Annotated in this window: 180 protein-coding genes and 1 pseudogene (1 of these 181 cut by a window edge); 112 read left to right on the top strand and 69 right to left on the bottom strand. The window is 36.4% G+C overall.

Annotated features, from left to right (window positions below; genetic code table 11):
* On the bottom strand, positions 1-478 hold the beginning of the coding sequence (locus tag ACFO3O_RS11640) for an N-acetylmuramoyl-L-alanine amidase family protein (RefSeq protein WP_379979078.1). The gene continues 656 nt to the left of window position 1, outside the view; the window shows 478 of its 1,134 coding nt (coding positions 1-478); the start codon lies at positions 476-478; its stop codon lies off the left edge, out of view.
* 118 nt (positions 479-596) lie between these two features.
* Between ACFO3O_RS11640 and ACFO3O_RS11635 the strand changes: the two genes are divergently transcribed.
* Both ACFO3O_RS11635 and ACFO3O_RS11630 read left to right on the top strand, forming a co-directional pair.
* Entirely contained in the window at positions 597-3,401 is a 2,805-nt protein-coding gene (locus ACFO3O_RS11635) for a putative LPS assembly protein LptD (RefSeq protein WP_379978940.1), read from the top strand.
* Between the two features lie 259 nt (positions 3,402-3,660).
* Positions 3,661-4,041: a RidA family protein gene (locus ACFO3O_RS11630; protein WP_379978938.1), complete on the top strand. Its 381-nt coding sequence runs from the start codon at positions 3,661-3,663 to the stop codon at positions 4,039-4,041.
* A 70-nt stretch (positions 4,042-4,111) separates the two neighbouring features.
* Here ACFO3O_RS11630 and ACFO3O_RS11625 read toward each other — a convergent pair whose 3' ends face one another.
* The 4 genes from ACFO3O_RS11625 to ACFO3O_RS11610 form a co-directional block, all read right to left on the bottom strand.
* Positions 4,112-4,981, bottom strand: coding sequence for an N-acetylglucosamine kinase (locus ACFO3O_RS11625; RefSeq protein ID WP_379978936.1), 870 nt, complete (start codon positions 4,979-4,981; stop codon positions 4,112-4,114).
* A gap of 72 nt (positions 4,982-5,053) precedes the next feature.
* Positions 5,054-6,055, bottom strand: a complete 1,002-nt coding sequence (gap, locus tag ACFO3O_RS11620) for a type I glyceraldehyde-3-phosphate dehydrogenase (protein WP_379978934.1) — start codon at positions 6,053-6,055, stop codon at positions 5,054-5,056.
* A 24-nt stretch (positions 6,056-6,079) separates the two neighbouring features.
* Entirely contained in the window at positions 6,080-7,066 is a 987-nt protein-coding gene (gene pfkA, locus ACFO3O_RS11615) for a 6-phosphofructokinase (protein WP_379978932.1), read from the bottom strand.
* 272 nt (positions 7,067-7,338) lie between these two features.
* Positions 7,339-11,748, bottom strand: a complete 4,410-nt coding sequence (locus ACFO3O_RS11610; protein WP_379978930.1) for a translocation/assembly module TamB domain-containing protein — start codon at positions 11,746-11,748, stop codon at positions 7,339-7,341.
* Between the two features lie 77 nt (positions 11,749-11,825).
* On the opposite strand from ACFO3O_RS11610, the gene tsaD reads away from it, so the two are divergent.
* From tsaD to ACFO3O_RS11560, 10 genes are all read left to right on the top strand, one after another.
* A complete protein-coding gene (gene tsaD, locus ACFO3O_RS11605; RefSeq protein ID WP_379978928.1) occupies positions 11,826-12,863 on the top strand; it encodes a tRNA (adenosine(37)-N6)-threonylcarbamoyltransferase complex transferase subunit TsaD in 1,038 nt (345 codons plus the stop codon).
* A gap of 2 nt (positions 12,864-12,865) precedes the next feature.
* Entirely contained in the window at positions 12,866-13,573 is a 708-nt protein-coding gene (locus tag ACFO3O_RS11600; protein ID WP_379978926.1) for a 16S rRNA (uracil(1498)-N(3))-methyltransferase, read from the top strand.
* Positions 13,574-13,747: 174 nt separating this feature from the next.
* On the top strand, positions 13,748-14,764 hold the full coding sequence (locus tag ACFO3O_RS11595; RefSeq protein WP_379978924.1) for a hypothetical protein: 1,017 nt from the start codon (positions 13,748-13,750) through the stop codon (positions 14,762-14,764).
* 102 nt (positions 14,765-14,866) lie between these two features.
* The gene (gene uvrA / locus ACFO3O_RS11590; RefSeq protein ID WP_379978923.1) at positions 14,867-17,713 is read left to right on the top strand and encodes an excinuclease ABC subunit UvrA; all 2,847 of its coding nucleotides are present in this window, start codon (positions 14,867-14,869) and stop codon (positions 17,711-17,713) included.
* A 199-nt stretch (positions 17,714-17,912) separates the two neighbouring features.
* Entirely contained in the window at positions 17,913-18,608 is a 696-nt protein-coding gene (locus ACFO3O_RS11585) for an LOG family protein (RefSeq protein ID WP_379978921.1), read from the top strand.
* A gap of 169 nt (positions 18,609-18,777) precedes the next feature.
* Complete coding sequence (locus ACFO3O_RS11580; protein ID WP_379978919.1) at positions 18,778-21,606, top strand: gluzincin family metallopeptidase; 2,829 nt, start codon at positions 18,778-18,780, stop codon at positions 21,604-21,606.
* A 272-nt stretch (positions 21,607-21,878) separates the two neighbouring features.
* Positions 21,879-24,290 (top strand): alpha-ketoacid dehydrogenase subunit alpha/beta, encoded by a 2,412-nt coding sequence (locus ACFO3O_RS11575; protein WP_379978917.1) that lies wholly within the window; start codon positions 21,879-21,881, stop codon positions 24,288-24,290.
* A 714-nt stretch (positions 24,291-25,004) separates the two neighbouring features.
* Entirely contained in the window at positions 25,005-25,199 is a 195-nt protein-coding gene (locus ACFO3O_RS11570; RefSeq protein ID WP_379978915.1) for a hypothetical protein, read from the top strand.
* Between the two features lie 78 nt (positions 25,200-25,277).
* Positions 25,278-26,432 carry a DUF4221 family protein gene (locus ACFO3O_RS11565; RefSeq protein WP_379978913.1) on the top strand — a complete coding sequence of 385 codons (1,155 nt, stop codon included), beginning with the start codon at positions 25,278-25,280 and terminating at the stop codon, positions 26,430-26,432.
* Complete coding sequence (locus ACFO3O_RS11560) at positions 26,392-26,829, top strand: hypothetical protein (protein ID WP_379978911.1); 438 nt, start codon at positions 26,392-26,394, stop codon at positions 26,827-26,829. Before ACFO3O_RS11565 ends, ACFO3O_RS11560 begins: the two co-directional genes overlap by 41 nt.
* 87 nt (positions 26,830-26,916) lie before the next feature.
* Here ACFO3O_RS11560 and ACFO3O_RS11555 read toward each other — a convergent pair whose 3' ends face one another.
* The 17 genes from ACFO3O_RS11555 to ACFO3O_RS11475 all read right to left on the bottom strand — a co-directional run bounded on the left by ACFO3O_RS11555 (position 26,917) and on the right by ACFO3O_RS11475 (position 48,001).
* Positions 26,917-29,928 (bottom strand): efflux RND transporter permease subunit, encoded by a 3,012-nt coding sequence (locus tag ACFO3O_RS11555; protein WP_379978909.1) that lies wholly within the window; start codon positions 29,926-29,928, stop codon positions 26,917-26,919.
* 4 nt (positions 29,929-29,932) lie between these two features.
* The gene (locus tag ACFO3O_RS11550) at positions 29,933-31,006 is read right to left on the bottom strand and encodes an efflux RND transporter periplasmic adaptor subunit (RefSeq protein WP_379978907.1); all 1,074 of its coding nucleotides are present in this window, start codon (positions 31,004-31,006) and stop codon (positions 29,933-29,935) included.
* A gap of 163 nt (positions 31,007-31,169) precedes the next feature.
* Positions 31,170-31,460, bottom strand: a complete 291-nt coding sequence (locus ACFO3O_RS11545; RefSeq protein WP_379978905.1) for a hypothetical protein — start codon at positions 31,458-31,460, stop codon at positions 31,170-31,172.
* 64 nt (positions 31,461-31,524) lie between these two features.
* Positions 31,525-32,523, bottom strand: coding sequence for a hypothetical protein (locus ACFO3O_RS11540; RefSeq protein ID WP_379978903.1), 999 nt, complete (start codon positions 32,521-32,523; stop codon positions 31,525-31,527).
* Positions 32,524-33,172: 649 nt separating this feature from the next.
* Positions 33,173-33,664, bottom strand: coding sequence for a hypothetical protein (locus tag ACFO3O_RS11535; protein ID WP_379978901.1), 492 nt, complete (start codon positions 33,662-33,664; stop codon positions 33,173-33,175).
* A 2-nt stretch (positions 33,665-33,666) separates the two neighbouring features.
* On the bottom strand, positions 33,667-34,815 hold the full coding sequence (locus ACFO3O_RS11530) for a DUF4221 family protein (RefSeq protein WP_379978899.1): 1,149 nt from the start codon (positions 34,813-34,815) through the stop codon (positions 33,667-33,669).
* Positions 34,816-34,932: 117 nt separating this feature from the next.
* A complete protein-coding gene (locus ACFO3O_RS11525; RefSeq protein ID WP_379978897.1) occupies positions 34,933-35,184 on the bottom strand; it encodes a hypothetical protein in 252 nt (83 codons plus the stop codon).
* A gap of 113 nt (positions 35,185-35,297) precedes the next feature.
* Positions 35,298-35,969: a response regulator transcription factor gene (locus ACFO3O_RS11520; protein WP_379978895.1), complete on the bottom strand. Its 672-nt coding sequence runs from the start codon at positions 35,967-35,969 to the stop codon at positions 35,298-35,300.
* 124 nt (positions 35,970-36,093) lie between these two features.
* Positions 36,094-37,251: a DUF4221 family protein gene (locus ACFO3O_RS11515; protein WP_379978893.1), complete on the bottom strand. Its 1,158-nt coding sequence runs from the start codon at positions 37,249-37,251 to the stop codon at positions 36,094-36,096.
* Positions 37,248-40,370: an efflux RND transporter permease subunit gene (locus tag ACFO3O_RS11510; protein WP_379978891.1), complete on the bottom strand. Its 3,123-nt coding sequence runs from the start codon at positions 40,368-40,370 to the stop codon at positions 37,248-37,250. Before ACFO3O_RS11510 ends, ACFO3O_RS11515 begins: the two co-directional genes overlap by 4 nt.
* A 70-nt stretch (positions 40,371-40,440) precedes the next feature.
* Positions 40,441-40,914 (bottom strand): hypothetical protein, encoded by a 474-nt coding sequence (locus ACFO3O_RS11505; RefSeq protein WP_379978889.1) that lies wholly within the window; start codon positions 40,912-40,914, stop codon positions 40,441-40,443.
* A complete protein-coding gene (locus ACFO3O_RS11500; protein WP_379978887.1) occupies positions 40,889-42,058 on the bottom strand; it encodes a DUF4221 family protein in 1,170 nt (389 codons plus the stop codon). Before ACFO3O_RS11500 ends, ACFO3O_RS11505 begins: the two co-directional genes overlap by 26 nt.
* A gap of 77 nt (positions 42,059-42,135) precedes the next feature.
* On the bottom strand, positions 42,136-42,360 hold the full coding sequence (locus tag ACFO3O_RS11495; RefSeq protein ID WP_379978885.1) for a hypothetical protein: 225 nt from the start codon (positions 42,358-42,360) through the stop codon (positions 42,136-42,138).
* A gap of 766 nt (positions 42,361-43,126) precedes the next feature.
* Positions 43,127-44,107 (bottom strand): NHL repeat-containing protein, encoded by a 981-nt coding sequence (locus tag ACFO3O_RS11490; protein WP_379978883.1) that lies wholly within the window; start codon positions 44,105-44,107, stop codon positions 43,127-43,129.
* Positions 44,108-44,285: 178 nt separating this feature from the next.
* Positions 44,286-44,555 carry a hypothetical protein gene (locus ACFO3O_RS11485; RefSeq protein WP_379978881.1) on the bottom strand — a complete coding sequence of 90 codons (270 nt, stop codon included), beginning with the start codon at positions 44,553-44,555 and terminating at the stop codon, positions 44,286-44,288.
* A 273-nt stretch (positions 44,556-44,828) separates the two neighbouring features.
* On the bottom strand, positions 44,829-45,506 hold the full coding sequence (locus tag ACFO3O_RS11480) for a response regulator (RefSeq protein WP_379978879.1): 678 nt from the start codon (positions 45,504-45,506) through the stop codon (positions 44,829-44,831).
* 446 nt (positions 45,507-45,952) lie between these two features.
* Positions 45,953-48,001, bottom strand: a complete 2,049-nt coding sequence (locus tag ACFO3O_RS11475; protein ID WP_379978877.1) for an HD family phosphohydrolase — start codon at positions 47,999-48,001, stop codon at positions 45,953-45,955.
* A gap of 449 nt (positions 48,002-48,450) precedes the next feature.
* Between ACFO3O_RS11475 and ACFO3O_RS11470 the strand changes: the two genes are divergently transcribed.
* Positions 48,451-49,629, top strand: a complete 1,179-nt coding sequence (locus ACFO3O_RS11470) for an acetyl-CoA C-acyltransferase (protein WP_379978875.1) — start codon at positions 48,451-48,453, stop codon at positions 49,627-49,629.
* Between the two features lie 18 nt (positions 49,630-49,647).
* Positions 49,648-50,397: a C40 family peptidase gene (locus ACFO3O_RS11465; RefSeq protein ID WP_379978873.1), complete on the top strand. Its 750-nt coding sequence runs from the start codon at positions 49,648-49,650 to the stop codon at positions 50,395-50,397.
* A 199-nt stretch (positions 50,398-50,596) separates the two neighbouring features.
* Here the strand turns inward: ACFO3O_RS11465 and ACFO3O_RS11460 are convergent, their stop codons facing one another.
* Entirely contained in the window at positions 50,597-51,664 is a 1,068-nt protein-coding gene (locus ACFO3O_RS11460) for a tyrosine-type recombinase/integrase (RefSeq protein ID WP_379978871.1), read from the bottom strand.
* A gap of 177 nt (positions 51,665-51,841) precedes the next feature.
* On the opposite strand from ACFO3O_RS11460, the gene ACFO3O_RS11455 reads away from it, so the two are divergent.
* The 36 genes from ACFO3O_RS11455 to ACFO3O_RS11280 all read left to right on the top strand — a co-directional run bounded on the left by ACFO3O_RS11455 (position 51,842) and on the right by ACFO3O_RS11280 (position 89,522).
* On the top strand, positions 51,842-52,576 hold the full coding sequence (locus ACFO3O_RS11455) for a CPBP family intramembrane glutamic endopeptidase (RefSeq protein WP_379978859.1): 735 nt from the start codon (positions 51,842-51,844) through the stop codon (positions 52,574-52,576).
* Positions 52,577-52,732: 156 nt separating this feature from the next.
* Positions 52,733-53,233, top strand: coding sequence for a hypothetical protein (locus ACFO3O_RS11450; protein ID WP_379978857.1), 501 nt, complete (start codon positions 52,733-52,735; stop codon positions 53,231-53,233).
* A gap of 147 nt (positions 53,234-53,380) precedes the next feature.
* Positions 53,381-54,115: a DUF2927 domain-containing protein gene (locus ACFO3O_RS11445; protein ID WP_379978869.1), complete on the top strand. Its 735-nt coding sequence runs from the start codon at positions 53,381-53,383 to the stop codon at positions 54,113-54,115.
* A 154-nt stretch (positions 54,116-54,269) separates the two neighbouring features.
* Positions 54,270-55,208: a hypothetical protein gene (locus ACFO3O_RS11440; protein ID WP_379978867.1), complete on the top strand. Its 939-nt coding sequence runs from the start codon at positions 54,270-54,272 to the stop codon at positions 55,206-55,208.
* 173 nt (positions 55,209-55,381) lie between these two features.
* Entirely contained in the window at positions 55,382-56,680 is a 1,299-nt protein-coding gene (locus ACFO3O_RS11435) for a M48 family metalloprotease (RefSeq protein WP_379978865.1), read from the top strand.
* 229 nt (positions 56,681-56,909) lie between these two features.
* Positions 56,910-57,542, top strand: a complete 633-nt coding sequence (locus ACFO3O_RS11430) for a LysE family translocator (RefSeq protein WP_379978863.1) — start codon at positions 56,910-56,912, stop codon at positions 57,540-57,542.
* A gap of 230 nt (positions 57,543-57,772) precedes the next feature.
* Positions 57,773-58,597: a class I SAM-dependent methyltransferase gene (locus ACFO3O_RS11425; RefSeq protein ID WP_379978861.1), complete on the top strand. Its 825-nt coding sequence runs from the start codon at positions 57,773-57,775 to the stop codon at positions 58,595-58,597.
* 162 nt (positions 58,598-58,759) lie between these two features.
* Positions 58,760-59,494 carry a CPBP family intramembrane glutamic endopeptidase gene (locus ACFO3O_RS11420; RefSeq protein WP_379978859.1) on the top strand — a complete coding sequence of 245 codons (735 nt, stop codon included), beginning with the start codon at positions 58,760-58,762 and terminating at the stop codon, positions 59,492-59,494.
* Between the two features lie 156 nt (positions 59,495-59,650).
* On the top strand, positions 59,651-60,151 hold the full coding sequence (locus ACFO3O_RS11415) for a hypothetical protein (protein WP_379978857.1): 501 nt from the start codon (positions 59,651-59,653) through the stop codon (positions 60,149-60,151).
* Between the two features lie 158 nt (positions 60,152-60,309).
* Positions 60,310-60,705: an META domain-containing protein gene (locus ACFO3O_RS11410; protein WP_379978855.1), complete on the top strand. Its 396-nt coding sequence runs from the start codon at positions 60,310-60,312 to the stop codon at positions 60,703-60,705.
* Positions 60,706-60,851: 146 nt separating this feature from the next.
* A complete protein-coding gene (locus ACFO3O_RS11405) occupies positions 60,852-61,250 on the top strand; it encodes a hypothetical protein (protein ID WP_379978853.1) in 399 nt (132 codons plus the stop codon).
* Positions 61,251-61,260: 10 nt separating this feature from the next.
* Positions 61,261-61,740: a hypothetical protein gene (locus ACFO3O_RS11400; RefSeq protein WP_379978851.1), complete on the top strand. Its 480-nt coding sequence runs from the start codon at positions 61,261-61,263 to the stop codon at positions 61,738-61,740.
* 78 nt (positions 61,741-61,818) lie between these two features.
* Positions 61,819-62,277 (top strand): hypothetical protein, encoded by a 459-nt coding sequence (locus tag ACFO3O_RS11395; protein WP_379978849.1) that lies wholly within the window; start codon positions 61,819-61,821, stop codon positions 62,275-62,277.
* Positions 62,278-62,417: 140 nt separating this feature from the next.
* Positions 62,418-63,170: a hypothetical protein gene (locus tag ACFO3O_RS11390; RefSeq protein WP_379978847.1), complete on the top strand. Its 753-nt coding sequence runs from the start codon at positions 62,418-62,420 to the stop codon at positions 63,168-63,170.
* Between the two features lie 150 nt (positions 63,171-63,320).
* Positions 63,321-63,668 carry a hypothetical protein gene (locus ACFO3O_RS11385; RefSeq protein WP_379978845.1) on the top strand — a complete coding sequence of 116 codons (348 nt, stop codon included), beginning with the start codon at positions 63,321-63,323 and terminating at the stop codon, positions 63,666-63,668.
* Positions 63,669-63,689: 21 nt separating this feature from the next.
* Entirely contained in the window at positions 63,690-64,103 is a 414-nt protein-coding gene (locus ACFO3O_RS11380; protein ID WP_379978843.1) for a hypothetical protein, read from the top strand.
* 151 nt (positions 64,104-64,254) lie between these two features.
* The gene (locus ACFO3O_RS11375) at positions 64,255-65,241 is read left to right on the top strand and encodes a hypothetical protein (protein ID WP_379978841.1); all 987 of its coding nucleotides are present in this window, start codon (positions 64,255-64,257) and stop codon (positions 65,239-65,241) included.
* Between the two features lie 161 nt (positions 65,242-65,402).
* The gene (locus ACFO3O_RS11370) at positions 65,403-65,939 is read left to right on the top strand and encodes a hypothetical protein (RefSeq protein WP_379978839.1); all 537 of its coding nucleotides are present in this window, start codon (positions 65,403-65,405) and stop codon (positions 65,937-65,939) included.
* Positions 65,929-66,450, top strand: coding sequence for a hypothetical protein (locus ACFO3O_RS11365; protein ID WP_379978837.1), 522 nt, complete (start codon positions 65,929-65,931; stop codon positions 66,448-66,450). The genes ACFO3O_RS11370 and ACFO3O_RS11365 overlap by 11 nt, the downstream gene beginning before the upstream one ends.
* Before the next feature lie 926 nt (positions 66,451-67,376).
* Positions 67,377-68,861, top strand: coding sequence for a proton-conducting transporter transmembrane domain-containing protein (locus ACFO3O_RS11360; RefSeq protein ID WP_379978835.1), 1,485 nt, complete (start codon positions 67,377-67,379; stop codon positions 68,859-68,861).
* Complete coding sequence (locus tag ACFO3O_RS11355; RefSeq protein WP_379978833.1) at positions 68,861-71,254, top strand: DUF2309 domain-containing protein; 2,394 nt, start codon at positions 68,861-68,863, stop codon at positions 71,252-71,254. Before ACFO3O_RS11360 ends, ACFO3O_RS11355 begins: the two co-directional genes overlap by 1 nt.
* A gap of 271 nt (positions 71,255-71,525) precedes the next feature.
* Positions 71,526-72,743, top strand: a complete 1,218-nt coding sequence (locus tag ACFO3O_RS11350; protein WP_379978831.1) for a DUF418 domain-containing protein — start codon at positions 71,526-71,528, stop codon at positions 72,741-72,743.
* A 159-nt stretch (positions 72,744-72,902) separates the two neighbouring features.
* Positions 72,903-73,619 carry a VIT1/CCC1 transporter family protein gene (locus ACFO3O_RS11345; protein ID WP_379978829.1) on the top strand — a complete coding sequence of 239 codons (717 nt, stop codon included), beginning with the start codon at positions 72,903-72,905 and terminating at the stop codon, positions 73,617-73,619.
* A 248-nt stretch (positions 73,620-73,867) separates the two neighbouring features.
* Positions 73,868-74,986: a toxin-antitoxin system YwqK family antitoxin gene (locus tag ACFO3O_RS11340; protein ID WP_379978827.1), complete on the top strand. Its 1,119-nt coding sequence runs from the start codon at positions 73,868-73,870 to the stop codon at positions 74,984-74,986.
* A gap of 175 nt (positions 74,987-75,161) precedes the next feature.
* Positions 75,162-75,674, top strand: a complete 513-nt coding sequence (locus ACFO3O_RS11335) for a GNAT family N-acetyltransferase (protein WP_379978825.1) — start codon at positions 75,162-75,164, stop codon at positions 75,672-75,674.
* The gene (locus ACFO3O_RS11330; protein WP_379978823.1) at positions 75,667-76,503 is read left to right on the top strand and encodes a sialate O-acetylesterase; all 837 of its coding nucleotides are present in this window, start codon (positions 75,667-75,669) and stop codon (positions 76,501-76,503) included. The genes ACFO3O_RS11335 and ACFO3O_RS11330 overlap by 8 nt, the downstream gene beginning before the upstream one ends.
* Positions 76,504-76,925: 422 nt before the next feature.
* The gene (locus ACFO3O_RS11325; protein ID WP_379978821.1) at positions 76,926-77,480 is read left to right on the top strand and encodes a hypothetical protein; all 555 of its coding nucleotides are present in this window, start codon (positions 76,926-76,928) and stop codon (positions 77,478-77,480) included.
* Between the two features lie 484 nt (positions 77,481-77,964).
* Positions 77,965-79,632, top strand: coding sequence for a flavin monoamine oxidase family protein (locus tag ACFO3O_RS11320; protein WP_379978819.1), 1,668 nt, complete (start codon positions 77,965-77,967; stop codon positions 79,630-79,632).
* A gap of 81 nt (positions 79,633-79,713) precedes the next feature.
* Positions 79,714-80,778 carry a heme-binding protein gene (locus ACFO3O_RS11315; RefSeq protein WP_379978817.1) on the top strand — a complete coding sequence of 355 codons (1,065 nt, stop codon included), beginning with the start codon at positions 79,714-79,716 and terminating at the stop codon, positions 80,776-80,778.
* A 422-nt stretch (positions 80,779-81,200) separates the two neighbouring features.
* Positions 81,201-82,415 carry a carboxypeptidase-like regulatory domain-containing protein gene (locus ACFO3O_RS11310; protein ID WP_379978815.1) on the top strand — a complete coding sequence of 405 codons (1,215 nt, stop codon included), beginning with the start codon at positions 81,201-81,203 and terminating at the stop codon, positions 82,413-82,415.
* A 242-nt stretch (positions 82,416-82,657) separates the two neighbouring features.
* Positions 82,658-83,314 carry a hypothetical protein gene (locus tag ACFO3O_RS11305; RefSeq protein WP_379978813.1) on the top strand — a complete coding sequence of 219 codons (657 nt, stop codon included), beginning with the start codon at positions 82,658-82,660 and terminating at the stop codon, positions 83,312-83,314.
* Positions 83,315-83,347: 33 nt separating this feature from the next.
* Positions 83,348-84,847: a M20/M25/M40 family metallo-hydrolase gene (locus tag ACFO3O_RS11300; protein ID WP_379978811.1), complete on the top strand. Its 1,500-nt coding sequence runs from the start codon at positions 83,348-83,350 to the stop codon at positions 84,845-84,847.
* 112 nt (positions 84,848-84,959) lie between these two features.
* Positions 84,960-85,904 (top strand): hypothetical protein, encoded by a 945-nt coding sequence (locus ACFO3O_RS11295; RefSeq protein WP_379978809.1) that lies wholly within the window; start codon positions 84,960-84,962, stop codon positions 85,902-85,904.
* Positions 85,905-86,163: 259 nt separating this feature from the next.
* Positions 86,164-88,551 carry a TonB-dependent receptor gene (locus tag ACFO3O_RS11290; RefSeq protein WP_379978807.1) on the top strand — a complete coding sequence of 796 codons (2,388 nt, stop codon included), beginning with the start codon at positions 86,164-86,166 and terminating at the stop codon, positions 88,549-88,551.
* A gap of 42 nt (positions 88,552-88,593) precedes the next feature.
* A complete protein-coding gene (locus tag ACFO3O_RS11285; protein ID WP_379978805.1) occupies positions 88,594-89,016 on the top strand; it encodes a hypothetical protein in 423 nt (140 codons plus the stop codon).
* 116 nt (positions 89,017-89,132) lie between these two features.
* Positions 89,133-89,522, top strand: coding sequence for a group III truncated hemoglobin (locus tag ACFO3O_RS11280; RefSeq protein WP_379978803.1), 390 nt, complete (start codon positions 89,133-89,135; stop codon positions 89,520-89,522).
* Positions 89,523-89,593: 71 nt separating this feature from the next.
* Here the strand turns inward: ACFO3O_RS11280 and ACFO3O_RS11275 are convergent, their stop codons facing one another.
* Positions 89,594-91,762: an ATP-binding protein gene (locus ACFO3O_RS11275; RefSeq protein ID WP_379978801.1), complete on the bottom strand. Its 2,169-nt coding sequence runs from the start codon at positions 91,760-91,762 to the stop codon at positions 89,594-89,596.
* Between the two features lie 181 nt (positions 91,763-91,943).
* Here ACFO3O_RS11275 and ACFO3O_RS11270 point away from each other — a divergent pair, with 181 nt between their 5' ends.
* Positions 91,944-93,104: an aspartyl protease family protein gene (locus ACFO3O_RS11270; protein WP_379978799.1), complete on the top strand. Its 1,161-nt coding sequence runs from the start codon at positions 91,944-91,946 to the stop codon at positions 93,102-93,104.
* Positions 93,105-93,116: 12 nt separating this feature from the next.
* Here the strand turns inward: ACFO3O_RS11270 and ACFO3O_RS11265 are convergent, their stop codons facing one another.
* On the bottom strand, positions 93,117-94,439 hold the full coding sequence (locus ACFO3O_RS11265) for an amidohydrolase family protein (RefSeq protein WP_379978797.1): 1,323 nt from the start codon (positions 94,437-94,439) through the stop codon (positions 93,117-93,119).
* A 134-nt stretch (positions 94,440-94,573) separates the two neighbouring features.
* On the bottom strand, positions 94,574-95,107 hold the full coding sequence (locus ACFO3O_RS11260) for a hypothetical protein (protein ID WP_379978795.1): 534 nt from the start codon (positions 95,105-95,107) through the stop codon (positions 94,574-94,576).
* A gap of 273 nt (positions 95,108-95,380) precedes the next feature.
* Here ACFO3O_RS11260 and ACFO3O_RS11255 point away from each other — a divergent pair, with 273 nt between their 5' ends.
* Positions 95,381-95,617: a hypothetical protein gene (locus ACFO3O_RS11255; RefSeq protein ID WP_379978793.1), complete on the top strand. Its 237-nt coding sequence runs from the start codon at positions 95,381-95,383 to the stop codon at positions 95,615-95,617.
* A gap of 332 nt (positions 95,618-95,949) precedes the next feature.
* Entirely contained in the window at positions 95,950-99,189 is a 3,240-nt protein-coding gene (locus ACFO3O_RS11250) for a VPS10 domain-containing protein (protein WP_379978791.1), read from the top strand.
* A gap of 453 nt (positions 99,190-99,642) precedes the next feature.
* Here the strand turns inward: ACFO3O_RS11250 and ACFO3O_RS11245 are convergent, their stop codons facing one another.
* Positions 99,643-99,996 carry a 4Fe-4S dicluster domain-containing protein gene (locus ACFO3O_RS11245; protein WP_379978789.1) on the bottom strand — a complete coding sequence of 118 codons (354 nt, stop codon included), beginning with the start codon at positions 99,994-99,996 and terminating at the stop codon, positions 99,643-99,645.
* Positions 99,997-100,058: 62 nt separating this feature from the next.
* On the opposite strand from ACFO3O_RS11245, the gene ACFO3O_RS11240 reads away from it, so the two are divergent.
* The 9 genes from ACFO3O_RS11240 to ACFO3O_RS11200 all read left to right on the top strand — a co-directional run bounded on the left by ACFO3O_RS11240 (position 100,059) and on the right by ACFO3O_RS11200 (position 108,912).
* Positions 100,059-101,150 carry an acyl-CoA reductase gene (locus ACFO3O_RS11240; RefSeq protein ID WP_379978787.1) on the top strand — a complete coding sequence of 364 codons (1,092 nt, stop codon included), beginning with the start codon at positions 100,059-100,061 and terminating at the stop codon, positions 101,148-101,150.
* A 165-nt stretch (positions 101,151-101,315) separates the two neighbouring features.
* The gene (gene serC, locus ACFO3O_RS11235; RefSeq protein WP_379978785.1) at positions 101,316-102,380 is read left to right on the top strand and encodes a 3-phosphoserine/phosphohydroxythreonine transaminase; all 1,065 of its coding nucleotides are present in this window, start codon (positions 101,316-101,318) and stop codon (positions 102,378-102,380) included.
* Positions 102,381-102,567: 187 nt separating this feature from the next.
* Positions 102,568-103,518: a D-2-hydroxyacid dehydrogenase gene (locus ACFO3O_RS11230; protein ID WP_379978783.1), complete on the top strand. Its 951-nt coding sequence runs from the start codon at positions 102,568-102,570 to the stop codon at positions 103,516-103,518.
* Between the two features lie 226 nt (positions 103,519-103,744).
* Positions 103,745-104,377: a DUF937 domain-containing protein gene (locus ACFO3O_RS11225; protein WP_379978781.1), complete on the top strand. Its 633-nt coding sequence runs from the start codon at positions 103,745-103,747 to the stop codon at positions 104,375-104,377.
* Between the two features lie 233 nt (positions 104,378-104,610).
* On the top strand, positions 104,611-105,018 hold the full coding sequence (locus tag ACFO3O_RS11220; protein WP_379978779.1) for a DUF6146 family protein: 408 nt from the start codon (positions 104,611-104,613) through the stop codon (positions 105,016-105,018).
* Between the two features lie 15 nt (positions 105,019-105,033).
* Positions 105,034-105,555, top strand: a complete 522-nt coding sequence (locus tag ACFO3O_RS11215; protein WP_379978777.1) for a DUF6787 family protein — start codon at positions 105,034-105,036, stop codon at positions 105,553-105,555.
* Between the two features lie 5 nt (positions 105,556-105,560).
* Positions 105,561-105,893 (top strand): hypothetical protein, encoded by a 333-nt coding sequence (locus ACFO3O_RS11210; RefSeq protein ID WP_379978775.1) that lies wholly within the window; start codon positions 105,561-105,563, stop codon positions 105,891-105,893.
* A gap of 40 nt (positions 105,894-105,933) precedes the next feature.
* Positions 105,934-108,333, top strand: a complete 2,400-nt coding sequence (locus ACFO3O_RS11205) for a TonB-dependent receptor (protein ID WP_379978773.1) — start codon at positions 105,934-105,936, stop codon at positions 108,331-108,333.
* Between the two features lie 24 nt (positions 108,334-108,357).
* Positions 108,358-108,912, top strand: coding sequence for a type 1 periplasmic binding fold superfamily protein (locus tag ACFO3O_RS11200; RefSeq protein ID WP_379978771.1), 555 nt, complete (start codon positions 108,358-108,360; stop codon positions 108,910-108,912).
* Between the two features lie 355 nt (positions 108,913-109,267).
* Here ACFO3O_RS11200 and ACFO3O_RS11195 read toward each other — a convergent pair whose 3' ends face one another.
* Positions 109,268-110,803, bottom strand: a complete 1,536-nt coding sequence (locus ACFO3O_RS11195; protein WP_379978769.1) for an NAD(P)H-hydrate dehydratase — start codon at positions 110,801-110,803, stop codon at positions 109,268-109,270.
* Positions 110,804-111,575: 772 nt separating this feature from the next.
* On the opposite strand from ACFO3O_RS11195, the gene ACFO3O_RS11190 reads away from it, so the two are divergent.
* The 14 genes from ACFO3O_RS11190 (at position 111,576) to ACFO3O_RS11125 (ending at position 128,817) form a co-directional block, all read left to right on the top strand.
* On the top strand, positions 111,576-112,073 hold the full coding sequence (locus ACFO3O_RS11190) for a hypothetical protein (protein WP_379978767.1): 498 nt from the start codon (positions 111,576-111,578) through the stop codon (positions 112,071-112,073).
* Positions 112,074-112,281: 208 nt separating this feature from the next.
* A complete protein-coding gene (locus ACFO3O_RS11185; RefSeq protein ID WP_379978765.1) occupies positions 112,282-113,907 on the top strand; it encodes a hypothetical protein in 1,626 nt (541 codons plus the stop codon).
* A 256-nt stretch (positions 113,908-114,163) separates the two neighbouring features.
* Positions 114,164-115,459 carry a hypothetical protein gene (locus ACFO3O_RS11180; RefSeq protein ID WP_379978763.1) on the top strand — a complete coding sequence of 432 codons (1,296 nt, stop codon included), beginning with the start codon at positions 114,164-114,166 and terminating at the stop codon, positions 115,457-115,459.
* A gap of 287 nt (positions 115,460-115,746) precedes the next feature.
* Positions 115,747-116,124: a hypothetical protein gene (locus ACFO3O_RS11175; RefSeq protein ID WP_379978761.1), complete on the top strand. Its 378-nt coding sequence runs from the start codon at positions 115,747-115,749 to the stop codon at positions 116,122-116,124.
* Between the two features lie 388 nt (positions 116,125-116,512).
* Complete coding sequence (locus ACFO3O_RS11170; protein ID WP_379978759.1) at positions 116,513-117,604, top strand: hypothetical protein; 1,092 nt, start codon at positions 116,513-116,515, stop codon at positions 117,602-117,604.
* Between the two features lie 739 nt (positions 117,605-118,343).
* Positions 118,344-119,714 carry a Shedu anti-phage system protein SduA domain-containing protein gene (locus ACFO3O_RS11165; protein WP_379978757.1) on the top strand — a complete coding sequence of 457 codons (1,371 nt, stop codon included), beginning with the start codon at positions 118,344-118,346 and terminating at the stop codon, positions 119,712-119,714.
* A gap of 788 nt (positions 119,715-120,502) precedes the next feature.
* Positions 120,503-121,267: a hypothetical protein gene (locus ACFO3O_RS11160; RefSeq protein WP_379978755.1), complete on the top strand. Its 765-nt coding sequence runs from the start codon at positions 120,503-120,505 to the stop codon at positions 121,265-121,267.
* 736 nt (positions 121,268-122,003) lie between these two features.
* A complete protein-coding gene (locus ACFO3O_RS11155) occupies positions 122,004-122,426 on the top strand; it encodes a DUF7670 domain-containing protein (RefSeq protein WP_379978753.1) in 423 nt (140 codons plus the stop codon).
* Positions 122,427-122,643: 217 nt separating this feature from the next.
* On the top strand, positions 122,644-123,753 hold the full coding sequence (locus ACFO3O_RS11150) for a serine hydrolase domain-containing protein (RefSeq protein ID WP_379978751.1): 1,110 nt from the start codon (positions 122,644-122,646) through the stop codon (positions 123,751-123,753).
* A 175-nt stretch (positions 123,754-123,928) separates the two neighbouring features.
* A complete protein-coding gene (locus ACFO3O_RS11145) occupies positions 123,929-124,495 on the top strand; it encodes a PhnA domain-containing protein (RefSeq protein ID WP_379978749.1) in 567 nt (188 codons plus the stop codon).
* 200 nt (positions 124,496-124,695) lie between these two features.
* Positions 124,696-125,163, top strand: coding sequence for a hypothetical protein (locus ACFO3O_RS11140; RefSeq protein WP_379978747.1), 468 nt, complete (start codon positions 124,696-124,698; stop codon positions 125,161-125,163).
* A 5-nt stretch (positions 125,164-125,168) separates the two neighbouring features.
* On the top strand, positions 125,169-127,067 hold the full coding sequence (locus ACFO3O_RS11135; RefSeq protein ID WP_379978746.1) for a GMC family oxidoreductase: 1,899 nt from the start codon (positions 125,169-125,171) through the stop codon (positions 127,065-127,067).
* 2 nt (positions 127,068-127,069) lie between these two features.
* Positions 127,070-128,293 (top strand): ferritin-like domain-containing protein, encoded by a 1,224-nt coding sequence (locus ACFO3O_RS11130; protein WP_379978744.1) that lies wholly within the window; start codon positions 127,070-127,072, stop codon positions 128,291-128,293.
* Between the two features lie 125 nt (positions 128,294-128,418).
* Positions 128,419-128,817 (top strand): putative quinol monooxygenase, encoded by a 399-nt coding sequence (locus tag ACFO3O_RS11125; RefSeq protein ID WP_379978742.1) that lies wholly within the window; start codon positions 128,419-128,421, stop codon positions 128,815-128,817.
* A gap of 177 nt (positions 128,818-128,994) precedes the next feature.
* Here the strand turns inward: ACFO3O_RS11125 and ACFO3O_RS11120 are convergent, their stop codons facing one another.
* The 6 genes from ACFO3O_RS11120 to ACFO3O_RS11095 all read right to left on the bottom strand — a co-directional run bounded on the left by ACFO3O_RS11120 (position 128,995) and on the right by ACFO3O_RS11095 (position 137,967).
* Complete coding sequence (locus tag ACFO3O_RS11120; protein ID WP_379978740.1) at positions 128,995-129,495, bottom strand: hypothetical protein; 501 nt, start codon at positions 129,493-129,495, stop codon at positions 128,995-128,997.
* Positions 129,496-129,523: 28 nt separating this feature from the next.
* Positions 129,524-133,189, bottom strand: a complete 3,666-nt coding sequence (locus ACFO3O_RS11115; RefSeq protein WP_379978738.1) for a hypothetical protein — start codon at positions 133,187-133,189, stop codon at positions 129,524-129,526.
* Between the two features lie 137 nt (positions 133,190-133,326).
* Positions 133,327-134,862 carry a hypothetical protein gene (locus tag ACFO3O_RS11110; protein ID WP_379978736.1) on the bottom strand — a complete coding sequence of 512 codons (1,536 nt, stop codon included), beginning with the start codon at positions 134,860-134,862 and terminating at the stop codon, positions 133,327-133,329.
* A gap of 382 nt (positions 134,863-135,244) precedes the next feature.
* Entirely contained in the window at positions 135,245-135,925 is a 681-nt protein-coding gene (locus ACFO3O_RS11105; RefSeq protein WP_379978734.1) for a response regulator, read from the bottom strand.
* The gene (locus ACFO3O_RS11100) at positions 135,922-136,683 is read right to left on the bottom strand and encodes a sensor histidine kinase (RefSeq protein WP_379978732.1); all 762 of its coding nucleotides are present in this window, start codon (positions 136,681-136,683) and stop codon (positions 135,922-135,924) included. The genes ACFO3O_RS11105 and ACFO3O_RS11100 overlap by 4 nt, the downstream gene beginning before the upstream one ends.
* Positions 136,684-137,295: 612 nt before the next feature.
* Positions 137,296-137,967, bottom strand: a complete 672-nt coding sequence (locus ACFO3O_RS11095; RefSeq protein ID WP_379978730.1) for a hypothetical protein — start codon at positions 137,965-137,967, stop codon at positions 137,296-137,298.
* A 624-nt stretch (positions 137,968-138,591) separates the two neighbouring features.
* Here ACFO3O_RS11095 and ACFO3O_RS11090 point away from each other — a divergent pair.
* A complete protein-coding gene (locus ACFO3O_RS11090; protein ID WP_379978728.1) occupies positions 138,592-139,566 on the top strand; it encodes a T9SS type A sorting domain-containing protein in 975 nt (324 codons plus the stop codon).
* 259 nt (positions 139,567-139,825) lie between these two features.
* Here the strand turns inward: ACFO3O_RS11090 and ACFO3O_RS11085 are convergent, their stop codons facing one another.
* The 3 genes from ACFO3O_RS11085 to ACFO3O_RS11075 all read right to left on the bottom strand — a co-directional run bounded on the left by ACFO3O_RS11085 (position 139,826) and on the right by ACFO3O_RS11075 (position 143,759).
* Positions 139,826-140,731: a M57 family metalloprotease gene (locus ACFO3O_RS11085; protein WP_379978726.1), complete on the bottom strand. Its 906-nt coding sequence runs from the start codon at positions 140,729-140,731 to the stop codon at positions 139,826-139,828.
* Between the two features lie 257 nt (positions 140,732-140,988).
* A complete protein-coding gene (locus ACFO3O_RS11080) occupies positions 140,989-143,268 on the bottom strand; it encodes an aminotransferase class III-fold pyridoxal phosphate-dependent enzyme (RefSeq protein ID WP_379978724.1) in 2,280 nt (759 codons plus the stop codon).
* 71 nt (positions 143,269-143,339) lie between these two features.
* Positions 143,340-143,759, bottom strand: coding sequence for a VOC family protein (locus tag ACFO3O_RS11075; protein ID WP_379978722.1), 420 nt, complete (start codon positions 143,757-143,759; stop codon positions 143,340-143,342).
* A gap of 166 nt (positions 143,760-143,925) precedes the next feature.
* Between ACFO3O_RS11075 and ACFO3O_RS11070 the strand changes: the two genes are divergently transcribed.
* The gene (locus tag ACFO3O_RS11070) at positions 143,926-144,339 is read left to right on the top strand and encodes an Lrp/AsnC family transcriptional regulator (RefSeq protein ID WP_379978720.1); all 414 of its coding nucleotides are present in this window, start codon (positions 143,926-143,928) and stop codon (positions 144,337-144,339) included.
* Positions 144,340-144,524: 185 nt separating this feature from the next.
* Here the strand turns inward: ACFO3O_RS11070 and ACFO3O_RS11065 are convergent, their stop codons facing one another.
* The 8 genes from ACFO3O_RS11065 to ACFO3O_RS11030 form a co-directional block, all read right to left on the bottom strand.
* Complete coding sequence (locus ACFO3O_RS11065) at positions 144,525-147,179, bottom strand: T9SS-dependent M36 family metallopeptidase (RefSeq protein WP_379978718.1); 2,655 nt, start codon at positions 147,177-147,179, stop codon at positions 144,525-144,527.
* Between the two features lie 645 nt (positions 147,180-147,824).
* Entirely contained in the window at positions 147,825-152,525 is a 4,701-nt protein-coding gene (locus tag ACFO3O_RS11060; protein WP_379978716.1) for a T9SS type A sorting domain-containing protein, read from the bottom strand.
* Between the two features lie 900 nt (positions 152,526-153,425).
* Positions 153,426-154,373: an NAD(P)H-dependent flavin oxidoreductase gene (locus ACFO3O_RS11055; RefSeq protein WP_379978714.1), complete on the bottom strand. Its 948-nt coding sequence runs from the start codon at positions 154,371-154,373 to the stop codon at positions 153,426-153,428.
* Positions 154,373-155,995 (bottom strand): S8 family serine peptidase, encoded by a 1,623-nt coding sequence (locus tag ACFO3O_RS11050; protein WP_379978712.1) that lies wholly within the window; start codon positions 155,993-155,995, stop codon positions 154,373-154,375. Before ACFO3O_RS11050 ends, ACFO3O_RS11055 begins: the two co-directional genes overlap by 1 nt.
* A 127-nt stretch (positions 155,996-156,122) precedes the next feature.
* On the bottom strand, positions 156,123-157,316 hold the full coding sequence (gene mnmA, locus ACFO3O_RS11045) for a tRNA 2-thiouridine(34) synthase MnmA (RefSeq protein ID WP_379978710.1): 1,194 nt from the start codon (positions 157,314-157,316) through the stop codon (positions 156,123-156,125).
* Positions 157,317-157,592: 276 nt separating this feature from the next.
* Positions 157,593-158,978, bottom strand: coding sequence for a DUF3179 domain-containing protein (locus ACFO3O_RS11040; RefSeq protein WP_379978708.1), 1,386 nt, complete (start codon positions 158,976-158,978; stop codon positions 157,593-157,595).
* 461 nt (positions 158,979-159,439) lie between these two features.
* Complete coding sequence (locus tag ACFO3O_RS11035) at positions 159,440-160,777, bottom strand: hypothetical protein (protein WP_379978706.1); 1,338 nt, start codon at positions 160,775-160,777, stop codon at positions 159,440-159,442.
* Between the two features lie 286 nt (positions 160,778-161,063).
* A complete protein-coding gene (locus tag ACFO3O_RS11030) occupies positions 161,064-161,756 on the bottom strand; it encodes a toxin-antitoxin system YwqK family antitoxin (RefSeq protein WP_379978704.1) in 693 nt (230 codons plus the stop codon).
* A 69-nt stretch (positions 161,757-161,825) separates the two neighbouring features.
* Here ACFO3O_RS11030 and ACFO3O_RS11025 point away from each other — a divergent pair, with 69 nt between their 5' ends.
* Both ACFO3O_RS11025 and ACFO3O_RS11020 read left to right on the top strand, forming a co-directional pair.
* Positions 161,826-163,226, top strand: a complete 1,401-nt coding sequence (locus ACFO3O_RS11025; protein ID WP_379978702.1) for a fasciclin domain-containing protein — start codon at positions 161,826-161,828, stop codon at positions 163,224-163,226.
* 542 nt (positions 163,227-163,768) lie between these two features.
* Positions 163,769-165,172 carry a fasciclin domain-containing protein gene (locus ACFO3O_RS11020; protein WP_379978700.1) on the top strand — a complete coding sequence of 468 codons (1,404 nt, stop codon included), beginning with the start codon at positions 163,769-163,771 and terminating at the stop codon, positions 165,170-165,172.
* Between the two features lie 129 nt (positions 165,173-165,301).
* On the opposite strand, the gene ACFO3O_RS11015 is transcribed toward ACFO3O_RS11020, so the two are convergent.
* The 3 genes from ACFO3O_RS11015 to ACFO3O_RS11005 form a co-directional block, all read right to left on the bottom strand.
* Complete coding sequence (locus ACFO3O_RS11015) at positions 165,302-166,162, bottom strand: CPBP family intramembrane glutamic endopeptidase (RefSeq protein ID WP_379978698.1); 861 nt, start codon at positions 166,160-166,162, stop codon at positions 165,302-165,304.
* 291 nt (positions 166,163-166,453) lie between these two features.
* Complete coding sequence (gene yidC, locus ACFO3O_RS11010; protein WP_379978696.1) at positions 166,454-168,340, bottom strand: membrane protein insertase YidC; 1,887 nt, start codon at positions 168,338-168,340, stop codon at positions 166,454-166,456.
* Between the two features lie 95 nt (positions 168,341-168,435).
* Positions 168,436-170,052 (bottom strand): CTP synthase, encoded by a 1,617-nt coding sequence (locus ACFO3O_RS11005; protein WP_379978694.1) that lies wholly within the window; start codon positions 170,050-170,052, stop codon positions 168,436-168,438.
* A 236-nt stretch (positions 170,053-170,288) separates the two neighbouring features.
* On the opposite strand from ACFO3O_RS11005, the gene ACFO3O_RS11000 reads away from it, so the two are divergent.
* The gene (locus ACFO3O_RS11000) at positions 170,289-170,606 is read left to right on the top strand and encodes a hypothetical protein (RefSeq protein ID WP_379978692.1); all 318 of its coding nucleotides are present in this window, start codon (positions 170,289-170,291) and stop codon (positions 170,604-170,606) included.
* A gap of 58 nt (positions 170,607-170,664) precedes the next feature.
* Here ACFO3O_RS11000 and ychF read toward each other — a convergent pair whose 3' ends face one another.
* The 4 genes from ychF to ACFO3O_RS10980 all read right to left on the bottom strand — a co-directional run bounded on the left by ychF (position 170,665) and on the right by ACFO3O_RS10980 (position 175,407).
* Positions 170,665-171,759, bottom strand: a complete 1,095-nt coding sequence (gene ychF, locus ACFO3O_RS10995) for a redox-regulated ATPase YchF (protein ID WP_379978690.1) — start codon at positions 171,757-171,759, stop codon at positions 170,665-170,667.
* Between the two features lie 125 nt (positions 171,760-171,884).
* Positions 171,885-173,264, bottom strand: coding sequence for a glycoside hydrolase family 113 (locus ACFO3O_RS10990; protein WP_379978688.1), 1,380 nt, complete (start codon positions 173,262-173,264; stop codon positions 171,885-171,887).
* Positions 173,265-173,323: 59 nt separating this feature from the next.
* Complete coding sequence (locus tag ACFO3O_RS10985) at positions 173,324-174,151, bottom strand: alpha/beta hydrolase (protein ID WP_379978686.1); 828 nt, start codon at positions 174,149-174,151, stop codon at positions 173,324-173,326.
* 386 nt (positions 174,152-174,537) lie between these two features.
* The gene (locus ACFO3O_RS10980) at positions 174,538-175,407 is read right to left on the bottom strand and encodes an alpha/beta hydrolase (RefSeq protein WP_379978684.1); all 870 of its coding nucleotides are present in this window, start codon (positions 175,405-175,407) and stop codon (positions 174,538-174,540) included.
* Between the two features lie 266 nt (positions 175,408-175,673).
* On the opposite strand from ACFO3O_RS10980, the gene ACFO3O_RS10975 reads away from it, so the two are divergent.
* The 8 genes from ACFO3O_RS10975 (at position 175,674) to ACFO3O_RS10940 (ending at position 184,390) form a co-directional block, all read left to right on the top strand.
* A complete protein-coding gene (locus tag ACFO3O_RS10975; RefSeq protein WP_379979076.1) occupies positions 175,674-178,487 on the top strand; it encodes a M16 family metallopeptidase in 2,814 nt (937 codons plus the stop codon).
* A 603-nt stretch (positions 178,488-179,090) separates the two neighbouring features.
* Positions 179,091-180,596: a BCCT family transporter gene (locus ACFO3O_RS10970; protein WP_379979074.1), complete on the top strand. Its 1,506-nt coding sequence runs from the start codon at positions 179,091-179,093 to the stop codon at positions 180,594-180,596.
* Positions 180,597-180,903: 307 nt separating this feature from the next.
* Positions 180,904-181,785: a hypothetical protein gene (locus ACFO3O_RS10965; protein ID WP_379978682.1), complete on the top strand. Its 882-nt coding sequence runs from the start codon at positions 180,904-180,906 to the stop codon at positions 181,783-181,785.
* Positions 181,782-182,696, top strand: coding sequence for an S-4TM family putative pore-forming effector (locus ACFO3O_RS10960; protein WP_379978680.1), 915 nt, complete (start codon positions 181,782-181,784; stop codon positions 182,694-182,696). The genes ACFO3O_RS10965 and ACFO3O_RS10960 overlap by 4 nt, the downstream gene beginning before the upstream one ends.
* 230 nt (positions 182,697-182,926) lie before the next feature.
* Positions 182,927-183,118 (top strand): hypothetical protein, encoded by a 192-nt coding sequence (locus ACFO3O_RS10955; RefSeq protein WP_379978678.1) that lies wholly within the window; start codon positions 182,927-182,929, stop codon positions 183,116-183,118.
* Positions 183,119-183,229: 111 nt separating this feature from the next.
* Positions 183,230-183,475 (top strand): hypothetical protein, encoded by a 246-nt coding sequence (locus ACFO3O_RS10950; RefSeq protein WP_379978676.1) that lies wholly within the window; start codon positions 183,230-183,232, stop codon positions 183,473-183,475.
* A 256-nt stretch (positions 183,476-183,731) separates the two neighbouring features.
* On the top strand, positions 183,732-184,055 hold the full coding sequence (locus ACFO3O_RS10945) for a hypothetical protein (protein WP_379978674.1): 324 nt from the start codon (positions 183,732-183,734) through the stop codon (positions 184,053-184,055).
* A gap of 125 nt (positions 184,056-184,180) precedes the next feature.
* Positions 184,181-184,390 (top strand): hypothetical protein, encoded by a 210-nt coding sequence (locus tag ACFO3O_RS10940; RefSeq protein ID WP_379978672.1) that lies wholly within the window; start codon positions 184,181-184,183, stop codon positions 184,388-184,390.
* Between the two features lie 27 nt (positions 184,391-184,417).
* Here the strand turns inward: ACFO3O_RS10940 and ACFO3O_RS10935 are convergent.
* Positions 184,418-184,769: pseudogene (locus ACFO3O_RS10935) on the bottom strand (transposase); the annotation flags it as partial.
* A 118-nt stretch (positions 184,770-184,887) separates the two neighbouring features.
* Here ACFO3O_RS10935 and ACFO3O_RS10930 point away from each other — a divergent pair.
* The 13 genes from ACFO3O_RS10930 (at position 184,888) to ACFO3O_RS10870 (ending at position 196,445) form a co-directional block, all read left to right on the top strand.
* Entirely contained in the window at positions 184,888-186,018 is a 1,131-nt protein-coding gene (locus ACFO3O_RS10930) for a hypothetical protein (protein WP_379978670.1), read from the top strand.
* 42 nt (positions 186,019-186,060) lie between these two features.
* Positions 186,061-186,204, top strand: a complete 144-nt coding sequence (locus tag ACFO3O_RS10925; protein WP_379978668.1) for a hypothetical protein — start codon at positions 186,061-186,063, stop codon at positions 186,202-186,204.
* A 457-nt stretch (positions 186,205-186,661) separates the two neighbouring features.
* A complete protein-coding gene (locus tag ACFO3O_RS10920) occupies positions 186,662-187,267 on the top strand; it encodes a hypothetical protein (RefSeq protein ID WP_379978666.1) in 606 nt (201 codons plus the stop codon).
* Positions 187,268-187,412: 145 nt separating this feature from the next.
* Positions 187,413-187,907 (top strand): DUF2306 domain-containing protein, encoded by a 495-nt coding sequence (locus ACFO3O_RS10915; protein ID WP_379978664.1) that lies wholly within the window; start codon positions 187,413-187,415, stop codon positions 187,905-187,907.
* Between the two features lie 114 nt (positions 187,908-188,021).
* Positions 188,022-188,417 carry a DUF2721 domain-containing protein gene (locus ACFO3O_RS10910; protein ID WP_379978662.1) on the top strand — a complete coding sequence of 132 codons (396 nt, stop codon included), beginning with the start codon at positions 188,022-188,024 and terminating at the stop codon, positions 188,415-188,417.
* Between the two features lie 30 nt (positions 188,418-188,447).
* Positions 188,448-188,990 (top strand): DinB family protein, encoded by a 543-nt coding sequence (locus ACFO3O_RS10905; RefSeq protein ID WP_379978660.1) that lies wholly within the window; start codon positions 188,448-188,450, stop codon positions 188,988-188,990.
* A 178-nt stretch (positions 188,991-189,168) separates the two neighbouring features.
* Complete coding sequence (locus ACFO3O_RS10900; RefSeq protein WP_379978658.1) at positions 189,169-190,254, top strand: ligand-binding sensor domain-containing protein; 1,086 nt, start codon at positions 189,169-189,171, stop codon at positions 190,252-190,254.
* A 37-nt stretch (positions 190,255-190,291) separates the two neighbouring features.
* Positions 190,292-192,040 carry a carbamoyltransferase C-terminal domain-containing protein gene (locus ACFO3O_RS10895; RefSeq protein WP_379978656.1) on the top strand — a complete coding sequence of 583 codons (1,749 nt, stop codon included), beginning with the start codon at positions 190,292-190,294 and terminating at the stop codon, positions 192,038-192,040.
* A gap of 103 nt (positions 192,041-192,143) precedes the next feature.
* On the top strand, positions 192,144-193,214 hold the full coding sequence (locus tag ACFO3O_RS10890) for a sensor histidine kinase (RefSeq protein WP_379978654.1): 1,071 nt from the start codon (positions 192,144-192,146) through the stop codon (positions 193,212-193,214).
* The gene (locus ACFO3O_RS10885) at positions 193,211-193,933 is read left to right on the top strand and encodes a LytR/AlgR family response regulator transcription factor (RefSeq protein ID WP_379978652.1); all 723 of its coding nucleotides are present in this window, start codon (positions 193,211-193,213) and stop codon (positions 193,931-193,933) included. Before ACFO3O_RS10890 ends, ACFO3O_RS10885 begins: the two co-directional genes overlap by 4 nt.
* An 85-nt stretch (positions 193,934-194,018) precedes the next feature.
* Positions 194,019-195,368 carry a hypothetical protein gene (locus tag ACFO3O_RS10880; protein WP_379978650.1) on the top strand — a complete coding sequence of 450 codons (1,350 nt, stop codon included), beginning with the start codon at positions 194,019-194,021 and terminating at the stop codon, positions 195,366-195,368.
* A 16-nt stretch (positions 195,369-195,384) separates the two neighbouring features.
* Entirely contained in the window at positions 195,385-195,885 is a 501-nt protein-coding gene (locus ACFO3O_RS10875; RefSeq protein ID WP_379978648.1) for a toxin-antitoxin system YwqK family antitoxin, read from the top strand.
* A gap of 71 nt (positions 195,886-195,956) precedes the next feature.
* Positions 195,957-196,445, top strand: coding sequence for a DUF1572 domain-containing protein (locus tag ACFO3O_RS10870; protein WP_379978646.1), 489 nt, complete (start codon positions 195,957-195,959; stop codon positions 196,443-196,445).
* 169 nt (positions 196,446-196,614) lie between these two features.
* Here ACFO3O_RS10870 and ACFO3O_RS10865 read toward each other — a convergent pair whose 3' ends face one another.
* Positions 196,615-199,116 carry a DUF5686 and carboxypeptidase regulatory-like domain-containing protein gene (locus ACFO3O_RS10865; protein ID WP_379978644.1) on the bottom strand — a complete coding sequence of 834 codons (2,502 nt, stop codon included), beginning with the start codon at positions 199,114-199,116 and terminating at the stop codon, positions 196,615-196,617.
* A gap of 318 nt (positions 199,117-199,434) precedes the next feature.
* Positions 199,435-199,896 carry an SsrA-binding protein SmpB gene (gene smpB, locus ACFO3O_RS10860; protein ID WP_379978642.1) on the bottom strand — a complete coding sequence of 154 codons (462 nt, stop codon included), beginning with the start codon at positions 199,894-199,896 and terminating at the stop codon, positions 199,435-199,437.
* Positions 199,897-199,973: 77 nt separating this feature from the next.
* On the opposite strand from smpB, the gene ACFO3O_RS10855 reads away from it, so the two are divergent.
* Complete coding sequence (locus tag ACFO3O_RS10855; protein ID WP_379978640.1) at positions 199,974-200,768, top strand: DUF6503 family protein; 795 nt, start codon at positions 199,974-199,976, stop codon at positions 200,766-200,768.
* Positions 200,769-201,042: 274 nt separating this feature from the next.
* Here ACFO3O_RS10855 and ACFO3O_RS10850 read toward each other — a convergent pair whose 3' ends face one another.
* The 3 genes from ACFO3O_RS10850 to ACFO3O_RS10840 form a co-directional block, all read right to left on the bottom strand.
* Entirely contained in the window at positions 201,043-201,567 is a 525-nt protein-coding gene (locus ACFO3O_RS10850) for a SixA phosphatase family protein (protein ID WP_379978638.1), read from the bottom strand.
* Between the two features lie 280 nt (positions 201,568-201,847).
* Positions 201,848-201,982, bottom strand: a complete 135-nt coding sequence (locus ACFO3O_RS10845) for a hypothetical protein (protein WP_379978636.1) — start codon at positions 201,980-201,982, stop codon at positions 201,848-201,850.
* A gap of 282 nt (positions 201,983-202,264) precedes the next feature.
* Complete coding sequence (locus ACFO3O_RS10840) at positions 202,265-203,908, bottom strand: hypothetical protein (RefSeq protein ID WP_379978634.1); 1,644 nt, start codon at positions 203,906-203,908, stop codon at positions 202,265-202,267.
* Between the two features lie 302 nt (positions 203,909-204,210).
* Between ACFO3O_RS10840 and ACFO3O_RS10835 the strand changes: the two genes are divergently transcribed.
* The 5 genes from ACFO3O_RS10835 (at position 204,211) to ACFO3O_RS10815 (ending at position 210,927) form a co-directional block, all read left to right on the top strand.
* Positions 204,211-205,965 (top strand): tetratricopeptide repeat protein, encoded by a 1,755-nt coding sequence (locus ACFO3O_RS10835; RefSeq protein ID WP_379978632.1) that lies wholly within the window; start codon positions 204,211-204,213, stop codon positions 205,963-205,965.
* Positions 205,966-206,241: 276 nt separating this feature from the next.
* Positions 206,242-207,297, top strand: a complete 1,056-nt coding sequence (locus tag ACFO3O_RS10830; RefSeq protein ID WP_379978631.1) for an endonuclease/exonuclease/phosphatase family protein — start codon at positions 206,242-206,244, stop codon at positions 207,295-207,297.
* A 155-nt stretch (positions 207,298-207,452) separates the two neighbouring features.
* Positions 207,453-208,529, top strand: a complete 1,077-nt coding sequence (locus ACFO3O_RS10825) for a ligand-binding sensor domain-containing protein (RefSeq protein ID WP_379978630.1) — start codon at positions 207,453-207,455, stop codon at positions 208,527-208,529.
* A gap of 193 nt (positions 208,530-208,722) precedes the next feature.
* Entirely contained in the window at positions 208,723-209,196 is a 474-nt protein-coding gene (locus ACFO3O_RS10820; RefSeq protein WP_379978629.1) for a hypothetical protein, read from the top strand.
* Between the two features lie 123 nt (positions 209,197-209,319).
* Positions 209,320-210,927 (top strand): amidohydrolase family protein, encoded by a 1,608-nt coding sequence (locus ACFO3O_RS10815; RefSeq protein ID WP_379978628.1) that lies wholly within the window; start codon positions 209,320-209,322, stop codon positions 210,925-210,927.
* Positions 210,928-211,566: 639 nt separating this feature from the next.
* Here ACFO3O_RS10815 and ACFO3O_RS10810 read toward each other — a convergent pair.
* A complete protein-coding gene (locus ACFO3O_RS10810; protein WP_379978627.1) occupies positions 211,567-212,289 on the bottom strand; it encodes a hypothetical protein in 723 nt (240 codons plus the stop codon).
* Between the two features lie 215 nt (positions 212,290-212,504).
* On the opposite strand from ACFO3O_RS10810, the gene ACFO3O_RS10805 reads away from it, so the two are divergent.
* A complete protein-coding gene (locus tag ACFO3O_RS10805) occupies positions 212,505-214,169 on the top strand; it encodes a protein adenylyltransferase SelO (RefSeq protein ID WP_379978626.1) in 1,665 nt (554 codons plus the stop codon).
* A 19-nt stretch (positions 214,170-214,188) separates the two neighbouring features.
* Positions 214,189-214,776, top strand: coding sequence for a CHAP domain-containing protein (locus tag ACFO3O_RS10800; protein WP_379978625.1), 588 nt, complete (start codon positions 214,189-214,191; stop codon positions 214,774-214,776).
* 49 nt (positions 214,777-214,825) lie between these two features.
* Here the strand turns inward: ACFO3O_RS10800 and ACFO3O_RS10795 are convergent, their stop codons facing one another.
* From ACFO3O_RS10795 to ACFO3O_RS10750, 10 genes are all read right to left on the bottom strand, one after another.
* Positions 214,826-215,878 (bottom strand): COX15/CtaA family protein, encoded by a 1,053-nt coding sequence (locus ACFO3O_RS10795; protein WP_379978624.1) that lies wholly within the window; start codon positions 215,876-215,878, stop codon positions 214,826-214,828.
* 109 nt (positions 215,879-215,987) lie between these two features.
* Positions 215,988-217,388, bottom strand: coding sequence for a dihydrolipoyl dehydrogenase (lpdA, locus tag ACFO3O_RS10790; protein ID WP_379978623.1), 1,401 nt, complete (start codon positions 217,386-217,388; stop codon positions 215,988-215,990).
* A 247-nt stretch (positions 217,389-217,635) separates the two neighbouring features.
* A complete protein-coding gene (gene ribB, locus ACFO3O_RS10785) occupies positions 217,636-218,778 on the bottom strand; it encodes a 3,4-dihydroxy-2-butanone-4-phosphate synthase (protein WP_379978622.1) in 1,143 nt (380 codons plus the stop codon).
* Between the two features lie 120 nt (positions 218,779-218,898).
* Positions 218,899-220,539, bottom strand: a complete 1,641-nt coding sequence (locus tag ACFO3O_RS10780; protein WP_379978621.1) for an LptF/LptG family permease — start codon at positions 220,537-220,539, stop codon at positions 218,899-218,901.
* 80 nt (positions 220,540-220,619) lie between these two features.
* A complete protein-coding gene (lolA1, locus tag ACFO3O_RS10775; RefSeq protein WP_379978620.1) occupies positions 220,620-221,267 on the bottom strand; it encodes an outer membrane lipoprotein periplasmic chaperone LolA1 in 648 nt (215 codons plus the stop codon).
* Positions 221,260-223,734 (bottom strand): DNA translocase FtsK, encoded by a 2,475-nt coding sequence (locus tag ACFO3O_RS10770; RefSeq protein WP_379978619.1) that lies wholly within the window; start codon positions 223,732-223,734, stop codon positions 221,260-221,262. Before ACFO3O_RS10770 ends, lolA1 begins: the two co-directional genes overlap by 8 nt.
* A 199-nt stretch (positions 223,735-223,933) precedes the next feature.
* Positions 223,934-224,296, bottom strand: coding sequence for a diacylglycerol kinase (locus ACFO3O_RS10765; protein WP_379978618.1), 363 nt, complete (start codon positions 224,294-224,296; stop codon positions 223,934-223,936).
* Positions 224,297-224,797, bottom strand: a complete 501-nt coding sequence (gene tpx, locus ACFO3O_RS10760; RefSeq protein ID WP_379978617.1) for a thiol peroxidase — start codon at positions 224,795-224,797, stop codon at positions 224,297-224,299.
* 184 nt (positions 224,798-224,981) lie between these two features.
* Positions 224,982-226,466 (bottom strand): Na+/H+ antiporter NhaC, encoded by a 1,485-nt coding sequence (gene nhaC / locus ACFO3O_RS10755; RefSeq protein ID WP_379978616.1) that lies wholly within the window; start codon positions 226,464-226,466, stop codon positions 224,982-224,984.
* Positions 226,467-227,229: 763 nt separating this feature from the next.
* Positions 227,230-228,447 carry an aminotransferase class I/II-fold pyridoxal phosphate-dependent enzyme gene (locus tag ACFO3O_RS10750; protein ID WP_379978615.1) on the bottom strand — a complete coding sequence of 406 codons (1,218 nt, stop codon included), beginning with the start codon at positions 228,445-228,447 and terminating at the stop codon, positions 227,230-227,232.
* Between the two features lie 200 nt (positions 228,448-228,647).
* Between ACFO3O_RS10750 and ACFO3O_RS10745 the strand changes: the two genes are divergently transcribed.
* Together ACFO3O_RS10745 and ACFO3O_RS10740 are read left to right on the top strand one after the other, a co-directional pair.
* Positions 228,648-229,106, top strand: coding sequence for an Lrp/AsnC family transcriptional regulator (locus ACFO3O_RS10745; protein ID WP_379978614.1), 459 nt, complete (start codon positions 228,648-228,650; stop codon positions 229,104-229,106).
* A gap of 589 nt (positions 229,107-229,695) precedes the next feature.
* Positions 229,696-230,334, top strand: coding sequence for a CPBP family intramembrane glutamic endopeptidase (locus ACFO3O_RS10740; RefSeq protein ID WP_379978613.1), 639 nt, complete (start codon positions 229,696-229,698; stop codon positions 230,332-230,334).
* The last annotated feature ends 352 nt before the right edge of the window (positions 230,335-230,686 follow it).

Raw genomic sequence — 230,686 nt, 5'->3', positions numbered from 1 at the left:
CATAGGTTTCTTCATAATTTTCTTCTAGAAACACCACCGAGTTTTCAGCTTTTGCCACGTCAAGATTTGTACCATTACGATGTAAACCAAGCACATAAGTTTCTGCTCCATACGCTTGGGAAGTGTGCGCATTACAGTGTACAGAGATAAATAAGTCTGCTTCTGCTCTATTTGCGATCTTGCCTCTTTCATGTAAGTCTATGAAGACATCCTTTTTGCGTGTGTAGATCACCTCAACATCTTTATTCTTCTCAAGTTCTTTTCCAAGAGCAAGTACGATCTTAAGGGCTATATCTTTTTCTGGAGATCCCGTTTTAGACGGTTTTCCGTGGTCTTTACCTCCGTGACCCGCATCAAGTACCACCTTGAACTTTTTTTTAGGTGGATTTTGTGTTAAAGAATTGGCATTTATAGTAACAAAACTCAAGAGTAGCGTTAAATAAATACTAAATGAAATCAAATTACGCATCCTTTTCATCAAAATCTAATCTTTTAAGCGTTAGTTAGCCATATTATACAATAGCTAACGTAAATTGTTCACTGGTTATTTTCAAAATTACAAGAATTGAATTTCAACCCAAAAAATATACGTAATTTTGACACTCATAAATGATGCTTGTCACACAAAAATAGGATTAATCCCATTGCAAACAAAAACTGTACACTTTTCTTTCCTCATTTGTTTACTCCTGCTTAGTCCATTTTTGCTAACGGCACAGGAGTTTCCAACCAACAATAATGCCATCCCAGCAAAAAAGATTGATAGCACAGTGACCAAAGCTATTGAGGAGAATGTGAGTACGCTTTCGCGAAAGCAAACCCTCAAAGACACCACTGGTATAGTAAGAGATAGTGTACGTACCGATTCAGTAAAAGTAAAAAAAGAACCGCTTACAGATAAAGTGACCTACAAAGCTACCGATTATGAGCGCATAAGTCGTAGCAAGAAAAAAATATTCCTGTACAACGAAGCCGAAGTGATTTATGAAGATATCCAAATCAATGCCGGAGAGATCATCTTAGATTATGAGAACAATACTGTTTTTGCAAAAGGAATCAAAGATTCTAGTGGGGTGTATACGCAGATTCCCATCTTTAAACAAGGGATCAATGAGGTAAAACCCGATTCAATTAAATTTAATTTTGACTCAGAAAAAGCGCTGATCTATGGTTCTAGAGTTGAAGGAGCCGCGGGTCAAGACATTAATATAAAATCTGAAGTTAGTAAACGTGTCAATGACTCTGTAGTTTTTATGAGTAATGTAAAAATTACAACGAGTAAAGATTTAGACAACCCAGAATATTACTTTTATGCTAGAAAGGTAAAATTTGTCCCAGGACAAAAATTAGTGACAGGTCTTACCAATATGTACATCGCAGATGTACCAACCCCTATCGGACTTCCTTTTGCGTTCTTCCCTTTGGACAAACAAAAAAGTGTTTCTGGTTTTATTGTACCTAGTCCTGGAGAAACCAGACAAAGAGGCTATTTCTTGCAAAACGGAGGGTATTATTTTGCGCTGAGTGATTTTTACAATCTTGCGGTTACTGGTGATTATTATACCAATGGTAGTTATGCGATACGTGCCGATTCTGATTATAGATTACGTTATCAATTTAATGGACGTTTAAGTTTTAATTTTGAAAAAATATTAGCGAGTGAGCGTGGATTACCAGATTTTTCTGAACGGAACACCTATAACATCCGGTGGACCCACTCACAGGATCCAAAAGCAAGTCCCAATAGCCGATTCTCTGCTTCTGTGAATTTAGGAAGTAGTGACTTTTTCCAGCAATCGCTCAACCAAAGTAATACGGGTAATTTCTTGAATAATAATTTTAGTTCTTCGGTTTCTTACTCTCGGACATTTACTGGGAAAACACCTATTAATCTAACCGTAGCAGCCCAGCACTCTCAGAATTCACAAACAGAAGTCATTAACTTAACACTTCCGTCGGCACAACTAAACGTAGATCGTATTTTCCCATTTGCTCCAAAAACAGGAGCGAAAAAAGGTATTTTTCAAAACATTAATTTTAATTACTCTTTACGTGCCAATAACCAATATGTAACTACAGATAGCCTCTTTTTTACATCAGAAATGTTTAAAGATGGGCGTTCAAGCATACAACAGAGCATTCCGATTTCAACCAACTTTAAAGTATTTAAATACATAAGTGCTACTGTGGGGGCTAACTACACAGAAAATACTGTTTTTACGACGATAGATCAATCCTTTGATGAAGAAAACAGAGAGGTTGTAAGGGATACAATAAATGGAATTGCGTCTTATAGAACTTATGGGACAAGTGCTAGTTTAGGAACGACTATTTATGGGATTTTCCCTTTTAAAGAAGGCAGTAAAATACAATCCATACGTCATGTGATACGCCCAAATGTGGGGATTAGTTATACCCCTGCTTTTGATCAGTTTTTTGATAGTTACCAACGTACAGATCCTAATGATCCTACGGCAACAGAACTTACCGAAACTGTTGAGTTTTCTAGATTTGAAGGCAGCTTATTAGGCGCTCCCAGCAATCGACAAAATGCCTCCATATCGTTAGGAGTTAGCAATGTTATTGAAGCAAAAGTTAAAGACAAAGATACCGCTGCCACAGAAGAATATCGAAAAATTGCGCTCTTGCGTAACTTCAATTTTAGAACATCCTACAATATTACAGCAGATAGTTTAAAACTAGCTCCTATATCCGTGAGTGGAGCAATTCCTATCATAGAGAATAAGTTAGAAATTAATTTTAGTGCCAACTTAGATATTTATGCCCTAAATAGTAATAACAGACGGATCAATAGACTGAACATCAACAACGGTGGAAGCCTCTTTAGAATCACGGGAGCGCGCGCCAACTTTGGCTATAACTTTTCTAGCAGAGATTTTGGAAAAGACAAGGATAAAAACCTTGACCGAACAGAAAACCAAACTTTTGCCGCAGGGGGAAGACCCGATGATTTATTTGGCGGAGGTGTCGATATCACTGGAAATGGTAATTCCCTACCAGAAGATGATGAAGACCAGGAAGAGCAAGAAGTAGAGTTTTACAATTTTAAAATCCCTTGGAATTTACGTGTTTCTTATGAGGTGAGTTATGTGAATAACTCCCGACAAAATAATATAGGAACACACTCACTGGTTTTTAGTGGTGATGTAGAACTTGGAAAACGCTGGACTGTTGGAGGATCTTCTGGGTTTGACCTTGCCAATCCTGGATTTACGTTTACGTCTTTGCAGTTTGGGAGAGATCTAGAAAGTTGGAATTTACGCTTTAACTGGGTACCTTTTAGTAACCGTTCTTCTTGGAACTTCTTTATCGGAATTAAAGGAAGTATTCTTAGTGATATTAAGTATGACAAACGTCGTGCGCCAGATGAACGACTTTAAGGAAGACCTATTGATACTTTTTTAGCGCAAAAAAGTCAAGAATCCGTTTCAAAAAGCCAGAACCAAGATCGCTACGCTACAGAAATCAAGACTTTTTAACTAAGAATATAGTCTCTCCCACTACGTAGAGCATCAGAAATCTTATCATCTTAAGGATATATTATAAATAGAAAATCTATTTATCATCCCGTGATTTAGTAACTTTACTTTTAAATTCTCTTTCCTGCCTACCGGTAGGCAGGCGTGAAAACTATACAATATGAAAAAAATAATCGTAACACCTCATGCGCCAACACCTATAGGTCCTTATAGCCAAGCGGTACTTTCTGGAAACACCTTGTATACCTCTGGGCAAATTGCCATAGATCCAAAAACAGGCGAACTTTTTGAAGGAAATATCAAGGACGAAACAAAACTAGTGATGGAAAATTTAAAAGCTGTCTTAGCCGCAGCTGGTATGACCTTTGAACATGTAGTCAAGTCCACCATATTTGTAAATAAAATGAATGATTTTGCATCGATTAATGCCATATATGGGACATATTTTGATGAAAAAACGGCACCTGCTAGAGAAACGGTAGAGGTCGCCAACCTCCCCAAATATGTGAATGTAGAAATTTCTGTTATTGCGGTTAAGTAAAAAATAGATCACAAAAAAATCCCGCTTCTATCTAGGAGCGGGATTTTTATTTTATTTTTATTGTAGTCTCTTATTTATGAAGGATATGTGTCTTATGATGCTGTACCAATCCGTCGATAGGACGTTTTAAAACCTTGCCTTTTTTTAATCCATATTCCTTTAAAAGAATAGAAAGTTCTTTTTCTAAATAAAAAGCAATAGAACCTACAAAATGCACGGTAACTTCTCTTGCATTCTCATACTGAAAGATTTGATTCTCAATAAACAAAGAAAGTCCTTTACGGATCAAGTCTTGACAATAGTCATGATCTTTATTTTCGATTAAAAAACGCGCAAAAGTTGCTAAGTATGTATTAGGATTTGGACTCTTGTATAAGTTATTTTTAATATTTTCAGAACCTAAATCAAAAGCATTTTCAAATTTTGTAGCGAGATCACTAGGAATGTTGTTAAACTTAAAATCCCTAAGTAATTGCCTTCCAAAATAGTTTCCACTAGCATCATCCATAAGGATATAGCCTAAGGAAATTACTTTTTGCTCTATATCATGCCCGTTGTAGTAACTACAATTAGATCCTGTTCCTAAGATGCAAATAATCGCTTTTTCGTTTGCCTCGGTATCAACCGTAGCATACAATGCTGCGTAGGTATCTTCTTTAACGATAATCTCTTGCGCCTCTTTAAAAAATTCATCAAAGACTTCATATATAAGTTTACGAGGTTTTTCTACCCCACAGCCGGCTCCATAAAAATACAGACGACTTACATCATTTCTATGCTTATATAATTCAAAATTATTAACGATACGCTCTGTTAATATTTCTTGTGACAACACCTGCGGATTTAGACCTAATGTTTGTGTTTGGAATAACATAGTACCCTCTTCACTTAAGGCGATCCAGTCGGTCTTGGTAGATCCACTATCAACTACTAAAATCATATAGCACGAATGATTATTCAGAAAGTTTTGCTTGATGAATCATCTATACTCATCAAGCAAAACAGTTATTATTTATAGATTGTTTACTTTTTCAGCTAGGTCTACAAGTTTGTTAGAATATCCAAACTCATTGTCATACCAAGAAACCAATTTGAAGAATGTAGCATTTAATTCTATAGAGGCTCCTGCATCAAAAATACTAGTACGATCATCACTTACAAAGTCTTGAGATACCACACTTTCATCTGTGTAGCCTAAGATACCTTTCATGGCTCCTTCAGAAGTTGCTTTAAATACTTTTTTGATTTCTTCTAAAGATGTTTCTTTTTCTGTACGAACCGTAAGATCAACCACCGAAACATCTACCGTAGGAACTCTAAATGCCATCCCTGTTAATTTACCATCTACCTCAGGAAGTACTTTTCCTACTGCTTTAGCAGCTCCTGTAGATGCTGGAATGATATTATTAAGGGCCGAACGACCACCTCTCCAATCTTTTTTAGAAGGACCATCTACGGTTAATTGAGTCGCTGTGGTGGCATGTATAGTTGTCATTAATCCTTCTTTAAGTCCCCAATTATCATTGATTACTTTTGCGAGAGGAGCAAGACAGTTTGTAGTACAAGAGGCATTAGACACAATGGTATCTGCTGCTGTTAATTTTTCATCATTTACCCCCATAACAAACATTGGAGCATCTTTAGAAGGTGCAGAGATAACGACTTTTTTAGCTCCAGCTTGTATGTGATAGTCAGCGGTTTCTAAGGTTGTAAATATTCCAGTACAATCTGCTACAACCGTGGCTCCTACCTCATCCCATTTTAAATTTCTAGGATCTCTTTCAGCTGTGATGCGTATGGTTTTCCCATCTACAACAAGGTTTCCATCTTTAACAGAAATGTCACCGTCAAAACGTCCATGAACAGAATCGTATTTTAATAGATATGCCAAATGCTCTACATCTAATAAATCGTTAATAGCGACTACGTCTACATTATCACGCTTTACAGTTGCTCTAAAAACGATACGACCTATACGTCCAAATCCGTTAATTCCTAATTTTAAATTTCCCATTTCTTAGTTCTCTTTATATTAAATTTATGTGGTCATGATGTCTGACACACGTATCAATTCTTTATTAATTTTTGATTCTCCTTTTATAGCTCTTTCAAGTGGGGTAAGTTCCATCTTGTCATGTATGGTTCCTACCATATAATTACTTTTCCCTTCTAAAAGAGATTCTACGGCTTTTACCCCCATTCTACTCGCAAGCACACGATCAAAACACGTAGGAGATCCTCCTCGTTGCATATGCCCTAAAACAGAAACACGTACATCATACTCTTCAAGATTTTGATCAACATAGTCTTTAAGCTCAAAAACGCTTTTTCCTATTTTATCCCCTTCTGCTACGACAACAATACTAGAAGATTTTCCACTTTTCTTACTGCGTTCCAAAGACTCTACCAATCGATCGATTCCCATATCTTCTTCTGGGATTAGAATCTCTTCTGCTCCTGCTCCAATCCCTGCATTTAATGCAATATGCCCTACATCACGCCCCATTACTTCAACAAAGAATAGGCGATCGTGTGAGTGTGCGGTATCTCGTATTTTATCTATGGCTTCTACAGCTGTATTTAAAGCCGTATCATACCCCAATGTTCTATCGGTACCAATGATATCATTATCAATGGTTCCTGGGATTCCCATCACAGGAAAACCATATTCTGTATTAAAAACAAGTCCTCCTGTAAACGTACCGTCTCCGCCTATCAAAACAATGGCATCAATACCTGCTTTTGTAAGTTTATCAAATGCTATTTTACGACCTTCTTTGGTCATAAAACGTTTGCTTCGTGCAGATTTAAGAAACGTACCTCCTTTATTGATAATACCACGAACGCTTCGGGCATCTAATTCAACAAAATCTCCATCAATAAGTCCTTCATAGCCTCTATAAACTCCTACACTAGATATTTTGTGATAAGCACATGTACGAACAACAGATCGGATGGCAGCATTCATTCCAGGAGAGTCTCCTCCCGAGGTTAAAACTGCAATTTTCTTAATTTTTTGGCTCATATAATAGCAAATAAAAAATAAATTTAGGAAACTTATGGTACATACGTAAAGTATTTACCATCGATTTATGAGTATTCTTAATTTCAAACGTTTTCGTTTAACAACTTTTTTTAAGTAAGCTATCTATTGTTTAAAAAAAGGAGGGAATTGGCTTTTTCCGCTTTCGCGAAAGCGTACTTTTTCAAGAAAAATTCATAAAAGTAAATGCCATTTTAATACTATCACAAAATAGCAGGTTAAAACAGCGGTGAAATTAACAAGCTCGAAATAAGCTAATTTTTAAAAGTAACTCCGTCTGGACCTATCTTTTCCTGTGTTGCTTGTTGTTCTTTAAGACTGTCTAGCACCTCTTTTGATTTCCCTTTGAAGATTTTACGTAGGAGTTCTTTAAAAGAATTAAAGTCCACAGCATAAGAAATACCGGCTCCTTGTGTATATCCTTCTGTCTCCCCAATAAATTGAATATCGGTTTGTCTGTTAAATACTTTTGCTCTCAAGGCTCCGTTTTCACTCAATAGAAAGTCAATCTCTACATCACCTACAATCACACTCTCACTAATCCCTCCCGTAGGAACGCCCACTTTTCCATTAATAAGAACTCGATTAGAAATTTGAGTAGACAATGTAATTCCTACACGCCCCGCAGATTGCAAGTTAGGTGAGTTATCAGCTTGTACAAGATCTAAATTTACATCAAAAATACTATCGTCATCATTAAAAATGAGCCCTGATAATACCGAAGAGGTAGTCTCCAAGAGATTATTTACAGCTCCCGAAGTTGATATAGAGGCATTACTCAGAAATACCCCCTGAGAGACAAGCGAGATAGCATTAAGCTCTCTAGCGTTTTTATCACTAAGACGGTATTCTAGCTCAGAAACAACACTACTTCCTGTTCCTGGAAATTCTATTTCAAATGTAATGTCTGGCTTTAAAAGTTCTCCTTCTAAATTGATAACCACGTCTACAGGTATTTTACGGTTTACCGAAGGATTTTCTAAAAGAATACTAGGATTTGCTTCTGCTCTATACACTGCGCTAATATCTAGCAATGCTCCAGCTGGGTCTCCTTCCCAACGTATATTTCCGTCAGGTCTAAATTTGAACTCTTTTTGAAAAAGCCCTTTGTATTTAAAATTAAAAGTTCCGCTGTAAGCGATAAAGTCACCATACATATCAAACTTTCCGTTCGTGTCTAGTTGTATAAACAGTGTTCCCGCACCTCTTCCTTTTAGGGTACTCCCGTTTTCCTTATCAACCACGATTTCGATGAGCGCATCTGCATCTACATCAAGATCAAAATTGACAGAAAGTCCTTTAATTTCTGTCAAATCTGACACAACTCCATTTAATCTTGCCTCTTTCTCTTCTGGACTTAAAAAGTGAATATAAGAGCTGTCCCCAATAGATTCTGTATCATCAATGGGCACATTAAAGACGGTCCCTGGTTCGGTTTCTGCAAACACATCTATCACCATATTATCAACAGGACCTTTTAAGGTTGCGTTACCCGCAATAAATGCGGTTCCATAATAGAGGGATTCTAGATCTTCCTTAGTATCTAACACCAGCAATCTATCTGTACTCACCCCCAAATCAAGCCTCCAGTCACTAAAAGCGTTATGAGAAATTGAGCCATTTAACTCTCCTAGTGTTTTATGTTTTACATCTTCAAGTTGTATAGCATTAAAGATAAAATTTTGCTTACTTAAGGAAACACTAGAAAGGCCTTTAAAATCATAGTCTGTATTTAAGTAAGGTATTTTAAGACCTCCGTCTCGGATTTGTAGCTCTCCATTGATATCCGGGTTTTTATAATTACCTGTTACTTTTGCTTTTCCATTTACATACCCTCGGATTCTTGAAATGACACCCTCCCCCAATGCATCAAAAGGAGCTAAATTAAAATTTGTCAATCCTACATCTAGATCTATGGTGGCATTAGTCCCTTCTCCTACGGTTATATTTCCTTCTGCTACTAGAGGAGCCCCTTTTTGGTTTTCTAATCTTGATTTAATATCATACGTAGAGAGCGAGGTATTGCCCTCAACAGTTAGATCAAATTGCCCTAACAAATATTCATTGATTGTAAACGCATCTATACCTATTGTAGAATTAGGATAATACGCGCGATCCTTTTGTAAGAGATCTAATTTTCCATTTACACGTCCTGCTAGGCTTAAGTTTTCTATAGTTGGTGTAATTTTGGCTAGGTCAACATTTGTAAATTGTGCTTTAATATCTTTATAAGTACTATCTCTCAAGACGCCTTTGAGGTCAATGCGCTCATCTTGATGCGTTAATGCTATAGTTTCTATATCAAGATCTTTAAAATTATTATCAAAAACAATACGGTTACGTTCGTTATTCTCTTCATTTATATACCACTCATTATTTTTAAAAACGACCTTTGACTTCTTAAATCCAACCACAGAATTACCATCTTCGTTAATGGTATGATATAATGATAAATCGTAGCGGTCATCATTACGTGGACCTCCAGAAAATTCGGATCGCATAAATAAAGTATCCTTTAAGGTTACATTAATGAGATTAAAATCTGAAACGGCATAAAAGCCTGCATCTATACTATCGGCAGCGATATAGGTGTTAAATAGTGGGTTTTTATTATCTACCTTGACTTCTATAGCTTCTGCCATATTGCCAAAGGCTTCAATCCTTGGAGATTTGAAGGTTAGTTTAAATTCAGAATCATTAGAGATAACACTTCCTTTAATGATGGTTTCTGGTTCAAATTCTATTTCTGGAACAAAGACTTCTACAATCTTATTATTAATCGTAAAATCAAAATCCATAAATTGATCTTCGGTCAATACCTCTGGCTGATAATTTGTGTAGAGACTTCCGAGTGCATTTCTAAATAAAGGGACTACTTCATTAAATCTAAAATTACCACTAACAGTACCATCTATTATGTCTGAAGAGTTAATGGCTATTGTACGTATATTTTTTTCGTCAAAATCAGAGGTAATATCAAAATCTTTAAAGTAATACGTATCATTTTTATTCTGGTATACCGCATCAAAGAAGGATAGTTTTCCAAAAGCATCTTCAATCCCTGTACCTTTCATATCCATAATTACATTTCCCTTAAGAATAGAGACACTGTCCTTTACAAGATTGAGATTAACAAGATTTGCATAGGTGATATCTGCCTCAAAATCATAGCTGTTTATTTTTTTTGAAACATCTATAAGACCATCCACCTTCGCCGTTAGATTGGCATCATTAATAATGATTTCTCCATTAAAAACAGGATTTTTAAGATCACCAAAAACAGTGATGTCTTTGTATTTATAATTATTATAATTAATGTAATAGATAACACCAGATAATTTAGTGTCTAGAAACTCTTGAAGAAATCCTTTACCATCAACCTCAAAATCTACAGATGTTTTTCCTACCCTTGGGTCATTAATGAATTTACCTAAATTAAAATTATCAAAATCAATACTTCCCTTATACGTAGCGGAGTCTGTATTTTGATAATTAGTCAATAACATGTCTATATATCCATTCCCCAATCCTGAGGTAACAACACCCTCTGTGTTGAGTGTAGTGTTAGTAATTACGGAAGATCCAATCATTTCAATAATGCCGAGTTTTGACATTTGAGGAGGTAATGTAGAAAGCACCTCGGGCAATAATGATTTTAAATCAAAATAGGTTGTTTTTACAGATCTGTAATACCCCTCTATTTCAAATTGATCACCCTTTATAAGGTTCGTAAACTTTACATCACCTTGGATCAGAGAATTATTCAATCCTGACACATCAAGATTTGTTACTTTAAAATCATTCAGCACCCCCGTTACGTCTCCTGTTAGAGAAAACATCTTGTCCTTAGCAAAGCCATCATAAAATGGAGAAATATCATTTGTGGAGATATTCGCTTTCGCGAAAGCGGCCTCAATAGCAACCTTATTAATAAAATCAGACATTTTATCTCCCGACGTATCTAACGCGATATCACCTTCTATCTCTGAAGACTCCGTGGTTAAGACAAATTGTTGCAATGTAATCGAATCTGGATCGTAATGAAAATCACCTGTAAGTGAAGAGATTGCATATCCTCTTTTTGCTGTAAACGTAAGGTGATCTATCTGCGTATCAACCACTTCACCAACGAGTGTGAAATCATCTAGCTGTGTTTCTAATTGTGTATAATCGAGTACTAACGGATCGTCTAAATTTTCATTGCTATATCTGAACATCGCATCTTCTAGCGTAATTTTAGAAGAAGTCAACGTAAAAGGAGGTGCATTGGGATCAGGATTTTCAGGGGCAAACTTCTTAGAGAAAATAGAGATGTTATCACTGTCTTCGTCTTTATAAATTTTGAGATGAAATTGAGTGCCATCTAAATCGATACTTCCTAATTCAAGGTTTCCATCTATCGCTTTTTTTACACTTAAAATGCTCGTAGCAATGGAACGTGAATAAATTAAGGTATCCTGATGATGATCTTCTATATAAACTCCTTTAATATTGATATCGTAATTCCATTTAAGACCCACCCTATCTATGTGTATGGAAGTACCGTATTTCTTATTTATTTTATTAGTAACAATAGTAGCCACTTTCGTTTGTACCGCTGGAATTGAAAAAATCAATAGCAAAAGCACAAAGAATACCAATAGAAATCCTATGGTACGTAACACTATTTTTTTAAATTTCTTGATACGGCTTATTGTTTTAACTTTGTTCCTTACTTACAACTTGCGTGCCTACTATGACTATGAACTCAACAAATTGTTATTTACTTGCTATTGAATCTTCCTGTGATGACACGGCGGCAGCTATACTGCACAACGATAAAGTACTCTCTAATGTTGTGGCTACGCAAGAAATACACCAACAATATGGTGGTGTTGTTCCTGAACTTGCTTCTAGAGCACACCAACAAAATATAGTCCCTGTGGTAACAGCTGCTTTACGCAAAGCAAATATCGACAAAAAAGAACTAAGCGCCATAGCTTTTACAAGCGGACCTGGACTGCTAGGTTCTCTACTTGTAGGAACATCATTTGCCAAGTCATTAGCGCTTGGTTTGGACATTCCTCTCATAGATGTAAACCATATGCAAGCACATATACTAGCTCATTTTATTGATGAAGAAGGCTATGAAAAACCTACATTCCCATTTTTAGCGATGACTATTTCTGGAGGTCACACACAGATTGTACGCGTAGATAGTTATTTTAAAATGTCAGTGATAGGTCAAACGATAGATGACGCGGTAGGAGAGGCGTTTGATAAAAGTGCAAAATTACTAGGACTCCCCTATCCCGGAGGACCTTTGGTAGATAAATGGGCAGCAGAAGGAAATCCAAAAGCATTTCCTTTTACCAAACCCAAAGTAGAAGGACTCAATTTTAGTTTTAGCGGACTAAAAACACAAATCATGTATTTTATCCAAAAGCAGGTTCAGCAAAATCCTGATTTCATTGAGCAACATATCGCAGATGTATGTGCCTCTATTCAATATACGATAGTTGGTATTTTAATGGATAAGCTAAAAAAAGCAGTCAAACAAACAGGAATTACACAAGTTGCGATAGGCGGTGGTGTCTCTGCAAATAAAGGCATTCGAAACGCACTTGTACAAGCAGAAAAAAACCTAGGCTGGAAAACCTATTTACCAAAATTTGAATACACTACAGACAATGCCGCTATGATCGGAATTGTAGGTTATTTAAAATACGTACATGAACTAAAAGAAAAGAACACCTACAAAGACACGGGAGTTCACGCACAATCACGCCTTAAAATATAAGTATGCAATTATTTTACAGCGCATCCATCTCAGAAGACTCTGATCAGTACACCTTTCCTAGAGAAGAGAGCAAACATATTATTCGTGTATTACGCAAACAAATCGGAGATACTGTTGATATCACCAATGGTAAAGGGTTTATTTTCAAAGGAGAGATTATAGATCATAATCCCAATAAATGTACGATTCAATTGCATAGTGCTACCTTTAAAGAGCCTATCCCCTACAGACTTCATATAGCTATTGCTCCGACAAAACTAAATGATCGTTTTGAATGGTTTTTAGAAAAAGCTACCGAAATTGGAATTACAGAAATCACCCCTATTGTTTGCGATCACAGTGAACGTAAACAAATAAAAGAGGAACGTTTTAAAAAAATCATACAAAGTGCGATGAAACAATCCTTACAAACACACCTTCCAGTATTACAACCTATCACCAGCTTTAAAGATTTTATGACTTCTCAGCCAAAAGCTACGCTCTCTTGCATTGCCCATTGTGAAGAAGGTATAAAGCATCCGCTGACTAAAGAGTTAACCGCCGGAAAAGACGTTTTAATTCTTATAGGACCCGAAGGAGATTTTTCTCCAGAGGAGATCAAACAAGCAGTAACACTAGGTTACAAAGAGATCACACTAGGTAACAGCAGATTACGAACAGAAACCGCTGGAATTGTGGCCTGCCACAGTATTTCTTTTTTACAGCAATAATTTAGACATATAAATATTCTATTAGAATTTTATACCAAATCCGCATCAAAAAGCATCATTTTTCTTACAAATCTTGCTGTTTTATTTTGTGATTCTATATTATAGTTGTTTATTTACAGGCTTCTTTCTAATGTTTAGAAAAAAGGCCCAACTTATTGGCAATAAATTACCTAGATGAAATTAAGAGGTTTTATCAAATACGTTGTGCCTTATATCCCCGCTTTTGTAAGCACTTTGGGATGTATACTCATTGTATACGGACTTCAGTATTGGGTGCCTCAAGAAACACTATCTAGAGATAAAATAGACACTGTTTTACTAATTATTTGCATCACAAGCATTCTTCTTGTAATTGTACTGTTTGTATTTATCCTTAACAAAACCAATCAAATCCGATTCAGTAGCAACACGTTAAGCACTGAATTAAATGCATTAACCCAAAAAATGCATCATTTCAGGAATATTGTAGATATTTTAGTTCGCTCAGAAGTATGGAAAACAGGACTTAAAGACTATATTGACAAAGAGTTTGGCGGACTGAATTACTTCACAATGAAAGAATTTTACAAAGGGAGGTCCAAACTCGCTTTAGAATATATTGAAGAAAACAATCGATACGGTGATTCAGAAAGTCTATACTTAGAATCAAAATCACTATTGCTAAACGATCCGTCCGATAGTAAAGTGGACTCCTTTTCCAATCCCCGATCCTATTCACCCCGGATCCTCAAAAAATGGATAGAACATAAGTGTGGATCTGGTATTTGGTATTATTTTGGGTACAAATACACTTCGTACAAAGATGAGTTAGACGTAAACCGCATCTATGAACGTCATCAAGAAAAAATACTAAGTTATGCTGTACAACTAGATACCCATCGATATCAAGACATGGGGTTTAGTGAAGAATTACTCTCAAAATTAGGAGAACAAATGTCTGAGGAAATCATCCCTAGGTTATTTAGTATTACCATGCAATCACAACAACGCATTCCTAAGATTATTAATTTCGCTTTTGTACTCCTTGCCCTACTAACCTTAATGGGTGTTTTTCTGCCTATAGGAAGCTTACTCTTCCAACTTCCCGTATTCTATAGCTTTCTATCCATAGGATTTGTATCTAGTATTTTATTATTTATGACACTCTCTATCTACCCATTTGTCTTAAAAGAAATTAATACAGGACGATAAATTTTTACACTCTACAAAAACCTATAAGATTAACAATACATAAACGTATCGTCCTTTCTAATCTGCTGTCAAATAAGTAACTTTGCAACTTTTGGTAATTTTATGGCACAAACAGAAGACAGTATTGAAGTTTACGGAGCTAGAGAGCATAATCTTAAAGATATAGATGTCATTATTCCAAGAGAAAAACTTGTAGTCATTACAGGACTCTCAGGAAGTGGTAAAAGTTCACTTGCTTTTGACACCATCTATGCCGAAGGGCAACGACGTTATATCGAGACCTTCTCTGCCTATGCACGACAATTTTTAGGAGGCTTAGAACGCCCAGACGTTGATAAAATTCAAGGACTATCCCCAGTCATTGCCATTGAGCAAAAAACGACTAGTAAAAGTCCGCGATCAACGGTAGGAACTATTACCGAAATCTATGACTTTTTACGCCTTCTCTTTGCCAGAGCAAGTGACGCCTATAGCTACAATACAGGCGAAAAAATGGTTAGCTATACAGATGACCAGATAAAAGACTTGATCACTCAAAGTTTTCAAGAAAAACGCATCAATATCCTCGCGCCTATTGTACGTTCTCGCAAAGGACATTATAGAGAACTCTTTGAGCAAATCGCAAAACAAGGCTTTGTTAAAGTCCGCGTAGATGGAGAGGTCAGAGATATTGTAAAAGGGATGAAAATCGATCGCTATAAAACACATGATATAGAGATCGTTATTGACCGATTGGTGATTCAATCTAATGCAGATGATGATAAACGCTTGCGCGAAAGCATCAACACAGCTATGTACCACGGCGATGATGTACTTATGGTATTAGACCAAGACACTGACGAAGTTCGCTATTTCAGCCGAAATTTAATGTGTCCGTCTACAGGCATATCGTATCCGAACCCAGAACCGAATAATTTTTCCTTTAACTCGCCCAAAGGCGCTTGCCCAAAATGTAATGGCATTGGCGAATTGTATGAGGTAAACGTTGATAAAATCATTCCAGACAAGAAGAAATCTATTAATAACGGGGGGTTAGAACCCCATGGACCTCACAAAAACAATTGGATCTTTAAACAACTCCAGCTTATAGCTGATCGATTTGATTTTAAACTCACAGATCCTATAGAGAAAATCCCGCAAGAAGCGATGGACTTTATCTTTTATGGAGGTAAAGAAAAATTCTCGATTCAATCGAAAGAATTAGGTGTTACCCGTGACTTTAAAATAGATTTTGAAGGCGTTGCCAATTTTATAGAAAACACCTTTAATTCTAGTGAATCTACCTCCTTAAAGCGTTGGGCAAAAGGATATATGGACAAGATTTTATGCCCGGAATGTGAAGGCTCTAGACTCCGCAAAGAATCCTTATTTTTTAAAGTAGAAAACCAAAGTATTGCGGACCTTGCACAAATGGACATTTTAGAATTGCAAGAATGGTTTTCAACATTAGAAGCTAACCTTTCTGAAAAGCAAGTCAAAATCGCTTCTGAAGTTGTGAAAGAAATCAAAACCAGAATTCAATTTTTGGTAGATGTGGGACTTACATACTTATCATTACACCGTAATTCTAAATCCTTATCCGGAGGAGAAGCACAACGTATTCGTCTTGCTACTCAGATAGGATCACAACTGGTCGGTGTACTCTATATTCTTGATGAACCTAGTATCGGATTACATCAGCGAGATAATCAAAAACTAATCAACTCCTTAATTTCGCTTAGAGATATTGGCAACTCTGTTATTGTAGTAGAGCATGATAAAGACATGATAGAACGTGCAGATCACGTGATTGATATTGGTCCAAGAGCAGGAAAATACGGAGGCGAGATTATAAGCGAAGGAACCCCAGAAGAACTATTAACGCATCACACCCTCACTGCTCAATATCTCAACGGAGAAAAAGAAATTCCCGTTCCTGAAAAACGAAGAGCAGGTAATGGTAAAACCATAGAGCTTAAAGGGGCCACTGGGAATAACCTAAAGAATGTCAATATTTCTATCCCTTTAGGAAAGATGATTGCTGTCACAGGTGTATCAGGAAGTGGAAAATCGACCCTCATTAATGAGACCCTCTACCCTATTATGAATGCTCATTATTTTAATGGTGTCAAAAAACCAATGCCTTACAAAAGCATCAAAGGACTAGAGCATTGTGATAAAGTAATCGATATTAATCAATCTCCCATAGGAAGAACTCCGCGTTCTAATCCCGCTACATATACAGGCGCTTTTAGCGAAATCAGATCTCTTTTTGCTAAAACACCTGAAGCGCTTATCCGAGGGTATAAACCAGGTCGTTTTAGCTTTAATGTGACAGGCGGACGTTGCGAAACTTGTAAAGGGGGAGGCTTGAGAATTATCGAAATGAACTTCCTTCCAGATGTATATGTAGCCTGTGAGACCTGCCAAGGGAAACGTTTTAATCGAGAAACCCTAGAAATACGGTACAAAGGAAAATCGATTGCAGATGTATTAGAAATGACCATTCGTGAAGCCACAGACTTTTTTGAACCAATCCCAAAAATCTATAGAAAACTCAAAACCATCAAAGATGTAGGACTAGGATACATTACACTAGGGCAACAATCGACTACCCTATCTGGAGGGGAGGCACAACGCATTAAATTAGCCACGGAGTTAAGCAAACGTGACACAGGAAATACGTTTTATATTCTAGATGAACCTACAACTGGGTTGCATTTTGAGGATATCCGTGTCTTAATGGAGGTCTTAAATAAGTTGGTAGATAAAGGCAATACGATTCTGATTATTGAACACAACCTAGATGTGGTCAAAATAGCTGACTACATCATAGATATTGGCTATGAAGGAGGAAAAGGCGGTGGCGAAGTTGTCGCTAAAGGAACCCCAGAACAGCTAATTAAAAATAAAAAGAGCTATACTGCACAATTTTTAAAAAAAGAAATGAATCCTGAAGTCACGGTATAAGGTGACAAGGATTTATGATATTACATATAATTAACTGATATTTACTTTTTAATCGCTTTCAAGGAATGTAATGACGTAGAAGTTTATATGGAGCGTAGTCGAAATACGAAAACATAAAAATTATAAAATCAAGAAATTAACATAGTAGAATTAGACTTTTTTAATATACGTAAAAAGTCAGACGTAAAATAATAAAACAATGGCAATACACGGTGAGACAAGAACCAAAGGATGGAATGAAATAAAGACAAATGATTCTTGGGCAATATTTAAAATTATAGGAGAATTTGTAAGCGGATTTGAAAAAATGAGCCAAATAGGACCTTGTGTGTCTGTATTTGGAAGCGCACGCACTAAAACGAACGATCCCTATTATCAACTCGCTGTAGATGTCTCCCAAAAAATTGCTGAAAATGGTTATGGGGTTATTACAGGAGGGGGTCCAGGGATTATGGAAGCAGGAAATAAAGGAGCGCATCTTGCTGGTGGAACTTCTGTAGGATTGAATATAGACCTTCCTTTTGAACAACATGACAATCCATATATAGATAGTGATAAGAGTCTTGATTTTGATTACTTCTTTGTTCGTAAAGTGATGTTTGTAAAATACTCACAAGGGTTTGTTGTGATGCCTGGAGGTTTTGGAACCTTAGATGAGCTTTTTGAAGCGATCACCCTTATCCAAACACACAAAATTCAGAAATTCCCAATCATCCTAGTAGGGACAGATTTCTGGAGTGGCCTGTTGGACTGGGTAAAAACGACCTTACTAGGAAAATTTGGAAATATCAGCGCAAAAGATATTGATCTAATTCACCTCGTAGATACGCCAGATGAAGTCATTGAGGTCCTAAATAATTTCTATGAAAAATATGAATTAAGTCCAAATTTCTAAAACAAAGGCACTCCAAAAAAAATGAGATACTACAATCTTCTGTTAGAGGTATCTTATGTCAAAAGAAGTTTGTTAATTAGCACCTTTTAAGGACTACGCCTAAAGAAGTTTTAATAAAAACGAACATTAAGCGTTATGAATATGAATCTTATAATTCTTTGAGTATATATTGAAAATAAATCAAATCGTATTTTTAGTGATCTGTTGGCTATACACACCTGTTATAGCTCAAAATACCATTGGGGTAAATGCACGTTTACTCCCCGATGATGACACTATTGAAATTACGCAAACCATTACCTATCAAAATACAACTCAAGATACCTTAAACACTATATATCTCAATGATTGGGCACATAGCTTTTCCTCTAAAGAAACAGCCCTTGCCGTTAGATTTGCAGAAGATTTTGAGAAAAAATTCCATTTAGCTAAAGACGAAGAGAGAGGGTTTACCACGATCAAATCTGTCTACGATGGTAAAAGTTATTTACAATACAAAAGACTCGAAAAAGCACAAGATATTATAGAGATACCGCTTAAAGAAGCACTACTTCCAAAAGCATCTTATAGTCTCAAACTAGTCTACAAAGTAAAACTTCCATACGCTCGGTTTACAAATTATGGGGTCACAAAAAACAAAGACTACAATCTCAGATATTGGTATATCACACCCGCTATATATGATGGCGATTGGCAATATTACAGTAATAAAAACTTAGTAGATCGTTATTACCCAAATAGCGATATACAAATCACATTTTCGTTTCCAAAAGAATATGAGATCATCTCCGATTTTGAAACACGTATAGAGAACACTTCCTACAATACCAAAGAGAAAATAGCCATCCTCAACGGCAAAGATCGTATTAATCCTAGGGTATATCTAACTCAAAATTCAGAATTTGAAAAAATAGAAACAGACTTTTTAACCCTTCACTCAGATATTGATGATCGGCAGATAGGTGATCCCATCAGAGCTCTTATTATAGACCGTATCGCAGGATTTATGAAAAAAAATCTGGGAGAATACCCTCACGAAACACTTCTTGTTACTCAAATAGACTATAAAGAAAATCAGGTATATGGACTTAATCAATTACCCAATTTTATACGCCCCTTCCCTGATGGTTTTCAATACGAGATCAAACTTGTAAAAACGATCATTAATAAATACGTAGATAATACATTACTTGTAAATCCCAGAATGGATCGATGGATCATCGATGGCATTAAAATCCATCTGATGCAACGATACATCGATACTTTTTACCCTAATTTAAAGATTGTAGGAAGCTTAGACAAATACTGGTTAGTGCGCCAATTCTATCTTTCTAAGTTAGAGTTTAATGATCAGTATAACCTGATGTATATGAATATTGCGCGACTGAATCTAGATCAGCCGTTATCAAAACCATATGACTCCCTTATAAAATACAATGTCCAAATTGCCAATGCCTATAAAAGTGGCGCCGGACTTACGTATCTCGGTGACTTTTTAGGAGATGATGTTGTAGAAAATACGATTAAAGAGTTTTATGCAAACTATAACCTACAACAAGGAGTAAGCTCTAAAAATTTTGAAGAACTCATTCGCAAAAACACAGAAAAAGATGTAGACTGGTTTTTTAATGAATATGTGACGACAAGACGTAAACTCGATTTTAAAATAAAAAACTCAAAAAGAGAAGGAGACTCCCTTATTGTCACCATTAAAAACAAAAGAGACAACCCAGCCCCTATTTCTGTATACGGCTTAAAAGATGGGGAAGTCGTTTCAAAAACATGGGTTGAAAATATAAAAAATACAAAAACGGTAACACTTCCTGCAGATAGTGTCGATAAAGTTGTTTTAAATTACGATGAAATCATTCCAGAATACAACCTTAGGGATAGCTATCACAAACCCAATGGGTTTTTAGGAATCAATAAACCTATTCAATTTAAATTTTTACAAGACTTTGAAAATCCTTCAAAAAATCAAGCCTTTATTATCCCAACTGTAGAGTTTAATATTTATGACGGGGTCAGCCCAGGGCTTAAACTCTATAATAATACCATATTACGTAAGAATTTTAGGTTCAAACTGGAACCACAATACGGACTTCGCTCCAAAGCTCTTATAGGAAAAGCATCCCTATCCTATACGCATTTCTTAGAAGATAGTAACCTTTTTAGCGTCCGCTACGGACTTTCTGGAAACAGATCCTCTTTTGGACCTGATTTATTCTTTGAACGGTTTATCCCTTTCTTAAATTTTAGTTTTAAACCAAAAGATTTTCGACAAAACAGAGGATCTAATTTATCGACTCGATTTGTACGCGTACAAAGAGATGAAGACTTCAGGCAAGAGTCACAAGATCCAGATTACTCAGTGTTTAATCTCCGTTTTTCACATTTTGATCGTGCCATCATCAATACCGTAAGTTATAATCTAGATTTACAAATTGCCAGAAATTTTAGTAAACTCTCTGCTACCTACTTTTATAGACATTTATATCTAAGTAATCGCCAGTTAAACTTACGATTTTATGCAGGTGCATTCCTGAAAAATAAAACGCGAGATAGCGGTGACTTCTTTAGTTTTGCGTTAGACAGACCTACCGATTATCTCTTTGACTTCAATTACTATGGACGATCGGAAGATAGCGGAATCTTTAGTCAGCAGTTTATTTTTGCCGAGGGAGGATTTAAATCCAATCTAGAGCCTGGTTTTGCAAATGAGTGGATCACTACGATCAATGCAAGCACAACGATCTGGAAATATATTTATGCCTACGGGGATGTAGGTCTTGTTAAAAATAGATTTAAAGATCTTGTACCTGTATATGATGCAGGAGTTCAAGTAAGTCTTCTAGATGATTTTTTTGAAATATTCCTGCCCGTATATTCTAATCTCGGTTGGGAGATTGCACAACCTAATTACGATCAAAAAATACGTTTTATCGTTTCTTTAGACATCGATACGCTGATACGCCTTTTCCAACGAAGATGGTATTAATACCATCTACTTATTTAATGTACAGGAATACGACAGGTATAGTATAGTATAACACCCTTAGAGCATCTGCCTACGTCCGCTTTCGCGAAAGCGTACACACCCCCTTTTCTATTTATCAATTTCTTAACAGAAACCTAAATATTTGTATTTTATTAAACTATTCTCTAAAAAAACGCATTTATTTTGAATTTTATTGAATTTGTTAACGTGTTTCACTCTTGCTTTTGAGGGTTGTTTTTTGTAATTTCGCACCACTTTAAATAAGACATCCTATGGCGACAACTAAGACTCAAATGACAAAGCTATCTTTTGAAGATTTTAAAGCATCTGTACTTGAAGATTATAAAATAGCGGTAACGAGTCGAGAGTGTAGTCTATTAGGAAGACGTGAGGTCCTCACTGGTAAAGCGAAATTTGGCATTTTTGGAGATGGTAAAGAACTCCCACAATTAGCGTGGGCTCGTGCTTTTAAAAATGGAGACTTTAGATCTGGATACTACAGAGACCAAACCTTTATGATGGCTATAGACCATCTGACCATAGAGCAGTTTTTTGCAGGACTCTATGCACACACAGATATCAACTTTGATCCTATGAGTGCTGGAAAGCAAATGGGAGGTCATTTTGCCACGCATAGCTTAGATGCAGATGGCAATTGGAATAATTTACTTAAACAGAAAAATTCAAGTGCAGACATCTCCCCGACAGCGGGGCAAATGCCTAGATTACTAGGGCTTGCACAAGCATCAAAAATATACCGCCACGTAAAGACCACCCAAAAAGAAAACTTCTCCGAAAATGGAAATGAAGTTGCATGGGGAACAATTGGAAATGCGAGTACGAGTGAAGGTCTCTTTTTTGAAACTATTAATGCTGCAGGCGTATTACAAGTCCCTATGGTCATTAGTGTGTGGGATGATGAGTACGGAATCTCAGTACACGCAAAACACCAAACCACCAAAGAAAATATATCAGAAATCCTTAGCGGTTTCCAACGCACAGAAGATGCCGCAGGATATGAAATTATACGTGTCAACGGCTGGGATTACCCCGCCCTAATCGAAGCGTATGAACGTGCCGGAAAAATAGCACGTGAAGAACATGTTCCTGTACTTGTACACGTTTTAGAGTTAACACAACCGCAAGGACACTCTACCTCTGGATCACATGAACGTTATAAAAATGAGGAACGTCTTGCATGGGAAAGAGCCCATGACTGTAATCTAAAATTTAAAGAATGGATCATCAGTCAAAATCTTGCTACAGAAGAAGAGCTAGATCTTTTAGAAAAAGGGATTAAAAAGGACGTAAGAGACGGTAAGAAAGCCTCATGGAATGCTTTCTCTTATCCTACACAAACCGAACAACAAAAAGTACTCGCCATCCTAAAAGACCTTATTCAAGGATCTTCTAACGGCAGTTTTATACAGCCGCTATATAAAGAGCTAGCAGAAAACAAAGAACCTCTTAAAAGTGATCTCTTGCGTGTTGCACGCAGAGCCTTACAATACGTTGTTGGAGAAACAGCTGAAGCTAAAGAAATGCTTCAAGATTGGGTTACTTCCTATATCCAAAAAACACAACCCGATTATAGTGGGCATTTATACAATGACACAGCAAGCAATGCTACTCAAATTACAGAGGTGGCACCCACCTACTCAGATGATAGTTCGCTTGTAGACGGACGTGTGATATTACGCGAAAATTTTGATCAAATATTTGAATCACACCCTAATACCTTGGTTTTTGGAGAAGATGCAGGAACGATTGGCGATGTAAACCAAGGACTGGAAGGACTTCAAGAAAAATACGGCGAACTCCGTGTCGCAGATACTGGCATACGCGAAGCCACTATCATAGGACAAGGAATTGGAATGGCAATGAGAGGCTTACGCCCTATTGCCGAAATACAATATTTAGATTATGTATTGTACGCCATCCAAATCATGAGTGATGATTTAGCTACCCTACGTTATCGTACGCATGGGCGACAAAAAGCACCACTTATCATCCGTACCAGAGGACACAGACTCGAAGGGATTTGGCACAGTGGATCACAAATGGCAGCTGCGATCCATCTATTAAGAGGGATGTATGTGTTAACCCCTCGTAACATGACCAAAGCGGCTGGTTTTTACAATACTTTATTAGAAAGTGACGAACCAGCACTTATTGTAGAATGCCTGAATGGATACCGACTTAAAGAACAAATGCCAGCCAATTTAAGCGAGATTCGTACGCCTATCGGTGTGGTGGAAACGGTAAAAGAAGGATCTGACATTACTATCCTTTCGTATGGGAGTACGTTACGTATTGTTCAAGAAGTAGCGCAACAATTACTATCTGTTGACATTAATGCTGAAGTGATCGATGCACAGTCTTTATTACCTTTTGATATCCAACATGATACGATGAAAAGTGTTCAAAAAACCAATCGTATTCTTGTTGTAGACGAAGACATGCCAGGAGGCGCTAGTGCCTATTTACTACAACAGATTCTTGACGATCAAAATGCGTACAAATACTTAGATAGCAAACCACAAACCCTTACTGCAAAAGCACACAGACCAGCCTACGGAACCGATGGTGATTATTTCTCAAAACCATCAGCTGAAGATATTTTTGAAAAAGTATATGAGATGATGCACGAGGTAGATCCCGAGATGTATCCTCCAATTAGATAAAAGCAAAGCCCCCTAACCCCCAAAGGGGGAACTCCTATCATTTACTAAAATGATGAACAAATCCTAAATTACAGCTCCTTCCCTCGCTGAGGGAAGGTGGATCTATTGAGGTACGAAATAGAGACGGAAGGGAGTTCTTCGTTGCTATTTCCAAATGTTACTACAATAACACACTCTTTAATCCCCTCTTTCTAAAGGGGAAACTGTTATTTTCCTTTCTAGCACTTGCCTCACAAACAGGTAGGAGCGTATAAAACGACAAAATAGCTCCTTCCCTCAACAGGCCTGTGCTGAGCCTGACGAAGTAGAAGGTGGATATATCGAGGTACGAGATATAGACGGAAGGGAGAGAAAATTAAAACCCTAAAACCCCTTGTGAAACCAAAACAAAAAGCTCCTTCCCTGAGCAGGCCTCCACTGAGTCTGAAGAAGTAGAAGATGACTATATCGAGTCACGAGGTATAGGCGGAAGGAAGAGAAAAGAAACCAAAAATAGAATACTACTCTAAAATAGAACGCTACGCTATTTTAGAGAAACCACATAAATTATTCCTATATAAAGTATTTTTATTATGAAAATAGTTCTTAAAATAATCTACAATAAATTTAATCAAGTAGTTACAAAAGATTAATTCTTAATTAGTATCTTGCTTTAGAGATTCTTTATTATATTTAAACCTAATACAAAATTTCATGAAAAAATTATTTTCTTTATTGTTATTATTTCTAGTTTGCCTAACCTTCATAAATACTTTTGATGCCACAGCACAAATGCCTCCTCCTGTTGATGGAGGTAATATGGGTGTTTGGTTTCTTCATGAGGACGGAGTTCTTGTTGACTGGGGTTGCGCCTTAGATGGTGATCGCTGTATTGGTCTTCCAGAAGTAGTTATTGGTGGTGATAAGTAATATTACTGATTTAAAGTTTTATAAGCGTCTTATTTTTCAATAAGACGCTTATGTTTTTTATTAAATATTTAATTATAAATGAAGAAAATAATTTGGATTTTACTTATTGTAAGCACCTTCTCATGTTCTAAAACAAAAGAAAGATTACCCTTCAAAATTCTAAAAGAAGATGTTCTAAAACTTCCACTTGACATGGATATGTTTGAATATTGGAGAAATATTCAAGTAATACAGAATGAAGGTAATGACTTTATTGCTATCACACATTTTAGAAATGATCATACACTTTATATATATGACCTTAACAACAAAAAATTACATAAAAAAATTACATATAATTTAGAGGGACCTAATGGAATAGGCAAATTGTTTGGTTTTTATTATCATAATAAAGATTCAATATTCATTACAAATAGATTAGGGCATAAAATGTTTTTAACCAATGAAAACGCCGAGGTAATCAATAGTTATAATCTTATAGGAGAAGAAGGTAGAGCAGATACTGAATCGGGAATATCATGGGTACATACTAAATCACCTATAACTAAAATTGGTGATTTATTATATATCCCATCATTACCTTATAAAGACCCTTACAAATATAATTATACTAATAATGGATTATTAATGGAATATGATCTAGATAAAAAACAATTCAAATATTTACTAGGGTACCCAGATATTTATAAAAACAATGGCTATTGGAGCAAGTACAAAAGCGTCCCGTCAATAACAAAAAATAAGAAAAACGAGTTCATTACAAATTATCCTATATCAGAAAATATATACGAAATGACGCCAGAAAATAACAAGTTAACGTTAGTTGGTATTCCTCAAAATGAATTTATTGATAATATTAAACCATTAAACAACATTACAACGGATGAATCTCTAATAACACAGAACAAATTAGGCACTGACGAGTTCTATTCTATTCATTATGATCTCTATAGAAACGTGTATTACCAAATCGCAAGAAAAGCATATGATAAAGAATCTATTAAAAAAATCATTAATGGAGGAAAAGGTACAGCTCAAAATCAGTATTTAAGAGTTATTAATGATCAATTTGAACTGATTGCAGAATATGCATTACATGGAAATGATCAAGAAAGTTATTCAACTTCTATGATTTTCATCTCTAAAGATGGATTATACATAAAGTTAATTCCGAAAAATAATAAAAATGAAGATGAAATTCAATTTAGACGTTTTACTTTTACTCATAATTAACTTATTTTTAGTTAATTGCGCCAATAAATCTTCTCCTGAATGCCTAAGTAAATTAGATATATCTAATAAAACTACTCTAATAATTCCAGTTAAAGGCTGTCAATATTGTATTTCTGAATCATTATGGTTTGCTGAAAAGAATTTAGAAAATAAAAAAATTACCATAATTATTACTGGGTATATTTCTGATAGAGACTTACGATTATCAATTTCTGAAAAATTATATAACTCATCAAAAGTTCGTAAAGTAAACGATATTTCTTATTTCAACTGCCAAGACCTTGTCGAAGGTAAACCTATCTATAAACTAAAATCTAACAAGGAAGAAATTTTTACAATAGACGCCTATACGATTGAAAACAGTCTTAAATTAATTTCTGAAGAAATATTAAAATAATATACTCTTAGTTTTAATTAATAGTGTTTTAAGTTAAGCTTCAAATTATTAGCGATAGCCTGTTAACTTTATTTATTTAGTAGCTTCTCAACGATCAAATACCTTTGTCAAAAAGGAGTATAATAATGGTATAAAATAGAGACTTACAAAAGTACCTATGAGCATTCCTCCTATCACAGTTAATGCCAATGGACGCTGTAATATACTACCTAAGCTATTTGTAAATAAAAAGGGCAGTAATGCCAGTATGGTCGTTAATGAGGTCATCAAAATAGGTTTCAATCGCATCGTTCCGCCTCTTTTTATGGCATCTTGTACCGCGTACCCTTCTTTTCTCAAAAGATTAATCGTGTGTAATTTTAAGATACTATCATTGATAATAATACCACTCATCACTACAATACCAATCGCCGCCATAATGTTAATAGTCCCTCCAAACAGCCATAGCATGAGTAATGCTCCTCCAATATCGATAGGAATTTCTAAAAGAATAATTAACGGTTGCCATAAGGATTCAAACTGAGCCGCCATGATAAAGTAAAGCAATAGCACCGCCACTAGAATCACAACAAGAAGTTCTTTATTGAGCGTTTGTATATCAAACCAACTCCCTGAAAAGCGTACATTATAGGGACTCTCTCTAAATTGATTATTAAGTAAATCAACCTCATCAGCTATCGCATTTTGAGTGGATAGGCTATAGGGCAAAAATTCTCCACTTCTATCGGCTTGAATATTTTTATACTGTGCAATATTCTGTATTTTAATTAAGTTTTTTACAGGAATGGATTCTTGATTCTCATTTTCTATGAACAATGATGCGAGTGTTTTCTCCAAATCAACAGCGTTATAACTAAGCTTAATAGGAATGAATTTTTGAGCTGTTTTTAAATCATCAATCGTATTTTCTCCGAGTGCCGTTTTTAGTTCATCAATAAGATCTTGATACTGGACTCCATAAAGCGATATATTTTCAAAGAGTATTTGAATAATGGTGGTTTCCTTCAAAGGGATGTTACTACGCGTTTTTCCTTCAAATAATTGATCAATAGCTGGGAGTTCTTGCACAGATGGAACCTCTAGGCCATTTTTAGCATAGACATGCGCTTTGAGTGGTGCTTTATCGGATCCGAAAATATATTCAAAAATAGTTTTTGGAGAGGAGAAATACGCTTTCGCGAAAGCGTACTCAGACTGCATCTCTTTTGTAATAGTATTCTGAATAGCAATCAAGCCTGATGAAGAAGCCGCTTCTAAATAAATATCGGCTTCTGAAAACCCTTTGGTTTGCTCTCGTTGCAATACAAATTGTTGCTCTCCCAATAAAGTATAATGGTTTACAATGGCATCTTGGGTGGAGAGAAGTTCCTGAATCCTTCGTTGATTCTCTTCTAATGTGATATTATCATTCCAATCGACCGTTAAAATGGTTTCTTTTTGATTTAAATTAGGAAGTTGCGTGTATGGAAGTATGTTAAGAAACAAAATAGCGAGACCAGTTCCAATAAGCGCTAAGCCGTAGACAATCCACTTTTTCTTAAAAAAGAAATAATAGCCTCTCTCATATAATGTCTCTAGTTTTGCTGTTTTTGAGCGATTGTGAAACCAGTTTTCAATCTTATATTTTTTTGCATGTAACTGCAAATAAATTACTGGAATAATAAGAATAGAAACCAATAAAGAGGAAACCAATCCAATACTCACCGCTAGGGCTTGGTCATAAAATAAAGCGCCTGTAATCCCACTCAAGAAAAGCAAGGGAACAAAAACAGAACAGGTCGTTAATACAGAACTAATCAGCGGAGTGATGATTTCATTGGTACCCCTTGTACACGCTTCAAATAGTGATTGCCCTGAAGTCAGTTTTTGCGTAATATTATCTATGACGATAATCGCATTATCAATCATCATCCCTACTCCTAAAATAAGGCCTGATAAAGAAATAATATTAATGGATATTCCGAAGATATACATTAATAACATGCTTATAATGAGTGATAAAGGGATACTTAATCCAATGATAATAGGAGATTTAAAATCCTTTAAGAAGAAAAACATGATTAAAATCGCCAAGCTGCTCCCAATCCATAGGCTCGATTTTAAATTATCAATGGACAATTTGAGTAATTTGGTTTGGTCTTGATTGGTATGGAATACTAAGTCTGGGTAATCTTCTGTCAATGCTTTTGTGAGAACTTCTAAATCTTCCTGTAGTTCATATACCTGCGCATCTGCTTGCTTAATAATGGATAACACAATCACACGTTCCCCATTTAAAAATACACTCCCCCGTTGTTTTCTAGGTTGTAGTATGACTTTTGCGATGTCTTTTAATTGGAATAACCGATCATCTACCGTCAGATAAATCTCTTCTATGTCTTTTTGCGTACGTAATGGATTTGAGAATTTAAAATTATATTGATAAATCCCATTTTGAACAATGAGATTTCCTAATTCAAAATTATTTTGACGAATCGTATTGGTGATTAAGTCGTTGGTGATGTTTAGGGATATGATCGCTTCTTTATTGGGAATAATGACGAGTTCGCCTTCTATTTGACCGCTCATATCTGCCAAGGCAATATCTGGAAGCTGCTCGACACGTTTTTTAAGCACCGTCTCTGTAAATTCGCTTAATTGTAAAAAACGCTCATCTGTATAGGTTTCTTTTAAACCAACAGTGAGATTTACAATAGGAATATCTGAAGCTGCAGCTTTGATGACTTTAGGTCTTTCTACATCTCTAGGCAAAAAATTAAGTGCTGCATCTACTTTTTCGTTGGTTTCTATAAATGCAAAATCTGTATTGACGCCATAATCAAAAATAAGGTTGATGGTTGCAAAGCCATCACGAGTTTCGCTAGAAATATCTTTAAGCCGAGACACCTGTAATAATTGGTTACGCAGGGGACGGATCACATTGGTCTCTAATTCTCTGGCAGTATTGTTTGGATACGATACCTGAACCGTAATCTGCGGAATAGGGATATCTGGCATTAATGCGGTTGGGATTTTAAAAACAGCCACAATCCCTAGCAATAGAAAAGCAAGGGATGCCATAAATACAGCCACGGGTCGTTTGAGTAGGAACCGTATCATGTGTTTAGTTGTTTTCTTTTACGAGTGTACTATTCACCCTAGCATCATGCGATAAATTGAGATTCCCAGAAACAATGATGGTATCGCCTACGTTGACACCTTCTTTTATAGCATAATGAGAACTATTTTCTCCAGCGACAGTGACATAATTCCATTTTGAAAGTCCCTTATCTACGGTAAAAACAACCTCCCTATTAGAACGAAGCACAAGCGCTTGTTTAGGAACCACTACAACATCTTGGATAGGATAATTAATCAACACTTTCACATTCATGCCATCATATAACTGAATCTCTTTTGAGGTGATTAATGCTTTGATCGCGATTAAACCGTTTTGGTCTATAAGTGGATTAATCTCATTTATTTTACCGGTATACGATACATCTCCTGCGTTATTGAAGGGTTGAATAGATACTTCCTGATCTAGTGATATAGCACCCAACTCTCCTTCTAGAACTCGGAAACTGACTTCCATCGAGTCATCAGAAATAAGCGTACAAAACACATCACCAGATGTAATAAAGTTTCCAACTCTTGAATCTAAATTAGCTACCACTCCGGAGAAGGGAGCTCTTAGAATGGTTTGATCATATAGCAATCTACTATTTTCTAAGACATTGATAGCTTCTTGAACCCCGCTTTTAAATTTTATATTCTTAAGCACTTTAGGATTGATCTCCGATTCTTCTAGTTTACTCACCCCAAAATTAATTTTCTCTTCTACTAATTGGGCTTCAGCTTTTTCTAATGCGATTTGCGCTCTGTCCACCTCATTTTTAAGCAGATCATTATCTAAATAGGCAAGAATATCTCCTTGACGAACTCTTTGTCCATTTCTGATATTGATTTTGGCGATACGATTTCCGGTATTAAACCGAAGCTCTCCTTTTTTAAAAGCCTCTACTTTCCCATTGGCTAAGATTTGTTGCTGAAAGTCTTGGTCTTCTATCACCTGTACAGATACCTGAGGGTTGGAGGCACTGTTTGAAGTAGGGCTAACCTCTTCAAAATCAGTTTTTTCATTTTTGCAATTACAAAATAAAAGGGCAATAAGAACGTAGCCTACGATTCTTGTCATGGAGTATACATTTTACAAAAGTGAAGATAGTAAATATGTGAATAATAGTGAATTGTAAAAGGTTGTTTTTTAATGATGAAGTAACTAATGAGGAGCATGATTTACAACAAATAGAATATTTACAGGAATTTTTCAATTATAAAATCATCATTAGATTTTGTGATTAGAATGGCCCCACTTTCTTTTTAAGTTTTTCAATTTTTCTAGGTAAGATTCTATCTTTTAACGCTACCCATTCAATAATTGGATTTATTTTTTTTAAAGTTTTAAAAAAGGCTTTGCTGTCGTTTGCATAATAAAGTCCAACTACATTGTGTTCATTAATCATTCTGATTTTTGACACATTTTCAAAACAAACAGAGCAATCAGACTCTGTTATCACTAAATCTGAATAATTTTCGTTCTCTGAGACTTTTAAAAATGACGCGATTTCAGCTTGAATTGAGTTATTCACGTTTTCTTTATTACCACAGGAGGCTAAGAGTACAAAAATTAACAAAAAAGAGTACAATATAAATTTATTCGTTTTTTTTAGTTAGAGATAAAACATAATAAGTAGTAGTTCCATTCAAGTCGCTTTCTTCAGTTGGATATTTTTTTGACAAAATATAGTCGGCAGATTCAATAAATTTGACCTCCCCATACTCTTTAGGAATCATTACATCTCTGGATACCTTCTCTTCATTCAAAAAATATGAAATGTAATATTGAGATTGAGGTCTTTCTGTGTATGGGAAACCTTCATGTTCATCAGCATATCTTCTGATAAAATCTCTCGAAAATCCCTCTTTATAAACAACAAAGAGATTCGATTCATTCGTATAAACTCCTTTTATTATGGGACTACAGAATGCTTGAGCTATTGACTCTTCCATATCAGTAGTTGCTCCAAATTCAATTTCTAACTGGTTATAATAATCTAAATTCAATTTAACTTCTCTTTTTAGTTTTCCATGAAGTTCTAATAAATCATACACATACATATTTGCGCCATTTGAATTTATGTAAAATAGTTCATTTTTAGTTTCAAAAAAACCGAAAAAATGGTTGTAGGTGTAGGGATGAAAATAATCTTTAGTAAATAAATCTTTTTGAGGAAATCTTACTAAACTAGACTCTTGATTTGATTTAATATTAGATTTCACAACTATTTCTGAAGGATATTCATAATACTCAAGCCTACCCGTATTTCCCTCTGGAATTCTAACATAATAAACTATTGAATCATTAACCAGTTTAAAATTAGATATAGGAGCAACCGTATAATTATCGAATCTCATAGATTCAATGTAATTCCCTTTTAAACCATACATATTTATTTTATTGCTTGAGGACACTCCATAAATTGAATCTGATAGAAAAAACAAATTAACATCATTAATCTTTCCATGACTTATATCATCTTGTCCAAAATTACTATGAATACTAATTTCGGTTGAATCTAAATCCATTACTGCAACATCATTACTTGCCCTATTAAATAACAAGAGTCTTTCTTCATTTTTATCTACTAACACCGCATTGGGAAAATCAACAATTCATGGAATCAATTAAGGTTGCTTTGTATATAGAATTATACACAAGGTCTCTAGAAGGTTTCTCTTTACAGTGAATCATTAATAAAACCATTATGAAAAACGTCAAAATTTTAATTGTTTTTTTTATCATATTCTATATGTAGATTTTTCCGATATAAACCAAAGGATACTTTTTAATAAAATGTTTTTTTTTAAGTTATGAATGCTTAATCTAAAGGCAAGATGTGACATATTAATATTACACATAAAAACCAATCAACAATAAATAGCTGATTGGTCTATAAAAGTAAAATATTAATTGATTATTTTTGATTTCCTGTTGCACAAGGTGCCTTACATCCTAAAGTTCCAGTCGAACATACAAAAGTATTTCCTTCATCTCTAAAATATCCACTATAATCACATAATGTAGGCTCTTCAAGGCTTTTCGGGTTCTGCCTTTTTAACTTGTATAAAGTTAGATGTTATAACTATTTTTTATTGCGCATACGGCGGGAAAATCAAAAAAATCAAAATATTAGTTTTAACTCTTTAGTATTTTAGAGTTAAATATCGAGTACTAACTACTCCCAATGAAGACATCTATTTTCTAACTTTTATTATATCTAAACCCCCAAGAAATATCTTTTCAATACCCCAAGTGTTTACTCATTAATGAATAAACTTCTGAGTTTTCAGGTTTTAAAAAGGTTCTAGATTTTATTTCTCCATGTGTAAACAAAACTACTTCAGGGTAAAATGATACAAACCCCATATTTTTAAATTCGTTTTGTTTATCAACAATAACATTAGCGTGATTAAGTATCTTATGATGAGAACCTAGCAAAAGTTTTAATCTTTTAAAGTCATTGATGTCTGTCCAAATGACAACAATATCCTTTAAATCTCCTTCAACCATCTTGTCTATTACAAACGATTGAGTAGAACCAACACAACCATTACATCCTGCATTAGGTATCACAACTACAAGTTTTATATTTGCAATATCCAAATCAACTAGATTTTTTTCTATAAATGAAATGATTTTTGATTGGGAAATAGAAGAGTCAGGAGTTGGAGTACTAGGTTCTTTACATCCATGTATAAAAATGAAAGCAATAGAAAATATAAAAAATCTCATGATCACTCTATTGTAAAAATATCAAACGTTAAAAAATTATCATCTTCATTATATTTTTCTTTATTGGCTATATACAATCCTTTTTCTCCAACAAAAGACATGTCATATTGATATTCCGTTGGATTCATTTCATGTTCAAGAATTTTATTGAATGTATCATCCATGACCATAATAATTGTGTTGGGAAAAATCCCTTTTGAAAAATCAGCATACGTATTAGGTTGTATACCTATTCTATAATAATAATCATTTGACCAATCACTCAGAATCCCCCAATATTTAGGCGTTGAAAAACTATATTTCCCTCTTTCAAGGTAATCAGCAGCTTTTTTGAAGTCTGTACTAAAAGGTTTTGCATCTTCAGAATTGATGTAATCACTTTTTACATTGTATGTATTAATTTGAGAAGGTAATTTTAGTTGTACGATTTCATCACTAATCGAAAATGCAAGAACAAAAGTATCTTCATTCTTATTATAGTCATAATATAACCTAGCGATGCCTTCCCAATTACCGCTATTTAGCTTATCAGGATTAACCCCTCGAAAAAATGTTTTCTTTTTCTCTATGTCATATTCAATAAATGAATTTTCATAAGTACCTTGAACTTGCTCTTCTGGTGCTACACAAGAAATATACAATTTGCCATTTATGTATTTAATAGGTGAGAACGTACTCCCTAAGGGAACTGGTAACTTTGGATCAAACTCCTTCAATAATGGATAACTATTTTTAACTTTTCCTTCATAATCAACTTGAAAAACCTCAAATGTAAATTTTGATAATACAAAAATTGAATCTTTGTTATGGTAATAAAAACCACCTACTTCTCCCTTAACAGAGTCTGGCCCTTCGGTTTGTAATTTTATTTTCTTTGTTAGTTTATTACCAACATCACTTAAATCATAGATATTAAGTGTATTAGACGATAGCGGTAATGTTATTAGCAATTGTTCAGCATCTATATATTGAATATTTTCTGCATAAAAACTAGTTTCTAAATCCAAAGGTATTTTTATACTACCTGAATTCACTAAAGATTTAGAGTATTCTTTGGGTTTTGGTGTGTCACTATTTTGATTGGAACTTTTTGCTGAAAGCAATTCATTCTGATTGGACTTATAATGGTTTTCACAAGCTATAAAACTCATTGAACACAAGCATAAAAAAATAAAAAAAGACTTGGACATAGATTTTTTTAGTTAGTTTAGGTGCTCCTCTAAAAATGAAATTATTAAATAGAAAAACACCCTAAAAGAATATAATACTTATTGAATGTCCTTGATAACAGTTCCTCCGCATTCATTTCCGCCAGGATTACAAGCAAACCCTTGATTATCAGGTCTTGTGTCACATCTCCCCAAATTACCTCTTGTACAAAAAACTACAGGAGTACGATTTGCGTCAGTTTTGACACTAACTTCTTGATTCAAATCCATAATTTCAGTCGAAATTGAACTAGATGTAAATGAACAAAGTAAAACAAAAGAACTAGCTAAAAAAAAATATTTTTTCATCATACTAATTTTAAACACCTACTCTATCTAAGGCTTTTCGGATTCCGCCTAAATCTTCCTAAAGTTATTAACAATAAGCGTATTACATTGCACTTTTTGCGCAAAAATTAAAAAAATCAAGATATTAGTTTTAACTCTTTAGCCTTTACTATCAAATCTCGAGTACTTCCATTAGAGACATCTAATTTTTCCTTAAGTGCCTTTTTTCGATATTCAATAGTACGTTTAGATACGTGTATGATTTTTTCTAGTTCTTTGGTTGTAGCTCCTAAGGAAAGCTCATTCAATAATTTTAGGTCAATAATATCTATATCTAAAAGCTCTAAAATATCAGTGTTTAAACCGTAATGGTTTTTTTCATTTGTTTTTAATACGAAATCTTTATGCAAGATCTTCTCTACGGTCTCTTTTAATACTGCTGTCGTTAGCTCGTATTTAAGTAAATATAGTTCTGGATAGACATCATTCAATACTTCCTGATATACATCTTGATTCACCACAGACGAGATCATTAGTATTTGAGTTTTCGTGTTGTTCTCCCTAATATACCTTCCGATATCTATTCCAGATGTCCAACCATTGTGGGGATCAGGAGGGATTCTTACATCTAGAAAAACTAGATCAAATACTTGTTTTTGTTCTTTTAATACATAAAAAGCCTCTTGACAAGAACTACACTGATGTATCGAAAACGTATATGTTCCTGATTGCTCTATATCCTTAAAAACAGATACATAAGCATCTCTTACAATGGCTTCATCTTCTACTAGTAAAATTTTTCTTTTCATTTTTTTTATGTGAGTACAAGGTATATCGATGAAACCATCTTGGCTACTCACATAGCAATGAGTAGGTATACCCTTATTTTAATAAAACACGCCACCATGAAGTATCTCAACAAATACAACCACCCTATTTTACCTCATAGACACCAAAACGGATATTGTTTTCCGACGGTTGTTCTTTTAACTTGAAATACAGTTTATTTTCTAAAGTAAATCCCGTATGATAACGAATCGTGTTTGGAGACAACTCTAGATGATTTACTTGATCTGTTTTTAGATTATACACAATTAAATAGTCTCCCTTTGAAGTAAGTTCTTCTTCTTGTGTCTCTGGATGTATCGTTGTTGTATTCCCTTTGGACAACACTCGATAGAGATACTCATCATTCACCATCAAGTCTTTATAGAACGGATATTCTCGAGCTATCTTATACGTACTATTTCTAAATTGGTCAAAATAATCACTGTTACTGGATATAGTAACCTCATTGGTGCCCGTATATACCTTTTTGATGAGTTGAAAGTCTTTAAAAATATATACCGTATCAGAAACCGGCGTACTTGCGTATAAACATTCTTTATTTCGCTCAAAAGAAAGTCCCATAGCAACATACCGTTGTTCTTTACGAAGTTTTTCTTTTAATTCTAAAATTTCTTCATATTTAGGAACGAGAATGCTCTCTTTCATATACTCTGAAAGTATGGTGTCCATCGTAACGGGTAAAACTGCTTGAAGGTTAGGGGCGCTCTCTTTTTGCACATAAGAAGTAATTCCTGAGTATAGCTTCTTGTCTTTAAAATAAGAAGCATTGTTAAAAGAAAGTATTTTTTCACTTACAGATGTTGTGCTATTAGTAGCATCTCCAAAACGACCTTTAATGAGTACTTCTCCTTTATTATTTATCAAATAGTGATCTTTTTGTCCTATTACAAAAATAGAATCTAGCGTATGAATAAAATAGCCAGGAGCTAATTGACCTCCTAAATTGATCCCATTGGGACCTTCTTTATCTAAATTAATTATATCCACAACTTCTTTTTGTTCAAAATTATAGATATAAATAGCATAATTAGTAGGATTAAAGAAGCTCAAATAAGCCGTGTCTTCAATGTTATTTAATTTGACATTGACGCGTTGGTTCGTTTGTTGATCAATCGGAATACTAATTTCACCCACTTTATTAATACTCAAAAAATCTCCAGCATTAGATTCTTTGTGGTCACAAGAAATCCCTAGTAGTATAGAGTTAATAATACAGAGTAGTAAGAAGAAGTTCTTTTTCATATATCAAGCGTTTTACTTTTTAAACTAAATAAAGGCAGGTAGAGTAAAATCCCTACCAAAGAAAAAACAAGCCCGCCAATAGTCCCTACCCCTAAAGCAAACCAAAACACTTCATTTTGGCCATCTTTCACAAAAGGGATAAATCCTAAAATAGTAGAGATCACCGTTAAGAGTATCGGAAATATCTTCTGATTAAATGCCTGAATATAATGCTGTAGTGAACTGCCTCTCTCATTTTTTATCAGTTTATTAAAATCATTAACAATAAAAATAGAGGCGTTTACCGTAATACCACTCAACAAGACAAAACTAGCTAAGCCCCCTTGATCAAAATTAAAATCAAACAGATAAAACGTTAGAAAAACACCTATAAATGAGATTGGAATCACACTCAAAATGATAAAAGGCTGTTTAAAGCTTTCAAATAAAATAGCACAAATGGTATAGATGATTCCTAAGACTAACAGCAACAGCCAAGCATACTGTTTATTTTCTTTGCCTTGCAATAAAAACCAATTTTGGTTATCCCGTTCAAAAGAATAGCCTAAGGGTAGTTTTACCTGTAAACTATCCAATGTTTTTGTGAGGAATTTATTACCAAATTTGGCAGAGCCTGTATATTGAAATTTTACTTTCCGCAAGTATTCTTGATTCTCTTTATCAATACTTTCTTCTTCTCGCTCTTTTGTAATGGTAACCATCTCTTTTAATGAAACGGGAGACGCCAAACTGTCTAAAGGACTATTTTTGATGTGCCAAATATCAAATGCATTAGCCTCTTGTGCTTCAAACCGTACGGCTGTCGATATCCCACTAATGGTCAGGTTCAGATCTTGTTGCTTTTGTAGGGTCACATTGCCTAGTTCATTAATCATCGATTGCGGAGATAGGCTATTAAGTGCCAACTGCTCCTTGTCTATGGTAAAGCGATATTCGTAACTCGGTTTTCGTAACCAATAATTGTTATCCGTAATCAGTACTTTTTGAACCCGAGGATGTTTTTCTAAAGTGACTTTTAAACTATCTGCCCAACTATTCAATTGATCATAATTATACCCTTTTGCCAGGACACTAAAATTTACAGGATCATTCACACCTCCCCCATTATTAAACCCTTTCCCAACCCCATAAATATTCCAATCAATGCCTCCAAAATCTAGGGCTTTCCTGATAAGTCTTGATTTTAATATAAACGGAAAAGAAGAATTAGCATACCCTTCTTTAAACACGATTTCTATCCGAGCAAAATCTCCGCTAGAAACTTGAGTGGTGTATTGTCCTATTTCTGGAAATGTATTTAAATAATTTTCAATACCAATAAATACCTCGTTCATTTGATGCACCGTTGCCCCTTTTTCCATGGCTGCAGTCACAAATAATTTTGTTTCTTCATTACGTCCATAATAGGCACTTTCAAAAGTATAGTATGAGAAGAGCCTAAAACTGCCTCCCAAATAGGTATCTATATGCGGACGAATTTCTTCGCGAAACCATTCATTTCCTAGTGTTGAATTATAGGCTTTTTGATACCAAGTATCATTCTCTTCCAAGGTTTGAGGGAGCATAAAAAAAGGAATACCAAATATTAAAATAATACCCACAATCGCCCATTTTTTAAAGCGAAGACAAAATCGTAAAAAACGCTCATATCCCACATAAAATCGTTCTTTTCTTTTTTTCGCTTTAAGCGAAATAATTTTTTCTCTAAATGGAATCTTTTCTAAAAGTGCGGGAATAAGGTATAACGCAATCGCTAGGGAAATACCAAGATTGATAATCATCACTTTTGCAAAATCAACCAAATTTACTTTATACGCATCATCCAAAAAATTGATAATACTAAGTGCACCTACAGTCGTAAGTGTAGAGGCAAGGATGGGAATAAATACATTCTTATTTTTCTGATGCCTCAAATGGTCTATCATGACAATCGCATTGTCTATGATTAAACCTAGAGAGATCGTGATGCCCGCTAGGGAATACAATTGAATCTCAACTCCAGAAAAATAGTAACATAAAAAAGCAACCCCAATATTGGCTAGTAAACTTAACACACTTACGAGCAGGTATTTAAAACTTCTACTCACCATGAGAATAAATAAAAGCAAAATTAACACCGTATAAGCGCTACGTTCATAGATCTTACCTAACTCTTTTTGCAGATACACGGTGGTATCCTGAGTTTTAATGATGTTGATTTCACTAGGCATGGTTTTCCTAAGTGCTGCGATACTGGCTTCCACTTCTTTTTTAAGGGCGATGGTATTGGCTGTCTTCACAGCATATAGTGCCATGGTAATTGCATTATTCCCATTAATTCTGTAATAATTTGTGGCTTCTTGCTCTTGTTCTTTGATCGTAGTTACATCATCTATATATAAAATGCGATCTCCTACTTTTTTGATGGGAATGTGCCAATTTAAATAAGAATCGTCTGGTTGTACCGCTAAGGTGATAAACTGATCTTGATAATTTAATTCGCCTAATGATGTCCGTTCATAAGCTTGCTGTAAGGCGTTTACGAGATCTTGTTTGGCAAGACCTAGTGCTTGTAATTCTACATTCTTGTACGTGATTAAAAACTCTTTAGGTTGTGCTCCATAAACCCGCACTTGGTCAATATCGGCGATGCCTCCAATAATAGGTTCTATTTGGGTTTTTACAAAGTCTTGAATCTCAAAGGGAGGTAAGGGCGCATTGATGCTATAAGACATGAAAGCACGCGCTTCATCATCATCTGGCCTATTGACACTTAACGTGGGATAGCTCACACGTTCTGGTAGCTGCTTATAGACTTGTCTAATGATGGTAGCGGTTTCAAAACGAGCAATATCTATATCGGTAAACTTATCAAAAGTAAGGGTAATGTATCCCCTATTTTTGGAAGAACGAGAGGTTACTTTTTCAAGCCCGCGTAAAGTACTAAACCCTCCTTCTAGAATAGACGTAATATCACGTTCCAACGCATACGGAGAGGCATTGGGCCAACTATAACTTACGGTAATAGAAGGTAAGGTGGTACTTGGGTTGAGCTTTACGGAAAGTTGAGGAATCACCAAAAAACCAAGAGCAGTGAGTATTCCTGTAATGATACATATTTTAAATGATGATATTTTCAAATCCTTGTACTTCTTATGAGCTTTTTTTAAAAAGTTTTTAACGCAAGATGAGTTTAGTGCTTAAATTATTTTATCTATTAGCATCAATATATGACGCTGCTTCGTTTAAAACAAAATCATTTACCTCTAAAAAATATATGCAATTACCATTTACGATGTGAATTAAAAGTGGTTTTGAAAAACCTGTACGAAATGAATACACGAGTTCCTCTTTGTCATATAAAGTTTTAGAAAAAGTATTTTCTATTTTTTGAATTTTCCCTTTATATTTATTAGCTACATCATCACCAACAAGAATTGGCATTAATCTATTATTATCAACATCTTGAAGCATGTCAAGATTTATTTTTATACAGTTTTCACAATTATTTGAAATTGGAGTGATGTACAAAATAGTATCTTCTATTTCATGAAGTTCAACACTATGAATTTCTGATAGATAGTTTTCCAATCCATCAAAGTATAGGTAAGAGCATTTTGAATTGGTTTGACAAGCAAAAAATACAAATGCAATAAGACTAATCAATAATCTGGAATGTTTCAAAATGTATGATGTTTTCGTTATCATTGTCTCTGTAAAAAACAGTTAATCCTTTTTCATCTGGAATTAATTTAAAATAATTAAATTTAGAATCCTTGAATACTATTTCACCTTTTGCTACTAATTCTCTATCTAAAACAATTACACTAAAATCTCTATCATTAAATGGATGGTTAACTCTTCTTGTATCTTTATTAATTAAATCTTGATTATGAACAACAATTCGATAATATTCATCTGTATATTTATTGAAAACCAAATTATTGTAGTTACCTTCTTTAACAAGTACATCACTAATAATTTGAGAATCAAACTTCCTTGGGACTAATTTAAAATTTTCTAAATAATTACTTTTTGAATTGACTTTTTTAATTAGGTTATTAGAATATAATTCATATTCATAAAGAGAATGATCCCTTCTATGCGAAACGATATATGAATTGGTTTCAAAGTTTACAATAAATGAATTTTGAAAATCAAACGTAAGAAAATCTTTACCTTCACGAATAGGATCAGAGAATAATCCAAATAAGTGATTCATTTCATTGTTTTCTGTATCGTAACTCACAATAAAAGGTTTGTTATAAAATGCCTTACTTTCATAAAAATTTAAAGGAGGAATCGATCTTAATAAGATGTTTTTATTTTTTGAATCAAAAAATATATTTCTTCGACTAGTTGCAGAAGGATTCATAAAATCTGAAGAATGAAATTTTTCTGTAGCCTCTGCTAAACTAATCACAGAAGTTAAATCCCCATTTGAATTTATGACTCCGATTTTTTGACTGTTATAACTGTAAAGAAAAATAGAATCTGAATTATGATAATAGAAATCATCAATCATTAAGTCATGCTTGATAAACGAGGGATCTTCTGAAAAATAAATTTCTTTTATTATTGATTGATTTTTTAAGTCCAATATTTCCATCTTGTCATGAAGATTTATCAAACCTATAAGAAATTTTGTTGAATCGGTTTTGATTAAATCAACATTGTAAGAATACTTAAACATTAAATTTGGATCATTAATCGTAAAATGATCTACAGTATTAACTTTTAATATTTTTAGGCTATTTTCACTTTTCTCTTTTTGACAAGTATAAAAAGAGAAAGATATTATTAGTACATAAATAAATCGTAAATTCATTATTGAGTATAAAGTATTAGTATTATTTTGAAAAGGAGATAAAAAATTATCTCCTTTTCATTTAAAAATTAAAACTGTTATCTTCTAGGAGGCTGACAATCCCATCCTATTGTTAGTTGACATAAAGAACCACTACCCTCACATTTATGAGCTACTCCAGAAGTGCAACCTTCATTTTCTTGCTGAGTATAAGTTGACCCATATGTCTTTGTGTTACCAATCTGAGCATCAACATCTTGAATAGAAGACAAATAACTTCCTGCAATAACGGCTACTAATAAAATTGCTTTTACTTTTTTCATAATAAGTAATAAATTTAAAATAAGCCTACTCTAAAAAAAGGGATTTTCGGCATCCTCCCATATACCTGTAAAACGTGATATAGCTTTCTATACACGTAATTTCTGGTTTAAAATACATTGAAGATGGTATCTTTTAGGGAGGATAACACCTGATTCTCAAATATAAATGTTTTTTTAATTGTAAAAATGATTTTAACCATAAGATTTAAGGGTGAAAAACAAAAATCAGTCTATCTGCTTACTAGATAAAAATTGAGTTAAACCTCACGGCCTGCGTATCTTTTTAAAAGTCAGTATTGTAGAACTTACAAACCATTTTAAAATAGTAATTAAGATGAAAGGTAATTTTTGTATGCTAACTTACAAGCATCATGAAATCTTTTGAGCTGACTTTATATGCTTTCGCGAAAGCGTATAAAAAAAGATCTATTCAGGTTCTTGTGAAAAGACATCATAACGAGCGATATCCTATCCATCATTACTGTTTAAAATTCAATAGAAAAATGCGTTATACCAGTTATTAATTGAATTTACTGGAAAAGAAAACGATGATTTTTTTCTTTATATGAGAAAGAAAACTAAAGCATAGCCTAAGCTACGGTTTCTTTTTTCTTGTGAAATAGAAAGGGAAAAAGGGTGTTTTATTACAGTAAATTCAATTGGTAAATGGTATTAAAAACAGGAAAAGCATGAAGAATTACAGGAAGGGTTCTAAACTGCAGGAAAAGAAATGAAGAGAAAAACCAGAAGGATGCTACACGCTCATTTAAAGTTGAAATTTCATAAGATTTCCTGTAGATGTATTAAAAGAAAGTAAATCCGTTTTATTGGCACAAAGTGCCGTGAACCAGCCTTCTCCTAGATCTAATATGCGTGTAATAAGTAATTCTCCATTTTTATTGACTTTTATCTCTAACACTTTATTAGATACTGGCCCTTTGTCTGATTGTAATGTTAGTAGGACATACAAGGTGTCTGAAAATACATGCGCATCTGTAGCAAGTATATAATAACTATTTTCTTCTGTAGGATTTCTTTCTAAAAAATCCATATGCTCCTGAATTATAGGAATGTCACTATAATCTAATGTAGAAAGTTTATTTTTATTAAGATCGTAAAAAGTAATAACAGGAAGATTATCTGATATGCTAATCATACCGTTTGAGTGCATTAGTACATGTGTATAATTTTGAAGTAACGTCTGACTTAGGTTTGGAAATTTATGAATCTCTCCAAAAGAAGAGATTTTATGATCAGATGTGAACTGACTTATACTGTTTTGTGACTCTGGATCTGAAAAATAAAAGGTGTCCTTTATAACTCCAAACCGGAGTGAAGTTCCTCCGCCAAGCATTATTTGAGGATTTATTGTTTTGATATGTATATCTCCTTTAAAAACTTCTACTGTCTGTTTACCATCATTTACAGCATATATGAAGTCATCAGAAACGGTGATACTACCTGCTCCCCTAAACTCTCCTGGTCCCTCTCCCCCATTACCAATGGTATTTTTAAGTACTAAGTCTTCACTAAGAACTAATAGTTCGTTTCTCGTATAGTCTGCTAGATAAAATTGATTGTCCTTAAAATCCATAGATCGGATATCAGCGATATACGAGTTATCAGAAAGCTGCCCCAATTCTTTTTCTATTGATAGTGTAACAGTAGCAACTTCTGTAGAAGAATCAGACGTAGAACAAGCGTATAACAAGAATAAAAAACTTGATATGGATACTATTTTTTTCATAAAAAATAAGAATTAAATGACTAAGGAGTATGTGAAGTAAATTTAGCGCATATGCTATATACGCTTCTAGCAGGGCGAGATAGATGAAACCAAATGAATTCTTGGTAAACTAAACTACTTTAAAATCCATTTGGTTTTATCTATTATTCAAATCAATTGATTGTAGTGAACTCTAATCTTATAGTGGTTCACCATCTACTGGAGTCGCTCCACATACCTTTGTTTTACCATCACAAGTGACTGATGTAGGTCTTGTTGTACACGACTGTGTTCCATTACATCTAATTGTAACTCCATTAGGACAAACAGTAAATGCATAACATGTCCATTGTTGCGGATCAATAGGAACCGAATCTCCTGTATCTACAGGTTGTTGAAAAGACATCAGTGTAAAACTTACCAATAAAAATGCTGCGCCAAAAACAAGGCTTACGATTCTATTCTTCATAATATTAAAATTTATAATATACCTACTCTAGTAAGGCTTTTCGGTTTCCGCCTTTGTATACCTGATCAGGATTTTTAATTATGAATGTTAAATTTATCTAAAAAATAAAGCAATCACAAAGCAGCAACCTTACTATAAGTAGTTGTTTTGCATTTAGTTATATCATAAAAAATAAAAAAAAACAAGAAGATCTATTTATAGGAAAGTAAAAAAGCAAATAACCATAAAGTCTATAGATTCAAGAAAATAAAATGACATATTCTCAAGTTTCTTTTAAATAAATCCATTTTCCCTCGCCTTAAGAATGAGTTCGCGATCACCCTCATGATTCACATTAAAAGTAAGTTTTAGTAAACGTTTTCGTTTCTCAATGCCCGCTTTTGAAAAAGGAAGAATACTCAATAGGTCTTTCATCCGTGCACCATTAGACAATTCATAAAGCAGTCTAATATCATATTGATCTAGTGTGAGATCCGAATGCATCTTTTTACGTAATAAACTAATGACTTTTTGGCTATAAAACGTTTTATGACCCATAACGTCTCTCAAAGCTGTGGTCAAATCTTCAAAGACTATATCATTTTTAATTAACAAACCGTCTGGATCTATATTTTTCAAAATAGTATGTAATCGTAGATTACTCATTAAGTTAGTGATCACAATAATTTTAGTTTGTGGTAAACGTTTTCGTATCACTATTCCTAAATCTTCTCCAGACATCAAATTATTCTCAATATCTTGAGGGACTTGGATATCTAAAAAAACAATATCAATTTCCTGATTCGTTGATGCCTTTATAATCTTTTGATACGCAGCAACACACGTTTTTGAGATCTCAATAGAAAAATGAGTATTTCCCACTTCTTTCATAACCTGTGTAATTGCATTTTTGTATACATCAATAATAAGTTGATGGTCCTCAATGATTAAGATCGTACTAGTCGTTTCCATAGGTTATAAAATGTCACTACCATTTATGTACACAAGAAAATAAATCTTAGTACCCTAAAGCCACAGGACGATTACTTTTAAAGTGCGATTTAAACAACTGATAATGATATACTTATTACCTCAAATATCCATATATTTTTTTAATAACTGAAGACTTACAGGTCGTCATTTATGAATGAAGAGTGTGTTTTGAGAATAAATAAGTAGTTTTTCTCCTTTTGATCAGGAATTAAGAAGAGAGAATCCTCTAACTCTCTAATGAAGAATAAAATAACTATGAATTCATTAGGTTTTCCGCTCCTGTCTGCCAGCTAGGGAGGTTCGCGAAAATGACACAATCAATTCATAGTAGCATAAAACAAAAAGTAAATACAATACTATTTTCGCTTTAAGCGAAAATCACTCACAATCAACTTACAAAAAACCTAATGATGAATAGCCAAAAGCTACTCCGGATACTCCACCCGTAAATGGTAAATATTTACCAGCTTTTTCTTAAGGATCTTTTTTACTTGCTGAATCTCTTTAAACGTAATATCCGCATTGAGGTACTGACCATCATCCATTTGTTTTTTGACAATCTTTTCGACAAAAGAATCAATGAGTATAGACGTTGGATTCTTTAAACTCTTACTCGCTGCCTCCACACTATCTGCCATCATGAGAATAGCCGTTTCTTTACTAAACGGAAGCGGTCCAGGATATTGAAAATCAGTAATCACTGCATCTTCATTTACCGCTTTTTCCTTCATATAAAAATAATGCACTGTACTTGTACCGTGATGCGTACGTATAAAATCAATCACCCGATCTGGAAGGTTATTTTTACGGGCAATCTCAATCCCATCAATCACATGATCTATAATGATGCGGGCACTCTCTTTGGGAGAAAGATCATCATGCACATTGATTCCTGTCGCCTGATTTTCGGTAAAATCAGTTGGATTATTCATTTTTCCAATATCGTGATACAGAGCCCCTACACGCACTAACATGGCATTAGCTCCAATCTCATTGGCTGCAGCTTCACTTAAATTGGCTACATTCAAGCTATGGTGAAACGTACCCGGTGCTTTATCGGCGAGTTGTTTAAGGAGTTTAGAATTGGTATCGGATAACTCTAGTAAAGACACATCACTCACCAATCCAAAAATTTTCTCGTAGATATAAATAAGCGGTTGTACAAATAAGGTAGCAAGCCCTGCCAAGACAAAAAGTCCTAGATTTTCCCACGCTAGGTTTTCGACACCCCCCTGATGGATGCTATTAAATGCAAAATAGGCGATGATATAAATGAGCGTAATCTGTCCCACAGAAATAAAGAGATTGGCTCTCTTATACAATTCCTGGGTACTTAAAATAGTCACAATTCCTGCAATCACTTGTAAAAAGAAATACTCAAAACTATCGGGTACAATAAATCCAAGAAGGAGGATCGTAATCACATGTGTAAATAGTCCTAAACGCGCATCAAAAAAGGCTTTAATGATCAATGGCAAGATACACAATGGCACCGCATAGACATATGCTGGATTGAACTTTACTACTGCTGTGGTCAATAAGACCATTAATAAGATATTAAAAAGAATAAACGTCACTTGCGTATTATTCTCATATACTTTGATTCGGTAATTACGAATAAATAGTAAAAGCATCACGAGTGCTAAAACGACTAACACCACATACCCTACCACGATCCAGTTATACCGAGAGTCGCTAAAATTTTGCGTTTCATATTTCGCTTTAAGCGAAATCATCTTCTGCAAGGCTTCCCCTTCCACCAGTTCACCTCTCGCGATGATCCGGCTTCCTTTGGTCACAACACCACGTGTGGGAGATACCTGAGATAGCTCTGCCGTGATGGCGTTTTCTGTGAAGGTAGCATTGTATACAACATTAGGTTCGATACTATCGTAAAACACTTGTAGGAAAAGGTTTTTATACGATGCATACGGACTCTGATTAAGACGACGCTGCAATTCTGAGGACACATCATCTGCCTCATAAATCTGTCCTAGGTTTACCTGTGTGACTTCACTTCCTTTTTTGAGATACACCAACCTGCTAGCGTCAAAAGTTGGTTTTTCTTTAGCGATTCCTGTAGCGTAAATATCTTTCAGCAGATCACGACCAAAATCTTTAAGCCTCGATTTAGAAACGTTGGTCACTAAAGAATCTTTAAATACCCCAGAAAAAGAATCCTCATACCGAGCGATGGCATCCTGCATGACTTTTTCGTCATAATCAAAATACAAGAATGCCTGTGAGCGAATCTCTTCACGCTCCTGCGCTAAGGTTTCTTCACTTTTTAAAATTGCAAAATCCTCATCCGCATATAAATTTTCGTTTGCCCAAGGAAATCCTTTTTGAAAGTCATACTGGAATTTCCCACTCTTGGGTAAGAAATACACAATCAGTACGGAGCATACTGCGATGAGTAACAGCTTGTACAGCAGGTCTTGGTTTTTATAGAATGTTTTTATAACTGTTGCCATCGTATTTTTTATCAAGGCTAAAGTACTCTAATTCCCCTTAACCCCCAAAGCCCCCTAACCCCCGAAGGGGGAATTCTTACTCAACTCTTGATAAAACTCAAATCAAAGCTCCTTCTACCTCTGGGAGAAGGTTAGTGCCTGTGCTGAACTTGTTTCAGTAATGAGGGAGAATTCTTTAGAATCTAATGGTTTTGCTAGGAACTTTTCTCTCCCTTCCGTCTCTATCTCGTCCCTCGATAGATCCACCTTCCCTCGCTGAGGGAAGGAGCTGTGATTTATGATGCATTCATAATAATAGTAAATGAATAGAATTACTCCTTTGGGGTTATTTAAATACCAAATACTAGCTAAAATCCTAACACATAATTTACGATAAATATCATAAACAGATATGCTAAATTTTAGTACTTTCGCGTAGTGATTTTTTCATACCACAAACACCATACACTATGAGTAAAAATGTAGTCATTGTTGCAGCAGCACGTACCCCGATTGGGAGTTTTATGGGAAGCCTTTCTTCTGTTTCTGCTAGCAAATTAGGAGCCATCGCCATCAAAGGCGCTATGGATAAAATACAACTAGATCCCGCTTCTGTAAATGAAGTATTAATGGGCAATGTCGTGCAAGCTGGCGTAGGGCAAGCTCCTGCAAGACAAGCCGCCATAGGCGCTGGAATTCCAGATACCGTTCCTTGTACTACCGTAAATAAAGTATGTGCTTCAGGAATGAAAGCTGTAATGCTAGGTGCACAATCCATTATGCTCGGAGATAATGATGTTGTGATTGCTGGAGGTATGGAGAACATGAGTCGTATTCCGCATTATGTGAATTTACGCAACGGACATAAATTTGGACCACAAACCATGGTAGACGGGATGCAAAAAGACGGCCTTGTCGATGCCTACGATGGTAATGCGATGGGGGTTTGTGCAGACCAATGCGCCACCGAATATCATTTCTCTAGGGAAGATCAGGATGCCTTTGCGATTCAATCGTATGAACGAAGTGCAGCCGCTTGGGAAGCAGGAAAATTTGACGATGAAGTCGTGCCTGTTTCCGTACCACAACGTCGTGGTGATGATGTGATTGTGAGCAAAGATGAAGAGTATACCAACGTACGTATGGACAAGATTCCTACCCTACGCCCTGCTTTTACCAAAGACGGAACCGTAACCGCAGCCAATGCCTCCACTATTAATGATGGCGCAGGTGCTGTGATCTTGATGAGTGAAGAAAAAGCAAAAGAATTGAATTTGACGCCACTATGTGTCATCAAAGGATTTGCAGACGCTGCCCACGAGCCAGAATGGTTTACCACCGCCCCTTCCAAAGCTTTACCAAAAGCACTTGCCAAAGCGGGTGTGACCCAAGATGAAATTGATTTCTTTGAGTTTAACGAAGCCTTCTCTGTGGTAGGTCTTGCTAATATGAAAATTTTAGGACTCACCGATACAAATGTAAACGTAAACGGTGGTGCCGTATCACTAGGGCATCCCCTTGGATGTAGTGGGGTACGTATCCTAATTACATTACTTAATGTATTAAAACAAAACAACGGAAAACTCGGTGCTGCTGCAATATGCAATGGTGGTGGAGGAGCTTCTGCCATCGTGATCGAAAACCTATAGTACGCCCGCCCTTCCTATATGAAATACGGAATTTGTCATTTGAGTAGCATCCCCATGCGATTAGAAACCTCTGATCGTAGTGAGATGGTGAATCAGCTTCTTTTTGGAGAAGTCTTTAAGGTGCCTGAAAAACGGAAATCTTGGAGCCGGATTCGCTTAGCACATGACAATTATGTAGGGTGGATTGATAATAAACAATATCGGGAAATTAGTGAGGAGGAGTACGCTTTCGCGAAAGCGCAAACTCCCGCACTCATCGCAGATCCTGTACAGTTTGTGGCTGATGCCCACGGGCAATTGCACACCGTCCTTTTGGGCGGATCTGTACACACGCTTTCTTTATTGAATTCTACCTATGAAGGCAGAAGTGTCTCTGGTAAAAAAGACAAAAGCCAGTTGATTGAAACCGCCTTGCAATACCTCAATACCCCCTATTTATGGGGCGGTCGAACGCCTTTTGGGATTGACTGCTCTGGATTCACTCAAATGGTGTATCGACTCAATGGTCACCGACTCTTACGTGATGCCTCAGAACAAGCCACCCAAGGGGAAGCGTTGAGTTTTATAGAAGAAAGTGAACCGGGCGATTTGGCATTTTTTGATAATGATGAGGGCAACATCGTACACGTAGGCCTCATCATGGAAGATAACTACATCATACACGCTCACGGAGAAGTCCGCTTAGACCGCCTTGATCATTCGGGTATTTATAACGTACACCAGAAAAAACATACCCACAAATTGCGGGTGATTAAAAAGGTGGTGTAAAACTACTCTTTGTCAGGCTGAGCTTGTCGAAGCCCATACTTATTTAATCAAGAGCTAATTTTTCTGTCAGGCTGCGCACTTCGGTAAAATCGGTGTAACACCTGTCGAAGCCTTTCTTTATCACTCTTATTTTATGGTCCATTCTAGCACTCTAAAAAACGCTTCGTAAAAACAATTACCCATCCAAACCTATTTTGTTCTATAAAAAATCCAATGGGCTTCTAATATTTTTACTACTAGAAGGTGAAACCTTTGTATATAGCTGCGTGGTTTTTATAGAATGGTGTCCTAATAATTCTTGAATAAAGCGTATATCTGCGCCTGCTTCTAGTAAATGGGTTGCATAGCTATGACGTAATCCGTGGATTCCTATATTTTTATGAATTCCTGCTTTTTTCATGGCATTTTTAAAGATATGCTGAACACTTGTTTTGGAGTATGCGCCTCCGTATTGACCTTCTAATAGGTAGTCTTTAGGTTTATATTGTAGGTAATAGGCGCGTAAAGACGATAAGATACTTGTGGGTAATGGGACGTACCTATCTTTTTTCCCTTTAGCACCCCGTATATGCACCATCATCCGATGGCTGTCTATATCTTCTACGTGTAACTTTACAACCTCGGAGACTCGCAGTCCCATACCATAGCACAATTGAAGCGCTATCTTATGTTTTAGATTGGTGGTATTATCAAGTACCAATCTCACTTCTTTTTGGCTTAACATTTTAGGCAAAGTCGTTGGCTTTTTGGGACGTGGAATATTAAAAAACATTTTAGGTTGATGTAATACGTTTTCAAAGTAAAATTTTATAGCATTGATTTTCCCATTAAGTTTACGTTCACTCATTTGTAATTCTTGTACACAATATAAAAAGTAATCCTTGAGTCGTGCTGGGGTTAATTGATGTACGGGAAAGGTGCCTAATAACTGCAACAGGTGTGAGAATTCTGATAGGTACATCCGAGTAGTGTTTGGGCTATAGGCTTTCAGTTTTAGTTGAGTGCGTAATTGTATAAAAGCGTCTCTATTTTTGGAATCTATCTTTTTTAATAAGGCCTCTCCTTCTTTTTTTTGTTGGATTCCAAATTGTTCTCTTAGAACGGGAAAATCTGGTAGGTACCAAGATTTTTTAGTTTGGCTCCATTTGGCAGATGGGTATTTAGTCGTTAGCTTATTTTTGAGCTGTATGTCATATGGAAAAGCAATCCATATGACATTTTTATTTTTATGTTGACCTAGAGTAAATGAGTAGTCCTTGATTTCCATGAGGCATTTTATATATCATTTTCCCAAAGATATAAATTTGATATACAAAATGCCTAATTTGGTTAACTAAATAAGTAAATGATTATCAATTATATTACTATATTTGGGCTAAAGCACATAGCAGGAATTAACTGTTGATATATTTGTGTTAGGCATAATTTAAAACCAACCAAGTAAATGATAGGAATATTAGTAGCAATTGCCATTTCGTGGTTGCTTTTATATCTGATTGAAAAAAAGAATATTTTAGCATTAGGATTTCTTCCTATAACCAAAAGGTTGAAACAATTCTTAATCGGATTTTTTATTACAGGACTACTTTGTGTTCTTGACCAGTTTTTAGAATCTTATCTAAAATCATCAACTTGGGTTCTGAACGAAAACATTTCTGGCGGAATTATATTAAAATCATTTTGGTGGGATGTGAAATCAGTATTGACAGAAGAACTGATTTTTCGAGGTGCTTTGCTGTATATTCTTATTCAAAAAATTGGCTCAAATAAAAGTATATTGATTTCCGCAATTGCGTTCGGAATTTATCATTGGTTCTCATATGGAGTTTTAGGAAACGCAATGGCAATGATTTTAGTTTTTATCGGAACTGGATTAATGGGATATGCTTGGGCATTGGCATTCTCGAAAACCAAATCGATAATGCTACCCTTTGGACTTCATTTAGGCTGGAATTTTATTTACAACACTATATTTTCAAATGGTCCATTGGGAGAATTAATGCTAATTTCAAAAGGCGGAAATGAATTGACAGATTGGACTTCGCTTTTGAACTTTGTTAGCGGATTAGTAATAGTTCCGACTTTAGTGTTAATTTACGTAAAATATTTCGTGAAAGAAGAAACTGAATTGACAACTGGAATGAAAAAAACTATGCCTAACAACGTATATAAAAAATAGCGGTTTAGTCGCTTAATCAAAAGAAAATGAATAAATTAAAGGTCTGTTATAATCTAAAAAGTTAGTGGGTAAAATCCGCTACTTTTCATATACAAGACCGTTGTAACACATTTGAGAAAAACTAAAGACATACTGATTTTCGTATTTGCTATAATCGTGGTTTCGGCTTTAGCGTATGTGATTTTTTTATTTTTCTATGTTCAGAAGAGATACGCTGAAATCCCAACCGACCCAAAATCAATCTTTACGGAATCGAGATATTTATACGGAATATCGGATGACAATCTGAAACTTCGAACGGAATATTTACTCATAAAAACTGTACGCGACTCGATAATTAAATATGAATATAGAGGTACGACCGATTCTACTCGGAATTTAAAGGTAAGTTACTTAAACAAAAATCAGGAACTTCAGTTTGACTTTACAGAATATAAAAAATATGAATCCAAAGTAATACAGAGCAATTCGAATTCTGAAATTTGGTTTGACAAATACGAAATGACGGAACCTGTTATTGACGGAATGAGTCCAATTCTGTTCAATAAAGATTATGGAATCTTAGCTATTACGGGACCACTTGGACCTACTGCTTTTTTTATGGATAAACCGAATGATAGTTTACAAATAATGAAAATAAACAGAAAATTATACTGAATATAAAAACGTGTTACAACAACGTGTATAGCTCATTGCGGCTGAATTCCTAATCGGAATTCATTGCAATTTGCTATCTTTCGATTACGGCGGAAAATCCTCGCGGATTTCCCGCAACGAGCCATACACAAAAACGTTGTAAAACATTTGAGAAACAAACTATTGAGGAAAAAAACTACACTTTTTATTAGTCTAATAATCATAATTGGAATTGCTATTTATAATGTCGTAGACTTTAAAGAATATGAGTTTTCTGAATATGATATTGAATTGGTAAATTATTTCAACGAAGTTGCCTTAAATGCTGAATATGATGTAAGTCCTAATAAAATTACAAAGTGGACTGAACCAATGAAAGTTTTCATATTTAAGGAAAAGGAACTTAATTATGAGGTTTCAATAATTAAAAATACAATTGAAAAAATCAATAATCTCGTTCAAGATGGATTTCAAGTCCAATTAACAGATGACCCAAAGAAATGTAATGCAGTTATTTTCCTTACTGAAAGAGAAATATTAGAACCATTAGTACCTACTCTTTTCGAAAACTTCAACACAGAAGTAGATGGAGCGGCTGAAATTATATTTGATTTAGAAACTTTTGAAATTATTAATGCGAAAATTTTTATTGATATTCTACAACCAAAGGAAACAATAGAAACAACAATTCTAGAAGAAATAACACAAATTATTGGCTTAATGAACGATTCGGAAAAATATTATGATAGTGTTTTTTATGAGAATAAAGTAGATAGCATTATTACAGTTGAATATTCCAAAATGGATAAAGAAATTATAAAAATACTCTATCATCCAAAAATGAAACCAGGACTTGACTATAACAAAGCTGAAAAAGTAATAAAGCAAATTTTGAAAAAATAAAAAACGTTTTACAACACCGTGTATAATTAATTGCTAAGGCAAGTGCTTATTTGGAAAATTCCTTCGGAATTTTCTCTGGCAAGTATTTGTTTACTAAATTAGTTGCTTAACCACGCAACTAACCATACACAACAACGTTGGCAGGCATTAAAAAATGAACATACAAGTTGACCATATAGATTCAAGAGGAAACCAGAATAATAGAAATTTCCATTTGACGAGAGTAGGATTTGCCAAACATTTGGCAATTGCCGGCCAGCGTTATTCCCCTCACCTTTCAAAGTTCTTTAGGACTCTTGGAATGTTTTTTCATTACAGTGCTTACATTCAAAGAAACGCCTTTAATAATGACCGCTTCTCTGAACCACCAATAGCTTTATCTGACCCAACTGAGAAAAATCAATTCTCAAATCTTGCAGGAAAAGCAATAGCTGACTTCTTATCTAAGAGAATTGATAATAGTCTTTACACAGTGAATTATGAAGCGGCAATGAGAATTTTAGGACATAAAATAATAGGTCAAAGACCTGATTTAATAGCATTCTCTCGTCAATCAATGTTTGCTTTAGAAGCAAAAGGACGGTCACAAGGTAATTCAGGGAATATGGCAAATCATAAGGCACAATCAGGAACGGGACCAATTCCTGTGAACTTTTCTGTTGCGTGTGTATCCTACGATTTATATAACCAAGTTAAATGTAATTATCACGACCCATACAATGACAATGTGCCATACGATAACACAACATTGAGCGCAACTTCACGCATTTACTATTCAGGTCTTTCTGAGTTCTTAAATGAAAAATTCTTTGAAATCAATGATGTCGAGATTCAAGGAGAAAAGTTCATAGAAATAAATCTCTCTTACAGAACTATGGAAAGAATATTCAAAGATGAAATTCCTCCCCTTCGACCGTTTCATTATTTCGAATTATTTGAATTCTATAGACCAAGTTTGATACTTCCAAATGACATTCGAGTTTTCGCAAGAGATGGAATTACCAATGAAATAAACCCTTTCAATTTTGAACAATCTCAAAAAGACAACTTGTATGTTGATAATGATAGAGTCGGACTAAGAATAAGAAGATAAAAAAAACGCCTGCCAACATCGGCTATAGCAAATGCGGGCTGACTGCTTAAAAATGAAGATTTTAGCACTAAATAAAATTACGGTAGGCGGACAAGAAAGCGGCTTCGAAAACCCGCACTTGCCATAGCCAGGGCCGTTGGCAGTAATAAGAAAAAACAATGTAACTAACCAAAATGATTAATGACCATCCTGAATACGGCGAACTTTTAAAAAAACACTTTCCGATATCTGATTATCATTTAGATATCGAGATTGTCAAAGACCCTCCTAAGGATTATATACAAGATTTTTTTGAAAAATTAAAGGCTCACAAAAACTATCTAGAATTAAAAGATGATTTTGTATTTGACAAAGAATTGAATGTTTTTATACAAGTACATAATAGGTTTCCAATTTCAGAAATCTCAGACCTCTCACAAGAAGAGGTTTTCTTTTATCCCTTTATGAGTAAAAGTGAGATTAAACAAATTTTCAATATTAAATCTTCAGCTGATTACTTGTTAAGAGTTAGAGCAGAACAAGTAGAATCAGAAATACGACTTAGACGAACATTCTCAAAACTCAAAAAAAAACTTTCACAGAACTGGAACTTTACGGATTATTTTGAATCAAGTCAATATGCGAAATATTTAAAAAAGTTAAATCCAAAATTTAGACAAAGCTGCATAGACATTCCACATGGAACAATCCACACAAACGAAGCAAATGGAACGTGCCTAAAAACTCCTTTTGGAAATATTATAACTTTATCATATTCATTAAGAGAATTCCTTTATTATATGAATCTCTTCCATTTTGGAGAGCAGCTAGGTGTAAAACAACAAGATATTCACTACGCATTTATATTAGCTATCAGGATAATGATTGGAACAGAAAGTTTAGATTTTGAAATTGATTCAAGAGGTAAGCTACCTAAATCCATTAAAAAACATATTGATTATCTCACCGATTGGCAAATGAAGTTTGTCATTGGTCATGAATATGCTCACCACTATTTGGGGCATTTAAAAAATGAATCAAAATTAAAATCTCATAATAAAGTACTTGGAAAAGGCAATAACATAAAGCATTATACTTACAGACAAAGTTGTGAATTTGAAGCTGACTTGCATTCCATTCAAGAGACAATATACAATGATAAAAATAAATCAGAATTACTAAATGGAGCTTTCTTATTTTTTATATCTCTACAGCTATATGACAAAGTTGAAGAGTATTTATTTCCGAAAATAAGATACTCGAATACGCATCCAGAACCATTAGACAGATTATGGACATTACGCAAAGCAATAAAAAAGGACATAGGCTACTCCGAAAAAGTTTTATCATCAATTGAAAAAAACACAAAAAAATTTTTAGAAAATTATTTAAAGGAATTTCTGCCCTACAATGTTGATAAAATAGAAATGGTTGGGTCTATTTATTTACCTAGTTATAAAAAAACCATGTTAATTGACAGACTCGACATATAAATTACTACTGCCAACAAAACCTATAAACAATACGGGCTTAGGTTTTAAACGCCAAGGTTTGCGTATTTTTACGAAGTCGCCAAATCTTTGGGATTTCGCTTTGACACAAAAAAAGAAAAAACAAAATCAAAAGATTTCGCTACGTGCGTGGCGGAAAGCAAACGCTTGTTTGCTCCCGTACTGTTCATAGCTAAACCGTTGGCAACAATTAAAACAAACTAAGAAAATTATGTTCGGTATAATAAACTTTGAGGCTTTTTTAATAGCTGCATTAATAATGAATTTAACACCGGGAGCTGATACGATGTATATTCTTGGGAGAAGTATTGCTCAAGGAAAAAAGGCTGGAATTTTATCCGCACTGGGAATATCGACTGGAGCAATTTTTCATATTATTTTTGCAACGTTAGGATTATCAATCATACTTGCCAAATCTGCAACAGCTTTTGAAATAGTCAAATATTTGGGAGCAGCCTACTTGATATTTTTAGGACTCAAAACAATATTCAAAAAAGCAGATGGGAAACTTGAATTGAGTAATGAAAATGAAGTTGTGAATTATAGAAAAATTTACTTTTCTGGGGTTCTAACCAATATTCTGAATCCGAAAGTAGCATTATTCTTTCTTGCATTTTTACCGCAATTTATTGACCCAAATTATGTGCAAAGTTCACTTCCATTTTTAATTCTTGGAGTTACTTTTTTACTTACTGGAACAATTTGGTGTTTAATTTTAGCATTATTTGCTTCAAAACTATCTGACCGAATTAGAAAAAATTATAAAATAAAAATGTGGTTGGACAAAATAACTAGCGGAATTTTTGTTGCACTTGGAATAAAATTAGCATTAATGAAAAAATAACTGTTGCCAACACGGTGTATAAAACATAGCTAATAAGTGCTAAATCAAAAGGTTTATACCTATTTATGAAGACCGCCAAATTTTTAAATTTGGCTTTTAGAATAGAAAAATTAAAAATAAAACATAAAAATTCGGCTCTGTGTTAAACCGAAAAGTTAATGTGTTTTTACACGCTACGTTTCATACACAAGACCGTTGGCAACAATTAAAACATACGCACATCAAATTGAATGGAAAGTTTAAATAAAAGCATAGAAAATCATTATCTAAAAGAGGGACTTTATGAAGATATTATCAATCGTCTTAAAGAACAAAATATTGCTTTAGACAATGTAAAAAGGACTGATATTCAAGGTGCTGATGAGTTTCACGTTCGAGGAGCTACTGTATCTAAAGAACTTGCTAATAGTATTAACATTAACGGATTAAATGTTCTTGATGTAGGTTGTGGTTTAGGTGGACCTTGTAGAATGCTTGCAGATGATTACAATTGTCAAACTACTGGAATAGATTTAAGTAATGAATATATACGAACAGCTTCTAAACTATCTGAACTAGTTAATTTAGATAACAAAACAAATTTCATTCAAGGAGATGCTACTGAACTTCCATTTGATGACAAAACTTTTGATGTTGTTTGGACACAACACGTACAAATGAATATTCCAAACAAGAAAAAATTCTATTCAGAAATTAATAGAGTTTTGAAAACAGGTGGATATTTTTTGTTCTACGATATTTTAAGAAAGGAAAATGGTAAAGTTAATTATCCTATGCCTTGGGCTAGTTTAGCTGACCATAGCTTTTTATTCAAGGAAGAAGAAATGAATAGTTTTTTAAAAGAGCTTGGCTTAACTAAAGAACAGTTAAAAAACCAAACTCAAGCAGGAATAGATTTTTTTGACAAGTTTGTTACAAAGCTAAAAGTATCAGGACCACCAAAAATGGGACTGAATGTTTTAATGGGTGATACCACAAAATCGAAATTAATGAATCTATTGGCACATTTAAAAACTGGTGAACTAGAACTTATAAGCGGAGTATATAAAAAATAACAGTTGCCAACAACGTGTATAATTAATTGCTTTGGTCGTTGCCTATTTGGAAAATTCCTTCGGAATTTTCTCGCGTTCGTTTTTGTTTACTAAATTAGTTGCTTAAACACGCAACTAACCATACACAAAACCGTTAGGCATAATTTAAAACCAACCAAGTAAATGATAGGAATATTAGTAGCAATTGCCATTTCGTGGTTGCTTTTATATCTGATTGAAAAAAAGAATATTTTAGCATTAGGATTTCTTCCTATAACCAAAAGGTTGAAACAATTCTTAATCGGATTTTTTATTACAGGACTACTTTGTGTTCTTGACCAGTTTTTAGAATCTTATCTAAAATCATCAACTTGGGTTCTGAACGAAAACATTTCTGGCGGAATTATATTAAAATCATTTTGGTGGGATGTGAAATCAGTATTGACAGAAGAACTGATTTTTCGAGGTGCTTTGCTGTATATTCTTATTCAAAAAATTGGCTCAAATAAAAGTATATTGATTTCCGCAATTGCGTTCGGAATTTATCATTGGTTCTCATATGGAGTTTTAGGAAACGCAATGGCAATGATTTTAGTTTTTATCGGAACTGGATTAATGGGATATGCTTGGGCATTGGCATTCTCGAAAACCAAATCGATAATGCTACCCTTTGGACTTCATTTAGGCTGGAATTTTATTTACAACACTATATTTTCAAATGGTCCATTGGGAGAATTAATGCTAATTTCAAAAGGCGGAAATGAATTGACAGATTGGACTTCGCTTTTGAACTTTGTTAGCGGATTAGTAATAGTTCCGACTTTAGTGTTAATTTACGTAAAATATTTCGTGAAAGAAGAAACTGAATTGACAACTGGAATGAAAAAAACTATGCCTAACAACGTATATAAAAAATAGCGGTTTAGTCGCTTAATCAAAAGAAAATGAATAAATTAAAGGTCTGTTATAATCTAAAAAGTTAGTGGGTAAAATCCGCTACTTTTCATATACAAGACCGTTGTAACACATTTGAGAAAAACTAAAGACATACTGATTTTCGTATTTGCTATAATCGTGGTTTCGGCTTTAGCGTATGTGATTTTTTTATTTTTCTATGTTCAGAAGAGATACGCTGAAATCCCAACCGACCCAAAATCAATCTTTACGGAATCGAGATATTTATACGGAATATCGGATGACAATCTGAAACTTCGAACGGAATATTTACTCATAAAAACTGTACGCGACTCGATAATTAAATATGAATATAGAGGTACGACCGATTCTACTCGGAATTTAAAGGTAAGTTACTTAAACAAAAATCAGGAACTTCAGTTTGACTTTACAGAATATAAAAAATATGAATCCAAAGTAATACAGAGCAATTCGAATTCTGAAATTTGGTTTGACAAATACGAAATGACGGAACCTGTTATTGACGGAATGAGTCCAATTCTGTTCAATAAAGATTATGGAATCTTAGCTATTACGGGACCACTTGGACCTACTGCTTTTTTTATGGATAAACCGAATGATAGTTTACAAATAATGAAAATAAACAGAAAATTATACTGAATATAAAAACGTGTTACAACAACGTGTATAGCTCATTGCGGCTGAATTCCTAATCGGAATTCATTGCAATTTGCTATCTTTCGATTACGGCGGAAAATCCTCGCGGATTTCCCGCAACGAGCCATACACAAAAACGTTAGCACACATTTGAGAAAACTATGAGAATATTAATAATACTGACTTTAATTCTCGGAATTAATTCTTGCAAAGCACAATCCATATCGGAAAATGAACTAATTGGAAAATGGATTTTAGTTGCAGAAACCGACTCTTTTCCTGACGATATTGAGCCACTTACCGAAAATGACTCTGACTCGGAATCCGAATCTGACTCAAAAGCGGAATTGAAAGCTACTCTAACATTTAATAAAGACAAAACAATATTCATTAACCAAATGGGAAATGAATATAATGCAACTTATAAACTGACTGACTCTACTCTCACTCTTGGAAATCGGATTTATATTATTGTTCGACTTGATATAGAAAAGCTCATTTACAAAGTCAAAGACCATTTGTTTGATAAGAATTATGAATATAAAAAAGCGGAATAAAAAAACGTGTGCTAACAACGTGTAAAAATAATTGCTTGGTTCTAGCCTACTCGGAAAATCCTGCGGATTTTCCTCTGGTTCGTTCCTTTTTAGTAAGTTAGTTGCTTGCACACGCAACTATCCTTACACAAACCGTTAGCAACAATATGAACATACTCAGGAATTTATTTGGAAAGAAAATCAAAGAATCTGCTATAGATAAAGTTCATATAGACTCAAATAATATGGAACTGATTAATTTAGAGTTGTTTAAATCAAAAAACGCTAACGAAAGAATGAGAGATATAATGATTCTGGGAGATTCTGGGGATAAAAATTTATTTGAAATTCTTGAATACGCGATTATGAATGATACTGATTCTGGGGTAGTAATGGCAGGTTTGAAAAGAATCCCAAACTTTAAAGGAGATGAAAGAATAATACCTTTATTAGAAAAACTAAAAGATAAAACTGATATAAAAAAATACGAACCTTATTACTCAATGACTCTATTGAATTTAGGACTAATAAATGAAGATGAATTCAATAAAATATTTGAAGAATAAATATAGCTGAATGAAAGAACTAGAAAAATATAAATCTGAATTGATTGGCAAAAAGCTGATTAAAGTTCTTCATTCTGACCAAGGAGAAGGAATAGAAGATTTAAACGGACTTGGAAACGCATATTACTTCTCTACAGTTTTAGAACTTGAAAATGGAGAAAAATATCGATTTGCTAACGACTGGATTGACAAATGGGACGAATCGGAAAAACTAATGGAGGTCACCCACCTAAATTGGGGAATTAAAAAAAGTATAAGATTCAATAATTTAAAAATTTCGGACTTAATAATTGATGAACACAACGATGTTTACATAAAACTTGAAAATAACGTCCTTATTTATCATACAATAGACTACGGAGATAAACTATTTTTTGACAAATACTCTGAATTGTTTGACTCAAAAGGAAAGTTGAAAAATAAAAATACAGTTGCTAACAATGGCTATAATTCATTGTGGCAGCGAGTTAAAACAAATTTCAATCTATAAATCAATCGGCTGGTTTTTGGTGGAATAACCTTTTGGAGATTCCACAAGGAAATCATAGCCGAGACGTTGGCAATAATTATGAAAAACGTCCTGCAAATAATTTTAATTATTATTCCATTATTATCGAATGCACAATTTGACTTTGATGATAAGGATTGGGAGAATAAAACAATCGGATTCGGATGTGGAGTAGGTGGAAGTATGACAGACCTAACTGTGGAATTTCATTTCTTATTCTCAACTAAAGATTTTGACGGAATTAAGAAAAAGTTGGAATCAAAAATTCCTGGAGAAAAATTCTTAGCTTCATTTACACTTGAAAAACTTAAGAAAAAGAAAGAATTGGATTTGACCGAATCGGAACTTAAAAAAATAAATGAAATAAAAATGCTGACTGAATTAGTTCCTGTTTGCTCTGGTTGTACTTATTGGAAAACTGTACCGATAAATGAACTTTGGAATAAAAAACATCCTATTTATAAATCAGCAGAAAGCTGGTTTAAATTGTATTACAAAATGAATTATAAAAATAAATAACTATTGCCAACAATGTATAACTTCCATTGCTTCCGATTTTCCTTTCGGAAAATCTTTGCAAACGGAAAATGACGTGAATTTTAACTAGCTTAGTCAAAACGTTCCGCAACGGAACGTTATACAAAACCGTTGGCAATAATTTGATGAAAACCATTTATAAAATAATAATTTTAGTTTTGATTTTACAATCTTGTTCTTCTTCTCACAAAGAAAAAGACAAACTAATTGGAAATTGGAGCGTCGTAAACGGACTGAATGAATTTGAATTTTATCAGGATTCTCTAATTGTAAGTGAATGGGGAATGTCATACATTAACCAATGGGACATTGACAGTTCAAAATTATATCTTGAAACAATTAAAGGACTTGACAGTTTCGGAATTAAAACTAAAGAATTTGATTTTAGATTAAGTGAAAATCTGGATACACTCTTTATTAAAAAACTAACCGACAGCGTTTTTGGACCACCAATTTTGCGAATTAAAAATGCGTATGATTATCATCTGAAAAGATTACAATTAGTAATTGATTTGCCCTCTAAAACCAATTTGATTTCAAGCAACGAAAAAGGAACTGGATTAGATATTTACGTTGGATTTAGAGATGGAAAATTAATAGCGAAAACTGAAAGTGATAAAACTCGTGGATTAGATGAAATTAAGTATGAGACTTTTGCTTTTATAGCTTCACAAGAAACCGAATTAGATTCAACAAACTTTCAGTTCAATTTATTGATAGATAAAAGCATAAATAAAACGGAAATAGACTCAATAAAGAATATTTTACAATCAACAGGTTACAACAGAATGTTTAGAGTTTACAATAACAATAAAGTAGATTACCAAAACACGGATTGGAAAGATGACCTGAATTGGTTTGGTGTTTATGAATAAAAAACTATTGCCAACACCGTGTATAGCTCATTGCGGCTGAATTCCTAATCGGAATTCATTGCAAATTGCTATCTTTCGGTTACGGCGGAAAATTCTCGTGAATTTCCCGCAACAAGCCATACACAAACACGTTGTGGTTAATTTAAGAAAATGACGATAGAAGAATTAAAATCGAACATAAAATGGTGGGAATCCAAAAGATGGATTTATAATGTTGCCGTTGGAATTTTCGGAGTTTTTGGAATTTATGACGGACTTTCAAGAGGAGAATACTCTTGGACAATAGACGACACAATCGGAATTATTATTTGGGGAATTGGAGCAAATATTTTTTATTCATTAGGCATTTTATTGGAATTATTTGATTGGTATTACTTGAAAAATAAAATCGGAATTAAAAGGTTACGAATACTATTCTTTATAATCGGAATTTTATTTAGTTGCTTTTGGACTTTATGGTGTAGTTGGCTTTATTTCGCAAAACCGCATTTATGGTAAAAACAAATCAAAAAGTCTAAAATGAACGAAATCTATTTATCCAAAATAAATGAAGAGCAAAATCGAGAGGTTATTGTTGAAGGAGATGACCATTCTGTTTGGGCTTATGTCTTAAAACATTCGGAAGAAAGTATCGGAATTGAATTTGACGGATTTATATGTTCTCGTGGAACTCTTGTTGAAACAAGTAAAGAAATAAAAAACTATATCAATAACGCTATTTCTGCACCATTGATGAAAAGGTATTCGAATGAATTCTCTATCCAAAGAGAAATTGAGAATAAAGACATAGAAATTGATTGGAATGGAAACGAAATAAGTATAAAACTAAACGGAATTGATTTTCTGATTATGGATTTAAAAAACCGAAAATCTTACTCAAAATCAACATCTGAAAATGGCCCTTATGGAATTCCAATAACAGAAAAAAACTAACCACAACACCGTGTATAATTCATTGCTAGCTGAATAAGTGGATTTAAATTCCTACAGAAAAACAAAACTACTCCAAATTGAAAAAGCCGTAACTTAAAGCCCGCAACGAAACCATAGCCAAAACCGTTATGTGGCATTTAAAAAGACGACAATGAAGATAAATCTCATCATACTTTTTACACTTTTGACTTTGTTGTCCTGTCAATCACTGACAACGAATAATAAAGAAATTGAAATATCTTCAACTAATTCAACCAACTTTCAAGTTAGCTTCGACACACTAAATGTTTCGATTAACGGATACTTAAGAAAAGTTGTCCTGTTTCAAGACAATTTTTACGGGATGTTTGAGACAGGCCGAAAAAACACATCACGGAGATTTAAGAAAATGATAGTGTTCAGTCAAAATGGAGATTTCGTTGAAGACGTTTTTGTCCCACAAGAAATTCAAGGAATGCCACATTATGACTTGATAGTGCAGAATGACAGCTTATACGTGAAAGAATCCCAATTTGAAGAAATAAATCTACTGTTGGGTAAATATGTAGCTGACTTTAAACTGATCGAAACAAGAAATTTAAAATTTTACCAGGACGAACACTATGACATTTATTCAACTTGCAATGGCGAATGGGGCGGTACAATTTATTTCAAAGACAAGAAAACCAACGAAAGTTTTGAAGCTTCTTCAACTTGTCCAGTGGTCATTAACAAGATTGATGGAGAGTATTACGTAACTAATTATATGGGACATATGATGGGGTTTGCAAGTGTTTTGAAAATCAAAGACCCGTCAAAACTTGAAAAATCTGACTTAAAATTCGACCGACACGAAGGAAGCCGATTTGAAAAAGGTGTTGAAACGTTGTTAGATACAATGGACTTTTATATACTGACTTCATTTGTTGCCGACAAACAACTTTATCACCTTTACTCAGACGAAAATGCAACATACATAGGACAAATTGAAAATGGGAAAATAAAACCAATTCACAAATTTGACTTCATTTTTCACGCTCATTTCAATCAACATCTTGACAACGGAAAACAATTGTTGACTTGTAATTTTAAGGATAGTGAAAAAAGCGGAATACTAATAATTGACGGAAAAAAGTTTCAATTTTACCGACAGAAATGAATAAAAACGTCACATAACAGCGTATATAACTTATGGCGGGTAAAGTGGTTAATTCAAGTTTTGTGCTTTTAAGTAAGTTTGTTGCAAGCCGACAAAAAACTGCTTCGAAAACCGCCACAAGTCATATACGCAAACCGTTAGGCACAAGCTGAAAAAACCGAATGGCAAAAAAAATTGGAATTTTAATATTAATCGTAATTATCTCAATAATTCTCGCTTCGATTTACGGAATTTTACACAACCAGATTTCTTACTCTATCTCATCTGAATATTTTACGAAATTTAAATTTGACCAAATTGGAGAATGGTTACATCAAGTAGAAAACGAACGAATTGCAATCTCTTTTGTCGGATTTGTATCTACTTGGTGGTTCGGACTTTTACTCGGACTGATTATTGGAATCGTAGGAATGTTTCAGCCGAATTCCAAAATTATGTGGAAAAGTGGAATCGGAGCAATATTTCGGACTTTAGGAATAGCAATCGGAATTGGCCTCGTGGGAATTTTGGTTGGGAGGTTTCTAATCTCTAACTTAAATGCAAATTGGAATCTACCAGCTGAATTGATTGACCGAAAAAACTTTTTGACTGCTGGAACGATGCATAATTTCAGCTATTTTGGTGGAATAATCGGACTGATTTACGGAATAATATATCAACTAAAAATAAAAAAGCACCATAAGGAAAGTGAGAGATAAAAATAGAATTCCCAAAATACTAAATGAACTTGAACGGATTTGGAAAACTAACCCTGACTATAGATTGGGACAATTAATTGTTGTTGGGGCAAGTGCTGATAAACCAAACTCTGATGTCTTCAATATTGAAGATGAGGACCTATTAAACGGACTTTTAAAATTTGACAAAAGAGCCGAATTGCACAATGAAGAACCTAAAACTGTTCCTGATTGGAAAAGGTTTACGAATGTCAGCAGATTAGACCCAAAAGAATTGACAACCAAATTATTGGAAAAACTGATAGTTGAACTTAAAAATTCGGACAAAAAAATAGTCATTACGCCAATAAACCTAATGAAATTAAATGGAGCACCTGTTTCTGACCAAACTTGGTTGTTGAATCAAAAACCGAGAATTAAAAAGCTGAAAAAGTTATTGATTGAACTTAAAGAAAATGGATTGTTGAACGAGAGAAAGTCGAAACAAGATTTTCTTGGGATGAAGGAAGTTGGATATGACATTGTGGAGTAAAAGCCAGTGCCTAACACCGGTAACCGTTGCACAACCCTATAATTTTCTAAAAAGCAAGTGCCTATAAGACGTTTTAAGGGGATTTTATTTTCTATCCTACATCCTAAAAGTGAATTTTTAAGGAGCGTACAAATTCTTCTAGGTTAACTGATAACCTAATGCCCAATGATAAAACAGGTTTGGATAATTTCTAGTTATACGCCTTAGCCATTTTACGGCTAAGACTCGACTTCTTTTGAAGCGTTTTTACAAAAAAGTAACCTTTGAGATTCCTACAAGACGTTGTAAAAACCCTAGTGCGCGATTGTATCCCCTCCCGTCGTTCATCTGAGACATCTGTTGTCCCTAGAAAATCAAAAAATACTATGAAATACAGCATCTTACCCCCACTCTTACCTAACTCCATCACATTCCACACACAAACTTACACAACACATAATACCATAGTCCGATAGTTGTTTTTTTATCCTGTACAAATTGAGGTATGCTATTGTTTTCTTTCGCGAAAGCGGACACTTTTTTAACATCACCCCCACTCTTACTCAACTCCATCACATTCCACACACAAACCTACACAACACACAATACCATAGTCCGATAGTTGTTTTTCTTTCCTATGCGAATTAGGCGTATGCTATGATTTTCTTTTGCGAACTTGCCTACCAACAGGCAAGAGCGGATTTATTTTTAAACATCATATTCTACACGCTAACGTCTCTTACGCATTTACGAATACCCCTCTTACAACATATCTTATTTATAAAACATAACTTTTTCTTATGTATTACATAATTAATATAAATAAAAATTAATGATAAAAATATATAATCTTTGTACCCAGATAATTTAATACACCACAAAGAAGCTGTATCGAATTACAAATTTTAGGAATACAAAAACAACGTAAACTCACCAAAAACCTAAAAATGACACTTGACACCAACGTACAAGAAAACAAGAGGCAACACCTCAACACAAAAAGCAACAACCCCTCTATTTCTATTTCAAACCTCCTACCGCCTTTCTTATGGGTTCTATTTGTGGGAAACCTCGTAAACATTCTCTATTTTTTTCCAGAGATGCCACAATGGACCGACGGAAATCTACTACAGATCAATGGCTTCACGTATCTTATTTGGACAACCGTTAGTTTCTTCAGCGCTATTGTAAGCAGTTATGCTAAAAACTATCTTACAGGATTTATCTACAAGTCAAAATTTATGTGGCTTTGTCTTGGGTTTACACTCTCTGTAATGACACTCGTCATGGCAAATCACTTGGCACTCGTCATAGCTAGCTGGTTGCTTATGGGTGTCTTTATGTCTTTTTTAATAGGAGTCAACACAGAGTGGAAAGAAGCACAAGAAGCCTTTAAGTTCACCCTTCGCTACTTTCTAGCAGGAAGTCTTTGCTTGTCTATAGGTTTGCTACTATTAGCTTTCCAAAGTGATGCATTTACCTTAAGTGGCATTCTTAGCTCACTTGAAACCATCCCAGGTACTACCGTTTTTATTGCGGCGCTTTTTATCATTGTAGCCGCCTTAATCCAATCGGCGATTTATCCGTTCCACCGCTGGTTACTATCAGCCATGACCTCCCCAACCCCTGCGTCAGCACTCATGCATGCTGGCTTTGTGAATGGGTCCGGAATCTTACTAGCGTTATTCGCCTCCCTTCTTTATACGTCTAACGTATTACTTGACATCTTACTCATTATCGGCGGACTCACCGCCATCATCGCACAATTCACCAAACTGCTACAAGTCAACGTAAAACAAAAATTAGCCTGCTCTACCATCGCTCAAATGGGCTTTATGATCATGCAATGCGGCCTCGGCTTTTTCAATGCCGCGGTGGTTCACTTGATCCTACACGGGTTTTATAAAGCCTACCTTTTCTTATCGTCTGGAGAAGAAATTGCAGCCACAAAACCTCAAAATCCACCAGAAATTAGAATTAAACCTCTACAAGCGCTCGTCGTATTGATCTTCGGAATTCTCGGAGCAGGTCTTTTTGCCCTCTTCACTGGTAAAGGAACCCAACTCGATAGTGGTATCTTCTTAACCTTAATCGTAGCCATTACCGTAGGACAAGTAACCTATAATATTGTCAAAGAACAAAGGCTTTCGCTTTCGCGAAAAATCATACTGCCTCCTGTCCTTTTCTTTGCAGGAATAGGCATCTATGCCTTATTGTATAACGGAGTGACTCTGATGATGGCAGACATGCCATTGGTAGCCGAAGCCTTACCACTTTCTGTAGTACAAATTATTTTCGGAGTCATCTTCTTAATCGGTTTCTTTATCATGAAACTAGGCGTCTATCGAAAAATTCCTTGGCTCTATGTCAAGTTACTCAACCTTTCTCAACCTAATAAAAAATCCATCGTATTCTTCAAATCCAACGCATAATGACTAAGCAACACATTCAACATAGTATTCAAGAAGCATCCAACGTTATTGGAACCACTTGGCCCTTATATTCTTTTGTGACCTCTAATCCATTATCAGGCTATGAAAAACTCCCTTTTGAAAAGGCTGTAAATCACGCGAAAGAACTGCTCAACGCACGTGTTTTTCCAGAAGCATGGGTGTATAGACAAGCATGGGAACAAGGAGATATTGATGCAAATCAAGTACAAACGCTTTTAAAAACGCAAGGTTTTTCATACACACCAGAAGAATGTTTGAGCATCTTAGAAGCGCAAACTGTCAAAACCACTAAAAATGCCTATCACGACCTAGATAGAATCATGGTCAAATGGTTAGCTGCCTTTATGGATGAAGGACTGGCAGAGTGGACTATGCCAGGAAAAGAAAAAGGCTTTTATCAAGCATGGAGAAACTTAGCAGCGTATGACAGCGAATTAGGAATTAAAGCTCGTAAAGACATTCCTGCGACAGGTATAGAAGTTATAGAATCTCTAGAAGAAAGCGTTACAGAAGAAGATCTTACAAAACTATTCACTTTCCATCTAGCAGCCTTACCGGGATGGACAGGTTATATGAACCACAGAGCTTCATCAAACTCACTTTGGCAACAAAAATACCCTATCACGCTAGAAGACTATCTCGCCGTACGTTTGTACATAGCGCAACATCTTAAGATGCCACTTCTCCCAGAAGAGAAAAGCACTAAAAAAGAGGATACGGTAGCACAACTACAATATATCATGCTAAAAGCATGGGAAAAAAGCTGGCAAAATCAACTTATCGATACCTTAAAAAGTCAATCAAAATCCTCCAAAGAACAAGTCAACATCCCTACTCCAGATGCACAAATGGTCTTTTGTATCGATACGAGATCCGAATTAATTCGAAGAAATGTAGAATCCAAAGGAAATTACGAAACCTTTGGATACGCAGGTTTCTTTGGGATTGCTATGGACTACACGAGTATGGAAGATGGTTTGACCAGAAAATCATGCCCTCCGATTGTGTCTTCTGCTTACAATGTATGTGAAACTCCACAACAGAATACACATGAAAAACACAAAGCATATCAGCGTAAAATAGGAGAAAACAACTTCTGGCAATACTTCTTAAAACGAATGAAAAACATGTTGCCCTCTGCCTTTGGGTTTGTAGAAGGATCAGGTGTTTTTTACGGACTTGCAACGTTTGCACGCACCATCATTCCTGGGTATTCGTATAGACTAAAAACAAAAAACGCAACCGCTCACGAGGCGATTTACCAACCTAAAATCGAAGCAGTACACACACATACGCATGATGATACTGGAATTTCATTAGCTGAAAAAGTAGCCATCGTAAAGTCTGCCTTTGATCTAACTGGCTGGAAAAACTTTGCACCCATCGTGCTCTTTCTAGGACACGGAAGTCACTCTGCTAATAACCCTTTTGGTTCAAGCTTAGATTGTGGCGCCTGTGCTGCAAGCCCCGGGAGACATAATGCGCGTATGCTTGCCAAATTAGCCAACTTACCAGAAGTAAGACATGAACTCGCTGTAGAACATCAATTAGTTATTCCTACGAGTACAGTTTTTGTAGGAGCAGAACATAATACGACCACAGACGAAATTACCATTTTTGATACAGAAGTTCCAAGTTCCCACCAAGCACAACTTCACAAAGTAAAAGCAGACCTCAATAAAGCACAACAAACAGCTACACAAGAAAGACTAGGCCTAGTAAAGAATAGTGTTGCGGTGGCAGAAGAAAAAGCGAATAACTGGGGAGAAACAAGACCCGAATGGGGACTTGCAAAAAACGCAGGCTTTATCATCGCACCAAGAGAACTGACTAAAAATGTACACCTAGGGAGCCGTTGTTTCCTTCACTCCTACGATTGGAAAATGGACCCCCAAGGAAAAGCACTTGAAGGTATCTTACAAGGCCCAATGGTCGTAACACAATGGATTAATAATCACTACTACTTTTCAACCGTAGATAATGACACTTTTGGAGGAGGAACAAAAATCACACACAATATCACAGGGAAATTTGGTGTGGTACAAGGAAATGGAGGAGATCTTAAAATGGGACTTCCACTCCAATCGGTGAACCAAGCAGATAAAGAAATGTATCACCAACCTTTACGCCTTAGTGTTGTGGTAAATGCGCCTACACAAAGAGTACAGGAAATTCTTGAACGCAATAAACATCTTAAAACGTTACTAGACAATGAATGGATTTATCTTCTAGTGATGGATCCTTTACAAGAAAATAAAGTAACAAAATATCAGAAAAATATGAGATGGGATGCTGCTATACATCCAACAGTTGAAAAAGAAAAAACCACTGAACATGCAAATACACGAGCGTTGGAAGAAGTACTTTCTTAAAACCAAAGTAATTGCATACCCAAGAACCTTACAAGGTTGATCTTTCTTGTAAAACTCCAAAAAACTCCAGAACATCTGGAGTTTTTTTGTGGGTAATACAGACCTGTTTTTTCAAATAGCTTTCATTTTGAGTCTGCTACTTCGACAACGCGCAGCACAGGTTTAGCGCTTCTGCATCCCGGCAGGCAGGAGCGTGTATATATACTTAATAATAGATGTCATCAAAATTCATTGTATATTGAACTCACATCCATCAAATAATCAACCGAATATGACCACTTCAACATCACCAAGAATTGAAATCATTGATGCGCTACGTGGGTTTGCATTGGCAGGTATTTTAATTTGTCACCTAGTAGAGCAGTACCTTGGTGCTGGAGCACCACAAAGTCATGCAGAAGCTGTGAGCGTTGGGCTATCAGATCAAATTATAGAAGGTTTTATTGGTATTTTTATGAGAGGGAAGTTTCTCGCGTTATTTTCCTTTTTATTTGGTCTAAGTTTCTTTATTCAAATGGATAATGGAGCCAAAAAAGGTACCGCCTTTGGAGGTCGGTTTTTATGGCGATTGCTGTTGCTTCTCATTATTGGTTATGTGCATAGTCTGTTTTACAGAGGTGATATTTTAACCATATATGCCATGCTTGGAATCTTGCTGATTCCGTTTTTTAGACTATCCAATACATGGGTACTGGGCATTTCTGCTCTTTTATTTCTTGGATTGGGTAGATACATTATTTTCTATTTTACGCAAGGGGATCACCTATTTCTAGAGGTAAACCCTATGGATATGGAAAGTACGCACGTCTCTGATTACTATAACATCCTAAAAAATGGAAGCCTTTGGGACGTTTTTGCTACCAATAGCTGGGAGGGTCATCTTGATAAAATGAATTTCCAATATGGCTTCTTCGGGAGAGGATATTTTACGTTTGCTTTCTTTTTGGTTGGCTTGTACGTAGGGCGGTCAGGGTTTTTTAAACGCTTTCGCGAAAATCAAAAATTCACAAAAAAAGTACTTATCGGATCACTGATCCTGTTTGTTATCTCCCTCGGAATTACTGCTGGAGCCTTTATCAGTATGGGTACAGAGGTCAATATGAATAGCTGGGTAGCGATGATTGGACTCTCAGGGTATGATCTCAACAACGCATCTATGACCTTAATTTACTTAGTACTCTTTGTGATGTTATATCGCAAAGTACGACCCGAAAAATGGTTGGTCAAATTAGCCCCTTACGGACGAATGGCATTAACCAATTATATCCTACAAAGTATCATAGGTACCCTACTCCTCTACGGCTGGGGATTTGGTTTTTTAGGAGAAATTTCAAATACAGTCACCTTTTTAATGGCTATTGCACTTATTATTCTACAAGTTTGGGTGAGCAAAATCTGGTTACGTCACTTTGCCTATGGCCCCATCGAATGGCTATGGCGAAGTCTCACCTTTTTTAAGGTATTCCCGATGAGAAAGAAAAAGAGCTAGAAATGGCTTTTTTTCTTAAAACCATGTCGACAGCTCATTAGAAAAGTTTTAAAACCTGTTAAAAGTCATTAGTACACTAAAATTAATGATGTAACTTTACAGTAGACACTGTTCAAAACTGCCCTTATAACAAATGAATTCTGATTAAAAAAACAGATAATGGAAGCAGAAAAAGATCCTTTAGAAGATTATTTAGACAATCATTATATCCACAGGAGTAATTGGTTACGAGCTGCTGTGTTGGGAGCTAACGACGGAATTTTATCGACGGCGAGTATTGCCATTGGAGTTGCTGCGGCTAGTGATATGCGAGAACCTGTTGTTCTAGCCACCTTGGCTGGACTCGTTGCTGGCGCCTTATCAATGGCTGCGGGAGAGTATGTTTCTGTGAGTTCGCAAACAGATATAGAAAAAGCCGATATCGAGCGTGAGAAACAAGAACTTGAAGAAATGCCCGAAATCGAATTACAACGTCTTGCAGAAATTTATGAACAAAGAGGACTTACCAAAGAAACCGCGCTTACCGTAGCCAAAGAATTAACCGAGCATGATGCGTTAGGTGCCCATGTAAGAGACGAGTTAGGCATTAATGAGATAAGCCAAGCAAAACCTATGCAAGCTGCATTTGCTTCTGGAGCGGCTTTTACTTTAGGTGGATTACTTCCTTTTCTAGTAACCCTCTTTCTTCCATTGCAAAGCTTAGAATATACTTTGTATGGTTTTGGACTGTTCTTTCTAATGGTTTTAGGTGCAGTATCTGCAAAAACGGGAGGATCTAGCATCGGAAAAGCCATCCTCAGAATCACCTTCTGGGGTACTATAGCCATGGGACTCACTGCACTCGTTGGGTATTTATTTAATGTGAATATTGCTTAGCATCAGATTCAAGTCTGATCTATTACAAAATCATAGACGCTTCCAAATTGCTATATAGTTACCATCTTCTGTACTGTACTATCCTTTATTTGGCCATCTAGAAGGTGATTTCGCGTAAAGCGAAAAGCTAAAAAACATGAACCCAATACTAATTCTTATCATATTTATTGGTTTTTACTAGCAAAATCTGTTACTTACAGGATCAACTATCCCTCTATGTAGTACTTGTAACCATAAACACCTAAAAAATGAAGACTGTTATCTTTTTCCTTTTTTTAATTTTTCCATTACAGATTTTTGCTCAAAAATACCCGAAAAGTGAACAACTTAATTCGGCAAATTATTGGTTGGATTATCACTTTGAATCTAACTATGCAAATCTTGAATTAGATCCCTACAGTCATAAAATCAGTTTCACAACAACGATAAATGGCTACAAACAATATATTGATAAAGTCTACCTAGATATCACTGATAATGGAGGTTCTTGGAAAGGGGCTATTAATTTGAGAAAAGCAGTTTGGAAATCTTATGAAGATTATGAAGACGGTAGTTTATCTATGAAGTTTAACTCAGAGGGGTATATGACGCAGTATGTAAACTTTTTTTCGGACGGAACAGGAACTGCATACAAGTACAACGGAAACACCTATTCGGATAAACAAACCGTAGTAAGAAGTACTAGATTTGAAGGAAATACTACCTTAGAAAAGCCCTATTATAATATTAATAAAGTAAAACATGATGAAACGTATAAAATCCATTTTATCGATTATAATTACGAAGAGAACACCTATTCTATAGGTGATGAGGGAGGAAATATCGTTGCAACTTTGGACTTAGTTGATAGAGAGCCCAATGGAGATTTTGACTATACCTTATTTGGTATTAGAGAAGTGGGTACGTACAAAAAAGGACGTCTCAATGGAAAATACACCAAATACAATGCAGAAGGAATTATTCTTGAAGAAGGCATATTTAAGGACAGCGCTAGAGTAGGTACATGGTTAGAATTTGATGATGATTTTGAACTGTATGATCTTGTAGATGACCTCTGTACTGACTATGATCTTGATTTTTTAGATCGGTTAGATGAAGAGAAACATTTTAATCAATTTACATTAAACAAAGATCAAGATATTTTGGGAACCGTCAATATGACGTATAAGACTGGAGAAAAGTTAGGCTATTATAGTTACGATGAAGATAACGACAATGTATATGGCACTTTTGAACTGTTTTATAAAAATGGAAACACCTTCGCAAAGGGAAAATATTCAAGAAATGGAGAATTAAAAAGTGTTGCACTGTATAAAGAAACTGGAGAAGAACTAACGATTGATGCTTCTCAATATGAAGATGATTAGTGCAGGGATTCTAATTATTCTGTATACGCTTTCGCGAAAAGCGCCCCAGAAACATTTGAATTTTGCAGCGAGAAATAGAATGATGTATGCCTTTAAGCTACCAAAAGCCATCAGTTTTATGCACTTTTTGGTGTTTTTAGAGCGAGATTGATAGAATACTTTATTAAAAAAAACATTGAATACCCTAAAAATCAACATAAGACCGCTCAAAATAACCGATGCTTCGCAATTAGCAACACTCGCTAATAATAAAAAGATATGGGATAATTTGAGAGACTATATCCCCTACCCTTATGATGAAAAAGACGCAGAAGATTTCATCAACCTCACCAAAAATGAACATCCCAAACAAAACTTTGGTATTGAATATCATAGAGAACTATGTGGCGTTATTAGTTTACATATCCAAACAGATGTGTATCGAAAATCGGCTGAAATTGGGTATTGGATTGGTGAACCTTATTGGGGCAAAGGCATTGCTACAGAAGCTATCAAATTAATCACCACTTATGGTTTTGACCAACTTGGGTTAGTTAGAATTCATGCAGGTGTATTTGAATATAATACGGCTTCTATGATCGTGCTCGAAAAAAATGGATATAAGAAAGAAGGAATATCTAAAAAAGCTATCTGTAAGAATGGACGCGTATATGACGAACACAGATACTACAAACTAAGTCATGAATAAAAAGACACTTATCGTAAGAAACATAATAATCATAGGCTTCATGCTATCTACTATCAATGGATTTGCACAAGACCCTAATTTTCATATCTATCTCTGTTTTGGGCAATCCAACATGGAAGGTCAAGGCGTCATCGAAGAACAAGATCGTACGGTAGATCCTCGTTTTCAAGTATTGCAATCATTGGATTGTCCACGTTTAGAACGAACAAAACAAACTTGGCATCCTGCTATACCTCCTTTATCTCAATGTGAGTCGGGCCTTTCCCCCGCTGATTATTTTGGGAGAACACTTGTCAAAAAACTTCCTGACAGTATCAAAGTAGGCGTTATTAATGTGGCAGTAGGTGGTTGTGACATCCGATTATTTGATAAAGATATTTATACTGCGCACGATTCGACCTATACAGAAGATTGGTTTACAAATAAAGTAAAAGCCTACGGCGGAAATCCCTATGCTCACCTCCTACAGCTTGCCAAGCGTGCACAACAGGATGGAGTCATTAAAGGGATTCTGTTGCACCAAGGAGAAACCAATACCGGAGATACGCAATGGCCTTCATACGTCAAAAAGGTGTATGACGATATCTTAACTGACCTTTCACTACCTGCTAATTCAATTCCACTACTGGCGGGAGAGTTGGTCTCAATTCCTGATAGTTGCTGTGATCGCATGAACCCTATTATTAATACCCTTCCCGATGTTCTCCCAAATGCTTATGTGATTTCATCAACGGGTTGTACAGCACAAGATAATGCTCATTTTGATGCGGCAGGCTACCGAGAACTCGGGAGACGATATGCGATACAGATGCTTAGCTTGTATGAGTAAGTGCGCTATTTTATGTAAGTAAATACATCTTTCTAATGAAGTTTAGCCTATATCCATATCATCCAAAATATACTGCTATTGTAATTTTCACTCTTTGTTTAGTGGGAATGTTAACTGCCAAGTATATACAAGTCTTCCGTATTTCAAATTACAATTGGATATATGTATATGGGAGTTTCATTTCATTTGTACTTATAACGATTATGGTGGGATGTTCCTTTCTGCATCCCTTTATGGTCATAAGTGATCATAAAAAAGAATGGAAAAAAAACTTGATTTGGATTTTTATGGGTTTAATTCCGTTTTTATATTTTGCAATCTCAATAGCGTTCTTTTAACAAAAGAATACAGGTAGTTGAACAACACCCAGCATTTTAATGGTATATTTGTACACTAAAAATGAGCACCTTAAATAAATAAGAATGAAAAAACTACTATACATAGTCGCATTCGTCCTCATTTTTTCTTGTGAAAGCAATGATGACACTCCCGAAAATCAATTGTCTGCATTAACCACTTTAGAGAGTCAAGATGGGCTCTCATACACAGAGAGTATCGATGCATGGAATGCATTAAAAACTAACAATGGGACTTCATATACCTATCAAACGACAGTGGTCTCCTTTACGGGCTTTGGGAGTATCACAGAACTTACAATCTCCAATAACGTGGTGACTAGCCGAATTTACCAAGAATTCAGTACCGACCAAATGACTGGTGAAAGGGACATCATTGATTCCTTTACTGAAACAGGTTCTCAGCTTGGAACTCATCCAAAAGGTGCCACTCCATTGACGATTGACCAATTATATACTACCTGTGCTGCGGATTATTTAATAGTCGATGAAACTGAAAACACCCTCTATTTCCAAACCGCTACCAACGGTCTCATGACCTTGTGTGGCTTCTTTCCAAACAATTGTGCTGATGACTGTTTTGAAGGTATCACCATAAGCGCCTTTGATTGGGTGAATTAAAATAAGCTTCTTCAGGTATTACAAATAATACCAATTTAATTTTATAATACCGTGTTCAAGGCGTAGTTATTTTTATTCTTAAGACGCTACAATTGTATTGCATAGCCTTAGCTACGGAATATATGAGTAAGGAATTTAGAATGAAAAAGAACAAACTGACATCGCAACATTTTATGATTAAATTGGTATAAGTACTCCACCAAGATATTTCTTTTATACGCTTTCGCGAAAGCGGTCTCTTCACATATAAACGTTTTTAAGGAAGAAACAGGTGAAAATAAAGTAAAGCAGTACGCTATCTCGTTTTAAAATAATTAAATGCCTCTGTGGGATATGAAAACCCATTGATTTAAGAATCAAGTATATCTACCTAAAAAAAACTCAATAACAAACAGTACTTTGCAATTCTTTTATTGAATACTATCGGCATAAATGTCAAAAAGTAGTATGAAATAAATACTCAAACTAACCAAAGAATCCCTTTATGAAAAACATTGCAAAAAAATCAGATATTATTATTGTTGGGGCAGGTGTCTCAGGTTTATATGCCGCTTGGCGTCTTCTTAGACAAGATCCAAAACGTAAAATTACAATCCTAGAAAGATTAGACAGAACAGGCGGTAGACTAGATACCGACCTTATCAATATAAAGAGTCAGGACGGAAAAATAGTAGATGTAAGAGATGAGGAAGGTGGGATGCGTTTTACCTATGAAATGACCGAACTTATGTCCTTATTTTATGGGTTACAACTGTGTGACGAAATCGTAGATTTTCCCATGACTACCAATCGTTTTTTTGTACGAGGAAAAAGCTTTACTGCAGATGAAGCAGCCGCAAATAACAATGCGATTTGGGGAGAATTATATGACTTAGCACCCGCTGAGCAAAACCAAAGCCCTGGCACTATTCTAGCCGTTATATACAACCGAATTTTAAAAGCCAATGGTGTTGACACAGCTCCAGAAAATCCAACGCCAGAGTTTTGGCAAGAATTCCGCTTAGACTTTACTTGGAATGGCATCCCCCTCAACCAATGGCAAATGGGAGGATTATTTTCTGACATGGGCTACTCGGAAGAGTGTCTTAAAATGATGGTGGATACGGTAGGGTTTCAAGCACCTTTTTTATCTACAGTAAGTGCGGGAGAAGCATGGCAAATCCTAGAAGATTTTCCAAAAAATCCACATTACCACACCTTCAAATATGGATTTAGTACCCTTACAGATACCCTAAGAGACGAGGTCAAAAAAATGGGAGGCGAAATACATCTTAATATAAACGTGAATAGTATTTCAAAAACCAAAGATGATGAGTATCAATTAGAAATTAGTAAAACGAAATCTAATGATAAAAACTTCCCGTATGAAGGTAAAAATGAAAAGATCAAAGGGGACAAAGTGATCCTAGCCATTGCGAGTAACGCGATGCAGCGATTATTTGTTGATTCCCCTGTTTTTAGAGAAGCAAAAAATGCAAAGCAGATTTGGGAAGATGTGCATTCTATTGTAAATATGCGCTTATTAAAAATCAACTTATATTTTGAAAAACCATGGTGGCGAGATGGAGATACAGGACAACCAGCAATAGATTTTGGCCCATCTTTTACTGATCTACCCATCAATGCAGTGTATCCTTTCTATCCTGTTGATGGTCCATCAAATGATAATCCTGCGGCATTGACCATCTACTGCGATTATAATAATACCAACTATTGGCAAGGATTACAAAATGTAGGGCCCTTGTTTACTTCTAAACTTCAAAAAGAACACAGTAAAGATCCTCAAGTACTATTTGCTGCTTCACAAGCTGTGGTAGATGAGGCTATTAAACAATTTAAGCAATTATTCAAGACACATGTGGTACCACAACCAGTAATGACAAGCTATCGTAACTGGGATGGGGAAGATAATTTTGGGTATGCATACCATCAATGGGGATTAAACACAAATGATAGAGAGGTCACCAAAAGAATGATCAAACCTGTTCATGACGAAGCTATTTACACCTGTAATGAAGCTTGGTCTGACATGCAAGGTTGGGTAAATGGATCATTACGATCTACCGATTTAGTCTTAGCCGAATTTGGTTTGCAAAAAATAAATGAAGAATTTCATGGATGCCCAAATCCAAATCCTAACTGCGCATCATAAAACATCATATATACTAACGGCTCACACAATAGAGCTTTTTAGCTTTTTAGTTTAAAAAAATAACAACCAAAACACCTTATTATGTCAAATCCAATTCCTAAAACCACCGACCCTCTTGTTACTACTCCCGAAATACCCGCTGTTGGACAACCCATCAAAAATGGGTTGGGTCAATTAATTCATTTAGTAGGTACCTGGAATAGCGTACCCGACGGTGAATTCAGCTGGAATACCATGCCATTACCACAAGACGATGTTCACGACGGATTTATTCTTAAAAACTTCCCTTATTTAGAAGAAATTAGTTTTGCTGAAATTCCTGGAACAGCGCCAAATCGTGGAAGCGGTTTTACTCAAGTCGCAAACACACTTTTTTATGAGCAAAGAGTCTATTTCTCTCCTTCATCTGGAGGGATGTTTCCCGTGCCACCAAGTGCAGAATATACATTGGTTCATGCTGAAAACGGTTCTTGGTTATTTTTAGATGTAGATCGTCAATTCTCTGGAGCATTTCCTCCAGATGGATCAGCACCAGTGCCACTTCCTGATGGTGTCACTTCCTTGCCCGTACAAGATCCCAATGTGACTATTGTAAAACAAATGTCTGTACCGCACGGGAATTCCATTTTAGCTACTGGAAAAGTGACACCTCCAGCCGAATTCCCCGTAAACCCACCTCCTATTGTCTCACCAGACAATCCAGGTACCCCAAAACTTTCTACAATCGCTGGCGTCCCATCTATTCCACAATTAAATGCGATCCCTAATTTTGAGGGTGCACCCTATGGTGCTAGCAAGTATGGTGCATCAGTCATTAAAGATGGTGTTGAAACAAATGCAAACATCAATACAAATATTAAGTTAGTTCATTATTTGAAAGCTAATCCACCAAAAAATTACATTCATTTTAAAGTATCTGCACCTGCACCTAGAATCACAAATATTACATTTGAGACAAAGCATGCGCTGGTAAATTCGTATGATATGGAAATCTGGTTATTAAACCCCGGGACTCCTGAAATGGCTTTAATGTATTACCAAAACATAGGCATGTCTATGACCTTATCATCATCGACCGCTACGGGAACTAAAGTAATTACATTCCCACATACCACAAGTAATGTAGTTGTGCCTGTAAAATCATAGTGTAGGTACAACAGATTAAAATAAACCCTTGAATTCATAGTAGATTCAGGGGTTTCCTTTTGGTATCCCTATATGCACTGCAAGAAATATAATACCATTTACCAATTGAATTTACTGTAATAAAACACCCTTTTTTCCTTTCTATTTCACAAGAAAAAAGAAACCGTAGCTTAGGCTATGCTTTAGTTTTCTTTCTCATATAAAGAAAAAAATCATCCTTTTCTTTTCCAGTAAATTCAATTAATAACTGGTATAAGCGTGTATAGTTTATCACTTTCTTTATTTTTTTCGCTTAAAGCGAAATAATATACTTGCTCAAAATCAGTACTTTTACAAAAACAGAGACCATTAACAGAATTATATGATCATTAAAAAAAAGCGACAATATAGTAACAAAACTGTACCCTATTCGTCATAAAAACATGAATAAATTTTTTCTCTTTTTTCTTTCTGTTAGTATCCTACTATCATCAATAGCATCACTCGCTCAAAATGATTATAAAACTATTTCGGGATACGTTTTAGACAAAGAAACAAATGAACCTATTGTATTTGCATCCATATATTTAAAGGGACAAGGAATAGGAACTACGTCAAATAACGAAGGCTATTTTAGGTTTCACATTCCGTCCCATCGTGAAGTAAACACTATTGTCATATCAATCATTGGATATGAATCTCTTGAAAAAAATGCCAATGATTTTATAGCTAATCAAAACATATATTTAAATTCGACCACCACAAGTCTAGACGAAGTAGTGATTACATCTACCAAAGAAAAAGAATTAACTGCGAAGCAAATCATCAAAAAAGCATATCAAGAAATTAAAAATAATTACCCTTCAGAACCCTATATTCTTGAAGGATTTGTAAGAGATTTACAAAAAGAGGATGAAGCGTATGTCGCTTATTTAGAATGTGCTACAAAATTTTTATACAAAGGGATTACAACCAGAAAAGAACCTGAGGTGGAATTACTTGCGGTACGAACAAATTATTTAGCACCACAACATCCTTGGAATGAAAATTCAGAACGTAAAAATTCAATTATAGATTTAGTAGAAGATGAATTTATAAGATTTGACTACGGCCCCATAAAAGGAAAAAGTTCTTGGAAGTATGAAATAGAGGATATCGTACCCTATCAAAATGGGATGGTCTATCAAATAGAAGGAACTGACAAACCTTTCCAAAACGCTACATTATATATTGATACAGAAACATTTGCCTTTATCAAAATAGAGCTCACAAGACAACCAAAAAATAATAGATATTGGCGAGATAGGTTTACTAATGGAGCACAACAAGCATCCTATCATGTTATTTTTGAGTATCAAGAATACAAAGGGAAAATGTATTTAAAATATCAAAAAGAAGAAGATGCTTGGATCATATATGATGGACTAACGTCTAAGAAAGTACTTTTCACTAAATATCCTAAAAAAGAGCTATTCATAAATAAAATAATTACTGATAATGTCGCAAGTTATCCGTTTAAGAGAAATATGGATATCAGTGCTAGTATAGAAAATCAATCAGAAACAGATCATCCTGATTTTTGGAATTCCTATAATATCCCCCAACAAACAGAAGCTCAAAGTAAGATTCTAAAAGAACTAAAAAATAGAACAGATTAATGCTATCATCACAACTTTTTGTAGTTAGTTGCTAACAAATAACTGACGACCTGAGATGTATGGTTTTTTTATTTTTTTTGACTTAAAGCGAAATAACATACCCACATTCAAACAGCTTGGTTCGTAGCTATACAATAGCACACCACATTCCCATAAATAATCTGTACATTTAGGAGGTTTAATTTCTAAAATATTACTATCAAGTTATTGTAAAATATTTAAAACAAACCTCAGAATAATTAATGAAAATAGTCAATACAATAGAAATTGAACCTTTGGATTATACAGACAACGAATATGCATATCCAAAAACTACAAAAATAAAAGACCCTAAAGCTTGGAGTGATTACTGGTATAGATGTATTTCTGATAGTAATTTGCAAAATCTAGAACCCATAGAACTTGGCTCATATTTAGTAGACATAAATAAGATTGGAGATTCTGAATTAAAAATTATCCTTCAAAAAGAATTAAAAGATATTGACGTATCTGATGTTGAAGAATATGTAGGACAGCTCATCGGCGGAATTGTAATTATAGAACATGACAAGGTCATAATTGAACCATCCTGTTGTGGGGATGTATCTGATATTCAAAATTGGGAAAGCATTGAAACATCTAAGTTAGATCAATGGACTCAATTATGGATTGGACATCCGTGGCTTTTTTACAAACGAACTGATCATAATATTATACTATCTGATTACACAGATTACAATTTAAAAGATTTCAAAAATATATCAGAAAAATATAAATTTTCAGAACAAGGACTTATATCTGAGATTAAATCTAGTCGAAAATGTTTAAATGACTTTAAAAACAGAATCACAAGAGCGTTAGAAGAACTAGAAATTGATAATGCCCATAAAATTGCGAAATTAATGATTGGAAGTAAATAACGAATAAACATTAAAAAAAAGACACCCTCTATTATGAAACTAACACATCTCTTATGTCTGCTTTTGATTCCGTTCTTCATGCAGGGTCAAACCAACGATACTACCATTATCAATGATGGGTTAAAAAGCACCTTACTACTTCACAAAGAATTTCTAAGCATTCCTAATCTTCCAGAAAACAAGGAAGTGATGCTAAAAAATATACAATGGGCTGCTAAGAAATATGATGCCCTAGATTTCAAAACGACATTTCTGGAGACATCAACACTTCCCATTTTAATCGCAGAAAAAGAATATGACCCTAGTTATAAAACGGTGCTGTTCTATTTTCATATAGACGGGCAACCTGTTAACCCAGATGCGTGGGATCAAGACCATCCTTTTACCCCTGTCTTAAAAGAAAAGACCGAAGACGGCAAATGGCAAAAAATAGATTGGAATCGATTAAACGGAGAGATTAATGACGAGTGGCGCATTTTTGCTCGCTCTGCCGCCGATGATAAAGCGCCTATCATCATGCTTTTGTCTGCGCTTAACATTCTTAAAGAGAAAAACAACACACCAAAATTTAATATCAAAGTCATCTTTGACCCAGAAGAAGAGTATGAATCTACGGCACTATTATCTACGTTAGATATGTATAAAGAACGATATGCATCCGATTACTTTATTGTCATGGATGGACCAACGCATAATTCAAATAAACCGACAATTTCTTTTGGATGTAGAGGAATTGCTACCTGCGAAATTACTACCTATGGTGCCAAAGTACCACAACATAGTGGTCACTACGGAAATTATGCGCCAAATCCTGTTTTTAGCCTAGCAAACTTAGTATCGAGTATGAAAGATGAAGGTGGTAAGGTGTTGATTAAAGATTATTACAAAGGCATTGAGATAGATCCTTCGGTTTTTGAAATTTTAGAATCTGTTCCGTATGATGCCAATGAATTGAATAAAGAATTAGGTATTTACGCGTCTGAAAAGGTAGGGAGAAACTACCAAGAATCACTACAATATCCTTCTCTAAATGTAAGGCAGATAGGGACCTCCTGGAAAGGTAAAGGTCTAAAAACAGTGATTCCAGAATATGCAACCGCCAATATAGACGTGCGACTTGTTCCAGAGACAGAAGGATGGGCTCAATTAGAAAAAATCAAAAAGCACATTAAACAACAAGGCTATTATGTGATTGATAGAGACCCAACGGATGTCGAACGACAAAAATACCCTAAAATTGTAAAGTTTACAGGACTTCACAGCGTCAATGCTTTTAGAACCAGCCCAGATTCTGATTTTGGAAAAAAAGTAAGAAACCAACTTATAGAAGATTTTAATGAAGACCCTATTATGATACGATTAATGGGAGGCACAGTCCCTATTGTACCCCTTATTAATGCCTTAGACGTACCCACAGTGATTGTTCCTACGGTCAATATGGACAACAACCAGCACAGTCCTAATGAAAATATCAGAATAGGAAATATGAGACAAGGTATTGCCATTTGTTTATCCATTTTACGCATGGAATAGTCATGCTACGTAAAATCAGTGTCTTGTAGCGAATACATTTTTAACAAAACATTGATTTTTAAGTATTCTTAAAAAAGTACTTTAGTCATATCATATTCAAAACAGATACGTCATGAAAGTGCTATACTTCTTTTATATCCTTTCCTTTTTTTCATTGGAAACCCTGAGCGCTACACCTCAAAAAGAGTATAAAGCATACCATCTAAAAGTCTTACAAGCCGAGCAATATATTGCCTCTGAAAACTATACAGAGGCACTCTTAGTATATGATCAATTATGTACCATCTATGACTTTGTATTTTTAAGAGAGTATCAAATAGCGACACAACTCGCTGCCTATACAGAGGATAAAACAAAAACACTCGCCTATCTCAAAGCAGCTATACAAGCAGGATGGACATTAAAATCTATAAAGAAAAATACCCTCCTAAAACAGTACCTCACTAAAGAAGATTGGAAGGCTATAAAAAAGCAGTATCCATCGCTTAGAATACGCTATGAAAATTCGCTAGAAACTTCCGTGCGACAACAGGTCAAGAAAATGTATTCTAAAGATCAATGGAAAGCGATAAAAGCGCTGTTTAGATTCAGTTCCAAAGCCCAAGACAGGTATGCTGAAAAAAAGTTTGCGCCTCACAGCGAGCAACAAATAGCACAGCTCTCTGAAATTCTTTCTAGGTACGGATATCCAGGAGAGCGATTGATAGGCACGGGCGATTGGATGGCCACCATATTGAGTCATCATAATTCCATATCGACGGCCTACAACAAAAAAGACACCCTTTATCCTAGCCTAATTCCTCAGTTTAAAGAAGCTATAAAAAACGGGCAACTCTCCCCCTATCAATTTGCTAGTATTGATGATTGGTATCGCACCTGTATCAATGACCCTTCAAAAGCTACTTATGGGATTTTAAACACCCCGTCTCCAGAAAACCGATCTAAAACCGATGTATTGAGAGCGCAAATTCATATACGATCTATAGCCGTCAGAGATGCACTACTTCGCATCGAAGAAAAAACAGGCATGGTTTTATACATTACAGATATTTGGTAATGAGCATTACAGTATCACTGTCTAAAACACGATGTTTCTTTATACGCTTTCGCGAAAGCGAACCCAGACAAGACAAATCCTAAAAGACAATGTCTACTATTCACTATTGTATATACACCTCTACCCCATGGGTTTTAAAGAGCTCAAAAAAGCGGAAGATTATGTTAAATCATTCTAAATAAGAAGAATAAAAATAAATTCCGAGCGTATCTTTATGATAGATTTAAAAGGATTTATAAATTCTTAATTCTTCACTGCTATGATGAAAACCAATCGTTTACACTGTATTATTATCTGTATTTGTCTCTCGCTTTCTTTTCAGAGTTTTTCTCAAAATACAACCCAAAAAGGACCCTACCTTCCAGAAATTCCACACTATCTGCAAGTTCCTCAAATAGACTCTTTGACCGCCATGCGGGAGCATATTGTATTGCAACTAGCCAATGAACAAATCAGCAATGATCAGTTATTTTTCAAAGCCTATCTCTTAACGGGCCCTTTACAAAACAGGTACAGTAATAGTACTGTATTACATATCGAACTTCAGGATAATGAAGGAGCTATCATAAAAAAACAATTCCATAAAATCGATAATGGAATGGTGACTGGAAATATAAAACTTCCCAAAAGAACCAAAAAAGGGGCATACACCGTAAAGGCTTACACACAATGGATGAAAAACTTTAGTGACATTGCATTCACCCAAAAACAAATTCAGATAGGCCCCTCTACAGATACCCAAACAGCTACTGAAAATCGGGTAACCATTACCCCAGAAGGAGGTGCTTTTTTACAGCAATATAAAAATAAAATAGCTTTTCAGATACCATCACAACTTGTAAGTAAGGATGGGTTTATTGGCACCATCACAGATGCGCAAGGGAAGGCTATTACCAAAGTAAAAGCCTATGCACCTGGTGTAGGTATTGCCTTTGTAGAACCAGAAGAAAACATTCGTTATTTCTTAAAGCTGGAAGACAACACCTCATACCCTTTCCCAGAAAGTCAAGATGAAGGGTATCTTATCCAAATCAATAATATAGAGCCCTCAGTAGCAAATATACAAGTGATACGCTCTGAAAAAAGTGTAAAAACACCGCTCAAACTTATCGGAACATTACGAGGGATCCCCTACTTTGAAAAGAATGTATCTTTTAGCAACAATAGTGCTATCATAAAACTAGATAAAGAAAAAATACCCAAGGGAATGTTGGAATTACAACTGATAGATCAGGAAGGAGCGCAACTAGTGAATAGGCCTATATGGATAGATGGCTCCCCATTACAAATCACTTGGAATCAAATTACCTCAACGAGTGAGGAAATGGTGTATAAAATAAAAGTCACAGACCAAAACAATAAACCTGTTAAAACACAAGTAGCGTTAAGTGTGATTCAAGAAGAAAGCACTCCAATGGCATTTGAAAACACAGATCTTCTCAACACTCTTGAATCGCAGTCAGATCCAACAATTAATGATAGAAACCGTCGCTTTTTACAGGACATGTATGTGCTTACTTCATCAAAAAATAACACGTATAGCACTGAAAAAACGATAAAAGATCAAGAGAAAGTGATATTTCCCATACAAAAAGGGCTGGAAATTACAGGCTATGCATACGATCTTAACAATAGTCTATTGGAAAACACAATCATTCAAGTGATGTTTACCAATCAAGACGAAGTCCGGATAGAAGAAGCAACCACGGATAAAGATGGAATTTTACGATTAAAAAACCTTCAGATTAACGGAGAAACCAACATTGTTTTTAGAACCCAAGGAGAGGATACAAAGTCTAGACTTGTTACCTTAGAACCCATTCAAGAGTTTATGCAGAATTCTATAAAAACAGTTGAAAAAGCTAAAAAAACGATTATAGAATCTGAAGCCAAAATAAATACGCGTACTCAAAAGCCTTTTGATACTGAAGGATCTGAACTACTAGAAGAAGTTGCGCTAAGCGGAAGAAAAACAAAAAAAGAAGAAAAACCTTCTCTCTATGGTGTAAAACCTCCTAATAGCCGCATTAAATACCAAGATCCTGAGCGACCAAGAAGCATTGCACAAATGCTCTCTGAACTACCAGGTGTTCAAGTTTCTGGAGTGGGTGATTTAAACGAAGCACAATTTATAACAATTACTTCTTCTTCTGGAGGTCCTGTACTCTACGTGATAGATGGTATTCCCTTATATCAAGATAATAATAGGAGAATTGGAGGTGTCTTATCAGGCCCAAGTACATCAAGACTACGTCCGTTAGTTGATATGGTAAGTAGTTCTGATGTAGAAAGAATTGAATTATTAGTGGGCACAGATGCCGCAATGTACGGAGCTAGAGGTGCTGGAGGAGTCATTGTTGTCTACACAAGATTTGCATCTGGCGAGAACATCTCAAGAAAGAAAGCACAGTTAGATTTTCAAGGATATGAACCTGCTATTTCTTTTGAAGAATATCAAAAAAGTCTTTCTAAAAGAGAACAAAAAAATGATCCTGTAGTATATTGGAATCCTTCGGTAGAAACTGATGAAAATGGAGAAGCAATCATTAAACTACCCATTTCTTCAGAGAACATGCCGTTAAAAGTAAAAGCAACTACCATCAATAAAAAAGGGGATATTGGAGTGTTGCATACTCTAATCAAATAAGAAGCGCTATTTGTATAAAAAACAACGTTTAGCCTATACTTTATGAATACTATAAGGTTTTTATTTTTTTTGTGCTTACTTCTATTGTTTTCCAATTGTCAAAATGAAGAATCTAGCATAAATAAAAATTCGTTAGCTTCCTTAAAAGCTTATGGTATATCAATACACGACGCTTATGGTTTTTGTGGGATTGTTTATGAAGAAATCCCCTATTCATATAGGTCAGGTGTATGGAAATATATAGCAAATGAATCAATTAAGATCGCTGAAGGCCCATACTATAATACATTAATTCATGTCACTGATTATGGAGGGTGCCCATACTCCTATTACACAGATTCTGCAGCTATATCAAAATGGTCATTTTGGGATTTAAAAGGGAATCCAATACCTTCTAATCAAAGGTTTAAAAACATCATCCAATCTAAAGATACGATCTGGCCATTGATCAATCTTAGTAATTAATGCAAAAGAGAGGGATTGTTTATACGCTTTCGCGAAAGCGGACACAGCAATACATCCAAAGGTATGTTTGAATTATTAAACGATATTCAGAGGATTGTGGCTACCTTGCAATTCTTATGAAAAAAGAGATTACCAATAGAGCAGATATCGCGCTTCTTGTCACTTCCTTTTACACCCGTATACGCAAGGATGTGTACCTAGCTCCTATTTTTAATCGTCATATTCATGATTGGGAAGCACATTTGGTACACCTCACTGATTTTTGGGAAGCACAGCTCTTTTTCTCTAAAAAATTTAAAGGGAATCCTTTACAAAAACACCAAGAAGTAGATGCCATCGAAGGGTATACTATTAATGAACAACATTTTGGTATTTGGTTAAATCACTGGATACAAACCATCGATGATTTATATGTAGGAGAGAAAGCAGCTACCTTAAAAAATAGAGCGCGTAAGATAGGTACGTTCTTGCATGTCGGTATGTTTAATGCACGCCCAAAAAAATAATGAAAGCAAGCTCTCTTTAGACGAGCCTTGGAATATGTACACCTCAATGATCGAATAACGTGTAAACCTGATTAAAATTCTTCTTGTTTTTGCATCACCGCATCATGGATTTTCTGGATGAAATCTGCGGTGATAAAAGGTTTTAAGATATACCCATTCATCTGCCGTCCACTTATTTTTCGCTCTACCTCTTCGGTAGAGGTAGCTGTTAAAGCTATAATAGGTGTTTGATCTCCACGCTCTCTGATTTTTTCTGTGGTTTCATATCCGTCCAATTCTGGCATATGAATATCCATAAGGATACAATCAAATCGAGTCTCTTTTAAACGTGCAATGGCCTTACTACCAGAATCTACTACTTCAGCTTGAATATAATATTGATCTAAAATTTTCTTAGTGACTAGCAAATTGATCTTATTATCATCGACCACCAATATTTTCTTATGACGTAAGTCTTGCGATAAGTCTATCAAATCTTCTTCGTTGATTATGGGCTTGTTAGAAGTCGATAGTTTTAAAACAAAACTAAAAGTAGCTCCTTCGCCTTTGGCACTCTCAATATCAATAGAGCTTCCCATAGCATCTAATGTCATTTTAACGATAGAAAGCCCTAACCCACTGCCTTTAAAAGACTTTTCTGACGGATCATGCTCCTGATAAAACTCTTCAAAAATCTTAGTTTGATTCTCTTTAGAAATCCCAATACCATTATCTTTTACAGCAAAATAAACCGTTACCTCATCTTCTTGTTCATCTAGCAACTTTGTAGTAATTCTAATCATACCATCATTAGTAAACTTAATCGCATTAGAGATGAGATTGATAAGTACTTGTGAGAGCTTTAAAGAATCCCCTACAAGTACTTCTGGTATATTTACATCATAGGCTAGTTGGACTCTATTATTACTGTGCCTTATGGCATATTCCAAACTCTCCACAATATTCAGAATTAAAATCTTAGGTCTAAACTCTAAGAATTCTAATGTCATCTTTCCTGATTCTACTTTATTTAATTGAAGTACGTTATTAATGAGAGATAATAAGTGATTTCCTGAAAAATTAAGCGACTCTAAATATTCTTTATGACTACTATTTACATTCTCTTTTAATAGTAATCTAGAAAGTTCAATAACGGCGTATAGCGGAGTGCGTAACTCGTGGCTAATCTCTGAGTAAAATTTACTTTTTACATTAGATAAAGCTTCTGCTTTTTCTTTGGCAATCTTAAGTTGTTTATTTTTTTTGAATATAGCGTATACGCCCAGTAAAAGAACGATACTTAGCATAATAAAAATAACATTAGATACCTGAGATTTCCTGTAAGCAATTGCTTGTTTTTCTTTTTCTACCGTCGCTTGTATAAGTTTTTCTTTAGTATCCTTAATTCGGATATTTGCTTCTACTTCTTTAGCGATTTCTAGTTCTCTAAAGGTATAAATTGTATCAGCTACTTGTGTGTATTCTCTCAGAGCAAGAAACGCTTCTTCTGGCTTATTATCAGCATAATAACGCTCTGATTTTGACCTATAAAGAGTCGCTAAAATACCATAAAAGCTATATTCCTGAGCGTATGCAATGCTTTGGTCGTAATAATACTTATAATTGGTTTCGTCTCCTAGCTCATAATAGCAATCACTCATTTTCATATACAAATACCCAACGATAGATCTTCCTTTGACAAGTGATGATGATTGGGATAACTCATAAGCCTCTTGAAAATAAATAAGTGCATTGGTATAATCCTGTTCATACGCATATAAATATCTTCCATAGTTATACAGCGGGTATATGATCTCGTCTTTATTCTGAGAAGATCTCCCAAGCTCAATAGCCTCTTTAAAGTAGACATTAGAGGTCGCTATACTATCAAACTCCCTATAGGTAACACCAATATCACTTGTGACCTTAATAGCGTTTCCAATGTCTTTAGATTTAAGAAAATAATCTCTTGATTTAAACAAATAATCAAAACAAAGAGAATCATTACCTGTGTTATAGTACGTATTCCCTAAAACATTATACGCCTTTGCCTTTAAGTGGTTATTGTTTGTTTTTGTCGCATAGTCAATAACCTTATCAGAAATTTTTATGGCCTCTCCATAATCAAATTGGTCAAATAAGCCATAGGCTCTTTCAACTTCCGTATACATAGAATCTTCTATGACAGTATCCGTTTCTTGAGCAACAGTAAAAAAGTGAACATTTAAAATAAAAGCATAAAATAAATACTTACAGCTCATTAATTTGATGGGTTCTAAGAACCTGTAATTTAAGTAAAAATCGCTGAAAACGCATATTATACCTGATAAATATACTACTCGTAGGACTTTTGACATTTCTCATGAAGCTTTAAAATAGGATACGTTAACAGTCATTAACCCTTTTTTAGTAAAGGGTTGTTTATTTTTATCAAAAAAAATAATGAGACATCTTCTTTTTTTACTGTTTGTCACCATTACCTCCATAGCTGCGAGTCAAGTAGCGAGTATTCCTTTTGAGAAAGAAGGGCTTGTGTATATTCCTGTTAAAGTCCCTGGAGAGGAAACACCTCTTCAATTTGTATTTGACACAGGCGCTTCAACAGCCGTAATGGATAAAGCAGTAGCTACTCGTTTAGGAATTACAGCAGATACCAAACAATATGCATCGGGTGCTTCGGGCTCGCAAGAATATGAAATCGCCGTCAATAGAACATTAGAGATCGGCGATCTAAATTTTGACAACTTACATCTTGTCCTTGTAGATTTACAAGAACTAAGCAATCGCTCAGGCACATCTATAGATGGTATTATCGGAGCAGATGTCATTAACCGTTTTGTGACTCAGTTTGATTTCGCTGAAAAGCAACTACATCTTTACAAAAATGTAAAAGATATTGCTAATACCAATGGATATACACCTCATAAAGTAGACCTAAGCGGTCCCATTCCCATGGTTACGATGGATTGTATTTTTAAGGATGGTACGCGTTTATCGGGCGATTTCCTCTTTGACAGTGGTGCTAATTTGAGCATTCTCTTTAATACACCCTATGCAAATAAACATCAGCTGACTACAAAATTTGATAAAACCATAGAGATCACCTCTAGAGGATTGACAGCCACCTCCACCTCTACAAAAGGAATGCTACAAGGAGTTTCGCTATTAGGAAATGATTTTAGCAATCTTCCTGTGAGTATTGCACAAACCGAATATGGCGTTAGTGCTCAAGAAGGCTTTGCAGGCATTTTAGGTGCTGATATTATCAATCGTTTTGATATGATTTTAGATTACAAAGAAGATCTCTTGTATCTAAAACCGAACCATCATTATCTAGAAGCCTTTGACGTCCCTCTTGTGGGATTCACCCTTAAAAAAGTAGATCAAAAAATAGTAATTGGCGACGTGATTAAAGATACAGAAGCAGCTCAAAAAGGCATTGCTCAAGGAGATGAACTGCTTTCTATAAATGGTGTATCAGAATCAACTCTAAAAGCCTATAGGGAGGTTTTAAAACAAGAAGGTACGACCATCGTCGTACGTCTCAAAAAAACTTCAGGTGAAGAAGTAGTAATGAAACTAACCTTACAACCTCTTATTTAATTATCAGTGATACTACTTATAACGTTTTCCATGTTTAATAACCATATCCACATTTTGAAGCAAACTAATATGCCGTAATACATCTCCTTTTACTGCAATAATATCGGCAAATTTACCTTCGGTAATCGTACCTACTTCCTCAGAAACCCCCATCCATAAGGACGGCCAATACGTAGCCCCGCGTATGGCATACATTGGGTCGATACCAAATTCGTTTACCCAGACATCTAGTTCGTTCCAAGTAGACTGGCTATGAAATTTCATAGGAATCCCACTATCTGTTCCTATCATAAGCACCACACCAGCATCTATAAGTTGGTTTATTTTAGTTTCTAAAGTAGGTTTACGTGCTGGCGTAAGTTGAAAATAGGGAAGTCTATCTTTATGTTTAAAACTATTTTTAATATCGGCTACAATCGTATCGTGAAGTCCGCGATGCCAAGAATCATTATCGAGATGTTCGCCATTGTCACGTACATATTCATAATTATATAAGCCCTCTACCGTAGGACACCAAAACAAAGGCCCTAAATTCATTTGTGCGGTTCGCGCTTTAATAGCGTCCATCACATCATCAGGATAGCGAGGTGCCGAAGAAAGTCCCGTGTGCTCAAAACAATCGGCTCCTGCTTGTAAACCCGCAATAATTTCCATAGGGCGGTGTCCGTGAGCAACGACCTTTAGTTGATGTTTATGAGCTTCATCAACGACCGCTTGAAGTTCGGCCGTAGTCATTTGATCTTGATCAATCAATTTGATGCAATCTACACCCGCATCGGCTAGACGTTTTACTTTTTTCCGAGCATCCTCTGCCCCATTGACCCCCCAACGAAAAGCTTCTGTCCCAGGATAAGGCTTCTTCTGTATAAAAGGCCCTGATACATATAAAGTCGCTCCAGGAATCTCTCCATTATTAATACGATCGCGTACCGAGATACTCTCCTCCAAAGGTGCTCCTAGATCGCGAGCACTGGTAACACCCGCCATCAATAATTGTTCTGCAGATGCAGGCATAATCGTATTTTCTAATAGTGGTAAATAAGTCTTGTCCCAATACGCATAATCTGCATGTCCATTAATCATGGTATGCACATGCATATCCCATAAACCTGGAAGTACAGACATTCCTTCGGTAGAAATAATTTCGGCATCCGCAGGAATTTTTACCGTATCTACAGTCCCTACCGTTTGAATTTTATCATTTACGATAATAATCACACTATTCTTAATAGGGGTGGCTCCATATCCATCAATAAGGGTTCCCCCTACCAATGCTTTTACTTGTGCTTGAAGCGAAATGGTTCCAAAAAAGAAGATTAAAAGGAATTTCTTCATCGTTATGTATTTTCCTTAAATATAACTAAACCTAAAATAAAAAGTCCGTTGTAATATAGAATTACAACGGACTTTAAAGTGTGTATTATTTTTTAGGTCTTTCTATACCTGCACTAAGACCAGATAAACGTGATTTACAATAACTGTAAAGCACCTTCGTAAGAAGCGGTGATTTCATTACCATTCTCATCTACAAGATCTACCACGATTAATTGGTTATTACCTGTTCCTGTAATGGTAACAGTTCCGCTTTCAGCGAAAAAGAAGTTCCCCTCACCCGTTTCTCCATTAAGATCTATAACCCCTTCTGCGTCAACCCACGTAAATTCTGCTCTTTCGTTAGAAAATGTATACGTACCAGGTACAAGTCCTGTAGCACTGTTGGTGTTGAGATCTAAATAGATAGAAGAACCAATTCCTGTAACAGTTTCGTTGTTGATATCGATGGTAAATCCATCTGAAATTAAAGTTACATCCCAATCAAAACTTCCATCACTATTTTCTCCAAACTCAGTTAAAAATCCAGTCTCAATACTAAACTCTTCCCCGTTGATTGTCATACTGTTTGTAGCTTCAACAGTAGTGTTGTCATCATCATCATTCTTACATGAAACAGTAACAAGCGTAAAGACTAAAGCCGATAGGAATACTAATTTTAAATTTTTCATTTTGTAGTTTTTATAATTTTTATGTTTTAAGAAGGCGCGAAAATAAGTGTATCTCAAAAGAATACCTCAACTTTTTTGTGTTTTTTTATTCCGCTTTCGCGAACCTGCCTTGCCGGCAGGCAGCAGCGTACCCAGTCATCTCGACCATAGGAAAGATCCCATAGCTAACTAAGTTTCAACTTCAACTTCAACTTCAACTTCAACTTTGATTTCGACTTCAATTTCGATTTTAAAATGCTCGCACAGACCTTTACAAGGTCAGGAATATAGTATTTGGAACTTGACAGGGAAGTCATTATTGTAATTCTATTTAACGTCTATCAAATGTCGCCATCTCCAGAAATATGGGATTATTTTACAACCACAGGAATGGATCATGAATTTGAAGATGCATTTACAGAATGGAGTGCTGAATATAATACGAGTACAGACATTACCAATAAAGAGTACCTAAAAATCAAAGGCTTTGGCATCTATAGATACAGCGATGCCAAAAACGCACGACCCTAAAAAAACCTACGAATTCGAAATTGAAACTGAAACCAAAATCAAAATCAAAAACGCTGTTGAAACAACAAAAAGTCCCGATTCCTGATTCGTGAAGCGCAGCGATCCTGACTCTTTTTCCTACCTCCTACGTCTTACAGCGCAGCGGTCTTACATCCAGAAGCAAAGCGATCCAGAAGCGCAGCGATCCAGAAGCGAAGCGACTTACATACCCCCAAAACTTCGTTAATTTTTAAGCACTCCCCAAAAGTCCTCATACATTTTTTGTAGCTTTAAAGAGTATGTCTTTTTTAACCAAAAGAAAACGCACAAACAAACACTAAAACCACACCAAAATGAAGATTGCAATTAAATTTGTGATGCTATTCCTGTTATCAGCTAGCATGACACTTCACGCACAAGAAAAACAAGAAAAATCTAAAAACCCCTTTAGCGGATTAGCCTTTAGAAACATTGGCCCTGCCATGACCTCTGGAAGAATCGCTGATATCGCTATTCATCCAGACAATGAAAATGTCTGGTATGTCGGTGTCGGGTCAGGAGGCGTTTGGAAAACGACCAATTCAGGGACCACCTGGAAACCCTTATTTGACAATCAAAAAGTCTATTCCATAGGATGTGTGACTATAGATCCTACCACGCCAAGTACCGTTTGGGTAGGAACAGGTGAAAATGTAGGAGGACGTCACGTCGGCTTTGGCGACGGGATTTATGTCAGTCGAAATGACGGAAAATCATGGAAGAATATGGGACTGGAAAATTCAGAACATATCTCTAAAATTATTGTACATCCCGAAAATTCAGACGTTGTATGGGTTGCTTCTCAAGGCCCCCTTTGGAGTAAAGGTGGAGACCGTGGGGTGTTTAAAACGACAGACGGAGGAAAAACATGGAAACGCACCTTAGGAGATGACGTATGGGTAGGCGCAACCGATCTACTTATAGACCCAAATAACCCAGACATATTATATGCAGCTACCTGGCAAAGACACAGAACAGTTGCTGGATATCTTGGAGGAGGTCCTGGATCAGGACTTCATAAAAGTACCGATGGTGGTGATACGTGGACACCCCTTACAAATGGAATTCCGAAATCAAACCTCGGTAAAATAGGATTGGCAATGTCGCCTTTTAACTCAGATATTGTGTATGCCGCTATTGAACTCGATAGACGAAAAGGGGGGGTATATATGACTTCTAATGGAGGGGCTACGTGGACTAAACAATCAGATGCTGTATCGGGAGGTACAGGACCACACTATTATCAGGAACTCATTGCTTCACCGCATTATGAAGGAACATTATTTATGATGAATAATAGTGCGTTGATTTCAACCGATCATGGAAAAACCTTCACCAATATGAAGCGATCCAATCAGCATAGTGATAGCCATGCGTTGGTTTTTAAACCATCAGACCCTAACTATTTATTGATTGGAACCGATGGAGGACTCTATGAAAGCTTTGATAACACTGATAGCTGGAAATATGTACGGAACTTACCCATTACACAATACTTTAAAATTGCGGTAGACGATGCGCTTCCTTTTTACAATGTATATGGAGGAACACAAGACAATGGATCACACGGAGGTCCTTCACAGACGATTAGCTCTGATGGTATTGCAAGCGCCGATTGGTGGAAAACCCTAGGTGCCGATGGCGCCCAAACAGCTACAGAACCTGGAAATCCTGACATTACCTATGGAGAATTTCAGCAGGGTGCGCTATGGAGAATTGATAGTAAAACAAGAGAAACGGTCTTTATCCAACCCCAAGCAAGAGAAGGAGATCCGTATGAACGTTTTAATTGGGATGCTCCTATTGTTGTGAGTTCGCACAACCCTAAAAGACTCTATTTTGCTTCGCAACGGGTTTGGAAATCTGAAAACAGAGGCGATGCTTGGGAACCAATTTCTGGAGATTTGACCCTCAATCAAGATCGTTCTCAGTTTCCGTATTACGACCAACCACAAAGTTGGGATAATGCATGGGATGTTTCTGCGATGTCTAATTATAACACGATTACATCACTGGCGGAATCTCCAAAACAAGAAGGTCTTCTCTATGCAGGAACCGATGATGGTCTCATCCAAGTCACCGAAAATGGAGGAGCTAGTTGGAAGAAAATCACTCTAAATAGTATTAAAGGTGTCCCTACAACGCCTTTTGTCAATGATGTTCGCGCCGATCTTTTTGATGCGAATGTGGTGTATGCAGCCCTAGACAATCACAAATATGGAGATTATAAACCGTACATCATTAAAAGTTCTGATAAAGGAAATACATGGAAATTAATCAACGGCGATTTACCTGACAAACTCTTAATATGGCGATTGGTACAAGATCATGTAAAGAAAGATCTCCTATTTGCTGCCACCGAGTTTGGCGTATACTTCACCTCAAATGGAGGTGCCAATTGGCTAAAATTAAAAGACGGAATGCCAACCATTCCGATTCGTGATATTACGATTCAACGACGCGAAAATGATTTGGTTGCAGGCTCCTTCGGTAGAGGGATTTTCATCTTAGATGACATTACACCTTTACGAAATTTCGCGCCAAGCATGAATAACAAAGAAGCAACGCTTTTTCCTATAAAAACAGCACATTGGTACCGACAATCAAGTCGTGTGGGAAGTCAAGGTGATGCTGAGTGGATAGCTAAAAATCCAGATTTTGGGGCTAATTTCACCTACTACATGCCTTCAAAACTCAAATCGAAAAAAGACCTGAGAAAAGAAAAAGAGAAAAAAGGAGATGTAAAATTTCCAAGTTGGGATGCGCTTGAAGAAGAAAGCAGACAAGATGGTCCTTCCATCGTATTGATTATTAAAGATGCCAACGGACAGGTAGTCAATACCGTAAACGGGACTAACAAGAAAGGCTTTAATCGCGTGAGTTGGAATTTAAGCTATCCTAACAAAAGTGGAGAACGTTTACAAGCACCAAGAGGTCGTCGCGGCTTCAGAGGGAGTGGTGTCATGGCTACACCTGGAACGTATACAGTCACTTTAGTAAAACAAATAGATGGATCACAGACGGTATTACAAGGACCGGAATCATTTAATGTGGAGCCTTTATTTGATGGAGCATTACCTAGAAAACCCTACAAAGAAACGGATGACTTTAGAGAAGCTGCTTTTGCATTTCAGCAGGATTTAACTGCCACGAATATTGAGCTCTCTAAAAGTCAGCAGACCGTAGATGCGATGTTACGTGCTTTACAAAAAGCAACGTCTCCGACAGATGATTTATATAAGCGTTTACACGATGCGAAAACGACTTTATTAGACATTGATAAAGAACTGCACGGTAATCCTGTAAAAGATGAGATTGGTGAGCGATCCAACCCGACAGCAAGTGATGGGAATTCTTTAGGCTGGAGAGCATTAGGAAACACCTATGGCCCTACAGAAGAACATAAAATGCTATTAAGCAGAGTACAAAGTCAACTCAAAAAAGTAAAGGCAAAATTACTACCTATTGTCAATTCAACACTTCCTTCGCTTGAAAAAGATTTGAAAAATGCAGGAGCGCCTTGGATTGAAGGACAGGGATTGATAAGTAATTAGACACCATAGATATTTAATTTGCAAAAAAAGCTATCTAAAAAGTGTCAAAATAACGTATTGTCACCCTGAGCCTTTCGACAAGCTCAAGACAGGCTCTGTCGAAGGGCTTCTAATTATCAGAAGATAAAAACTTCGACAAGTGGCACACTGAGTTTATCGAAGTGCTCAGTTTGACATGTTATACCATTTACCAATTGAATTTACTGTAATAAAACACCCTTTTTTCCTTTCTATTTCACAAGAAAAAAGAAACCGTAGCTTAGGCTATGCTTTAGTTTTCTTTCTCATATAAAGAAAAAAATCATCGTTTTCTTTTCCAGTAAATTCAATTAATAACTGGTATTAATAAATCTTTTTAGACAGCTTCTTTTTAATTACAACAAATAATAACAAATCTCCATAAAAAAAGCACCTCAATCGAGGTGCTTTTTTGATTTCAAATAGTATTTTATATTAATTATCAGGGTGCATAAATGCCTGCTTTCCTAATAATTCTTCTTCAGTTTCAACGTGATCTTCATCGGGCACACAACAATCTACTGGACATACCGCTGCACACTGAGGCTCATCATGAAAACCTTTACATTCCGTACATTTATCTGGGATGATGTAATAGATTTCGTCACTTACAGGCTCTTGCGCTTCGTCGGCATTGACCGCTTTTCCGTTAGGTAATACCACATTCCCTGCTAGACTCGTTCCATCAGAATAACGCCAATCGTCTGCTCCTTCATAAATCGCTGTATTAGGGCATTCGGGTTCGCATGCGCCACAATTTATACATTCGTCTGTGATGATAATTGCCATAGGTTCTTTTTTCAATAACTTTGCACAAAAATAGTGTCTATCTATAGATTAGGCAAATGTGTATGGAATTACAACAAAGAATTAACGCTTTTGTTCAACTAGGACAATTTTTATCTCAATTTTCTAGGACTGAAATTACTCAGAAAGAAGGAGTTCCGTATAACGATCTTTTTTTTGAAGGGTTTCAACATCAGATCAAATTAGCGGGGCAACACAATGGCTGGTTTACCAAAGAAAATGTGCTTTTTGCCATCGAGGGATGGGCCGAATTACTATCTGAAAAGAACCTTTCTGAATGGTTAGCTGCGTATGAGTCCGCGGGAGTTTATGCTGAGCATGGTCGAAGTACGAAAGCGTATACTCCCAAAACCATCGCCATTATCATGGCTGGGAATATCCCGTTGGTGGGGTTCCACGATTTCTTATCGGCTCTCATTACAGGGCATTCCGTGATCGTTAAACAATCCAGTAACGATAAACACCTCCTCCCCTTTCTTGCCAAATATCTAGAATATGTAGCACCCGAATATAAAGGAATGATCACCTTCACCGAAGAAAAGTTAGAAGCCTATGATGCAGTTATTGCCACGGGAAGTGATAATACGGCGCGTTATTTTGACTATTATTTTGGCAAAAAACCAAATATCATTCGCAAAAACCGAAACTCAGTGGCAGTGTTAACAGGTAACGAAACCCCTGAACAACTAGAAGCCCTTTCAGAAGATATTTTTAGATACTACGGCTTAGGATGCCGTAATGTTTCTAAATTATATGTCCCTGAAAATTATAATTTTGATGCGTTTTTTAGTGCTATTTACGCTTGGAAGGACATCATCAATCAAGCAAAATATGCCAATAATTACGATTATAACAAGGCCGTATACTTGATGAGTCTTTTTGAGATGCTAGAAAATGGATTTTTAATGCTTAAAGAAGATGCGAGTTTCGGATCCCCTATTGCTACGCTGTTTTATGAAAAGTATAGTTCTTTAGAATCATTATATAATACGTTACAAGAACATGCAGATGCGATACAATGTGTTGTTGGAGAAGGACTGGATATCCCAACGGTTTCCTTTGGAGAAACTCAAAAACCAACATTGCACGACTATGCTGATGGTGTGGATACTATTGCATTTTTGTTAAGAAAATAGTTTATAAATTATCATATTGATAACAGGTTTTTATGGCATTTTAGGCATCTTTGTATTTTAATAAAGGGGCTTATGATATCTTCATAAGATGTCCTTAAAAATAGAAATAAGATTCAACTCAAAAAGTCGAATATCAAACCCCATTAGCGGGATAAAACATACCCTATGAAAAAGCATAATTTTAGCGCAGGTCCTTGTATTTTACCACAAGAAGTTTTTCAAGAAGCCTCACAAGCTATAGTAGATTTTAATAACTCAGGATTATCCATTTTAGAGATCTCACACCGTAGTAAAGATTTTATGGATGTGATGGATGAAGCTCGCAACCTTGCTTTAGAATTACTAGGGCTTGAAGGACAAGGCTACAAAGCATTGTTTTTACAGGGAGGTGCTAGTATGCAGTTTTTAATGACTGCATACAATTTACTACAAACAAAAGCAGGATACCTCAATACAGGAACTTGGAGTGACAAAGCCATTAAAGAAGCTAAGCATTTTGGAGAAGTGATTGAAGTGGCTTCTAGTAAAGATGCCAACTATAAGTTTATTCCTAAAGGTTTTATTTTACCCGAAGGATTGGATTACTTACACTTAACAAGTAACAATACCATTTTTGGAACGCAGATTAAACACTTCCCAGATGTAGATTGTCCTTTAATTTGTGATATGAGTAGTGATATCTTTTCGCGAAAGCTAGATTTTTCAAAATTTGATATGATTTATGCAGGCGCACAAAAAAATATGGGTCCCGCAGGAACGACATTGGTGGTGATCCGAGAGGATATTTTAGGAAAAGTAACCCGTGCGATTCCGAGTATGCTGGATTACAAAACCCACATAAGCAAAGGAAGTATGTTCAATACCCCTGCAGTATATGCCGTGTATGTATCAATGCTTACCATGCGTTGGCTTAAAGCGAAAGGAGGCGTAGAAGCAATTGAAGAGGTCAATAACCGTAAGGCTACCTTACTATATTCAGAGATAGAATTAAACCCGTTGTTTAAAGGATTTGCCGCGAAAGAAGACAGATCTACGATGAATGCAACCTTTTCCCTTACTGATGGAGACCTTAAAGAAACCTTTGATGCGATGTGGAAAGAAGCTGGTATCAATGGCTTAAACGGTCACAGAAGTGTTGGCGGATATAGAGCCTCTATGTACAATGCATTAAGTGTTGAAAGTGTAGGAACACTCGTAGATGTGATGAGCGAATTGGAGAGAAAGGCGTAAAGAGATTGAAGCTGGATGCTGGATGCTGGATGCTGGATGCTGGATGCTGGATGCTGGATGCTTAAATAAATGAATAGTTGCAACAAGAATAAAATAAATTGATTAATAATAAGATTCCCTACCGAGTTTATGCTGAGCGTAGTCGAAGTATGGGAATTATAAATTACCCGCCTACGCGGGCATTCGTATGAGAGTATTAGCAAACGATGGTGTATCACAAACAGGAATTGATGCATTAGAAAAAGCAGGATTTGAAGTTATTACCACAACCGTAGCACAAGAGCAACTAGCCAACTACATCAATACTGAAAAAATTGATGTCGTATTAGTTCGCAGCGCAACGACCGTTCGCAAAGACGTGATAGACGCATGTCCTGATCTTAAAATTATAGGACGCGGGGGTGTAGGAATGGATAATATTGATGTGGCCTACGCGCGTGAAAAAGGATTGCATGTGATTAACACCCCAGCAGCTTCTTCTGGATCGGTAGCAGAATTGGTATTTGCGCATTTATATGGAGGTGTTCGTTTCTTATACAACTCCAATAGAGATATGCCGCTAGAGGGAGACTCTAAATTTAAAGATCTTAAAAAAGCGTACGCGAAAGGAGTCGAACTCCGCGGAAAAACCATAGGTATCCTAGGATTTGGTCGTATCGGACAAGAAGTGGCAAAAATTGCCATTGGTTGCGGGATGAATGTGATTGCGAGTGATCCTTTTATGGAAAAAGCAACGATTGATCTTTCCTTTTTTGACGGACAAACCGCTTCATTTACTATCAAAACCATTGCAAAAGACGCATTATTAAAACAAGCGGATTTCATAACCCTACACGTTCCTGCTCAAAAAGAATATGTGATAGGAAAGAGTGAGTTGGCAATGATGAAAGAAGGTGCTGTGATTGTCAATGCAGCCCGTGGTGGTGTGATTGATGAAGTAGCGCTTATTGAAGCACTCGATAGTGGGAAGTTATCTTTTGCAGGACTGGATGTTTTTGAAAACGAACCAAAACCTGCCATTAAAGTATTAATGAACCCTAAAGTATCACTTACGCCACATATTGGTGCAGCAACACAAGAAGCACAAGACCGTATTGGAACTGAGCTTGCCACACAAATTATTGAGATTTTAAAATAAAACGTCATCGATAACAATGTGGTTCATGACCAACTATTCGTGATTGATAATTAAAATATATCTAAAAACCACCGTGTAATTGCATGGTGGTTTTTTATGGAAATTAATTAAAAACATCGATATAAAACACCTTTGTATGGATGAAATGCATTATTAAGAATCAAAAAGGTCTTGCATTCAAATATTTCGTACATTGAAATCATTAACAACGTAAACTATATAAAAGATGTCAGGATTACTAGACTTATTAAACAGCCCCATGGGAAAACAGATTATTAGCGGAGTGAGTGGGTCAACGGGTCAATCAGAAGGCGATACAAGCAAGCTATTAAGTATGGCAATGCCCGTTCTTATGGGCGCCATGAAAAAAAACGCACAAACACCAGAAGGAGCTGCCGGATTAATGGGAGCACTTTCTTCAAAACACGATGGTAGTATATTAGACAACCTAGGAGGTCTTTTTCAAGGTGGTGTAGACGAAAATATCACCAAAGATGGTGATGGTATATTAGGCCACTTATTAGGAGGAAATCGTCCTACTGTAGAAAATGCATTAAGTAAAAAATCTGGAATGGATGCAGGAACTGTCGCACAAATTCTTAAAGTAGCAGCACCGATCTTAATGGGCGTCTTAGGAAAACAAACACGTCAGAGTAATGTAAATGATTCTAACGGAATGAATGCATTATTAGGAAGTATGTTAGGCGGACAGCCACAAGAAAACCAAAGCCTTATCACTAGCTTATTAGATGCAGACGGAGACGGAAGCATTCTAGATGATGTAGCTGGTATGGTACTAGGAAGCAATAAGAAAAAAGGAGGACTCGGTGGTTTATTAGGAGGTCTCTTCGGAAAATAACATATAAGAATTTACCCAACTTTTTGAAAATCACATACTGTCTTTGATAGTATGTGATTTTTTGTTTTTAGGAATACAAGTAAGGAACTATGTTCCCTCACCCAAGCCACCCGTTCCCTCATTTAGAGTTTCAACACCTCCATACCTGCTGTACATTTGTTCAAAAGAAATAGGAATTCTATTACAGAAAACATTAACACAAATTTTGAACTAAAATCAGTAAATTTAAGATTATGAAAAAGATTCTTTACACCCTTGTCCTCGCAGCCTTCGTTATAGGATGTGCGACTACAAACACAAAAAATGACATCGGAAATACTGCAGGAACTACCTCAGATACCGTTCGCATTGCCAATGACAGTCTTGAGTTTGAGATTATAATTATAGAACCTGGATTCAATAATTGGCTCGCTACACAACAACCTAGAGGCTATTATGAGCAAATGTACTTAGAGAATAGAAATATTATTAGAGTCGTAGAATATAACAATCGTGTCTTAAATAATGCACAATACGATCCTAATCTATATATCCAACAAATCAATTATGAACGAGGCGTCGATTATGGCTATGAAGTTAATTATTTACTACATAATTGGTTTAAATTTTTTGAACAACGCTACGGACAAAAGCTACGATAATCGTATTTTTGTCCTGTGATACAGGACTTCAAAAATCGTTGGGAAATAACAAAAAACTGGCAACTCATTCATCCATTTCTGGGAATGATTGCCACTTTTTTTTCTGCTTACCTCATCGCAAAAGGCATTGTCAAAGCAATCGCTTTTCAAAATGAAAATTACGCACGTATCGCTACGGTTCTTATTACTATAGCAGTTGCCTATCTCATTCTAAAAATCACTCTTTGGTTATTTACAAAACTCTATACCCGTTGGGGAGTTACCCAGCGATGGCAGCTTATTGCTATGTTTTTAGTATTTGCTATTACAGGCAGTAGCGCTGGAAAATTATCAGACCCATGTATGGAATTGGTGGGTCTAACCAAAGAAACCACTAACGGATGGATCTATTGGCCTGTTAGAATTGTGTTAATATTTCCTGTTTATCAAGTTTTATTGGTCATATTTGGATGGATTTTCGGGCAATATATCTTTTTTAAGGATTTTGCCATCAAAATGGCCTCTAGAATAGGCCTTGGTTTTTTATTCAAAACCTAAGAGACTTGCAAACGTATCGTTCCCATATCGCCCAATGCATCTCAGCCATCGTACTGATGGCTTCCTTGTTGCTTCCTGCAGTAGTGAACCTAGTGCATAGTGCCGAGGGACATGAACATTGGGACAAATGCGAAAATCCATCAGACATACACGTACACGAGAAAAAACTAGACTGTAAACTCTATGATGTAACGCTCAAAAAAAATGGCGTTTTCTCTCTTGTAAAAGACGTTGTTTTTAGCGCTCCACTCGAGGTGCCTAAAAAAACAATTCACACCTATGCCATATACAAAACTGTATATACGACTACTCCCCCTAGAGGCCCTCCTTTTTGTTAATTATAGTTCCAAAACACTTTAATTAATAAAATTAGTACTCATGAAATTTATTGCGATACTCTGTACATTGATGTGCTGTAGTACGATCATTGCACAAGACTGCACCTATACCCTTTCTGGTTATGTCATTGACTTACACGATCAAGAAGCCCTTGCTGAAGCAACCCTCAGTATAGAAGAACTAGGACGTGTGATAAAAACAGATGCCAAAGGAAGGTATGTTATTAAAAACCTATGCAATGGTACCACCTATAGCATTCGTGTGTCACACCCTTCTTGTGATGCCGAAACCATTAAAGTCACCATGAACGGTGATACAGAACGCAACATCAATATGGAACATCACCTAGAAGAACTTGGTGAAGTTTCCATTACAGCAGAAGCCCGAAAAAATGCAGGAAAAACCGCTATAGAATCACAAGTATCAACCGAAACGATTCAAGCCAACAGTGCTGGCTCGCTAGGTGATGCTTTGAATAACTTAAGTGGCGTGTCTTCCCTAAATACAGGAAATACCGTGGTAAAACCCGTCATTCAAGGATTGCACAGTAGCCGTGTCGTATTAATTACAGACGGTACGCGACTGCAAGATCAAGAATGGGGCGTAGAACATGCACCTAACGTCGACTTAAATAATGCAGGGAATATCGCTGTCATTAAAGGAGCGGCAGGATTGCAATACGGAGGCGATGCTGTGGGAGGAACTATTGTGGTTAATCCTAGAAGGATTCCTATATCTGATAGTTTATTTGGAGAAACGCTTATTACAGGCGTTTCCAATGGCCGTGGTGGAAGTATCACCTCTACCCTAGTCAAATCCTATAATTCTGGATGGTATGGAAGCTTTCAAGGAACCTTAAAGCGTTTTGGGGACTTTGAAGCGCCAGACTATGTGCTGAGTAATACAGGGGCTTTTGAACGAGATCTCGCCCTACGAGTAGGGGTTAATAAATACGCCTACGGAATCGAAGCAAGTTATACCTTATATAACAATGAATTGGGTATTTTACGCGCTTCCCATGTGGGGAATGCCGCCGATCTTGCCAATGCCATCAATAGCGATCAACCGTTAGTGATTAATGACTTCACCTATACTATCAATCCGCCAAAACAGGAAATCAAACACCAAACCGCAAAACTGAATGCCTATAAGCGTTTTAACGACCTTGGGAAATTGAGTTTTCAATATGATTTTCAGCAGAATAATCGGTTGGAATTTGATATTAGACGGGATAGTGAAGACGTGCGCCCTGCTATAGATTTGGAGTTGCGCACCCATACCATGACCTTAGATTTTGACTATACCGCAGATAATACGGTGGAGGCAAAAGCTGGGATTCTAGGAAGATCACAAACCCATTTTCCAGATCCGTCTACAGGGATTCGCAGACTCATTCCTGACTATGACCGTGTTGATGTTGGGGTATATGCACTGGCTGCCAAAACCCTTGACAGATGGACCATCGAAGGGGGTGTGCGCTATGATTATAACTATATTGATGCTCAAAAGTTTTATCGCACATCCTTTTGGGAAGCAAGAGGGTATGATGTATTGTTTCCAGAATTGGTGGTCGAAGATTTTGGTACACAACTGTTGACCAATCCTGAGTTTACTTTTCACAATGTATCAGCAACCGCAGGTGTAGCCTATGATTTTAATGATACCTATGCCCTTACGTTTAATTATGCCTTGTCCAACAGAGCGCCTAACCCATCTGAGTTATTCAGTGATGGCCTTCACCAAAGTGCCTCGCGTATTGAGTTAGGAGACATTCGATTTGATAAAGAAACGTCAAATAAGGTGTCTGTTGCGCTTTCGCGAAAACGTACTCATTGGTCATTTACGATAGCACCATTTGCTAATTATATAGCCAATTTTATCCTCATAGAACCTACCGGAAGTCAGCAGACGTTGCGCGGAAACTTCCCCGTTTGGGAATACCGTCAGACCGATGCACGACTCCTCGGGGTGGATGTGGATAACACCTTTCGCGTAAGCGAACACATAGAAATCACCAATCAACTTTCTATTGTCAAAGGGCAAGATACTGAACGGGATCTTCCTTTGATTAATATGCCACCTGTTAACACAAGAAACCGTGTGACCTATAGCAATGAAAAGTGGCATCATTTAAAAGTATGGGTAGAAAGTCAGTATGTATTTAGGCAAAACGAATTTCCAGATACCAATTTTGACATTTTTATCGTAGAAACCGATCAAAATGTATTGGTGGATGTGAGTACACCGCCAGATGCATACCACTTAATCAATCTGAGAGGGCAGCTTGATTTTAAGGTAAGTGACCAATCAACGCTAGAAGTAGCGCTGGCTGTCAACAACCTTTTTGATACTTCGTATCGTAATTATTTAAACAGACAACGCTTTTTTGCCGATGATTTAGGCAGAAATGTGAGTCTACAACTCAAAGTAAATTATTAAACCAAAAATTTAAAACAAATTATTATGAAAACTATACACACTTATTTGATGGCCCTTTTTGTTGGAATAATCGCTATTTCTTGCTCTGATGATGATGGTAATGAGCCAATAATCATCAATGAAGAAGAAGTGATTACAACCGTACGTGTCCAATTAACAGAGGGTACTAATATGGTAACTTTAGAAAGCCTTGATGATGATGGAGACGACGGTCCTAATGCGCCAGTGTTTACCATTAGTGGTCCATTAACTGCCAATACAACCTACACGGGAACGGTGACTTTCTTAAATGAAATAGAAGATCCTGCCGAAGACATCACAGAAGAGGTAGAAGAAGAAAGTGATGAGCATCAGGTATTTTTTACACCTGCATCTGGTCTAAATATCACAACGACCGCTACTAATTTTGATGGTAATGGAAATCCATTAGGGACAGAGTTTACCCTTACAACTGGAGATGCAAGTACTGGAAACTTTACAGTCACGCTACGTCACGAGCCTACAAAGCCAAACACAGGCCTTGCCGATGCTGGCGGCGAAACTGATGTAGAAGTGACATTTAACGTGACAGTTCAATAAGATATATATTTTTGATTAGTAGTAAGGCGGTTACAGGATTAGTAACCTATGGTATCGTAATAGATATCGTAAAGTAACCGCCTTCATTTAAAATAGTATAGTACTAGAAAATACTTTTTTAATTCCACTAATATAGTTAAAGATTTGTACTTTGACTTTACTTGTCAAAGTAGTTTTGAGATTAGGCATTTCTTCTAATTCAAAATGAATCTATACAGTAACTGCTTTTAAAATAGAGTAGTACTCTATTTTAGAGTACTACTCTATTTTTTTTGTTTCCAAAGGGAGAAAATACGCTCTTAGTAACATTTTATTATTTCTTTGACCGCAAGAATAAGCGTTCCCACTTTGGGGATTAGGGGGCTTTGGGCTCCTCTGGTTTTGCAAACAAATCCATATAGGCTCTACCTAGAAATTCGATCACGTCCCCTGCCATTAGCCCTTCAATACCATATTGGTTGATCGCAATATCGGCAGCCCTTCCATGGAAATACACACCCATCAGTGCCGCTTCCATCGGATGATATCCTTGTGCTAATAGACCTGTAATCACCCCTGTTAACACATCCCCACTGCCTGCCGTTGCCAGTCCTGGGTTTCCAGAATCATTGATATAGAGTTTCATATCATGGGTGGTAATGGTATGCGCGCCTTTGATCACGATAATGATATCATGGGTTTTGGCAAATTTTGAGGTTTTTTCCAAACGGTCAAAATCATCTTTCCACGTTCCGATCAGTCGTTCTAATTCGCCTAAATGCGGCGTGAATATCGATAGATTCGGCACATGCTCTAATAAGGCAGGATGCGCGGCAATAATGTTGATCGCATCTGCATCAATCACCATGGGGTTTTTCTGTGCTTTTAGGAATCCTTCGACAGCCTTTACCGTCTTAGGATCTGTTCCCATCCCGGGACCGATACCGATCGCATTGGCTTCCGTTTGGAAATCGATTTCTTCGAGGACTTTCCCGTTAAAATTATCCGTTTCTGCCATCACTTCGGGAAGTGCCGTTTGTAAGATTTGCACCCCAATTTGTGGGACATAGGCAGTGACCATCCCACTTCCAGCCCGCATTGCCGCTTTACTCGCGAGAACGATCGCGCCCATTTTTCCGTAGCTCCCTCCTATCAACAAGCTATGTCCAAACATGCCTTTGTGGGCAAATTGATGCCGACTCTTATACATCTGGATCACTTCCTGTTTTCCAATCAGTTCGACATCCGTCGGCGTTTTGGCAAGGTATTCAGGATCAAGTCCGATATCTAAAATATCCCAGGCTTGCATAAAGGGCGCGGTAGCAGGTAAAAAGAACGGTAATTTAGGCGCTTGAAAGCTCAGCGTAAAGCGAGGGAGTACAATCACATCCCCTTCTTCGGGTGATCGGTCCATATACATTCCTGACGGAATATCCACACTCAGCACATACGCATTGGAGGCATTAATCGCACTAAACAACTTCTTCACCCAATCCTGTGGCGCTCTATTGAGTCCGATGCCAAAAATAGCATCAATCACAATATCTTGCGGACTGATTTCAGGCAGCACACTTTCTTCGGTGAGGACGATGGGCCAGTTTTTGGTCACTGATTTCAACCGATCATACGCTTCTAGAAAATCAGGCACCCGTTTGGTGTTATAATTCACCACATAGGTCGTCACATTGTAGTTATTTTCGACGAGGTACCGAGCGAGCACCATGCCGTCTCCCCCATTATTTCCAATCCCACAGAAAACTTTGATCGGTACTTTCCCGCCCTGTAAACGCTCATGTACCCACTCGTACAAGTAGCCCCCTGCCCGCTCCATCAGGTTAATGGACGGAAGGCTTTCTTTTTCGGCGGTGATCTTATCGGCTTCGTATATCTGTGCTCTGCTGTATATTTTCATGAAGTGTTGTTTTCGGTATCTATCTATATCTAGACGTTGGTATCCCGTAAAAATACTACTTTTTTGGAGTATGTTTTTTACGCTTTCGCGAAAATATAGTATGATCTAAAGCAGATAATAAATGTCACACTGAGCCTGTTAAAGTGCCTAGTTGAAAACGGAAAGGGAATCAAGAATCAGGACTAAAAGCCCCCTAGCCCCCGAAGGGGGAATGGAGCCCCTTGACCCCCGAAGGGGGAACTTCTTACTCATTCTCTAAAAGCCTAAAGACACTTACTCTTGCGATTTAACTCTTATATAAATAATAACTAATAACCTAGCTCCTTCCTTTAGTAAGTCCTGAGTCTTGAGTCGTGAGTCTTGAGTCGTGATTCTTGAGCCGTGATTCTTGAGCCGTGAGCTAAACTAATTTATTAAAATCTTGATAAAAACTAAAATCTAAGCTCCTTCCCTCTCTAAGGCCTGTGCTGAGCCTGCCGAAGTAGAAGGTGGCTGTATAGAGGTACGAAATACAGACGGAAGGGAGCCAAGCCCCCTAGCCCCCGAAGAAGGAATGAAATTGAAATTGAAGTTGAAGTTGAAATACAACAACCCATAGTCTTACGTCTTACGTCTAGAAGCGAAGCGGTCTTACGTCCAGAAGCACAGCGATCTAGAAGCAAAGCGATCCAAAAATCTACACTCAGATACGGAAACCCGTAACAAAACCAACTTTGTGTTGTTTAGATTGCAAATCATAAAAACTTAAACCCAAATCATAATACAATCCACTATGAAAACAACCACTTTATTGATTTTAGGATGCACAATCATGTCTTTATCCTCCTGCAGCAGTTACACCCGCATTGGAGACTTAACAGGCATTAGCAACAGAAATTTGGATGACAGTCAGCAATATGTCATGTTAGAAAGAGAAGTTGAAGCCGTTGCTACGGCTGAAAATGACGCCCTAGAACAAGCCGTTGATACTATGACCAAAGAACACGAAGGCGAATTTTTACGGAATGTCAAAATCTACGTAAAGAGTAATGGTAAAAAGGTAAAAGTGATAGGCGATGTATGGGGCATTCAAAAAACAGCCGTAAATGTGAATACCAATGCTAATGCCACGATTGAACTAAAGATAGGAGATAATGTCGTTTTTGATAGGCGAGGAACAATTACTGACGGTAAAATCATTGGATTGAATGCCAATGGTGTGATTGTCGAATACGGTAAACGAAAAAAGAAAATCGAATTACGGTATGATGATGTGACGAAGACGGAGTAGCGATGTAAATACAAAACCTTACTTCCCACAACAAAGCTACTTACATAAGGGAAACAAACGCTAGAGTAGCTTGTATCTGTCTACAAATCAATTATATTTACGGGATAAAGACGATAAAAACGTATTGCTATCCTGACGGATCTACGGGATATCGACGATGGAATATATTTTATAATGAGTTAGGGGCAATTATCGACGAGCATCGCGAATGAGTGAAAAAGACAGAAATAAAGAAGAACAAAATGAATTTGCTGAAAATATAAAAGGCGAAGTTATTTACATTCTTGACGCAGAAAGTGGCAAGAAAGGTTATTTCTGCATTGGATGTAAAGCTCAAATGCAAGCTGTCAAATCTAAAATAAGAGGACGTAAATCATATTTTAGACACGACGCAACTGATGTAAAGAAAAATCAAAGAGAATGTACTTTTAGTAATCAAAATTATAGACACAGTCAAGCTATGTCAATTTTGAACAGAATTAAAAGAATTAAAGTTCCAACACTGTATAAATATCCTCCAAAAAATTCTGACGGAAAAGCTATTAAACTAAAAAACTCTCAATTTATTGATGCTAAATATACTAAATCAGAATTAACCTTTTACGAAACTGATAATGGAGATGTTAAGTTTGGCAAAAATCCAGATATTGATAACAAAAATTTACTTATGCGTCCAGATGTAACTTTTTTTAATCATCAAAACGAACCAATTTTACTGATTGAGATTGTGGTAACTCACAAAATTAATAATGAAAAATTAGCTAAAATAAAAAGGTTGGGAATTGATACCGTACAAATAACAATTCCTAAGGATTCTCTAGAAAATATAGAGAAAAGTTTTAGTCTTGGACGACAAATAAAATGGATTCATAACAATGAACAAGAACGCACTGAATATATATACTCTCCCAATAACGACACAGAGGGAGTTTCACAAATTGATGAACTCCAAAGAAAGCTTTTCGAAGAATCTTTCGAATGCAGAAAATCACAAGTTAAGAATCTTATACGAGCAATTGCAAAATGTATGGAATCTCAACATTACAGAGGAATTGACAGAGAATTTAGACAAGAAATACAGAGAGTTGAGAATAATACAGGGCGAACTGAAAAAAAGCTCGAAAAGTATAGAGATGGAATTCGAAGAGGAGTTGAAAAACGATTTGAAAGAAGAACAAACTCGATTACAGAAAAGAGAAAAGAACTCGATAAAAAAGAGCAAGATTTGGAAGAACTCTATCAAGCTGAAGAAAGAAAACTTGACAACTACTTTGGAAAAAATGAGACAACAATTAAGGAACGAGGTAGACTTTTGGAAGAACGATATATTAAGCGAAGAAAAGAAATTGAAAGAGAGCAAAGAGAAATTAGAGAGTCAATCCTTGAAATCGAGTTCTTTGAATCAACAGAAAGAGAATATCGAGATGAAGAAAAAAGAATTGAAATTGATATCAAGCGAATTAGAGGAGAAATTGACCGAGACATCAAATATAGAGAAACCATATCTAACAAATTTGAACGACTTAAAAACAGAGAACGAGAAACATTTGAAAAAGAAAAAAGAGAAATTAAAAAGCAAAGAGAAAGCCTTCCAAATATCTTTAAAGAAAAAGAAAGAGAACTTGAATCGGAATTTGAAAGAATTAGAAAAAGAAGAATTGAGCAAATTGAAAATGAAGATTTTGGAGAATCTTCCGAATTCTCTACAGGACTTAAAAAAATACTCGATACGAGAAGCCTACTCGATGATTGGGATGAAAAACAACTTAATTTTGAGAGAAACCGAACAGCTTGGGAATGCTTTAGAAAAGGGTCTTACAAAGATTGGGATTAAAAAATCTGATTTTATTAAAAAAATGGATAGGAATATAAAATAACTGCCCTAACACGGTGTATAAAACATAGCTAATAAGTGCTAAACCGAAAGGTTTGCGTATTTTTAGAAAGTCCGCTAAATTTTTAATTTGGCTTTTAAAAAGAGAAAAATTAAAAATAAAATATAAAAATTCGGCTCTGTGTTAACCCGAAAAGTTAGTGTCTTTTTACACGCTACGTTCCATAAACAAGACCGTTGGGCACAATAAAAGAAAATGGAGAAGAAAATAGAAAAATTAAAAAAGAAACTAGAAAATGCTAATATTACTTTCAACGAAATAATTCCTGATGACCCAGATTTCGCTTCTAGAATAATTTTTGAAATACCTGCTGCTAGAGAAAAACAAGAATGCGTAATTCCATTTCGGGAGGAAATAATTGATGATGCTCTAAAATTAGATTTTGAAAAATTTCGATTCCTCAAATCTTATGAGGCAATTTGGTCAAAAGAATCAAAAATTATTGAATGCGAAATAGGTAATGTTGATAGTCCTAATCGTTTCTTTTTTGATAGACTCAATCGAATCATTAATAAACCAGATGAAAATGAAGAAGAAGAAAGCGAAGATGAAATAACCAATATTGATTTACCATCTATAGACGGTTTAACCCTTTCAATTGGTTTTTGCAGTAAAGAGTTTGCGTTTTTAAGTTGGAGCAGAGCTAGAGGCCCAAGAAGTAGGAACGCAAAAAGAATTACATTAAAAATAAAAAATTCCAAAGCGTCAACTCACGATGTGGCAAAGGAACTCATTGAAAAAATAGCAAATTCTCTGTTTTTTCAAATTGATTTAGCTTTTGAACTTCCATTAAATCTTCAAGTTCAAAGAGATAGTTGGATTGATAGAAGAAAGAAAAGTATGAGAAGACAAATGTTTGTAGACCAATCTGCTACAATTACAGAACCAAAATATGAATATGATTCAGAACCAATTTCACTTTATTGGTATGCGAAAGAATCAATTAATATGCCCATATTTCAGTATTTAGCTTTTTATCAAACAATAGAATTCTATTTCCCTATTTATTCTAGTTTTGAAGCAAAACAAAAAATACAAAGTTTAATTAAAGACCCCAGATTTAATCCTAACCGTGATGCGGATATCTCAAAAATTATTTCGACAATTAAAGTTTCGAGTGGTGGGAAATCCTTTGGAAATGAAAGAGACCAACTAAAAGCTACTATTTCTTCTTGCACTGATAATCAGGAATTATTAAGTTTTTTTAAAGCTGATAATGAAAGATTAAATTTTTATGCAGACAATAAAGGGAAAAGCATATCTAATCAAAAGATTTCAATAAAAAATGAAACGTCTGATTTTGTTACTGAAGTTAGTGAAAGAATCTATGAAATTCGTTGCAGGATTGTCCATTCCAAAGCGTCTGAAGGTGACTTTGATGTACTTCTTCCTTATTCCAGCGAGGTGAAAATATTGAATTTTGATATAGAATTAATTGAATTTATTTCTCGAAAAGTATTAATAACGAGTAGCAGACCAATAAAATTATAAGTTACTGTGCCCAACAATGGTAACCGTTAATTCTGATAAAAATGACGCATTATAAGCCTCTCTACCGAGGCTTTTTTCATACCATCTCGTAGGGATTTCTGACTTCAAAACGTTCATATCAAAGTAAATCGCTTATAAATGCCCAACAGGCAAGTCATACGTATTTTATAACTAGTCCTTATCTACCCAAAAAAAATCTACAGAATTTTATATTCAGTTAATATTTAATAAATTAGACTCTTAAAACATGTAAAAAATCTTAGAAAACCGTTAGCTAAAATTTAAAAATGTCCAATTTCAAAAACATCCTTTTTAGTGTTTCAATTTTGAGTTTACTTCTTTTATCATGTGCGACATCCATGACTCCAAGTCAAGTAGGCAATACACTACCAACATTAACACAATCAAATTATTTTAGTCAAATACAAGCAATTGAAGCGGTAAAAAGTAATAAGTGTCAAATACTGGTCAAAGGAAGAAATTACGTTGCTCCAATGGGATTTACGGTAAAAGACGATCTTAAAAATGCAGCAAGAGGTATTGATGAATGGGTTAAAATGGATGGCGGAAATGCGTATATACTCACAAATTATAAATGGGTAACCGTGGACAGTAACGGAGCAACGCAATTACATATTGATTTTGACACTATGCTATGTCAATAAGAAATAAAGTTGTGGCCAATACCTATAACCGTTGCACAACTCCATAATTTTCTAAAAAGTAAGCACATATAAGACGTTTTAAGGGGACTTTATTTTCTAACTTACACCCTAAAAGTGAATTTTTAGGAGGCGTACAACACCTCTTTTTGATCTAAAGAGAAGCGTTTTACAAAATGTTGCAAACAAGCTAAAGAACGTCTTAAAATTAATATACAACACTAAAAAATCTCTGAGAACGGATAAAAACAGTATGAACGGTTGTATAGATCAAAAACTCAAAATAGGGCCAGAATTCAAACTCATTCCTAAAGCAGCTTAAAAAAACTTATATTTAGTAAAATATTGGCGGTTTTGAGACAGACTGCCGTTGTCATCAAGCTTAAAAAAAATGCATTACGAACTACATAAGGAATTAAGTATCCAAACTGCGCTGCTTCAGTTCTATTGTTTTTTAACAAGAGGCTTCTTTTCTGAAACTGAATTTATTTCTCATTTTGATTACGGAAATGAAAATATTGAACAGATTCATAATATGGCTAATCCCGAAAAATGGAACGGAGATTATTCGGTAATAATTAATCGGATTTCTAAAACTAAAGAAATAGTAATAGAAGCAAAATCCTATCTAAAATGGTCTCAAATATGTCCTGACGAAAAAATAGCGGAGTTTATGAATCAAAATCCGGATTTTTATGAAGATGGTATTTCTGTCAAGGATTTAAATGAAATATTTGAAATTAGTGAGGTTCTTGAAAATGGCTATATGTTTCACGATAGTTTTCACGGATATCCAAAAAAACACCTTTATCGCTACGGTGTTGACTGTTTAGATTTTCTTTATTCAGCAAGTTATTTCTACAACGAAGGTTTTGATTATTTCAACAATCGCTTAACCAAAAAATCTTTTGCAGAAATGAACAAGTTGCCTTCTGCGGAAATGAAAAGAATTCAATCAAAAGAAGAAATGATGTTTCGGAGTTTTAGAGAGTCATTTATCAATTTTATATTTTTTGTTGAGAGCTTTATAAATTCTGTTGGTTATGACGCATATCTTAAAGGAAAAGGAACTGATGAAACGGAAAAGAACAAGCTGAAAGGAATTAAATCTGTTAATCAACGAAATGGATTTAAAACTTATTTGTCAATGAGAGATAAGATTAAAGAGTATTCAAGAATAATAAGCGGAACGGAATTAGACATAAATAATGATATATTTAAGAATTACATAAACGATTGTGTCGAATTAAGGAATCAATATGTTCATTCATCCCCTGCAAAAGGTAAAATCAAAATCAGTTTAGACGAATGGAAAAGAAAGTGTGACTTAATGATTGACAAACAATGTTTTGAGGTTTTAGAAACTTTTTGGGATGGTTGTTATCCTGAAAAACAATTTCCAGTTATCATTTTTAACGAATTAAATGCGAGTTCATTTAAAGGCAGGTTAGGAAAAATGATGATTGCGAGAAAAGCCAGATGACAATCGAGTAGCCCGACGCGATGAAAATTCACCGCGTTGAGGCTCTCACACCACCGTATCCTTCGGCTATCGCTCAGGACAGGCCAAGCGGGTCTCGTATACGACGGTTAGCAATCCATCTTTTCAATTGCTCTTTACACCAATAGAAACGAGTTCCTAATTTATCAAATGGCTACACATTTTCTAGGGAATCGGTCACCCAGTAACGAAAACAAATGCTCCATTTGGCATTTCAGAAAGGATTACTTTCAGTCCTTCCTCACTTGTGAGACCTATGCAGTTTTACTGCAACTCGTTTCTAGTGAGTACTGATCTCTGCTGACTTCTCCACAAACCAACTCGTGATTATTCCCTCCCGCCTGCTGGCTCATTCGCTAAAAATGTCTACTAGACATTTTTTAAACGCTCTGCCCTCTTCAGTCCTAACCTCACGGTTAGCAACCTTGCAGCTTACTAATGGTTCAAAGAGCCTGTCCTGAGCGATAGTCGAAGGATCACCCCTGCCCATAAGGGACTTGCACCCTCTAAATGAATTATTTATCTTTCGATAAATAAAAGATGCCCATGCTGGGCACACACACGGTGTATAATTCATTGCTAAGTACTAGCCTACTTACGAAAATCCTCGCGGATTTTCTATTTGGTTTGTATTTGCTAAATTAGGTGCTTAGACACGCAACGAAATCATACACTAACACTGTTGTGCGTAATGCTGACAAAATCGTGATTAATTAAAATTATGGGGAAACCAAAGAAAAAACCAATTGAAAAGTTAATTACAAAGGTTAATGCTTCATTACGTTCTGATTCATCCTTAAAAGAGTACAAATCAAAAGTTAAGATTCGCAATAAAATACTTTTTGAATACAATTCCTCTTCAATCAAGTTTAATACTAGAAGATATTACCCTAGTCGAATTATAGATTTAGTCGAAGATGATTTTAAGGTTACTTTCAAATTGAATCACGAAACTTTGGCATTGCTTGGTTCTTCATTACCAAATCCACCAAGAGGAGCGAAAACAATTATTGATTTATTTAGAAAAACAACTACTGACACTTTTAGCCAAATAAATATTGGAGGAAAAGAAAATAAGATAAGTGGAACTACAATATACATAACAACAGTATTATATAAGACTATAAATAAAATTAACCAAGAAGAAGGGAAAGATAAAGCTGTTAGGTTTCAGAATCGTACAATACCTTTCTTAAAATCAAACTTCAAAAAGAGTTTTAAAGAACCTGAAAGTGAGAAAGATTACTCATTGCTGTTTCAAGAAGTTATTGCTAGCGGAAAATTTACTCAACAAGATATTCTTTCAGCAATTTCTGAACTTGATAGTGGTGAGAACAATACGGTTGTAATTGAAAAACAAATTAACAAACAAGTCGAGTGGCTAATTGAAAAGCTTCAAGAGATAATAGACATTCCCAGTTTTAATATTTCAACAGCACAGGAACTTGGGAACAAACATTTTGGTTTCAGCAAACTATCAATCACGGGAATTGAGCATTTAATGGAAATGATTCTGACCAAATATGGTAAGTACACTATTTTCGGTGTTCCAGTTCTGTTGAATACAGATAAATATGTAGTTCACAAAAAAGGTTTACCGCGTTCTCAATTTGATATAATATTAATAAATCACCTTTCTGACATAGAATTAGTTGAGCTAAAAAAGCCTGATACTAGAGTTTTAGATTATGACAACAGTAGAAATAAATTTTATGCATCTAAAGAATTATCTGTAGCTGTTTCTCAAGCAGAAAGGTATGTATCTGCAATTTATCGAGAACACGATGAAGATTACTTAATAAATGGAAAGAAAATAAGAGACTTTTTAAATGAAGAACTAGGAGGTTCTATGAATGTAGAGATTGTAAGACCAAAAGCATTAATTGTAATTGGAACTTATCAATCCTTGGTTAAAGACTATGAAGATTTAGCTGATAAAGACAAGAAAAAAGTATCTAAAGAGGATTACTCGACTAATTATTTACAAGCTTATAAGGAATTGAAAGATGCTTACAAGAATATTCATATATTGACATATTCTGAATTAATTGAAAATGCAAGAACAAGATTTTATGTGGATGAGACAGAATAAAACACTACGCACAATCGAGTAGGTGGTTCCGTCCCTAGCTAGGAACGGAATGCACCTCTCACACCACCGTATCCTTCGGCTATCGCTCAGGACAGGCCAAGTGGGTCTCGTATACGACGGTTAGCAATCCATCTTTTCAATCGCTCTTTACACCAATCAAAACTATTTCTTACTTTATCAAATGGCTACACATTTTCTAGGGAATCGATCACCCAATAACGAAAACAAATGCTCCATTTGGCATTTCAGAAAGGATTACTTTCAGTCCTTCCTCACTTGTGAGACCTATGCAGTTTTACTGCAACTCATTTCCTGTGAGTACTGATCTCTGCTGACTTCTCCACAAACCAACTCGTGATTATTCCCTCACGCCTGCTGGCTCATTCGCTAAAAATGTCTACTAGACATTTTTTAAACGCTCTGCCCTCTTCAGTCCTAACATCACGGTTAGCGACCTTGCGACTTACTAATGGTTCAAAGAGCCTGTCCTGAACGATAGTCGAAGGATCACCCCTGCCCATAAGGGACTTGCACCCTCTAAATGAATTATCTATCTTTCGATACATAAAAGAAGCCCATGCTGGGCACACACAAAGGCTATAATTAATACGGGTTTTGTTGCTTAATCCAAAGGTTAATACGTTAAACCAAGTCCGCCAAATCTTTTGATTTGGCTTTAAAGAAAAAAATAAATCAAAATAAAAAATTTTGACTAAGTGCTTGATTGAAAGTTCACTGCTTTTAATTCCCATACTAATCATAGCCGAGACGCTGTACATTAAAACAAAATGAAATTAACCAAATTATTGCTTCTTTATTTTTTGATATTCAGCTTGAGTTGTACATCACAAACACAGGAAACTTGGATTGAAATAGTTCAACCAACCATCGAACAAGAAGCTACCTCAATTTGGAGAACAATCAATGACATAAATTTTCTTGAAAAACAAGGATATAACATTAATCTACCAAAAGATTCTTTGATAGATTCATTGGTGAAAAAATCTAAAAATGGGACTTTTGGAAATGAAGACTTCCCTACAATCTATACACTTGTCGAAACCAAAGTATTTGAACATAAGAATTATGAGCAGGCAATACAGAAAGTTGAAAATGAGATTGACCTATTGAACAATCTTATCAATGAAATTAATGATACGAAAACTGGTTGGGATTGGGATTTTAAGATGTTTGACAAATACAAAGTTGTATTCACTTTATATGGAACTGGAGGAAGTTATGACCCTGATGAAGGAATAATAACTTTACTAACAAATAAAGAAGGCGGATTTATGAATTATAAGGATCCTGCCTATACCATAATTCACGAAATCACTCATATGGGAATGGAATATTCGATTGTAGGTAAATACAACCTTTCTCACGGTTTAAAAGAAAGAATTGTAGACACTTTTGTATATCTAATGTTTAAAGAAAAATTACCAGAATACAATATTCAAACTATGGGAGATGCGAATATTGATGAGTATTTGAATAAGAAAAAAGATATAGAATCGCTAAACTCTATATTAAGTAAATTTGTAAAAAAATAACTTGCCACAACATTGGTAATGGTTGTACAACCCCATAATTTCCCGAAAAACACCCGTATATAAGCCGTTTTATTACGCTCTTATTTTTTAAGTGAAGGAATACATCTTATTTTTTGAAGACCTTACACATGTTATCTTTAACTCTAAAAGCATCTTTTTTACAAAATCATTAAAAACAAGCGCTTCTACCCCACTTTTTACCTTTTTATGAGTGAATTCTTATGAATTTGAATGCTTTTTTAGTTGCTTTCGCGAAAGCTTACAAAACCTCTAGACACACATAGACAATACACAAATATTTTACCTGTTGTGCTTCTTTTTACTGCGTATAAAATTGGTCAGAGAACACGGTTACTTCATTGTAAGGCATTGAATAATTTCTCTTAATAAATGGTAACACCTTATACATAGCTAGTTCTTATTTTTTGTACTTTTAAGAAGCCTTGTGTAACAGGCCAATGCGTATAGCAAATAGGTTATAGAGCGATTTACAAAAGTTAGTGTTATTGCAAACACCAACAAATCGTTGATTTGGCTTGTAAGAGTGAATACACTTAAAATAAAATGTTTGTCTTCAACTTAAAGCGGTTTTTTACTAATCTACTTACCATGCACTAAACGTCATGAGCAGGTTTTAGGAACACAGTAAACGAAAGAACGATAAAAAGTAAAAATGAGGACTTATTACAAAAAAGAAGTTTCCTCAAAACTTACATAGGTAATTAAAATTAATAAGATGAAAGTAAGTATTAAAATAATCCACTGGCTGCCAAGAATTATATGCATGCTAGCGATCCTGTTTATCAGTGTTTTCGCACTGGATGCCTTTAATCCTGAAAAAATAATCTGGCAACAGATTGGTGATTTTCTTATGCATCTCATTCCGTCATTTGTATTGATCGTTTTTCTGATCATTGCCTGGAAACGAGAATTTATTGGTGGTATCATATTTATGTTGATTGGACTTGGGTTTAGTCCAATTATTTTTATACATAATTATAACATGAACCAATCTGTATGGATGAGTCTTATAATTATTCTCATGATTACAATCCCATTTATTATTGTAGGAATTCTTTTTATTGTGAGTCATAAAATAAAAAAGAAGAAGATGAAGAATCTTTTCTCTTCAACTAAAAATCATCAAACCAACCCATGAAAACGCTGACCTGTACTCACCTTCATACTCTGATAAAAACAACGCATGCTACCACATCTCCCGAAGTTTTTAAAACAATTGATTTTAAAAATTTCCCGTAGACGTATACAACACTCTTTCACAACTACACCTGTCACTCTATTTCATAAAAAACACATAGATCAGCAACATCCCAAAAAAGTACTCGTCCTTAGAAAGTAACCAACACATTCATTATATGAAATTCATTATCTCTTTCTTAAGTTGTCTCATCCTTTTGTTAAGTTGTAAAAACCCAGAAAAAAAAGCTGTTGACCCCGTACTCGTTTCCATGACCAAACATGCGGATTCGCTTCTTTTAGATCCCAAAATAAATGCGGTCTCCATAGGCATTTATAAAGACGGGGAAAAATACAGTGCTCACTATGGAGAATTAGACAAAGGAAAAGGAAATCCACCAACAGATAAGAGTATCTATGAAATAGCATCGGTGAGTAAAACATTCACTGGCATTCTTGTCGCAAATGCCGTTTTAGAAGGAAAACTGAGCCTTGAAGATGATATTCGGAAGTACCTAAAAGAAGATTTTAAAAATTTTGAACACGAACAAAATCCAATTAAAATTAAACACTTAATAACGCATACCAGTAGCATGTCCAAATTCTTACCCGAAAGTATCAATGCCTTATTCAGTGATTTTAATGAAGAGTTACCTTTTAAGGTATATGAGATTCAAAAGAGTTACAGTAAAAAAGACTTCTTTCAGGACCTACACGCTATTGAAATAGATACAATCCCTGGAGAGAAGTACGCCTATTCTAACGTAGATACAGAGCTCATGGCAGAAATATTAGAGAATGTCTACAAAAAGTCATTTAATGACCTATTGAAAGACTATTTCCAGTCCAATGCAGCTATGCAAAATACGTACATCCATCTACCAACACATAAACAAAAGGATTTGGTAAATGGCTACGGAATGAGCGGTAAAATAGTTCCTCATGAAGTTTTCATATATGGAGCAGATGGCGGTGTAAAAACCACCATGCCAGACCTTGTGAATTATTTAGAATTTCATTTAGATACAACCCATACAACCGTTCAAGAGTCTCACAGGGTTCTTTATGAAAATGGAAATCGGAAAATGGGATATTACTTACCCATTCGACATAGTGAAGCATACGGTACATATTACAGCATGCATGGAGGCGCTTTTGGAAGTCAGAATTGGTTCTTTGTCCTTCCCAAATACAACCTAGGAATTTCTATAATCACCAATCAAAGCGACTTAGACACAGCTGATAAACTCATGAAAACTGTCAAAGCATTGATTGATGATTTAAAATAAAGGTTTATAAATAAAGGTCAATGTAAGAAAGCGAAATCATTATATCAGGTTATTTTAGCACTTCCATTAAAATAGCATACCCATTCACTTTAAATAACACACTAAACCTATAAAATACCCTCATTTTTTTGTTTCTTCGCGCTTAGAACAACCTAAGAACAACCAAAGCATACCCATGAGCAGTTTAAGAGAATTACAAAAAAGAAGCACGGTCTGCGAATTATGTAGCAGTGATGAAGGATTACAGGCATATACCGTCATTCCAAGAGAAGAAGAAATCCTTATATGTACAAACTGTATGTCTCAATTACAAGACCCAGAAACTAGAGATGCCAACCATTGGAGATGCCTCAATGATAGTATGTGGAGCGAAGTCGATGCTGTAAAAGTAGTTGCTTGGCGTATGTTACATACCCTCAAAAAAGAAGGTTGGCCACAAGATTTACTAGACATGATGTATCTAGAAGAAGAGGTTTTAGAATGGGCAAAAGCTACAGGAGATCATATCGTAGAAGATGAGAATTCCATTATCCATAAAGACGTCAATGGCACTCGACTTTCCCAAGGAGATAGTGTGGTTCTTATTAAAGATCTAGATGTAAAAGGCGCTAATTTTACTGCTAAACGAGGTGCTTTTATGCGTAATATTTCATTGGTTCATGACAATGCCGAGCATATTGAAGGAAAAATCAACGGACAGCAAGTGGTGATTGTCACCAAGTATGTCAAGAAAAGTTCGTAACCCAAGACAAGAAGCATCTATTCTTGGAAAGTATTTGATGATACGCTTTCGTACTTCGGCTACGCTCAGCATAAACTTCTGCCTCACTATGCTCCTTGAAAGCGTACCCAATAGCATTCCCTTTTTCATTAAAATCCCCGTATAAATACGTATAAAATACACTCCTAAAACCTGTACTTTCATTTCATAATCAACCTATTATGAAAGAAGACATCCATGGGTCAGAGATTCTACTAGAAATTTCGGCCTATCTCACAGGGTTTGAAAAAGCAGACTTGCTCGGCACAGGAATGCTTGAACCTTACTATGAATACACCTTACAACAGTATCTAAATGCCAATGATGGCAACACCTTACGATCCTTTTTACTAGCGTCCAAAAAAATCATGGACGAATTCGCTCCAGATGAAAATGCCGTGATTAAAGCCGTTAAAGATCGCTTTTTACCCTACTCAAAATTTAATACCCTCGTCACTCAAATTGTCACGATGTGGTACATGGGGGAATGGAATGGAAATATCATTTCGATAAACGGCTATACCCAAGGACAAGCCTATGTTCAAGGCCTCGTTTGGGATGCCGCAGAAACGCATCCACCAGGGGCAAAACAACCTGGATACGGATCCTGGGCTATACCTCCTATTAACGCCAAAGGCACTATAAAATAATCGATATGAAAGAAAAAGAATATGATGTTGTCATTGTAGGATCGGGAATTTCTGGATCGATTATGGCAAAAACACTCACACAGGCAGGAAAAAGTGTCTTGATACTAGAAGCAGGACTTACCGCTGGAGCTTCGATGAAAAGTAACGGCTCTTATTACAACTATATGACTTATTTGGAGACGTTTTTTAACGCTTCCGCGAAAGTCCCCAACTCCCCCTACCCCAATTTAAAAGATGCCCCCTCTATTGATGTGATCAATATTGAAGCCATTCCAAGCCCGACAGAACCTGCCACCAAAGGCGACTATCTTGTCCAAGCAGGACCGCTCCCTTTTGGAAGTGATAACTGGCGAGGCCCAGGGGGAACTACGATGCACTGGCTAGGCACCACCCCCAGAATGCTCCCAAATGATTTTCAAATGAAAAAGAAATATGGTGTTGGCGTCGATTGGCCTTTTGGGTATGATGACCTTAAACCCTATTACGAAATGGCCGAACTCGAAATTGGCGTTTCGGGAAATGTCAAAGAGCAAAAAGGCCCTGGGGTAACAAAAAACTACTATGGAGATTATGAGTTCCCCATGAAAAAAATACCACAGAGCTACCTTGATGAAGTCTTTATGAAAGAAATGAAAAAAGGAGGGGATTCTGTTGTCAAACTAGACGGGAAAAAATATACAATAGAATTTGTAAGCACTCCCCAAGGTCGTAATTCTATTCCGTGTCAAGAATATCCATATAGAGGGATCCGATGGGATGAAAAACGCCAAGAACTTGTGCTAGAAAAAAGTACGCCTACAGAAAAATACCAACAGTCAGGGGCTATTTGGAGCCCTAATGTAGGATTACGTTGTGAAGGAAATGCAAGTTGTGTACCTATTTGTCCAGTGCAAGCCAAATACAATGCACTCAAAACCTTAAAGAAAGCTGTAGGTGAATATTTAGACATCAGAACACAAGCTGTCGCCTCAAAAGTATTGGTAGACTATACAACACAAAAAGTCACGGGTATTGAGTATAAAACCTTTGATACAGGAAATGATGTCGTGTACAATACCCATGTAGCTAAAGGAAAAATATACGTGCTCGGTGCCAGCGCCATCGAAAATGCAAAAATATTACTCGCCTCTGGCATTGCAAATTCAAGTGATCAAGTGGGGCGTAATCTTATGGATCATTGGGTATTGCTTACTTGGGGATTACTTCCTAAAAAAGCATATCCGTATAGAGGACCCGGATCAACCACCAATATTCCCACATTTAGAGATGGGGAATTTAGAAAAAACCATGCGGCGTGGATTTCTCCTGTCGATAACTGGGGATGGGCATGGCCCGTATTCTCTCCGGGAACAGACGTAAGTGCTGCGCTTAGCAAAAATATGCTAGGGAAAGAATTAAAAAATCACCTCAACGATGTACTAACAAGACAATTATTACTGCATTTTGAGTGTGAGCAAATTCCGTGTCCTGAAAATAGAGTTACGATCGATGAAGCGTATAAAGATCCTATTGGTAACTACCGTCCTATTGTACATTACCATACCAATGAGTATATGAACAAGTCACTAGAAGCGGCTGTCAAGGTATCTGATCAAATCTTTAAAGAAGCCAATGTAGAAGACTACACGCATTACAGTCAAGAATTAGATCCTGATTATGTAGAATATAACGGAAAAGGCTATAATTTCTGGGGCGCTGGACATATCGTAGGAACTCACAGAATGGGAACAAAACCCGAGAATTCTGTCGTAAATCCTGATCAACGAACATGGGATCACGACAACTTATATTTAATAGGTTGCGGGAATATGCCCACCCTAGGTACTTCTAACCCTACCCTCACCATGTCTGCCCTTACATTTAAAGCCGCAGAAGCCATTCTTAAACACTTAGATAAAAAATAATTATGAGTAATTCATACACCAATAATAGCGGATCAAGACGACAAAAACTCAATAGTCGTCTTAAGCACATACAACAACAAGAGGAAAAAAATAAAAAAATCTCAAAAACAATGTTACGCGGTGCCCTAGCAATAGCTCCAAAACATAAAGGTTCTCTAGAAGATTTAAAAGCCAACCTCCAAACAGCTATGGAGTTAGAGCATTCTACCATTCCTCCGTACTTGTGCGCCTTATACTCTATCAAAGAAGGTAAAAACCTAATGGCAGCAGAAATCGTAAAAAGTGTGGTTATTGAAGAAATGTTACACATGGTCATGGTGGCCAATTTAATTAATTCAGTTGGTGGGACACCAATTATTGGAAAAACAAAAGGAAAACCCTTTATCCCTACCTACCCGACGCATCTTCCAGGCAATGTGGATAAAGATCTTATCATAAATCTAACATCCCTCACAAAAAAACAAGTAGGTGTTTTTTGTAAAATAGAACATCCTGGAGATGAAGAACGTGAAGTCAAAGTGCAACTCAGAGTTAATGATGGGAAAACCGAATATGCCTCTATAGGTGCTTTCTACGAAGCGGTAATGGAACAAATAGAAACCCTAGAAGCAGAAGCACAACAGAAAGGAAAGACCATTTTTAACGGAAAAACACCCCAAGTAACCCCAGAGCATTATTACGGTGCTGGCGGAAGTATCATCAATGTAAAAAATATAGAAGATGCCCGTGCGGTTATTGATGAGATTGTAGACCAAGGCGAAGGAAGCTTCGGGTCTATTTTTGCCGAACCGTACAAAGAAGGAAAAGAAGAATACCTCTGGTTTGGTGCCGATGTTGAAGAATACGCACATTACTTTAGATTTAAAGAAGTACTACACGGCAGGTTTTATAAACCCACAGATTCTGCCCATAGAGATAGCCCAAACAAAGGACTTCCTACAGGAGAAAAAATTAACATCGACTGGAATGAGGTGTACATCATCAATGATAATCCTAAAATGAAAGATTATCCAAAAGACACCGAAGTGTATCAAAAAATGTATGACTTTAATAAAACATACACCCGCCTACTAGAAAATATCAATACTGGTTGCAACGGGAAACCGGAAGTCTTACGTGAAGGGATTGTAATCATGTTTGACTTAAAATACAAAGCGCAGGAACTTATGAAAATTCCTGGTATCAACGGACTTGGTGCAGGACCAAGTTTTGAATATGTAGATTAATAAAGTTGAGCTAGCAAACATCTAAAATAGTTTGTTTGTACGTAAATTACAATTAGTTAATAGTTTTTGACTTCATCCAAGATGACCGCACTAATCTGACTTTTAATCCCTAAAAAATAAAAAATATGATTTCAGTAACAGCTATTTGGACCATCCGAAAAGGAAAAGAAAGTGAAGCAATATCCGCATTAAAAATCCTTGCTTCAAAAGTAGAAGCTTTGGAGCCAGACACGCTTCTTTATATTCCGCAATCTATTAATACCAAAGGATACAGTAATCCTACACCAAACCCTAATGATATTCTCTTTGTAGAAATGTATAAAGATCAAGCCGCCTTCGATTTTCATTTGTATGGTCCAAATGGAGAAAAAGATCCAAGTGGCTCTTTTGTTGATTTCGTAAATGAATATGGTCACCTATTCGAATGGGATGATACCACAAACATGCCTAAAATGATCGTTACCGCGCTTAGTGCCTTTACAGGCTTTGTGAGGGAAGGGATGACCTTTCATTGTAAACCCTAAAGGTATTTTGATGGGTCCGCTACTTCGACTACGCTCAGCACAAGTTTCGCGAACCTGCCTTGCCGGCAGGCAGGAGCGTATAAAGAAAGAATCCCACTGCACAACAAGAGGTTAAAAACACAAAAAGAGACTGTCTTTTCAGACAATCTCTCTGTGAATCCTATTTTAGGGACACTTTTATAATTTTTCGTCAAAATAGCAAGAGATAGGCGCTGTATCATCAAGACCATCAGCATCCTCCTCCCGCAATAAGATGAAGTAATAATCAAAATCATGAGGATTATTAGGAGGAGGAAGTACATCCTTAAATGGACTCCCCACATATCTGTACTCTCCAGACAGAATCAATCTTGTGCTCCTATATAATGGACGAGTCAATCTTCCTAAAATACCATTCACCGCAGTTCCATTTCCTTTAAGACGTACGTGCATAATCACACCACCTCTACTAGATTCGAAACCAGAAGGGATTAATACTTGATCTGTTTCTGAACTTCCTTCCATAGTCATACCCAATCCTGTTATAGGGGTTCTTCCATCTGAACCTCCCCCATAATCAATTAGTAACGTGATTTTTCCTGAGGCCATCTCAGTAAATTTACCATCTTGGGTGTATATTTTATAGCTACACACTTTTCGTACTTCGTTTACTTCGGTAATATTTTGTTCTGTACTCATATTCTATTTATTTTTTGGTTATACAATACTATTTTCTAACGATATCTAAAGGAGCTACATCCAAATAGGCCATGGTTCCTGCGCGGCACAATTCACTACTATCAGATACAGCATTAAAGCTTACTCCTAGGATCATTATGGCAGCTTTTGATTCAGGCTCATCATCAAAGGTGGCTATGTTTAATGCACAACCTCCAATGGTTGATGTTGACTTAGAAAATAATTCCCACAAATTATTTACAATATGCTTATCGATATTTTCCTTGTCTTTAAAATCCGAATGGGCAATAGCAACAAGATTATCTACATATGTGTACCCGCCGTACAACATCGTGGTGATCTTTACGATAAACTTAAGTATACTTGAAATTTTTCCTGAAGGTCCTGGGCTTAGGACTCCATATATATTCCCCCCGAGTGTAATCCAGTGTACTACCCATGCTCCATATTTCGTCACCATAGGAGTACCATAAGGTGTATTACAACCAATTCTGATCAGGTCTATTGGTAAATTCAAATACGGTGGTATAGCACCTCCAGATAGTGCACTTACGATGGTAAGAGGGCTTTCTAACACATTTAAAATACCATTTGTAATTCCTTTCATGTGTGATAGATCTTTATAAACCCTCATCGGCATTTTTCCTCCTTCTAAGGATTTGAAAAGTGCTTCTCTTTCAAGATGTTCCATACCACCTGTGTCTGAAAAAGGAACGCGATTTGTTACCATTTTAAATACCAACGTCGTAGGAATCGCCATGACTAACATGAAGAAATTTACTAAGTTTAATCTTCTACTTTGGACAGGTAAATTCTCTCCGCCCCCTAATTGAATTATCAAATCAAATAACCCACTTATATAGGAATTTGGGATCATTTCTTCAAATAGAATTCGCTCAAATATTTTAAAGATTTCTCCTACGATATCAAACAAAACACCTACAATTGCCTTTCCACCACTTGCTAATTTATCTAGCAAACCCTCAATATTTTTATACAAATTAGCAGGGTTTGCCGTCCTGCCTTGGAACATGCTTTGAACATTGTTTATAATATGTACCAAGTCATTGATTACTCCTTCTATCCACCCCTCTAAATCTTTAAAGTGTTGTTCCCAATCAATTTCCGCTTCAGTTAATTTCTGTTTGATCTCCTCTAAAAATGTATCCACATCTAAATTAAGAGTAGGCGCAATGAGTACTCCTGTATCATTATTCTGTTTAATCAAACCTCCATTTTGTAATTGAAATAGACCAAAATTTCCTCCTGGGCTTGTATGTGTCATGCTTGTTGCCTTGGCAGCCTCAGGACGTTCATGCTGTCGTCCATTTTTTTGGTGATTGTCAATGTTGTGTTTTAAATCTGAATCTGCTTCTAATTTTCCAAAGGATTTTTTGATCTCGCCACGAATATTCTCAATCAATGTTTCTGCTCCCTCTTTTAACTCCTGTACTCTATGTTCTCCCTGTTTAAAACTTTGATATGTTATATTAGAATATACACCATAAGTGGTTATCACATCCTTCCAGCTAAAAAGAAAACCTATCCATTTAAAAATAGCATCTAGATCAATACCTAACCCTTGTTTTAAAATGGTTTTAAATGCTTGATAGATTTGGGCAGCTGTTTTTACCACAAAACGAAACATTTCTTCTCCGATTTTTATTGCAAAATGCCAAACGCCTTCTATATTTTTAACAATAAAACAAATAGTATCGGATATTGCTTTTTCAGCCCATCGAAGTGCATCAGAAGCTACAGAGTTTAATGCATCCCAAAACCAGTTTCCATAGATATCTGCTAGTGCTTCATCACCTTCTATATAACTTGCTTGACCATTCGCTATACATAATCGCCAAGTATCTACAGGATGAATATCGCCTGTAAATTGAGTCAATTCGCCACGATCTAGCATCATTGCTAAATCAATTTGTTGAATATTTGCTGTGGCTTCAAAAACAGGTCCTATGTTCTGCTTATGTGTTTCTGGAATGAGACTCTCTTGTGTATTCTGATCTACCAAATCACGTTCTAAATCTTCTTCATTGTTATAAGAATGTAATTTGTTGTGTAATTTTGTGGAAGGATTCACATTTAGAATATCTTCAAAATAAGAACTTGTTAGGATTAATTTTGGAATACTTGGCGTACCCGTCTGATTTACAATAGTAATTTTACCATTCATATCTGGATATACTAAGGTATCCTTGTGAGGAAGTAAACGCTCATGTTTTCCGTTTATAAGCACTTCTATTGACTCTTCACATCGTAAGGTGAAACTAGGGCGAACAAACTCATTATGCTTCTCACTATTGAACGCTTGACCATTTTGCCTGTGAATATTGATCTGTGTTGTTGAAGAATTGACTTCATTGATTATTGTCTTCTCGTTGGGAATTGGAATATTCTTTTCATGCCATCCGCTTGTACTGTGCTCAAAACGAGACATTTTATTTTCTCTGTCAATAAGAATTAATGATTCTCCGTGCCCATCCCAACCGAGCGTGGGATGAAATTCTTTAAGATCTTTATGAATAGGCACTGGGCTGAGATACTCAGGGTTTGCGATATAAGTATTTAATGTATCTATATCCAGCTCACGACGTAATCGATAGAGAATACCTTCCTGAGTAAGCGTCAGTAAAGTTACTTCCTTATGGTCACTAACCGTAAAAAGTTGTTGAATACCTTTGAGTTCATTTTCTTTAGTAAGACGGATGGGCTGATTTGTAGCTGCAATGCTTTTCCCTAAACTTTCGGCTTTATGTACCCAAAGTCCGTTACCTCCAAGGTAAAGGTCGGTATGCTCATCATCATTTGACAGTGCGGAATCCATAGAGCCAATTCCACCTGGAGGCTTAATTAATTCCCGACGTATGGTTTGCATCCCTCCATCTACATCTACTAAAACATTAAGACTTAATGTCTCAATATTGTCTCGCTCAACTAAAACATATACGCCGTACCCATCAATACTTTGCATGGGAACAATCGCTTTAAGGTTAGCTCCTGTAGTCGTTAAGGTAAATTCATACCATTTAGCTTCAGGAGTACCTAAACCTGCTGACTTCCAGAAATAATACTTTAAATCTCCCTGATGAAGTGTGCAAACTACTTCAAGGGACTCATAACTATCTCCGTTATCTAGGTTGAGTGCTGCAGTTCCTACTAGAATTTTCTGGGCTTTTCCTGAAAGAAATCCACGGCTTTCAAACCTATTTATGCGCTCTAAAAAGCCTTCATCTATCTTATTAGAGATAGAACCTGATGTCAATAAATGACTTATATCTTTCTCTTTTTCGTAAATTTCTAGAAGTAGTTTGAAATGTCCTGACTTGGTCTGGCTCACTTCAAAAGTAGTAATACTAAGATCTTCCCTGCCTGAAAAATAGGTATCAAATAATTGATTGTCAATGGTTATTATATCCCATTCTTCCTTCCCTCGCTCGAAGGAGGATCGTTTATAAGCAAGCTCTAATTGGTTCTTATCATTTAAGAAAAAAACCATTGGAAAGCCTTCTGAGTCTTTAATAGTTCTCAGATTTTTTCTAGCAATAGGTTCTGGGTGTGCACCAGGGCTGTATTGCTTCATTAAGTCTGAGTTTACTGTAATATTGAGTTGGTCATTTACACCGTCGATTCTAGCAGGAATGCTAAATAGGTGATCGTGTATGTGAGTTTTATAAATTTCCATTTTACATCTGTTTTTAGTTATTGTCATCTAGACTTAAGAAAATCATGACTAATAGTACTTGTTATTGATTTTCAATATTTTTAGTACGCTTTCGCGAAAGCGTATATATTCTAAATAGCAGCTTCGTATGTATATACTTAGCTGTTATAATTAAAATAGGTTCTGAGATTATTAAATGAACGGTAATACATCATGCTAGGAGTTGATAAACGAAAATCATTACTGGTAGGAAAAAACACAGGGGTAGCACGATTGCGCCAATGTTTCGGATCAAAAATGGTACGTTCAGGGCCATGATTCAATAAGAAAAACCGTGATATTTGTCCAAAATGCTCTCCTTCGGGTGTTGTCTGTTTGTCTGCGAAACGGATATAAGCTTGATAATCGCTTTCATTGGAAATCTCAGGCCATGCATGTTTATTACGTGAAAATTCAGGATCATCATAAAAAAAGAAATGACGACCATCATGAATTGTTAGATACAAGACGAGTTTAGCTTTCATATTAGATTGTGCTGGATAACGTCTTGCTGTCGCATGACGAATAATAGAACCATTGATATCTACTTTTACACAATGCCCATGTTTAGGATGTTTAAAATCAATTACATCAAATGTGTATGCATTGACCGTTGAGAAAGAGTACGGGAGTCCACTTTGTAATATTCCTTTTCTTACTTCGGTATGAAATGAAGTTCCCCATTTTCCTGGAGCTATTTGTTTAAAATCCCATTGGGTAGGATGACTTCCATTTTGTAACCGGATGATATAATTCAAGGAATCAATAAAGCCCTTCATGATAAAATGGGACTGAGAATACCGGAGGATTCCTCCTGCATCATTTGGATGATCTGTGCCATTGAAATTTGGTGTGTAATACAGTTTTCCGCGCGGGTCATTATCATCTCTGAGAACTTCTTCTGCTGGAGCTGGCTGGTGTAAAGACATCGCCATAAAATTGAGTAAACTATCCTGAGGGCGTTCTCTGTTATAGGTAAGCGAATGATGCAGCTTACTTCCCCAAAACATATGCTCTGGGTTGCTGTACTGATAATTTTCTGGAACCTGAGGACTCAAGGCTAGGATGTTTTGAGTCTCCATGAGTCCTGTTGTCTTGTAGTACGTATCTAACAACTCAAGGAGAATACTTTTATCACGCTGAGTCATATTTCCCGGAAGGGAACTCATACTAAGATCAGCAAGTTCACTTAGTCTGTCTTTTGTAAAAGTGAAGTAAAGCTTTTTAATTTGTAGTTCTTCCCATTTACTAAGTTCTCCAATATGGGCTTTTATGGAGTCTTCAAGATGACAAGATTCTGGTGACCAATCCGCTTCCTGGATTTCTTTCTGGACTAATGTGGTGAGATAAAGAATTTCCCAATTAGAGGGTGTTATATTTTCGTAGGTATGGTCTTCTCCAACAAACTTATTTACTTTAAAATTAACACCAATATAGGCTCTTTGTTTTTTTTGTTCTTCTTCAGCCAATAGCTGAATTTTATGGGGTAATAGAGAAGCCTTCAACCCATAATTTCCGTCCTTTATATCAATGTCTTTGGTTGGTTTTGGGATTCTACGATGTAAAGCTGAGAATTGACTGTTAAGTGTTAATTGTCTGACGGAAACAACCATATTAAATCCGCCCAAATCATACTTTTGATCTGAAATAGTCATAAGATAATGAGGTATTTATGTTAAAGATGAGATATGCTAAAAGTGAATTTTAGCCTTATTATACTTTGGTGTAATTCTAAAAAACTAGTTCCCTATAAGGATAGTAAGAGATTTTGAAACCTAATATTTTTTTAGTGAACTACTAGATCAGTTATAAAGTCGCTTTACAATTGAAGCATACACGACACTTCTGTGCGTTTTTCTGGTGATCCATTTTGATTCTTTAATTGCTCTGCTCATTTTTAAAAAAGTTTTAGTTACTAATTAATAACAAAGCAAGAGGATTTCAGGAGTAAAACATAGGATGCATTTACCTCATTTGACCATTAGAGTAATTACACCTAACCTAAAAAAAGAATTTATAAACTTAAAAATTAACGCATTATCCTAGAAAGTATTCTTTAGGATCGATAAGGTGGTGTTGTACGCTGTAGAGGACTAACCCTGCGGTATTCTTAACGCCTGTCTTTAAAAGAATTCGGTTTTTATGTCCCTCTACGGTGCGTTGGGTGATAAAAAGGCGCTCTCCTATTTCTTTTGCCGTGAGTTGAAGACAGATTAATTTTAAGACTTCCAATTCTCTTTCGGAGAGTAGGCCTTCAGACCCTATGGTTAATTTTGGGGTATTGCTAGAGAGCTGTTCTTTGATTACATCTATCTGCTCTGGCAAGAAATAATGCCCTTTGGCATGCACTTCGTGTAATACTTCTAGAAGAGTATCGGGAGCGATGCCTTTGGGTAGGAAAGCATTGGCACCCGACTTGAGCATAAATCCCATAAAGGACCTTTTATAGTGAGAGGATAAAACCACCACTTTTATAGAGGGGAACTCTTTTTCGAGCACTGCCATGGTATCAATCCCATTCATTTTATCCATTCGTAAATCAAGGAGTACTAGGTCAGGAATCGTGTTGGTTTGTTGTAGAGCTTCTAAAAAATCAAATCCATTATGAGCTGTAATTCCAACATGTATTTTAGCTTTTTCTTGAAAGAAGTTTTTTAATAATTCGACCACAAGTTGATCGTCATCGACAATGGCGAGATTAAAATGGGTAGTATTCATAAGACGGGTCGTTTTATGAGGAGTCGTAAGCTTGTTCCTCTCTCATTTGAAGAAGTGAGTTTGTAGGTACCTTTTAGGAGTTGCATTCTAAGTTCAATATTTTGTAACCCAAGCCCTCCTGATATTTTTGTGGTTTCAAAACCGATTCCGTTATCTGTGATTTTTAAGGCGATGTATTTTTTGGTTTCGCGTAGCGTAAATTCCATTTGAGTCGCCTCGGCATATTTGATGCAATTATTAATCACTTCTTGTACAATACGTATCAATTGTAATTTTACCTCTTTTGGCACTAAAAGAGACGGTTCTTGTGTGATCGTTAACGTCACTGTGTAAAACTCCCTGAGTGGTGACGCCATATCCCGAATCCATTCGGCTATAAGGGTTTCTTCTACCAAAGGAGGCGAAAGATCATGCGAAATCCTACGTGCGGTATCAATACTATCTCTGAGTATTTTTAGTGTGTCAACTTCGGTGCTTTTTGATGCAGATGCGAGCAATACGGTATTCAATTTCCCTATGAGTTCGTCGTGAAGATCGGAGGCGATTCGTTCGCGTTCACGCTCTTGAACTTTGACGCTTGAATCCAATAACTCTTCCTGATGCTTTATTTTTTCGGCACTTAATTTCTCTTGTGCTATGATCATTCGTTTGATATGTAGTTGTACAAACACCACGATAGCCACTCCTAAGAATAGAACGATACAAAAAACGATTGTTATCCAGAAAACTAGCGTTTCTGAATCTTGCCATTGTGCCATAGATAATAGACTAAATATGAATAAAATAATGGCATCGCAATTGCATTAATCAGCCATATTGGAAACATTATTTTATTAGGAGTATTCACAAGAAAATTTACAATTAAAAACCACATACTATTCAGTAAAAAGAATAACAAAACCACACCATTAAACACCAGTTTTCTTTCATCTCTTTGAACCTCATTTTTAATTACTTTCAAGTAATAATATAAGCTTATAAAGATCAGTGCTAAACTATCTATAACTCTACCATAGGATTTAAAATTTTCAGGTTCAAAAGGATTGCAAGTAGCAATGTCTATTATAATAAATACTAATAAGACCCCAATAATAATTTGAAATACTCGGTTACTATTTTTAAATAAAAACTGATGGTATATCATAGAAAATAGTAACAATTCAAAGAAGCCAAAAATGGGTATAAGAATAAGGTTATTATTAACAATACTTCCTAAGTATCTACTAAGCAAATACATTACAAATGCTAGAATAAAGTACAATAAAATACATCTGTCACTTATCTTCAGGGTTTTATAAATGTAAATTCCTAAACAAATACCTATGAAGGAAGTTATAGGAGAAAGAAGGGTTAGTATATCTAACCAAAACTTAATCGTAAGTAGCATTAGCTAGTTCTAATAAATAGAATTGTTCTTTGGGTTCTCTTTGTGTAAAAGGAGGAATTAAATGAATCGTATTATAAAACGTATCCGAAGTATCCTCATGATTTGGATACGTAATTGTGTTATTTGTTTTATCCCATATAATCATATCTCCTACTAGTGAATTTGTTGTATTAGGAATTCCTAACGCATCTTTTAGAGCAAAAAATGCGGTGTAGGTTCTATCATTTTGCAAATATCTTTTAGGAATGACAAACACTTGATGGAGTTCTTCTTTTTGATCTAGTCGTGATTTTAACCAAGTTTCACAATGGTTTTCCCAATTCCCAATACGTAGTTTTGCTTCCTGAGGATCTACGATATCCTTTTTAGGAATAGCTTCAGAAATGATTTCACATTTTGTCACATATTTATGGATGTCTGTCTGCTCTTTTTTATCATTACTAGAAGCTATGAGTAACATCGTCAAAACATCAGATGTGCCCTCTCTTGTCACTGATAAATAGGCATGAATACATTCTTCATTATCTAATATTCCAACATCAGATAGCGTAAACGTAAAGCAGTTTTTTGAACTGAATAGCTTTTGCATCACAGCATACTCAATTCTTGAGGTATCCCACTGTTTTATTGATTTTTTTATCTCTTCTAATTCCATAGTGTAATTTTTTGACGGAAATATTTACATTAATTTAAACACCTCTAAGCTACTATAAATAAGAAAGCTATAAAAATATTTACGGTGATAAATATTTCACTACGGCATGTTTAAAAAATCAGCTCATATCTATCTAAAAAAGTAAAAAGGCATTCTATTTCTATAGGGAATCTGGTTGGGTTTGCTTTCGCGAAAGCGTACCCTGAGAGAATCAAATCATATATGCATAGTGGCATCAACTTATTTTCATTAGGTTTATGTGAATCTTCTGTTCATAGCCATATAAGCTTTATTCTAAATACAGTTATTTTATAATACCTTTTAAAAGAAATAGTAAAGACAATCACACAATTTCGCTGAATCAACTCCTATGATTATAAAATAAACTCTTTTCAACTTTAAAAAGCGCATAACATAAAAAAAACACTTTTATAACATCCCTTCTTCTCTCTAGTTTTACGTAAGAATATGCCATTGATTTTTAAGATGCTAATTCCTAGGCTTAGCGTCTCGATATCATACATAATTACCTTTTATCATATATGAAAAAGGACCTATTTTATAAATGAATAGGACTTGGATGATGTGTCATTGCCGTATCAACAAACAATTAAAACTACAAACATGAAAAAAATTATGCTTATTACTTCCTTGTGCACGGTCGCTGCATTTGGACAAAATCCTACCAAAGTATCAGAGTATGTAAATTCAGGTATGAATGAACAGTCATTTTCTATTGAATCTGTACGGTCTGAAATTTCAAACATTAATACTTCAAGAGCGCAAGCTCAAAACATTACGCTCTTTTCAACAAGAGCAACATTTTTAGAAAACTGTGGTAATGGAGAATTCTTAACTCTTGAAGATTTTGCAGGTTTTACGGGCGGTCCCAATGACTCTGTAGAAGCTTGCAGTCCTATTATTGACGCATCTGGTGATAATTGTTTTCTTGAAGGAGAAATACAAGAAGGTGTTGTGTTTACTAATAGTTTAGCTGACTCTGGGGGAAATATGGTATTCTTTAATGAATCTACAACATTTGGAGTTGATGATCCAGGGGTAGGTGCTGATGTTTTTACAGCATTTACGATCATCAATTTTACTGGAGATTCGCCTGTGACTAGTGTGGGTTTTGATTTGTATTCGCCACTAGGTGATGGCGGCCCTATTGATGCGAGAGTTTTTGGTGAGACAGGTCTCATCGAAACGGTTACTTTTGATGTAGGTTCTACCGCCTTTTTTGTGGGAATCGTTTCAGAAGAGGCTATTGTAAGTATTGAATTAGAAAACCTACAAGGTGTAATTGTAGAACTTGTTACTCAATTTTATTTTGGGAGTTGTGAGGTTCTTAGCGTAGATGATCGTATGCTTTCGTCTTTTGAATTCTTTCCAAATCCCGCTCAAAATGAAGTACGTATTAATGCAGAGACAGCCATTCAAGACATTACTATATTTAATCTTGTAGGTCAAAAAGTTGCTACGTATTTTGTAAATGCAACAGCATCAACAATTGATATTTCACACTTAACCACAGGTGCTTACATTATGCAGGTTTCTTCAAATACTAACGTGGGTACATTTAAGCTCATAAAAGAATAATACCAGTTATTAATTGAATTTACTGGAAAAGAAAACGATGATTTTTTTCTTTATATGAGAAAGAAAACTAAAGCATAGCCTAAGCTACGGTTTCTTTTTTCTTGTGAAATAGAAAGCAAAAAAGGGTGTTTTATTACAGTAAATTCAATTGGTAAATGGTATAAGAATATCTTTTTAAAAAAGTATCAAAAAGAACGCTTCCTGATATCAGGAAGCGTTCTCATTTAATTTTGGGAAATTAAAAATTCTCTAAACCGTTTTAATAAATATTTCTAAGTGCCGTAATATCATTACTGTTGAATTCTCCATCTGTTCCTGCTCTAACGCACGCATTCATTATAGAGGTAAAATCATTTCCTGTTGGGGTCCCTCCAATATGAACAGCTCCATCAGATCCTGCACCTTCATTTCCTTGTAAATTAGCAGGACAACTAATTCTATTAAAGAAGTCTGTATGTCTAAAACCTACTGAATGCCCTATTTCATGGACGATGACGTGCTCAATAGTGTTTAATGGTGCCGATCCTATACCATAGATTTCTACCCATTTGAATGGCTGCCCCGAACTATTTGGAAATCCAGCTACCCCGCCAGATTGACCAGGTCTGTTCGCTGTATTATCATATACTACCATATCTGCCGCATTTAAATTTGACCCGAAGGTTAAATTAAATTGTAATGAAACACCACTTAATCTATTATAATTATCAACCGCCCACTGTAAAGCGGTTCTTTCATTATTATTAAGTGAAAATTGATCATTATTGACATAGCCTAAAATGTCAATAGTGCGATTATTACCTGTTACAAGATTAAAAGTACGGTACTGACGACTTTGATCATCTATAAATTGCATCGCTTTTAATTCCGCTTCGGTAATAACAATATCATGACCTATATAAATACGCTCCTCTACAGTTCCATCTGGTAAATAAAAGTCTCCCTTTGTTACTTCTCCTGAATCGATTTCTAGGTTGGTAATCAGATCTAGTATTTTTTGATCTGTTACAGGTTCTTGAGGTGCAAATTTGTCAATGACTTCTGATGAAGATTCTGTGACGAGATTTGCATCATCTTCAATAGAAACTTCGTCACGTTCACAACTAGAGAACAATAACATGGCTCCTGCCATGAAAAAGAAAATTGATTTTGAATTTGTTTTCATTTTAATAAAGTTTTTGATTAGTAAATTGATTTACACTAAGTTACATACTGTTAAAATTTTCTTAAAATTAAATCGTTGGTATTTATAGTATATTTTAGTTGAAAGTAGTTTTTAATTATAAAAATAAAATGGATGTAACTTTTTCAATTACATCCATTGGTTATATTAGTAAAATAAAAAATATAATCACCTATTAATTAAGTGCTTATAAAAAATATGAGAATTTAAAATAGTCTATAATAGATGATAAAGTCTCATTAACAAATAACACTATTATAATGTTCAAATAATAGTTCACTCAAAGCATCTACCACAGTATCTACGTTTGCTTTGGTAAAACAGAGTGCTGGTTTTGTTTTCAGTACATTATTGTGAGGTCCATCTGTACTGATTAGAATATGACGATCTCGTAGTTCATTTTTAATGGTAGTTGCTAAATCTGTGTTTGGTTTTGTAGTTCCGTCTAACACAATTTCGATTCCTAGAAACAATCCCGAGCCTCTCACATCTCCGATGCATTTATATTTTTTTTGAAGTTCTTTTAAGCATTCTTTATAGTAGTTCCCAACGTTTCTTGCGTTTTCTTGTAAACCCTCTTCTTCAATTACTTCCAACACCGATAAAGCAACAGCACAAGAAACAGGATTGCCCCCAAACGAGCTAAAGAACTCTACGCCTTCTTCAAAAGAGGCTGCAATTTGATCTGTACAAATCACGGCACCCATCGGATGTCCGTTGGCAATGGGTTTTCCCATAATAACGATATCTGGAATCACATTTTGTGCTTCATACCCCCAAAAATGTTCTCCTAAACGTCCAAAACCCGTTTGGACTTCGTCACTAATACAAACACCTCCTTGATCGCGTATCGCTTCATAAACAGGTTTTAAATAACCCGCTGCTAAAGGAATTTGACCCGCACATCCCACCACAGGCTCTGCAATAAATGCAGCAATCGTATGTGCGTGTTGTTGGATTTGCACCACTGCTTCCTTAGCATACAGTTCCCCTGCATTTTGGATTTGAAGGGTATATTTTCCTTTATATGTATCGGGAATAGTAGTTTTGACAATGTAGTCTTTTTGCCCCTGCCCTTTTGGGTTATTGAATTTATAATCACTGATATCAATAGAAGTTTGGGTATTGCCGTGATATCCCGATTCCATCACCATTATCTTTTCTCGGTTTGTATAGGCCTTTGCTAGTCGAATCGCTAGATCACTGGCAGCACTTCCTGAATTGACGAAAAAAACTTTATTGAGCGAACTAGGGAAGGTAGCCACCAATCGTTCTGCGTATGCTGAAAGTTCATCGTATAAATAGCGTGTATTGGTATTAAGTCTGACCATTAGTTGTTGACCTGCCATAACAACTTTAGGATGTGAATGACCTACATGCGGGATATTATTATACGCATCTAAAAAAGTATTCCCATACGCATCATACATATACTGAAAAGCAGATCGGACCATGTATATCGGTTCGTTATAGCTATAGGATACAATCGTGCTTATATGCTTATTTCGTTTTTGTAAAACCACAGCTGTTGTGTCTACTTTTTTTACTGGCAAACCGATTGCTTTTCTGAATTCATTTTCTGCGTAAATAGGATTTATTTCTAATAAGCGATACAACATGCTCCACGCGTTTTTCTCACTAACTGACGCATAGGTGTTATCTGGGTTCACTTTTTTTGCATGTGCCGAATTACAAACACTAATGCACAATCTTGCCGCTATGAGGTAATATAAAACAGACACTTCTATTTCTTGAATAGGAAGTGTATCGTGATAGCTTTCTAAAATCAAACAAGCGCATGGTATAGGATTCTCTTTATCATAACAAGCATAGGTAATCGCCACAGCTAACTCATTGATAAGGTAGGAATAGGCGACATCTCCAAAATCAATGATCCCAGAGATTTGATCATCTTTAACCAAGACATTCCATTCGTTGGCATCGTTGTGAATGAGTTGCTTTCGTAATGATTCTGACAACGGACTTACAATTTCTCGGTATTGAAGAAAAAAGTAGTGTACGAGATTCCGATCGGTTGCATTTGGGATGTCAGGTATGTATTTTGTATTTAATTCAAGAGACGCTATGTCCCATTCCCATCTTCTCGCTTTAATCGTATCATTTGAGAAGTTTTGAAGAGATAGATCTAATTCGGCCAAAAAAGTTCCAAGGGATTGAAATACGGTTTTTGAATGAGCTACTTCCCCTAAAAAAGAACCTTCAAGAAAAGATAGAAGCCTACATATATGGTTCTTGCCATGAACACTTAGAATCTTTACATAAGAAGCATCTTTAAAAGGAATAGGTTTTGGAAACAGCGCTTTCGTAAAAGACTGAAGATGTAAAAGCACTAGATTTTCTGCCTCTACCGCATTAAAAGTTTCCGTATTATTGAGATACGTTTTAAAAATAAACGTTCCCTGCTTGCTTTTTACAAGGTAATTTGAATTATCGTAGCCATTGAGTTTTACGATATCTATTACTTCTAGTCCAAATGCTGCCTGAAGTTGTTCTTTCATTTTTCAATGATAAAATAATAATTACTTAAATCATATAAATATAATTAGTAATTGAATAAGGCTATAAAATACTAATTCTCCACAAACACATGCTTAGCGTCTACATAACTTTTAAACTCTAAAGAGTTATCACTAAAATCTAGTACAAACATAGTTTGCTGTTCGCCGTGTTGCCCTTCATATCTATTTTGAGGTTTTATAATAAAATCTAACTCATTTTTTTGTAGCCGTTCTTTGATAATTTCAAAATGTTTAGGATCTAAAACACATCCAAAATGTGGGATAGGAACTTTAAGGTCTTCAACAAAACCACAAAAATCGAGTGGTGGTCTATTTTCTGATACGTGTGCTGATAATTGATGTCCAAAAAAATTGAAATCTACCCAATCTTTTGTTGACCTTCCTTTTTTACACCCTAATATATCTTGGTAAAACCGTACTGTACTTTCAATATCTTTTACTTTAAATGCAAAGTGAAATGCCGTGTTCATTATTTATAAATTAAATGAATTAAATTACTATTTTCTTTTATAACTTTAACAAATCTTGATAGTATAAAGTTAGAATTAGCATATTTCAGGTGAAAATTGATTCGTTGGCATTAACATCAACTAACAGACGGAACAATCTTATTTTAATGTTTTAGACGTATAATATATGGTAGATTCAATCGATAAAAAACTTTTAGAAATTTTAAAAGAAAACGCACGTTTGTCTTTTGCAGATTTGGGAAGAAAAATAAATTTATCTCCTTCCGCTGTACGAGAGCGCGTCCAAAAAATGGAAGATATTGGGGTGATTAAAAAATATAGTATACAAATAGACAATCAAAAAATAGGCTATGATATTGAAGCTTTTATACTTCTTAAAGTTTTTCAGGGACAACTAAAATATGTGATCCAACAAATAACTAAATTTCCACAAATAACAGAAGCACATAGGATTACAGGAAGTCAAAATATTCATTTAAAAGTTGTCCTTAAAAACCAACTTGAGCTTCAAAACTTGATAGACCAACTAATGAGTTTAGGAGATACCAATACATTTTTGATTCTATCAAAAATAGAATAGCATTATGCTATATATGAGTTATGATTCTTTACTCCTTAGGAGTTTATAATGAATACGCTTTCGCGAAAGCGTACCAAAGATGACTACCCATAAAACTAATACCATCACCCATCAAAAAGTTGGCTTTTGGACATAAAAAAAGCTAGTTCCTAAAAACTAGCTTTTCTATATCATAAAAATTGCGTTTATTGTATGATAAGCTTAGAAGTATAACTATTTGTATCACTACTAATACTCATGATATAAACTCCCTTAGATAATCCTGTTGCACTTACAGAGATCCTACCTTCAAGAGTTGTAGACTTCGTATATACTTGCCTTCCGTTTATATCATAGATACGGATGTTTCCTTCTCCAAAAGTACCTGCTACCTGTACTGTAATGTCTCCATTGGAAGGATTTGGGAATATACTGAAAACAGTATCTAAGTCATTCTCATTTACGCTCAATAAATCTTCACAACTTTCAATTACATCACCAGGAATATCAAACGCCTCTGTTTGATCAAATCTGTTATTAGAACTTCCTTGCTCTGCACTAAAACCTACGCCACGTGTGGCAAATACATTCCAAATAGTACAGGTTGCAAAATCTTTCTCATTTTCGGGAATCATTGTATTTATCGCTACCGCTGCAAGAATACCATCTCTTCCATCTACAAATCCAGGGCTACAGGATTGTAGTTTCATCCCATCAATTACCAATTGTAATGCGATATTATTTCCACCAGTACCATTGTAAAAATCTGTATCAAACCCATACTCATCTATAAATGCCCATGTCATATCCCATAAAATTGTTGACCAAATCGTTCCAATTCCATGTGGTTCTGAGATATTAGCAGCATCTGCTACATCTGCATAGGTTAAATCATTTACTGCAAAGTCTGTACTATAAGGTCTTGGTCTAATACCAGGGCCATCTGCTGGTTGTCCAAAGGCATAGGTACCTATACCTCTTGCTTCTTCTGGAAAATCATCTACCGTCATGGTCATCATAAGACCAAAATAATCAGACCAACCTTCTCCCATCTGCTCTAAATTTTGCAAACAGCCCACATTATTTGGACCTCCGGTTAATCTATTAGAAATTCCATGTGCATATTCATGTGCAACAACACCATTATCTAAGCTACCATCTATTTGAAAAGAACCCGTATTAAGTAGAGAAGCATCAATACTCTCTCCAGCTTGAAGCGCTGTGATAATAGCCTCTCCATCTGTTTGATTTACCATAATACTAGGAATTGTCACTTGATCTCCTACGGAGCCAGCCGCCATGGTTATAGGAGCACCTGGCACATTGTTCACCATGATAACAGCGATAGCGCCTTCATTTTCGGCCGCGAGTATTTTTACGCTAAAGTCGCAAGAACCTCTTCGTATAACAACAATATTTCCATCAAGCGCTGATCCGTTTACAATAGAATCACAGCCATCTAATGGATCTGTAGAGTTCCCTGAATCATCATCTTGAACAAGCGCAAGACTTCCTAACAAAGGTGTGTCTTCTGGTAATTGACCTCCGAAGTTAGCTGGCAACCCCGTATAACCACCATCGAGGGTTCCTCCATTAATAGTAAGGATTTCTGCTGGAGCATTAGAAGGATTAAAAAGCCCCACTCGCATTCTAGGATTATTTCCATCTGGCGGCGTACCAAAAAAAGCACCTCCAAACGAATTTCCTTCTTGAGATTCTGCGTTTACAGAATCACTTTGTCCACCTCCATTACCGTAGTTATTTTCTTGAAAATTTCCGCTTTGTTCATCAAAACCATATTGATATGCGATATCATGTAAAACATTATTCCAATAAAATAAGTTTGTAGTAGCGGCCTCTACCGTATTTACAGGGTCTGTATTAAAATTGTACTCAAAATCAAAATTCAATTCTGCACCTCCATCTGGCGAATCCCCCGGAGCATCATCTGGATTCATATCTTCATAAGCATATACGTTGTTTCCACGGGTGATGGTAAACTCTGCCCCTTCGACACCATTTGTATCATGCCATCCAAAAGGAGAAGCAACTACATTTTGTGGGTTAACAACTAGTTCATTTCCTCCATGATTAGGACTCTCTACAGGAATAGGGAATACATTGTATTGTTCTCCCGTAAGCAATTCATTGGCTGTCACATTTTGCCTATTTACACCAAAACCTATATTAGCTAGACTAGAGGATTTTACTGTTTGATGATTGTGACTTTCAAATGTGCAACGCACTACCCAATCATGTTTCTCAAGAAGTTCCCCCGTTAAAGCATCTACGCGAACACTATACCAGTGGCTTTGATCTATAGTATGAACACTTAGATCCCAAGCAAGTTTAAGGGAATCATCTTCTGTAGTTTGATATACTAATTTAACAGGAATTTCCTCTAAAGACACACTACCCTTTGAAAGAATAAATTGCTGAGAAGACAACATTTGAATTACAGAAAAATCAGAAGCTCCAAGTTCTAAAATAGCTACTGCACTAGATACAGCTTGAACAGGTGTTAATACAGGTGATGCTGCATTTGCCTTGGAAGCAATGTCTTTTTGCAAATTGTTTGCTAGATGAATAAGAGTGCCCTCTTTAAAAGCTGCAGTAACATTTCCATTAAAAACTTCAATGTTATTTACTGTTTGAGTAGCATAGACATGAGTAACATTACTTTTACGTGAGAAAACCTCATCTGTAATCTTCAAACCAGAAATATCCTGATCTGTAATTCCGAGTGATGACTTGTTGTTGCGTAAGTGATCTTTGATCATTTTACCGTAATCTTGTGCATTTGCAAATGTTGTAAATACAAAGACACATAGAGTGACTATTAATTTGTAGGATTTAAGCATATTTTGTTATTTTAAATTTATCTAAATGTACTTTTCAAAAACCGCCTTTAAAAGTGAAATGAACGGCAACTCTTCCATAATTCAGGGCAAATAAAAATATTTAACTCTAAAAAAAATTGATTCGTGTTTTACCTTTAATACACAGTATTGATATATAAAATCACACGTGTCTGAATATTCTTAAAAGGATTCCCATCGTAACGCATTAAAAGGTCTGTTATACGCTTTCGCGAAAGCATACAAAACATGCCTAGAAAAGGGACTAGATCCCCATCTAACATTGTGACAAACTATCAATCCCGCCGAAAAGCGGGATTAGTTCAACTAGCTATTTTGAATGCGCCCTTTGGACTTTACAAAACAGCGTTTTGTTAAAATATAAAGAGATCCCGCTAGATACTGAAACGAGTTCAGTAAACAGCGGGATTAGTTCAACTAGCTATTTTGAATGCGTCCTTTGGACTTTACAAAACAGCGTTTTGTTAAAATATAAAGAGATCCCGCCGAAAAGCGGGATTAGTTCAACTAGCTATTTTGAATGCGTCCTTTGGACTTTACAAAACAGCGTTTCACTAAAAATCCCTCTTTCTAACTAAGAATAGCTAAAAAGAGGGATTATAATAGGTTGCTTCGTACTATTTTGTACTATCGCTTATACAAGATTTTTACTTTTTTCAATTCGCCATCTACGATGACCTTCAAGAAATAGAATCCGCGGTTTAGTTCACTAAGATCATAATTAAGTGTGTTTTGACCTTGCTCTAGTTGTTCTTGCGCTTCAAAGACGACATTTCCATAGAAATTAAAAATCATAAGATCTGCAGGAGTATCATTGTTTACATTAAAACGAACATTCAATTGATCTCTAAATGGATTCGGGAATGCACGAAGTTGTGTAACAAATATTTCATCTGAGTTTTCACAAGACCCTAAACTAGCACCATTATTTAAAAGTGCTGGCACAGCATTTTCAGAGACACAAAGCGTATTACCATTAAAACAAATCTCTACTTTAGGTCGGTTAGGATTATTACCACAACTCACGTCTATTACCTCAACATTGATCGTGGCTGTTTCTGAACATCCATTAGTATCTGTAACTGTTACAGTATAAGAAGTAGTTGTCTCTGGACACGCTACAATAGAAGTCGTAGTCTCGCCTGTACTCCATTCATAAGAATACGGAGCCGTTCCTCCTATCACCGTGCTTACTTCTAAAGTAGTACATGCTAAAGGCGTATAGCCTGCAAATACCGTGGTATCTTCTGAAGTCACAAACTCAATAGGATCTGATGCTTCGATTAAGACCATTTCCATTTGAGTACTTCCAAGAGCATCGGTTACGGTAACATCATACGTACCTGCCCCTAGATTGGTTGCTGTAGCCGTCGTCTGTCCGTCGCTCCACACGTAGGTATATGGTGTAATTCCTCCAGAAACTGTAATGGTAGCAGTTCCATCTGTAGCACCGTCACAGGTCGCGTCTGTAGACGTAATATCCACCAATTCAAATGCTTTTAATTGCAAACTTGCAGAAACGGGGAAGTGATCTGAAGCGGTTTCGGTGTAGACATTATTATAAAACTCATAGTGCACTGTCACCGACTGATCGATGTAATTATCATCCAATTCGTCTGTAATAGCAATATGATCAATCATATTTTCTCTAAAGACAAAGGATCTGAATCCAGCGTCGCTTAACGCTCGCGAAACAATGGTATAATTGATAGAATCATCTGAATACTCTTCAAAGCTACTAATCGTAGATGGAATGTCTGCCACTGTCTCATCAACATCATCGTTGTAATCGCCTAGAAGAATTAAATTAGCACTTGGAAATTGAGCGTCCAGTGTGTCTTTTAAAACCTCAACATCATACTTACGCATGTCATATCGATTCTGAGCACCCGTGCTTCCATTTGCTCTTGCGTGTAATGCTACAAAGTTATAAGGCTCTGTTTCTCCATCAATCACTACATCTGCGCTCAATAAGAATGGCAATCTTCCGCTGGCATAAAAACGATCGGTCGTACTTGGATAATCGACCAAAGCACTATCGTCACCTCCATTATACAATGGGTGAATTGATTCTAATAATACTTTTGTCGTTACATTAGTTACGGTGGCTGTATTATAAATGAATCCTACTTTTTGTTTCACACCTGGATCATTGGGTCTAGAGGTTGCTTCTGAAAGTATAAAGTCATAGCCTGGTAATTCATTGACCATCGCTTCAAATAAAGCATCATCTGCAATCTCCTGAACCGCATAGATATCTGCGTTGAGTCCCATGATGACTGCTTTGGCAGCTTCTTTCTGAACTGCATCCGAATCTGGACTCCCTGCTGCCGGAGAATTTGACTCATCCCCAAACCACTCAATATTCCACGTTACAACATCTAATGTTTTCTCTTTAGGAACCACAATTGGTGGTGTTGGTGGCTCATAAGGTCCTGCACACGAGAGATCAGCAGCGCTTCTTGGTAGTAATTGGAAAGTTTCAAAAAATCTACCTACCACTCCTACGACTTCTGCACAGGTATCTGGTTGCCCAAGACCTACAATTTCGGCTACGTCATTATCAATTCTCAATTCTCCAGGACCACTAAGATCTGTCAATATATAATTTGAATTTCCGAAGAGAATATCTCCTGGCGTTGGAAAGTTGACATCCAAAATTCGCACCAACTCTGCTGGGTGATTCGCTAATTCAGCTAACGTAATCGTAAGTGGCGTAATCGGCACATTAGGAAGTCCGTTGTTTTCTACAGAAGACACCGAACTTATTTGGATTTGGTCATTAAACGCACTTCGCGTTCCTGTCACAGTGATGGAATCCCCTACAGCAAATACTCCATCTCCGTGCACCGCTTGATCAAAAATAGCGATTGCTGCAGTACTGTCTTGTAAATAAGCCGATCCAGAAAATTGATCTGACACGGTTAATACACCGCTCACAGTGACTAATTCATTTAATGCCGTGTTTCTAGCTTCTAGGATAGAAATTGGAGCTGGTGGTGGAACAACCGCCCCATTTTCAGTTCCTGGCGTAGGGGTTGCTTGTGTATAGGTCGCTGTATTTCTAGCACCTCCTTGTCCGTTAGGAATTCGTTGATTCGACTGACCATCTTTATCTCCTAATTCTCCTTCATTAATCTGTGCTTGTCCTGCATTGAGTAGCACCAATAGTTCGGCATCATCACTATCGTTTGTATCGTATACTAAAGCGTCAATAAGTCCAGCCGTCGTTACCATAGTTCCGTTTGGAAAACTAGTCGCGTCTCCTTCATATAATCCTACCGCATCAGCACCATTTTGGAAGGTGTTATTAGGGACAACAAAATCTACATTCACCACGGCTGCGTTCCCCATTACAAAGTATCCATCTGCATTGGTCGTAAACCCGTCTAAATCAAACGCATTATAACTCGCATCTCCATTTCCGTTATAAAGAACAATTACAAATCCCGATAAAGACGTATTTCCTGTTCCTCCATCGTAGAGCTCTATGAATTCTAGGGTATCCGATCCTGCGGTATCTGCATCCAATTCATTAATGACTAAGGTCACTGGAACAACTGCATTCGTATTGGAAGCCCCTGGCGTTGGTATCGCCGACACATAGGTAGACGTATTTCTAGCACCTCCTGAACCATTGGCAAAGCGTTGTACTGAGTGTGCGTCTTTATCTCCAGCAGCATCCTCATTGACTTGAGGCTCCCCCGCATTTAATAATACTAATAACTCTGCATCATCACTATCGTTTGTATCATGTACAAGCGCATCTAATAAGTTAGTCGTTGTGACTGCCGATCCATTTGGAAAGTCTGTACCATCTCCAGTATAGAGTGCCACAGCATCAGCTCCGTTTTGTAGTCCATTACTCGGAATGACGATAGAAACATTAGGAACGTCTGCATTCCCAATGACAAAATAACCGCCCGCATTGGTTGTCTGACCATCTAAATCATACGTAGCATAACTTAGATTATTAGACCCGTTATAAAATACCAACACCATACCATCTAGTGATGTATTTCCAACACCTCCATCATAGAGTTCTACAAATTCCATGGTATCCGTCCCAGCAGTATCTGCATCAAGTTCGTTGATAATCACTTCAGCCACAGGCGCTGGAGCCATATTCATAGCCCCTGGTGTTGGCGCTAACTGTGCATAGGTCGCTGTATTCCTTGCGCCCCCTTCTCCATTTGGAATTCGTTGTGATGAATGGTTGTCTTTATCGCCTGCACCATCTTCATTGACTTGCGATTCGCCAGCGTTCAATAATACTAATAATTCAGGATCGTCACTATCATTGGTATCATAGACAAGCGCATCTAGTAAATTATCTGTCGTCACGGCAGATCCGCTTGGGAAATCCGCTCCGTTTCCAGTATATAAAGCAGCCGCATCAGCACCATTTTGGAGTGCATTGCTTGGAACTACCAAAGAAACATTGGCCACTGCCGCGTTTCCGATCACAAAATACCCTTCAGCATTGGTTGTTTGTCCGTCTAAATCATATGCGGCATAACTTAAGTTATTAGAGCCATTAAAAAGAACTAAAACGAGACCGTCTAACGAGCTGTTTCCAACGCCTCCATCATAGATTTCGACAAATTCTAAAGTGTCCGTTCCAGCCGTATCTGCATCTAATTCGTTGATGATAAATACAGGAGTCGCTGAGGGATCAAAATTGGCAGTTCCCGGGCTTGGAGCTAGTTGTGCATAGGTACTCGTATTTCTAGCACCTCCAGATCCGTTTGGGATTCGTTGTGAAGAATGGTTGTCTTTATCAGATGCACCATCTTCATTCACTTGTGGTTGTCCTGGGTTTAATAAAACCAATAAATCGGCATCGTCACTATCATTGGTGTCATAGACCATCGCATCCTGTAAATTGGTTAGCGAAACAGCAGATCCATTTGGAAAATCGGTAGCATCTGCGGTATACAATGCGACAGCATCTGCTCCATTTTGCAAGCCATTGCTAGGAATTACAATGGATACATTCGCTACAGCAGCATTTCCAATCACAAAATAGCCATCGGCATTGGTCGTTTGACCATCCAAATCGTATGCGGCATAGCTTAAATTATTGGAGCCATTATAAAAGACAAGTGTTAAGCCGTCTAAAGCTGTATTCCCCACTCCACCGTCATAGAGTTCGACAAACTCTAGCGTATCGGTTCCAGCAGTATCTGCGTCTAATTCGTTAATGATGACCTGTGAAAAGGAACTCCACGTCCCGACTAAGGCAAGTGCGATGGATAGTCGCAGTTTTGATGTAAAGGTTCGACAAAAGGACCCAAAGGCTTTTGAAGAAAAAGTAATGTGTTTCATTGATCGTTGGTTTATGGTTATTTATAGTTAAAAAGAATCGTAGTTGTCTGCACAAACGTGTGCATTTTGGTGCCATAAAGGCTAGTAATCAACTCAAACTTCACATATTTGATTGTTGATTAAAAAACATAATTTCGAACTATACATAAGCATAAAAGATATTCAACTCCAAGACAAACCTTGAAATCTGAAAACCAATCCAAAGATTGAAGTAATAAACCATAGATCCCACTAGATACTGAAACGACTCTGAAATGAATTCAGTGCAAGATTCAGTAAACAATGAAATTCCCCTGCCTGCCAGCAGAGGCAGGTTCAACTAGCTATTTTGAATGCGTCCGTTGGACTTTTCTAAACAGCGTTTCACTAATAAAACACGCATATGAATTATAGTTACAGTTTTATAGCGTCAAAAATAAGATTTGTTTTCAGAGGAATCAAATAATTTGACGGTGTTATACGATACTCTCTTTTTTTTAACATTCAACTAACCAAAAGATTACATAGGCGTAAGAAATGCCTGTTCGCTCAAATTTGGATTATGGAAAAGGAGTGTTTTTTGGGGGTTAAATGGTTTTGGGGGGGATGCGACTATTAGGATGTTTGATGGTTTGGAGTATGCTTTCGCGAAAGCTTTATTTTAAGATTAATTAGATAGGTTAATCCTTAGTGAATACTGAAGCTTATGTAGAGAAATACATTTAATTTTAAGGAATGACTAAACTAAGTAATTATTTTTTAACACACAAATTTCCAGATAATTACATATCCGAAAAAACATCAATCTATTTATATCTGGATCATAAAAAGAAAACTCACGCGTGCTCTAGGACGTTACTTCCAAGTAAATATACACACAAAGAAGTACTAAATAAACTATAGCTTACCGTAAATAACCCTTTACAAATCAGGCAACAAACTAACCTCTTTCTTCGCCAGATTATACTCCGCAATCATCTCTGCAACAATCTGACCAGCAGGTTTGATATCGTGAATCAATCCTGAGATTTGACCAATTTCGAGTTCGCCGTCTTCTAAATCGCCTTCAAACATGCCACGTTTTGCGCGGGCGCGTCCAAGGAGTTGTTTGAGTTGCTCGGGACTTGGAGAGGTTTGATATAGCTGAGCAACTTGCTCATAAAACTTATTTTTAATCAAACGTACAGGTGCGAGCTCTTTTAAAGTGAGTACCGTGTCGCCTTCTTTGGCATCGACAATGGCTTGTTTAAATAACTGATGCGCACTGGATTCTTCACTAGCGGCAAAACGGCTACCGACTTGTACACCGTCAGCACCCAAGACCATCGCAGCGAGCATACCCCTTCCGGTACCAATCCCTCCCGCAGCAATCAATGGAATTTTCAATTGTTCTTTCACCATAGGGATCAGCGTCATTGTCGTGGTCTCTTCACGTCCATTGTGACCTCCAGCTTCAAAACCTTCGGCGACGATCGCATCGACGCCTGCCTCTTGTGCTTTAAGCGCAAATTTGACACTACTCACTACATGAACGACTTTGATATTGTGTTTTTTGAGATGTGCGGTCCACAGTTTTGGATTTCCCGCACTCGTAAACACGATAGGGACTTTATAATCCACAATAGTTTTCATGTGCTCCTCAATATTCGGATATAACATTGGGATATTGACACCAAAGGGTTTATCAGTAGCTTTTTTGCATTTTTGGACATGCTCCACGAGTACCTCTGGATACATCGAAGCAGCGCCTATAAGACCTAATCCGCCGGCATTACTCACGGCACTGGCTAATCGCCATCCACTATTCCAAATCATCCCGCCTTGAATCAACGGATATTGAATACCAAATAAATCTGTGATGTTTCCCACTAGTTTTTGATAAGCTTTTGAGTTGTTGAAAATCCTTCTTCTTGTATTTGCACAATATAAACACCCACAGTTAATCTATCGATTCTCAAAGCATTATCAGTCGTTGTGATCTCTTTTTGCAGTACTTTTTTCCCTAACAAATCATACACAAAGATCGTGGCTTGAGAAGCGCCTTCTGGAAATTGAATTTGAACCATAGCATTGGCTGGATTGGGGGAGAGTGAATACGCTTTCGCGAAAGCGGACTCCTCCACACGCAACACATTGTTAAACGCATCTTCAAAATTAGGGATCCCATACCCCATTTGTGGCGTTGGATTGGTAAATAAGTGCGCCGACTCACGTACGATTTGCATCACCTCAGCATTGGTTAATTCTGGGTAGGCTTGCCAAAAACTCGCCACCGCTCCTGCCATGATAGGCGAACTAAAACTCGTTCCGTTACTCGTATCAATGGTTCCGTTGGGTCTGATCACTGCAGCACTCTGTCCTTTTGCCATCACATCAGGTTTGACACGCCCATCGCTGGAAGGACCGATACTACTAAAACTCACATAATCGCCATTGCTATTCACTGCGCCTACCGTGAGGACACCTGGGGCGTCTGCTGGGGCACTAATCATTCCAGTGCCTGAATTCCCAGCACTCGTAACCATCAACATTCCTTTTTCAAAAGCGAGGTTGGAACCTCTAGAAATAAAGGTGGTTTGCCCGTCCATATCTTCATAGGTATGGCTATAGGCAGGATTGTCATAGGTACGATACCCAAGTGAGGTATTAATGACATCTACCCCTAAACTATCAGCACGCTCTGCTGCTTCCACCCAATACGATTCTTCAACAGGATTTTCACTATTGACATCTTCGGTGCGGAAACAATATAAGAATGCATCTGGTGCCGTTCCTACAAACTGATCTTGTATAAAACCAACAATATCACTTGCTGTACGCGTCCCGTGGCTGCTATTGGCAAAAGCAAACTCATCGTCTACACGATCTACAAAATCATAGCCATCTAGTAAGCGACCGTTATCACGTGTTCGTGCAAAGCCATCATTGGTATCGATGCCTGGAAAACCAGAATCTAATACTGCCACAATAATGCCTTCGCCTGTAAAGTCTTGTTGGTGTAAAAAATCGGCGTTGAGCATCGTCACTTGGTTTTCGGTAGCGCCGTAATTATATTCTACGCGTTGTTGAGGATCTATTGGGTCGTCTTTGACAAATCCAAATCCTTCCGAGGATCGTGTGAGACTGTCATCGGCAAACTCAATACCTGAGACGAAAAATTCACCTTCAAGTTGTAAGTCTTCCAAGGCTTGTATATCTTCTAGAGAACCGCGAACATGTACACAGTTCATCCATTTTGATTTGGCCAATACGCTAATACCCGCTTGTTCTTTGATGACTGCGATATAGGCTTCGTTAACAGGCACATCACGCTCATCGATAGCCACACCGTGCATCTCTTTACGATCAATGGCTTCTTGTGTCAAAATACTGATCGGGTTTGCAATGCTTTCTGCTACGTTTTCTTTGTCAGTGAAGAATACCCAAGCGTCTTCTTGTGCGAAAGTGAAAAATGGGGTAAGTAGGAATACCCATAGTAATACTTTTTTCATAGGTCATTTTTTTTCAACTTCCACATTTCAAATATGCACTTCGACAAAGCCTGTCTTGAGATTGTCGAAAGGCGCTGTGTAACACTCTGTATGATCTTCAGTGGAAATCTTATAGTTTTTTATAAAGTTACGAAATTACTCCCGAACCCAAACATTCGTCTCCGTGATGCCAAGCTACAAATTGTCCTTCGGCGATGGCAGTTTGAGGGTGATCAAAAATCACATACAATCCCCCTTCAACACGATATAGGGTTGCTTTTTCTAAGGGTTGGCGATAGCGAATGCGGGCGTCAACTTCCATCGTTTCATCTACGGTAAGTGCTACATCTTCTCTGATCCAATGAATTTCTTCTTCTTTTACAAAAAGTCCTTTGCGGTATAATCCGGGGTGGCTTTTGCCTTGTCCTGTGTAAATCACATTTTCTTTAACGTCCGTTTCGATTACAAACAACGGTTCGGTGGTGCCTCCCACCGCAAGTCCTTTCCGTTGTCCTTTGGTGAAATAATGGGCGCCTTGGTGTTTGGCGACGACCTTCCCATCAGAAACTTGGTATACCGGTTTTTCTGCAAGTTGGGGTAAGTCCGCTTTCGCGAAAGCGTTGCTAGCCACATCCTCCCCTACCATCAGCGGTACAGCTTCTTTTGGAATCTCAACAATCACGCCCTCTTTCGGTCGAAGTTGCTGCTGTAAAAAGTCAGGCAATCGCACCTTGCCAATAAAGCAAAGTCCCTGTGAATCTTTCTTTCCAGCAGTCACCAAATCTTGCGCTAAAGCAATCTCACGCACCTCAGGCTTTTGAAGATGACCTATCGGAAACAGCGTTTTTGCCAACTGTTCTTGTGACAACTGACATAAGAAATACGACTGATCCTTGTTGGCATCTGCACCAGCGAGTAACTGATGGATTTCTTTACCATCTTTGGTAAACGTTGCTTTTTGACAGTAATGTCCCGTAGCGACATAATCGGCACCGAGGCTCAATGCAATTTTCATAAACACATCAAACTTAATCTCCCGGTTACAGAGCACATCAGGATTAGGCGTGCGCCCCATCTCATATTCTTTGAACATATAATTGACAATACGTTCTCTATATTCTTCGCTCAAATCCACGGTCTGAAAAGGGATGCCAAGCTTATCTGCCACGAGCATTGCATCATTACTATCGTCTAACCACGGGCATTCGTCAGAAATCGTCACCGAATCATCATGCCAGTTTTTCATAAAAAGTCCAATGACATGATAGCCTTGTTCTTTTAATAAATAGGCGGTAACACTACTATCAACACCTCCACTAAGACCTACTACTACTGTTTTCATAATTTATGCCCGCGCAGGCGGGTATCCCTTCATTCCCGCCCTTCGACTATCGCACTTCGACAAGCTCAGTGTGACACTCAGGATAAACTCCGGCGGGAATCTCATTTAATTTCATCCCCGCGAAGGCGGGGATCTCTCATTATTAATTCTCTATGTTGTTTTGCACTTTAACCAAGCACTTCGACAGGCTCAGTGTAAACTTCTACCTCATTACGTTCTTTGAAAGCTTATAATTCTGTTGCAAAATTACGCAATTATTTGCCGTTCTACTAAGGCTTATTTGATAAGCTTGGTGTGTGGGTAGGCAGCTTGCCAACCAAACCAAAAGGCATTAAAGGTGTGTATTCGTAAGCGAACGTCTCCTGAGGTGTTTTGGATGCGGTCTTCGTAGATTGTCCAGCTGTTGCCGTTAGCATCTACAGCCGTTGTATTTTGATCGTACTTTTTAAAATTCAGATTAAACGCATCATAGACACGGTTGGCACCCGTTTTATCGGTAAATACTACAAACCGTTGATCGCCAATACTCGATTGGTAGATGGGGTTTTTCTTTAAGAATTTGACTGCAATTGCTAAAGGTTGTTCCGGGTATTCAGGTAATTTGATCGCCAGTATGGATTCTTTATTTTTTAGTTTTCCATTAACTGCTGGGACATTGAACATGAGATTGTCATCTGCAAAATATGCTTGGTAGGCAATACCTTCTCCGTAATCTCGTTGGTACCCGGTATTTGATGAGAGTACGAGTGTTTCTGGGTGCCGTTTTTTCCATTCGCCCCAAGTAGTAGTCACCACACTTAGATAGTCCATTTCTATGCCTTTACCGACCAATGGTCCTACGACAGGTTTTCCTTCTAAGGTACTCCACAGAGACTGTGTGGCTTGATCGTACATGAGTTTGTTAGAGCGGTATAAGAATCCGCTAGTCCCCATCTCGTGTAAGGTGCCGTTCACTTCACTTTTATAGAGAATAACCGTACCACAAAGGGTACAATAGACGCCTGTCACGGGGATACCTCCTACGTCATCGACAAACATTTCGTGCCAGGCAAGTATGCGTTTAGGGTAGGCTCTCGCATCTCCATTGACTTCAATGCCAAAAACAATGTGATCGTCTTGCAGATAGCTTGCTTGATTAGCAGGAATCATCGTCGGATTGCGTAAGGGAGGAATCCCATCTTGTCCCACACCTCCCCAACGGATTTCGTCCAAGCGGATTAAACTGGTCTCCTGACGTCCTTGAAAATAGATTTCAAATTTGGGATCAAATGATTTGTGAAATTGAGATTTGAAATACGCATAATCAGGATGTAGTTGTGGGTCTTTATTCCATAGATATTCATACCAAGCATTGAAATCAAGTCCAAAATGCTGTCCTGTTTTTTTCTGTAAGAGCAAGGCTATTTTCAAACCTATATCTGTAGAATATCCAAAATACATGACTTCTAATGCCATGATTTCAAATTCGGGTTTCCAGTTTTTATCAATAATTTTCAAGGATTTTTCTTGAGAAGCTTTGCTAGAGGTGGTAGCAAGATCTAAGAAATAGTGAACTTCGCTATTAGGGGATACTTCTTGTGCTTGTAGTGGTTGATGGATTGGAAATGCTATTACAAATAACCCAAAAGAAATAGCAATCGCTTTTTTTATTCTCTGTTCCATAGCGTTTCTTTTAAAAGTCGTTACAGACCTTAAAATCTAACAAAATTAGTTCCATTCCTATACTGAAACGAGTTCAGTAAACAGCGGGATTAGCCTGCTTGGCGGCATAGACAGGTACAACTAGCTATTTTAAACCCGTATTATGCATTAGAACTTCGTAATGATGCTTAAAGAAGTAATAAAATATAGCATTTTCTGAGTTTTAGCATAGCATCGCTATGGTTAAACTTAAAAATGTAGTGTAACGGTATATTTTGAAGCTTATTTAAGTTGTAATAGATTTTCTAATGCATAATGCGGGTTAAATGCGTTGCTTTGCAACTTTTCAAAACAGCGTTTCACTAAAAAAACAGTAACTCGAAAAAACGAACTACTGTTTCTGTAAAACCAGTGTAAAGTCCCCCAACTTTACACTGGTTATTTTAAAACCCCTAAATAGATATATTCTTTAATAGTAAGTATTATTGTGCTTGTTTTGGGATATTGCATCCCATGCCATTCCAAGCATAACGGCCCGCTGACAATGCTTCTTCAACGGTGATAAGCGGTAAAAAGACCTCTGCATCCATTGCCACTTCCCCACCTTGTACATTTAATCCAAAAATACTTCGCAATTGATTGGCTCCTGTGTTAGGAACGCTTACAGCAGCATCGACTTCTTCTCTGGTAATAATATCTCTCCCAGCATAGATTTTTGCCCAACGTTCGCCAACAGGAATACTGATTAATAATCCTTGATTTCCATCACTTTCTTCATGTACCAAAGTGGCTTCATCTATCATATCTTCTGCGGCCATTTTAGCATTGATTTCTTTGTAATCATATTTTGCGTTCCCTGTAAAGAGGTTATTCATCATTTTTAACTTTGCACCTTTATTATAAAGGCCTCCCATGTGTCCGTAGCCTAGTGCGTTGTTAAAAACATCGGCGGTTAGATTGCTATCAAATGCCATGGCATCACCTCCATAAGAGGCAATCGCATCATGCTTCCATGTAAATAGACAGGTGTTGTTAGATACTGTAAAATGTGGCATTACAGAATCATCAGAGCCTACATAACCAGTACGTGCATGGATGCCGTATCCTGTGTTGTTGATTGTAAAGTTATTTTTGATAACCCCTTTACCGCCTTTAAAAACACGTACAGAGATCGCTCCTTCAGTAGGAGCGGTGTTCATGACTACGCAATTTTGAACGGTCACATTGGTATAATGACTTGCTACAATCACAATCCCTCCTGATTCTGGGGATGGGTTTTGTTGTGATGCAGGACTTGCTTTACGACGTATGGCCAAATTTTCATTTTTATGATATCGATTACGAGGACCATTATCTACAATAATACCTGCTACGACAATGTTTCCTCCCGTAGATTTTTGTCCGTTACTTTCTCGCTGTTGATCGGTACGAATATAAATTCTAGGGTCTGTCAATTTCATATATTCATTAACTCCCGTAAAAATTGTTTTGTGGGCATCCCAAGGATCTCTGGTGGTAAACGTCACGTCATAACCACCATAAATTTGAACAGGGACATTAATTTCATCAGCGCCTCGCTTTCCTTTGCTCATATAAATACCTTCTGCGATATGTATACGATCATTAGGCTTTAACAAATGGATGATGTTTCCTAAATCTTTTGCGGGACGTTCTTTGGTTCCTAATTTACCTGATCCCGTATTCTTACTTACGTACCAATCTCTGCCTTCATTAGCAAAGTTTGGAGAGGTTTGAGCGCCTACTGTAAAATAAACTAGGAGTAAAAGACAAATAAAGGACTGTTTGAGTTGTTTTTTCATTGTATTAAAATTTAGTGCTGTTATAGATTCAGTACTGAACTGTTTTTCAATGAATAAAACTATTAGGATTCTGGTAACATCCCTTATTTATTTAGTGAACGAGATAAATTAATTAGTGAATGAAGCATCAGATTTCAATATCTAGTCAAAATTTGAAGAAATCAGAAGGAAAAATCAAGTGTATAGATATAACAGGAAACCTTATTTTTAGGATACTTGAGGATACGCTTTCGCGAAAGCAATAAAAGATATATCCTACTTAAAAAGATATTTTAGATAAAATAATCTAGTGTACCCCTATTTTATTAAGAGGAAACGTAAGTGTTTTATCTAATTGTCCGTTTTTGTAATACTTCCAGACACCGTGCTTTTGATTGTTTTTGTAATTTCCTTCTCGTAGGATCACACCTTCTAGATTATACAATTTTACAGGGCCATGTAACTCCCCATTTACGTGAGTATACGTTTTTACAACCACTCCTTCTTCTGAATAATGGGTTTCAATTCCATTCGCTTTTCCATTTACGTATTCCATACGTTGTGCCACTGCTCCACTTTCAAAATAAACGGTACGCATTCCATCTAAAAGATCGTTTTTATAGAACTCTTCGGTCATGACTGTGGTTCCATCTTGATGATAATAGATCCATTTTCCTTCTCGAGATCGTTCCTTCATTTTGCCTTCACTCACTTTTTTACCTTCTGTCGTGTAAAAAATAACATCCAAAAACGCATCTCCAGCAGTGTATATTTTGAGTGCGGTTGGATGTCCGCCTTTTCTATCATAAAATTTAAAAGTCCCTATCTCTTGGCCGTGATCAAATGTTCCTTCATATCGTAGCTGATTTGTACCTTCATAAACCTTCTGCCAATTCCCATGTTTTTTATTATTGCCATCTAAATTATTATACTCCTGTGCGTTTCCTATAAAAACGAAACAAAAACTAATCAGAAAAAAAAAGAAATTAAGTTTACTCATTTTAAGAAAATTAAAACATTTGTTGTGAAACTATACTACTATATTTGCATGAAATTTAAAACCCCAGCTATGAAAAAACTTTTACTAAACACGAAGATAGTAATCCTTACAATAACGGCAATAGGTGTACTTTCTTGTGCTGATGATGATGACAATGGTAACATTATAGACAATACGCCTAGTAATACGGTTCTAGATATTGTTACCAACAATCCAAATTATAGTTCTTTTCTTCAAGCACTAGAACAAACTGATCTAGGCTTTACCATTGCTGGTAGTGGGAACTTCACGGTATTTGCTCCTACCAATGCTGCTTTTGATGCCTTTTTAGATGGAACACCTATTCAAGATGTGGATAACGAAGTACTAACACAATTAGTCTTAAATCATATTCTCAACACTGAGTTATTTGCCAGTGACTTTACCACAGGCTATCAAAAAACAATTGCTACCGAAGCTTCTTCTAACGCAAATATTGACATGTACATTAATACAGCAACGGGAGTGACTATAAATAATGTATCTTCTGTAACAGCTGCTGATATGGATGCTGACAATGGCGTCTTACATGAAGTAAATGCAATTATTACGCTACCTACTGTGACAAGCTTTGTTGCTATCGATCCTTCCTTAAGTTCCCTGCTAGCAGCATTAACTGATGAAGGAAATACAACATTTACTACTCTATTATCAGACACTACTTCAGACTTCACCGTATTTGCACCCACAAATGATGCCTTTACGACCTTTTTGGACGGAGCGTCATTAGGAGATATTGATAATAACCTACTTGCTCAAGTATTATCAAATCACGTGATTCCTGGAACTGTTGCTACAGCATCATCACTTAGTAACTTGTACATTAACACTGCTGCGATATTTAATGGAGATGTAAACGCCCCAATAACTATGTACATCAACACAGATGATGGCGTTCGCTTAAATGGAGCCTCTTCGGTAACACAAGCAGACATTGTAACTTCAAATGGTGTGATACATGTGGTAAATTCGGTAATACCACTTCCAGATGTTACTACTTATATATTTGCAGATCCTAATTTTTCTATATTATTAGAAGCGCTATTAGCCGATCCAAATGTAGATTATATAACAGCATTACAAACTCCATTAGGAGAAGGACCTACGCCTTTTACAGGTTTTGCCCCTACAAACGAAGCATTTGAGAACTTATTTGCAGACCTTAATGTGACTGGAATATCTGATATTCCTATTATGGATTTGTCTGTTATTGTAGAGTTACATAATATTATAAGTTCTAACATCAGAGCAGAAGAATTAACTGGGATGGACGGAATGGTCTTCACAACATTTTCTGGACTTGATATCACCATAGATGCAACTACACCTGCTATCATTGATCCTAGTGGAGGATCTAGCAGATTGCTTATGACAGATTTACAAACTGCAAATGGAGTTGTCCATACACTAGATAGGGTGCTAAGAAATTAGAAATCTACAGTAAAGAATACATACAAAAGCTTCGGTATATTTTATATATCGAAGCTTTTTCAGTTTGGAGAAATAATGAAATCTCATAAATACGCAATAGATATACTTTCTGGGATCTTACTTCTACCATTTTTTTCGCTTAAAGCGAAAAAACAACCGAGACTATATCCTTAGATCATCATAGTCTGTACTATGAAATGAAACATACCTTTACGTATACTAAAACATAAATTAAAGCCTATAAAGTACTGCGATAATTAAGCATACTGTGTTAAAATGAAGCGAGGCAACATCTAAAAGCTTACATAAAACCGTACCTATGGTAGTTGCAATCAAAAGTATGCTACTATTCTCTAGGGGAAATACCTTAACGCTAGCTATAAATTGATATAAAAACATATCAATATAAAAGGGTTTCTGTCGATTCTAGAAAGCAGAATAGTACAAAATTTATAATTTGTTTAACTATTTTAACTTTAGTTTAAACAAATTTATTGTTTAACTATTTTATATTTGTCTTAAACATACAAACACAAAAAACTATGAAAACATTTTTTAATTATGCGAAAATAGCCATATTGGCTATTGTTTTTACAGGAATCGTTTCTTGTAATGATGATGATGATAATGGAAATATCATCGATCCCAACACAAATAATACCATTGCTGATATTGTAGTTGGAAATCCCGACTTCAGTTCTTTGCTAGCCGCCTTACAACAAACAGGACTTGATGCAACCCTTGCTGGAAATGGAAACTTTACCGTTTTTGCTCCAACAAATGCAGCTTTTAATGATTTCCTAAACGGAACTCCTTTAGCAGATGTTGATAATGATGTATTAACACAGATTTTATTGAATCATGTTCTTAACGTAGAATTAGCTTCTACAGATCTAAGCACAGGATACCAAAAAAATCTAGCAACCGAACCATCTTCAAACGCTAACATAGATATGTATATTGATACTTCCAATGGGGTTGTTATTAATGGGCAATCTACTGTAACTACTGCTGATGTTCCTGCAGACAATGGAATTATACATATTGTAGACGCAGTTATTGAGCTTCCAACTATCGTTACTTTTGCAACGACAAATCCTGCACTGAGCTCTCTAGTTGCTGCCCTTACAGACGAAGGTAATACTGCTTTCGTAACTTTATTGTCTGACACGACACAAGACCTTACAGTCTTTGCACCTACAAACGATGCATTCACTACATTTTTAGACGGAGCTTCATTAGACGATGTTGATAATGATGTACTTGCTCAAGTATTATCAAACCATGTAATACCAGGAACGGTTGGTGTTTCTACAGCTTTAAGTAATTCATATGTAAGTACTGCTGCCGTATTTAATGGCGAAATGGATGCACCTATAAGTATGTATATAAACACAGACAGCGGTGTCACTCTTAACGGAGTTTCTGATGTTGTGCAAGCAGATATTGTTGCTGCAAACGGAGTTGTACACGTTGTAGATACTGTAATTGGATTACCAGACATTACTACGTTTGCTACTGCCGATCCAACATTTGATACCTTAGTAGCTGCACTTACTGCCGATGCTTCATTTGGATATGTAGCCGCTTTACAAACTCCTAACGGGACAGACCCAGCTCCTTTCACTGTATTTGCACCAACTAATGATGCATTCGGGGATTTATTGACTGATCTAGGAGCTACATCACTAGATGACATTCCAACAGCAACCCTAGCCGCTACATTAGAATTACATGTAGTCGCAGGATCAAATGTAAGAGCTGAAGACCTTGGAGGATTAGATGGTGCTTCAGTGCCTACACTAGGAGGAGGAGAAATCGTAATAGATGCCAGTACACCTGCTATCATAGATCCCGATGGAGGTTCTAATGGTATTATTGTAACAAACGTACAAGCAGCAAACGGAGTGATACACGCTATCAGCCGAGTAATAAGAGATTTATAATCCATAATTAGGTTAGTTTCCTTTCCTAACGTTCCCCCAACGTAAACGTTAGAAAGGTAAAGCTCCGATATCAAAATGATATCGGAGCTTTTTTTATGTCTTAACCATATACAGATTTTTTATCTTCTCTCATGAAGCGAGAGAAGGATAGGTAAACAATAAAAGATGTGTTAGATTAAATAATACATGTAAAAACATCGCACTTTCTATTCTTTTGGTTCTATAATAGACATACCCATAAAATAAACCTGCAACCGAGGCTAATCCTATATACATCACACCTCCATTAAAATGTGCCAGCCCAAAAGCGAGTGAGGCAACTATCAAACTAAGACCAAAAGCGTATTTAGCATGGCTTTTTGATAAAGAATCAAATATTCTTTGCTGAATAAGTCTTCTAAAGATAGCTTCCTCGGCTAGGCAGGTAAAAAATAAATTTACAACGATCCACACAGGTGTAAAATGAGGAAGTTTGGGTTCAAATTTAGAATATCCTAACACTGTGGCTAACACAAAGAAAAGTAACGCCATAATCAAGAAGGTAATCACTACTTGCTTTAGCATAGCTAACACGTCTACTTTCAACGATTGGAAACTAAATCCAATAATAAAAATGCCAACGGCTGTTTTATCTAAATTAAAATACAAACTATACGGCGTGGAATTCTCACTTAATGTAATAGTGTCTAAGTATCTATAATTATCAAATCCCATGACTGAAAAATGAAATAGCAAAGGAATGGACAACAAGAGTACTAAAAAGAATAAAAATAGCTGCTTTTTTTGGTAGTAACGGTAGACGATACAACCAAAGATTCCTGTATACACAAAAGAAACGATGGAGGCTCTATCATATACGAATGCAAAGACAAACGAAACCACTAGAAAAAGCACCCATAACGGGATCTTATTAAACACTTTATTGGGAAGCCATATAGACATGACAGCGACCCATAAAGAGCCATATGTAAGAATAACAGAAGTATCCATAGTGTCTTGATCCTTTTTGATTTAAAAGATAAAAATCATTCCCTCAAAAATAAACTATAAAAGAAATAGAACCCCTATTTTTCTCTAATAAACACAGCGGGATTAGCTCAACTAACTGGAGTTTAAAAGAAAGAGAGTAATCTTTTTGGATACGCTTGATATTACCCATCTTTACTGATGTTTTCATTACACTAACTTTTTAGTGTATCGCTATTTCAGGACGAGATATCACTAATAAAAAAAGTGACCATCGAGGATGGTCACTTTTTTTATCATAAGGTCAAAAGAAATTTATTTCCCTTTGGCATTTTTTTGTTTTTCAGCTTGCTCCATAATTTCAGCCATTTTCTTTTGAAAACGACCTTGCTTTTTAGGTGCTGCTTTCTTTACTTCTATTTTTGCTTTGATCTTATCTTCATCAATGATGTATTTTTTAATCACTAAGATAATTCCGATAGTAATTAAGTTAGAAATGAAGTAATACAAACTCAATCCACTTGCGTAGTTGTTAAAGAAAAATAACATTAAGAGCGGAGAGAAGTACATCATATACTTCATCATTTTACCCATATCTGGCATCCCCTCTTGCGTAGGTTGTTGCATCGCTTGATTTCCTGTGGTCAATCGCATAGAGAAGAAAATAGTTACTGCGGCTAGTATCGGAAATAAACTCACGTGATCTCCATAAAATGGAATTTTAAATGGAAGTTTTGCAATCTCATCGTAGCTAGACAAATCATTAGCCCAAAGGAAGCTTTTTCCTCTCAATTCAAAAGCAGATGGGAAGAACGTAAACAGCGCATAGAAAACTGGAATTTGCAGTAATGCTGGCAAACATCCTGCCGCTGGACTGGCGCCCGCTTTACTATACAATGCCATCGTCTCCTTTTGCTTTTTCATTGCATTATCCTTGTACTTCTCAGAAATAGCAGCAATTTCAGGTTTCAACACCTTCATTTTTGCTTGAGATACATATTGTTTGTATTGTACTGGAGACAAAAGTAATTTAATAGCAATAGTCATAATGATAATCGCAATTCCTGCAGGTAAAAATCCTGTTAAAAATCCGAAAAATGGAATCACTAAATACTTATTCAAGAATCCAAAAATACCCCAACCTAATGGCATCGCCTCACCTAGATTACGATCATATTCTTTTAATATCTTATAATCCGTTGGACCATAATACATATTCATCGCATAATCCAATTCTCCATTTTTAGGAGCCAATAATAAATCTGCTTTGTATTCTTTTGTAAACGCTGTCTCTAGATCAGCATCTGTGGCTTTTTTTAAGAGATCATTAGAGTATAACTTTGCCTCTGCAAATGGTGTATCGGTTAATAGCATAGAGCTAAAGAAATGCTGGCGATAGTTCATCCAAGTAAGATCCTTTCGAATCTCATCATCGTCCCCTACCTGTCCTAGTTTGTCCGTCTTCCCATCATCATATTCGTAGGTAAGTCGTGTATATCTGTTTTCATATTCTATACTCTTGGCATGACGTATTCCTTGAAAATCCCACTGCAAACGCATAGGTGCTCCAGTATTAATCACACGAGCAAGCCCTTGCGTCTGTAAACCAAAATCAAGCATATAATCTCCTTGCTTCAGTTCATAACGGTATTCTAGATATTCTGTAGGCGATACTTTTAAACGCATCGTTAACACCTCATTATCTCCATTTTTCGAAAGAGCTGGCTCAAAAAATAAGTCTTTAGTATTTAGATTACGATTATCTGTCGTACTAAACGAAATATTAAACTGACTGTTCCCATCTTTAATAAGATACACGGGAATAGAGTCAAAGGTTTTATAATTTAAAAGCGTTGCTTTTACAATATGCCCTCCTTTATTACTCACTTCCAATTCAAGAACATCGTTTTTTATAACAGTTACATCCTCTCTAGCTGTAGGTAAAGTACCCGAATACGCAAAAGCACCCAATCTGTTTTGTAATGCAGAGCGTCCTAAAGAGTCTGAAGGAGACACGGTATTTGTAAATTCTTGGGTTGCTACGGTAGATGAAGCCGGAGTTGGTACTTCTTGTACTTGTTCCTGCTTTGCTTCTTCTTTGGCCTGTATTTCTTCTGGAGTAGGCCTCGTATACATAATATATAGAATGATGGCTCCCATTAAGAGCATCCCTATCACTGAAGTACTATCAAATTTTTTCATTCACTGCTATGGTATAGATCGCTGTCGCGAAAGTAATATTTCTTGTAAGAGATAGCAATTCTATCTCCAAAGGTTTCATTTGTGCCAATGTGACACTATTTTTTTTCTGAATGTGTAAGTGCTGCTTTCACAAAAGCCACAAATAATGGATGCGGACTTGCCACGGTACTCTTGTATTCTGGATGGTATTGTACGCCTACAAACCAAGGATGGTCTGGTAATTCAATAATCTCCACAAGTCCAGTATCTGGATTGGTTCCTGTTATTTTCATCCCTGCTGCTTCTAAGTCACTTCTATAAGCATCATTAAATTCATACCGATGACGGTGACGCTCTTTAATGACAGCAGTACCATATACGTCTCTCACAATACTCCCTTCTGCTAGCGCACATTCCCATGCACCCAAACGCATGGTTCCGCCCATATCGGTTATATTTTTTTGTGCCTCCATGAGATCAATCACTGGATGAGGCGTATCAGGATCCATTTCGGTGGAGTTCGCTTTCGCGAAAGCGCACACATTCCTACCATACTCTATCACGGCCATTTGCATCCCTAAACAGATGCCTAAAAACGGAATCTTATGCTCACGTGCATATTGTACAGCTTTAATTTTTCCTTCAATGCCGCGCTCTCCAAATCCTGGAGCCACTAAAACACCATCTAATTTTGAAATTTTATTCTGGATCACCTTATCGGTAATAAACTCACTGTGGATACTCTCTACATTGACTTTTACTTCATTTTCTGCACCTGCATGAATAAAAGCTTCTAAAATTGATTTATAAGAATCCTGAAGCTCTACATATTTTCCAATCAGCCCAATCGTTACTTCAGATTTTGGATTTTTATGCTTGGTTAAAAATTCGTTCCAGCGTTTTAAATCGGGGGTTGTAGTATCGTCTAAACCTAATTTGGCAAGTGTAATGGTATCAAGACCTTCTTCTAGCATTAAGTTAGGAACATCATAAATGGTACTCGCATCAATCGATTCGATAACCGCCTCTTGCTCTACATTACAAAAACGAGCAAGTTTGGCTCTTAAATCATCATTAAGCGTATGCTCAGTTCTACACACAAGAATATCTGCTTGGATTCCACTTTCCATCAGTGTTTTTACACTATGTTGTGTCGGCTTGGTTTTAAGCTCTCCCGCAGCTGCAAGATATGGGATAAGCGTCAAGTGGATCACTAATGAGTTTTGTTTTCCTAGCTCCCATTTTAATTGACGAATCGATTCTATATAGGGTAACGACTCTATATCTCCTACGGTCCCTCCTATTTCTGTGATTACAATATCATAATCACCACTATTGCCTAAGATTTGGATACGTTCTTTAATTTCATTGGTGATATGTGGAATCACCTGTACTGTTTTTCCTAAAAACTCACCTCTACGCTCTTTATCAATCACACTCTGGTAGATACGACCCGTCGTTACATTATTGGATTGTGAGGTTGGAACATTTAAGAAACGCTCATAATGACCTAAATCAAGATCAGTTTCTGCGCCATCATCAGTCACATAACATTCGCCATGTTCATACGGATTAAGCGTGCCTGGATCAATATTGATATAAGGATCTAGTTTTTGGATGGTGACTCTGTGACCTCGTGCCTGTAGGAGTTTTGCAAGGGATGCGGCGATGATACCTTTACCCAATGAAGATGATACTCCGCCCGTTACGAAGATGTATTTTGTAGCTGCCATTAATGGAATTCTATTGTTCGTTTACGGGGCGTAAAGATACAGAATTTTCTAGCTAGCCCCTGTATGTTTTAAAGGTTATTTTAGTCTGTTTTGTGAACCAAAGGGCATCATCTACTTCTTTTATGCTTTTAAAAGCTACTCCTGTAGATTCTTAAAAACGGAGATCACATACCCCACATTTACTATTTCTAAATTATAAGTCGTATTATCGTAGTGAACAATTAATAAAAAACACGATGGATAGATTTGAAAACGGATCGCTGATTCAAAAAAACTCAGCCAATACAGATACACTAGTGATAATTGCCTTGGTATGGATTATTTTTTCGCGCCTTTTCTTTTTTGTGTTATTTCAAATGGATTCCGAATTTCTAAACAGCGACCTCTTTATAAATGTAAACATCCTTTTTTCTATTATTTGGGGATGCATTCCTTTATTACTCGCACTTTCAATAAAAGATGCCACAAAAAAAGGGATCTTTTTAGTCTTTGCTTTAATTTATTTATTAGTAACAATTTACGAACAGGTTCAAGGTTTATTTATCGCCTACTAAATCAAAAAAAACCAGAACTTTTGTTCTGGTTTTTTTTTAATCTATTTAGAGAAAGCCTTTACACGTTAAAAAGGAAATGCATTACATCTCCATCTTGAACAATGTATCCTTTTCCTTCGACACTTAGCTTTCCAGCTTCTTTTACTTTGGCTTCACTTCCGTAGCTTACAAAATCATCATATTTGATCACCTCTGCACGGATAAATCCTTTTTCAAAATCGGTATGAATCACACCTGCTGCTTGTGGTGCAGTAGATCCAATGGTAATGGTCCAAGCTCTTACTTCTTTAACCCCTGCTGTAAAATACGTTTGCTGATTTAACAGCTTATACGCACTGCGAATTAATTTTGCGCTTCCAGGCTCATCCAATCCTATATCTGCCAAGAACATTTTTCGCTCCTCATAATCATCTAATTCTGTGATATCTGCTTCGTTTCCTACCGCTAGCACGAGTACCTCTGCATTCTCGTCTTTCACATGTTCTCTCACCACATCTACATACGCATTTCCGTGAACAGCACTATTTTCATCTACATTACACACATACATCACAGGTTTATCTGTAATAAACTGTAAAGGCTTCACATATTCTAAGCGTGCTTTATCATCTATTTCGATAGCACGTACAGAAATACCTGCTTCTAAACCTTGTTTGAGTTTTAATAACACAGCTTCTTCTGCTTGTGCTTCTTTATTTCCTGTTCGCGCCGCACGTTTTACTTTTTCTAATTTCTTATCGACGGTTTCAAGATCTTTTAATTGAAGTTCGATATCTATGGTTTCCTTATCGCGTATAGGGTCTACACTACCATCTACGTGTACAATGTTTTCATTATCAAAACAACGCAATACGTGAAGAATCGCATCGGTCTCACGGATATTTCCTAGAAACTGATTACCTAATCCTTCTCCTTTACTTGCTCCTTTAACAAGACCAGCAATATCTACAATATCTACGGTTGCAGGAACGACACGCTCTGGATTTACTAATTCTTGTAGTTTTTCAAGACGTGGATCTGGTACATTCACCACCCCAATATTAGGTTCAATCGTACAAAACGGAAAGTTAGCGCTTTGTGCTTTTGCATTAGATAAACAATTAAATAAAGTCGATTTACCGACATTAGGCAATCCTACGATTCCTGCTTTCATAGTAGTTACTTCAAATGGTTATAGTTACGCTCCTGCCTCACGGCAGGCAAGTTCGCGAAAGCGATATCACACCGATTCGTTTTCAGCGTGCAAAGATACAAGGGAAGAACTAAATTACCACCATTTTATGGCTTTATTGTTTCTGCTCCTAAAGTCCCGTACCATCGGGTGATTGTATTTTCTGCGGGTTTAAAACGCGGCGTGAAGTCGACGCTATTCGCTACACCTTCTGCAGTGGTACGGGTATGCCATTGCCAGATATAACAACCTGCAAACCAAGGTTCATTCCACAACTTTTGAAACATGGCTTCAAAGGCATGTTGTTGCGTTTGGTTCGATTTTTTTTGGGTGAGTGCGCCCGTCATCGCTCCCCATTCCCAAGGAGCAATGGTTGCGGTTTCATCACTACGGTATCCTATTTCTGTGAATAAAATAGGTTTCTGATAGTAATTAGACGCCATTTTCAAGGCTTCTATATGCGTGTCCCATCCTGCTTTAATGGTTTCTAGATCAGGGTTTTTATGAGTCGTCAGTGGGTAATATGCCTGAATGCCGATATAGTCTAATGCAGACCAGAACGGAATCTGATCTATGGGATCATCCCAATTGGCAGCATACGTCAGTTTTCCTGAATAGATCTTCTTAATCGCTGCAATAAAGGGTAGCCAAGCTTCGGGTTGGTGTTGGATTGCCGTACGTAATTCTGTGCCTATACAAAACAACGGCACCTTCATTTTTTCGGCAATACGGGCATAGTGCAGCATACGTTCCTGATAACTTTCAAACCATCCTGGCCATGCTTCTTCCGAGAGCGTAATGTTAGATCGCCAGCCATCGCTTAACCAAATATGCGGTTTTAAGTGCACTCGAATCCCACGTTCTTGCAAATATCCAATGTGCCGCATCACCACAGAATCCCGACGGGACCATACACCTGGAGTGACCTGACCACTAATCCTAGGACTCGTTTCGTTGGCTTGGTCGATAAAAGGAATGACCGCAGACCATTCTATATTATCTTTAATAAGGGTTTTTGTGGCTTTCTGAGTATTTTCCCTATCATAGGACCAAAATACGCTCATACCTCGATGTTTTCCATCTTTCTCATACAGATTAGTGGCTTTTTCTGAAGTATTCTCTACACTATAATCCCAAGTATAGTTAAAAAACTCTGCGCTATTAAAAGATACCATCCCTTTAATACTTGCATAGATGACAAAAAACGGAATCACCAATGTAAAACTAACCCGTCTCAATGCGAGTGACCATCCTTTTTTCTTGAAACCTCTTACCGTATACCGTACCACCAAAAACAGGAGATACACCAAAATAAAAAAAACATGAAATGCGATAAGAAACCGGAACGTCGGCACAAAAACACCTAGTTGTTTGACAGCCTCAACAAAAGGAATAGCTGCCCGCCAAATCGCAATAAAATAGAGCAACAACAACACCCCCCACGTACTCAAGTACAATTTTAAAGCAGTGTGAAGTATTTTTTTCATGATAGCTTTCTTGGAAATACTAAAGGTAAGACAACGATCCCTTCATATGGTTACGCTTATTATTCTTTGTTCAGCGCTCGGTCTATCGTGTCTGTGTATTCTTTAAAAGTAACCAAATTATTATGTCCTCCCTTGGAAATGGTGATAAATTCTTTTGAAGAAGTGGTGATTTTTCCAAACAGTTTCTGACCATTTTCATAGGCTACCACATCATCTTCGGTACCATGAAAAACGGTTACTGGACAGGAGACATCATCTACATATTGATAGGTAGGCATTCTATATTTCAACAACCGACTTACTGGCAACCATTTAAAACGTGATTTCGCTTCGTCTTCAATGCTGTAAAAAGGCGTTTCTAATGTGAGGTTTTTAGGGTTGTTTTTACTCGCCACATAAGACGCAAAGGTCGTTCCTAAACTTCGCCCATATACGTGGATTTGGGATTCGGGATAATTCGCTTTCGCGAAAGCGTACCATACCTCACTATCATCATACAACGCCTGTTCCCGGTTTAATTCTTGATCAGGATGTACATCACTTTTTCCATAATTGCGATAATCCATCACAATAACGGCATATCCTTTTTGAGTAAAAAATTGAGTGATGTCCCCCCAACGCCTGACGCTTCCTGCGTTTCCATGAAAATAAAGAAGTACGCCTTTGGGATTGGATACCGTAAAATGGAGGCCGTGGAGTTGAACACCGTCTTTTCCTTCTCTGTACACTTCTTCAAAAGGAGTATCAAACTCAAAGACAAAATCTTTAGGAAGTTGTTCGGGATGAAAAAGCATACGCTCTTGAAAAAAATAGAGCCCACCACATAAAATTGCATAGAGATTTGCCAAAATAAACAGGAGGATTGCACCTCTTTTTAGTGTACGCATGAGCGTTATTATTAGTGATGCACGAAGATAAATGTTTTTAAAAAAACCAACTAAGATTACAGAACAGAAAATCCATGGGTAAAACTATAAAAACAGTATTACATTCATACATACTGCTAACTTCCCAAATAACCCTACAAAGACTTATATATAGATGAACAGGACAAAAAAACCTTAGCGACTGCGACGGTAGCTAAGGTTTGGGGGATTCACTTTAAAAATATCTTGAATGCTTATGAAGTAAGCTTCACTATTTTTAATTCTTGTACGAAGGTGAAAATAAATAATAGGGATTGCAAGAAATGCATCTCTGTTTTCAGGAATACAGATTAACTACAACTTATTATAAATCAGCAACTAACTACTGAAAACACTAAGAAGATACGTTATGCGTTTTTGCGTTTTGTGTTATGAATCACTTTAAAGCTAGAGCCTTCCAGATTGGTCTCTTTTGGAGTAGATGTGAGAATTTCGGTGAGCATTTTATGATAACTTTCAAAGTTGTTTAAGTTCTTATGCCCGCCGCCAATAACAGTGTACAACTTTGTCAATTTAGGTTTGATCTTAGAAAGTTTAACACTCGTTTTATACGGAATAAGTTTGTCATCTGTACCATGGATAATATGGATAGGACATTGTACGTATTTGAGCCATTTGTAGGTAGGCAAAGGGTATTTTATCAATAAAGATAATGGCATAAAGGGCGCATAACGTGCCGTTACTTTGGTCAAACTATAATACGGTGCATCTAGAATTAACATTTTAGGATTATTGACAGAAGCAATTTTGGTGGCTAATCCTGAACCTAGACTACGGCCATACAGAATAATGTGCTTCTCGTCTACATGCTCTTTTAATTTATTATAAATGACTTGTAAATCACGTTTGAGTGCTTTTTGATTCCGCCGACCCGTACTTTTTCCAAATCCTCTATAGTCCATCATCACCACGTCATAACCATTCCGTGTAAAATCTACAGCAAATTTACCCCAACCTTTAATACTTTTTGAATTCCCTTTAAGGTACAAAACCACGCCTCTCGGTTTTTTTACCTTAAAATGAAGTCCGTTGAGAATGGCGCCATCACGGGTTTCTATATTATATTCATCTACTTCTTGATTCTCGTAATAAAATTGAAAATCTGCAGGTAGTTTCTCAGGTTTGAATAAGAAATAATCCTGTAAATAATACAGTAACAAACTTATAACTACGTACAAGACTACAATAAAAAGGACGATTGATACCCAGTATGCCATGCTTAAAGGTAGGAAAAAAATAGAATCCAAAGTGTATGTATAGGTGGCACACTTTCGTGAAAACCTTCTCTGGAGCATACTCATTTAAAATAATATCACTAAAAACCCTCTGTAACCTCCTACAAACGTTAAATACTTTAACAAAAAGATGCTTTTATACACAAAGGGAGTGTTGTACCTTGTCATTCTTAAAAACAACTAAAAAAATGACGATAAAAAAATCTTTACAACTAGCGTTTATAGTACTTATACTCTCTAGTTTTTTTATGGCATGTACAGATAGTACCAAGAGTGGTGATAGCGAAGAAAGCGCATCACTCTCTATAGATTATGAAAAGTACGAGCTTGAAAACGGACTTGATGTCATATTACATCAAGATAAAAGTGATCCTATTGTTTCACTAGCCATTCAGTATGGAGTAGGCTCTAATCGTGAAAAGACAGGACGCACAGGATTTGCGCACCTTTTTGAGCATATGTTATTCCAAGAATCAGAAAATGTACCTCAAGATCAATTCTTCAAAAAGATCCAAGATGCTGGGGGAACCCTGAATGGAGGAACTTGGAAAGATGGTACCATTTACTATGAAGTAGTTCCTAACAACGCTATGGAAATGGTGATGTGGTTAGAAAGTGATCGTATGGGGTATTTAATCAATACCGTGACTGAAGCTGCTTTTTACAACCAACAAGAAGTCGTTCAAAACGAGAAGCGTCAGCGTGTGGATAACAATCCTTACGGACATACCAACTGGGTGCTTGACAAAAACATCTATCCAGAAGGACACCCGTATAACTGGCAAGTGATCGGTGAACTGGTAGATCTTCAAAATGCCACGATTGATGATGTAAAAGAATTCTACGCAAAATACTACGGTCCTAATAATGCGACTTTAGTACTTGCGGGAGATTTTGAAACAGAAGAAGCCAAAGCGATGATCGAAAAGTATTTTGGTGAAATCAAAAGAGGACAAGAGGTTCCTAAATTAGAACCACAACGTGTGACGCTTTCAGAAACGAAGCGTTTATACCACGAGGATAATTTCGCGCAAGCGCCACAATTAAATATGGTGTGGCCTACCGTAGAGCAATATACAGAGGATGCGTATGCTTTAAATTTCTTAGCAGAAATCTTATCCAGAGGAAAAGAAGCGCCTATTTACGAAGTATTAGTCAAAGAAAAAGAATTGACCTCTAATGCCTTTGCCTACAACAACGCACAAGAATTAGCAGGAGAATTTCACATTGTAGTCACTGCGAGTGCAGGAAAAGACCTAGATGATGTAGAAGCAGGGATTTTTGAAGCGATGCAACGTTTTGAAACGAATGGTATCAAAGAAGGAGACGTAGATCGTATCAAAGCAAGCCTTGAAACCGATTTCTATAATGGAATTAGTAGTGTATTAGGAAAGTCTTTCCAAATGGCACAATACAATGTATTTGCTGGAGAACCTAGCTTTATCGAAAAAGATATAGAAAACATTAAGAAGGTCACTGAGGCAGATATTATGCGTGTATACAACACCTACATCAAAGACAAGCCATACGTAGTAACAAGTTTTGTTCCTAAAGGACAATTAGACTTGATTGCTGAAAATTCTGTGAAAGCCCCTGTGGTAGAAGAAGCAATTACAGAAAATATAACTAAAGAAATCAAAGAAGAAGCAGACGCCGTTGTTGTAAAAACACCTTCTGTTTTTGATCGCTCCGTAGAGCCTGCTCAAGGACCTTCGCCAGCTTTAAATATTCCTAGTAGCTGGACAGCTGAGCTTTCTAATGGCATGGAAGTATATGGGATTGAGCAAAACGAAATACCAACCGTTAACTTTAATCTTGTGATTGAAGGAGGACACTTACTAGACTCTAAAGATAAAAATGGGGTGGCTAACTTGATGACTGATATCATGATGGAAGGAACAGCTACTAAAACACCAGCAGAGTTAGAAAAAGCGATTCAAACTCTAGGGGCGAGTATCAGAATGTACACCACTCGTGAGTCTATCGTGATCCAAGGAAATACGCTGACACGTAACTTTGATGCTACCATGGATTTGATAGAAGAAATCCTTCTAGAACCTCGTTGGGATGAAGAAGAGTTTGGTCGCATCAAAATAGCGACGATTAATGATATTAAACGCTCTAGTGCAAATCCTAATGTGATTGCAAATAACATCTATACAAAAACATTGTATGGTGAGGATCACATCTTCTCGTACCCTACCAGTGGTACAGAGGCTTCGGTAAATGCGATTACGATGGATGATGTAAAAGCATTCTACAACAACAATTTCTCACCGTCGATCAGTCGTTTTCATATTGTAGGAAAGATTCAAAAAGAAAAAGTACTAGAGTCTTTAAAAGATTTGGAAACCAAATGGGCAGCCAAAGAAGTGAACATCCCTACCTATGAGATTCCTGCACAAAGAGACAAGTCTTCCTTATTATTTGTAGATGTTCCTAATGCAAAACAATCTGTAATTAATATTGGATACATTGGACTAGCACGTTCTGATAAAGATTTCTATCCTGCGGAAGTGATGAATTATAAACTAGGAGGTGCGTTTAACGGTGTGGTCAATACCATTCTTCGTGAAGAGAAAGGATATACGTACGGAGCCCGAACACGTTTTAGCGGATCAAAAATTCCAGGTACCTTTACCGCTTCTTCTAGCGTACGTACCAATACAACAGGAGAATCTGTACAAATCTTCAAAGATGCAATTGCTGACTATAAAGAAGGAATTTCTGAAGAAGATCTTGAGTTTACAAAGAACGCTTTGATCAAGTCAAACGCACGCCGTTTTGAAACACAAGGCGCTTTATTAGGGATGTTACAAGAGATGAGTGCGTATGATCTTCCTGCTAATTATATTGAGGGTGAAGAAAATACGGTACGTACCATGACCCTTGAGCAGCACAAAGCACTTGCTAACAAGTATCTAGATGAGTCAAAAATGGCATATCTAGTAGTAGGTGATGCCGCTACACAATACGCACAGTTTGAAAAAATGGGCTTTGATGAAGTGAAGTTATTAGATAAAGACGGAAATGAAACTGAGCTGAAACCAGTAAAACAGTAACCATAATTAAGTAATCATATTAAAGGGACATCGCTCGATGTCCCTTTTTTTATGGTTTCATTTCCCGTTTCCCCGCCCTAAAGGAAACGGAAAATGAAGCCCTAACATTAATAAAGAACACATCCACTTTTTAGAAATGAGGAAAAGATGTGTTTGGCGTGGAGAAATCTCATTTTAAATACACTAAACTTAATCATTAAATTAATAGACTTTTTTAATCACAATTTACTTTACTTTCTTTTTTTCATTGCCAAAAAAAGAAACAAAAAGGTCTAGGCTGGCGAAAGGGTGTCTAAATTTATTGTTCAATTCCTGAATTTCCCAAACTCGCTACGCTCAAACAGTGTGAAATTCTACGGAATCTTCACTTCAAATTTTACGACACCCTTTCGAAGGCCGAAATAACAAAAAGATACATTGTAACGCACCCAATCCCGAAGAAAATGGAAAAAGGTTTGTTCGCTTTTAAAAAAAGCTATTCAAATGTCCTAAAATAGCGTACTACTTTAAAATAGAACACATTCATTTCCCGTTTCCCCACCTTAAAGAGAGCGGAAATGAAAATTTAAGTACCTTCGTGATTCATCCTAAAACCCACACTTCCTGACACACCTAGCACACATCAAAAAATACCCTGTCCTTACCCTTTCAATTGGGATATTGCTGTTATTTGCTGTGGTAGTGTTTGTAGACCCTGCGGGGTTTTACAACACCATAGCCCAAGCCTCGTTGTGGGTACGCACGTGGTTTGGGACGTTCTATCTCTACCTCGGTCTCGGTTGTGTGCTGTTTATGCTTGTCGTGGCATTTTCCCGATTTGGGAAACAAAAATTAGGTTGCCCAGAAGATCGCCCTGAGTTTTCGCGTTGGGCGTGGATTGCCATGCTGTATAGTGCCGGTATGGGCGCAGGGATTCTCCTACGTGCCGTACAAGAGCCTGTATTTATGCAACAAAACCCACCGATACAAACGGGAGCTTCGGCAGAAACGATTGCCTTAGAATACACCTTTTACCAGTGGGGATTTACCGCTTGGGCGTTTTACGGACTTTTCGCCTTGATTATTGGCTATTCCCTATTCACTAAAAAACGATCAGCGTTAATGAGTGCTTCCATACAAAGTATCACCCAACGGAAAACCGTGACCCATAGCATTGATATTCTCGCTACGGTCACCACCGTTTTTGGACTCGTCGGTGCAGTGGGATTAGGCACCACCCAAATTAATGGTGGTCTCAATCACATCACCCAAGGTGATTTCGGATTGTGGACCACCATCGGCATTACGGGCTGTATCGCCCTCCTCGCCTTTCTCTCCGTTTGGAAAGGCATGCACAAAGGCATCAAACGTATTTCGACGCTCAATATTTGGATTACTCTTGCCATATTGATCTATGTGTTTGTACAAAGTGATATGGTTGCGGTGGTGTCCGCTTTCGCGAAAGCGGTCTCCCGCTACCTCAAAGAGTTTATTCCCCTCAGTCTTGCGTTAGGAGATTACAATCCTGGCGAGGCCTTTCTCACCGACTGGACGTATTATTACTGGGCATTTTGGATCGCCTGGGCACCCTTTACAGGTATTTTTATTGCCCGTATTTCCCGCGGTCGAAGCATCAGAGAATTGGTGCTCGGCGTACTCATCATCCCCGCCATGGGAACGTTTTTCTGGTTTAGTGTCTTTGGCGATAGCGCCTTTACCCTCATCGAACAGTGGGGGAGCTACAACAACGAATTTGGCAATGTCTTCTCTTCTATTTTTGTGTTTTTTGAGCAGTATCCCTTGGCGAGTGTCCTCAATATCATTACGCTGATTTTATTGGTTAGTTTTCTCGTCACCTCGGTAGATTCTGCGGTGTTTGTGTTGAGCATGTTCACCGATAACGGCAACCCCGAACCCAAACGTAGGTACCGTCTTATTTGGTCTGTAGGCATTGCTCTATTTGCCATCGCCATGCTGATCCTCGGTAATGCCCGTCCGGACATAGACGTCCTCCAAGCCCTCCAAAAATTATTGATCATCACCTCCCTCCCATTTGCCTTGTTTATGGTGGTCATGGCAGGGGTGTTTTTGTGGGACATACGAAAGAGGAAATCGGAAATTGGAAATTAGAAATCGGGATCTTAGAAATAGGTCTTTTCAAACTGATGTATTGTTTTATTTTTTGGGAATGTGGGAAACCGTAAAGAAGTTAGGTTAGGAATGGGTATGTTTATGGGTGATTGCAAACATTTATGAGTTTTTATAGCCTTTTGTATACGTTAAAACAAAACGATATTGTGTAAAAGTAGTTCACAAACAATAGATTAACGCTTTATTATTGATGAAAATTAGTAGTAGTTTTGTGAATGGGTATACCCAAAAGAAATATCGTGAATGTGTAATATAAACAAGTTGTACCCAATTAAAACAAACATAAATGGCAAGAACAATAGAGCAAGGATTTGAGACTTTAATATCTTGGTTAGTACCTCTCACATCAGAGCATGAAAAAGCAACTAAACACAAATCAACCGTGAGTTCCTGTCTTACTAATAATTTCCACTGTACTAGCCTCTTTGAAACTGGTTCTTTTGGTAATGGAACTGGTGTTAGACATTATAGTGACACGGACTATTTTGCGGTAATCCCTGGAAACAAACTATACACGAATTCTGGAACAAGTTTAAAATTGACTAAAGAAGCCTTGCAAAAGACTTTTTGGTCTACAACGGGAATTGTAGTTTCTTGCCCAGCTGTCAAAATACCATTTGGCACATATAAGTCTGAAGAACTGGAAGTTACTCCATGTTGTAATGCTGGCTTAGTGCTGACAACCCTAGGTAATTTTCGACAGTATGAAATTGCCGATTGCAGCGGTGGTTGGATGCATAGCAGTCCTCGTGCACATAATGCCTATGTTGAAAATCACGATAAAAGATTGAATGGAAAGTTAAAACCTTTGATTCAGCTTATCAAAGCTTGGAAATACTATAATGATGTCCCTTTAAGCTCTTTTTACCTTGAATTACGTATTACAAAATATTCCGAATCAGAAACGGTAATTGTTTATGATATTGATGTAAAAAACGTGCTCAAAAAGCTACTTGACAATGAATTGGCATCAATTAGAGATCCAATGGGGATTTCTGGATTAATTGCTTCCAGTAGTACACAAGTAAAGAAAGAAACTTCTTTGTCAAGATTAAGAACTGCTGTTTCTAGGGCAGAAAAAGCCGCTGTAGCAAAATCAAAAGAGAATTTTGATGATGTATTCTACTGGTGGAATTTATTGTTTAATAACAAATTTCCTGCAAGATGAATAAGATTTCAATAAAACAAAACGAACAAAAGCAATTAGAACGACTAGCAGCTCAGAGGGAAATTTATTCGTTCGCAAAAAAACTTCATTTAGTCCAAATAATCCTAACAGTCTTTTTACCAATAGCTTTTTTTATTATTAGTTCAATCTATACATCATTTATTGCTTACTCAGCTTTATTCGGAATATTAGCTTTTGTAGTAGATGGTGTTTTCATCACACCACTAATCAAAAATCAAAAGAATAAAGCCGCAAAAATTCAAGAATTGTTTGATTGTGAAGTTTTAGAACTTGATAAATCTCCGTTAAAGGTAGCTACAGACGTAAGTGTTGAGGAAATATTATTAAATTATAATGCTCATAAAAAAATAGCTGCCAATATTGAAAATATAAGAGACTGGTATCCGACAAATATTACAGATTTACCAATATCAATCGCTAGAATAATCTGTCAAAGAGCAAATTGCTGGTGGGATTCTACACTAAGAATCAGGTATTCAAACTTTCTAAAGTACTTTGCGATTGTTGTCTTACTCTCAATTTTTATTGTTTCATTTTTTAATAAATCAGAGGTTACTGAGTTAACCTTATTTCTAAGTGGTTTAATCCCGTTTTTTCAATTTTGTAATAAAGAGTCTTTTGAGCATCATGATGCAGCAGAGCGATTGAATGAATTAGTTCAATATTCTGAAAGCATTTGGCAAGAAGCAATCAATACCCCAGAAGACTACCATAGAAATAAATTGAATTCTAGAAGACTTCAAGATGAAATTTTTGAGCATAGGTCTAAAAGTCCTCTAATTCTGGACAAGTTTTACAATCTATTTAGAGACCAAAATGAAGTACTAATGAATAGAACCTCTGAAATACTTATAGAAGAAGCGAAAGAAAAAATAAATAAAAGCCGCTAACAATACCTGTAATCTTCGCTGGTGCACGATTGTATCGCGTTCCAAAAACTAAAATATAATTAAAGTGCTTTGTTTTCTAATGGCAAAAGATAACAGATACTTTATTTAGAATTCACTTTTAACTTACCACACGAAACCATCGTGCGGTAGCGGCAGAGATCTGACAATGCAATGATACGGCGTTGGAAATTAAAAATAAATCAATTACTAAAAATTTAAAAACACAACAAATGAAGATAAAACTTATAGACAAAGAAACAAAAAACGAATTAGGACAAATAAATTTAGATATTCTTCCTAAACAAAAGGATTTTATTGAATTTAACGGCAAAGTGTTAGTTGTCTGCTCAGTAATACATTCTGAATCAATAATAAAAATTGTAACACGAGAAACTGATTCAGAATATAATATCACTTGGTAGTTTTTTATAATAGAGAATTTTCTTTAAATGAATTTAAGCTACTACCGTATAATACCATCTTGAAACAGGCATGGTCATAAGAATAATAGCTTTAGTTTAAAATAATTAAATATGAATAAAAAAGAATTATACCCATTTGCTTTACTTAATCATTTAGCAAAAAAAATATATGCACAAGAAGCTAAAATTGACTTAATTCTAGACTATATCATTGAAAAAAATAATTTACCTGAGTCTATGTATGACAAAATAAAAGAAACAGTAATTAAATCAAATATTGAATGTTTAAAAGATATAGATGTAATTTATGACAATATTGATGATAATAATTTCAATGATAATGATTTTTTAAAATAATAATTTACTTTTCTTTTTATATATATTCCTCCGCTGGTCCCCCGCTGGTGCGCGATATCGCGTTCCAAAACCAATCCCCCCGCTGGTGCGCGATTGTATCATGTTCCGAAAGCCCACGCCGAGAAGCAATTGTATCGCGTGGATAGAAAATACGAGTAAGAACGATGCACTTTAGCATTTTGATATTTTGATTTTCAATGAGAACACATTCAAAAAAACATATAGTAGATTTATTAATAATGACTGAAAGATAGAAATGCATAAGAAACTAAAATGGACTTTTAGAATGGCACTGGGAAGTTTTACGTTGTTAATGATAGCCTTACTCATTAACTACTTTCGTGAACCATTACTTGGAATTAAAGAAGGGTATGCGCCTCATAACTTTAGTTTCAATTTTTTATTTTTTCTTCCTGCAATTTTAACATCACTTGGGCTAGCAATTGCTGTAGTAGGACGAACAATTAAACATTGGAAAAAATGGGGAGACTTGAATAGAAAACTACTATTTTTCGGGCTATCAAGTCCAGTAATTTTATTAGTTGCTTTTCAAATAATTAGAATACTGACTATTGAATAAAAAACCGCTGGTGCGCGATGGTATCGCATTCCAAAAGCAACTATAGCCCTAAAATACACTTCATTACTGAATCGTTTTCTAAAAAATAACGGTTATTAAATTTTCATAATGTAGCCCTAAAAATAATGAGCCGTAATTACAAATTTCATAATCCTGAGGGACTCTATTTTGTAAGTTTTGCAGTCGTAAATTGGCTTGATGTTTTTACAAGAAATCAATACAAGGATATCTTAATAGATAGCTTATCATTTTGTCAAAAAGAAAGCAGTGCTGTTGACTATGCTGGGGAAGAAGGTTTATTAAATGATGTTATCGTGTTTAGAATGTACTTTTAACTCACCACACGATACCATCGTGCGGTAGCGGAGGTAAATTTCTCTACAAGCCTTGTTGTATTTACAGGCAGAAAACGCACATAAAAACAATAAATTCCTAAGCTTTTTATTACCTACTTTATTGATCCTACTCCTTCCTCTCACACTGCTACCAGATTCTCGTATGGTATGCGTAATTCCCACATAACTACAAAGCTGTTCAGCACGTTCAAATTTTAAAAATCCATCTGTAGAAACAATTAAAAACAAAGCTGTCTTCTCCCATTCCAGGAATACTTTTAAGTAACGTAAGTTGCTCTTGTTGATCTTCTTTTACCAGTTTTAATAGACGTAATTCAATAGCTTTAATTTCCTTTTTAAGGTGTGTATACTTCCCCTTTTTAGGGAAGCCTACACTATTTTTATTCCCATTGTGGAAAACCGTAAAGAATTATGAAATAGGAAGGTTAGATTTGAATTTATTAATACGTGATAATATATTTAAACTAACATCTAACATGATAAAAAAACTACTTCTCATTTCTTTTATAATCTTGTCTCAGACCCTGAGGGCCAACGGAAATTCAATTCTTGTAACAGAATCAACAATTTCTTTAGATCTAGACCAAAGCGAAGAGTTATACTTTAGTTTTGCTGAAGGAGATATTATTGAGTTTGATTTAGAAATGGTAAAGGGGAAACACCTAAAAGAAGTCGAGATCATAGAACTGCCTTCTAATAGAGTTTTTTCTGATTTTAAAACCAAAGGGTTTACAAAAAAACAGCTTCAAATACGAAATAAAGGCATCTATAAATTTCGATTTTATAGTTCTTCTCTTACTAGAAGAGTATGTAAAATCAAAATATTCCGAACTCCAGAAAGTGAACAAACAAAAGACTTTAACACCAACTGGAAATGGAAAACTATTCGAGATACGATCTATACGCCGTACACAATCGATAGTATCACTGGATATAAGAACGTAAAATTTAAAGAAACCTTCAAAGAACTTATTAAAACAGAAACCATAGAAGACCTCATTCTTAACAAGAATCAGAGAGTACATTCTTATTATAATGAAAATAGTAGTAGTACATATCTGAGAGTAGATTTACCAAACCCCTCATATTCTGATTTGAAAGAGGAAAAAATAATTGCTTGGGCATATTGGATTGGAGTTGGAGAAGAAGCACAGGAATCCTATAAACAAAATGTAATGATTGTTGGTGATCTCGCTAAAAATGCTTCTTCTATGTACTTAACACCTCTAGGTAGCTTAGCTATCGGCGCTATAACAGAATTAATAATTCCAAAAATAGGTGAAGATGTTCACTATGCTTTTATACCTGATTATGAAAATGCACAAAAATATATAAATGGAGAAACCTATTTACAGTTTGACACTGGGAAAGGAATTGCTGCTTATGGTAAAAACTCGAACCAAACACAAGGAACATTTTATATAGGATTATATAATGATAACCAAATTCAAGGAATAAATGTTGAAGTTAAAATTATAATCATCAAGGAAGTAAAAACGTACGCATATGTAACCTATGATAGAGAACGGCAAGACCCTATTGTAGTTACTTTAGATAAGATTAGAACAACAGTAAATGAAACAAAAACCCGAGTTCCTGTTGAGTAATTTTTTTTAAAAATATAAATCTAACTATAAAATATAGACAGTATGATACTTGGAATTGTTGGCCCCTTTCAGTTAATTTTATTATTACTAATTCCTGCTGGAATATTCTTTTTAGGCTTTTTTCTTGGAAAAAAATCTGGATATATAAAACGAATAAAAGAAACTGAAAAACAACATAAACTATAAAACCTGATTTAACGGAAGTGATGCGTATTCAAAATTTGATGAGTTTGTGAAAAAATGATATCCTTTTCGAACAGTTTCCTAGAGATAGTAGCATCTCTGATTTAAAATACAATTCGTTGAAAAGCTATTCTTGATAGGTACGCTTTCGCGAAAGCGTAAACCAATTGAATTGAAAAATATACTGTACTTTTATTATTCGATAAAAACAAGAAATGAAGTGAGCCAAAAAGATATCCAACTCACTTTATATCTTGTGTGTCACTACCAATTTAAACCCGTATTATGCATTAGAACTTCGTAATGATGCTTAAAGAAGTAATAAAATATGGCATTTTCTGAGTTTTAGCATAGCATCGCTATGGTTAAACTTAAAAATGTAGTGTAACGGTATATTTTGAAGCTTATTTAAGTTGTAATAGATTTTCTAATGCATAATGCGGGTTAAAACTCTCCGTAAATGCAAAAAATAGTCTTTATTTTAATTTTAAGCCTTCTATTTTTCTCTTGTGACAAAGATGATAATGAAATTCAAACTGAAGATTTCTCTCTTTTTTTAGAGAGAATAACGCCTCTATTTTCGGCCTCTTTAGATAATGAAATATTAAACTGGGGATTTGGACTAGGAACATATCAAACTAACATAGCGTATTGGAATCCAAATGGAGATGCAACAAATCCAAATCGCTATTTAAGATTTGTCTTGAATCAAGAAAATGGAGATAATCAATTTTTGATAAGGACACCGCTATATGATACTTCTTCTGATATTGAATTTGATACTGTTTTTGGGCTTGGTATAAAAACAATAGGCAATTCTGATGATGACTTTTTTATACGTATTAGAAATGTAAATGAAGAATACTCAATTTGTGATATTGACGTTGACTATCAAATTGAAATTTTAAAAACAGAAGAAATAATAGATGATGACCCTAGTGAAATGGGATTAAAAGTTTGGATTAAAATTGATGACTTATCTTTAAATGAATGTAATCCTGATTATACTAAAAACTTAACTAATGGACTTATTTTGGCTAGATTTATTGGTTACAAATTTGAATAAACCTATTGCTAATTGTTAATACAGCTAACCATTTCGCAACGCTATATTTTTAAATTTCACAGTCCATCCTTTATTTTCAACAATTCAGAACTATAATATAGTTTTTGCTAGTCTTCTAATTCATCTTTGTGTCAAACTTTAAAAGATGCCACAGGACTTCATAGGATGGGTTCACACACTTGCAGCAATACTAGCTTTACTAGCTGGAAGCTTGATTTTAGCAAAGACAAAAGGAACATCGCTACATAAAAAGACAGGACGAGTGTATGGAGTTTCAATGCTTATCGTTTGTTCAACGGCATTTATGATATATCGTGTACACAATACCTTTGGTATTTTACATGTCTTTGCGTTAATCAGCACGATAACCTTACTTTTAGGAATGCTTCCGCTGTATTTGAAAAGTTACAAAAATGCGATTGTAAGTCATTTATCTTGGATGTACTGGTCAGTTATTGGTCTATACTGTGCCTTTTCCGCTGAAATTTTGACACGTTTACCCATGATTTTGGACATTCAAAATACCCATGAAATATTTTATACCCTCGTTGGAGTATCAACTGGATTGGTAGGATTTATAGGAAGTCGATTTTTCAAAAAAAATAAAAATACTTGGGAGAAGCAGTTTGGTTCTTTGTAGCTATTTATTTTTTTAAAAATAGAATCGTGCACTAACAGCGTACTAAAACACATAAAAACCACGCCACTTTAAAATGTAATGAGTACTTTAGTTTTTGTACAAAACAAAGTATTCATGGAAGAACTTACCCTAACCACGCCTGCCCTCTTATTTTCTGCAATTTCTCTGATTATGCTGGCGTATACCAATCGGTTTTTGGCCTATGCAGCCATCATACGGAACTTACATGATACCTATAAAAAGGAAAAAGATTCTGTGTTAATAGCGCAAATTAAGAATATAAAACAACGCTTATATCTGACACGTTCTATGCAAATTTTTGGCATCTCCAGTTTGTTATTATGTGTGCTTACCATGTTCCTAATTTACATCCAGCAACAAACCATTGCAGTTTGGGTATTTGGAGTAGCCCTCATTTTATTAATCCTTTCCTTAGCTTTTTTAATTTGGGAAATTCAAATTTCAGTGAAAGCTTTAGAACACCATATTGATGACATTGAAAATACATAAACTCGTATATTTAAAACAAAATCAGCGATCATGAAACATCTATTCATTCTATCGACCCTATTCCTTCTTTCTGCGAGCACATCATCTCTTATTGCGCAAGATCATCGTTTTGTAGAGGACTTTGTGGAGCGTTTGGAAAATTCTAAAAAGTATATCCTATTGGTAGCAGAAACAATGCCCGAAGACTCCTACAGCTACAAAGCTACTCCAGAATCCTTGTCCTTTGCCGAAAATTTGTTGCATATCGGATATGCATTAGATTGGCATAGCCAGTCATTATTGGGAGGACGTGCATCTAGAGAATGGAAAACAGACACTGTTTTTAAAGTAGCTGATAAATCAAAAGAAGACATGATTGCACTCATTGACCAAACCTTTGACCAAGCGATGCAATTGATCAAAGAATTTGACACCGCTCAACTAAATGACGAATTAGACTATTTTGGACTCAACAGATCTAAAAGGCAAATTTTCTTATTATTAGCAGACCATATCACACATCACAGGGCACAAATGCTGGTCTATATGAGATTAAACGGACTCGTACCTCCTAGGTATGTTTTGTTTCAATAGTATCAAATCTTGGTATCATAGGTTTTTTTCTGATAAAAACGCTTTCAGCATAGCCGAAGTGCCAAAGCAAAAAAAGTCTGTTCCTCTTTTTTAAAAATTTGACAGTTCGTTGACACTATTTTTACATCTAATCCTAACAAAAAAAGTGCTTTTGTTTTAGGTTTGAAAAAAATCTATCATGCAAAAAAGCAATTTAATCTCACAAATCTTTGTAGTTCTATTAGTTATTACTTTAGTGACTTCCTGTAAAGGACAATCTGCCTCTGAAAATGAGAAAACGCTACCAGAACACCCAAAGAAAGAAGCTTCTCAAATAGGTGAATATATCGTTGAAATTTTTGAGGATTCTCAAGGAAATCTTTGGTTTGGAACGCTAGAAAAAGGCGTTGCCAAGTATGACGGAGCATCTCTTAAATATTACACTACTGAAGATGGATTACCAAGTAACCGAGTGGTTAGTATGGAAGAAGATCAAGATGGAAATTTGTGGTTTGGAACAGGCGCAGGTATTTCTAAATATGACGGCAAAACATTTATAAATTTTACAAAAAGTGATGGGCTTTGTGAGGATAGTATTTCTAACCTTTTGATAGACAAAGCAGGAATCCTATGGATAGGCACTTGGAATGGTGTTTGTACCTTTGATGACACCACCTTCACCAAGGTGACGATCCCAAGACCTGCGATAAAAACACCGTTAAATAAAGGTACTGAAAATTGGGTAACAGCCCTTTTTGAAGATTCAAAAGGTAGGATTTGGATAAGTAGGGATGGGTACGGTATCACAAGGTATGACGGACGGACTTATGCTCATTTCACAAAAACTGATGGACTTGCTTCAAATAATGTGCAAACCGTTCAAGAAGATGCACAAGGGCATTTATGGTTTGGGTCAAGAGTGGGCGAAAAAGATAATCCAGATCCTGAAAAACGACAAGGTTCAGGTGGATTAAACAACTATGATGGAACAAAGGTTACTTCCTTCCCAAATCTAGATGGGCTACATCATAATGATGTGTATCAGATCTACAAAGATGCTAAAGAAAATCTATGGATCAGTACCATAAACAAGGGCATTTACACATACGATGGAGAACGTTTTACAAACTATCCAGTACTAGATCCTATCACTAAAAACCCAAAAGCTGTGATGACTTTTTTAGAAGACCGTAATGGGACTCTCTGGATCGGTTGCGCGGGTGGGCTTTTTAAACTGACATCAGAAGGTGTGGTAAACATCACCACAGAAGGGCCTTGGGATTAAATATTAAAAGAGACGTAAGAAAATAAGCGAACTCTTAATGAATTATCGTTTATTACAAGTAGAATTATTTAAGACACAAGAAGACGTGAACGACACAATATATGTACTTGGAACGGGACTTTCTCACGATGGTTCTGCCGTATTATTAAAAAATGGAAAAGTCTGTATTGCTATTGAAAAAGAACGGCTCACTAGAAAAAAACATGATGGCGGTAACGATACTGTAGCTATTCAATATTGTTTGGATGCCGAAGGAATAACACTAGAAGATATTTCATTAGTAGTGCAATGTGCCAACTTCGAAATCCCAGAAAGGGATTACCATAGAGGTAAAAGGCTCTTTACAAAAAAAGGATCACCTGAGGTTGTGAATATCTCTCATCACTTAGCCCATGCTTACAGCGCTGTGGGCACTTCCCCATTTAATGAATGTGCCGTGATGGTGATTGATGGATGTGGGAGTCCGCTTGAACAATACTTAGCCCTACACCCTGAAGAAAAACATCTAATTGCAGATACCATTCTTACTAGAAAAGTGATGCAATGTGAGAAAGATAGTTTTTATCATTTTGATGGGAAGAAACTTCAACCACTCTGGAAAGATTTTAGTACTATGACTAGGCATCATGATTATACGCTACAACTTCCAAGCACCCAACACTCTATCGGTGGATTTTATGCGGCAATAAGTCACTATGTGTTCGGTAATATGGATGATGTTGGAAAACTTATGGGACTAGCGCCTTTTGGTAAATCAGGCGTGTATGAGTTAGATGCATTTACTTTTAGAAAAGGAACGCTAGAAGTCATTGATGAGTGGAAAGCTGTACTTACAAATCCATCTCCAAGTTATGCTCATTTCAAACAGCATTTTGAGTATTATGCAAACATTGCTAAGTGGGCGCAAGAGCAAGTAGAAGAAGCCGTGATACAATGTATTAGCTCGCGTATGGAGAAATTTCCACATCAAAATTTATGCTATTCGGGAGGTGTTGCGCTAAATGCCGCGGCAAATCGGAAACTCATTGAAACAAACATCGCAGAGAACATCTACTTTGAACCTGCTGCTGCAGATAATGGTCTCGCATTAGGATGTGCCTTTTATGGATGGCTAGCCTATCTAGATAAAGATAAAGTGCCTCATAATGGTGATACCTGCTTTGGAAAAGTATATCCACAAAAGGATATTTTGAAAGCACTTAAAAAAGAACGAAGTAATCAGTACACCCAAAAAGTATTTGTGGATGAAAATGAAATGCTTCAACACCTGGCTTCCGAATTAAACTCAGGAAAAACAGTTGCATGGTTTCAAGCTGGATCTGAATTTGGCCCACGTTCTCTAGGCAGAAGAAGTATTTTAGCTCATCCTGGAAAAGACAACCTTCAATATCATATCAATACAAGCATAAAGTTTAGAGAAGATTTTCGTCCTTTCGCGCCAGCGGTATTAAAAAACTACGCTCACAAATATTTTGTGGCTGGGAGAGAAAGTCCGTATATGATTTTATTAGACCATACACGCCAAGAATATATAAACCAATTACAAAACGTAACTCATTGTGATGGAACCGCTCGGATACAAACCGTTGATGATGTATGGAATCCTAAATTTACAAAATTGTTAAAGGCATTTCAAGTAGAAAGTGGAATACCTATTTTACTAAACACTAGCCTTAATAAAAAAGGAATGCCTATGGTAGAAACCCCAGAAGAAGCAATGATACTATTTAAAGAAACTGCGCTAGAAATACTTGTTTTAGAAAATACTGTATTGACAAAAAAGTAAGTAATCGTATATACGAAGCTTACCTCAAAACCTATTCAACGTACTATTTACAATCTTAACAGATATCGTATCTACCCTACTGAATATTTTCTATCTTGTGTGAATGATGGCATTTCTTAAAAATCCGCTTCAACTACTAACAAAGAAAGACATCTTGTTCTTTTTGGGATTTTACTATCTATCTACGGTTATTTATTATACCGCAAGTTGGATTTCTTGGGGCGGTTTTAAACCGGGACATCCCTCCTATTTTCATTTTGAAGAATTTAGTGCTTCTGGTGGCGTACAATTTTTAATCAGCTTCTTAGTGACCCTCCCAATTTGGTATATTACTTCTGTTTTATTAAGGAACTATTCTCTCAAAACACGGCTATTATCGCATATCCTATTCCTACCTATTTACATTACCGTATGCTACTTTTCATTACTTGAAGCCACAAAAATATTTGGTTGGGCCATGTACTGGGGAGGGTATAAAGTTATCTGGACGCTTTATATCTTTATGCTTTTTTATTTGGTGCAATTTGGTTTCATACATGCCTATGGATATTTTATGAGATTTAAAAAAGAGGAAAAAGAAAAAGCCTTGCTCCGAGAAGCCGCTTTACAAAGTCAAATAACAGCCTTAAAATCTCAAGTAAACCCCCACTTCTTACATAATTTATTCAATTCTATTAATGCAACCATTCCCCCAGAAAACGAGCGAACAAGAGAACTGATCGTCCAATTGTCAGATTTATTTCGATATCAAAACTATGCTTCTCAAAATGACTATGTCACCATCAAAGAAGAAATTGACTTTATTAAAAGTTACTTGGAGCTAATGCAAATACGATTAAAAGAACGCTTACATTTTTCTTTTGAAGTCCCTGAAGTATTATATCAAGAAAAAATAGCCCCTATGTTATTACAACCGCTAGTAGAAAACGCTGTCAACCACGGAATCGCAACAAAAATCCAACCTTCATCCTTAGTGATCAAAATAAAAAAAATAGCGGGTCAGTTGCACTATGCTATTGAAGACACTGGTGTTGGTATTGCCGATAAAGAAGCCGTGCTATCCAAAGGTCTAGGACTTTCCAATACCAAAATGCGCTTGGAAAAAATCTACAACACACACTTAAAAATTGAAGATAATACTCCTACAGGAACTAAAATTACATTTGTCATTTGAAAAAAGTACTAATCATAGATGATGAAGAAGATGCAAGAAATTTGCTAAAACAGTACATTTCCTTACACAAAGAATTTGAGGTGATGGGAGAGGCCACCAATGGATATGAAGCTGTAACATTGATCAATCAACTCAAACCTGACATTCTTTTTCTAGATATCCAAATGCCAGGCCTTAATGGTTTTGAAGTACTCACCCAACTTGATGAAATTCCTGAAGTTATTTTCTCAACCGCCTACGACCAATACGCCATCAAAGCATTTGAAGTCCATGCCGTTGATTATTTACTAAAACCCTACGGAAAAAAACGTTTTGAAAGCACACTTCAGAGAATCCTAAAAAATAAAAATAATGTCATTCCACTAGCCGAGGAATTACTGCAAAAAGAAACCGAATTTCCCTCTAAAGTTATTTTACACAAAGGCACTCGTAAAATAATGGTGCAAGTAACAGACATTCTGTATGCAGAAGCATTTGGAGATTACACCAAAGTATTTACAAAAAACTCAGAATTCTTGGCAACCAGAGGCATTTCTGAACTTAAAGATACCTTTGACCCGAAGCTGTTTACACGGCTCCACCGATCTCATTTTGTCAATACAAATACGATAAAAGAACTTAAAAAAATAAATCGCTATTACTATCTCTTTCTTGAAAATGGAATGCATTTTAGAGTGAGTGAAACCTACCTTTCAGATATCAAAAAAATGGTATTATAACCAGTTCGTCGGACTATTATCCACTCTATCGAGTACTACATGGTTAGATAGTATCCTCTCAGTATCTTTAGATAAATACGCTATCATGAAAAAAACATTCCGCATTCTACTCTTGAGTATTGCTTGTATAGGACACTATCCGCTCGTTATGGCACAAATTCAAGAGCCACTTCCTGTGTCCAAAGAGTCAGAAGTGGACTCCAAAACCTATACAGGCATTATTTCAGAACACTACCCAAATGGCAGTCCATCCCTTTGGAAAACAAAAGTCAATGGAAAATCAGAAGGGCTTTGGTTAGAATGGTATCCTAATGGCACCTTAAGATACAGAGCCTATTGGAAAAATAGTCTTGGACATGGACGATGGGAATATTTTTATCCCAATGGACAGTTGCGTTCGGAGAGTTTTTATATCAATGATATCACGCAAGGAATCTACAGATCGTATCATGAAAATGGGCAACTTAAATACGACGCCACGTATATTGATGGAAAAAAAGAGGGTTTAGAATTAACGTATGATGTCAATGGTCTTTTGCTTTCGCGAAAGCAGTATACCCATGGAATACAAGATATTGACGAACCAATGATCTTTCAGAAAGATCTCATCTCTGTAGCTAACGGTAACGAATGGGGCATCACTTTTATGCCAAATGGCGAAAAAGCGTATTTCACAAGAAGAGACACTAAAACAGGTGAAAAACGGATCTATGTAACCACCAAAACCAACGATACATGGAGCACCCCTACCATTGCTCCCTTCTCCACTGATGAAGACGAAGGTGCTTTTGTCAACCATGACGGCAGCAAGCTCTTTTTTGCATCTTACAGACCCTTACCTGATAGAAGTACCACCGAAAAAATGGATATGAATATTTGGTATGTAGATAAAACAGACGATGGATGGTCTGCGCCAAAACCATTATCTACTGTAATCAATGGATCTATGAAAAAAGACAACGTATGGCCCGCCAATTATGAAGCAGGACCAATGACAGATGCCAAAGGAAATCTCTATTTCTGGACCAAAGGAACCGACAAAAACCCCACCAACCTCTTTATGGCTAAGTTAAAAAGCAATGGAACGTATGATACGCCTAAAGAACTTATTCCGCCATCAAGCGCTACAAATTACGACACGGCACCTCAACTCTCACCAGATGGGAACATCCTATTTTTTGGCTCTGACGATCGATATGATGGCTATGGAGGTTCAGATCTTTATTATTCGGTAAAAAAAGGAGATAGTTGGTCAACCCCTAAAAATTTAGGACCCGTCATCAACTCATCACAATCCGAAGGGTCGCCAAGTTTTTCTCCAGACGGTAACTATTTTTATTTTAGTAGTAATCGTGGAGATGCCAAAGATGCCAACGGAGAGCGCATTTGGAACGTTTATTATATGGAAACACGCTTTTTACTCATTGAAAAATAAATTAAAAAATAATACGATGAAAAAACTCATACTCTTAGTCTTTGCAGTGCACGCGATAGGGTGCGCTCAAAACGATGCTGTAAAACTACCGCCTGAATCCGAAATGGTGTCTATGAAGGATGTCGTTACACTCCCTCCCGAATCTGAAATGGTGTCTATGAATGATGCTGATGTCACCTATGGAGGTCGCTATGGGCAGCAATACTTTGCCAAAGGAAGTAAAACACCTTATACAGGCTGGTTGTGTGCACGCTATGATAATGGCGAATTGGAATCTGTACAACAATATAAAAACGGGATCGGAAATGGTATTTGGATTAATTATAACCCCGATGGAAGTAAAGAATCACAAGGCACTTATGTAAATAATAAAACAGAAGGTCCCGCGAAGTTATTCTATGAAAATGGTAGTGTAAAAGCAGCGGGTGATTACATTCATTTAAAACAAAAAATAGGCTGGTGGAACTATTATGACCGTGAGGGAAATGTCGTTAGCAAACGGTATTATACACGTTAATTACAACTCAAACTATAAATTAAGGATACACTAACTCCTTTTTTTAAAATTCTCAAAAACCTGTATCTTAGTTGCATAAGATTACAGCTCAAATGACTACGATACAACACATAGCTAAGCACTTGCGTGATGTCTATTTTTCAGGAAATTGGACGTCAGCCAATCTAAAAGAGCAACTCGCCGATGTCACTTGGCAAGAAGCCACCACAAAGGTATATGAATGCAACACCATCGCTACGCTTGCCTATCATATTCATTATTATGTGGCTACAGTAACCAAGGTATTGGAAGGAGGTCCGCTAGATGGAAAAGACAGTGACAGTTTTGACCATCCACCTATCCATTCTCAAGAAGATTGGGAAACTTTTTTAGAAAAAACCTATGCAGCTGCTGACCATTTTGCTTCATTGATAGCACAACTTCCAGATGAAATCTTATGGAAACAATTCGCAAATGAGAAATACGGCAATTACTACCGGAATCTACAAGGTATCATCGAGCACACGCATTATCACTTAGGACAGATTGCGATACTTAAGAAAATAGTGAGAGCGCAGTAGATATCGTATTTGATATGCTTTCGCGAAAGCGTGTACCGCCTATTTCATCAACCCTTTAAAATATAGGTATGACTAATCATCAAGTTCGCCCCAAGCAAGTTTATTTTCTAAAACATGTTCACTTCGAAGAAAGCTTAGAGGAATTAAACCCTTGGCTATCGCCCTGCGATTAAAAACTCACCCCAAATACAAAAGCACCGTCATTCGCACCGAGTCCAGAAGATCGCACATAATCTACACGTAGGAATCTAAACTTCCCCCAACCAATATTATCCAATCCAATTGAATATTCTGTATACGGTTGATTTCCTTGCGTACTCAGCACATGGGCACCAGCAACCAAATTGAAATTAAGCTTATTAATCCCTGGGATTTTCCCAAGAATCCATCCTTTAAAATTATGCTCTGCATGCGCTGTAAAATAGTTTTGATTGGTACTCCGCTCATAATACGGTAACAAATTAAAGCGATTTAGATTATTCCCCTCTAGGTTTACTCTGGTTTGGTTTCCATTAAAGTGCTGGTAGTCTATAAAACTGGCACCGCTTGCCGAATTTAAAAATGTCCCTCCTGTCAAATTGTAATTAAAACGACCTTTATTGCCTATGTTAAATCCTTGGCGGACACTCGCTCTTAATTGGGTGTAATTAAACCGATCTTCATCTGCCGCCAATCCTCCTTCATAGGTTAAAAATACCGTAGGAAAACGATCATTTGGGATATTGAATTTGGCTGTGGGATAATTATAGTATTTCTGACCAAAATTGATACGCGTACTCACTTGTGTTTTTACAATCGCATGATCTTCAACGCCCGTGGGATCTTGTGGAAAAAGGTTTTGAGGATCTCTTGGGTTGTTGCTCGTAAATTCAATATCATCTTTGGGATAAAACGTTTGATCGGTGGTATTGGCAAGGCCTTTTCGGTCTTCATAGCTCACACTTCCCCAGAGACGTAAGCCATTAAATACCTCCTGAGAGTAGGCCACATCTACAAACGAGCGTTCATAAATTTTCAGGTAATTTCGTTCAAAAAATAAGCTTGTAATCGTATTAATCGAACTCGGAATAGGATTACTGGCATTAAATTGCTTGGTTTCCACACCCCCTGAGACAGAAAGTACCGCTCTTTTCTTACGATCAAACTGTCTTACAAACCCTGCGGTATACCGCAATCGATCATCTGAGAAGCCATAGCCCGCTTTCGCGAAAGCGTAAAACGTCTTTGAATAATCATCATCACTCCACGTAAAATAATTAATCCCCGTAGCCGTATTCCAGCCTTGCACCGTATTGTAGCTTGTACTGTTGAAAATACCGTCATAACTAAAACGCCAGCGCTTAAAACTATTGGTATACGAGTAACCTGTAATCGGGTCTATAAGTCTTAATTTATTACTTCGCGTATCGATAGAGTCCATGTATTTCTGTGACTTTCTGATCACCTGAATACTATCTTTTTTCAGATAGTCATTCGACTCAACCAGCGTTAAAGGAACGGGACGTTTTTCTTCCCAATACAGGCTGTCTTTTTTATTAGCTTCATCAGCAAAAGAAAGCACCTCATTGGTAAAAGATGTTTTCGTGAAATTAGGGGTAAAGTCATACTCGCTATACCCAGCCGTAAACCGACCATCGCCTTTCAACCCTAAAAATCCGAAGCTAAAATCAATGACTTGAGAAATTTTCACCCATTGTTGATAGTCCTCATCATACTTATAATTCTGTTTAAAATTGAGGCTTTCGATGAAAGGAACCTGAATCGCTTCGCCATTGGTAGCCAGGTCTACCCCATATAATTGCCAGGCGTCTTCTACAATGTAAATCAATCCGCTAAAGACGCGATCTTTGGGACGTCTTGGAGTGACTTCGATTTTATTAATGATTTTTCCTTGCTCATAAAAAGTACCAATCAATTTGTATTTGTAATACGAAAAAGCATTGACACCTATGGGTGAGATGAGCTGTGTGTTGAGCTCTAAGGTATTTTCATAAAAAGAGAAATTAGCATCGATAGCGGTATTAAAACTAAACCCATTATCATCGCCACTGACTTTACTCGCGACAATTTTTTCAGAAAAGTTATTCGGTCGTTGGTAGGCAATGTCTGAGATCGTTTCACTCAGATAGATAATGCCCGTACGCGTCGAATCTAAACCGCCTCCCATATCTCCTATTTCTTGACCTAAGAATTTTTCGGGTGCATTTTTTACCTGCCATACGCCTCTAGAATAAAACCGAGCGGTGTACTCACTCAATTTATCAAGATTTGCCTTTCTACTAGCAATAGTAGCACGTATCACGCGATCTGCAGGATTGACACCCGCCTCTACAACAACCTCATCTAACGAAGTGGTCTCTGGCGTTAAGGTAACATCTAATTTATATAGAGAAGCTTTGGTCTTGATTTCTTTTCGTACCGTCGTGTAGCCTATAAACTGAAAAACTACCGTGTACGTCAACTCACTCGCACTAAGACCTGCACCAGAACCTAGTACATCAAGTTCGTACTGTCCATCACCATTGGTTGTCGTTCCTTCTTGAGAATCTTCTAGGTATATATTGACAAACGGTAATGATTCACCTTGATCATCGGTGACGGTTCCTACAATCTGCGCAGAAAGCACAGAAATACAAAAAGAAAACAAAATGGTAAGCGTAATTTTATTCATATTGGATAGTGTTGTTAGCGTTTCAAAGAAACTATACTTCCTAACGTTAACTTCTTAAAAAAATGTTAGTTGTGATTATTTTAGGAGAATGGTGGCCTTCATTACTGAAACAAATTCAGCACAGGCACTAGCCTTCTCCCAGGGGGAGAAAACGATTACATTATATTTATTTCTCCTAGATTCAAGGAGCTTTTCTCTCCCTTCCGTCTATATCTCGTATCTCGATATATCCACCTTCCCTCGCTGAGGGAAGGAGCTTTTGATCTAGTTGTAAAATGAGATTTTATGTTTTTTTATTCCCCTTTTGGGGGTTAGAGGCTAGTTATTATAGGCTTTTTTGATGCGGCTTAGGTCACGTTTGTTATCGCGATCTTTAATAACCTCACGTTTGTCGTAGTTTTTCTTACCCTTTGCAAGTGCGATTTCTAGTTTGGCAAACCCTTTCTCATTAGTAAATAAACGTAACGGTACAATCGTTAGTCCTGATTTTTTAACCTCACGCTCCCATTTTTTGAGTTCGCGCTTATTTAATAATAACTTACGCTCGCTTTTAGGCTTGTGATTAAAATACGTAGCATGTGAATATTCTTGTATGGTCATATTGATCACAAAAAGTTCTTGCTGGTCATTAAACTCACAAAAACTTTCGGCAATAGATGCTTTTCCTTCTCGTATCGATTTAATCTCAGTTCCTACAAGAACGATTCCCGCAGTGAGTTTATCTAAGATCTCATACTCAAAGCGTGCCCGTTTATTTAGTATATTTACTCTGTTTGACATGATTACAAATGTAAGGAAAATGCTACTTTTGAGACTTACTAGAGATCCCCATTTTATAAGAAACTATATTTGTCCTTATGACACCATCACAAAACGCACATTCCTCACGATCATATCTTCTTTTTTTTCTAAGTAGCTCAATTTTCATCTTCGTATTCCTGACCAGTGCTTGCACTCCAAAAACACCTGAAGTCCAAGAAATCGTAGACCAAGCGATCGCACGAAGTGGTGGGTCCACCATTGAAAACGCAGAGATTCAGTTTAAGTTTAGAGATTATTATTACAGAGCCAAACGCGAGGATGGCTCCCGTATTTTTGAGAGATGCCGTGATGTTGCTTGTTTATTAGAACGTGATGTATTAAACAGTGAAGGGGACTTTATACGCTTTCGCGAAAGCGCACCCATTCAGGTACCCGATAGTATGAAACAGAAGTATGCCAACAGTATTAATTCTGTTCATTATTTTTCTGTATTACCCTACGGTTTGAATGATCCTGCAGTCACTAAAACGTTGGTTGATATCCATGATGTAAAGGGGAAATCTTATTATCGTGTCAAAGTTACTTTTGATGAAGAAGGAGGTGGTGAAGATTTTCAAGATCAATACATGTACTGGATTTCCACCAAAGATTTTACGGTAGATTATCTTGCGTATAATTATCAAGTGGATGAAGGAGGTACGCGTTTTAGAGAAGCATTTAATGAGCGTATGATTAACGGAGTACGTTTTGTAGATTATCGCAATTATAAGCCTAAGACACAGTTTCCGCTACTAACGGATTTAGATGCTCAATTTGAAAATAACGAACTCATTCTGTTATCTACCATCGCTACAGAAAATCCAGAGGTGACGCCGTTAGTGAGTCAGTGATTCCCTAATTACTGAAACGAGTTCAGCACAAGTTCTAACCTTCTCCCAAAGGGAAAGGGGGTAGCTTTTGGTTTTCAAAAATAGAGCAATACGCTATTTGTGAAGTGAAATCCTTATGAACTTTTGTGTGAAATTTCATGTTCTCTCCCTTCCGTCCATATCTCGTACCTCGATATAGCCACCTTCCCTCGCTGAGGGAAGGAACTGTAATTTAGAATTTGTTCATGATAGTGGTAAATGATAAGAATTCCCCCTTTGGGGGTTAGGGGGCTAACTAATCGATATGTAATAACTGCGTAGAGGATTTGTCTCCTGTAAGGGTGACGATGTATAAGTTTGTGTTATTAGAATCATCAATATCTTGAAAACGATCTTCTTTGATAATCGCATTTACGAAGTTTGGTGTGGTATTACTATGACCGACGACCAATACGGTTTTGCCAAGTGTAGCATTCTGAAAATTCTCATCAAATAAATTTCTAGGATCATAGGATTGAATCTCTAATCCTTTTTGTGTAGCGGTAGGCATTGCTGTTTGCTGTGTACGTGCATATGTTGTACTATATACAGCATCAAATGGAACATCTTCAAAAGTAGAAGCCCAGTTATTGGCTCTTGCGATTCCTTCTTCCGTAAGCGACGGATTTCTATTTTCAGGATCACTACGGTCTTTTTCTGCGTGGCGTATTAGATAATAGGTAGTAGTAACAGTAGCTTCTGGTGTGACAGGAGTCGTAGCGTCTTTACAACTTGTAAAACAACTTATAAAAAGGAACAAAGAGATACATAGATATCGCATAGATCAAAAGTTTTAGATATGCTAAAATACGGTATTGAAGCGAAAAAGCGTATTCCTAAAACTAAAACTCATACTACAAAAAAATAGCTATTGATGAGATAGCTATTTTTTTAGGTATTAACTAAGTAATAAAAATCCCTACATATTCTGATGATATGTTGTAAGGAGTTAGATTCTTCTTCGACAAAGAGGGTATATTTCATCCCTTTGATGTAATTAGACATCAAAATCTGCTATGATGAAGAGCAAATTCTGCGTACTTGTACGCAGAATTTGTCTTTTATACAACTGTCATTATTTGGACTAGTGTATACGCACTTATAAACGTTGTGGTTAAAATAACATAGATGCCTAGTACTTTATTACGTCTATAATTTTTTGGGGGTTCTGGATACTTGTTTGTTTCAGTTCTCATGATTATTTGATTTATTGATTGATACTTAAAAGACGGTTAAAAAAAATATTTGTTACAATTTCCTGAAAAAGGATAGCTGAAATGTTGTTTTTGAGGGCTGAAATGTTGATAGATGCGTATAGATTATATCTAGGAATATTGCTATTTTATGTACGCCTAATGATTTTTAAAATATTTCCGCTTTCGCGAAAGCGGTCCTATTCATCATACAAAAAAGAACTTCCATAAAAAAACGGCAACGTTGATACGTTACCGTTCTTACATTCCAAAGCTTAAAACTAATTAATCACAATTCGCTGCAACATCTCTTACTTCGGTTTGTGTGTCGACAATATTGTCTAAAATCATAGCGCCTCGTATGGTTACTTCCACAAAATCAGAACCCACTGTAGTTACTGTTCCTGAAAAACTAGTCATGTCGAGTTGCGTCAAAATATCAAGGCCAGACATGGGACCAGAACCATTCGTTCCTGTTCCTTTTAATCTAAAACGTTTGACATAAGGGACTTTAACATTAGAGTACGTTTGGTAAGCATCATACACCAGAGAAGCACTTCCTGCTGGGACTGTGACTGTTCGTCTAGAAGAAATCGAAGTGGTATTGCTAGTAGATTGTTCGTTTCCGATAGTTGTTGTCGAGCTAGCCTCCACCGAAACCTCAACGCCAGCAGACACTTCCCCAGTAACCGAACCGCCATTTCCAAAAAAGCTTGCTTCTGCCGTGGCACTCACAGAGGCTTCAACACTCGTTGTAACTCTACCACTCAAACCAATACTCTCTTGAAACGAGGTAGAATAGGTCGTGACTACTTCACTCTCCACCCCTACTTCTTGCTCTAAATTACCCGCACCACAATTACGTAAGGTGCTATTAAAGCCAAAAGACGTTTCAACGGCTGGTAAGATGGGTTGTAAATGTTTTGTATCTAACACCTGTGTTTCCCATGCAACATCTAGCGCAATAATTCTAAAATATTGTATGTTTCCTGTGTTTATAGCTCTCCAACTAATATTACCATTATTAGCAAATTCTCGCATAGGATTTCCATTGATGTCATTAATTGTATAAAGACCATTCTGTTCTTTTTTAACAATAAATCGGTATCGAGGATGCAGACTATTATCATTTAGACCAGTAGGAAATGAGATCGCTCCAGATTGTCTAAAGGTCTTATCATTAGAATCTGTGGCTAAATACCGATTTGTATTGGCAGAATAAATGGCAAACGTATTTTCATCTCCTTGAAACTTATGAAAATGATACTGCTCAGAGGTAGTTCCTGCATTAAAAGAGGAAGACCTACGTTGTAGAACCACATTATTATCCTGAGCACTTGAGGGTTTCCAAACGACATTTGTATTATAACTGCCGTTTGCACTGACAAGCTGTAAATAATAGCGCATCCCTTCCTGAAAATATAGCTCTTGCGATAGATAATTTAATGCACTAGCATCTATGTCTATTTCATTTCCATTTTCTTCAAAAGAAGTTAAGCTATAGGTTTCAGAAGTAATTTCGTTGTTTGATGCATCCAAAATATCTAACGTCAATCCGACGCCATTTCTAAGTTCTGCTTCGGCTGCTTCGGTTAGATCTTCTACAGAAATAGATAACTTGCCAATATTAGTAAAAGGGTCAATATCTATTTGTTGATCATAATTTCCTTCACTAGCAGTAGTTGTGATATCAACTTTGGCAGGTATATAGCCCTTCTTTACCAAATCTCTTGTATTTACCAAAATACCTAAGTCTCCTTGATAATTGTCTAATTCATCAGCAGAAATGCCATTGATTTGCTCTACTTCTCCGTCTCCTAGACCAGAAGGGCCATCGTCAGTTTTACTACAGCTTATAGATATACATAAAAATAGTAGTATAAGTACACTATATTTCATTTGAAGTTGTTTACATGTTGCGGTTTTCATTGTTTGTGTTTTGCGAATTAATATGAAGTTAAAATTATACAGAAAGCGAGCAGAAATCTAATTTTCAACATGGACAAAGCATGGACAACCCATAAAATCTCATATATAGCACAAGCATATTTTACGCACACCATACAATCATTAATAACTAATAATCAATAAATTATATTTATTTAAAGAACTAGAAAGCATGGACAAAGCACAGACAAAAAGGTTTACAGACATAGACCTGTGTGTTTTGTTATGTCAACCATATACTAAGATAGAGTATCTTAGATGTCCGATAACTAATCAGTTCTTTTATGAATTTCCGTATCCTTTTTTTAGCACTCTTTTTTGTGTCTTATGGGATGTTTGCCCAACAACAAAAAGTAATCGACAGTTTAGAAACTGTTGTATCAAAACAAGCAGATTCTTTAAAAGTGTATACCTATAGCGAATTAATACAACTACTTGTTCGATCGGATATTGAGAAGGCAACATCATACCTAGATAAAGAAATAACCCTAGCAACGCGCTTAGGGAAACCGGAACTACTGGCAAGAGCTAAAATGGACGCAGGTAATTATTACAGTGTGAAAGCCGACTTCATAGCAGCTGAAAAAGCCTACCAAGAAGCATCCGAACTATATGGGAAAAATAACGATAGCCTAGGTGTTGCAAAAGTGTATAATAATATGACAAGAGTCCTCTTCTATCAAGGAAATCTTGAAGGGGCGCTAGAGATGGCTTTGGAAGCCGCCAAAATAAATGAAAGACTCAATCCCAATAAAACAGAACTCATCGGAAACTATCTCTCTATCGGGAATACACAATCTGCATTAGGAAGATATAAAAGCTCTCTAGCGTATTATCAAAAAGCTGAAAAAATTGCATTGGAGGAAGGTTCGCCTTTACGGCTGGCACAAGTAAGGCATAATCTTGGGGAGAATATGAAATGGCTAGAACGTTACCAAGAAGCCCTTCCCTATTTTGAGCAAAATATCGCCTACTATGAAAGCATAGGTAATGAATTCAAATTAGCCAATACTTATAATAGTCTAGGAACCGTATATTTTGAAATGGATAGTATTCAAAAGTCAAAACCCTATTTTGAAAAATCATACGCCATTTCTAAAAAACTAGGAAGTCAACAAGGCATGGCGTTTAATGCACGAAACCTTGGAAGAATCAGCTTAAAAAATAAGAACCCCCAAAAAGCACTTGACTATTACATTGTTGGGATGAATCATTCAATAGCGTCTAATTCTAAATCTATTCTTGTAGCTGATTATAATAATGTCGCTAGTGCCTATGTCGCATTAGGAGATTATAAAAATGCGTATCTCTACAAAGAAAAATACCAACAACTCAATGATTCCATCTATAAAAAAGAGAACATAGATAAATTAAGCGAACTAGAAATAAAGTATCAAACTGAAAAAAAAGAAGCAGAAATTTTACTGCAAGACAAAGAAATTAAAACATTAAACCTCCAAGCTAAAAATGACCAACTCACAAAAACACTCTTTGGAATTGGGATGTTTTCCTTTTTGGCAATAGCAGGCCTACTCTACTTTGGCTTTAAACAACGTATCAAAAAAAATAAAATAGCACAGGAAAAACAGGAAGCTGTTCTAAAACAAGAAATAGCCTTCAAGAAAAAAGAACTTACCTCCCAAACCTTACATCTAGTTCAAAAAAATGTGTTTATTCAAGAACTAAAAGAAAACCTTGAAAAAATCAAACAATCTCCAGAGTTGTTTAAGATAGAATTTAGGCGGTTGGTGCTTTTACTCAAAAAAGAAAGTGCCGAAGATAAAGACTGGGAAGTATTCAAATCCTATTTCTCTGAAGTCCACAACAATTTTGACATTCGCTTAAAAGAAATTGCCAATGATATCTCTGAAAAAGAAATTCGACTCGCTTCCTTTTTAAGAATGAATTTAGAGACCAAAGAAATAGCCTCTATGTTTAATGTGCTCCCAGATAGTGTCCTGAAATCAAAATACCGATTAAAGAAAAAATTAGGATTAGATAAAGAGCAGGATTTAGGCGCATTTTTAAATGCTATTTAATTTGATGTCATTTAGAAAGAAGTGTTCGCTCACATACTTCAACTAAGCTAAGCATAAACGTATGCGTCATTACGCTTTCGCGAAAGCGGACACAACCCTACTACATACTGTATCATTAGCAACAAATCTTAGTAGAACGTTAAAACAAAAGCATTGAACAGATTTTCTGATGATCAACTTTCTTTTAGTAAATTAGCGAAATGTATTGCTAAAACTAGGTGTTTAGGCAATAAGACTGTACAACTAAGTAGAAACTACTCATTCTAAACAAATTATTTGATCAATACATTTATCATCATATCGTTGCTATTTTCTATAGTATGCTTCTTGCCAGCTTTTAGCATAACACATTGGTCATTCCGAGGATTTGATTTTATACGGATGCAACTCCTATTCTTACAAATACTTCTTTTTATCCTAGGACTGTTTCTATTTGAAGAAAATAATATCGCATTATTACTCTCGCTAGTGGCATTATTTATTGCTATTATATATCAAACTTCTATTATTTTACCTTACTTACCTCTTAAGAAGGTTCGTCATAAACAACTAGACAATGCACAAACCATTTCCATCATCAGTGTCAATGTCTTGCAAAAGAATAAGGAGTATGAAAAGCTTATCAAATTAATTGATGACATTCAACCCGACATCGTATTAACGATGGAAACAAACAAGGCATGGGAAGAAGCCTTAGGGAAAATCGAAACAGATTACCCTTTTACCTATAAAATCCCAAAAGAAAATAGGTATGGGATGCACTTTTATACCAAATTAAAAGTGAATAGTGTTAAAGAACATTATTTCATATCTGATGAAACACCCGCCATCGAAGTTCACTTAGAAGACAAAACCAATTCCAATTTTGTCTTTTTTGGGATTCATCCTCCTCCACCAAGTCCCACCGAAAAACCAACTTCAAGACAAAAAGATGGAGAATTGATGAAAATTGCAAAATTGATTAGAGAACTAAAAATACCGGCCATCGCAACAGGAGATTTTAATAACGTATGCTGGTCACGAAGTGCAAAGTTATTTTCCAAAGTTTCAGGAATGAAAGATGCGCGATTAAAAAATGGTATTCACGGGTCTTTCCCTGCGGGACCTGTTATCTTTAGAATTCCTATTGACCTTATCTTTAGCTCAAATGGAATAGAAGTCAATAAAATTAAAACACTCACTGATGTAGGATCTGATCATTTGCCTATTTTCTCAAAATTCACAGTGACAGGTCCACAAAAAGAAGAGGTTAAAGACGTAAAGTCAGATGTAAAAAAAGAAGCAAACGCTATCATAGAAGAAGGATACAAGGCAGTTGAAGAAGAGGAATAAGTGTTTCCATAAAGTCAATGACACTTTTTTGACATTTTTTTTACAATTGCGAAGGTGAATATATTCGATTTTCAGGGTAAGTTTGAGTACATCTACATTCAACCCGTATTATGAGCAACAATACAGTATGCAAAAAGGAAATTCAAACTGTGATTATGAGATCTATTCTATTCCTATTTTTTATGTGTCTTGTATCTTGTAATGGTCAAGATCATCAAACACCAAAAAATGACACATCCACACAAGACACTATCTCAAAAAAACAATCAGCACAACCAACCGTTCAAGCTTATGAACATATGGTACTTCCACTTTCAGCTCCAAAAATCAGTGATTTTGTACGAAGAATTTTTCAAGATAAAAATGGGCATCTTTGGTTTGGCACCAATGGTGATGGCGTTGCACGATACAACGGGAAAACACTAGCGTATTTTAATCCCAAAAATGGTTTTGGTGGCGCTGCCGTGCGTGCAATCATAGAAGACAAAGAAGGAAATGTCTGGTTTGGGACTTCTGGAGGTATTACCAAATATGACGGCACTACATTTACCAATTACACAGAAAAAGACGGATTAGTACATCACGATGTATGGGACATAATCATTGATCGCAAAGGAATCTTTTGGATAGCCACTTATCAAGGAGTTAACCAATTTGATGGAACCACATTTACTAACTTTCCCCTTCCTGAATCAAAAGCAGATCACAAAAGAGGTGTGAGCAGTTCTAAAATCATACATAGTATCATGCAAGATAGCAAAGATCGTATGTGGTTTGGATCCAACGAAGGGGCATATATTTTTGATGGAAAATCACTGACCAATCTCTCAAAAAAAGACGGACTTGCTGACAACGCTGTAAATGATATTCTTGAAGATCGTCAAGGGAATATGTGGTTTGCAACCCACTACAAGGGCGTGAGTAAATATGATGGTAGCGGCTTTATTAATTTTACAGAAAAAGGGATCATCGCTGGCGATGAAGTTTGGAGTCTTTATGAAGACACGAGTGGTCACATCTGGTTTCCTGCTGAAAATCACGGCATATATGAATATGATGGAACTTCCTTTACAAATTATAAAGAGCCTGAAGAAATTGATACCAATGCTATCCAATGTATTTTTCAAGATCAGGACGGAAACATCTGGGCAGGTGGCTGGAAAGGTCTTTTTCGTAAAGAAGGAGCTCGTTTTGAGCCTATTTTTACCGATGGCCCTTGGGAGAACAACTAAAAATACCTAGTGATTAAGACTTTAGTTCCTTCTTTTCAGCTAGTGAATATCCAAAAATCTGTAAATAACTGATAGTCAATTTCAAGAAAAACATCCTATTCCATTTCAATCACAATACGTATCTTTAGACAATAGCATACACGCTATAGCTTATTAAAAACAACAGAATCTATTGATACGTATGACTAAAAAGATGATTTCCACAGCTGTTTTCTTATTCTTACTCTGCCAAGTAGGAATTGCTCAAAAAACATTCACCTCAGAAAAATATTATTATGCGTTTGAAGCAACAGCAGATATAGAAGTCTATGATACAGAGTCTGACCGTGTGGTTGGCTATGAAAATGACGACCTTGCCGTTGATACGGAGATTTTTTATCCAAATGAAGTTGCGAGCGATTACTTTGTGAATCTTGGTAAAACCACCGAAGTCATTGCTTCTCGATTAAGCCTTTATAAAGTACGCACGGCACAACGATTAAATACTGTCTCTCAAGGCTATTATGTAAGAGCTACCGATATAGACGGCGATACAGAAACTCCTGTTTTTGTCGTTATCATGTACCATCCTGAAAAAAAGATCATTTACGAAACTACCATTTATTGTTATGATCAGGACACAGAAGCGGGCGAAAAAATAGCCCAGAGTTTTAGGTTACTATACTGATAAACTACCTTAGGGCAAGTCCACGAGATGTATTTAGAAAAAACCATTCCATTTCGAGATAAGCCTCGTAGAAATTAAATCTCGATTATCGAGTAAAAATCCATCCTAGATACACCATCACCCATGAAAAAACAATTCTTTCTTACCCTCATATTTGTTGTGTCGGTATACGCTTTCGCGAACCTGTCTGCCGTAAGTGCTCAAAATACAGCACAACAGGCAGGAGCGCAAACAGAACAAGGCCCATTTAATCAATTAATCATCCGAGGCGTTACCTTAATTAATGGAGATGGCGCACCGCCAATAAGTCCTGTGGATATTGTCGTAGAAAACAACATCATCAAAGAAATAAAAGTGGTAGGCTATCCTGGTGTTCCTATTGATGCATCCAAACGTCCGAAATTAAAAAGTGGCGGCAAAGAACTAGATGCCAACGGGATGTATCTGCTACCTGGCTTTGTTGATATGCACGGTCACATAGGAGGCACCGCACAAGGCGCCAACTGGGAGTATGTCTTTAAACTATGGATGGCACATGGTGTGACAACGGTACGAGAACCCTCTGGAAGAGGGATTGACTACGCATTAGATCTGAAACGTAGATCGGCAAAAAACGAAATTATTGCCCCACGTATTGTGGCGCATACAGGATTTGGACAGGGAAGCAAAAACCCAATTACCACCGCCGAACAAGCCAGAGAATGGGTACGTGCCAATGCACAAAAAGGAGCAGACGGGATTAAATTTTTTGGTGCAGAACCGCATGTGATGCAAGCCGCTCTCGAAGAAAATAAAAAATTAGGACTTACCTCATCCATGCACCATGCTCAGATGAGCGTTGCCCGATGGAACGTATTACATTCAGCAAGAGCCGGACTTACCTCTATGGAGCACTGGTATGGATTACCTGAAGCACTTTTTACAGATCGTACCGTACAAAACTATCCATTGGACTATAATTATAATAATGAGCAACACCGTTTTGGGGAGGCAGGACGCCTTTGGCAACAAGCCGCTGCCCCTTACTCAGATCATTGGAATGCAGTGATGGAAGAATTACTCGCGTTAGATTTTACCTTAGACCCAACATTTAACATTTACGAGGCGAGTCGGGACTTGATGAGAGCTCGCCGTGCAGAGTGGCATGAAGACTATACCCTACCGTCGCTATGGCGTTTTTATCAACCGAGTAAAATTTCTCATGGATCCTACTGGCATTTTTGGGGAACCGAAGAAGAGGTCGCTTGGCGCGAAAATTACCGCTTGTGGATGACCTTTATCAATGAGTATAAAAACCGCGGGGGGCGTGTGACCGCAGGATCCGATTCTGGGTTTATCTTTCAATTATATGGTTTTGCATACATACGAGAGTTAGAGCTCTTGAGAGAAGCTGGATTCCACCCTATGGAAGTGATTAGAGCAGCAACCCTTAATGGCGCCGAAGCCTTACGTATGGATGATCAAATAGGGTCTGTACAAGTAGGTAAACTCGCCGATTTTGTGATCGTAGAAGAAAATCCGTTGCAAAACCTAAAAGTATTGTACGGAACAGGAGCTATCAAACTTACTGAAGACAACGAAGTGATACGTGCAGGCGGTGTAAAATATACCATCAAAGACGGTATCATCTATGATGCTAAGCAGTTATTACGGGATGTAAAAGCAATGGTTGATAAAGCAAAAGCTGATGAAGGTGGCTTTGAGATCAAACAGCCTGGGATTAAGGGTTAATTTGTTCTCTCGTAGTGTATAGCTTGTATACTATGAATAAAATCAAACAAGGTGATGTGATTATTTTTAATTTCGCTTAAAGCGAAAAGAAATAACATATTACTTGCATCCCGCGTGCCTGGTATCAGATTAAAAATAGAAGGGATTAGATCCCGCTGAAAAAGCGGAATGAGTTCAACTAGCTATTTTAAATGTGTAGCTTTGCAACACTTTAAAATAGTATTTCACTAAAAAAACCTTAACTGCAAGGTTGCTCATTCTTGGGGAAAGTCTCACAAAAGATGCCGAAGCACCTTGTCGCATAGAGTCTTTCGCTATCAACAGTCCTACTAATAATCAATTGAAAAGTATGTATGTATTCACTTACAATGTCTCATTACGTATGCGCACGGTATCTACAAAGGGATTAGCGAGTCGTCGTATACCTGAGTAAATATTGATTTACCGAAGTAAACCGTTACCTACAAAGATACACTCGTATCTTACTAAAGAACCTTTTTCAATACTGGTGTACATAATAACTTGCCAACGTAAGCTATCCCACATGATACAGATCGCCTGACTATTATTTTTACAAAGGTCTGTCTTGTAAAAGGCATCCTACCCAGTTAAGGTTATTTTTATGTCTGAACATATTGCTTAATCAAAAGCAAAATTTATGGCGTCGTTTATATCACCACTTCCTAAAAGGATTTTTAAATCTATAGGATGTGATGTGTATGCTACAGTATCTATCGTTATTTGTAATTTTACCTGAATCGGGACAAACGGTTTCGAATGCCTTGAATATTTAAAAGATCCTTCTCTTCGTATCGTTCCCGAAGGCGTAAAATCGCCGAAGCTAGTATTAGGCTTAAAATAATGAATAGGTTCTAAATCTATCATCATCACTCTTGCTGTTACTTCATATTCTGATTTCCGATTCCACAATGCAGCATCTTCTACTTTTTCCTTATAAAATCCTGCTGGTTTTATATAACCACTGGTTAGTTTCTTTTTTTGTTTATAGCGCTCTATAATAATTTTAGGTTGATGCTTTACCAAATCAATAGCGCCTTCTATAGTAAACACTAACTGTTTATATTTTATAAGCCGACTCGATAGATGTGTATACCCATTTAATACTGCTGGAGTACTTCCAGATGGAGCTTCTATTATTTTATGTCCTTCAGGAGTCGGGAGGTTACTTGCTACATAAAAGTGATAGAACTTTTCTTTTAAGGTTCCCGAAGGACGTACTTTTAATCCGAAATTAAGTTCATTCAGATGCGCATATGAATCAATGAGTTGTGCAAATTGAGACGCTGTAGGACGATCTCCTCTTTCAAAATAAGTTTTTAGTGTTTCTCTTTGTTGTCTCATACTTCTATGTAACCTTTTTAGTATTATTATATATTCTCTTCGTATTCTTAGCACTTCGTTATCCTGATTCCTTTTATTATAACATATGCTCCAAAAGTAAATCAAGACACCTCAAATAATATCCTTTTTTAAGAATCAGATCTGTAGTTTCAGTATCTTGTATGAAGATCAAATAAGTCGTTGTAACTTTGGTAACTCTTATTTAAAACAATTGTATGCGATTACATATAGATCCTACCTTCACCAAAGAGCTTCCAGCCGATCCTATTATTCAAAATACAAGGAGACAGGTAGAAAAAGCCTGTTTTTCATATGTAACTCCTAGAGTTCCATCGGCTCCCTCTTTAGCGCATGTTTCTAAAGAAATGGCAAAGACACTTGGACTCTCTGAAGACGATCTAGCCTCCCAACGATTTTTACACATGGTCACTGGAGCTACAGTCTTGGAGGATACCACTCCCTATGCGATGTGTTATGGTGGTCATCAGTTTGGGCATTGGGCAGGACAATTAGGAGACGGTAGAGCTATTAATCTCACCGAAGTCACACATCAAAATAAACGCTGGGCATTACAGCTTAAAGGTGCTGGCGCAACCCCATACTCTCGAACCGCAGATGGTCTAGCGGTACTTAGATCTTCTGTACGAGAACATCTATGCAGTGAGGCAATGTATCATTTAGGAGTGCCTACCACACGATCATTATCATTATCGCTCTCTGGTGATAAGGTACTGAGAGATATGTTATATGACGGCAATGCCGACTATGAAAAAGGAGCCATTGTCTGTCGTGTAGCACCGAGTTTTATACGTTTTGGAAATTTTGAAATCTTTGCCAGTCGGCAGGATACAGAAACACTTAAAACATTGGTCGATTATACCATTCGGCATTTTTATCCCCAATATGAAGGCGGAACGAAAGAAAACTATGTAGGCTTCTTTAACGAAGTGGTTCAAAACACACTAGAAATGATTGTCCACTGGCAACGCGTAGGCTTTGTACATGGCGTCATGAATACCGATAATATGTCTATCCTAGGTCTTACGATAGATTATGGCCCTTATGGGTGGTTAGAAGGCTATGATCCTGGTTGGACACCTAATACAACTGATCGTCAAAACAAACGTTATCGTTTTGGGAATCAACCGCAAATAGGACTGTGGAATCTCTTACAACTTGCCAATGCGCTCTTCCCGCTAATTGAAGATGCCGCACCACTTGAAGCCATTTTGCAAACGTATCACACAGAATATCCTAAAAAATATATCGCGATGATGCGTGAAAAATTAGGGCTCCAATTGGCGCTAGAAGCTGATATCCAACTCATCACCGATCTAGAGAAAAATCTCCAAGCATCAGAAACCGATATGACCATTTTCTTTCGGAATCTCGCTCAGATATCAAAGGAGGAATCTACAGATGTGAAAAATTCTTTTTTTGCTTTCGGCGAAGCCGAAGTTCACACGGAACGAAGCCGAAGTGCGAAAGCGGAAACAGAAAGTCACACGAAGCATATCGAAGTGCCGACTAAAAGCCTAAAAGCGGCCTTTTACAAACCTGAAGAAATCGCAGGCACTATTCGTTCTGACTGGGAAACATGGTTCACTGCCTATCAAAAACGGCTCTCGCAAGAACGTCTCAGTGACGAAGAGCGAACTGTACAAATGAATCGTGTCAACCCAAAATATGTGTTGCGTAATTATATCTCACAACTCGTGATTGATGAAGCAAACAAAGACAATTATGAGCTCCTTGAAGAAATACACAACCTATTAAAACACCCATATGATGAACAACCTGCATACGAACATTGGTTTGCCAAACGTCCCGAATGGGCCCGAAATAAAGTAGGCTGCTCTATGCTGTCCTGTAGTTCCTAAAACGTCAAAAAAAATACTTTTGAATAAAAAACGGGTACTTATCATTGCAATACTAGCCATCGTAGCTATTGGTTTCTTTATGTCAAAAAAAACAAATCTCAACCCAAAATACACCATAGGACAGAAAATAGATAGTTTGGAAGGTGTTTATGTATATTATAATGGTGGTGTTGGGAACGTGGAAGGAAGAGAAGTCACTAAGGATGGGTACAACATTGGATTAAAATATCAATGTGTCGAATTTGTAAAACGCTATTATTATGAGGCCTTAGACCATAAAATGCCCGATAGTTATGGTCACGCAAAAGATTTCTTTCTTCCTAGCATTAAAGATGCTATGATTAATACACAACGAAACTTACGTCAATATACCAATCCAAGTACATCCAAACCAGAGGTGGATGATTTAGTGGTGTATTCAGGAACCTTATTTAATAAATATGGTCATGTTTCAATTATCTCAAAAGTAACCGAAAAAGAAGTAGAAATCATCCAACAAAACCCGGGACCATTTGGCAGTTCAAGAGAAACCTACACATTAAAAAATACAGATGGAAAATGGCATATTGACAACCCCCAAATTCTAGGTTGGCTACGAAAACCATAGAAATATGTTCATTCCTAAGCTAAAGCTTTCTCTCTAGAAAATCTGTTTGTTATGCAACCCCTACTTCTTCCTTCCTTCTCATACTCCACAACAACACATAAAACTGTACCCCAAATAGCAATGAAGCTAACACAAGGTGTAGCGGTTGTGTTCCAAACGGGAAATCAACGTAGTACATTAGAATCCCTGTGATCACTTCTAAAGCGATTAAGAACAACACCCAATTCAATAAACGTGTGTGACCTAACAGATACTTTCGGTTGCGCCAGAAAAGGTATAGGTTGAGTACTGTCACGAGTATCGAAAACGATCGGTGTACGTAAAACATAATAGTAGGTGGGTTCAACCATTGATCTTTGGCATCATAGCCTACAACCATCACTTGCTCATCTACATATTGACGTACTTGCGTTCCAAAAGCCACCTGTACTAAAGTCAACACAACTGCAAGTAGTACTAAATTTCTAAATTGAGAGTCATAGGTTGTCCGCTTTCGCGAAAGCGTACCTAAACTACTTTCCTTTTCCTGTGATTTGAACCATAAATACAATAACAATGCAACGATAACGAGCGCGGCAATCATGTGTATGGTAATCTTAACGGGAAGTAAATTAGAGTCTACCACTTGTTTTCCCAGCCACGCTTGAAATCCCATAAGTGGTAGCACAAAGAAGGAACCAAAAATAAGCCACGGACGTCGTTTCCAATACCAAAAAGCACTGATGATCATCAATAAAATAGGAATCCCTGCCAGCACCGTGACTAACCGATTGATATACTCAATCCACGTATGCCAAACATTAAACGCCGCATAATCGTGCTTGTCATAGGTCGACCAATTGGATTCTGTATACGCCGTTGCAGATGTAAAATCTTTAGGAGCAATACGCAAAGACTCATTAATGATGATCATTTGTCCCTCTTTAAAATTGGTATTGGGTGTCCATTGCAATTGCGTTTCTTCTGTTGGTGGGATATAAAAACCAAAACATTTAGGCCAATCTGGACATCCCATTCCGCTTCCTGTCATTCGTACAACAGCCCCTGCTATGATGATTAAGTAGAGGAATATAATAGATATTTTAAGCGTCTTTCTGTACATAAAAAGTAACTAAATAACGTCGTATTGTATTAAAAATAAACCCGCGACGAGCGCGGGATATAGGGTTATTCTGTTTTAAATGCGCTACACTTCTTAAAACAGCTACTCTTTACACGTGTAAAGCTCTATCTTCGGTTGCTGCGAGTGCGGCTTCTTTGACAGCTTCAGCATAGGTAGGGTGTGCGTGACTCATACGTGCAATATCTTCTGCACTTGCACGGAATTCCATTGCGGTAACCCCTTCTGAAATTAAATCGGCTACACGAGCGCCTACCATGTGAACACCTAATACTTCATCGGTATCTTTGTCTGCAAGAATCTTCACAAATCCATCTACATCACCACTCGCACGGCTACGCCCTAAGGCGCGCATTGGGAACTGTCCTGATTTGTAGGCAACACCTGCTTCTTTCAGTTGCTCTTCTGTTTTTCCTACAGAAGCTACTTCTGGCCAGGTATATACAACCCCTGGAATTAGGTTGTAATTGATATGTGGTTTTTGACCTGCAATGGTTTCGGCAACAAAAACACCTTCTTCTTCGGCTTTATGCGCGAGCATCGCGCCTTCAATCACATCCCCTATCGCATAGATATTAGACACCTTCGTTTGTAAATGCTCGTTTACTTCTACTTTCCCTCGCTTATCCGTAGGAATCCCTACTGCGTCAAGATTAAGCCCTTCTGTATAGGCATGACGCCCAACAGCTACCAACACATAATCACCTTTAAATTCGACTTCTTCGTCTTTTTTAAGGTTATTTGCTTTTACCGTGATTTCGTCTCCATTACGCTCTACAGCTGTTACACCATGAGACAACGCAAATTTCATTTTTTGTTTCTTGAATACTTTAAGCATTTCTTTACTCTGTGCGCCATCCATTCCTGCGATGATACGATCCATATATTCAATAACCGTTACTTCAGCACCGAGACGTTTATAGACTTGTCCAAGTTCCAGTCCTATAACACCACCCCCTATCACGATCATGTGCTTAGGTACTTCTTTGAGCTTTAAGGCTTCTGTAGAGGTGATGATACGTTCTTTGTCCAACGTGATAAAAGGAAGCGTACTTGGCTTCGACCCTGTGGCAATAATCGTATGCTTTGCCTCGATGGTTTCTTTCTTTTCACCCTCTATTTGGATATGAGTAGCATCTTTAAAGGACCCAACTCCATGAAATACATCAATGTTATTTTTACCCATTAAAAAATCAATCCCTTTGGTGGTCATATCAACAACACCTTGCTTACGGGAAATCATTTTTTCTAAGTTGAATTTTACATCGCCTACTTCGATACCATGTTCTTCAAAATGCTTTACAGCATCTTCATAGTGGTGTGAAGAATCTAGTAGTGCTTTTGAAGGGATACATCCTACGTTAAGGCAGGTTCCTCCTAGGGTGTTATACTTCTCTATAATGGCAGTTTTCATCCCTAGTTGTGCGCAACGAATTGCTGCTACATATCCACCAGGTCCAGAGCCTATGACGGCTACATCGTATGAACTCATAAGTTTGTTTTAAGATAGTGTTACAAAGGTACGAACCGTTGCTTGAGTTTAAAAGTTTATCCTTAATTGTTTTGAAGCTTGCCCCCTAGCCTCCGAAGGGGTAATTCTTACTCAAGCACATTTTACTCTCTGAAAAATAGAGTAGTAGTCTAAAATAGAGTGTTACTCCATTTTTTAATTTTAAGTCTTTGCTTTTGGGATTTGAGTGAAAGCCCCCCCTTTGGGGATTGGGTGGCTTGGAATATTATTAGTAACCTACACGTTCTACGATTTCAAGGCCATAGCCTATCATTCCTACACGCTTGGTCGTATCACTATTAGAAAGTAATTTTATTTTTGAAATAGAAAGATCGTGCAGAATCTGAGCCCCAATTCCAAAATCTTTGGAATCCATGACGATATTAGGTGCTTTCATTTCTCCTTCTTTCTGACGTTTTTTGAGTTCGCTCAAGCGTCCTAAAAGGTTCATCGAACCGTTATCTTGATTGATAAAAACAATAGCGCCTTTGCCAGCTTTATTAATCGCACTAAACATATCATCTAGCTTTTTATCAACATTATTGGTCAGCGTTCCTAAAATATCATTATTGATTTGTGTGGAGTTCACACGCACTAGTACGGGTTCATCAACAGCCCAATGTCCTTTGGTTAAGGCAATATGCACTTGGTCATTTGTCGTTTGCTTGTACGCACGAAGTCTGTAATCCCCGAAACGTGTTTGAATATCAAAATCGTCTTTTTTCTCGATAAGGCTATCATGTTCCATACGATAGGCCACAAGATCCTCTATAGAAACGATTTTTAAGTCAAATTTTTCAGCGACTGCAAGGAGCTGTGGTAAACGTGCCATGGTACCGTCTTCATTCATAATCTCTACAATCACGCCAGCGGGATCAAATCCTGCGAGTCTTGCAAAGTCAATAGCGGCTTCGGTATGTCCCGTACGACGTAAAACACCCCCTTCTTTCGCTTTAAGCGGAAAAATATGTCCAGGTCTACTTAAGTCATAAGGTTTTATAGTTGGATCAACGAGGGCTCTAACGGTTTTAGCACGATCTGTAGCGGAGATTCCAGTGGTCACTCCTTTTCCTTTAAGATCAATAGAAACGGTAAAGGCCGTTTCCATAGGGTCTGTATTGCTTGTCACCATCATGTTGAGTTGCAACTCATCACAACGATCTTCTGTAATAGGAGTGCAAATGAGCCCGCGCCCGTGTGTTGCCATAAAATTGATCATTTCTGGCGTGGCAGCGCTTGCGGCAGCTACAAAATCTCCTTCATTCTCACGGTCTTCATCATCTACAACAATGATGACTTTCCCTTGTCTGATATCTTCTATTGCTTCTTGAATGGTGTGGAGTTGGGTTGTACGTTCTGCACTCACTTGCATAGCTTATATTTTAGAGTACAAAGATAAGGATATGCTAGAAATCAATAACTATAAATTACTAATTGAGGTTTCTATAAAAAGCAAATTATCAAATCTCAAAAATCAAATCACAAATAACGTTTACAAAAACCCTTGTGACTTTAGATTTTCTTTTGTTATTCCTAACGCAGCTAATCGATCAAGTGCTCCATACTTTACGGCAGGTCTAAAATCATGGTTATTATCATCAAAACTTTTTACTAGTTCCTTCAACTGATTGATAGATCGGCCGTCCAGAATAGCTTCTTCTTCGGCTGTTAAGGTATATTCTATTTTTTCTTCAATGACCACTTCTTCTTTTTTCTTCTTTCCAAAGATTTTTTGAAGGAATAAACGAATAGGATCTAAGTCAATAAGTCCTTGGTCTGTAGTGGCTCTATAGGTAAGATAGACGCCTATGGGTAGTGTAATAAAGGTACTTAACCAACTTGCTGTAAATGCTGAAATCGTACCATCTTCTGCACTGTTTTTTGCAAAAATACCGATAAAGTGAAAGGTTAGGAATAGTACGACACCAACCACAATAGGAAGCCCTAGTCCGCCTTTACGTATAATCGCTCCAAGTGGTGCTCCCACAAAGAACAATACAATACAACTAAAACCAAGCACATATTTTTCGTGAATAGCTATCTCAAATTTATTCAACCGTTTTACATCCAATGCGTGTATTTTCTTTCGTCTCTCTATAGAAGTAATCGAGTTGTTTATAGTGGACTTCACCGCTTGTAGAATGGCGACTTTATCTGTAAGATTATAATTATCTAAAAGGACTTCTTGTATGGTATCTAGCTCTGGTAATTTAAAATCATTGATGGGGCTGAAATTCGTTTTATTTATAAAAGTAGTTCCGAAATCAATTCTACTTTTTGTGTATCTTTCAGATAATACCTGTAATGAGGAGTCTAACTCTTTTACATTAAGCATTTGATAGGAGTTATCTATTCCTTTATCATCAAGATTTACATCATCCAGGCTTCCTAAATCAATATTCAAGGTGTAGGTTTCAAAATAACTCTTTGCAAAGGGTTCTCTTTTTTTCTTTTTATAATCTCCATTAGGATTTACTTCGCTATAGTAATTTCCATCTGTTAATTTTAATGAGAGTATAGGTGAGTCTAGCGAACTGATAAGCTCTCCTTCTTTGGCTTTAATCACCGTAAAATTTCCGACACGTCCTGGTTCTTTTTGATGTATAATGACATCTGTAAGGTATTGATCTCGTTCCCCATATTTACTTGCGACACGGATATTGATATCATCACCTATTTCATTAAACTGCCCTGAACGTATAATCATGGCAGGTTTTAATTTTCCTATATTATTACGTAGGTTTCTAAACTCATATTGAGAAGCTGGGATGACATAGTTGGCAAATAAAAACGAGGTAATTCCTAAAAAACTAATGAATACAATCAGACTTTTCATGGCTCTTTGTAGAGAGATCCCTGTGGATTTCATGGCTGCAAACTCATAGTTTTCAGCAAAATTACCAAAGGTCATAATACTAGTGAGCAATACAGAGAGGGGTAGGACGAGGGTTACTAGACTAGGCGTAACAAATAATAAGAATTTAAGAATAACGCTAAAATCGAGATCGCGCCCTGCAAGCTCTTGGATATAGAGCCAAACACTTTGTAAAACAAAAATGAACATCAGTATAATAAAGATGCTCAAAAATGTTTTTACATATGTAAAAAGAATATAACGATCTAGTATTTTCATTAAGTAGGAAATCGAAAACAAAAGTACAATACCTAGTCCATTACTTTTGTACAGCTACTGTTATATTTTGTTAATCTCCTTTAGATTCTATTGATATAATAGTCGGCATATTTACTCTTGTCAAATAAAAAGGTGTTGCCAGACAATGGTTGATTTGGTTTGAATGAGTTCACCGTAATCGTGATTTTTGTGTCATTTTTTTGTACAATAATCAATCTATAAATATGCTTTGTGGTGGTATCTATACCTAATAGCGTATGCTTTACCTCGCTATTGGAGTCCATAGGAGTGAGTTTTACATACTGTATAGTACGACCGTTTATTTTTTGAGTAATATCCATTTTTTGAGTATACCCATCATTAAAGAAAGAGAGCATTTTTGAAGGAGTAATCTCATTTTCATCTTGATCACTTACATCACTAATAGTCACCTCTGTATTTTCAGGAACAATGGTATAGATACTCTTGCCATCAAAAATTTGTGTTGTTCCTAATAAGTTTAATACATACAGGTCTCCTTTCAGCACCACACTTCCTTTAGTTTCTTGATTAACGCCTTGAACTTCATTGGAAAGTGCATACTTAAAGTCGATGTCTATATTTTTATAGGTCTTTACTTTGGCATCTACTTCTTTAAGTAAAGATTGGGCTGATTGCGCTTTCGCGAAAGCGAACCCTCCCAGTATACATACCACACTCATTAAAAATCGCATACGAATCTTATTCATTTTTTTCATTATTTAAAAGTTGGTCCAAAGCGGCCATATCTGATATAAGCACTTGACGCGCTTTACTACCTTCAAATGGTCCTACAATCCCTGCTGCTTCCAGCTGATCTATAAGACGTCCCGCTCTGTTATATCCTAGTTTGAGTTTTCGTTGTAATAAAGAAGCGCTTCCCTGTTGTGCAATAATTAAAACTTCTGCCGCTTCACGGAAGAGCTTATCTCTATCACTCGCATCTATATCAAGACTCGTGCCACTTTCTTCTCCAATATATTCTGGTAATAGGTGCGCATCTGGATACGCTTTTTGTCCTCCTATATACTCTACAATACGCTCAACTTCTGGGGTGTCTACAAAAGCACATTGAATACGAACTACATCATTTCCTTGTGTGTATAACATATCTCCACGTCCTATTAATTGATCTGCGCCAGAGGTGTCCAAAATAGTTCGGCTATCAATTTTTGACGTGACTCTAAAAGCGATACGTGCTGGGAAGTTGGCTTTAATAATACCTGTTATTACATTTACAGAAGGACGTTGTGTAGCTATAATAAGATGTATCCCGATAGCACGGGCAAGTTGTGCCAGACGCGCAATGGGGGTTTCAACTTCTTTACCTGAAGTCATGATCAAGTCTGCAAACTCATCTACAACCAATACAATATAAGGTAAGAATTTGTGTCCATTATTCGGGTTAAGTTTACGCGCTTTAAATTTTGCATTATACTCTTTTATATTACGACACATCGCATCCTTGAGCATATCATAGCGAGCGTCCATCTCAATACAGAGCGAATTGAGAGTATTAATTACTTTAGAGTTATCGGTAATAATGGCTTCTTCAGTATCTGGTAATTTTGCTAGATAATGACGTTCTATTTTGTTGAATAAGGTAAGTTCTACTTTCTTAGGATCAACGAGTACGAACTTAACTTCGGCGGGGTGTTTTTTATAAAGTAATGAAGCAAGTATGGCATTTAATCCTACCGATTTTCCTTGTCCTGTGGCTCCTGCCATGAGTAAGTGAGGCATTTTGGCAAGATCTACTACAAAAGTTTCATTAGAAATCGTTTTACCGAGCGTTAAGGGAAGTTCCATTTCTGCCTCCTGAAATTTACGTGATGCTACCGCAGATCGCATCGATACGATTCTTGGATTTTTGTTAGGCACTTCAATACCAATAGTTCCTTTCCCCGGAATAGGCGCAATGATACGAATCCCTAATGCACTTAATGACAAGGCAATATCGTCTTCTAAGTTTTTAATTTTTGAGATACGTACACCTGCATCTGGCACAATTTCGTATAAAGTCACTGTAGGTCCTACGGTCGCTTTAATATTTGCAATGCCAATTTTGTAGTTATTTAAGGTCTCTACAATTTTGTTTTTATTCTCTTCAAGTTCTTCTTGATTGATCGTTATGCCCTGCCCTCCTGTGTAATCTTTTAATAAATCTATAGGCGGGAATTTATAATTACCTAACTCTAACCTTGGATCAAACTCTCCAAAGTCCTTCACCAATTTATCACTTAAATTCTTTTTGACTTCTTTTTCTTCGGTAGCTGGTTTTATTTCGATGGCAAGCTCGTCGCCTACTTTGGGAGTGATTTCAAGTTCAGGGTCGGGAGCGCTGACTTCCATAGGAGGGTCTACGACATTTGGTTTTTTCTTTTTCCCTATCGTAGGTTGCAGATTTTCTACATTCATTTCAAACGTAGACTTTGTCGACGTTTGATCGTTTACAGTAGCTGTTTCTGTGTCTATTTCTGATATTTCTGATGCATTATCAGTTACAGGCATTTCTGTATCTGAAGTCGTCGTCGAAGCGTCTGTGACTGTTTTTGTAAACTCATCAGAGAGTTGGTCTTTTGTACTCTTAAAGAAGACACCTACTTTATCTGGAGTTAATTTTAATCGAATCACCGCATAAGCAATCGCTAAAAACACCATAATAAAAGAAGTCCCTATAAGTCCCAAATAATCTTGTAAATAGTCATTAATCTCATAGCCAACTCGACCGCCTAAAAGGTCATTTTTCTGATGAAAGAATCCAAAAAATATAGAAAGCCACAACATGACTAAAATGCCCCAAAACCAAAACTGTCTTAGTCTTGCTTTTGCGTAATCAAAAAAGTAATATACACCAGAAATAGCAAGTAATATGGCGATAATAAAGGCGGAGACTCCAAATCCCTTGTAGATAAAGAAATTACTAACACCCGCCCCAAATTTACTCAACCAATTTGCTGTTGGCGTTTCTCTATTTGTTATATCAGTAAGCACACTTTGGTCTACTTTCCAAGTAAATAAATAAGACACAAACGAGAAGAACAAAGCAATCCCTAGAAAAAACAAGAAACTCCCTAGTATAATTTGTTGCTGTCTAGAAAGTTTAAGGTTGATGGGCTTTCTGGGGGTCTTTACTTTTTTTGGTTTGCTTTTGGTCGTTGTTTTCTTTTTAGCCATTAAGCTATTGATTGGATTGAATTGTCTCGATAAAAATACAAATATGAAACGGAATTATAGATGATTTGGTGTTCAATTAGTACTTTTTATATACAGTGAGAACGTTGACTAGTCTTTTATGGTATGAATTAAACTGTAATATAAAATAGGATAATCAATTACATTTCAGTTGTATTTAGATCATCACACATTTGTAAGATCAAAACACCTTAGGTACATAAATAATCCCAGCGACAATCACAGCAATAAGGGCGGCAATCCCTACAGCTCCTGCTGCAATATCTTTTATTTTTCCAATTTTATTATGGAAATCTGGGTGCACAAAATCTGCAATTTCTTCGACAGCGGTATTGAGACCTTCTATGCCCATAACCAACCCGATACACAGTGTTTGTATCATCCATTCGGTAGTGGAAATATCATAATAAAACCCAGCAATTGTAATCAGGATGGCAATGACAAATTGTACTTGAATACTTGCTTCCGTTTTTAATAATAGGATCCCGCCTTTAAAGGCATAGATACATCCTTTGAGACGTCCTTTTATAAACTTGGCAGGCATTTATGACAATGCATTAAGAGCCGCTTCATAGTTAGGTTCATGCCCTATTTCTGGTACGAGTTCTGTATACGTTACTTTTCCCTTATCATCTACTACTACAATCGCTCTTGCATGAAGTCCTTCAAATCCGCCATCAGCAAGCTCGATGCCATAATCCTTTCCAAATTCACCACTTTTAAAATCAGAGAGCGTGCTTACATTATCAATACCCTCTGCACCACAAAAACGAGCTTGAGCAAATGGCAAATCACGTGAAATACAAAGTACCTCTGTGTTTTCTAATGCACTTGCCTTTTCATTAAACGTTCTAATGGACTGTGCGCAAACACCGGTATCAACACTTGGAAATATATTTAAAATCAGCTTTTTACCTCTATAATCATTGAGAGTTGCGGCTGTTAAGTCATTTCGCGAAAGCGTAAAATCGGGTGCAGGGCTTCCTACTTCTGGAAGGTTACTTATTGTGTTTACTGGGGTTCCCCCTAAGGTTACTGATGCCATAAATATTTTTTTTTGTAAATGTAGAAAATATGAAGTTAAATATCGTGTTTCTTCAAAAGAAAACCCGTCTGTTATAACAATAAATTAACAGCGATATCCCGTTATTGTTTCCGTTATTTATGAGTACGCTTTCGCGAAAGCGTACAAAGAACTGCTAGAATCTTTTGCAAACTATAAGTAATAATTATGCTTCTTTTCCAGCATCTTTTAATTGGCGAATCTTAATGTTAAAAGCAGCGAATAATAAGGTCATAAATGGACTTAACCAATTAAAGATGGCAAACATAGCATACTCTCCTACCCCTACTCCTAACACACCACTTTGATAAGCACCACAGGTATTCCAAGGTACAAGAACAGAAGTCACAGTACCTGCATCTTCTAGTGTTCTAGATAAGTTTTCAGGCGCTAGCCCTTTTTCTCTAAATGCTTTATTATACATCTTTCCTGGGACTACAATCGCTAAATATTGATCACTAGCCGTAACATTTAAAGCTAGACAACTTGCGACTGTACTGGCAAATAAACCAAAGGTTGTATGAAATAACTTTAACAACGCTTTGCTAATACGTGCTAAAGCACCAATGGCATCCATAATCCCTCCGAATACCATAGCACAGATAATAAGCCATATAGTTTTTAACATACCATACATCCCTTTTGCTGAAAAAAGATCTACCAATATTTCATTATCTGTGGGTATCGTTGTTTTTACAGTGATGGCATTCATGATGCCCTTGTAGCCTGTTGTAAAGTCAAGTTTTTCTCCACCTGCTGCTAAAACCACAAGATCTGGTTGAAAAATTAAAGCAGCAACAGCACCTAATAAAGTTCCTGCTAAAAGAGCTATTAATGGAGGTGTTTTTTTAACAATAAGTATAATCACAATCACAGGCACCAAAAATAACCAAGGTGTAATTGTAAATGTCTTTTCTATATCAGCCAATATGGCTTCTGTATTAGCACTACCTGAAGTATCTAATGTAAAACCTAAAACAATAAAAACAATCAAAGTCACAATAATAGTCGGCACGGTAGTCAATGTCATATACTTAATATGCGTAAACAAGTCGGTTCCTGCCATGGCTGGAGCAAGATTTGTTGTATCACTCATAGGAGATAATTTGTCTCCAAAATAGGCGCCAGATAATACGGCTCCAGCGGTCATTCCTAATGAGATATCCAACGCACTTGCAATACCAATAAGCGCAATACCAACTGTTGCAGAGGTAGTCCAGCTACTTCCCGTTGCTATGGAGATCACAGCACATATAATGACACACGCTGCTAAAAAGATAGTAGGGTTTAAAATTTGCAATCCGTAATAAATCATAGTGGGTATAATACCGCTTAATAGCCAAGTTCCTGCTAATGCACCTACCATTAATAAAATAAGGAGTGCACCTGTGGTAGATTTTACATTTTGGGCAACTTCTTCTACCATTTTTTTATAGTTCACTTTATTAAAGTGACCTACAATGGCAGCCACTGCCGCTCCCAATAGCAAGACAAATTGATTAGATCCATCTAGAGCAGAATCCCCAAAGACAAAAACATTAAAGGCAAGCATGCCGACCAAAGCCAACACTGGAATGAGCGCTTCCCAAATATTCAGCTCTTTATTTTCTACAATATTTTGATTCTTACTATCTTCTGTTTGACTGTTCATGTAATGTTTATTTTAAAGGCACAATGTAACCATTTTATCTAAAATAGTAGATAGGTCTTTATGAGATATAACTACATTGTTTTTACGGCTTTACCATAAAAAAAAGGTGTTTTTATAGTAAAATATCAAAAAAAATGTTTTTATTTGTGCTTTTCGTCGGTGTTTCAACGCCGATCACCGGTAATAATGAGATTGCTAATTCACGTAATTTGAATAAGTTTTATGTTTACCACCCCAAATCTAAATAGTAAAATGAAATGATTATTTTTTACAACAATACCTTTGGTAGTCACGCTGCTCTTGGGCTTTAGAAATAAATAGAACAAGTAGATCATCTGTTTTTTTTACTAGAAGTATGAATACGGTACGCTATGTATAAATTGCTTTAAAAGAAAAACAAGAAATTATAGAATCACAAACTAAAAAAATTGAGTTGCTTGAATCACGTCTTCGTAGATTAGAAAACCTTGTAGAAGGTCTTAAATAATACACGAAGCAGATAGATCCTAAATCCCTAAACAAGAATCTATTCAAACCAGAAACCCCGCCTTACAGCGGGGTTTTTTATGAGTGTTTATCCCGTATTATGCATTAGAACTTCGTAATGATGCTTAAAGAAGTAATAAAATATGGCATTTTCTGAGTTTTAGCATAGCATCGCTATGGTTAAACTTAAAAATGTAGTGTAACGGTATATTTTGAAGCTTATTTAAGTTGTAATAGATTTTCTAATGCATAATGCGGGTTTATTTAATATTCTTTGTTATACCAAAGTAGCAGCTTCAAAAACACCTACTTCATACATACACCTTTTCATCTCTTCATACGTACGTTCAATATCATTATCCAATCCGATAGAAAAACGAATCAAACCATCGGTAAGCCCCATTGCTGCTTGCTCATCTTCTGGAATTTCTGAAGAAGTCGACGTACCTGGCGCACTGAATAAGGTCTTATAAAACCCTAAACTCACCGCTAAATATCCTAAGTTACGTTCTTGCATTAATTCCATAAGTGCATTGGCTTTATCCAGCGAACCTACATCAATGGTTAACATACCTCCAAATCCATATTCTTCATTCATCATACGTTTAAATACGGCATGACTCGGATGTGATGCCAATCCCGGATATACGGTACGCAAGCCATCTGCTTCAAAACGATTGGCAAGATACATCGCATTATGGCTATGCTGTTTCATCCTAATATGCAAGGTGCGTAAGTTCTTTAAAATCGATGCTGCACGCAAACTGTCCATGGTCGATCCTAATAACATACTCGCCCCGTCATTCACATTCCGCAACTGATCGATCAATGCCTGACTTCCGCACACTACGCCTCCTACCGTATCTGAAGAGCCGTTAATGAATTTTGTCAAACTATGTATCACAATATCGGCTCCGTGTTTTACGGGCGTAATGGATAGTGGAGCGAAGGTATTATCAACGACAAGCTGAAGGTTATGCTTTCGCGAAAGCGCACTCAACGCCTCCAAATCGGCAATTTCTAGTAATGGGTTGCTCACCGACTCACAATACAATACTTTGGTTTGTGGGGTAATGGCCGCTTCCACTTTTTCTAAATCGGTGATATCTACAAAACTGGTAGAAATTCCGAATCGTGGAGTAAAGTTTTTTAAGAATGCATACGTCCCTCCGTAAATCGTTCTACTCGATACGATATGATCTCCTGCTTCACATAACTGTAATAAAACAGGCGTAATCGCACCCATTCCACTGGCAGCTACATTGGCAGTTTCGGTATCTTCCATCGCAGCCAGCGCTTCGCCTAAATACAGATTGGACGGCGTACTGTGACGCGAGTATAAATAACATCCGTCGGCATCGCCTTCAAAAGTATCAAACATGGTTTTGGCAGATAGAAAGGTGTAGGTCGAACTATCCGAAATAGAAGGATTCACCCCTCCGAATTCTCCAAAATACTGTAAATCTTGAATTTTATTTGCAGGTTTATACGCCATAGTAATGTATTTTTATAGCATAGGACTCATAAAAGCCTGTATGCTGATTAATAATTTATACATCAAAATTACACTATTGCAGATGATTAATCAATGATTGATGTAATATTTAGAAAAATAAACTATAATTATTATATTTTTGCAGTATACGCTTTCGCGAAAGCGTATAAAGTAACCTAACCACTAGACATATTTTCTGTATGACCTTTGATGCTATTGATAAAAAACTCTTGGGATATCTCCAAGAAGATTGTAAAAAGACCAATAAAGAGCTTTCTGGGCTGCTTAATTTATCGGTGACAGCCGTATATGAACGGATCAAAAAACTAGAGCGCGAAGGAATTATTGAGCGGTATGTAGGACTACTGAATAAAGCAAAAGTACACCGTGATTTTGTGGTGTTGTGTCATATTAAACTCATACAACACCGCAAAGAATACCTCACAGCCTTTGAAAAAGCAGTTCTCGCCATAGAAGAAGTGGTAGAGTGTTATCACGTAAGCGGAGATTATGATTATATTATTAAAGTACTGGTCGCAGATATCAACGAATTCCGGGAGTTTATGGTGACCAAACTCACCACTCTAGACCATATAGGAAGCACCCACAGTTCGTTTGTGATTAATGAAGTGAAACATACCACTGCGATAGCTATTTAAGTATTTACGTGAAATTTTGTGGTTTATTTATAACCTTTTATGATTTTACAAAAAGATCAAAAATACCTTGACCTAACAAGGTTTTACGTTAAAAATGAATTGAAGCGAAGGGTAAAACAAAAATCGTTGCAAGCTAAAAATCCATAAATAAGGAATAATAGGATCCTTATGAAATAACAATTAATACCTGTTATTAATTGAATTTACTGGAAAAGAAAACGATGATTTTTTTCTTTATATGAGAAAGAAAACTAAAGCATAGCCTAAGCTACGGTTTCTTTTTTCTTGTGAAATAGAAAGGAAAAAAGGGTGTTTTATTACTGTAAATTCAATTGGTAAATGGTATAAAAATCTAAAAACTTTATTTTTGTACCGTAGCAAAAGAAATTTTCAGTAAACTACTTCGGGGTAAGTCCACGAGGCACTTTAAGAAAAAACATTCAATTTCGAGTCAAGCCTCGGAGCATTTAAATCTCGATTATCGAGGAAAAGCTTATTAAGTCTTGATTTTTTTGGTTCGTTTTTTCATCAAGGAAAAAATAAACATACACATTTCAACTAGTATAGTTAACATAGAATCCGCTTTAAGATGCATCTACCCAAATACCTCGCTACCGAATTTTTTGTGCTTTTTATAGCACTCCCGCTCAGTCTACTACTCCCGTATGATTTTAGGATCAAGGGCGCTTCTGTTTTGGTGGCATTTATCTATTTGCTGTTTGTGATGTTTAAAAGAACAGACGTTCGTTTAAAACTCCATAAAGAAATTGACTGGCAAGCGTTTGGAAAAACAACGGTCATCAAGTTTTTTGGAATTGCCGTGGTCACAACCTTATACGTCTATGTGATGGATGCTTCTGCCCTATTTTGTGTCCCTCTCAATAAACCTGATGTATGGATCACGATTCTATTTGTCTATACCTTTTTATCGGTATGGCCTCAAGAAGTGATTTATCGTACTTTTTTCTTTGAACGCTATGCGTTTTTATTTAGCAACAAAAAAATCTTCATATTCGTTAATGCCATTGTATTTTGCTTAGCACATTTATTTTTGCGCAATACGCTAGTGACCGTTCTCACCTTTATAGGCGGTTTACTATTTGCCTACACCTATACCCAAACAAAATCGACTACCTTAGTCTCCATAGAGCACGCTGTGTATGGCAACTGGCTTTTCACGGTCGGCATGGGTGAAATGCTGGCTTTTCCAGGAATGGAGGCTTGTTAATTCATTCCGCGAACCTGCCTGTCGGCAGACAGAGGCGGGAATCTCACACTTACATTCCGAAAGACATTTTATTCTAAACTTTCCGCAACACACCCAAATAGAACCTTTCATTCCCACAGACCTGCCTGTCAGCCGACAGAGGCGGAAACCTTACCTAGATATATCTAAAACACTTACGTGGTAACTTTTCTCACACTACTTTATCTAAAAAAAAATGAGATTCCCGGGATCATTCCTAAAAGTTGTGTGTGAATTAAAATAGAAGTTGGATTTTTGTAAAAAAAATGGAACTGTCCTTAGACTTATTAAAGTTAATTCTACCTGAGTTATTAATTACTCATTTTACAATTGT

Source organism: Dokdonia ponticola (genome assembly GCF_042653865.1).
GTDB lineage: Bacteria > Bacteroidota > Bacteroidia > Flavobacteriales > Flavobacteriaceae > Dokdonia > Dokdonia ponticola.
The sequence above is the reverse complement of the archived record's forward strand: the minus strand, read 5'-3'. Positions and strand labels throughout refer to the sequence as shown.

Coding starts and splice junctions, on each gene's coding strand:
- ACFO3O_RS11455 (WP_379978859.1), top strand. CDS start 51,842: ATGATAGGAATATTAGTAGCAATTGCCATTTCGTGGTTGCTTTTATAT.
- ACFO3O_RS10955 (WP_379978678.1), top strand. CDS start 182,927: ATGAAGATAAAACTTATAGACAAAGAAACAAAAAACGAATTAGGACAA.
- ACFO3O_RS10770 (WP_379978619.1), bottom strand. CDS start 223,734: ATGGCTAAAAAGAAAACAACGACCAAAAGCAAACCAAAAAAAGTAAAG.
- ACFO3O_RS11125 (WP_379978742.1), top strand. CDS start 128,419: ATGATTTCAGTAACAGCTATTTGGACCATCCGAAAAGGAAAAGAAAGT.
- ACFO3O_RS11515 (WP_379978893.1), bottom strand. CDS start 37,251: ATGAAAAAGAACTTCTTCTTACTACTCTGTATTATTAACTCTATACTA.
- ACFO3O_RS11260 (WP_379978795.1), bottom strand. CDS start 95,107: ATGAAAAATTTAAAATTAGTATTCCTATCGGCTTTAGTCTTTACGCTT.
- ACFO3O_RS11085 (WP_379978726.1), bottom strand. CDS start 140,731: ATGAAAACAAATTCAAAATCAATTTTCTTTTTCATGGCAGGAGCCATG.
- serC (WP_379978785.1), top strand. CDS start 101,316: ATGAAAAAGCATAATTTTAGCGCAGGTCCTTGTATTTTACCACAAGAA.
- ACFO3O_RS11000 (WP_379978692.1), top strand. CDS start 170,289: ATGGATAGATTTGAAAACGGATCGCTGATTCAAAAAAACTCAGCCAAT.
- ACFO3O_RS11380 (WP_379978843.1), top strand. CDS start 63,690: ATGAACGAAATCTATTTATCCAAAATAAATGAAGAGCAAAATCGAGAG.
- ACFO3O_RS11555 (WP_379978909.1), bottom strand. CDS start 29,928: ATGATACGGTTCCTACTCAAACGACCCGTGGCTGTATTTATGGCATCC.
- ACFO3O_RS11225 (WP_379978781.1), top strand. CDS start 103,745: ATGTCAGGATTACTAGACTTATTAAACAGCCCCATGGGAAAACAGATT.
- ACFO3O_RS11575 (WP_379978917.1), top strand. CDS start 21,879: ATGGCGACAACTAAGACTCAAATGACAAAGCTATCTTTTGAAGATTTT.
- ACFO3O_RS10915 (WP_379978664.1), top strand. CDS start 187,413: ATGCCACAGGACTTCATAGGATGGGTTCACACACTTGCAGCAATACTA.
- ACFO3O_RS10960 (WP_379978680.1), top strand. CDS start 181,782: ATGAATAAGATTTCAATAAAACAAAACGAACAAAAGCAATTAGAACGA.
- ACFO3O_RS10900 (WP_379978658.1), top strand. CDS start 189,169: ATGCAAAAAAGCAATTTAATCTCACAAATCTTTGTAGTTCTATTAGTT.
- ACFO3O_RS11070 (WP_379978720.1), top strand. CDS start 143,926: ATGGTAGATTCAATCGATAAAAAACTTTTAGAAATTTTAAAAGAAAAC.
- ACFO3O_RS11185 (WP_379978765.1), top strand. CDS start 112,282: ATGAGTGAAAAAGACAGAAATAAAGAAGAACAAAATGAATTTGCTGAA.
- ACFO3O_RS11485 (WP_379978881.1), bottom strand. CDS start 44,555: ATGAAGAATAGAATCGTAAGCCTTGTTTTTGGCGCAGCATTTTTATTG.
- ACFO3O_RS10780 (WP_379978621.1), bottom strand. CDS start 220,539: ATGAAAATACTAGATCGTTATATTCTTTTTACATATGTAAAAACATTT.
- ACFO3O_RS10810 (WP_379978627.1), bottom strand. CDS start 212,289: ATGAGACAACAAAGAGAAACACTAAAAACTTATTTTGAAAGAGGAGAT.
- ACFO3O_RS11275 (WP_379978801.1), bottom strand. CDS start 91,762: ATGAGCTGTAAGTATTTATTTTATGCTTTTATTTTAAATGTTCACTTT.
- ACFO3O_RS10880 (WP_379978650.1), top strand. CDS start 194,019: ATGAAAAAAACATTCCGCATTCTACTCTTGAGTATTGCTTGTATAGGA.
- ACFO3O_RS11305 (WP_379978813.1), top strand. CDS start 82,658: ATGAAAATAGTCAATACAATAGAAATTGAACCTTTGGATTATACAGAC.
- tsaD (WP_379978928.1), top strand. CDS start 11,826: ATGAACTCAACAAATTGTTATTTACTTGCTATTGAATCTTCCTGTGAT.
- ACFO3O_RS11150 (WP_379978751.1), top strand. CDS start 122,644: ATGAAATTCATTATCTCTTTCTTAAGTTGTCTCATCCTTTTGTTAAGT.
- smpB (WP_379978642.1), bottom strand. CDS start 199,896: ATGTCAAACAGAGTAAATATACTAAATAAACGGGCACGCTTTGAGTAT.
- ACFO3O_RS11160 (WP_379978755.1), top strand. CDS start 120,503: ATGAAATTAACCAAATTATTGCTTCTTTATTTTTTGATATTCAGCTTG.
- ACFO3O_RS11385 (WP_379978845.1), top strand. CDS start 63,321: ATGACGATAGAAGAATTAAAATCGAACATAAAATGGTGGGAATCCAAA.
- ACFO3O_RS11320 (WP_379978819.1), top strand. CDS start 77,965: ATGAAAAACATTGCAAAAAAATCAGATATTATTATTGTTGGGGCAGGT.
- ACFO3O_RS10835 (WP_379978632.1), top strand. CDS start 204,211: ATGAATTTCCGTATCCTTTTTTTAGCACTCTTTTTTGTGTCTTATGGG.
- ACFO3O_RS11130 (WP_379978744.1), top strand. CDS start 127,070: ATGAGTAATTCATACACCAATAATAGCGGATCAAGACGACAAAAACTC.
- ACFO3O_RS11105 (WP_379978734.1), bottom strand. CDS start 135,925: ATGAATACTACCCATTTTAATCTCGCCATTGTCGATGACGATCAACTT.
- ACFO3O_RS11355 (WP_379978833.1), top strand. CDS start 68,861: ATGACTAAGCAACACATTCAACATAGTATTCAAGAAGCATCCAACGTT.
- ACFO3O_RS10940 (WP_379978672.1), top strand. CDS start 184,181: ATGAGCCGTAATTACAAATTTCATAATCCTGAGGGACTCTATTTTGTA.
- ACFO3O_RS11475 (WP_379978877.1), bottom strand. CDS start 48,001: ATGGCAACAGTTATAAAAACATTCTATAAAAACCAAGACCTGCTGTAC.
- ACFO3O_RS11155 (WP_379978753.1), top strand. CDS start 122,004: ATGAAAGTAAGTATTAAAATAATCCACTGGCTGCCAAGAATTATATGC.
- ACFO3O_RS11375 (WP_379978841.1), top strand. CDS start 64,255: ATGAAGATAAATCTCATCATACTTTTTACACTTTTGACTTTGTTGTCC.
- ACFO3O_RS10745 (WP_379978614.1), top strand. CDS start 228,648: ATGACCTTTGATGCTATTGATAAAAAACTCTTGGGATATCTCCAAGAA.
- ACFO3O_RS10910 (WP_379978662.1), top strand. CDS start 188,022: ATGGAAGAACTTACCCTAACCACGCCTGCCCTCTTATTTTCTGCAATT.
- ACFO3O_RS11170 (WP_379978759.1), top strand. CDS start 116,513: ATGCATTACGAACTACATAAGGAATTAAGTATCCAAACTGCGCTGCTT.
- ACFO3O_RS10985 (WP_379978686.1), bottom strand. CDS start 174,151: ATGCGTACACTAAAAAGAGGTGCAATCCTCCTGTTTATTTTGGCAAAT.
- ACFO3O_RS11300 (WP_379978811.1), top strand. CDS start 83,348: ATGAAACTAACACATCTCTTATGTCTGCTTTTGATTCCGTTCTTCATG.
- ACFO3O_RS10865 (WP_379978644.1), bottom strand. CDS start 199,116: ATGAATAAAATTACGCTTACCATTTTGTTTTCTTTTTGTATTTCTGTG.
- ACFO3O_RS11265 (WP_379978797.1), bottom strand. CDS start 94,439: ATGAAGAAATTCCTTTTAATCTTCTTTTTTGGAACCATTTCGCTTCAA.
- ACFO3O_RS11040 (WP_379978708.1), bottom strand. CDS start 158,978: ATGGAACAGAGAATAAAAAAAGCGATTGCTATTTCTTTTGGGTTATTT.
- ACFO3O_RS10950 (WP_379978676.1), top strand. CDS start 183,230: ATGAATAAAAAAGAATTATACCCATTTGCTTTACTTAATCATTTAGCA.
- ACFO3O_RS10990 (WP_379978688.1), bottom strand. CDS start 173,264: ATGAAAAAAATACTTCACACTGCTTTAAAATTGTACTTGAGTACGTGG.
- lpdA (WP_379978623.1), bottom strand. CDS start 217,388: ATGAGTTCATACGATGTAGCCGTCATAGGCTCTGGACCTGGTGGATAT.
- ACFO3O_RS11075 (WP_379978722.1), bottom strand. CDS start 143,759: ATGAACACGGCATTTCACTTTGCATTTAAAGTAAAAGATATTGAAAGT.
- ACFO3O_RS11435 (WP_379978865.1), top strand. CDS start 55,382: ATGATTAATGACCATCCTGAATACGGCGAACTTTTAAAAAAACACTTT.
- ACFO3O_RS11400 (WP_379978851.1), top strand. CDS start 61,261: ATGAAAGAACTAGAAAAATATAAATCTGAATTGATTGGCAAAAAGCTG.
- ACFO3O_RS11285 (WP_379978805.1), top strand. CDS start 88,594: ATGAATACTATAAGGTTTTTATTTTTTTTGTGCTTACTTCTATTGTTT.
- ACFO3O_RS11115 (WP_379978738.1), bottom strand. CDS start 133,189: ATGGAAATTTATAAAACTCACATACACGATCACCTATTTAGCATTCCT.
- ACFO3O_RS11270 (WP_379978799.1), top strand. CDS start 91,944: ATGAGACATCTTCTTTTTTTACTGTTTGTCACCATTACCTCCATAGCT.
- mnmA (WP_379978710.1), bottom strand. CDS start 157,316: ATGAAAACAGTAGTAGTAGGTCTTAGTGGAGGTGTTGATAGTAGTGTT.
- ACFO3O_RS11480 (WP_379978879.1), bottom strand. CDS start 45,506: ATGGAAACGACTAGTACGATCTTAATCATTGAGGACCATCAACTTATT.
- yidC (WP_379978696.1), bottom strand. CDS start 168,340: ATGAAAAAATTTGATAGTACTTCAGTGATAGGGATGCTCTTAATGGGA.
- ACFO3O_RS10980 (WP_379978684.1), bottom strand. CDS start 175,407: ATGGCATACTGGGTATCAATCGTCCTTTTTATTGTAGTCTTGTACGTA.
- ACFO3O_RS11095 (WP_379978730.1), bottom strand. CDS start 137,967: ATGGAATTAGAAGAGATAAAAAAATCAATAAAACAGTGGGATACCTCA.
- ACFO3O_RS11240 (WP_379978787.1), top strand. CDS start 100,059: ATGGAATTACAACAAAGAATTAACGCTTTTGTTCAACTAGGACAATTT.
- ACFO3O_RS11165 (WP_379978757.1), top strand. CDS start 118,344: ATGGGGAAACCAAAGAAAAAACCAATTGAAAAGTTAATTACAAAGGTT.
- lolA1 (WP_379978620.1), bottom strand. CDS start 221,267: ATGAATAAGATTCGTATGCGATTTTTAATGAGTGTGGTATGTATACTG.
- ychF (WP_379978690.1), bottom strand. CDS start 171,759: ATGAAAGCAGGAATCGTAGGATTGCCTAATGTCGGTAAATCGACTTTA.
- ACFO3O_RS11100 (WP_379978732.1), bottom strand. CDS start 136,683: ATGGCACAATGGCAAGATTCAGAAACGCTAGTTTTCTGGATAACAATC.
- ACFO3O_RS11080 (WP_379978724.1), bottom strand. CDS start 143,268: ATGAAAGAACAACTTCAGGCAGCATTTGGACTAGAAGTAATAGATATC.
- ACFO3O_RS11330 (WP_379978823.1), top strand. CDS start 75,667: ATGAATAAAAAGACACTTATCGTAAGAAACATAATAATCATAGGCTTC.
- ACFO3O_RS11195 (WP_379978769.1), bottom strand. CDS start 110,803: ATGAAAATATACAGCAGAGCACAGATATACGAAGCCGATAAGATCACC.
- ACFO3O_RS11565 (WP_379978913.1), top strand. CDS start 25,278: ATGAAGAAAATAATTTGGATTTTACTTATTGTAAGCACCTTCTCATGT.
- gap (WP_379978934.1), bottom strand. CDS start 6,055: ATGGGAAATTTAAAATTAGGAATTAACGGATTTGGACGTATAGGTCGT.
- ACFO3O_RS10875 (WP_379978648.1), top strand. CDS start 195,385: ATGAAAAAACTCATACTCTTAGTCTTTGCAGTGCACGCGATAGGGTGC.
- ACFO3O_RS11140 (WP_379978747.1), top strand. CDS start 124,696: ATGAAAGAAGACATCCATGGGTCAGAGATTCTACTAGAAATTTCGGCC.
- ACFO3O_RS10930 (WP_379978670.1), top strand. CDS start 184,888: ATGATAAAAAAACTACTTCTCATTTCTTTTATAATCTTGTCTCAGACC.
- ACFO3O_RS11460 (WP_379978871.1), bottom strand. CDS start 51,664: ATGGAAATCAAGGACTACTCATTTACTCTAGGTCAACATAAAAATAAA.
- ACFO3O_RS11535 (WP_379978901.1), bottom strand. CDS start 33,664: ATGAGATTTTTTATATTTTCTATTGCTTTCATTTTTATACATGGATGT.
- ACFO3O_RS10920 (WP_379978666.1), top strand. CDS start 186,662: ATGCAAAAAATAGTCTTTATTTTAATTTTAAGCCTTCTATTTTTCTCT.
- ACFO3O_RS11425 (WP_379978861.1), top strand. CDS start 57,773: ATGGAAAGTTTAAATAAAAGCATAGAAAATCATTATCTAAAAGAGGGA.
- ACFO3O_RS11135 (WP_379978746.1), top strand. CDS start 125,169: ATGAAAGAAAAAGAATATGATGTTGTCATTGTAGGATCGGGAATTTCT.
- ACFO3O_RS11410 (WP_379978855.1), top strand. CDS start 60,310: ATGAGAATATTAATAATACTGACTTTAATTCTCGGAATTAATTCTTGC.
- ACFO3O_RS11360 (WP_379978835.1), top strand. CDS start 67,377: ATGACACTTGACACCAACGTACAAGAAAACAAGAGGCAACACCTCAAC.
- ACFO3O_RS10925 (WP_379978668.1), top strand. CDS start 186,061: ATGATACTTGGAATTGTTGGCCCCTTTCAGTTAATTTTATTATTACTA.
- ACFO3O_RS11325 (WP_379978821.1), top strand. CDS start 76,926: ATGAAAAAACTACTATACATAGTCGCATTCGTCCTCATTTTTTCTTGT.
- ACFO3O_RS11015 (WP_379978698.1), bottom strand. CDS start 166,162: ATGGATACTTCTGTTATTCTTACATATGGCTCTTTATGGGTCGCTGTC.
- ACFO3O_RS11420 (WP_379978859.1), top strand. CDS start 58,760: ATGATAGGAATATTAGTAGCAATTGCCATTTCGTGGTTGCTTTTATAT.
- ACFO3O_RS11370 (WP_379978839.1), top strand. CDS start 65,403: ATGGCAAAAAAAATTGGAATTTTAATATTAATCGTAATTATCTCAATA.
- ACFO3O_RS11490 (WP_379978883.1), bottom strand. CDS start 44,107: ATGAAAAAAATAGTATCCATATCAAGTTTTTTATTCTTGTTATACGCT.
- ACFO3O_RS11340 (WP_379978827.1), top strand. CDS start 73,868: ATGAAGACTGTTATCTTTTTCCTTTTTTTAATTTTTCCATTACAGATT.
- ACFO3O_RS11560 (WP_379978911.1), top strand. CDS start 26,392: ATGAAATTCAATTTAGACGTTTTACTTTTACTCATAATTAACTTATTT.
- ACFO3O_RS10795 (WP_379978624.1), bottom strand. CDS start 215,878: ATGTACAGAAAGACGCTTAAAATATCTATTATATTCCTCTACTTAATC.
- ACFO3O_RS10820 (WP_379978629.1), top strand. CDS start 208,723: ATGATTTCCACAGCTGTTTTCTTATTCTTACTCTGCCAAGTAGGAATT.
- ACFO3O_RS11290 (WP_379978807.1), top strand. CDS start 86,164: ATGATGAAAACCAATCGTTTACACTGTATTATTATCTGTATTTGTCTC.
- ACFO3O_RS10945 (WP_379978674.1), top strand. CDS start 183,732: ATGCATAAGAAACTAAAATGGACTTTTAGAATGGCACTGGGAAGTTTT.
- ACFO3O_RS11350 (WP_379978831.1), top strand. CDS start 71,526: ATGACCACTTCAACATCACCAAGAATTGAAATCATTGATGCGCTACGT.
- ACFO3O_RS10815 (WP_379978628.1), top strand. CDS start 209,320: ATGAAAAAACAATTCTTTCTTACCCTCATATTTGTTGTGTCGGTATAC.
- ACFO3O_RS11520 (WP_379978895.1), bottom strand. CDS start 35,969: ATGAAAAGAAAAATTTTACTAGTAGAAGATGAAGCCATTGTAAGAGAT.
- ACFO3O_RS11205 (WP_379978773.1), top strand. CDS start 105,934: ATGAAATTTATTGCGATACTCTGTACATTGATGTGCTGTAGTACGATC.
- ACFO3O_RS11200 (WP_379978771.1), top strand. CDS start 108,358: ATGAAAACTATACACACTTATTTGATGGCCCTTTTTGTTGGAATAATC.
- ACFO3O_RS11530 (WP_379978899.1), bottom strand. CDS start 34,815: ATGAGTTTTATAGCTTGTGAAAACCATTATAAGTCCAATCAGAATGAA.
- ACFO3O_RS11245 (WP_379978789.1), bottom strand. CDS start 99,996: ATGGCAATTATCATCACAGACGAATGTATAAATTGTGGCGCATGCGAA.
- ACFO3O_RS11470 (WP_379978875.1), top strand. CDS start 48,451: ATGAGTAAAAATGTAGTCATTGTTGCAGCAGCACGTACCCCGATTGGG.
- ACFO3O_RS11020 (WP_379978700.1), top strand. CDS start 163,769: ATGAAAACATTTTTTAATTATGCGAAAATAGCCATATTGGCTATTGTT.
- nhaC (WP_379978616.1), bottom strand. CDS start 226,466: ATGAACAGTCAAACAGAAGATAGTAAGAATCAAAATATTGTAGAAAAT.
- ACFO3O_RS11250 (WP_379978791.1), top strand. CDS start 95,950: ATGAAGATTGCAATTAAATTTGTGATGCTATTCCTGTTATCAGCTAGC.
- ACFO3O_RS11495 (WP_379978885.1), bottom strand. CDS start 42,360: ATGAAAAAAGTAAAAGCAATTTTATTAGTAGCCGTTATTGCAGGAAGT.
- ACFO3O_RS11220 (WP_379978779.1), top strand. CDS start 104,611: ATGAAAAAGATTCTTTACACCCTTGTCCTCGCAGCCTTCGTTATAGGA.
- ACFO3O_RS11315 (WP_379978817.1), top strand. CDS start 79,714: ATGTCAAATCCAATTCCTAAAACCACCGACCCTCTTGTTACTACTCCC.
- ACFO3O_RS11295 (WP_379978809.1), top strand. CDS start 84,960: ATGAAAGTGCTATACTTCTTTTATATCCTTTCCTTTTTTTCATTGGAA.
- ACFO3O_RS10905 (WP_379978660.1), top strand. CDS start 188,448: ATGAAACATCTATTCATTCTATCGACCCTATTCCTTCTTTCTGCGAGC.
- ACFO3O_RS10845 (WP_379978636.1), bottom strand. CDS start 201,982: ATGAGAACTGAAACAAACAAGTATCCAGAACCCCCAAAAAATTATAGA.
- ACFO3O_RS11395 (WP_379978849.1), top strand. CDS start 61,819: ATGAAAAACGTCCTGCAAATAATTTTAATTATTATTCCATTATTATCG.
- ACFO3O_RS11430 (WP_379978863.1), top strand. CDS start 56,910: ATGTTCGGTATAATAAACTTTGAGGCTTTTTTAATAGCTGCATTAATA.
- ACFO3O_RS11145 (WP_379978749.1), top strand. CDS start 123,929: ATGAGCAGTTTAAGAGAATTACAAAAAAGAAGCACGGTCTGCGAATTA.
- ACFO3O_RS11065 (WP_379978718.1), bottom strand. CDS start 147,179: ATGCTTAAATCCTACAAATTAATAGTCACTCTATGTGTCTTTGTATTT.
- ACFO3O_RS11405 (WP_379978853.1), top strand. CDS start 60,852: ATGAACATACTCAGGAATTTATTTGGAAAGAAAATCAAAGAATCTGCT.
- ACFO3O_RS11310 (WP_379978815.1), top strand. CDS start 81,201: ATGAATAAATTTTTTCTCTTTTTTCTTTCTGTTAGTATCCTACTATCA.
- ACFO3O_RS10975 (WP_379979076.1), top strand. CDS start 175,674: ATGGCATGTACAGATAGTACCAAGAGTGGTGATAGCGAAGAAAGCGCA.
- uvrA (WP_379978923.1), top strand. CDS start 14,867: ATGGCACAAACAGAAGACAGTATTGAAGTTTACGGAGCTAGAGAGCAT.
- ACFO3O_RS11030 (WP_379978704.1), bottom strand. CDS start 161,756: ATGAGTAAACTTAATTTCTTTTTTTTTCTGATTAGTTTTTGTTTCGTT.
- ACFO3O_RS11090 (WP_379978728.1), top strand. CDS start 138,592: ATGAAAAAAATTATGCTTATTACTTCCTTGTGCACGGTCGCTGCATTT.
- ACFO3O_RS11280 (WP_379978803.1), top strand. CDS start 89,133: ATGAAAAAAGAGATTACCAATAGAGCAGATATCGCGCTTCTTGTCACT.
- ACFO3O_RS10750 (WP_379978615.1), bottom strand. CDS start 228,447: ATGGCGTATAAACCTGCAAATAAAATTCAAGATTTACAGTATTTTGGA.
- ACFO3O_RS11110 (WP_379978736.1), bottom strand. CDS start 134,862: ATGACTATTTCAGATCAAAAGTATGATTTGGGCGGATTTAATATGGTT.
- ACFO3O_RS11440 (WP_379978867.1), top strand. CDS start 54,270: ATGAACATACAAGTTGACCATATAGATTCAAGAGGAAACCAGAATAAT.
- ACFO3O_RS11035 (WP_379978706.1), bottom strand. CDS start 160,777: ATGAAAAAACAACTCAAACAGTCCTTTATTTGTCTTTTACTCCTAGTT.
- ACFO3O_RS10825 (WP_379978630.1), top strand. CDS start 207,453: ATGAGATCTATTCTATTCCTATTTTTTATGTGTCTTGTATCTTGTAAT.
- ACFO3O_RS11175 (WP_379978761.1), top strand. CDS start 115,747: ATGTCCAATTTCAAAAACATCCTTTTTAGTGTTTCAATTTTGAGTTTA.
- ACFO3O_RS10840 (WP_379978634.1), bottom strand. CDS start 203,908: ATGAAAACCGCAACATGTAAACAACTTCAAATGAAATATAGTGTACTT.
- ACFO3O_RS11230 (WP_379978783.1), top strand. CDS start 102,568: ATGAGAGTATTAGCAAACGATGGTGTATCACAAACAGGAATTGATGCA.
- ACFO3O_RS10895 (WP_379978656.1), top strand. CDS start 190,292: ATGAATTATCGTTTATTACAAGTAGAATTATTTAAGACACAAGAAGAC.
- ribB (WP_379978622.1), bottom strand. CDS start 218,778: ATGCAAGTGAGTGCAGAACGTACAACCCAACTCCACACCATTCAAGAA.
- ACFO3O_RS10850 (WP_379978638.1), bottom strand. CDS start 201,567: ATGCGATATCTATGTATCTCTTTGTTCCTTTTTATAAGTTGTTTTACA.
- ACFO3O_RS11190 (WP_379978767.1), top strand. CDS start 111,576: ATGAAAACAACCACTTTATTGATTTTAGGATGCACAATCATGTCTTTA.
- ACFO3O_RS11600 (WP_379978926.1), top strand. CDS start 12,866: ATGCAATTATTTTACAGCGCATCCATCTCAGAAGACTCTGATCAGTAC.
- ACFO3O_RS11345 (WP_379978829.1), top strand. CDS start 72,903: ATGGAAGCAGAAAAAGATCCTTTAGAAGATTATTTAGACAATCATTAT.
- ACFO3O_RS11465 (WP_379978873.1), top strand. CDS start 49,648: ATGAAATACGGAATTTGTCATTTGAGTAGCATCCCCATGCGATTAGAA.
- ACFO3O_RS10890 (WP_379978654.1), top strand. CDS start 192,144: ATGATGGCATTTCTTAAAAATCCGCTTCAACTACTAACAAAGAAAGAC.
- ACFO3O_RS11180 (WP_379978763.1), top strand. CDS start 114,164: ATGGAGAAGAAAATAGAAAAATTAAAAAAGAAACTAGAAAATGCTAAT.
- ACFO3O_RS11500 (WP_379978887.1), bottom strand. CDS start 42,058: ATGAATTTACGATTTATTTATGTACTAATAATATCTTTCTCTTTTTAT.
- ACFO3O_RS11005 (WP_379978694.1), bottom strand. CDS start 170,052: ATGGCAGCTACAAAATACATCTTCGTAACGGGCGGAGTATCATCTTCA.
- ACFO3O_RS11585 (WP_379978921.1), top strand. CDS start 17,913: ATGGCAATACACGGTGAGACAAGAACCAAAGGATGGAATGAAATAAAG.
- ACFO3O_RS10740 (WP_379978613.1), top strand. CDS start 229,696: ATGCATCTACCCAAATACCTCGCTACCGAATTTTTTGTGCTTTTTATA.
- ACFO3O_RS11595 (WP_379978924.1), top strand. CDS start 13,748: ATGAAATTAAGAGGTTTTATCAAATACGTTGTGCCTTATATCCCCGCT.
- ACFO3O_RS11120 (WP_379978740.1), bottom strand. CDS start 129,495: ATGAGTACAGAACAAAATATTACCGAAGTAAACGAAGTACGAAAAGTG.
- ACFO3O_RS11060 (WP_379978716.1), bottom strand. CDS start 152,525: ATGAAACACATTACTTTTTCTTCAAAAGCCTTTGGGTCCTTTTGTCGA.
- ACFO3O_RS11550 (WP_379978907.1), bottom strand. CDS start 31,006: ATGACAAGAATCGTAGGCTACGTTCTTATTGCCCTTTTATTTTGTAAT.
- ACFO3O_RS10855 (WP_379978640.1), top strand. CDS start 199,974: ATGACACCATCACAAAACGCACATTCCTCACGATCATATCTTCTTTTT.
- tpx (WP_379978617.1), bottom strand. CDS start 224,797: ATGGCATCAGTAACCTTAGGGGGAACCCCAGTAAACACAATAAGTAAC.
- ACFO3O_RS11630 (WP_379978938.1), top strand. CDS start 3,661: ATGAAAAAAATAATCGTAACACCTCATGCGCCAACACCTATAGGTCCT.
- ACFO3O_RS10765 (WP_379978618.1), bottom strand. CDS start 224,296: ATGCCTGCCAAGTTTATAAAAGGACGTCTCAAAGGATGTATCTATGCC.
- ACFO3O_RS11525 (WP_379978897.1), bottom strand. CDS start 35,184: ATGATGAAAAAATATTTTTTTTTAGCTAGTTCTTTTGTTTTACTTTGT.
- ACFO3O_RS11050 (WP_379978712.1), bottom strand. CDS start 155,995: ATGAAAAAAGTATTACTATGGGTATTCCTACTTACCCCATTTTTCACT.
- pfkA (WP_379978932.1), bottom strand. CDS start 7,066: ATGAGCCAAAAAATTAAGAAAATTGCAGTTTTAACCTCGGGAGGAGAC.
- ACFO3O_RS10965 (WP_379978682.1), top strand. CDS start 180,904: ATGGCAAGAACAATAGAGCAAGGATTTGAGACTTTAATATCTTGGTTA.
- ACFO3O_RS10805 (WP_379978626.1), top strand. CDS start 212,505: ATGCGATTACATATAGATCCTACCTTCACCAAAGAGCTTCCAGCCGAT.
- ACFO3O_RS11025 (WP_379978702.1), top strand. CDS start 161,826: ATGAAAAAACTTTTACTAAACACGAAGATAGTAATCCTTACAATAACG.
- ACFO3O_RS11625 (WP_379978936.1), bottom strand. CDS start 4,981: ATGATTTTAGTAGTTGATAGTGGATCTACCAAGACCGACTGGATCGCC.